At 38.1% G+C, this 207,760-nt stretch carries 174 protein-coding genes and 2 pseudogenes; 75 read left to right on the top strand and 101 right to left on the bottom strand.

Going from position 1 to position 207,760, the window contains the following annotated elements; genetic code table 11:
* Positions 1 to 118: 118 nt before the first annotated feature.
* Positions 119 to 772: pseudogene (locus tag CWD90_RS06460) on the top strand (IS91 family transposase); the annotation flags it as partial.
* A 275-nt stretch (positions 773 to 1,047) separates the two neighbouring features.
* Here CWD90_RS06460 and CWD90_RS06455 read toward each other — a convergent pair.
* The 4 genes from CWD90_RS06455 to CWD90_RS06440 form a co-directional block, all read right to left on the bottom strand.
* Complete coding sequence (locus tag CWD90_RS06455) at positions 1,048 to 1,776, bottom strand: DUF4145 domain-containing protein (protein ID WP_103475113.1); 729 nt, start codon at positions 1,774 to 1,776, stop codon at positions 1,048 to 1,050.
* Positions 1,777 to 2,407: 631 nt separating this feature from the next.
* Positions 2,408 to 2,899, bottom strand: coding sequence for an SRPBCC family protein (locus CWD90_RS06450; RefSeq protein WP_103475112.1), 492 nt, complete (start codon positions 2,897 to 2,899; stop codon positions 2,408 to 2,410).
* Positions 2,899 to 3,219 carry an ArsR/SmtB family transcription factor gene (locus tag CWD90_RS06445; protein ID WP_103475111.1) on the bottom strand — a complete coding sequence of 107 codons (321 nt, stop codon included), beginning with the start codon at positions 3,217 to 3,219 and terminating at the stop codon, positions 2,899 to 2,901. The genes CWD90_RS06450 and CWD90_RS06445 overlap by 1 nt, the downstream gene beginning before the upstream one ends.
* Before the next feature lie 4 nt (positions 3,220 to 3,223).
* The gene (locus CWD90_RS06440; protein ID WP_103475110.1) at positions 3,224 to 3,649 is read right to left on the bottom strand and encodes an SRPBCC family protein; all 426 of its coding nucleotides are present in this window, start codon (positions 3,647 to 3,649) and stop codon (positions 3,224 to 3,226) included.
* 570 nt (positions 3,650 to 4,219) lie between these two features.
* Here CWD90_RS06440 and tnpA point away from each other — a divergent pair.
* Both tnpA and CWD90_RS06430 read left to right on the top strand, forming a co-directional pair.
* Positions 4,220 to 4,663 carry an IS200/IS605 family transposase gene (gene tnpA / locus CWD90_RS06435; RefSeq protein WP_103475109.1) on the top strand — a complete coding sequence of 148 codons (444 nt, stop codon included), beginning with the start codon at positions 4,220 to 4,222 and terminating at the stop codon, positions 4,661 to 4,663.
* A 260-nt stretch (positions 4,664 to 4,923) separates the two neighbouring features.
* Entirely contained in the window at positions 4,924 to 7,128 is a 2,205-nt protein-coding gene (locus CWD90_RS06430) for a hypothetical protein (protein ID WP_103475108.1), read from the top strand.
* Positions 7,129 to 7,404: 276 nt separating this feature from the next.
* Here CWD90_RS06430 and CWD90_RS06425 read toward each other — a convergent pair whose 3' ends face one another.
* Together CWD90_RS06425 and CWD90_RS06420 are read right to left on the bottom strand one after the other, a co-directional pair.
* Positions 7,405 to 8,049 carry a thiamine phosphate synthase gene (locus tag CWD90_RS06425; RefSeq protein ID WP_103475107.1) on the bottom strand — a complete coding sequence of 215 codons (645 nt, stop codon included), beginning with the start codon at positions 8,047 to 8,049 and terminating at the stop codon, positions 7,405 to 7,407.
* Between the two features lie 36 nt (positions 8,050 to 8,085).
* Complete coding sequence (locus tag CWD90_RS06420) at positions 8,086 to 10,113, bottom strand: NADPH-dependent 2,4-dienoyl-CoA reductase (protein ID WP_103475106.1); 2,028 nt, start codon at positions 10,111 to 10,113, stop codon at positions 8,086 to 8,088.
* A gap of 1,085 nt (positions 10,114 to 11,198) precedes the next feature.
* Here CWD90_RS06420 and CWD90_RS06415 point away from each other — a divergent pair.
* The 11 genes from CWD90_RS06415 (at position 11,199) to CWD90_RS06365 (ending at position 24,639) form a co-directional block, all read left to right on the top strand.
* The gene (locus tag CWD90_RS06415; protein WP_103475105.1) at positions 11,199 to 11,642 is read left to right on the top strand and encodes a hypothetical protein; all 444 of its coding nucleotides are present in this window, start codon (positions 11,199 to 11,201) and stop codon (positions 11,640 to 11,642) included.
* Positions 11,643 to 12,181: 539 nt separating this feature from the next.
* The gene (locus CWD90_RS06410; protein ID WP_103475104.1) at positions 12,182 to 13,162 is read left to right on the top strand and encodes a nucleoside hydrolase; all 981 of its coding nucleotides are present in this window, start codon (positions 12,182 to 12,184) and stop codon (positions 13,160 to 13,162) included.
* 10 nt (positions 13,163 to 13,172) lie between these two features.
* Entirely contained in the window at positions 13,173 to 14,150 is a 978-nt protein-coding gene (locus CWD90_RS06405) for a phosphotransferase (protein WP_103475103.1), read from the top strand.
* Positions 14,151 to 14,341: 191 nt separating this feature from the next.
* Entirely contained in the window at positions 14,342 to 14,941 is a 600-nt protein-coding gene (locus CWD90_RS06400) for a DUF6642 family protein (protein WP_103475102.1), read from the top strand.
* Positions 14,942 to 15,486: 545 nt separating this feature from the next.
* On the top strand, positions 15,487 to 18,060 hold the full coding sequence (locus tag CWD90_RS06395) for a DUF4838 domain-containing protein (protein WP_103475101.1): 2,574 nt from the start codon (positions 15,487 to 15,489) through the stop codon (positions 18,058 to 18,060).
* Positions 18,061 to 18,561: 501 nt separating this feature from the next.
* Positions 18,562 to 18,942, top strand: a complete 381-nt coding sequence (locus CWD90_RS06390; protein WP_103475100.1) for a sigma-70 family RNA polymerase sigma factor — start codon at positions 18,562 to 18,564, stop codon at positions 18,940 to 18,942.
* The gene (locus CWD90_RS06385) at positions 18,834 to 20,375 is read left to right on the top strand and encodes an IS1182 family transposase (protein WP_103475099.1); all 1,542 of its coding nucleotides are present in this window, start codon (positions 18,834 to 18,836) and stop codon (positions 20,373 to 20,375) included. The genes CWD90_RS06390 and CWD90_RS06385 overlap by 109 nt, the downstream gene beginning before the upstream one ends.
* A 21-nt stretch (positions 20,376 to 20,396) precedes the next feature.
* Positions 20,397 to 20,726 carry an RNA polymerase sigma factor gene (locus CWD90_RS23570; RefSeq protein WP_103475098.1) on the top strand — a complete coding sequence of 110 codons (330 nt, stop codon included), beginning with the start codon at positions 20,397 to 20,399 and terminating at the stop codon, positions 20,724 to 20,726.
* On the top strand, positions 20,710 to 21,366 hold the full coding sequence (locus tag CWD90_RS06375) for a hypothetical protein (RefSeq protein ID WP_103475097.1): 657 nt from the start codon (positions 20,710 to 20,712) through the stop codon (positions 21,364 to 21,366). Before CWD90_RS23570 ends, CWD90_RS06375 begins: the two co-directional genes overlap by 17 nt.
* Positions 21,367 to 21,468: 102 nt before the next feature.
* The gene (locus CWD90_RS06370) at positions 21,469 to 21,921 is read left to right on the top strand and encodes a DUF456 domain-containing protein (RefSeq protein ID WP_103475096.1); all 453 of its coding nucleotides are present in this window, start codon (positions 21,469 to 21,471) and stop codon (positions 21,919 to 21,921) included.
* A 1,143-nt stretch (positions 21,922 to 23,064) separates the two neighbouring features.
* Positions 23,065 to 24,639 carry a CHRD domain-containing protein gene (locus CWD90_RS06365; protein WP_103475095.1) on the top strand — a complete coding sequence of 525 codons (1,575 nt, stop codon included), beginning with the start codon at positions 23,065 to 23,067 and terminating at the stop codon, positions 24,637 to 24,639.
* A gap of 755 nt (positions 24,640 to 25,394) precedes the next feature.
* Here CWD90_RS06365 and CWD90_RS06360 read toward each other — a convergent pair.
* The 4 genes from CWD90_RS06360 to CWD90_RS06345 form a co-directional block, all read right to left on the bottom strand.
* Complete coding sequence (locus CWD90_RS06360) at positions 25,395 to 25,733, bottom strand: hypothetical protein (RefSeq protein ID WP_103475094.1); 339 nt, start codon at positions 25,731 to 25,733, stop codon at positions 25,395 to 25,397.
* Positions 25,734 to 26,704: 971 nt separating this feature from the next.
* Positions 26,705 to 27,487: a hypothetical protein gene (locus CWD90_RS06355; protein WP_103475093.1), complete on the bottom strand. Its 783-nt coding sequence runs from the start codon at positions 27,485 to 27,487 to the stop codon at positions 26,705 to 26,707.
* Positions 27,488 to 27,692: 205 nt separating this feature from the next.
* The gene (locus CWD90_RS06350) at positions 27,693 to 28,772 is read right to left on the bottom strand and encodes a metallophosphoesterase (RefSeq protein ID WP_103475092.1); all 1,080 of its coding nucleotides are present in this window, start codon (positions 28,770 to 28,772) and stop codon (positions 27,693 to 27,695) included.
* 162 nt (positions 28,773 to 28,934) lie between these two features.
* Complete coding sequence (locus CWD90_RS06345) at positions 28,935 to 30,014, bottom strand: metallophosphoesterase (protein WP_103475091.1); 1,080 nt, start codon at positions 30,012 to 30,014, stop codon at positions 28,935 to 28,937.
* Positions 30,015 to 30,146: 132 nt separating this feature from the next.
* On the opposite strand from CWD90_RS06345, the gene recQ reads away from it, so the two are divergent.
* A complete protein-coding gene (recQ, locus tag CWD90_RS06340) occupies positions 30,147 to 32,303 on the top strand; it encodes a DNA helicase RecQ (protein WP_394335819.1) in 2,157 nt (718 codons plus the stop codon).
* A 1,362-nt stretch (positions 32,304 to 33,665) separates the two neighbouring features.
* Here the strand turns inward: recQ and CWD90_RS06335 are convergent.
* Both CWD90_RS06335 and CWD90_RS06330 read right to left on the bottom strand, forming a co-directional pair.
* Positions 33,666 to 35,894, bottom strand: coding sequence for a TonB-dependent receptor (locus CWD90_RS06335; protein WP_103475089.1), 2,229 nt, complete (start codon positions 35,892 to 35,894; stop codon positions 33,666 to 33,668).
* Between the two features lie 212 nt (positions 35,895 to 36,106).
* On the bottom strand, positions 36,107 to 36,652 hold the full coding sequence (locus CWD90_RS06330; RefSeq protein ID WP_157941171.1) for a hypothetical protein: 546 nt from the start codon (positions 36,650 to 36,652) through the stop codon (positions 36,107 to 36,109).
* A 264-nt stretch (positions 36,653 to 36,916) separates the two neighbouring features.
* Here CWD90_RS06330 and CWD90_RS23180 point away from each other — a divergent pair, with 264 nt between their 5' ends.
* Positions 36,917 to 37,057 (top strand): hypothetical protein, encoded by a 141-nt coding sequence (locus tag CWD90_RS23180; RefSeq protein ID WP_192877996.1) that lies wholly within the window; start codon positions 36,917 to 36,919, stop codon positions 37,055 to 37,057.
* 18 nt (positions 37,058 to 37,075) lie between these two features.
* Here CWD90_RS23180 and CWD90_RS06325 read toward each other — a convergent pair whose 3' ends face one another.
* The 12 genes from CWD90_RS06325 to CWD90_RS06270 form a co-directional block, all read right to left on the bottom strand.
* On the bottom strand, positions 37,076 to 38,170 hold the full coding sequence (locus tag CWD90_RS06325; RefSeq protein ID WP_103475087.1) for an amidohydrolase family protein: 1,095 nt from the start codon (positions 38,168 to 38,170) through the stop codon (positions 37,076 to 37,078).
* A 283-nt stretch (positions 38,171 to 38,453) separates the two neighbouring features.
* Positions 38,454 to 39,059 (bottom strand): nucleotidyltransferase family protein, encoded by a 606-nt coding sequence (locus CWD90_RS06320; RefSeq protein WP_103475086.1) that lies wholly within the window; start codon positions 39,057 to 39,059, stop codon positions 38,454 to 38,456.
* Entirely contained in the window at positions 39,059 to 40,069 is a 1,011-nt protein-coding gene (locus tag CWD90_RS06315) for an XdhC family protein (protein ID WP_103475085.1), read from the bottom strand. Before CWD90_RS06315 ends, CWD90_RS06320 begins: the two co-directional genes overlap by 1 nt.
* A gap of 5 nt (positions 40,070 to 40,074) precedes the next feature.
* Positions 40,075 to 41,271, bottom strand: a complete 1,197-nt coding sequence (locus tag CWD90_RS06310; protein WP_103475084.1) for a molybdopterin molybdotransferase MoeA — start codon at positions 41,269 to 41,271, stop codon at positions 40,075 to 40,077.
* Between the two features lie 31 nt (positions 41,272 to 41,302).
* A complete protein-coding gene (locus CWD90_RS06305; RefSeq protein WP_103475083.1) occupies positions 41,303 to 42,169 on the bottom strand; it encodes a polysaccharide deacetylase family protein in 867 nt (288 codons plus the stop codon).
* A gap of 234 nt (positions 42,170 to 42,403) precedes the next feature.
* On the bottom strand, positions 42,404 to 43,477 hold the full coding sequence (locus tag CWD90_RS06300; protein ID WP_103475082.1) for a HesA/MoeB/ThiF family protein: 1,074 nt from the start codon (positions 43,475 to 43,477) through the stop codon (positions 42,404 to 42,406).
* Positions 43,478 to 43,526: 49 nt separating this feature from the next.
* Positions 43,527 to 44,120, bottom strand: coding sequence for an NTP transferase domain-containing protein (locus CWD90_RS06295; protein WP_103475081.1), 594 nt, complete (start codon positions 44,118 to 44,120; stop codon positions 43,527 to 43,529).
* Between the two features lie 68 nt (positions 44,121 to 44,188).
* Positions 44,189 to 45,172 carry a GTP 3',8-cyclase MoaA gene (gene moaA, locus CWD90_RS06290; RefSeq protein WP_103475080.1) on the bottom strand — a complete coding sequence of 328 codons (984 nt, stop codon included), beginning with the start codon at positions 45,170 to 45,172 and terminating at the stop codon, positions 44,189 to 44,191.
* Positions 45,173 to 45,192: 20 nt separating this feature from the next.
* Positions 45,193 to 45,447 carry a MoaD/ThiS family protein gene (locus tag CWD90_RS06285; protein ID WP_103475079.1) on the bottom strand — a complete coding sequence of 85 codons (255 nt, stop codon included), beginning with the start codon at positions 45,445 to 45,447 and terminating at the stop codon, positions 45,193 to 45,195.
* A gap of 2 nt (positions 45,448 to 45,449) precedes the next feature.
* Positions 45,450 to 47,678, bottom strand: a complete 2,229-nt coding sequence (locus CWD90_RS06280) for a xanthine dehydrogenase family protein molybdopterin-binding subunit (RefSeq protein ID WP_103475078.1) — start codon at positions 47,676 to 47,678, stop codon at positions 45,450 to 45,452.
* A 91-nt stretch (positions 47,679 to 47,769) separates the two neighbouring features.
* Positions 47,770 to 48,231 carry a (2Fe-2S)-binding protein gene (locus CWD90_RS06275; protein WP_103475077.1) on the bottom strand — a complete coding sequence of 154 codons (462 nt, stop codon included), beginning with the start codon at positions 48,229 to 48,231 and terminating at the stop codon, positions 47,770 to 47,772.
* 180 nt (positions 48,232 to 48,411) lie between these two features.
* Entirely contained in the window at positions 48,412 to 49,122 is a 711-nt protein-coding gene (locus tag CWD90_RS06270) for a galactosamine-6-phosphate isomerase (protein ID WP_103475076.1), read from the bottom strand.
* 350 nt (positions 49,123 to 49,472) lie between these two features.
* Here CWD90_RS06270 and CWD90_RS06265 point away from each other — a divergent pair, with 350 nt between their 5' ends.
* Complete coding sequence (locus CWD90_RS06265; protein ID WP_103475130.1) at positions 49,473 to 50,564, top strand: vWA domain-containing protein; 1,092 nt, start codon at positions 49,473 to 49,475, stop codon at positions 50,562 to 50,564.
* A 157-nt stretch (positions 50,565 to 50,721) separates the two neighbouring features.
* Complete coding sequence (locus CWD90_RS06260; RefSeq protein WP_103475075.1) at positions 50,722 to 51,549, top strand: OmpA/MotB family protein; 828 nt, start codon at positions 50,722 to 50,724, stop codon at positions 51,547 to 51,549.
* 86 nt (positions 51,550 to 51,635) lie between these two features.
* Here the strand turns inward: CWD90_RS06260 and CWD90_RS06255 are convergent, their stop codons facing one another.
* A complete protein-coding gene (locus CWD90_RS06255) occupies positions 51,636 to 53,450 on the bottom strand; it encodes an alkaline phosphatase (protein WP_103475074.1) in 1,815 nt (604 codons plus the stop codon).
* A gap of 350 nt (positions 53,451 to 53,800) precedes the next feature.
* On the opposite strand from CWD90_RS06255, the gene CWD90_RS22985 reads away from it, so the two are divergent.
* Positions 53,801 to 53,968 (top strand): hypothetical protein, encoded by a 168-nt coding sequence (locus CWD90_RS22985; RefSeq protein WP_157941170.1) that lies wholly within the window; start codon positions 53,801 to 53,803, stop codon positions 53,966 to 53,968.
* Positions 53,969 to 53,970: 2 nt separating this feature from the next.
* On the opposite strand, the gene CWD90_RS06250 is transcribed toward CWD90_RS22985, so the two are convergent.
* The 4 genes from CWD90_RS06250 to CWD90_RS06235 form a co-directional block, all read right to left on the bottom strand.
* Positions 53,971 to 55,404: a M14 family metallopeptidase gene (locus CWD90_RS06250; RefSeq protein WP_449371718.1), complete on the bottom strand. Its 1,434-nt coding sequence runs from the start codon at positions 55,402 to 55,404 to the stop codon at positions 53,971 to 53,973.
* A 40-nt stretch (positions 55,405 to 55,444) separates the two neighbouring features.
* Positions 55,445 to 56,104 (bottom strand): peptidoglycan recognition protein family protein, encoded by a 660-nt coding sequence (locus CWD90_RS06245; RefSeq protein WP_103475073.1) that lies wholly within the window; start codon positions 56,102 to 56,104, stop codon positions 55,445 to 55,447.
* A 41-nt stretch (positions 56,105 to 56,145) separates the two neighbouring features.
* Positions 56,146 to 56,565, bottom strand: coding sequence for a 3D domain-containing protein (locus CWD90_RS06240; protein ID WP_239986475.1), 420 nt, complete (start codon positions 56,563 to 56,565; stop codon positions 56,146 to 56,148).
* A gap of 322 nt (positions 56,566 to 56,887) precedes the next feature.
* Complete coding sequence (locus tag CWD90_RS06235) at positions 56,888 to 57,703, bottom strand: FRG domain-containing protein (protein ID WP_103475072.1); 816 nt, start codon at positions 57,701 to 57,703, stop codon at positions 56,888 to 56,890.
* 388 nt (positions 57,704 to 58,091) lie between these two features.
* Between CWD90_RS06235 and CWD90_RS06230 the strand changes: the two genes are divergently transcribed.
* Positions 58,092 to 59,882, top strand: a complete 1,791-nt coding sequence (locus CWD90_RS06230) for a carboxypeptidase-like regulatory domain-containing protein (protein WP_103475071.1) — start codon at positions 58,092 to 58,094, stop codon at positions 59,880 to 59,882.
* A 41-nt stretch (positions 59,883 to 59,923) separates the two neighbouring features.
* Here CWD90_RS06230 and CWD90_RS06225 read toward each other — a convergent pair whose 3' ends face one another.
* The 6 genes from CWD90_RS06225 to CWD90_RS06200 all read right to left on the bottom strand — a co-directional run bounded on the left by CWD90_RS06225 (position 59,924) and on the right by CWD90_RS06200 (position 66,885).
* The gene (locus tag CWD90_RS06225; protein ID WP_103475070.1) at positions 59,924 to 60,790 is read right to left on the bottom strand and encodes a carboxypeptidase-like regulatory domain-containing protein; all 867 of its coding nucleotides are present in this window, start codon (positions 60,788 to 60,790) and stop codon (positions 59,924 to 59,926) included.
* A 650-nt stretch (positions 60,791 to 61,440) separates the two neighbouring features.
* A complete protein-coding gene (locus tag CWD90_RS06220; protein ID WP_103475069.1) occupies positions 61,441 to 62,058 on the bottom strand; it encodes a DEAD/DEAH box helicase in 618 nt (205 codons plus the stop codon).
* Between the two features lie 256 nt (positions 62,059 to 62,314).
* The gene (locus CWD90_RS06215) at positions 62,315 to 63,160 is read right to left on the bottom strand and encodes a 1,4-dihydroxy-2-naphthoyl-CoA synthase (RefSeq protein ID WP_239986474.1); all 846 of its coding nucleotides are present in this window, start codon (positions 63,158 to 63,160) and stop codon (positions 62,315 to 62,317) included.
* A gap of 207 nt (positions 63,161 to 63,367) precedes the next feature.
* A complete protein-coding gene (locus CWD90_RS06210; RefSeq protein ID WP_103475068.1) occupies positions 63,368 to 64,609 on the bottom strand; it encodes a glycosyltransferase in 1,242 nt (413 codons plus the stop codon).
* A 17-nt stretch (positions 64,610 to 64,626) separates the two neighbouring features.
* Positions 64,627 to 66,138 carry a DEAD/DEAH box helicase gene (locus tag CWD90_RS06205; protein ID WP_103475126.1) on the bottom strand — a complete coding sequence of 504 codons (1,512 nt, stop codon included), beginning with the start codon at positions 66,136 to 66,138 and terminating at the stop codon, positions 64,627 to 64,629.
* Positions 66,139 to 66,375: 237 nt separating this feature from the next.
* The gene (locus CWD90_RS06200) at positions 66,376 to 66,885 is read right to left on the bottom strand and encodes a DUF6155 family protein (RefSeq protein ID WP_103475067.1); all 510 of its coding nucleotides are present in this window, start codon (positions 66,883 to 66,885) and stop codon (positions 66,376 to 66,378) included.
* Between the two features lie 222 nt (positions 66,886 to 67,107).
* On the opposite strand from CWD90_RS06200, the gene CWD90_RS06195 reads away from it, so the two are divergent.
* Positions 67,108 to 67,971: a sigma-70 family RNA polymerase sigma factor gene (locus CWD90_RS06195; protein ID WP_103475066.1), complete on the top strand. Its 864-nt coding sequence runs from the start codon at positions 67,108 to 67,110 to the stop codon at positions 67,969 to 67,971.
* 440 nt (positions 67,972 to 68,411) lie between these two features.
* Here CWD90_RS06195 and CWD90_RS06190 read toward each other — a convergent pair whose 3' ends face one another.
* Positions 68,412 to 70,067, bottom strand: a complete 1,656-nt coding sequence (locus CWD90_RS06190; RefSeq protein WP_157941169.1) for a hypothetical protein — start codon at positions 70,065 to 70,067, stop codon at positions 68,412 to 68,414.
* Between the two features lie 137 nt (positions 70,068 to 70,204).
* Positions 70,205 to 71,989: a sensor histidine kinase gene (locus CWD90_RS06185; RefSeq protein WP_103475064.1), complete on the bottom strand. Its 1,785-nt coding sequence runs from the start codon at positions 71,987 to 71,989 to the stop codon at positions 70,205 to 70,207.
* A 126-nt stretch (positions 71,990 to 72,115) separates the two neighbouring features.
* Here CWD90_RS06185 and CWD90_RS06180 point away from each other — a divergent pair, with 126 nt between their 5' ends.
* Positions 72,116 to 73,405 (top strand): dipeptidase, encoded by a 1,290-nt coding sequence (locus CWD90_RS06180; RefSeq protein ID WP_103475063.1) that lies wholly within the window; start codon positions 72,116 to 72,118, stop codon positions 73,403 to 73,405.
* Here CWD90_RS06180 and CWD90_RS06175 read toward each other — a convergent pair.
* Complete coding sequence (locus CWD90_RS06175) at positions 73,402 to 73,797, bottom strand: acyl-CoA thioesterase (protein ID WP_103475062.1); 396 nt, start codon at positions 73,795 to 73,797, stop codon at positions 73,402 to 73,404. The two genes, CWD90_RS06180 and CWD90_RS06175, sit on opposite strands and share 4 nt — an antisense overlap.
* Positions 73,798 to 74,157: 360 nt before the next feature.
* On the opposite strand from CWD90_RS06175, the gene CWD90_RS06170 reads away from it, so the two are divergent.
* Positions 74,158 to 74,571, top strand: a complete 414-nt coding sequence (locus CWD90_RS06170) for a glyoxalase (protein WP_103475061.1) — start codon at positions 74,158 to 74,160, stop codon at positions 74,569 to 74,571.
* Positions 74,572 to 74,575: 4 nt separating this feature from the next.
* On the opposite strand, the gene CWD90_RS06165 is transcribed toward CWD90_RS06170, so the two are convergent.
* Positions 74,576 to 75,265 (bottom strand): DUF2461 domain-containing protein, encoded by a 690-nt coding sequence (locus CWD90_RS06165; protein ID WP_285901239.1) that lies wholly within the window; start codon positions 75,263 to 75,265, stop codon positions 74,576 to 74,578.
* Positions 75,266 to 75,355: 90 nt separating this feature from the next.
* On the opposite strand from CWD90_RS06165, the gene epsC reads away from it, so the two are divergent.
* Both epsC and cysM read left to right on the top strand, forming a co-directional pair.
* Positions 75,356 to 76,150 (top strand): serine O-acetyltransferase EpsC, encoded by a 795-nt coding sequence (gene epsC, locus CWD90_RS06160; RefSeq protein ID WP_103475124.1) that lies wholly within the window; start codon positions 75,356 to 75,358, stop codon positions 76,148 to 76,150.
* Complete coding sequence (gene cysM / locus CWD90_RS06155; RefSeq protein ID WP_103475060.1) at positions 76,140 to 77,024, top strand: cysteine synthase CysM; 885 nt, start codon at positions 76,140 to 76,142, stop codon at positions 77,022 to 77,024. The genes epsC and cysM overlap by 11 nt, the downstream gene beginning before the upstream one ends.
* Before the next feature lie 22 nt (positions 77,025 to 77,046).
* Here the strand turns inward: cysM and corA are convergent, their stop codons facing one another.
* Positions 77,047 to 78,141, bottom strand: a complete 1,095-nt coding sequence (gene corA / locus CWD90_RS06150) for a magnesium/cobalt transporter CorA (RefSeq protein WP_103475059.1) — start codon at positions 78,139 to 78,141, stop codon at positions 77,047 to 77,049.
* A 137-nt stretch (positions 78,142 to 78,278) separates the two neighbouring features.
* A complete protein-coding gene (gene truA, locus CWD90_RS06145) occupies positions 78,279 to 79,064 on the bottom strand; it encodes a tRNA pseudouridine(38-40) synthase TruA (protein ID WP_103475058.1) in 786 nt (261 codons plus the stop codon).
* Positions 79,065 to 79,184: 120 nt separating this feature from the next.
* Here truA and CWD90_RS06140 point away from each other — a divergent pair, with 120 nt between their 5' ends.
* Together CWD90_RS06140 and CWD90_RS06135 are read left to right on the top strand one after the other, a co-directional pair.
* Positions 79,185 to 79,622, top strand: coding sequence for a hypothetical protein (locus tag CWD90_RS06140; RefSeq protein WP_103475057.1), 438 nt, complete (start codon positions 79,185 to 79,187; stop codon positions 79,620 to 79,622).
* Between the two features lie 258 nt (positions 79,623 to 79,880).
* Entirely contained in the window at positions 79,881 to 80,363 is a 483-nt protein-coding gene (locus CWD90_RS06135; protein WP_157941168.1) for a hypothetical protein, read from the top strand.
* Between the two features lie 71 nt (positions 80,364 to 80,434).
* Here the strand turns inward: CWD90_RS06135 and CWD90_RS06130 are convergent, their stop codons facing one another.
* The gene (locus CWD90_RS06130; RefSeq protein WP_103475055.1) at positions 80,435 to 81,814 is read right to left on the bottom strand and encodes a spondin domain-containing protein; all 1,380 of its coding nucleotides are present in this window, start codon (positions 81,812 to 81,814) and stop codon (positions 80,435 to 80,437) included.
* Between the two features lie 240 nt (positions 81,815 to 82,054).
* Here CWD90_RS06130 and CWD90_RS06125 point away from each other — a divergent pair, with 240 nt between their 5' ends.
* A complete protein-coding gene (locus tag CWD90_RS06125; protein ID WP_103475054.1) occupies positions 82,055 to 82,753 on the top strand; it encodes a response regulator transcription factor in 699 nt (232 codons plus the stop codon).
* Positions 82,750 to 84,243 (top strand): sensor histidine kinase, encoded by a 1,494-nt coding sequence (locus tag CWD90_RS06120; RefSeq protein ID WP_103475053.1) that lies wholly within the window; start codon positions 82,750 to 82,752, stop codon positions 84,241 to 84,243. The genes CWD90_RS06125 and CWD90_RS06120 overlap by 4 nt, the downstream gene beginning before the upstream one ends.
* A gap of 58 nt (positions 84,244 to 84,301) precedes the next feature.
* On the opposite strand, the gene CWD90_RS06115 is transcribed toward CWD90_RS06120, so the two are convergent.
* Together CWD90_RS06115 and CWD90_RS06110 are read right to left on the bottom strand one after the other, a co-directional pair.
* Positions 84,302 to 85,771 (bottom strand): magnesium chelatase, encoded by a 1,470-nt coding sequence (locus CWD90_RS06115; RefSeq protein ID WP_103475052.1) that lies wholly within the window; start codon positions 85,769 to 85,771, stop codon positions 84,302 to 84,304.
* Between the two features lie 80 nt (positions 85,772 to 85,851).
* Complete coding sequence (locus CWD90_RS06110) at positions 85,852 to 86,994, bottom strand: vWA domain-containing protein (RefSeq protein ID WP_103475051.1); 1,143 nt, start codon at positions 86,992 to 86,994, stop codon at positions 85,852 to 85,854.
* Between the two features lie 77 nt (positions 86,995 to 87,071).
* Between CWD90_RS06110 and CWD90_RS06105 the strand changes: the two genes are divergently transcribed.
* Both CWD90_RS06105 and CWD90_RS06100 read left to right on the top strand, forming a co-directional pair.
* Positions 87,072 to 87,887: a DUF1853 family protein gene (locus tag CWD90_RS06105; RefSeq protein ID WP_103475050.1), complete on the top strand. Its 816-nt coding sequence runs from the start codon at positions 87,072 to 87,074 to the stop codon at positions 87,885 to 87,887.
* A 126-nt stretch (positions 87,888 to 88,013) separates the two neighbouring features.
* Positions 88,014 to 88,403, top strand: a complete 390-nt coding sequence (locus CWD90_RS06100) for a hypothetical protein (protein WP_103475049.1) — start codon at positions 88,014 to 88,016, stop codon at positions 88,401 to 88,403.
* Positions 88,404 to 88,520: 117 nt separating this feature from the next.
* On the opposite strand, the gene CWD90_RS06095 is transcribed toward CWD90_RS06100, so the two are convergent.
* From CWD90_RS06095 to CWD90_RS06000, 20 genes are all read right to left on the bottom strand, one after another.
* Positions 88,521 to 89,933: a Gfo/Idh/MocA family protein gene (locus tag CWD90_RS06095; RefSeq protein WP_103475048.1), complete on the bottom strand. Its 1,413-nt coding sequence runs from the start codon at positions 89,931 to 89,933 to the stop codon at positions 88,521 to 88,523.
* A gap of 124 nt (positions 89,934 to 90,057) precedes the next feature.
* Positions 90,058 to 90,693 carry a bifunctional phosphoribosyl-AMP cyclohydrolase/phosphoribosyl-ATP diphosphatase HisIE gene (gene hisIE / locus CWD90_RS06090; RefSeq protein ID WP_262494944.1) on the bottom strand — a complete coding sequence of 212 codons (636 nt, stop codon included), beginning with the start codon at positions 90,691 to 90,693 and terminating at the stop codon, positions 90,058 to 90,060.
* 66 nt (positions 90,694 to 90,759) lie between these two features.
* Positions 90,760 to 91,515, bottom strand: coding sequence for an imidazole glycerol phosphate synthase subunit HisF (hisF, locus tag CWD90_RS06085; RefSeq protein WP_103475047.1), 756 nt, complete (start codon positions 91,513 to 91,515; stop codon positions 90,760 to 90,762).
* Between the two features lie 91 nt (positions 91,516 to 91,606).
* A complete protein-coding gene (gene hisA, locus CWD90_RS06080) occupies positions 91,607 to 92,338 on the bottom strand; it encodes a 1-(5-phosphoribosyl)-5-[(5-phosphoribosylamino)methylideneamino]imidazole-4-carboxamide isomerase (protein WP_103475046.1) in 732 nt (243 codons plus the stop codon).
* Positions 92,339 to 92,350: 12 nt separating this feature from the next.
* Entirely contained in the window at positions 92,351 to 92,941 is a 591-nt protein-coding gene (hisH, locus tag CWD90_RS06075; protein WP_103475045.1) for an imidazole glycerol phosphate synthase subunit HisH, read from the bottom strand.
* A 33-nt stretch (positions 92,942 to 92,974) separates the two neighbouring features.
* Positions 92,975 to 94,132: a bifunctional histidinol-phosphatase/imidazoleglycerol-phosphate dehydratase HisB gene (gene hisB / locus CWD90_RS06070; RefSeq protein WP_103475044.1), complete on the bottom strand. Its 1,158-nt coding sequence runs from the start codon at positions 94,130 to 94,132 to the stop codon at positions 92,975 to 92,977.
* 4 nt (positions 94,133 to 94,136) lie between these two features.
* Positions 94,137 to 95,195 carry a histidinol-phosphate transaminase gene (gene hisC / locus CWD90_RS06065; RefSeq protein ID WP_103475043.1) on the bottom strand — a complete coding sequence of 353 codons (1,059 nt, stop codon included), beginning with the start codon at positions 95,193 to 95,195 and terminating at the stop codon, positions 94,137 to 94,139.
* 68 nt (positions 95,196 to 95,263) lie between these two features.
* A complete protein-coding gene (gene hisD / locus CWD90_RS06060) occupies positions 95,264 to 96,547 on the bottom strand; it encodes a histidinol dehydrogenase (protein ID WP_103475042.1) in 1,284 nt (427 codons plus the stop codon).
* A gap of 2 nt (positions 96,548 to 96,549) precedes the next feature.
* Positions 96,550 to 96,981: a GNAT family N-acetyltransferase gene (locus CWD90_RS06055; RefSeq protein WP_103475041.1), complete on the bottom strand. Its 432-nt coding sequence runs from the start codon at positions 96,979 to 96,981 to the stop codon at positions 96,550 to 96,552.
* A gap of 11 nt (positions 96,982 to 96,992) precedes the next feature.
* A complete protein-coding gene (gene hisG, locus CWD90_RS06050; RefSeq protein ID WP_103475040.1) occupies positions 96,993 to 97,850 on the bottom strand; it encodes an ATP phosphoribosyltransferase in 858 nt (285 codons plus the stop codon).
* 242 nt (positions 97,851 to 98,092) lie between these two features.
* Positions 98,093 to 98,908 carry a prohibitin family protein gene (locus CWD90_RS06045; protein ID WP_103475039.1) on the bottom strand — a complete coding sequence of 272 codons (816 nt, stop codon included), beginning with the start codon at positions 98,906 to 98,908 and terminating at the stop codon, positions 98,093 to 98,095.
* A gap of 19 nt (positions 98,909 to 98,927) precedes the next feature.
* On the bottom strand, positions 98,928 to 100,961 hold the full coding sequence (locus CWD90_RS06040) for a VWA domain-containing protein (RefSeq protein ID WP_239986473.1): 2,034 nt from the start codon (positions 100,959 to 100,961) through the stop codon (positions 98,928 to 98,930).
* 147 nt (positions 100,962 to 101,108) lie between these two features.
* Entirely contained in the window at positions 101,109 to 101,858 is a 750-nt protein-coding gene (gene fabG, locus CWD90_RS06035) for a 3-oxoacyl-[acyl-carrier-protein] reductase (RefSeq protein ID WP_103475038.1), read from the bottom strand.
* A gap of 191 nt (positions 101,859 to 102,049) precedes the next feature.
* Entirely contained in the window at positions 102,050 to 102,922 is an 873-nt protein-coding gene (sucD, locus tag CWD90_RS06030; RefSeq protein WP_103475037.1) for a succinate--CoA ligase subunit alpha, read from the bottom strand.
* 57 nt (positions 102,923 to 102,979) lie between these two features.
* The gene (locus CWD90_RS06025; protein ID WP_103475036.1) at positions 102,980 to 103,927 is read right to left on the bottom strand and encodes a UDP-3-O-(3-hydroxymyristoyl)glucosamine N-acyltransferase; all 948 of its coding nucleotides are present in this window, start codon (positions 103,925 to 103,927) and stop codon (positions 102,980 to 102,982) included.
* 52 nt (positions 103,928 to 103,979) lie between these two features.
* The gene (gene efp / locus CWD90_RS06020) at positions 103,980 to 104,546 is read right to left on the bottom strand and encodes an elongation factor P (protein WP_103475035.1); all 567 of its coding nucleotides are present in this window, start codon (positions 104,544 to 104,546) and stop codon (positions 103,980 to 103,982) included.
* Between the two features lie 6 nt (positions 104,547 to 104,552).
* A complete protein-coding gene (lpxA, locus tag CWD90_RS06015) occupies positions 104,553 to 105,338 on the bottom strand; it encodes an acyl-ACP--UDP-N-acetylglucosamine O-acyltransferase (protein ID WP_103475034.1) in 786 nt (261 codons plus the stop codon).
* Positions 105,335 to 106,741, bottom strand: a complete 1,407-nt coding sequence (locus CWD90_RS06010; protein WP_103475033.1) for a bifunctional UDP-3-O-[3-hydroxymyristoyl] N-acetylglucosamine deacetylase/3-hydroxyacyl-ACP dehydratase — start codon at positions 106,739 to 106,741, stop codon at positions 105,335 to 105,337. The genes lpxA and CWD90_RS06010 overlap by 4 nt, the downstream gene beginning before the upstream one ends.
* A 2-nt stretch (positions 106,742 to 106,743) precedes the next feature.
* On the bottom strand, positions 106,744 to 107,760 hold the full coding sequence (lpxD, locus tag CWD90_RS06005; RefSeq protein ID WP_103475032.1) for a UDP-3-O-(3-hydroxymyristoyl)glucosamine N-acyltransferase: 1,017 nt from the start codon (positions 107,758 to 107,760) through the stop codon (positions 106,744 to 106,746).
* A gap of 23 nt (positions 107,761 to 107,783) precedes the next feature.
* Positions 107,784 to 109,013, bottom strand: coding sequence for an HD domain-containing protein (locus tag CWD90_RS06000; protein ID WP_103475031.1), 1,230 nt, complete (start codon positions 109,011 to 109,013; stop codon positions 107,784 to 107,786).
* A 37-nt stretch (positions 109,014 to 109,050) separates the two neighbouring features.
* Between CWD90_RS06000 and porX the strand changes: the two genes are divergently transcribed.
* From porX to CWD90_RS05970, 6 genes are all read left to right on the top strand, one after another.
* The gene (gene porX, locus CWD90_RS05995; RefSeq protein WP_103475030.1) at positions 109,051 to 110,595 is read left to right on the top strand and encodes a T9SS response regulator signal transducer PorX; all 1,545 of its coding nucleotides are present in this window, start codon (positions 109,051 to 109,053) and stop codon (positions 110,593 to 110,595) included.
* Positions 110,596 to 110,681: 86 nt separating this feature from the next.
* Positions 110,682 to 111,092 carry a tRNA (adenosine(37)-N6)-threonylcarbamoyltransferase complex ATPase subunit type 1 TsaE gene (tsaE, locus tag CWD90_RS05990; protein ID WP_103475029.1) on the top strand — a complete coding sequence of 137 codons (411 nt, stop codon included), beginning with the start codon at positions 110,682 to 110,684 and terminating at the stop codon, positions 111,090 to 111,092.
* Between the two features lie 227 nt (positions 111,093 to 111,319).
* The gene (locus CWD90_RS05985; protein WP_103475028.1) at positions 111,320 to 111,508 is read left to right on the top strand and encodes a hypothetical protein; all 189 of its coding nucleotides are present in this window, start codon (positions 111,320 to 111,322) and stop codon (positions 111,506 to 111,508) included.
* A gap of 92 nt (positions 111,509 to 111,600) precedes the next feature.
* On the top strand, positions 111,601 to 112,158 hold the full coding sequence (locus CWD90_RS05980; RefSeq protein ID WP_103475027.1) for a hypothetical protein: 558 nt from the start codon (positions 111,601 to 111,603) through the stop codon (positions 112,156 to 112,158).
* 57 nt (positions 112,159 to 112,215) lie between these two features.
* On the top strand, positions 112,216 to 113,415 hold the full coding sequence (locus CWD90_RS05975; RefSeq protein WP_103475026.1) for an alanine dehydrogenase: 1,200 nt from the start codon (positions 112,216 to 112,218) through the stop codon (positions 113,413 to 113,415).
* A gap of 3 nt (positions 113,416 to 113,418) precedes the next feature.
* Positions 113,419 to 113,799: a hypothetical protein gene (locus tag CWD90_RS05970; protein WP_103475025.1), complete on the top strand. Its 381-nt coding sequence runs from the start codon at positions 113,419 to 113,421 to the stop codon at positions 113,797 to 113,799.
* Here CWD90_RS05970 and CWD90_RS05965 read toward each other — a convergent pair.
* A complete protein-coding gene (locus tag CWD90_RS05965; RefSeq protein ID WP_103475024.1) occupies positions 113,796 to 114,962 on the bottom strand; it encodes a proline dehydrogenase family protein in 1,167 nt (388 codons plus the stop codon). The two genes, CWD90_RS05970 and CWD90_RS05965, sit on opposite strands and share 4 nt — an antisense overlap.
* 92 nt (positions 114,963 to 115,054) lie before the next feature.
* Here CWD90_RS05965 and aroB point away from each other — a divergent pair, with 92 nt between their 5' ends.
* Complete coding sequence (aroB, locus tag CWD90_RS05960) at positions 115,055 to 116,116, top strand: 3-dehydroquinate synthase (RefSeq protein WP_103475023.1); 1,062 nt, start codon at positions 115,055 to 115,057, stop codon at positions 116,114 to 116,116.
* A gap of 118 nt (positions 116,117 to 116,234) precedes the next feature.
* On the top strand, positions 116,235 to 116,561 hold the full coding sequence (locus tag CWD90_RS05955) for a hypothetical protein (RefSeq protein ID WP_103475022.1): 327 nt from the start codon (positions 116,235 to 116,237) through the stop codon (positions 116,559 to 116,561).
* Here CWD90_RS05955 and CWD90_RS05950 read toward each other — a convergent pair.
* The 3 genes from CWD90_RS05950 to CWD90_RS05940 form a co-directional block, all read right to left on the bottom strand.
* Positions 116,558 to 117,079, bottom strand: coding sequence for a DinB family protein (locus CWD90_RS05950; protein WP_103475021.1), 522 nt, complete (start codon positions 117,077 to 117,079; stop codon positions 116,558 to 116,560). The genes CWD90_RS05955 and CWD90_RS05950 overlap by 4 nt on opposite strands.
* 125 nt (positions 117,080 to 117,204) lie before the next feature.
* Positions 117,205 to 117,684, bottom strand: coding sequence for an Lrp/AsnC family transcriptional regulator (locus CWD90_RS05945; protein ID WP_103475020.1), 480 nt, complete (start codon positions 117,682 to 117,684; stop codon positions 117,205 to 117,207).
* A gap of 112 nt (positions 117,685 to 117,796) precedes the next feature.
* Entirely contained in the window at positions 117,797 to 118,897 is a 1,101-nt protein-coding gene (locus CWD90_RS05940; protein WP_103475019.1) for a M14 family metallopeptidase, read from the bottom strand.
* Positions 118,898 to 119,200: 303 nt separating this feature from the next.
* On the opposite strand from CWD90_RS05940, the gene CWD90_RS05935 reads away from it, so the two are divergent.
* Genes CWD90_RS05935 through CWD90_RS05925 form a run of 3 tightly spaced genes read left to right on the top strand, consistent with a single transcriptional unit; the run spans position 119,201 to position 120,794 of the window.
* The gene (locus CWD90_RS05935) at positions 119,201 to 119,566 is read left to right on the top strand and encodes a helix-turn-helix transcriptional regulator (protein WP_239986472.1); all 366 of its coding nucleotides are present in this window, start codon (positions 119,201 to 119,203) and stop codon (positions 119,564 to 119,566) included.
* A gap of 50 nt (positions 119,567 to 119,616) precedes the next feature.
* Positions 119,617 to 119,997 (top strand): DNA topoisomerase IV, encoded by a 381-nt coding sequence (locus CWD90_RS05930; protein WP_103475018.1) that lies wholly within the window; start codon positions 119,617 to 119,619, stop codon positions 119,995 to 119,997.
* 2 nt (positions 119,998 to 119,999) lie between these two features.
* Positions 120,000 to 120,794 (top strand): TerC family protein, encoded by a 795-nt coding sequence (locus CWD90_RS05925; protein ID WP_103475017.1) that lies wholly within the window; start codon positions 120,000 to 120,002, stop codon positions 120,792 to 120,794.
* Between the two features lie 196 nt (positions 120,795 to 120,990).
* Here the strand turns inward: CWD90_RS05925 and CWD90_RS05920 are convergent, their stop codons facing one another.
* The 4 genes from CWD90_RS05920 to CWD90_RS05905 form a co-directional block, all read right to left on the bottom strand.
* The gene (locus CWD90_RS05920; RefSeq protein ID WP_103475016.1) at positions 120,991 to 121,938 is read right to left on the bottom strand and encodes a hypothetical protein; all 948 of its coding nucleotides are present in this window, start codon (positions 121,936 to 121,938) and stop codon (positions 120,991 to 120,993) included.
* Between the two features lie 85 nt (positions 121,939 to 122,023).
* Positions 122,024 to 122,995, bottom strand: coding sequence for a phosphatase PAP2 family protein (locus CWD90_RS05915; RefSeq protein WP_103475015.1), 972 nt, complete (start codon positions 122,993 to 122,995; stop codon positions 122,024 to 122,026).
* 160 nt (positions 122,996 to 123,155) lie between these two features.
* Positions 123,156 to 123,542 (bottom strand): iron chaperone, encoded by a 387-nt coding sequence (locus CWD90_RS05910; RefSeq protein ID WP_103475014.1) that lies wholly within the window; start codon positions 123,540 to 123,542, stop codon positions 123,156 to 123,158.
* Positions 123,543 to 123,653: 111 nt separating this feature from the next.
* Positions 123,654 to 124,082: a VOC family protein gene (locus CWD90_RS05905; protein ID WP_192877995.1), complete on the bottom strand. Its 429-nt coding sequence runs from the start codon at positions 124,080 to 124,082 to the stop codon at positions 123,654 to 123,656.
* A gap of 774 nt (positions 124,083 to 124,856) precedes the next feature.
* On the opposite strand from CWD90_RS05905, the gene CWD90_RS05900 reads away from it, so the two are divergent.
* The 5 genes from CWD90_RS05900 to CWD90_RS05880 all read left to right on the top strand — a co-directional run bounded on the left by CWD90_RS05900 (position 124,857) and on the right by CWD90_RS05880 (position 132,553).
* Positions 124,857 to 125,561: a LytR/AlgR family response regulator transcription factor gene (locus tag CWD90_RS05900; RefSeq protein WP_103475012.1), complete on the top strand. Its 705-nt coding sequence runs from the start codon at positions 124,857 to 124,859 to the stop codon at positions 125,559 to 125,561.
* A 501-nt stretch (positions 125,562 to 126,062) separates the two neighbouring features.
* The gene (locus CWD90_RS05895; RefSeq protein ID WP_103475011.1) at positions 126,063 to 126,461 is read left to right on the top strand and encodes a hypothetical protein; all 399 of its coding nucleotides are present in this window, start codon (positions 126,063 to 126,065) and stop codon (positions 126,459 to 126,461) included.
* Between the two features lie 71 nt (positions 126,462 to 126,532).
* Entirely contained in the window at positions 126,533 to 130,870 is a 4,338-nt protein-coding gene (locus CWD90_RS05890; protein WP_103475010.1) for a CusA/CzcA family heavy metal efflux RND transporter, read from the top strand.
* 10 nt (positions 130,871 to 130,880) lie between these two features.
* Positions 130,881 to 132,050, top strand: coding sequence for an efflux RND transporter periplasmic adaptor subunit (locus CWD90_RS05885; protein ID WP_103475009.1), 1,170 nt, complete (start codon positions 130,881 to 130,883; stop codon positions 132,048 to 132,050).
* Positions 132,051 to 132,121: 71 nt separating this feature from the next.
* Complete coding sequence (locus CWD90_RS05880) at positions 132,122 to 132,553, top strand: YybH family protein (protein WP_103475008.1); 432 nt, start codon at positions 132,122 to 132,124, stop codon at positions 132,551 to 132,553.
* A 29-nt stretch (positions 132,554 to 132,582) separates the two neighbouring features.
* Here CWD90_RS05880 and CWD90_RS05875 read toward each other — a convergent pair whose 3' ends face one another.
* The 4 genes from CWD90_RS05875 to CWD90_RS05860 form a co-directional block, all read right to left on the bottom strand.
* A complete protein-coding gene (locus CWD90_RS05875; protein WP_103475007.1) occupies positions 132,583 to 133,833 on the bottom strand; it encodes an NAD(P)/FAD-dependent oxidoreductase in 1,251 nt (416 codons plus the stop codon).
* A gap of 1 nt (position 133,834) precedes the next feature.
* The gene (locus CWD90_RS05870; protein WP_103475006.1) at positions 133,835 to 134,842 is read right to left on the bottom strand and encodes a 4-hydroxyproline epimerase; all 1,008 of its coding nucleotides are present in this window, start codon (positions 134,840 to 134,842) and stop codon (positions 133,835 to 133,837) included.
* Positions 134,843 to 134,846: 4 nt separating this feature from the next.
* Positions 134,847 to 136,430: an aldehyde dehydrogenase (NADP(+)) gene (locus tag CWD90_RS05865; protein WP_103475005.1), complete on the bottom strand. Its 1,584-nt coding sequence runs from the start codon at positions 136,428 to 136,430 to the stop codon at positions 134,847 to 134,849.
* 93 nt (positions 136,431 to 136,523) lie between these two features.
* A complete protein-coding gene (locus tag CWD90_RS05860; protein WP_103475004.1) occupies positions 136,524 to 137,444 on the bottom strand; it encodes a dihydrodipicolinate synthase family protein in 921 nt (306 codons plus the stop codon).
* A 316-nt stretch (positions 137,445 to 137,760) separates the two neighbouring features.
* Here CWD90_RS05860 and CWD90_RS05855 point away from each other — a divergent pair, with 316 nt between their 5' ends.
* The 5 genes from CWD90_RS05855 to leuB all read left to right on the top strand — a co-directional run bounded on the left by CWD90_RS05855 (position 137,761) and on the right by leuB (position 144,592).
* Positions 137,761 to 139,323: a M28 family peptidase gene (locus tag CWD90_RS05855; protein WP_103475003.1), complete on the top strand. Its 1,563-nt coding sequence runs from the start codon at positions 137,761 to 137,763 to the stop codon at positions 139,321 to 139,323.
* Positions 139,324 to 139,659: 336 nt separating this feature from the next.
* On the top strand, positions 139,660 to 141,066 hold the full coding sequence (gene leuC, locus CWD90_RS05850; RefSeq protein ID WP_103475002.1) for a 3-isopropylmalate dehydratase large subunit: 1,407 nt from the start codon (positions 139,660 to 139,662) through the stop codon (positions 141,064 to 141,066).
* A 164-nt stretch (positions 141,067 to 141,230) separates the two neighbouring features.
* Positions 141,231 to 141,827 (top strand): 3-isopropylmalate dehydratase small subunit, encoded by a 597-nt coding sequence (gene leuD, locus CWD90_RS05845; protein WP_103475001.1) that lies wholly within the window; start codon positions 141,231 to 141,233, stop codon positions 141,825 to 141,827.
* A gap of 127 nt (positions 141,828 to 141,954) precedes the next feature.
* On the top strand, positions 141,955 to 143,496 hold the full coding sequence (locus tag CWD90_RS05840; protein ID WP_103475000.1) for an alpha-isopropylmalate synthase regulatory domain-containing protein: 1,542 nt from the start codon (positions 141,955 to 141,957) through the stop codon (positions 143,494 to 143,496).
* Between the two features lie 40 nt (positions 143,497 to 143,536).
* On the top strand, positions 143,537 to 144,592 hold the full coding sequence (gene leuB, locus CWD90_RS05835; protein WP_103474999.1) for a 3-isopropylmalate dehydrogenase: 1,056 nt from the start codon (positions 143,537 to 143,539) through the stop codon (positions 144,590 to 144,592).
* A gap of 125 nt (positions 144,593 to 144,717) precedes the next feature.
* Here the strand turns inward: leuB and CWD90_RS05830 are convergent, their stop codons facing one another.
* Entirely contained in the window at positions 144,718 to 145,914 is a 1,197-nt protein-coding gene (locus CWD90_RS05830; protein ID WP_157941167.1) for an MFS transporter, read from the bottom strand.
* A gap of 349 nt (positions 145,915 to 146,263) precedes the next feature.
* Here CWD90_RS05830 and CWD90_RS05820 point away from each other — a divergent pair, with 349 nt between their 5' ends.
* Together CWD90_RS05820 and CWD90_RS05815 are read left to right on the top strand one after the other, a co-directional pair.
* A complete protein-coding gene (locus CWD90_RS05820) occupies positions 146,264 to 147,391 on the top strand; it encodes an FIST signal transduction protein (RefSeq protein ID WP_103474996.1) in 1,128 nt (375 codons plus the stop codon).
* On the top strand, positions 147,388 to 149,154 hold the full coding sequence (locus tag CWD90_RS05815; protein ID WP_103474995.1) for a PAS domain-containing hybrid sensor histidine kinase/response regulator: 1,767 nt from the start codon (positions 147,388 to 147,390) through the stop codon (positions 149,152 to 149,154). Before CWD90_RS05820 ends, CWD90_RS05815 begins: the two co-directional genes overlap by 4 nt.
* Before the next feature lie 212 nt (positions 149,155 to 149,366).
* Here the strand turns inward: CWD90_RS05815 and CWD90_RS05810 are convergent, their stop codons facing one another.
* The 12 genes from CWD90_RS05810 to CWD90_RS05755 all read right to left on the bottom strand — a co-directional run bounded on the left by CWD90_RS05810 (position 149,367) and on the right by CWD90_RS05755 (position 163,685).
* On the bottom strand, positions 149,367 to 150,953 hold the full coding sequence (locus CWD90_RS05810) for an NADP-dependent glyceraldehyde-3-phosphate dehydrogenase (protein WP_103474994.1): 1,587 nt from the start codon (positions 150,951 to 150,953) through the stop codon (positions 149,367 to 149,369).
* A gap of 163 nt (positions 150,954 to 151,116) precedes the next feature.
* Entirely contained in the window at positions 151,117 to 152,370 is a 1,254-nt protein-coding gene (gene ilvA / locus CWD90_RS05805; RefSeq protein ID WP_103474993.1) for a threonine ammonia-lyase IlvA, read from the bottom strand.
* 68 nt (positions 152,371 to 152,438) lie between these two features.
* On the bottom strand, positions 152,439 to 153,914 hold the full coding sequence (gene ilvC, locus CWD90_RS05800) for a ketol-acid reductoisomerase (RefSeq protein ID WP_103474992.1): 1,476 nt from the start codon (positions 153,912 to 153,914) through the stop codon (positions 152,439 to 152,441).
* A 45-nt stretch (positions 153,915 to 153,959) separates the two neighbouring features.
* The gene (gene ilvN, locus CWD90_RS05795; protein WP_103475120.1) at positions 153,960 to 154,484 is read right to left on the bottom strand and encodes an acetolactate synthase small subunit; all 525 of its coding nucleotides are present in this window, start codon (positions 154,482 to 154,484) and stop codon (positions 153,960 to 153,962) included.
* A 61-nt stretch (positions 154,485 to 154,545) separates the two neighbouring features.
* Complete coding sequence (locus CWD90_RS05790; RefSeq protein WP_103474991.1) at positions 154,546 to 155,124, bottom strand: O-methyltransferase; 579 nt, start codon at positions 155,122 to 155,124, stop codon at positions 154,546 to 154,548.
* A gap of 33 nt (positions 155,125 to 155,157) precedes the next feature.
* Positions 155,158 to 156,891 carry a biosynthetic-type acetolactate synthase large subunit gene (gene ilvB / locus CWD90_RS05785; protein WP_103474990.1) on the bottom strand — a complete coding sequence of 578 codons (1,734 nt, stop codon included), beginning with the start codon at positions 156,889 to 156,891 and terminating at the stop codon, positions 155,158 to 155,160.
* 75 nt (positions 156,892 to 156,966) lie between these two features.
* A complete protein-coding gene (gene ilvD, locus CWD90_RS05780; protein ID WP_103474989.1) occupies positions 156,967 to 158,643 on the bottom strand; it encodes a dihydroxy-acid dehydratase in 1,677 nt (558 codons plus the stop codon).
* Between the two features lie 422 nt (positions 158,644 to 159,065).
* Positions 159,066 to 159,905, bottom strand: coding sequence for a 5-oxoprolinase subunit C family protein (locus CWD90_RS05775; protein WP_103474988.1), 840 nt, complete (start codon positions 159,903 to 159,905; stop codon positions 159,066 to 159,068).
* Entirely contained in the window at positions 159,898 to 160,635 is a 738-nt protein-coding gene (gene pxpB / locus CWD90_RS05770; protein WP_103474987.1) for a 5-oxoprolinase subunit PxpB, read from the bottom strand. The genes CWD90_RS05775 and pxpB overlap by 8 nt, the downstream gene beginning before the upstream one ends.
* The gene (gene pxpA / locus CWD90_RS05765) at positions 160,632 to 161,369 is read right to left on the bottom strand and encodes a 5-oxoprolinase subunit PxpA (RefSeq protein ID WP_192877994.1); all 738 of its coding nucleotides are present in this window, start codon (positions 161,367 to 161,369) and stop codon (positions 160,632 to 160,634) included. The genes pxpB and pxpA overlap by 4 nt, the downstream gene beginning before the upstream one ends.
* A gap of 5 nt (positions 161,370 to 161,374) precedes the next feature.
* Positions 161,375 to 162,568 (bottom strand): Nramp family divalent metal transporter, encoded by a 1,194-nt coding sequence (locus CWD90_RS05760; protein WP_103474986.1) that lies wholly within the window; start codon positions 162,566 to 162,568, stop codon positions 161,375 to 161,377.
* Between the two features lies 1 nt (position 162,569).
* Entirely contained in the window at positions 162,570 to 163,685 is a 1,116-nt protein-coding gene (locus CWD90_RS05755) for a DUF2891 domain-containing protein (RefSeq protein ID WP_103474985.1), read from the bottom strand.
* Between the two features lie 214 nt (positions 163,686 to 163,899).
* Between CWD90_RS05755 and CWD90_RS05750 the strand changes: the two genes are divergently transcribed.
* The 3 genes from CWD90_RS05750 (at position 163,900) to CWD90_RS05740 (ending at position 166,257) form a co-directional block, all read left to right on the top strand.
* Complete coding sequence (locus CWD90_RS05750; RefSeq protein WP_103474984.1) at positions 163,900 to 164,346, top strand: hypothetical protein; 447 nt, start codon at positions 163,900 to 163,902, stop codon at positions 164,344 to 164,346.
* Between the two features lie 89 nt (positions 164,347 to 164,435).
* Positions 164,436 to 164,975, top strand: a complete 540-nt coding sequence (locus tag CWD90_RS05745) for a hypothetical protein (RefSeq protein ID WP_103474983.1) — start codon at positions 164,436 to 164,438, stop codon at positions 164,973 to 164,975.
* A 193-nt stretch (positions 164,976 to 165,168) separates the two neighbouring features.
* Positions 165,169 to 166,257 carry a Gfo/Idh/MocA family protein gene (locus CWD90_RS05740; RefSeq protein WP_103474982.1) on the top strand — a complete coding sequence of 363 codons (1,089 nt, stop codon included), beginning with the start codon at positions 165,169 to 165,171 and terminating at the stop codon, positions 166,255 to 166,257.
* Between the two features lie 549 nt (positions 166,258 to 166,806).
* On the opposite strand, the gene CWD90_RS05735 is transcribed toward CWD90_RS05740, so the two are convergent.
* A complete protein-coding gene (locus CWD90_RS05735) occupies positions 166,807 to 167,637 on the bottom strand; it encodes a sialate O-acetylesterase (RefSeq protein ID WP_205161212.1) in 831 nt (276 codons plus the stop codon).
* 284 nt (positions 167,638 to 167,921) lie between these two features.
* Between CWD90_RS05735 and CWD90_RS05730 the strand changes: the two genes are divergently transcribed.
* On the top strand, positions 167,922 to 169,226 hold the full coding sequence (locus CWD90_RS05730; protein ID WP_103474981.1) for a serine hydrolase domain-containing protein: 1,305 nt from the start codon (positions 167,922 to 167,924) through the stop codon (positions 169,224 to 169,226).
* 217 nt (positions 169,227 to 169,443) lie between these two features.
* On the opposite strand, the gene CWD90_RS05725 is transcribed toward CWD90_RS05730, so the two are convergent.
* Positions 169,444 to 170,052 carry a hypothetical protein gene (locus tag CWD90_RS05725; protein WP_103474980.1) on the bottom strand — a complete coding sequence of 203 codons (609 nt, stop codon included), beginning with the start codon at positions 170,050 to 170,052 and terminating at the stop codon, positions 169,444 to 169,446.
* Between the two features lie 174 nt (positions 170,053 to 170,226).
* The gene (locus CWD90_RS05720) at positions 170,227 to 170,502 is read right to left on the bottom strand and encodes a winged helix-turn-helix transcriptional regulator (RefSeq protein WP_103474979.1); all 276 of its coding nucleotides are present in this window, start codon (positions 170,500 to 170,502) and stop codon (positions 170,227 to 170,229) included.
* 157 nt (positions 170,503 to 170,659) lie between these two features.
* On the opposite strand from CWD90_RS05720, the gene CWD90_RS05715 reads away from it, so the two are divergent.
* Positions 170,660 to 171,172 carry a VOC family protein gene (locus CWD90_RS05715; RefSeq protein ID WP_103474978.1) on the top strand — a complete coding sequence of 171 codons (513 nt, stop codon included), beginning with the start codon at positions 170,660 to 170,662 and terminating at the stop codon, positions 171,170 to 171,172.
* A gap of 159 nt (positions 171,173 to 171,331) precedes the next feature.
* Here the strand turns inward: CWD90_RS05715 and CWD90_RS05710 are convergent, their stop codons facing one another.
* Entirely contained in the window at positions 171,332 to 172,621 is a 1,290-nt protein-coding gene (locus tag CWD90_RS05710) for an agmatine deiminase family protein (protein ID WP_103474977.1), read from the bottom strand.
* 358 nt (positions 172,622 to 172,979) lie between these two features.
* On the opposite strand from CWD90_RS05710, the gene CWD90_RS05705 reads away from it, so the two are divergent.
* Genes CWD90_RS05705 through CWD90_RS05695 form a run of 3 tightly spaced genes read left to right on the top strand, consistent with a single transcriptional unit; the run spans position 172,980 to position 177,710 of the window.
* Entirely contained in the window at positions 172,980 to 174,182 is a 1,203-nt protein-coding gene (locus CWD90_RS05705) for an exonuclease SbcCD subunit D (RefSeq protein WP_103474976.1), read from the top strand.
* A gap of 3 nt (positions 174,183 to 174,185) precedes the next feature.
* Positions 174,186 to 177,221 (top strand): AAA family ATPase, encoded by a 3,036-nt coding sequence (locus tag CWD90_RS05700; protein WP_103474975.1) that lies wholly within the window; start codon positions 174,186 to 174,188, stop codon positions 177,219 to 177,221.
* Between the two features lie 36 nt (positions 177,222 to 177,257).
* Positions 177,258 to 177,710 (top strand): cytochrome c oxidase assembly factor Coa1 family protein, encoded by a 453-nt coding sequence (locus tag CWD90_RS05695; RefSeq protein ID WP_103474974.1) that lies wholly within the window; start codon positions 177,258 to 177,260, stop codon positions 177,708 to 177,710.
* 323 nt (positions 177,711 to 178,033) lie between these two features.
* On the opposite strand, the gene CWD90_RS05690 is transcribed toward CWD90_RS05695, so the two are convergent.
* The 4 genes and pseudogenes from CWD90_RS05690 to CWD90_RS05675 form a co-directional block, all read right to left on the bottom strand.
* Positions 178,034 to 178,432 carry an endonuclease domain-containing protein gene (locus CWD90_RS05690; protein WP_103474973.1) on the bottom strand — a complete coding sequence of 133 codons (399 nt, stop codon included), beginning with the start codon at positions 178,430 to 178,432 and terminating at the stop codon, positions 178,034 to 178,036.
* Positions 178,433 to 178,565: 133 nt separating this feature from the next.
* Positions 178,566 to 180,119, bottom strand: coding sequence for a M20/M25/M40 family metallo-hydrolase (locus tag CWD90_RS05685; protein ID WP_103474972.1), 1,554 nt, complete (start codon positions 180,117 to 180,119; stop codon positions 178,566 to 178,568).
* Positions 180,120 to 180,175: 56 nt separating this feature from the next.
* Positions 180,176 to 180,903 (bottom strand): annotated as a pseudogene (locus CWD90_RS05680) (YifB family Mg chelatase-like AAA ATPase); the annotation flags it as partial.
* A gap of 24 nt (positions 180,904 to 180,927) precedes the next feature.
* A complete protein-coding gene (locus CWD90_RS05675) occupies positions 180,928 to 181,623 on the bottom strand; it encodes an HNH endonuclease (RefSeq protein ID WP_205161211.1) in 696 nt (231 codons plus the stop codon).
* A gap of 249 nt (positions 181,624 to 181,872) precedes the next feature.
* On the opposite strand from CWD90_RS05675, the gene CWD90_RS05670 reads away from it, so the two are divergent.
* Both CWD90_RS05670 and CWD90_RS05665 read left to right on the top strand, forming a co-directional pair.
* Positions 181,873 to 182,517, top strand: coding sequence for a hypothetical protein (locus CWD90_RS05670; RefSeq protein WP_103474971.1), 645 nt, complete (start codon positions 181,873 to 181,875; stop codon positions 182,515 to 182,517).
* Positions 182,518 to 183,086: 569 nt separating this feature from the next.
* A complete protein-coding gene (locus CWD90_RS05665) occupies positions 183,087 to 183,686 on the top strand; it encodes a recombinase family protein (protein ID WP_103474970.1) in 600 nt (199 codons plus the stop codon).
* Between the two features lie 170 nt (positions 183,687 to 183,856).
* Here CWD90_RS05665 and CWD90_RS05660 read toward each other — a convergent pair whose 3' ends face one another.
* Entirely contained in the window at positions 183,857 to 186,676 is a 2,820-nt protein-coding gene (locus CWD90_RS05660) for a hypothetical protein (protein WP_103474969.1), read from the bottom strand.
* Positions 186,677 to 187,091: 415 nt separating this feature from the next.
* Here CWD90_RS05660 and CWD90_RS05655 point away from each other — a divergent pair, with 415 nt between their 5' ends.
* Entirely contained in the window at positions 187,092 to 187,370 is a 279-nt protein-coding gene (locus CWD90_RS05655; RefSeq protein WP_103474968.1) for a transposase, read from the top strand.
* The gene (locus CWD90_RS05650; protein WP_103474967.1) at positions 187,367 to 188,215 is read left to right on the top strand and encodes an IS3 family transposase; all 849 of its coding nucleotides are present in this window, start codon (positions 187,367 to 187,369) and stop codon (positions 188,213 to 188,215) included. The genes CWD90_RS05655 and CWD90_RS05650 overlap by 4 nt, the downstream gene beginning before the upstream one ends.
* A 48-nt stretch (positions 188,216 to 188,263) precedes the next feature.
* Here the strand turns inward: CWD90_RS05650 and CWD90_RS05645 are convergent, their stop codons facing one another.
* On the bottom strand, positions 188,264 to 189,532 hold the full coding sequence (locus CWD90_RS05645; RefSeq protein ID WP_103474966.1) for an MFS transporter: 1,269 nt from the start codon (positions 189,530 to 189,532) through the stop codon (positions 188,264 to 188,266).
* A gap of 104 nt (positions 189,533 to 189,636) precedes the next feature.
* A complete protein-coding gene (locus tag CWD90_RS05640; RefSeq protein WP_103474965.1) occupies positions 189,637 to 190,215 on the bottom strand; it encodes a PhnA domain-containing protein in 579 nt (192 codons plus the stop codon).
* A 203-nt stretch (positions 190,216 to 190,418) separates the two neighbouring features.
* Between CWD90_RS05640 and CWD90_RS05635 the strand changes: the two genes are divergently transcribed.
* The 9 genes from CWD90_RS05635 to CWD90_RS05595 all read left to right on the top strand — a co-directional run bounded on the left by CWD90_RS05635 (position 190,419) and on the right by CWD90_RS05595 (position 205,793).
* The gene (locus CWD90_RS05635; protein WP_192877993.1) at positions 190,419 to 190,820 is read left to right on the top strand and encodes a pyruvate kinase; all 402 of its coding nucleotides are present in this window, start codon (positions 190,419 to 190,421) and stop codon (positions 190,818 to 190,820) included.
* A gap of 417 nt (positions 190,821 to 191,237) precedes the next feature.
* Positions 191,238 to 193,052: an arylsulfatase gene (locus CWD90_RS05630; RefSeq protein WP_103475116.1), complete on the top strand. Its 1,815-nt coding sequence runs from the start codon at positions 191,238 to 191,240 to the stop codon at positions 193,050 to 193,052.
* A 71-nt stretch (positions 193,053 to 193,123) separates the two neighbouring features.
* Positions 193,124 to 194,569, top strand: a complete 1,446-nt coding sequence (locus CWD90_RS05625) for a sulfatase family protein (RefSeq protein WP_205161210.1) — start codon at positions 193,124 to 193,126, stop codon at positions 194,567 to 194,569.
* A gap of 62 nt (positions 194,570 to 194,631) precedes the next feature.
* On the top strand, positions 194,632 to 196,167 hold the full coding sequence (locus tag CWD90_RS05620) for a sulfatase-like hydrolase/transferase (protein ID WP_103474964.1): 1,536 nt from the start codon (positions 194,632 to 194,634) through the stop codon (positions 196,165 to 196,167).
* A 20-nt stretch (positions 196,168 to 196,187) separates the two neighbouring features.
* The gene (locus CWD90_RS05615; protein ID WP_103474963.1) at positions 196,188 to 197,648 is read left to right on the top strand and encodes a sulfatase-like hydrolase/transferase; all 1,461 of its coding nucleotides are present in this window, start codon (positions 196,188 to 196,190) and stop codon (positions 197,646 to 197,648) included.
* 400 nt (positions 197,649 to 198,048) lie between these two features.
* Positions 198,049 to 198,462, top strand: coding sequence for a hypothetical protein (locus CWD90_RS05610; RefSeq protein WP_157941166.1), 414 nt, complete (start codon positions 198,049 to 198,051; stop codon positions 198,460 to 198,462).
* 395 nt (positions 198,463 to 198,857) lie between these two features.
* Complete coding sequence (locus CWD90_RS05605; protein WP_103474961.1) at positions 198,858 to 200,300, top strand: sulfatase family protein; 1,443 nt, start codon at positions 198,858 to 198,860, stop codon at positions 200,298 to 200,300.
* Between the two features lie 177 nt (positions 200,301 to 200,477).
* Complete coding sequence (locus CWD90_RS05600) at positions 200,478 to 204,011, top strand: sulfatase-like hydrolase/transferase (protein WP_103474960.1); 3,534 nt, start codon at positions 200,478 to 200,480, stop codon at positions 204,009 to 204,011.
* Between the two features lie 384 nt (positions 204,012 to 204,395).
* Positions 204,396 to 205,793 (top strand): sulfatase family protein, encoded by a 1,398-nt coding sequence (locus tag CWD90_RS05595; RefSeq protein ID WP_103474959.1) that lies wholly within the window; start codon positions 204,396 to 204,398, stop codon positions 205,791 to 205,793.
* Between the two features lie 762 nt (positions 205,794 to 206,555).
* On the opposite strand, the gene ypfJ is transcribed toward CWD90_RS05595, so the two are convergent.
* Positions 206,556 to 207,455, bottom strand: coding sequence for a KPN_02809 family neutral zinc metallopeptidase (ypfJ, locus tag CWD90_RS05590; protein ID WP_103474958.1), 900 nt, complete (start codon positions 207,453 to 207,455; stop codon positions 206,556 to 206,558).
* Positions 207,456 to 207,760 lie beyond the last annotated feature (305 nt).

Below are 207,760 nucleotides of genomic sequence, written 5' to 3'. Positions count from 1 at the left end.
TTTACCATTAATCCAGATTTTAATAGATCTACTATCATAACCTTGAATTCATTATCATACTGTTTTGCCATAATTCAAATATACTTATTACGGACTCTATAAATTAGTGCCATCAAAGGTAGACAATCCAGGGATCTCAAGATCGGGCAAATGGAAATCCGCAGGGAACAAAGGAAAATATCTTTTTCCCGTAAAGGCAATGAGCAATGTATTTAGAGCCCGGTTCGTGGCAGGGCTGCGAAAAAGTCTGAAAAAGGAACTGCCCTGCGGATTTTGTGAAAGCCTGTTCAAAAATGAGTGGGTGGTCTATTGCAAGCGTCCGTTTTTAGGGCCGGCACAAGTGGTAGAATATCTTGGCCGATATACCCACAAGATTGCCATCGGTAACCATCGGATAAAGAATTTGGACGGTCAGGGCGTTACTTTTTCTGTAAAGGATTACCGTCACGGGGGAAGGAAATCCTTACTCCGTTTAACGGATGCCGAGTTCGTCCGCAGGTTCGCCCTGCACATCCTGCCCAAAGGGTTCGTGCGTATACGCCATTATGGAATCCTGAGCAGTTCCAGGAAGAAGGCACTGGTTCCTTTACTGCAACAGGTCCTGGGCGGTCCTGTGCCCAATGGACGGCCTCCCTTGAAACATCGCCGATGTCCTTACTGCCAGATCGGGATTATGGTGACCGTAGCGGTCTTCGACAGCCGTGGCCCGCCCAAAGCATGGTCGGAACGTTTGAAAAAAAGTGCCCCAGGGACAACGCTACAAGAAGCGTAAGGGGAGGCCCATGGCCAAAATCCAGGTAACGGGCAAAAAAGATCGGTCTGGACAGGAAAAACGATACAAGAAGATCAAAAAGGAACCCGGGCGGACAAGGGAAAATGATTTTTGATAACTTTAGGGACCCGACAGGACTTCGATATCCATCTGGAAAACTCCATTAAACCATAGCAATCCCCATAGAAAGGGCACCCCGGACCCGGTTCAGTCAACACGGTCTTCATGTTTGGCCGTACCGACCACACGAAGACTTAGTTATTAGGCATAGTATTTTATTTTTTCAATCGTTTACTTTTTAGTTGTAGTCCTTTATTCGGGATTTCATAGAGTGTATCAAAAACGTTTTCTACAATCTCAATTGCTAAACCTAAACCTTCTTTAGATGGTGCTGATAATTCGTGAACTGCTTCATTACCTAAAAACCTATGTTCGTGTAAAATTTCGGCACTTTGTGAAGTCAGTTTTCCATTTTCGTGCAATCCGTTTATTTTCCCCTGTAGATTTGTTTTTCTTCTACTGTCCTTTGTTCCGTCTGCTTTCGTGAATTCGACGTTTCCGCCTGTAATTCCATTTTCTTGACACAAACCTTCGACTAATGCTCTTACTCCAGCACCACATAAAGTTAGATTTCCATAGTTGTAACTTTCTATTGTTTCTCTATAAATCCTTTGTAGATTAAAAGGAACATTCATATAATTTTTTAAAGTCAAAGTATCTTTACTTCTTTGAGGATAAATTCTAATTGTAGGTATTGAACGTCCTTCGTGGTCATCGTGTTCTGAATTGATATGATGTGACCTAAATGAAACAGTTTCACAACCTAAACATTGAATAATTTCAAAATCCGTAATCCAATGAAAGTCGTGTGTAGAGTCCCAAGGTTCAGTTCCTTTTTCGTTAATAGATGACAGTGTTTTATGCTTTGTACTATTTTTGCAAGAACTACAGAGAACTTTAATTATTTTATCTTTAGTTTCGTCTACCTTAAAAGTAACTTTCATTCTGTTGGTTCTTGCGGTTCGTATATTATACCTAACTATTGGATATAGGTATTAACTAGACACCTATTTAACAAACTACAAGCCCACCAGTCCGTACCTAAATACATTCCCGTGTCCTATAATTCCTATTAATCCAATAAAATTTTCTGTGTTGGGCAGCGGGGGGAGTACTACAACCAAGAGTTTGTTACTAACCTTCTAAGGTAACAATTATTGGTTCTGGTATTTGCTAAATCGATGAAGTACGAAAATATCAGTTGTATGGCATCTTTTGAAAGGATTGATGTTTGCTTTTGCAGGGCAATAAAAATGCCTATAAATCGGGAGATTGCAGTATCACCTTACCGTTGTTTTGGAACGAAATGTTTTAGGTTAGTCCCGCCTACGGCAGGCAGGCCTGTCTGCGTTAGGGACCGCGGCGGCATCCCCGAAGCAAAGCAAGGGATATAGCCGAGGGCTCGCCCGACGGAGGAGGGAACGCCCAAAATATATAGCCGGACACCCTCTTTGGGGTATATTGTTTACCGTATCTTATAAGATCCAAAAGGTTTTGCGGACCTCATAAAAGTATGCGAACCTTAAAATTATGTCCAAAACAGGTTTTGTTTAAACGGTTTTGTGAGCTCGTTATTTATTTTAGCTTCCATTTTTCCACTATTTCCGCATTGAAACCCTCTTTCTCTTTTGGATTTGGTTCACCTTTTCCTGTAATAATTAAATCATATAGACTTTTCTTAATATAGGTACTCCAAGCATCTTCGCATATCTCATAACATTCGTATTCTGGCACAAGTCCTTGATGTGTAAATTTAACTTTCGTTTTCTCCTCTTTTTCCGAAATATCAAAAATCAATTTGGTGTTTATCCACTCGGTTTTATCTTTTGTGAAACTGAATTGATTATCCATAATTAGATAAACCAATTTCTCATTTAACTTCATTTCAATGAGTTTTATTTTGCACAAATGAACGTCTTTGTAATGGTATAAAAATTCCTCATTAAGTTTGTCCGTTTTGCCTGCTATGTCCTCTGACCACCAAGCTCTAAAGTTTTTGATAGCGTTAAATGCTTTTTCAGGTGTTTTGTCAACTATTATATTTGTTGTGAAATCTTGATTGTCCATTATTTCTGTTTTTTGTTTAATTCAATTTCTAAATTTTTGAGTTTTGACGCCCAAAATTTATCAAAATGGTTTATCCAACTTTTGAGTTCGTTAAAACCTTCTTGTTTTAAAACACAATGTCTTTCTCTACCTATTTCTTGAATTGAAATAAAACCTGCCATTTGTAATATTTTGATATGTTTTGAAACCGCAGGTCTGCTCATATCAAAATTTTCTGCCAAGGAATTAATGTTATAAGTGTCTTTTGTGAGCATTCCCAATATCTGCCTACGACTTGGGTCGGCAATTACTTGGAAGGCATCAAGGGTTGGTGTTGCCATTTTTCTATTTTTTTAAATGGTTAACCATTTTTTGGATGTTTTTGTCCCAACCGTCAAACATTGCGGTACGTATAGCTTGGTTTTCATTTTTAAATCCACTGTGAATAAGTCTTAATTCAGTTCCATTTTCTTTAGGCTCTAAAGTCCATTCAACAATCGTTTCTAGGCTTAGATTGTTTTTACTTGTTCCACCATTCCAACTATAAAGAAGTTTTTTTAGAGGAACAATTTCCAAAACTTTGCAATAAAAATTGCCATCAAGATTTAAACTTGGTATTGGATTTGTCGTAAACTTAAATTCGTGTCCTACTTTTGGCTCAAAATCATTCGGCATAAGCCATTTTTCTATTAACTCGGCCTTTGTGAGATATTCCCAAATTTCCTCTGCTGTTTGGTTATAAAACCATTTGTGCTTAATTTCTGTTTCCATTATTGTGTAACTTTAAGGTTACGTAAATATATAAGTAACTTTGAAGTTACACAAATAATTTGTTTAATTTTTTTGAATGGTTATTGGAAAGTACTTTTGATCTGGTTCAAAATAGCTGGAAATACTTTTTAAAATGACGCACAACAGTTAAGCTTAGCGTAGTGCGGAGGTACGACGTCTGCGCTAGCAGCGGGCGGGTTGTTACGTTGGCCAGTTTTCGCCTGCCATGTTTTTGGGTGTTGGAGGATTTTCGTAAGTGTGCTAGAACTGGCAACCCGCCCGAAAGCCCGCTTGAATGACAAAGTCGGGCAGGTGCCTGTTCGGTACGCCCGCCCGTACCGATTCGGGCGGGGGCGGGTTTTGTTTTATTTTTTTGTTTTCAGAGCAAAATCTTAAATATTTTGCGGACCTAATAAATATACACAAACCCTAGAATTGAATACTAAACGCCGCATTGCTTATAGCTACTGTTGTACTCTGTGGTGAGCGTTCGAGTAAGTATATTTTAATCTATAGAATTCCCCGAGGCTCTGCCTCGGGTGTAGCGTAATGATATGTATTTTTGTGGGTATGAGCGAACATATTCATAAAAGCCATAATAAAAGCTTGCTTTTGTATCATTTTGTTTGTCCTATCAAATATAGGAGAAAGGTGCTTAGTGATGAAGTTACTATAACGTTCAAGGAAATTTGTCTTGGAATAGAGGAACGTTACGAGATTCATTTTTTGGAAATCGGCCTTGATGTCGACCACGTTCATTTTCTGATTCAGAGCGTTCCGACGAGCGCTCCTAAAAAGATAATCGGAGCAGTCAAGAGCATTACGGCAAAGGAAATTTTCAGGCTCCACCCCGAAGTGAAAAGATTGCTTTGGGGAGGTAAATTTTGGACAAGTGGGTATTATGTGAATACGGTTGGTCAGTATGCGAATGAAGAGGTAATTAAGAAATACCTCCAAAACCAGGGAAAATCTCAATATAGCGTGATACATAAGAATCAATTACGTTTATTTTGATACCTCGATGGCTCTGCCTCGAGGTAGTTCATTTTTTTAAATATTAAAATTTACCTAGGGTAAAATACTATAAGTATTCATCAAGAATAGTGATACCACTTAGCTTACAACCATTTATTTTTATCGATTGTACAATTGATAAAAATTATGAAATGAGCATGACCGAAAATTGGTAGCAATACCAATGACGATATGTGAATAACATACCTGTACTGAGCGTAGTCGAAGTATATCAGTTTTAAAACAATAAATAGCTACATATGAAAAATTTATTCTTAGGGTTTTGTTTACTAGTGGGGTTCGTAACCAAGGCACAAACGGCTGCCGATCAGCCTTTTTTGCAAGATAGCGCTGATAAGTTCTCTCTGGAAGAGAGTGAGGGGAATGTAGATTTGCTTCAAATAGCCAGTGATCGAAATAAGGCCATTAAAGTGCTGTCCAACCAAGGGCTACTGCTCCCACATGAAAAAAGAATGCGAGAAGATGTACAATATAGACCTGTGATCGACATGAACATTGTTGCATTGACCGAGTATCAAGGTCAATTTGTTTATTTGACAGACAAGGCGGTTTTGAGCAATGCCTGGGCAGGCAAGTTATACATCAACCATAACATAAAAGCTCCTAAGGCTATAGGCATAGGCCCTGATTTTTTGACCATGATAGCAGGAGAAAGCGATTTTGCTATTTTTAAGAACAACCAAGAAGTATGGAGATCCTCCATCAATAGCCTTAATCCGATATCTGTACAGTATGACCCAAATTCTGGTCAATTTTTGCTTTTGACTGCAGCAGGACTGTACCAAGTGGATAGTCGTTTAAAAACGGTAAAGAAGGTATTTGACGCCAATAATTTAACCGCATTCAGTTTCTATGAAGACACCATTGTTTTGGGAACTAACAACGGGATACAGGTTTTGGACCGTAAAACATTTGCCTTAATTAAATTGGACCAAAAATTACCATGGACAGAAATTACAAGTGTAGAAAATATTCGCGGTAGCTTATGGTTCGGGTCAACCAAAGGTGCCTTTAAACTACGTGAAGATGGCAAATATGACTATTACGCTTCAAAACGATGGCTGGTAGACGATCAGGTGATAGACATGTCAGAAGGTCCTGACGGCAGTGTTCTGGTCCTAACGCAAAAGGGGATGAGCAGAATTGACTTTGTGCCTATGACACTAGCACAAAAAGCGGACTATTTTCAAGAAATTCAGCGGTTACGACATATACGGTACGGTTTTACTTCTGATTTGGCTATGAAAACACCAGGAGATATTTCTACGGGCTTCTTTCATGATACCGATAATGACGGACTTTGGACATCCATGTATTTGGCAGGTGAGTTATTTCGTTATGCCGTTACCAAGTCGGAAGATGCCAAGGAAAATGCCTACGAAGCTTTTGAGGCCATGGAGAGGTTAACGGCACTTCCCGATTTAAAAGGGTTTCCCGCAAGGTCTTTTGAAAGAGATGGCTATGAAGTGGGGCTACATGCCAACGGATTTTCTGAAGAGTGGAGAGAGAAATATGTAAAAGAAAACGGAAGAATCTGGCAGTTATCAGATGATGAAATTTGGAGATGGAAGTCCACCACTAGCAGCGATGAATCCTGCGGCCATTTTTTCGTGTATGCACTTTTTGCTGAATTGGCACCCGATAAGGCTTGGAGAGATAGGGCGATACACCAAATAAAAATAGAGATGGACCATATTATGGATAACGATTGGCACTTGGTGGATTGGAACGGCAAGCCTACCGCCTGGGGAAAATGGAATCCTGATTATGTGAATGGATTCCCTATCAATGTAGGGGATCGCCGACTGAATTCGACACTTATTTTGTCCTTCTTGCAAACAGCCTATCATTTTACAAAAGACAAAAAATATAAAAAGGGAGCTGAAAAGTTGATAAAAAAATATGGATATGATGAGAATGCCAATAGACCGGCCTCGGTCATAGGCTTTGTAGAAGGAGAGGATTTAAGTAATACTTGGAATCATTCCGATGATGAAATGTATTTTTTGACCATTCCCACTTTTGTCAATTATTCCTTTTCGGAGGAACAAAAAGAAGCGCATTTTAATTCGGTAAAAAGTCATTGGGAAGTAGAACGCTCTGAAAAGAATCCGTTATGGAATTATCTTTTTGCACTTTCTGGAGGGCAAAATATAGATAGTGAAGAATCGGCCTGGTGGTTGCGCGAGTTCCCCATGGATCTTATCGATTGGAAAATTGATAATGAGCACCGTAAAGACCTGACGAAAATTGAACCTAATTTTAGAGACCAAACCTATAGCGAGGTGTTGCCAGGTGACGAGAGGACACTCCATTTGCACAATGGAGCGTACCGAAACAATGGCGGAAGTGATGGCAACCGGGAATATGCCCCCTATATCTATTTGTTGCCTTATTGGGCAGGTAGATATGTTGATGCCATAAGTGCACCGCAGGCTGAGTAAGGTTATATTACGCTACCAAAAAAGGGAAGCCCAGTGGGCTTCCCTTTTTTTGTGCAAGTTGGCGCGGTAGGGTATTAGGGCTTTCTCCATATTTTTTCGACCACCACCCTAGCTTGCTCAATATTCTAAAGATTCCCAATCCTTTAAATTTATGGGTGTAAAGAAACGCGTATTAGATGAGTCTACGGTACTAGGGGAGATTCACCAAGCTATTAGTGAGGTGCATGTATTCCTGACTTTAACTTAATCAACCATGTATAAAAGATGGTTCTTGCTTTATTCAAAGGTATAACGTTTCTCTTCCGTTGAGGAGGCATTAAGTAATTGGTTGAAGGTTCTTATACTATCAAAATTTCGGGTAATTTCTCCCGAGACGGCAAGTCCAGTAATGCCCGTCTCCAATATAGGGGCAACATCTGCTATGGTAATGCCTCCAAAACCAAGAATTGGGGTATCGGATTTTAAGATTTCTATAATCGCCGTATACCCGTTTAAGCCTAAAACCGGACTTAATGCGTTTTTGGTGGTTACCGACCTAAAGGGACCTAAACAAATATAATCCACTTCTTTCGCAATTAATCTTTCGCAATCTTGCAGGGTATTTGCGTTACCACCAATCATTTGCCAAGTATACAACTGCTTTCTAGCTAGGGTAGGGTCGGCATCTTTTTGTTCTAAATAGGCCCCATCTGCCTTAACTTCTTTTGCTATTTTATAATGGTTGTTAATAATTAATCTGGTTTGAAAATGAGCCGTGATTTCTCTAGCCTCTTGGGCCAATTTGAGCTTTTTTTTATCTGAAACATCATTTAAGTCCAATTGCACTAATTCTATCCCAGAAGTACACGCTTTTTGTATGTTTTCCAAATGCTCCTTTGGTGAATTTCCCTGAGATATATAATGTAGTTTAGGTATGATCATGCCTTAGTTTTGTAATTGAATGTATATTTTTCATCATTAAATGGTAGCGGCCAATCTACTGGCCTGATTTATGGCGCGTTTGGCATCCAATTCGGCCGCCACATCCGCACCTCCAACTATGTGCACTTTTATACCATTTGCTTCCAAAGGGGCTACCAATGCTGCAAAGGGTACTTGACCTGCACAAATGATAACGTTATCCACCGACAGCACTTTTTCTACTTCATTTTGAACATAATGCAAGCCATCATCATCTATTTTTGTGTACTGCACCTGGTTGATAAACTGTACATTTTTCTTTTTCAGGGTAGCACGATGGATCCAACCCGTAGTTTTGCCCAAGTTACCACCAAATTTACCCTTACTGCGCTTGAACATAAAAATTTCTCTTGGTGATGGAGGAACTTCTGCCGTTACACCTTCGGTTCCACTCCTGGCCTTCATTGTTTTATCTATTCCCCATTCTTTTAACCAAGCGTCAATGTTTAATGCGGTGCTTTCTCCTTCGTGTGCTAAATATTCTGACACATCAAAACCAATTCCACCACCACCAATAACGGCAACACGTTTGCCAACAGGTTTTTTTAACTTCAAAACATCAATGTAGTTTAAAACTTTGGGATGATCTATACCGTCAATTTTTGGAGTTCTTGGTTTAATTCCTGTAGCTATTATTACCTCGTCAAAATTGCCGTTTTTTAAAGCCTCCGCATCTACCCGCGTATTTAATTTTACAGTTACATGATGCAATGCCAATTGGGTATTAAAATACCGAATGGTTTCATAAAATTCTTCTTTCCCAGGAATATGCTTCGCCATGTTGAATTGTCCCCCAATTTCTTTGTCGGAATCAAAAAGGGTAACCTCATGTCCCCGTTGTGCTGTTACGGTTGCCGCCGCCAAACCTGCAGGACCGGCACCTACCACAGCAATTTTTTTCTTTTTTTCCGTCGGAAGATAGTTTAGTTCCGTTTCATGACATGCCCTTGGGTTTACTAGGCAACTGGCTACTTTTCGTTTAAATACGTGGTCTAAACACGCTTGATTACAGCCAATGCAGGTATTTATTTCGTCCGATTTATTGGCTTCGGCCTTATTTACCCATTCTGAATCCGCTAAAAACGGCCGTGCCATGGAGATCAGGTCCGCATGGCCTTCTGCCAATACCTTTTCAGCCGTTTCTGGCATATTTATTCTGTTGGAAGTAACCAGCGGAATGGAAAGTTCTTCTTTCATTTTTTTGGTTACCCAGGTAAATGCTGCCCTTGGTACCGATGTTGCAATGGTGGGTATGCGTGCTTCATGCCAACCAATGCCTGTATTTATAATAGTGGCACCCGCTTTTTCAATTTCTTTGCCCAGGGCTACTACTTCTTGCCAACTGCTTCCTTTTTCTACCAGATCCAACATGGATAAACGATAGATGATGATAAATTCCTTTCCAACGGCTTCGCGGGTTTGCCTTACTAGTTCTATGGGCAAACGCATTCTATTTTCATAGCTTCCACCATAATTATCGGTACGCTTATTTGTTCTTTCCGTAATAAATTGATTGATCAGATACCCTTCCGAACCCATAATTTCGACACCATCATAACCTGCTAATTTTGATAGTTTGGCCGCGTTTACAAAGTCGCGAAGGGTACGTTTAATGCCAGATGGCCTTAGTTTAAAAGGTTTAAAGGGACTAATAGGTGATTTTATGGCAGAGGGAGCAACCACAAAAGGATGATACCCGTAACGTCCTGCATGTAAAATCTGCATACATATTTTACCGCCTTCTTTGTGCACTGCATCTGTAATTACTTTATGATGTTTTGCGTGTTTTTTTGTGCTCATCCGTGCCGAAAAGGGCCCTGTCCAGCCTTGAACGTTAGGTGCAATGCCACCAGAAACAATTAAACCAACCCCACCCTTGGCACGTTCCGCATAATAGGTTGCTATTTTTTCAAAGCCATTTTTTTCCTCTTCCAATCCGGTATGCATGGAACCCATAATAATTCGGTTTTTAAGGGTTGTGAATCCTAAATCCAGCGGCTCGAAAATATGTTTATACTTAGTCATTTTTCTTAATGTTAAAGGGGTAAGTTACGGCTTTTTTGAATTTTGGGTGTCCTAGTGTAACGGGTGACAGTATTCTTTTGGCCGGCACATCAAAAGTGGTTAATGCCAAACCACTTATTAACTGAAAGGCAGTAGGAGGGGAGTGACACCTGACTTTTTCGTTAGGTGCATGAATTCCTTACTTTAGAATAACTAGCTATGAATAAATCGACGAAGGAGATTAGGCGGTAGCCAAATCTTAATCAAGATTCACAAATACAAAAATAAAACAATAGACAAGTAATTTGTAAATGTGAATGGAATGGTAATTTACCAAATTCTTCAAATCATTTAAAAAAAAATATTTGTTCTTAAAACTGACCTATAGATGATTTAATGGGAAAACTGACTAAACGCTAGAACATGTTCGTAAGAATTTAACCTACAATACATACAGTATTTCCTACAAATTATACAATACGATAAATAGCAAACTATGTTTTTGACTACTTTAAAGCTAAGATTTGAATATAACCTTGTCTGGTTCTATAGTTTTTTTGTGATTAACAGCTTTGAACTATAGTTACACTTCCTCCCTGAATTTAGATTGAACACTTATTCTTCATTTTACAAAGGTTAAATTCCTCTTGTTTTAAAATGATATATCTGAACTGGTATCCCTCCTTTAGAAAATAAAACTTTTTTTTATAAACTAAATACTATGGCAACAAATTAAATCGATTTCGTTTCTGAACTCATTTATGGTGATATGGGAGCATCCAAACTAATAGCTGATGTGGTTGAAACCATAAAGTGCTGAAGTATAAATCTATTTTTATAATTGGTGTTATTTTAATGGTATAGGGAATAAAAATGGTTCTGTCTCCTCTGTAAACATTGGAAATAATTTACGCTTAAGGAGAAAATATATGCTTTGATATTCAGGTATTTACATTTTTTCAATTTGCTGAAAACTTTTCATTATTGGCTCTAATTACGACAGATACGAAAGAACCTCCCTTGATGATTATAATGATAATAGAAAATTAACGGCGGAATCCGAAAAGCCATAACAGAGTAGGAGTAAAACTTATAAATTATTTATTATGAGCGCAATTAGTACATGGAGAGATTTTAGTAGTCTTCTCCGAATCTCACATTCTATCATACGTAAACAAGGAAACGACATTAACGTAGGAGAAGAATTTACGATGAGAGTAACAATTACAAACATTGCTGAAAGTTCCAGTTTACACAGTAGACGTCCGAACATTAGATTTAGTGATTTACAGGTCCGAATCTCAGCCGGAGATCATGCAAGACCTCAGGCAGGAAATTCTGTGACACTGCCATTGAATGATCAGCTTCTTACTGCTGGTGATTCAGGAACTGTTGATGTAGTTATGCTAGCAACTGGTGATTTAAGTTTTTTTCCTGACATATTTGGAACAGAAGAAATTGCCGAAGTAACGGTATTTGCAAACCTAGATCAGAATGCGTATTTCCGAATTTGGAATCATTCGCATAGAAGCCAAGAAATTGACAACTAAATTGAAACTTTGGTTGAACTTTCTTACCCTATTACTTGTATGGTAATCATTGTGAGAGCTTACGGTTTTTTAAAAAACCGTAAGCTCTCATTATTACTTTTCCACAAGGTTTTTGCATTTACTCACAGCTTTATATATTGATGAATTTTAAAGGTGTTTGTGAATCTCCTAAAAAGTCGATTTTTGGACTGCGCTCAGTATTGGCGTCACGGCAAATGCAAAGCATTCACGAATATCTTTAAAAAGTCAATGGAAATCACATTAGTAAATTATAGATACAACTGGCAAAATAGCTTAGCCAGTGGCTGATTTATTTTGGCGGCGAGATGTAGCGCTAGCAATAAGATTTACCAACCGCATTAACGCTCTCAAAATTCCCAAGCTTCTCAATCTTTTGAATTTGAGACAAGCGCTGTTGTTTTTATTGGTGCCCAATAAATCGCGTATTTGAAAATTCATGGGCTTTTCAATATTACGAAAGGTAATGTTCGTTCAATTTATACGACCAAGCGCAGGATGAACAATTATAGAAAGAATGAATGCAGAAACAAAATAATAAACTCCGGATTTTTAAAACCCTAAATTTTCGTAAAGCTATTCACATCTCTTTGCTTCAATTTATAATTCCACTATTCCTTTTCGTACATGTTACTGTAGAAGCCCAGGTTAAAGAGTTGCGTTTACCCGTCATTATTGATGCCGATACGGCAAATGAAGTAGATGATCTTTATGCCATTGTACGCGCAATTGCAGAGCCCAAATTCAATATTCTAGGCATTACTTCCGCGCAGTTTCATACGTCACCACTGGCAACAGATAGTACGGTTTATGAAAGCCAAAGAATGAACGAAAGGATACTAGAATTAATGGGAAAGGACATGCCGCTTCCATTGGGGAGTAATGTACCCATTAAGAATAGCGCTGAATCAGCTAGTTCTCCTGCTTCGAATTTTATAGTTGCCATGGCGCATAAATTGCCTGCCGGTCAAAAATTGAATGTAGTTGTTTTAGGTTCTTGTACCAATGTTGCCAGTGCAATTTTGGAGGATCCCTCCATCATACCAAAATTGAAAGTACACTATCTCGGTTTTTGGCATAATGTGGAAACCAATTCGTATAACAAAAAGGAATTCAATACAGGAAATGACCCTAAAGCGGTAGAGATTCTTCTAAATACCGAAGGTCTTGATCTTAATATAATGACAGCAACTACCAGCCAGTACCTTGTGTTTACAAAAGCAGAAGTAGATAATAATTTAAAAAATAGGGGAGGTATCTCTGATTATCTGATAAACCGATGGGAAACCTATGAACGCTGGTGGACCAAAGAAGATCCGGAAAAGAGCACCTGGATTATGTGGGATGTCGCTATCATAGAAGCACTCGCTCATCCCGAATTATCAAAAACCGAAACTTTTTTAACGCCTATAGAAAATACGCAACGCTTAATAAACATCCATACAGAAATAGAGGTAGAAATTATGAAAACAGATTTCTGGCAAAGCTTTAAAAAAATATAAAAAATACAGTATGTACCTAGATGCTACCACTTCAATTTCAGATTTCGGGACTTGTTTAAATACTATTGGTTTTTTTGATTCAAAACACGAACAAATTCTCTCCGTTGAAAAGCCTGGTGAGGGAAACATGAACGTTGTCCTTAGGATCCGTACCAATAGGCGTTCCTTTATTGTAAAGCAATCGCGGCCCTTTGTTCAAAAATACCCAGATATAATGGCGCCCATTGAGCGTATAGATGTAGAACATCAATTTTACAAAGCAGTTACAAATAAAGCTATTGAACCACATATTCCTGAAATTCTAACCTATAATGCAGACAACCATTTATTAATACTGGAAGACTTAGGGGATTGTAAGGATATGTCATACTTGTATGATGATAGAAATATTAGCACTTCCCAACTCCATCAGCTTATAGATATTGCTTCCCAAATCCATAAATCCATACCTATACAGTACCCTAAAAATATGGAATTGCGATTACTTAATCACCAACACATATTTGTACTACCTTTTCTTAAGGAAAGTGATTTCTCCCTGAATGCCATTCAGGAGGGACTTCAGGAACTCGCTCTTGTGTATAGGACTGATGAAACATTAAAAAAGGAGATTTCAAAGGTGGGAGAACAATACCTGTCCCAAGGCAATATACTTTTGCACGGTGATTATTATCCCGGGAGTTGGATGACAAAAGGAGACCACATCTACCTAATTGATCCAGAATTCAGCTTTATGGGATTTGCTGAATTTGACATTGGGGTACTGGCGGCACATAGTATTATGATTACGATGAATATAGATTGCCTCCAAACAATAAAAAGTAGGTATCCAGGAAGGCTGAACCAGCAATTACTCGCTCAGGTGGCCGGAATAGAGATGATGCGCAGGTTAATAGGTTTAGCCCAACTGCCTTTAAAAAGATCTATTCAAGAAAAAAAGTTGCTTTTAGAGATGGCCCGTGCATTGATTTTGAATAAAAGCAGTTAAGGTTTTACCATCTTCACAGATTTTTTTTCCTTCTATATGTACTTTCTGAAAAGGTAATAGTACATAAATTATGCGACCCGACGGCAGGAGTGAGGGCAATGTGTGTGAATGGGATTTTATATGAAAACGCTGAAAAACTAGAAGAGTTACAGTAATTTTGTGTTTAACATACTTTATATAATTTAAGAAACTTGTTAGAGAAAAGACAACAATTACCCCAGGAACAATTTATAGATGCAGATTATTTCATTTATTGTTTAGAAGGGGTTCAAGAAATAGAAACGGACAAGGTTACCGAAGCCCAAGAAAACTTGGAACAATTGGCCATGAAATATGGAATAGCAAGTATTTATAAAACGTGCGACACCATTGAAGGACTAGAAGCTAGCTTAAATGCACTGATTTTGGATGATCATAATTTTAAAGACTATGAAATAATCTACTTGGTTATAACAGGTGAAGCAAATAGTATATGTTTAAATGACTACTACTATAGTTTACAAGAAATTGCAGAAATTTTTGAAGGAAGGTTAAAAGGAAAGATTTTTCATTTTTCGAATGCAAAAATCCTAGATTTAGACGAAGAGGAAGCACAATATTTTTTGGATATCACTGGCGCAAAAGGTGTTTCTGGCTATGGTAATGAATTTAATGGAATAAGTAGCGGAAATCTTGATAAAGCATTCTTCAACTTATTTAAGGAAGATGATAATATGTTAGATGTTGTAGAAGAGTTGCACCAAAGACATTACAACGTCTGTAAATTACTTGATTTTAGATTGTATTATTAAAGCCAAAAGATCGCTAAGAAAAACGACCGTCAACCAGTACTTTTCATTGTATACGAGAATTTTAAATTATCCTTCTCTTAATTTTAATTAGGAGATAACAGTGCTAATAATTTTTATAACTTTTCGCTATTTGATATAACGTCAAATTATGATTCTTTTTCTGATTCGTAATGTTCCGAAAGGCGCCTGCCTCGCCTTTGAGGCTGGGTAACTTGAGCTTTGCTTACGGCATAAAAAATAAAGATTCTCAATCTTTATTTTTTTGAGTGTCCCGATGGCAATCGGGAGGTGCGCTGTAATTTTGACCATCGTCTTTTATTTTTTCTTTCTATAAGCTTCCTGAAAATGTAATGGATATACGCTGCCGTCCAAGCCACGATAGGAGTGAAGTGGGAATGTGTATGAAATGAATTTTAAGTATAGCTTTAAATTATAAGAAATGGCTGATTTGAATATCAACGGACTTCTTTTTGACTCGGAAAATATACCAAACGGTGTTATTGTTAAATAAATTGTTATTTTCACAAATCTAAATACATATTGGAATGAAAGAAAAGATGCAACATACTATTTTAAAAGGGGTGTTTTTAATACTATTAATGGGTTCTTTAATACAATGTTCACCAAAGGTAGCATCCTCATTTTCAGAAGAAGAATGGGATGCGCTACCCGCAGATGGGCCAAATTTGTCCACTTTTAACGGAATCTTTTGCAGTTCGGACGCAAAAGCATCAGAATTGTATGCTGCAACCGAATTTCAAAGGCTTTTTAGAGAATTTACAGGTAAAGAGTTGCCCATAGACATTTCCGAATCAAAGATTGGAAAAACCATTTTAATAGGTCCTAAAGTAGCTGCTAAGGTTGGTTTAGGGACAGAAACAAAAAAGCTTGGTGAAGAAGGATTTAATATCGATATTTCTAAGGATCAAATAGCTATTTACGGAGGTAAACCTCGTGGTACGCTTTATGGTGTATATGAGTTTTTTGAAACATATTGTGGTGTTCGATTCTTGACCCATGATCATACTTTCTATCCTAAGGAAGGGAAAAATAAGAATTTTAGGATCAAAGGGCAAAATTATAGTTACGTTCCTCCTTTTGCTTTTCGTTCTTCCCATTATGGTGAAACACTCCAAAACCCTTCGTTTGCTGCTAAACTGAGAACCAATGCGGTTAAAGGTGAAGAGAAATTTGGCGGTATTACGGGGTATATACGTGTAAGTCATAATGTATCTAATCTTGTTCCTCCTTCCATTTATGGCGAAGAACATCCAGAATACTATGCTTTGGTCAACGGAAGGCGAGAAGTAAGCATGCATGGCGGTGGACCACAATTATGTTTAACGAATAAAGACGTTCTAGACATTGTAACAGAGGCTACATTGGAGGCCATTGAGAAAGATCCCACAAGAAAGAATTTTAACGTTGCACAAATGGATAATGGTAGTTACTGTACCTGCGAAACTTGTGCTGCCCTAGACGCTCAAGAGGAATCCCATGCGGGCACCATGATTTCCTTTGTCAATGCCGTTGCAGAGCGTGTTGAAAAAACGCATCCAGAAGTTTTAATAGGTACTTATGCTTACGAATACACGCGTAAGCCACCGAAAACTATAATTCCTAGAGATAATGTTATGCTTATGCTATGTAGTATTGAATGTTGTAATTTTCATGCTATTGACGATCCTACTTGCAATCTGAACGAAGAGTTTAGTAAGGATATGGATGACTGGAATAAAATAGTCAAAAATATCTTTATTTGGAATTACAATGTCAATTTCAGGGCGTTTCTCCTCCCTTTTCCAAATCTACAAACTATCGGAAATAATGTGGAATATTTTGCAAACAATAGTGGTCGTGGCGTATTTATGCAGGCAGCCGGAAATGGTTTTTCTACTGAGTTAAGTGACTTACGGAATTATGTAATTTCACGCTGTCTATGGAAACCTGGTCGCGATAGTTGGCAAGAAACAATTGATTTTTGTAGAATGCATTATAAGGAAGCCGCACAACCTATTATTAATTACTTAAGTTATTATCACAATTTGATTGAAAAAGAAAAGAGGCATCCCGGCCTTTTTTCTACTGAAGCACCTTTAGGTATAAATGCCGAAACAGTAGATCAAATAGATTCTTTTTTTAAGGAGGCACGATCATTGGCAAAATCGGAAGAGGTGCGTACACGAGTTGAAAAGGCTTCGCTATGTGTTTATCGTGCAAAATTGAGTGTAGCGACTATGAATCTTACCTATGAAAATGGTTTTTGTAAGCCTTCCTTAAAGGATGGTGATGAGGCTTTATTGGATAAATACACTGATCTATGTGCAAAGTATAATGTAATAATGGATAATGAATATGTGAAAAATGAAACCTACCTAGAAAATATGCGCAATATTTTTTCAGGGTTGAAAGCAGTTCAATTAGAAAATAACTATTGGAGTTTAGTGGTATTACCTGAAAGTAATGCTAAAGTGGTTGAGATGACCTATAAGCCTACAGACCAAAACGTTGTTCAGCCTACGAGTTCATTTGATCGTTTTCGTTTTGAAGAATGGGTTAGAGAGGGAGATGGCCCAAAACCTGATGGAATTTTGGGATATGAAATTGTGGAGCAAAGCCCTACAAAAGTAATTATTGCACTTACCACAAAAGATGGTGCACGAATTGAACGTACAATAAGTCTCGAAGGAGATGGCATTCACTTTAAAACCTCTTTAAAATCAAAGATAGACCGTCCCTTTAATTTCTTCGTTCACCCGGAATACAATGCTGGGTCAGGCTCTTTAGACCCTCAAGAAGTTGGTGTTTATGTTAAGGCTAACAATTGGTTGCAGGTAAACCAAGATTGGGAAAATGCAAAACCAGCAGAAAGGACAAATTCAATAATGAAAGAAGGTCTTATAGGGGGGGGCTTTGCCTATTACAATCAGAAATCTGGATTTGGTGTAGAGCAACGTTTTAAACCGGGTACTTTTGAAAATTTAAATCTTTTCTGGAGTCCAGAGCGAGTACAGATCAATTTGGAAATGACGCCTAATGTTAAACAACTTAAAGCCGGGCAAGAGGCAAGTTACGCATATGCTATACATTATTTGGATAAAGCACCATTGAACAATTAGTAGCAAGTGTAGCCGTCTATATTGGTGGCTTATAATTCGCGTATTTGAAAATTCGCGAGCTTTTGTGAGAGTTATTTTTATGAACCAACCTATACTTTCTTGACCCTGTCAGACGTAGTTTTTTTGCGTAGGCATGGTTATGATACTTTGCTTGGGTTATAAAAAGCAAGCACAAAAGCCAAGGCTCTAACTCGCTCCAATTTTAAAAGATTCTCAATCTTCTAAAATTATGCCGTCTTTAAATTTTTCTTTTAAAACGGTAATGAAACCTAAGAATGAGGTTAGGCGGTAGGAGGGGAGTGCAATGTGTTAACGCTTTATTATTTTAATGATTAAGAAGTAATAATACAATATCAACCCTTCTTGGTTACAGCAGTAATAAGTCATTTATGTTATCCATTCGAAATATAAAAAGTGAACTAGACGTAACTGATAGCAATATAATAGTTAATTGGTGTAATAATTTTTCATCTACGCCACTAACTAATAAAAACAACAATATTGAGTAGTGATTTTTATAATTCTTCTATTTTACCGTTTGCCGGAATAATCATAAAATTATGCCGAGCATACACAAACTCGCAAGAAGATTTTGAAGATTATTACCAAGAAGTGTGTTTACAAATCTGGAGGAGTAAAGACAATTTTAGAGAGGAATCTAAATGGAGTACGTGGGTCTACCGAATTTCATTAAACGTCTGTGGCCGTTGCAGAACTCCAATAAACATCAATTTTTGCTTTTATAAATGTGTGGAAATGCGTAAATTAAAGGTATGCAAGGCAGAAAGAACTATACCGAAAAACTGTTCCTCAGCTTCCAGTTATCGGACCGGATTCCAAAGGAAAATCTTTACAGAAGGCTCCGCGAAACGCTTGACCTGAGTTTTCTTTATAAGGATACCAATGAACTTTATGGCAGGACCGGTAACCCTTCGATCGACCCCGTAGTCTTTTTTAAGCTGTTGATCACGGGTTACCTCGAGAACATCACCTCCGACCGAAAACTGGTGGAACATTGCAGTATGCGAATGGATGTGCTCTACTTTCTGGGCTATGACCTGGACGAGGAGCTGCCATGGCATTCAACGATAAGCAGGACGAGGCAACTTTACCCGGAATCCCTGTTCGTAACATTGTTCAACAAGGTATTTGCCCTATGTATCGATAGCGGAATGGTGTCCGGCCACACCCAGGCAGTGGATTCGGCCCCGATAAAGGCAAATGCATCCATGGAAAGCGTAGTGCCGAAAATGCCGGCCACCCCGATGGAGAGCCACTTGAAAAAAGTGTCGGAAGAAAACGGGGAAACCACAAAAAAACGTGCAGGAACCGTATCCCCCGCACGTGTCTCCGCTCCCGTGCACGAGCTGAAGCGCGTGGAGAAACACCACCAAAATCTGAGGGACAGTCCTGTACGCCTTACAGGTGCATCCCACAAAAAAGCGCGGTTACTTAGCAATAAAACGCATTATAACCCCCATGATCCCGATGCGCGCATATCGGTAAAGCCGGGCAAGGCCAGAAAATTGAACTACCATTGCAGCATGGCAGTGGATACCGCGGAAGGCGTGATCTCGCATATCCAAGCGGACTTTGCCGACGGCAGGGACAGTCAGTACCTGACCGATATCGGCCTGCGGGTCCAGAACCGCTTAAGGAAAAACGAGCTCATAATGACGGATCTCCTGGCGGACGCAGGTTATTCCAATGGCGCCAACTACCATTTTCTCGAGCAACGGAAGGTCATCGGATGGATACCCGTTTTCGGGAAGTACAAACCTAAAATAGAAGGCTTTCCCTATAATAAGGAAAGGGATGAATATAGATGCCCGATGAACAGGCCCTTGCCCTTCAAGGCATTCTATACCAACAGGGACGGGAACGTACTGAAAAACTACTGGGCGGCACCGAAGGACTGCAAGGCCTGCCCCATGAAACCCCAATGTGTGCCGAATACAAAATGCAAAAAGATAATCAGAACGATCTATGACGAGCAATACTTGAGGGCCTACGCCAGACAGCACAGTGAAAAGGGCAAACGGATGAAAAATCTGAGGCAAAGTACGGTGGAGCCCGTATTCGGTAGCCTTACCCAGTTCTACGGTCTAAGAAAAATAGGCGTGCTTGGCAAGGCCGGTGCCCACAAGGTCATGCTCATGGCAGCGATCGCATTCAACCTGAAAAAGTACCTTAAGAAAGGGGGAGGGAAACCCTCCATTCGGATTTTCAGGACGATCATGGACGCATTCCAAGGCTTCCTGACCATTTTTATCCGGCAAATCCAACCAAGGCCGGTTCTCCGAATGGCTCCGTAAAAACAACCTACTAGGGTCAATATCTTATACGTAGAGCACTTCTGCAACGGCCACGTCTGTTTAACTTTACTTAAGAAAAGGAAAAATAATTTTCAACACTTTGTATCTGATTCTTTACCTGCTGAAGAAACTGAAGATAATTATGCATTTTCAGACGAATCCTTAAATTTATTATACGATGCTATTAGAAAACTTTCTGAAATAGATAGAGCTATTATCATGCTTTATTTAGAAGAAAAACCGTATCAAGAAATTGCTGAAATTATTGGAACAAATCCGAATAATATTGGTGTACGTGTGAAAAGAATTAAAATTAGACTAAAAAAAATATTAGATGGAAAAATCAATTGAATATATATGGAAAGAAGGTTTTCTTAAGAGTGACGCATTAGTAGCTCCAAAAATAAACAAGCTATACGACCAAAAATCAATTCATATCATTGATAAATTTAAAAGAATGTTTAAATTAAATTTGATTGCAATTGTGGCATTCTCATTTGCTTTTTTAATAGTCTCATTTTTTATTGGAATACCAATAACGGGTGTTATATTTTTTGTTACCCTGTCTGTGCTTGTCATTATTAATAAGAAATTATTAAGTGATTTAGACAAAATAGATATGGGTGTTAGTAGTTATCAATATTTAAAGGCATTTAACCATTGGGTAAAAAAGCAAGTATCTATTAATAAGAAAATATCAAGATTTTTGTATCCCATTATATTTATGTCAATGATTTTGGGCTTTTGGTTTAAAGACGCCGAAGGTATGCCTTTAGGGGAAAGACTTGTTAATGAGTTCCTCTTCGGTTTTCCAGATACCTATCTCATATTTGGCATACCACTAATAGGAATCGTTATAGTCGCATTAATTTTAGGTTTACTAGTCCTTTTTGGAGGTCGAATTTATAAATGGGATTTAGACATTATTTATGGAAGGGTATTCAAAAAACTAGAAGAGTTGATTGTTGATATTGAAAGTTTAACGAGCTAATCGCTTAATTAATATGGTGTTATGATATGTTTTTTAAAAAAAATAAGTTTTGGGTGTAATAATTTTTGACATGTGCCACTAACCAAGAAAACATTAAAAATTATGACACTTAAAAACGCATTTAACTTTTTTGAAAGTTTAAAAACTGAATCAACTAAAAAATCTGAAATTAAGGTTTATGAAAAATTTGTTTATAATCTAAGGGTATTGAGAAATAGGGAATTTTCAGAAGATGAAATTCAATCCTTAGAAATGGAATTGGATAGTTTAAATTTAAAATCGAATCCTGAAAACAGAACAAAATTTTTCAAAAAAGCACTAAGTAAATTTGAAAAATATTTAAAGGATACATTTTCTTTAACCTCTAAAGGTTACTACACTAACTTGAGCGTAAGTCTTGGAGTGTTATTTGGAGTTGTTTTTGGAGTTCTTATAGGTGAGCGTTTTGAAAAGTCTTTAGGGATTTCCTTTGGAATTTGTATTGGTATGTTCATTGGAGCGTTTATAGGACGTCGTAAGGATTCTCAAGCTAAAGAAGCAGGAAACATGCTATAATTAACATCAAAGCCTACATTTTCTCCGATTGCTATAATTGAAATTTCTAATTTAATTGACATAACAAGTAGAGTAGGGGCTATTAACAAATATATGGATCCTAAAATTTAGCGACTGAGCGCCACCGCGCCAGCTGGCTCATTTGCTAAAAATGTACTTTGGGTACATTTTTTTACGAATGGCCCTGTTCCAAAATTATCTACGTGTCAAAAGAAATTAGCCGGAGGCTGATTGCTTTTGGTGGCGGGTTGCAGCGTTGGACTTAGCATCAAGACAGTCGATTCCATCTAGTCATCACGCCCCAAATTCTAAAGATTCTCAATTCTCAGAATTTATGCTGTATTTTACATAATGTTAAAACACTTAAAGTAAAGCTTCAATTACTGGGATAGGTCGCAGGTGCCTTAGGTTAAGTATTGGTCCGTAAGAAATTGCGGCAGACTCACGAGCCTGGCTAGCAAGCTCTGGCACGAACCTTCTAAAAAATTTACATAAATAGTATACCTGAAATTCTAGCCGAATCATCATGCTCAAAATTCCAAAAATTCTCAACCTTTGGAATTTATGTCTTAGGACTAGTCAAGTGGTAGATAATTAAATGAGCTATGTTCTCTGAGAATCGCGTATTTGAAAATTCATGGGCTTTTGTACGGGATATGCTATTTAAAATTTATAAGATTCTCAGTCTTTTTAAATATTCCGTACACAAAAGAATTATAGCTTAGGAATATTGAACCATTATATAAGAATAACGTGTTGGTTTCCTTTTTACATATGCGGTAATAATTTAACCTTTATCAAGTAGCCGCAAATTAGCTTTTACATAATTGCTGACGATATAGTCCTGTCGGCCGATATCTGCAATTATGTAAAATAGCGCGAAAATGCGCTATTCGCTAATTTGCTATAAGTGTTCTATAATTTACATTATGTAAAATACGATATAAATTTCGGAGATTGAATATCTCAGAAATTTTATGCGAGCTGGTGCGCTGGCCTTCATTTGTTACCCCTATACATATAGAAATAAAAAGGCCCTCCTTCTTCCTATTTCTTTCGAGTCAATAATTAAATCATCTCCAACAAGCCCCACCAATCCTTCCTTATAATTTTACAGTCAGTTTAAACCCTAAATTATAGTATATGAAAAAGATGATTTATTTATTTCTGGCAGCAACGACACTTATTGCCAGCAGTTGTTCTGACGATGATAGTACAGATCAACCACCAGGTGTTTTTGACGGGGAAAGCAAAACCTATCAATTACAATCGCGTTCGGACGCTACCGTGTCTGGGACGGCCACCGTTGTGGAAAATGAAGACGGTACAGCAACGGTTAATCTAAAATTAACGGGTACCGCTGCAGGAAGTTTTCCAGCGCATGTACACGCTAATTCTGCGGCAGAGACCGGAGATATCACTATTGACCTTAATGCGGTTGATGGCGCTACAGGAGAAAGTACCACTATTATAAGTGCTACTAAAAATGGTACCGCCATTACTTACGCCCAGATATTGGAATTGGATGGATATATTAATGTGCATCAATCTGCAACTGATCTAGGAACCCTTATTGCGCAAGGCGATATAGGAATCAATGAACTTACGGCAGATTCCAGGGAATATGCCCTTAGCAGTGTTGCCGATGCCAGTATTAGCGGAACGGCTACTTTCTATAAACGTGTTAGTGGGGCTTCCCTCCTAGAGATCGCTTTGGAAGGTACTCCAGATGACGGGGAACATCCAGCACACATACATTTTAATTCTGCTGCTGAAGGTGGTGATATTGCCATTTCCCTTTCGCCCGTAGTTGGCACCAGTGGAAAAAGTTGGACACATATTGAGGCAGATGACGCTGGCGCAGCCCTTACCTACGACGCCTTGTTGGAAATTGATGGGTATATTAATGTGCACAAATCAGCAACCGAATTGGATGTGTTGGTGGCTCAGGGCGATATAGGAATCAACGTGCTTACGGGAGAATCTAAGGAATTTGCGCTTCACAGTGTCTTGGTGCCAACCATTAGTGGTACGGCTACGGTACACAAACGTTTAAGTGGAGCCTCCCTCCTAGAACTTCAATTGGAAGGTACTCCAGCTGACGGCGTACATCCTGCACACATTCATGCGAATACAGCTGCGGAAGGTGGCGATATCGTAATTTCCCTTTCGGCCGTTGCAGGTGCCAATGGAAAAAGTTGGACACATATTGAGGAGGACGATGCCGGAACAGCAGTTAATTATGAAGCGCTATTGGAATTTGATGGGTATATCAATGTTCATAAGTCGATCGCAGAACTGGACGTTTTGGTAGCACAGGGCGATATAGGTCAGAACGAACTTACTGGCAACGAGGTGTCCTACGATCTGGCAGCGGTTAGTAATGCAGCCATATTTGGAACGGCTACCTTTTCCGAGCGAGTAAACAAAGAGACCTTGGTGACATTGGAATTGGTTGGTACAACAGTAGGCTCAATACACCCGGCACATATTCATACTGGCGCTGTTGCAGATGCTCCTGGAGCGGTTATCGTTACTTTGGGCAGTGTCATGGGAGATAATGGCATAAGTGTAACCAACGTAACCCAAGCTAATGCTGGAGATGCATTGGATTATGATGCCCTCTTGGGTATAGATGGATACATTAATGTACACCTAAGCACCGAAGACCTTGACACTTTAGTGGCCCAGGGTAATGTGGGAGCTAATGTAAATTAAGTAATTTAAGTTTCCCCTGAACACTAAGGCCTTGGATTTTTACAATCCAAGGCTTTTTTTGTTGAATAACAACTATGAATTTGTAGCTGTAAGTAGCTAATAATAAGTAAGTTATTTTTTTATTTTAGTCAAATATCAATCTCAAAAGTTGTGTGTGAATTAGAGAAAGATAAAATAAACAATCCCTGAGTTCGTCCGTTAGTGAGTACCATTAAACATTGTCTTCAAAGTCTATTGTTAGGTAAATCTTCTTCCGTAGTGGAGATGGCATGGCCGTAAAGAATTATTGAAGCCTTGGAAATAATTTAGGCCATGGCATCGATCCATAAAATCCCAAGATTTTAAGGACCACCTAGTGAAGAAGGGTCTTTTCTTTTGTTTCGTTTTATTCATTGCTTGTTTATTTTAGAATAAGGTATTCATGAACCTCCTTCGTCGGTTTCATTGGACAGCAAAGAAATCGAAGATTCATGAATACCTTGAAATAACAAGCAGAAATCAATGAGCTAAATCGAAGATTCACGAAAACCGTTAAAAAACAATAAAAACAACTTGAGTAAAATGAAAGAGGATGGTATTAATGAAAATCCTTCGTCGGTTTCATTGGACAGCAAAGAAATAAGATACTATCCCTAAAAACACAAAAAAGCTCTGAATATTAATATTCAGAGCTTTTCTATCCTATTATTCTCTTATGATTATAATTCTGCCCCCTCGAATGCTTACTATATAATCGGGAAAATTACAGGATTCATTTAATATCTTAATAGATTACTGTATTCCTCAATTGACTGTTGTATTTCAATATAAGAACGAATTTGAGCCATGGTTTTTTCAAAAAGTTCAATTTTTAAATCCTTTTCCCTTTTTAAGGCCTTGATCAATTCAGCATTCGAATTTTTTAAGGTTCGCAAAGTTTGCCGTAGCGTTTCAGATTTAATAAATAAGGTGTATGTGTTAGGTTCGCATACATAGGAGGTCAATTTTTTTTCCAATTGGCACAAATCGTTATTGGTTCGTTCCAATTTTAGAATACATCCACTGCTGGAAGGCCGGCTAATTAAATTTCTACTAATTTTTGGGGTTGTTTCCATAGGATAAGTGTTGTTTTAGGGTTAACAGATTTTTGTGGTTTACTCTTATATAATTTTGGTTTTCTTGTTTTGCAGTATTAAGATACAACAAAAATCCCATTTTAAATGGGGCAAATCCCTCATTAACATTACTTTAAACCAAAATTAACACCTTCGTCGCATCGATGTAACGGATTATTTTCTCGATAAACGGTAACTTTTCTTCTGGAAGCTTGCTTTTTATTGGTATTCACCTATTGTCAAAGGAAGATGTTAACCCTCCACTCCCCTCCTGCCCCTAACCATTAATTTAACACTAATCCCGATAACCACTTTAGCTAACCTAGGCATATTAAAGTTTAAATAAAAAATAGGCCGTTTATCTGTTCCGTTAACCTTTAGTGTCGAAGAATTTTTACTCCTTATTTAATGCCGTTGAACATTGTCCTCAAAGTGCATTCTAGGGGCAATCTTCTGCCGTAGTGGAGATGTCATGGCCGTAAGAATTATTGAAGCCTTGGAAATAATTTAGGCCATGGCATCGGTCCATAAAATCCCAAGATTTTAGGGCCACCTAGTGAAGAAGGGTCTTTTCTTTTGTTTCGTTTTCTTTGGACAAGCAAAGAAAATGAAAGAATAAGTTGTTCCTTAACATCCGTTCGTCGGTTTCATTGGACAGCAAAGAAACCGAAGGTTCATGAATACCTTGAAATAACAAGCAGAAATCAATGAACTAAATCAAAGATTCACGAAAACCGTTAAAAAACAATAAAAACCAATTGAGTGTAATGAAAGGTAGATTTGGTTATGGGTACTGCATTTGATTACTTGAATGGGTTTTAGTTGAGAAGATATTGCACAAGCAAAGAAATCGATGATTCATGCACCCACATAAATTAATAAAAACCAATTGAGTAAAGTGAATGTTCAAAAATAACCCCCGATGAATTTCATCGGGGGTTTATTAAAATCTATAAGCAATTATTTAGTTCTTACCAGCTTATTTCCTCACTGTCTCCATTTGGATAGGTAACCGTACCTTTTTGGTCACAAGTACCACTTCCAAAGTCCAAAGAAGCGGTCATACCATCTACCTCCAATTGTACCACGCCAGAAGTAATAAAGGCGCAACCCAAATTCCATGATAGTGGTTCGGTCACTGTAAACTCATAGGTAGTACCGTTTACTGTTATATCCCAATCTCCTGTACAGGTAGCATCGGCTCCTTCGGCATTAATGTTCTCAAAATGCCAAGTAAGTACTTTATTTCCTTTCCAATTCACAGTATTTCCATTGGCGTCCTCGAAAGTAGCATCTGTGATTATTGTAAATGTGGGACTGTTAGAGTTGGAAAAATCAAAAGAAAAACTCTTGGTACCGTTCAGGATATGGTCGTTGAAGGTAAAGTCGCTAAAGGTAACCTCAAAACTCCCCTTCGTGCCATCCGTATTACCATTGTTGCCCGTAAGCACAATAGTGCCACTTATAGTCTTACCTCGAATGATACATTGGTTATAAGCTACTGATATACTTTCGTCGGTAAATGTTACCGCTGTGCACTCTGTATTGGTTTTGTTACTTTTTCCTGCTTTATCGTTGATCAATAATTCTGAAACTAACTCGTCCAGCCCATCGGAAATGGAATTGACCTGCATTTGAGATTTAACTTGTTCGTTTGTTAGACTTGTATTGTTCAAATCGTCCATAGCATCATTGCTACAGCCAAAAATTAAAAAAGCGCCTAAACTTAAAATTAAATAGTGGAATGTTTTCATGGTATGCGGGGTTTAAAACATAATTAGCGAGGGCTAAAATAAGCTCTTATATAATATTATGTTAAAAAAAACGGCAATATTCGACCTATAGTATGTTTTATTAAGAAATATCGTACAAAACTTACTGATTTTATAAGGATTTTCACGCTGGTTTTAAGCCAGCTTCCTATAAATGAAACTAAAATTGTCCTGAAAATCAGGGTAATTAGTCCAATTGTATATTGAAATTATTGAAATCATCCTTTTGATAGGCCATTTTTTGTGTAGTGGGCGATATAGCAAAATAGGGTGAAAATGTAGTGGTGATCACCGTTTTTCCATCGGGCAAAAACTCCATAATTCGAAGCCAACCGTCTCCCCCATTTCCATGCCAACCACCACCCATGGCCTGCGCATTAAACGTGATCTGATTCACTTTTTTACCATCAGCATTCTTATCTACTTTAAATGCGGTATGCCCCTTAAAATTATCAGGGGATCCAATATGGCCTGAAATTACCATTTGTACATTTTTGGAAGGCGCCACTAACTTTTCCCAAATCGACTTGCCGTAGTTGGCATCGTCTATGGGGTAGTTTTCCTTTTCCATGTGTTGATTTTTGGAATTCAAGTAAGAATGGGTAAGGATTACCACAGTATGATCCTTATAAAGTTCGTTGGAGATCTCATTGTTGGCCCAATTTAAAATGGTATCCCGGGGCGCAAATTCCAAATTTAGAAACAAGAATTTTCTTTTTTGTGGCGAAATAAATTCATAGGTAGCATTCTCTACAGAAGGTAAACCGTCAATATTTTTGCCAGCAGCGCGTAATGCCTTGGCATTTAAAAGATTCCTATGAACAGGGAAATACTGACTGTAGTTCGATTTTCGATTTTCAACACTTTTATAGCCAAAATCATGGTTACCGGCCGCTAAGATATAAGGTACCTTTCCATCCAACCGCTCAAACGCGTGAGACACTGCCCCCCACTGATCTCTACTGGGCATATTTCCGTTTAATTTATCCGGAACCAAAAGTTCGTTCTGCTCTACCAAATCTCCCGTACATAAAACCATTTTTATATTAAGGGCATCAATATTTTCACTGATCCAGGCGGTCATGGTTTCCAAAGTGCCTTGGTTTCTTTCGAACTTCACATAGCTCTGGGTATCGGGTACCAAAATAATGGACCATGAATCCGGATTGGATAATTTTGGGGGAGAATAGGATTCCTGTGCCTGCAGGGCGGTAAAGAGGGTACATACGGCAACAAGAATAAGGCAGTAATTTCGACAAATGTTCATTTTAGAAAATTATTAAGGTTTGCAACAGATAAATTCACCCTTTTTAAGATAAGACAGGACAGGGATTTAGCTTCTAATTTAATTTTTAATTGAGGATTAATACGCTGGTTTTAAGTTAGCTTCCTATAAATGAAACTAAAATTGTCCTGAAAATCAGTGTATTTAGTCCAATTGTATATTGAAATTGTTAAAATCATCCTTTTGATAGGCCATTTTTTGTGTAGTGGGCGATATGGCAAAATAGGGTGAAAATGTAGTGGTGATCACCGTTTTTCCATCGGGCAAAAATTCCATGATCCGAAGCCAACCGTCTCCCCCATTTCCATTCCAACCACCACCCATTGCCTGTGCATTAAAGGTAATCTGATTTACTTTTTTTCCGCCAGCATTCTTATCCACTTTAAAAGCGGTATGCTTCCTAAAATTATCCGGGGAGCCAATATGGCCTGAAATGGCCATTTGCACATTTTGGGAAGGCGCCACTAACTTTTCCCATATCGACTTGCCATAGTTGGCATCAATTATCGGGTAGTTTTCCTTTTCCTTATGTTTGTTTTCGGCATTCAAATAAGAATGGGTGAGCAAGACTACGGTGTGGTCCTTGTATATATCTTTGGAAATCTCATTATTGGCCCATTGTAAAATGGTGTCCCGAGGTGCAAATTCCAAATTTAGAAACAAGAATTTTCTTTTTTGGGGCGAAATAAATTCATAGGTGGCATTCTCCACGGAAGGCAAGCCGTCTATGTTCTTTCCAGCCGCCCTTAAGGCCTTGGCATTTAATAGGTTTCTATGTACAGGGAAATATTGGTTGTAGTTCGAATTTCGGTTTTCCATATTATTATAGCCAAAATCGTGGTTACCGGCCGCTAAAATATAAGGCACTTTACCATCCAATCGTTCAAATGCGTGTGATACTGCCCTCCATTGCTCCCTACTGGGTGCATTTCCATTAATTTTATCCGTAACCAAAAGTTCGTTATGCTGTACCAAATCCCCAGTACATAAAACCATTTTTATATTTAAGGCATCAATATTTTCACTAATCCATGCGGTCATGGTCTCCAAGGTGCCCTGGTTTCTTTCGAACTTCACATAAGTCTGGGTATCGGGAACCAAAATGATGGACCAAGAATCCGGGTTGGTCAATTTGGGAGCTGAATAGGATTCTTGTGCCTGTAAGCTAGTGGAGAATATTAATACAAAGACAAGAACAAGGCAGTAATTACGGTAAAGGTTCATTATTAAAAATTATAAAGGTTTGCAATGGATAAATTTAACATTTTTAGGCTAAGATCAGCTAGGGAGTTACTTTCAATTTTGATTTATTTTTGAGGATTTTAACCCCATTAAATTTGTAATGATGCTTCAATTATGATTAATTTCGGGCTCTCAACAGTTTTACCGATACCCATGCCCGATTTCCAGAACGAATTATACCCCTATCTTAAAAAATACTTTGGTTTTGATCGCTTTAGAGATCAACAAGAGGAGATTATTACTTCTGTACTAAATAAGAAGGATTGTTTGGTGATCATGCCTACTGGTGGGGGAAAATCCATTTGTTTTCAATTGCCAGCCCTCTTATTTAAAGGAACCACCTTGGTTATTTCTCCATTAATTGCACTGATGAAGGACCAAGTGGACGGACTAAAGGCCAATGGTATCCCGGCAGCATTTTTTAATAGTAGCCAGTCCGCCGAAGAACAGCAGGAAATATTGGACAGGACCCATAAAGGGGAATTGAAATTGCTTTATGTGGCCCCTGAAAGTTTACAGGGCCTCTCCCCTATTTTAAAGGAAGAATTTATAAGTTGTGTGGCTGTAGATGAGGCGCATTGTATTTCCTCATGGGGGCACGATTTTAGACCTTCTTACCAACAATTGGGATTTTTAAAAAGTACCCTACCCCTCACCCCTGTAATTGCTTTAACGGCAACAGCGGATAAGGCTACTAGACAGGATATTTTGGCGCAGTTGAAGATACCCAAGGCAAAACAATTTTTGGCCTCCTTTGACAGGAAAAATATTGCTTTAGAAGTGAGGGCGGCCCATGACAGGGTATCCCAAATACTTGAATTTATAAAGAAAAGACCTAATGAATCTGGTATTATTTATTGCTTGAGTCGAAAATCAACCGAGACCTTGGTAGCTAAATTTTTGGACAACGGCATTAAAGCAGCGGCCTATCATGCAGGCTTGGATTTTGATAGTCGTAGCAAGGTGCAGGAGAGTTTTATTTTTGATAAGACCCAGATCGTATGCGCCACCATTGCCTTTGGAATGGGAATAGATAAATCCAATGTACGATGGGTGATTCATTATAATATGCCCAAGAACATTGAGGGTTACTATCAAGAGATAGGACGCTCCGGTAGGGACGGATTACCGGCAAAGGCCCTTTTGTTCCACAGTTATGGGGATGTTATCCAGTTGCAACGATTTGCATCGGGTGCGGCAAATGAGGAGGTACAATTGGCCAAATTGGATAGAATGAAACAGTTCTCCGAGGCATCCACCTGTAGAAGAAAGATTTTGCTAAGTTATTTTGGTGAGTTTTTAGTGAAGGATTGCGGTAATTGCGATGTCTGTAAAAATCCGCCCCAATTTTTTGATGGTACCATAATCGCCCAAAAAATATTATCCACCATAGCCCGATTAAAAGAATCGGAAGCTACGGGAATTGTAATCGATGTTTTAAGGGGTGCCCAAAATGCGGCCGTGTTGGATAAAAATTATCAGGAAATCAAAACCTTTGGAATTGGAAAGGATATTTCTTGGAACGATTGGCAGCATTACGCTATTCAACTTATAAATCAGGGTTTCTGTGAGATTGCCTTTCACAAGAACAATGTTTTACAGCTAACCCCCTATTCCAAAGATGTCCTATTTGGCAAGACAAAGGTGATGTTGAGCAAACCGATCAAAAAAGAGGAAAGGATGGCCCTGGAAAAAGAACAAAAAGCCAAGAAGCCAGCAACTAAAAACTCTCTATTTGAACGCCTACGATTATTAAGGTTCCAAATTTCTTTGGAGGAGAATATCCCCGCTTATTTAGTTTTCAACGATGCTACCTTAAAAGAAATGGAAGCCGAAAGGCCTACTAGTGAGGAAGAACTAATGGAAATAAATGGAGTTGGCCAACGTAAATTGGAAGTGTACGGAGACCTATTTATTCAAGAGATCAAGGCCTTCCAAGCAGAAAAAGTAAAGAAAAAGAAGAAGTCGCACACCTACCAGGATACTTATGATCTTTATAAAGAAGGAAAGAGTATTGAAGAAATAGCCGAGTTAAGGAAATTAAAGCCCACTACGATTTTTTCCCATCTGGCCAAACTCTATTCGGACGGTAAGGATGTGGCTATTTATGAGTTTGTGGATAAGGAAACCATAGGATTAGTAGCCCAAGCCAAGAAAGAGCTTAAAGATCCTGATGCCTTAAAACCGTATTACGAGTATTTTGAAGAAAAATTGGAATATTCTACCATCAGACTGGCACTTAGTGTAATTGAAAAAGAGAAGATTTTATAGGAAGGCATAAAGTTATAAAGTTATAAAGTTCAAAGTCGAAAGTTCTAAAGAGATTGAGCGTAGTCAAAATCGGAATGCCTAGGATGTGCGACTTCTCTCCCGATAGCTATCGGGAGCCCTAAAAATAGGCTCATATCGAAGTGACCATTGAGTCCGTATGATTGAAGTGGGAAACTATATTTAGATAAAAGTTGAATATTGAAAATAGAAAGTCATTTCGAATGAATATGAGAAATCGCACTAGTAGCTCCTGCATATATAAGGGTCATATCCTTTTTATAGCTGTCTGGGGGGTAGTTTGAAAGAATGACGAAAATAATAGCTCCTTCCTCTAAAACAGTAAACGGTATTAATTTGATAGTGAGCGATTTAAAACCCGTCAGTTCGAGTGAAATGCCAGTAGGCATTTTGTATCGAGAACTCATGAAGGGGTGACGAGCCTTTAGGCTCCCCTCTTGGAACGAAGAGGGGAATGAATTGCCCGCCAACAGTGGGGAAAGTCCCGGTAACTATCGGGAGGGGAGTTTGAAGCCCCAGACCCTAGATCTATTCACTTACATGATTTCATGTCTAAACCTTGGGATTTCATAACCCTCCGTCTTCGCTTATGGCGAAGCCACCTCCCTTCGTCACAAGGGAGGAGTCTTTAGTTTTTAACCAATTGAAAAAATCAGTCCAATTCCTGCAGTAGCAAGTGTATTTCGGCAATTATTTAATTGTAAAGGGTAGTCCATAAATAATGGTTCAAAGTTTAAAGTCGAAAGTTCTAACGGAGATTGAGCGTAGTCGAAATCGAAGTAAATAATAATCGACTAATAGTTGGTATTGAATATTAAATAGTTAGAAGTGAATAGATTACATCCCGTCAGTTCGAGTGAAATTCCAGTAGGCATTTAGTATCGAGAACTGTTGTTTGAGATTTGGCAGTAAACAGTAAACAGAATTCAGTGAACAGTAATCAGTGAACAGTTTACAGTGGAAATTTCATCGACGAAGAAAAGTACTATCGTCAGTTCGAGTGAAATGCCAATGGGCATTTTGTTTCGAGAACTCTTGATGGAGTGAACAGTGAACAGTAATCAGTATTCAGTGGGCAGTGGAAAGTTGAGAGCCCGTCAGTTCGAGTGAAATGCCGGCAGGTATTTTGTATCGAGAACTCTTGATGGTAAGTAAACAGTTATCGGTGATTCGTCATTGCGAGCCTGCCTAGCCGTCAGGCAGGCCTAGCGCGGCAATCTGCCAAATGATGTGTACCTATAATTCTGGTAAGACAACTCTTAAGGGTTTTAAAAAGCCGTTAATTTTAAAAAAACTCCTTCCCCACTTAAGGGAAAGGAGCTAAAAAGTTGAGTACAACTTCAATTAAAAACTTACCGATACTTTCCCCCTAGCAAAAAAAGGTGTCCCTGGTGTAGAATGGATTTCTTCCACAGGACTTGGTTCGTTAAATAATCTGCTGGTTGTTGCAAATTGCGTCTCGTTCCATTCGGTATCAAATAGGTTATCGATAATTATCCCCAAACTCCAATTTTTAAAGGTGTAGTTGATATTAAAATCGGTCACCAAATACCCTTCCGCCAGAATGGAGTTGTCTTCATTGGCAGGCCGATCCTTGATAAAGCGGTAATTTATTCCTCCTGAAAAGTTCCTTAAGCCCTTAAAGGTAAGTCCACCAGAGGAAGTTAGGTCTGGGGACAAGGGAATATAATCTTGGCCTTCAGGTTCTTCGGTACTTCTGGCATAGGTGTAGTTGATATCACCATAAGCATATAGCCAATCTGTAAGCTGGTATCGAGCTCCAAAGTCGACCCCAAAGCGTTGGGTCTTGCCACTGGGTTCAACAATTCCCGCATCCCCCACATATACAAACTCTTGCTCTAGAAAGAGTTGCCACAAAGCCATGTTTAATACCAATCGGTCTTTAGGCTTGTAAATGGTGCCAATATCGGCTCCAAATGCCAAAGGCAATATCCTTTCACCATTATTGGCCGTCACAACCCTTGTGTCATTGGAATGAAAGCCAATACCTGTTTTTGCATAAAACTGTACATCTTGGGACGCCTGGAAAATGGCATTTAATTTTGGACTGATAACAAGTTTGTTTTCACTCTTTTGGTCATAGGCCTCCGTTATTAAATTTTCATAATCGAATTTTAAATAATCCAATCGGACACCTGGGTTAATGTTCCACTGGTTAATTTTGTAGTTTATATTCAAAAACCCATAGGCATTTAGTTCATCAATATTGCCAAAAGCAAGTCGCTCAAGGGTCGTCTTTCTGTTCAAGGTACGGGAAAGCTCTACCTCATTTACGTCGTCATATCTAAACCCTACACCTGTATTGAATCTGAACTGTGAATTATTTTCTAAGTGTATGGTTCTGTCATAACTTGTTTCACCTCCTATCAAGGTTCTATTTTCCTTTTGTTTTATTTGATCGCCATTCACAGGGTCTTCTAGGAAAAATGTAAAATTGGAGTACAGTTCAAAGTCATAATTAGAAATAAAGAACTTGGACTTGAATTGGCTATGCTGGTCCAATTGTTTTTGGTGGTTTATTAAAAGGTTGGTACGACTGGTATTGCCTCCCTCCGTATCGTCTATGGCACCAAACCTTCCAATAGTGCCATTCTCAACTGCACGTTGTGGAATCTGCCCTGAAGCGTCCCATTTGCTTTGAAAGTGCGAGGCGGTTAGATTCATCTCATTTCCGTTATTATCCCTGTGATTGTAACGCCCCATTACATTTATCCGGTTGAAATTCTGTGGTGCTTCAAAAACTCCATCGGAAATCATATATTCAGAGGCGATATAAGCATTGTTATCATCACTTTCCAAAAGCTTGAACATTCCCAAGCCCCTTAATGTGTTGTATTTTCCGGCTTCCAAGCTTAGCATATTTTTATCCAAGGTCTTCTTGGTGGTCAAATCTACATATCCAGCGGTATTGAAGTTTCCCTTGTCGGCATAATACGGACCCTTTCCAAAATCTATATTATCTATGGTTTCCGGAATTATGAAGTGCATATCGGCATAACCCTGGCCATGGGCATGGGATACCATGTTTACGGGCAAACCATCCACATTTATAGCGATATCCGTACCGTGATCTATATCAAAACCTCTTAGGAATATTTGTTCGGCCTTGCCCCCACCGGCATGCTGCCCAATGATGAGGCCAGGTACTTTCCTTAGGATTTCTTGGGAGGATTTTACCGGATCGGATTTAACGTTCACATTAACAAAGCTGCTCATGGCATTTATATTGGATACCAATACTACTTGATCCAAAGAAACTGCAGCCTCCTCCAAAATTATCTCAAATGTGGTGTCCAATTGACTTTCGGTTATGAGCAGTTCTTTGTTCTTAAAACCGAGACTGTAAAAATAGATATGGTCATTGTTGGTAACGTTTGCGAGGCTAAAGGCTCCCGAACTATTGCTGTAGGTATAATTGCCCGTATTCTTGTTATAAACCCCTACTCCGCTTAAGGGCGCTTTGTCCTGGTTCATTATTGATCCGTTAATGGTATGGGCATTTAGGGTTACAGAAAGAAAAAGAAGTAATACGACTAGTGTATTTTTAATCATTGTTTTAAGTTTTGTGCCGAATAGCCATCTGCTATTCTTGATATATTTATAGGGCATGCTTATCCTGTTCATGGGCGTAGCCGTGAATAGGATGAAGAAGAATGCCTTTTCTTTAAAGTATCTTGGGATTGGACAATAATAATGAAGTAGCAAACCAACTAGTTCCAGAATTGGACATTGGTTACCTTTCAAAATTATTGTACACTACTAAATCAGCAAAGTGGTTTTGGAGGAGGTAGAATTAAGGTTTGAATTCCTTTTGAAGTGTTTTCCTTGATGTTGGAAAAATATGATTTTTTAAAAGTCGGGATAGCTGGGGAAGTTTTGTAATCATTAACCACTAGATGCTTGTCCAATTCGGGTTGTACCTGAAACTTGTCGTTGTCTTGATGGGTTGGGGCTGAAGCACTAAATGCCATACTCATAAAATCTATAATCTCATGCCCATGGTTATCCGGATTGTGTGGGTGAGGATGGTCGTGGAGGCCTATTTCGTTCGATTCTATATGTTCATGGGCTTCCAATGTATAGGATGACGTTCTGGTTTGGACTTTATTCTGCCAGTCGTGGTCGTTAAAACCATGGGAATGGGAGGCAATGGAATGATGTTGGCTAACATGATCAAAAGAATGTGATAAAAAGTGCATCAGTTCCGTTAACCCCTGCTGTAAAGGCACTATAAGATAGCATAAGGCAATGAAGACAGCTATACTTTTAAACAACCACGGCTTTAAGCCTTTTCGATCCTTTTGATACACAGAAACTTGATTTTACCATACCTACGGAAAATGTATGGCAGAGGTTCAATTTTTATGGAAAAATATAAAATCGTAGCCTTTTAACTGTTAAATATTAGTGAAACATTATAGGGGTACATTTAAATGTGGGATGTTGTGAAATAGAAGCTCAATGGAATTTAGGCAATATAAAAAACGAGAAAAAAAATTAACATTAAAACAACAATTTAATTTCCTTGGCGTTCTATAAAAAATGTAATTTTATATCACAAAAAATAGTCGAATATGTCATTTTTATCACCTCAAATTGAAGCTTTGGCCAAAAGAAGAAAAGTCCAATCCCTAGTTAAAAAACCAATTTCATGTGGTATTTTTCAGGAATATGGACAATTGGAAAAGATTCAAAAACCTGTAGATAGGAAATAGTCGCATTTAAAAGCGCTGTTAATCTTTGGGAAATAAGGTCTTGTCCAATCCAGGAATGAGTTTAAGCGCATTCTTGTAATATAGTTTTTTGAGTACGTCATCTGGCAAGTCCATTCCATACATGGCCCAGAAGGCATGGTATTTCTTATGATAAGGGAAATATTCGTCATCGGATTCCAATACTCTGAAATAGGTAGGAAATTCTTCAGGTTTCCAACTGTCCTTACCAAAAAGGACCCTGTCCTGATATTTTACAAAAAAATTATGTGCATTTTTAGGTTGTCTGCCCAATTCAGCAATAATGGCTCCTATACCCACATACATATTGGGCAATTCGTCCAATAATTTCCCCAAGGTGCCCAAATCGTTCGCATACCATCCCATATGGGCATTGATAAACTTGGTCTTAGGGTGTTTTTTGAACATGTTGTGTTGCTCCCCAATAATTTGCTCCCAGGAGGCTGGATCTGTTGCTGAACGTTTTCTGCGGGGATGTGTCTTAAGTTCCAACCACCTTTCATTATCTGAATTTACCTCATCCCAAAATGGTTTGGGATCGGCGGAGTGAATAAGAACGGGTACGCCCATTTCCGCACATTTCTCCCATATAGCACTTAAGCGGTCATCATCTACGGCCAATCGTTTTCCTGAGGTATCTGTATCCCTTAATCCTAAACTCTTGTACACCTTAAGTCCCTTGGCGCCGTTTTTAATATCGGCTTCCAGTTGCGCAACAGCCTTCTCGGACCAACCAGCTTTGCCTACTCCATCAAAATCTACGTTGGCAAAGACAGCAAACCTGTTGGGATAATGATCCTTGATATTTTGCAGGGATTGTTTAATCCGTTCTCCCGACCCGCCACTTAGATTGACCATGATTCCCAAATTGAGCTTATCCATATCGGCGATAAGCAGGGAGAGGTCCTGGGCTGGCATTTGATACTGGTGACCATGTACATCTATAAATGGAAATTTTGCCCTGTGGATTTCCTCCCCTGGAACTTTAAGGGTAGATACCGGATTGTACTCCTCAAAACTCATGTCTTGGGATAATAGCGTAGTCGTAAAAGCTATTTGTAAAATAAAAACAAGGGATAAATTTTTTAAGGACATGCCAACATTGGATTAGATTCTAAATTTATACTTTATAGCCGACAACACGAAGAGAGAAGTAAAAAAAATATCCATATCATGGATTCAATAGCAATAGTGTTATAAGAATTGTTTTGAGTTTCACTTTAATTCAGTTCTTATACAAATTGAATCTTGAACCCTGAAACTACCACCGCCTACTCTGTAAGAAAGAGATTGCTTCTTCGCCCTAGCTCATCGCAATGACGCTAATAGTTTTTGGATTAAATAATTAGGAACTTTGAACCTTAAACCTTGAAACTGATCACTGTTCACTCTTAAGCAGCCGCTCGTATTCTTCCATGGTATCAATATCTACCTCTTTTCCGTTCGGGCTAATTGTCAGGGCACTATTTATATGGGTTTTGATGATGTCCTTGGCTCCAAAATCCGAATCCAATGTCTGTAGGGCTTCAAAATGGATTTTTCCGAAAATAGCGGGTACTCCTACCCTATTGGTATAGTTCGTGGCCACAATAGTATGATTGGAGTTTATAAAATTGTCTATCAGTGTATTTAAATACTGCCGATCTATAAAAGGTTGGTCGCACAGCATCACTAAAATACCATCATACTCCTGATCTTGTTCTAGCAGATGCTTTGTGCCACAAGCAATGGAATTCCCCAATCCCATTTTCCAATCGGGATTATAAATAGCATCTATTAGATCAAAGTCGGTTTCTTGTAGTATTTCCTCTTTATAGGCCCCTAAGACGGTGCATATGCTAGTAGCATTCGAATTTTGGGCATTTTTAAAGGCATTACCGATTAGAGTAGTATTTCCCCAAGGCAATAATTGTTTAATGGCCTTCATACGGGAGGAAGTCCCGGCTGCCATAATCAAAATAGCTATGTTAGGCTCCTTGTTCATCAATCGTGAATCCCGGTTTCTTTATCTTTTAAAAGTATAGGTTTTTTTTGCCTGGAAACCGCAAGGATTTCGGCAACTATGGCTATGGCAATTTCCTGAGGTGTCTCCGCTCCTATATTAAGTCCGGCTGGTCCATGGATTCCGTCTAAAAAGTCGTACGTAATCTCTGGGCTAAGTTCCATTAATTCATTAAACAATTTTTCACGTCTTCTATGAGGACCTAAAAGCCCTAAGTATATGGCTTTTGAATTCCTTAAGGTTAATAAATACTTTAAGTCTCTAGAGTAGCTGTGATTCATAAGAACTATGGCCGTGTGTTGATCTATTTCCCCTAAAGGAAAGCTCTCGGGCAGTATTCCTAGAAATTCATGGGCACCATCGAAATCCAGTATATTCTTTTCTTCGCTAGGGTCGGCTATAATTGTTACTTCCCATCCAGTTAAAGCGGCAAAACCACATAACTGTACTGCATCGTGCTCGGCTCCAATGATAAAGAGCTTAAAACAGGGCTGCATACTTTGCTCAAAGACTTCCAGATCATCTTTGCCATGATAGTCAGGGAACAGCGGTAATTCCTTGTTGCCCAATAAGAAGGTTGAGCCGAAATTGGTATTTAGGCCTTCTTTTTTTTCAAAATAAGAGCGAACCTTAAAATGTTGTCGAGATTGAATTGTTTGCTGAAGTGTTTCCAATAATAAGGTGTCCGGCCTAAAGGGCTCCAATAAAATATAAAGTATGCCTTCGCAACCCAATCTAAATCGGCCATCATAGGTCATTACTTTGGGGATTTGATCGTCAAAAACGGGCTTTGCCTGTCGAACAACTTCTTTTTCAACACATCCGCCACTTACTGCACCTACCATATGCCCGTCTTCCAATATCAACATGCGCACACCAGGTCTTCTATAGGAAGAACCATCCAAGGCAACCACTGTGGCCAGAACGGTCTTTAAGCCCCTGGAAGTGGCCGATTGGTATTCGCGTATTATTTTTTTGAGTTCGTGTGTCATTATAATTATAAATCTCTGGTCGCAACAAAAGGAACCAACTCCCCTACTTCGTATAGTTCATTTTTCGGTTCAAGCACAATAAATCCATCAGTATTCACCAAACTACACAGGTCACCAGAACCATTCTCCTTTACCAAGGATGCTAATAAATGCCCGCGATTAAACTCCAGCTTAACCCGCAACAATAAGGTTAAATCTCCCTTAGCTTCTACTGTTTCCTTTAAAATAACATCAATTTTTGGGAGTGGTAAACCTAAGGATAGTTTAAGCCAATCCTTAAAATAGACATTGTAATTGGCAAAGGTGGAAACTGGATTTCCTGGAAAGGAAAAGACCACTGTGTTAGTTTCGTTTTGAATCCCGAACCAAAACGGCTTACCGGGTCTTTGAAATACGCCATGAAATATTTTTTCTACCCCCAATTCTTCCATCACCTGTGGAATAAAGTCGAACTTACCCTTGGATACCCCACCACTTAATAGGATCGCGTTATACGCCTTTAAAGTGGAACTAAGTGCTTTTTTAATACTCGCTTTTTCATCTGGGAGATGGAGTTTGTCTGGAACGATGCCCTCTTCTGACAAGGCTGCGAAAAGGGTATGGATGTTGGATTTGCGTATCTGGTGGGGTAATGGCGTTTCTTGTACCTCTACCAGTTCGTTCCCTGTAGAGACAATGGCCACCTTTGGTAGCGTTCTTACCAAAACAGAAGCTTTGCCCACTGCCGCCAATACGCCAATTTCAGCTGCTGATATGATCGAATGTTTTGCTAGGATTAGATCACCTTTTTTCTGATCGCTTCCATTTAGATGAATGTCTTGCCCCTGTTTTGGGTTTTTTATTAGACTGGCCCAACCATCTTCTATGACCAAATGTTCGTACATGACCACGGTATCGGCATTTTCAGGCACCACTGCCCCGGTCATTATCTCAGTACAATTGGCTGTGTTTGTTAAAAGTTGGGAAGGCATTCCTGCTGCCAATACGCCTTCTATTTTAAAGGAGGTCTGCCCTTTTTCAATGGCATCGTAATTAATAGCAATTCCGTCCTTGGTAGCCCTATTAAAAGGAGGGAAATTTCTATCAGCCATAACATTTTCGGCAAGAACCTTCCCCATAGCTTGTTCAAGGGGAACCTGTTCGTTGCCAAAATCCTGGCGGAGATCTAAAACTTTTTGATAAGCGTCTTTAAAGGAAATCATGGAACACAAGTTACAATTAATAGGAGATTTGTTATAGGGTTGTCCCTTGAATTTCTCTCCAAGTTATGGGTTTAATGTTCCTTTCTTTAAGCAGAGCTGCCGTCTGGGGATTGGTAAAAAAATCAAAATCCATTTGTCGCCACTGGGAACCAAAATTGGGATGGTCCACACAGACTTGTTTCATTTCCATATTGTCGAAAGCCGGATGGATCAAAATTACATTTAGTCCAGCACTCAGGTTTTTGATAAATTGGGCATACAAATCCCCTAAGCCCTTGGTTTGCATAGCATCAAAATTGCCTATATATACTTTATGTACCATGTTGTCCGATTCCTGTAGCGAATCAGGATTGCCAACACCTTCCAGTAACTGGTCACTTAAGAAAATTGGCAGCTTGTATTCCGATCCCAATTCCCTGTAAATATCCAGAAGTGCTGTAGTGAGCCCAAGGGTGTACATATGGGAATCCAAATGGGTTGGTACAATTCCGGCAGTTAATGCCCTATCAATCTGGGCTTTCAGTTCTTTTTTAACCTCCCGTGGCTTCGCAAATTTCTTTACCAAATCCCTTTTAGCATGAAAAAAACCTTGGGCATCTACTAAGCTAGGAACTTCAGAGTAAGGCAGTACAGGTCCAAATTTATAATGTTTCCATTCGCAGGTCAAGGTTAGGTGGATACCACAATCATATTGAGGGTGTTGTTTGGCAAAATTGGCCATATCTCCAAACCATGGACATGGAACCATAATGCTATAGGAATTTACAATCCCTTTTTTCAAAGCTTCTATAGTAGCCGCATTTTCCGAGCAGGAAAGTCCGGCGTCATCCGCATGAATAATTAAAAGAATATCATCTTTCCTATATCCCAATTGTTCTAAGTCGTAATGGTTGGCCATATCGTTCTGTTGTTTTAATCAGCTTTAATCTAAAAATTAAAAGATCGTTTTGCTATGATTCTGTTTGCGTATACGGGTTTCCAATATTATTTCACCTCTCCTTTGGAGAGGTCAGAACTGCTTTTTTCAGCAATTCTGGGTGAGGTAAAATAATATCCCAATCGCTCTAGGTTGTAATGCAAGGCCATATTTTCTAATTTGCAGACCGCTGGGGCCCAAATAATACTAGTTTTACTAATGATGGGCTAGAAACCTATCTACTCCGCCTATGATATTAAATAACTCAAGGTTAGGATTCAATTCTTCTAACATTCTTACAGCAATTTTACTCCTTTTTCCGGATTGACAAAGTAAATAGATCGGAATTTGTAGGTCCAATTCCTTAATTCGTCCCTTTAACTCATCCAAGGGAATATTTACTGCTTTAACTTGAGCTAAAGAAAAATTTTCAAATTCTTCTTCGGTCCTTACGTCGATTACCTGTAGAGAATGGCCAGCGTTTAACTTCTTCTCAATTTCCTCCACATTGATGCCAACAGTTGTTTCACAAAGTGCTACGCCATAGGATTTTTGAAGTTTATCCAACTTTAAATTCTCTGGTTGAAGGGTAAATGTAATGGTTTGATAGGATTGATTTAAACCATTGAACAATAGTAATTTACCTTTTAATATTTCGCCAATACCTGTAACCGTTTTTACGGCTTCCAAAGCCTGAAGATTTCCTATAATACCTGGAATGACACCCAACACCCCATTGTCGTTACAATTTGGTATTTCGGCTTGTGTAGGCATATTGGGAAACAAACATCTATAGGTAGGGCCACCTTGGTAATTAAAAACGCTAAGCTGGCCTTCAAAGCCTTGTATGGCACCTGAAACAAATGGCTTTTTTAGAATCACACAGGCATCATTGATCAAATAGCGCGTAGGGAAATTATCTGAACCGTCTACTACGACATCAAATTGAGAAATAATTTCCAATGCATTATGCTTGGTAAGAAATGTATCAAATGTTTTAAAGTGGGTGGTGGAATTTTGCATCCTTAATCGCTCCAATACAACTTCTATTTTCGACCTTCCCAAATCCTTTTCCGAATACAACACTTGTCGTTGTAGGTTGGTGATTTCAATAATATCTTGCTCTACAATTCCTAAAGTCCCTACCCCCATTGCATTAAGATATAAGAGTACAGGGATACCTAATCCGCCGGCTCCAATGACCAAGATGCTAGCATTTTGGAGCTTTTGTTGGGCATCAGGTCCAAAATCCTTTAAAATGGTCTGTCTCTGGTATCTATTGAAATTCATCTGTAAAAAACAATCCGATTGTTATAATTTCTGTGGGTCTTTGGTTCCTTTAATTTGGAGCTAGTCTTAGCAATACTTTTTCATAATCTTCCTTGAAGTTTGCGTTCCATAATACTTCTTCGTTCTCTGGAAATACCAATTTAATATCTTCATTGATCAAAAATTTACGCGGACAGGTACCAGGGCCGTTCTCTAAATAGTCCAATGATTTTTGTAATCCCGAAGGTTCCCAAATGGCACACAACGGTTCTGGCAAGCCACTTTCCCTTGTAGCAAAGGCGGTGGCCATTTTGTCTGGGTTCCGAAAGCCGATTAATTGTTCAAGGGCGTCCAGGTCCATTAGTGGTAGATCACAGGCCAATACCAACCAAGCTACATTTGGATTAAAATTGTGGGCACTTAGGAGTCCGTTGTAGGGGCCCTTAAATTTGTTTTGATCAATAATAAGATTCTGATTTTCAGTGAATTCCGATGACTGTTCTTCGCGAATGCTCATATAGGTGTTATCGCATACCTGCTGTAGGAGGTTGTAAAGGTAATCACGTTGTGCTACACCGTGATATGCTATCAACCCTTTGTCTGTTCCCATTCGGGTACTTTTTCCACCGGTAAGTACTAGACCATATATTTTAGTGGAGCTCATTATGTGTATTTTAATTTTTATAGGTTCTGTCCTATACCTTGATTATTCAGGGTATGGGTCAGAACGAATTATCCGCCAATAGAGGTCATTGAATTTTCAAATATTCCGTCATATTTTTCCTGTTCCTCAAACCCAGTTTTAGCCCTGCTGCCAATGGCGTTGAGAATATGCGCTTTAACTTTTTCTTCCGCATTTTCCCCACGCATAACTTCCCGAAGGTTCATTCTAGGTTTACCGTACAGACAGGTAATTACATCCCCTGTCGCAGATATCCTTAAGCGATTACAGCTGCCGCAGAAGGTTCTGGTAAAGGAAGGAATCAAGCCAAAAGTACCTTTGTGCCCCTTTATTTTGTAATTGATGGAGGTAGAGGTTTTTGGAGATTCCAACTTGGTAATATCGGGGTATTCCGACTGGATATGGCTCAATATTTTTTTATAGTCCCAGGCAATGGTGTTAAAGGATTTACTGCCGCCATTGAATGGCATTTCTTCCAAAAAGCGAACGGATACGGGGTAATGCTTCATCACCTCGAGAATAGGTATGATATCTTGGGTATTCTGATTTTCAAGGGCAATGAAATTAATACGAACATTGAAACCTTCTGCAATTAATTTCACCAAATTATTATAGACGGTTTCATACTGATTTCTTCGTGTAATCCGTTCAAAGGTGTTTTTGTCGATAGCATCCATACTAACATTGATATTCTTGATGCCCAGCGCTTTTAATTCTTCTATATGCGGGCCGATCAATGTAGCATTGGTGGTTATAGAAATATCCTGTAACCCCTTTAAATTGGAAAGTTGGCGCAATAAAATCATCAGGTCCTTTCTAACAAAAGGTTCGCCGCCGGTAATCCTAATTTTATTTATCCCCTGCCCTACCATTATTTTACTCAGTTTACAGAGCTCTTCAATGGTAAAGAGGGAGTCTTTTTTAGCAAAATTTATTCCCTCCGAAGGCATACAGTAGTTGCAGCGCAGGTTGCAACGGTCGGTTACCGCCAACCGTAAATAGTTTATTTTTCTATTGTGATTGTCTATCAGCATTAATCCACTTTTTTATTTACTTATCCACCACTTACGGGCGGAATAAGTGCAATTTCATCAAAATTATCGATTATGATGTCATCATTTGCATAAGAATTGTTTACTGCGACGGCCAAAGATGATAATTTTTTTAGCTCAGGGTACATTTTACCCAAGTAGTCCTTAAGTTCTTTAACGGTCTTGGATTTTTTCACTCCAAATTCGCTTGAGCTTGGCATGGACAATGTGGAACTACCAATAATGTCCTTCGTAACACCAAAAAGTAATATTGTCATATTTATCCTATTATAGCTTTTGCCGGTACCTGCATTAGTTCCGGGAATTTAGAAAAAGGCTGTTGGGTAAATCTATTACCTGTAGCTGCTTTTAGGGCGTTGGCTACAGCCGCTCCGGCAGGAGGTAATGTTGGTTCACCCAATCCCGTTGGTGCTATTTCATTTTGAATCAGGTGGGATTCTACCAAAGGAATTTCACCCATTCGGATCAAGCGGTATTTGTCATAATTCTGTGATTGCGGTTTCCCGTCTTCAAAAGTAAGATCACCGTACATAGCATGACCTACACCATCTATTACACCCCCTTCTATTTGATTTTTGGCGCCTAACGGATTAACGACTATTCCGCAATCCACCACACAGGTCACTTTTTTAACGATAGGCATTCCGTTTTCAATTTCAACATCGGCAACTTCAGCTACGTGGGAGTTATGGCAATAATAGGCGGCGAAACCTTGGTATACACCATCACTTTTTTTGCCCCAACCTGATTTCTCCACGGCTACTTTGATTACATTTTGCATGCGTTCAGGAGAATATTCGATACGCTCGTCCGTGGTGCCTTTTACTTTTTCCAATAGATCCAGACGTAATTGAATGCGATCCACTTCCATGGTTTCCGCCAGTTCATCGAAGAAGCTTTGTTCGGCAAAAGCTAAGAAGTTGGTATAAGGTGCTCTCCATGCCCCTGTGGTTATATTACTTTGATAGTTGGCTACATCTACTTGGTAATTCTCTATGGCCCCGGCAGGGAAGAAATTAGGTATTAATCCATACATGTTCCCGTTAATGGCGGCTTCCTTTAAATAGTATGCCGATACCATACCTTCTTTTATGGCAGCCTTAATTCTATATTTTATGGCTGGGCGATAAGTTCCTGCAGTCATATCATCTTCACGGGAAAATACCAGCTTTACAGGTTTACTTATGGCATTTGAAATTTCGGCCGCTTCATATACAAAATCGCCATAAAGTCGTCTTCCAAATCCTCCACCCATACGGGTCATTTCCAAATGAACGTCCTTAATGTCCCTTCCGAGCATGCCTGCTACTGCGGTAGCCGCAAATTCAGGCGTTTGTACAGGACCTACCAAATGAATTTTTTCAGCTGTAACATTGGCGAAAAAATTCATAGGTTCCATACAGTTATGTGGCAAGAAAGGAGATTCGTAAGTCCGTTCCAATATTTTATCAGCTTGTGAAAAGGCTTTATTAATATCTCCGTCCTTTCTTAAGGTCTTAAATTCCTTTCCGTCCAATAATCCCAGTAATTGTTTATCCTGGAAATCGGTACTTTCCATAACAGCGTCATCGATCCATTGGGCCGAAATAGCTTCCTTGCCTTTAAGCGCCTCCCAGGTAGTCTTTGCAATGACCACAACTTTATCGCTCTTGCTCATGGCCACTGTCCAGTTGCCAACACCTTCTTTTGAAAGTTCTTTTGCCTTCTCCCCTATTCTAATTACATCGATAACACCAGGCATTGCCTTGGCTTTGTTATCGTCATAAGAATCCAATATTTGACCAAAGGCTGGAGGTCGTAAAACACTGGCATAAACCATTCCTTCTACCTTATAATCCAATCCGAAAAGGGGTTTTCCGGTAATAATTTTGTCAATATCCACATTTGTGGCATCGGTTCCAATAATCTTGAAATTCTTTGGCTCCTTGAGGGTTACCCCCTCCGGAACTTCCATGGATGCCGCTTCCTTGACTACATCGCCATATCCCAAGGTCTCTCCTTTGGAATTGCTGATTACCCCTTCCGAGGTAGTGCATTCCGATGGATCTACACCCCATTTGGCAGCAGCGGCATTCACCAACATTTGTCGAGCCGTGGCTCCGGTCTGTCTCAAAGGCTCCCATCCGTGTCGGATCGATTGGCTACCCCCTGCAAGCTGTCTGGTGTAATTTTCGGTGTCCAAAATTCCCTGTTGCACATAAACTTGATCCCAAGCAACATCCAATTCTTCTGCAATAAGCATGGGCATAGCTGTTTTTACGCCCTGACCAATTTCAGGATTAGGGGAAAACAAGGTTACAGCACCATTATCTGCTATTTTTATAAAGGCGTTGAAATCATTAAAATTTAACTGGGAAATATCTACAGGTGGTTGCACTTTAGGCTTACAGGCCGTAAATAGGTTAAAACCTATTAGCAGTCCACCACTGGCAAGTGATGAAGTCCTAATAAACGACCTTCTGTTAAAAGTTATTGATGATGTTGACATAATATTTTAGTTTTTTTATCCTTAATATTTCAAGGATATATTTTTTAGAGGTAAGCGAATATGGTAATCTTAATGTTCCCCTGGGAACGGATTACCCTATTTTGGCAGCAGCAACTTCAACGGCCCTATGAATTCTAGTATAGGAGGCACATCGGCATATATTACCATGCATGGCTGTCTTTATTTCGTCTGAAGTGGGAGTTGGATTTTTGTCCAAAAATGCAGAAGCCGTCATTATTTGTCCGGCTTGGCAATAACCGCATTGAGGCACATCTATTTCCTTCCAGGCCACCTGTACCGGGTGGCTTCCATCATCTGAAAGCCCTTCAATAGTGGTGATTTCCTGCTCGGCTACCGAGGCTATCGGTAAAGAACAACTCCTTATAGCATTGCCCCCTAAATGAACAGTACATGCGCCGCATTGGGCAATACCACAGCCAAATTTTGTTCCAACCAAATCCAAATGATCGCGTAACACCCATAACAGGGGGGTGTCTTCCGCAACATCTACACTTTTGTAAACTCCATTTACTTTGATGTTGTATATTGGCATAGTTGATGTTTTAAGTTGATAAAAGTAATACCTTACAAGTTACCAAATTTAGGGAAAGAATGAATTAATTTAACAGTTTGTTAAGGGGATATTTCATACAAAATTATGGTCTTTTCCCTTTAAACACCATGTATTAACACAAATGTAGATGTCAGCTAATATTTTAGCCAATAAATTAATTCATAGGGAGCTCCTGTCCAAATAACAGTCCACATTTGGATGTAACCATAAAAAGGAGCCTGGTAATGCAGTGGTTATTTCTTTGTTCAACAATCGTTTTATGGCCTTTTTTTTATTGGGCCCTGTTACAAGAAGAATAATTTTTTTCGACTTTAAAATATTGGCCATTCCCAAGGTTAAACCATAGGTTGGCTTGGTCATCATTTTATTAGCCATGGGATGTTTTAGTGAAGAGGCACTTAAATCCGCAATATGGCAATCTGGGTACAATATTTTGGAGGGTTCGTTAAAACCAATATGTCCATTTTTCCCCAAGCCTAGAATACAGATGTCTATTGGGCCGTGTTCCTGAATTTCGTTATCCATACGGTCACATTCCTTTTTTGCATCAGTTGGGCTGCTGTCGAAAGAAATATAATTGCTTTTGGGAATATCTAGGGGTTCCAAAAGATTTTTTTGAAGATAATGCTCACAAGTATTGGGATAGTCACCATTGGTCCCTCCCCATTCATCCAATTTTATAATCTTTAATTCCTTGAATACTTTCGGGGATCTTTTGTGCGATTTCACTAATTTTTCATAGAGCCCAGTGGGTGAATGTCCCGTTGCGGTACAGATCAGCTGCTCTGGCTTGTCCTTTAATAGGGATAATAGCGAATCAAAAGCCATCTGACTCATGTTTTCATAATCTGTACAATAATGTATATTCATGGCGAATCCAAGCTTTAACTTCCAAAGTATAGTGTAAAATACAAAAATTTAGTGTTCGTTACCTTGGGGCACCAAAGTTTTCAGTCCTTTTATTTTATTGAATTATGGTTGACCAAGTATCAGGTTTATTGAATCCGTGTACAATGGTCTAATAATCAGTAGGTATGATAATTAGTGGATCTTCCTAACAAACTTAATGGAGCCTAATATCTTTCATAATTGAGTGGGTATGAAAGCTGCCGTAAAAATGTGAATAAAGTCTTTAACAAATATTAACACCCAATTTATACTTTATTATAATTTTAAATAGATTTGATCGTTCTGCTAGTTGAACGTTAAAAATTATGAAAATGAAATTATATATTAGATTGGCGGCATTATGCTTTGGCATTGCCTTATTTGTATCATGTGGTAATGCGGATGATGATGTGAAATATGGCGTAAATACCGGAGGGGATTTGGGTCTTGGAAAGCCAGTAGATGATTGTTTAAATTTAGGTGATGGCGAATTGGTTTTATCCATCCAAGATCAATTTACAACCTTACCGGGTAAGGTATCTATCTTTTTTAAGGTTTCTGATACGGACGGAGACCCTGTTCCAGGGCTTAAGGCAAGTCAGTTTACAATTTATGAGCAAGGTAGGAATGATGCATGCTTTAATACTATTTCTACTTCTGAATCTTTTGCTCGGATTTCTCCCAATTCACAAATATTCAACAACAATACTATTTTAGTATTGGATTTAAGTAACAGTGTTTTGAGTAGTAGTATGGAGGAATTAAAAATGGCTTCCACAAGCTTTGTGAACAATGTGATGCCCGATGTAGACACAGAATCCTTTAAAATGGCCATTTATTGGTTTGACGGAGAAGATAAACTACATGTGTTAAATGACCTTACCCATGTAAAACAGGATTTAGTTACTTCCATTCAGGGTATAAATGCTAATATTAGCAATGATCCGTCTACCGATTTATATGGGGCTGTAATTAAGGCTACGGACAAGGCAGAAAAATTATTGGCAGCAAGTACTACCAATGATCGTATAGGTGCTGCCTCTGTTGTTATTTTTACAGATGGAACCGATCAGGCGTCCCGTTATACCCAAACTGCCGCTTTGAAAAAAGTGGACAATGCCAACAAGAACATAGCCTTCTTTAGTATTGGATTAGGCGCGGAAATCGATGCTGATATTTTGGGAAAAATAGGGAAGACATTTAGCGTATTTGCAGGTAATAAAGAGCAATTGGAAACTACTTTCAACGATATTTCCTTTAGGGTTTCCGAACAGGCGAATAGTTTTTACCTTTTTGAATACTGTAGTCCAAAACGTGATGGAAGTGGTGACAACAACTTGGCCATTCAAGTTAAGGAAGGCAACAGACAAGGTGCTGTACAAACTAAATTTAACGCAAAAGGATTCACAGGAGGTTGTCAATAGAAGCCATTAAGTAACTTTTAATCAATGAGTTAGAGCATCAAATTAATTTGATGCTCTTTTTTTTTATTAACTTTTCTTTAAATTAAAACGTCTTTTTCCGCTATATGCCCGTATAACCTTACAGAAAACTATTTGTAAATTTTTTAATCAAAAAGAAATGAAAAAAGTAATATTAGTTGGTTTGATGGGAATGGTAGTATTGGCCTCCTGTGTATCTAAGAAAAAATATGTAGCACTTGAAGGTGATTTATCCAACACCCAGAGCATGTTGACAAAAACCCGAGTAGAGAAAGAGGAATTGGAATCCAAAGTCTCTAAAATTGAAGCGAGGGTGACAGAGTACAACGAAAAAATAAATTCTTTACAAGAAATAAATGACTCTCAATTTAGTAGTATTGGTGATGTCGCTGTAATGAGCAACAACACAAAACAAAAAATGAGGGCTACTTTGGCAAAAATTGACCCTAGTGAATTGGCCAAGGCAAAAACTATGGAGGATTCCATGAACCTTGCTATTTCTTATAATCTAAAGAAATCTATTTCTGATGAAAATGATGATGTAATTGTTGATATCGACAAAACAGTGGTCATGATCAATATTTCTGATAAACTATTGTTCAATTCAGGGAGTTACAGAGTAAGTAGTAAAGCTAACAATATTTTGGCGAAATTGGCCGAGGTGATCAACTCTGAACCAAGCATGGAAGTAATGGTGGAAGGGCATACGGATTCTAAGACGATTAGTACGGCAATGTTTCAGGATAACTGGGACCTAAGTGTTAAGAGAGCCACTTCCATTGTTAGAATTTTACAAACTAAGTACAATGTTGATCCTGCTAATTTGATCGCTGCGGGAAGAAGTAGCTATTTGCCATTGGTTGAAAATGACAATAGGGAAAATATGGCCAAAAACAGACGTACCAGAATTGTAATTATTCCAAACCTGGATAAGTTTTTTGCCTTATTGGATGCAGATTCCTTGTAAGACTAAGGGTAATTGAAGTATTATAGAAATAAACCCCCGATGCCAAGCATCGGGGGTTTATTTTTAACCTTGATTTTTAAAGATTTTTATTTCTGGGATGCCTTTACATCCAAGACCTGGAGAATTTTGTGATAAACGTCGCTGTTTTCATAGACGCCTTGGAATTCCTGTGAATGTGGGCCGTAGGCAAAAATGGGAACCATGGTTGCCGTATGGTCATCGGTAGTAAAATCGCCTTCGATCATTTTATTTTCCATATTTCCCTGTGGCATAGTAAATCCTGATGTTTCATGATCCGCTGTAATTACCACTAGGGTGTTTCCGGTTTTATCGGCAAATTTAATGGCCTCGGTTATAGCCACATCAAAATCAATTCCTTCGGTCACTATTCCGGAAACCTCATTCTTATGCCCGTATGAATCTATTTGTGCGGCCTCCACCATTAAAAAGAAAGGCTGGTTCTTCGCATTTAGGAATTGAAGTCCATTTTTTGTGGCTTCTGCCAATATATTTCCTCGACCCTCCAAAAAGCTGGGTACGTCGTTCTCTGCGATAAACAATCCAATTTTATCTTTCTTGCTGCCTCCTATTTCTTGTACACTTTTTAAAATTGAAAACCCCTGTCTCTCTAATTGTTCCTGGTTAAAATTGGACTCCCCTCCCCCAACAAAAAGGGATAGTTTACTCTTTAAAAGGTCTTTGGCAATACCTTCAATGTCATCCCTATCTTTTTGGTGGGCATAGAAAGAACTTGGGGTAGCACCCACAATTTTATCGGTAGTTATACAGCCAGTTACAAATTGATGCTTATGTAATAGTTCGGTTATATTAAGCAGAGGGTTACCATTAGTGGCCATACCAATAGATCTATTGTAGGTTTTTGTGCCAGTAGCCAATGCCGTACCTGCCGCAGCAGAATCCGTAGTAAAATCGTCCGAGGATTGCGTCTTAATAAAACCTATACTTTTTAATTGAGTTAGGGTGAGATTTCCCCCATTGGCCAGTACCGATGATGAAATTTGGGTGAGCCCATTGCCATCTCCAATGAGCAATATGACATTTTTAACGCGTTTTTCCGTTTGATCGGATTTGTAGGTTGGTGTATATATCTCAGATTTGGCCTTGTTGTAATATACCCGACTCCCTAAAGTTTGTAAATAGGCAGAGGCTTTGTCCGGCATATCCGTATTTATATAATCCACACCTAAATCATTAAAGGCCTTCCAAGCTGTTTTTGAGTCGGGAGTGGCCCAAAAACGGAAAGGTTTATTAAAACTATGGGCTTTGTCTATGGTTGCTTTAACCTTTTGCAGGTCCTCGGCTGTTAATCTACCCTTTCCGTTCCATCTAGAAAATTTATGAAAAGGAAGGCTTATCAAGGCTACTTTTGTCCAAGCATCGCTGTTGGGAATATTGTCCAGACTTTGATAGTCGAACATAATATGCGATGGATAATCTTTATACTCTTCAGGTTTGGGCCTATTCCCCGATATAACCATCCTAATGTTGGGGTTATCCGTTATTTTAGGGTACCTTTCTAAAACCGAGACTATCTGCTTTAGTGTGGAATAGGTTTCAGACTTTATATCGATCAACAACTGTAATTCCTGTGTTTTTCCCAATTGTAATTCCAATACCTTCTCCAGCGGGTTTAAATACAGACTTTCAATAGTGTGGTTATTAATGATGTCCTTTTCGTCATGGGTAGCAAACAAGGTGTCATTTTTCAAAAAAACATCTACTTCAATAGAGTTGGCCCCATGTGCATAGGCATCCCAGAATGGCATGTTTTGAAGATAGTCGTTATGGGAGTGTATTTTAAATTGATGTGTTTCCTGACCATACGTTAATTGAATGGACAATAAAAAAAGTGCTAAAAAAAAACGAATGTTACTTGTCATGTAAATTGATATTGGTGACTATTGATATTATATTTTGCCCTTACTAAAATGCTTTAACTATTGCTGTTTATGAAAAAAGAACATAAAACAGCCCAATTTAAACAAAACTATCCAATTACTTTTGTTTTAGTGGCCCAGTAGGATAACTTAACTTTTTGATAAACGCTTCCGAACAATCGCCAGTCAAAAGTCCTATTTGTGATAAGTGGCCATAGATGCTAAAGCGCATATAATAAACGAAAAGTAGGGTTTTTGGCGCGATAGTTGTTTTACTAATAACAGCCCCAACCTACCAATGTTCATAATGCATACTAAAAATTAAATTTTGTATCATTTAAAAATAAAACATCATGGTTGTAATCAACGACATTTTTCAATATAGCGCTATAAGCGAGCTATCCAATTGGTTTAAAGGCCTAGCCATTACCATATTCATTTCTATAGTCGGCATTCTATTTGTAATGCTCTACTGGATACTTATTTATGGAGATAATTTGCGCATCTCTTTCGGGTATTAGAACTACCTTAAAATCAAGGCATTTTTAAAATTACCTTCCCCCGTTTTTAGGTCGATCAGGAATCCATTGATAATAGCATATCGGGGTTTGCCCTGTTGTTCCAGTAAAAAATTTGGGATAATACCTACCCGCATATTAAATTGCGGAACCTTGTAGTTCTTGCCTATGACGTTGATGGGTAGCGCTATAGAGCTTTTGTCTTTCGGAATATTTTCCACCCTAACATAGGTGAATCCCGACCTCAATAGATCTATCACCTTTAGCTTTGAAACCTCTTCTAAAGAGGGCAGGGTTTTTGGGTATACTTTTCCAGCAGTCATTGTGAATCCTTTTCCTTCCAAAGTTTCATAGCCATAATAAGTAGAAAGATCTCCTTGGTCTACTACCCTACTGCTGTTGTAATAATTTTGGTGCAACGCATCATCCACTTCCAACTGGTGTATGCCCACATCTAACACATAATTTTTGCCCAGCAAATTGTAAGTAAGGTTATTGAGTTTTAGATCGAACAGTTTACGGTCGTTTTCTGGAATTTTATCATAACCCTCAAGCGGTATGTTTTTATAGTTGCCTTTTGCAATACTATAAATGGCCGATAGTATGGAAACATAATTTAGTTTTCTTATCTCTTGTTTTTCAGGGTCATTTTTATATCCCCCGGATTCTATTAAAATGGCACTTGTACCCCACTTTTGAATATTGTCCCCAAAGGCTCTCGGTTCAAAATCGTCATTATAACGTCCTACTTGGCCTGGCGCGTATTTTTGAATTATACTATTCATGTAGACAATGACCTTCATGGCATTGGCACGTACCTCATTGATGTCCTTTTCATAATTAAAGGCAGGAGCCAAATACGAGATAGTAGCAGGCTTGTTCGTTCTCTCCGCGTTGTAATAAGTACTTTGATCGTGTAAATTGAATCCAAAATCTGCATTTAAACTATCCCGTACTTTTTTTAAGGTCCTTCCTTCTGGCGATTGCAATGCGAGAGCATCCCTGTTGATATCTATGCCCAAGGTATTTCTCCGCTGGTAGATTTCTGCGCCATCCGGATTCAGCATGGGTAAAAAATGCAGCTTTAGATTTTTTAGAATGTTCTCTTTTTCGCTCTTGAAATCGGTACTGGTTAAGAAATTAAAAATATCAAATATAGCCTGAGTGGCCGTGGGTTCATCGCCGTGCATTTGCGACCATAGAAAAACATCGACCGGACCTGTTCCTATACTGATCAAGGAAAGCTTGCGCCCTTCAATGGATTTACCTACCACCGCCACCTTAAAATTGGGAATGTTGGCTAATTTATTTATTAGGGGCTGTATGTCAGTATGTTTTAACCTTCTTTTGTCCAAAGAAGATTCCTTATATTTTTCATAGCTTGCATATATACTGGAAGTAAAATCCTTTTCTTGCCCAAAGCCTGAAAATACTATCAAAAAACAAAGGATTAGGGTAAATTTATTAGATATCATCATATTATTTTGCTGCCGGTGTAGGTTTAAAATTAAGTTTTTTGGAGGCTCTTTTTACTCTTCTTAGAAATTTCTCACCAGGATCGGTCTTTACCGTCCTATATCCTGGATCTTTTTCCAACCATAGGTCATGATCTTCAAAAAAGGTATACTCGTAGTGGCCTATAAGGTAATCGATATCGTATTTGGATTTTAAATATTTCACCAACCATTTATTGGACCTTAATTGTGCCCTAGTAAGTTTTGTATCTCCTGTTCCTCCAACATTTTCAACCCCAATAGCGCAATGATTTAGACCAATTACGTGTCTTGCCATAGTAGTTTCGGGCATTAGCCTATATATGGTACCATCTTGATCAACCAGAAATTGGGAGGATACATTTAATCCACTGGCCGCGCTTATCTCTGGTCTCCAATCTGGTAAAGTAGGTAACTCAAATGCCTGATACGATTTTTCCAAGGTTGGAATTACGGTCCAGTGCAATACTACCATTCTAGGCTCTATAGTAGGTGTATCTTGAACAAGCCCATAATGGTCGGACAGATATTCCAAGGTGAGATTATTGCGCTCCTGATCAAAAATGATGGGTCGGTCAATTATTTCCCGATTTACGGAACAAGATATGGCTAGGAATAGGGCACATAGTAGGATGATGATTTTCATTATTTTTTTGGAATATAAACTGATAGAATAAAGATACAAGATCATTTTATTTCTATGGAGTCCTTTTTTACCCCATAGTGGATGGTTATTTTTTTTCTCCCCCACTTTAAGGCCTTTTCTTTATCCTCGTCCATGTAAATGTCGATGCGATTTTTCCATTTGGAATGCATCTTATCCTTTACCAAATAAATACTGGTATCGCCCTGTATTTTAACAGGGGTATTGTAATCCAATCCCAAAGGAATTAAATCCCTTGATACGGCAATTATTTTCATACCAGGTTTTATAGAATCACCCCAAGCAGTTATCCCTGGATGTATTGCGGAGGTTTGGGAAGGAAAAGAATTATAGGCAGTGGCCGTTACCTTAAGTTTTTTCCAAATATATGGGTCATCTTCTATTTTGTTCTGACAGGCCAACAAGAAAATCAGTATGGCGGACAAAATGAAATATTTTGTCAACGTCGTTTTTTTAGTCTCTAGTTTTCTATTTAAATATTTCACATCATACTTTTTAGCATAATTGACCAATAGAATAAGGAGTTTCAGATTAATGACTAGTAAATAATTCACGACCCCCTTAGCTTAGGAGATATACTTTGCAATTATGGATCTACCCCCCCCTCACGCCTAAAATAGGACAAAATTTTAATTTATAAGTATTAGTTGTTGATTAGCAACAGGCCAAATATCAATTATAAACTTTTAAGTATTTTTCGCCTAAATCGGTCTGACTTTATTTTTTCTTAATTTTTTGCGAATTCTGAATTAAAAACCTGTAAAATTACTTGATCTTGTTCTTATCGCTATACCACCTTTTCAGCCATTTGGAAATTCCCTCTAAGCCAGGATATATGATCCTTTCAGAAATATTTGCTTGGTCGAGCTTATCCCTTATTTCCCACTTTAATCCTGATGGGATAATGACCTTTTTTAAATATTTGGGATGGTTTTTAAGCCAGTCCAATGGACTGGAATCCGGATCTAACATAAATGAGAAAAGTGCAAATTGGTTAATTATGCGATCATCAAGGGAAGGTGGCTCGAAAAACACCATGGTATTTGTGTTTCTACTTGAAAAATCATATAGTTCCTCTATGGAATTACCAATAGTTTCTTTCAGCTCCATGGAGCTAAAATAGAATATATCCTTGCTCAAAATGGGTGTTTTTAGCTCGTCCGGGAGGTGCTCTCTTAGTGCTACATAGTTTACCATCCAGATGGCTCCGTCTACATTATAAGTACTCATGTCCTCCGTTAAAAAATGTAATGCAACATTTGGTGAGTGGGTCCAGTCAATTAGCCTTGTAGGCAGCCCATGGTGTTGTCCCAAGGATATCCAGTTCCAGAGGTTATTATAATCATCGATCAAGGTGTTTATCGGCGAGTACTTCTTAAAGTTTCTGATCATTGTACCTTCAACTTTAGAAGGTATTCTTCCCAATCTTTGGAGACTGGTCTCTAATCCAAATTGGGCATTATAGACTCCTCTATAGGCATAAGGAGAACGAAACCTATCGATCTTATTGTCTTTTTCATTGAATAAGTATTCTTGCAGTTCTAACCAATTCTTAGGTTCAAATAATTCAAAATCTGCCATTTATCTGAATAATTTAAGGCGGACCCAAGCAGGGTCCTATTAATACCATATATTCTGTAAACCAATTAAATGTTCAGCACAACCTTGTATGGGGCAAGCGTAGACTATATATTCCTAAATTTTCTTTTCGAAACATAATATTCCCTTAAATACATTTCATTCCCAAATCGAAAACTTGAGTGGAATAAATTTAACCCTTTATTTAGGAATAAGTGGAGTCCTTGATAACCGCTTTCAAAACTTAGATATTAGAGGTACATTCTTCATAACAAAAATTACTACAAATTCCTTTAAAAAAAGCTAAGGAATAAACCGCCAATCAAATCACGTCATAAAAATAAAACGGTTAACTTAGTGTGAATAATCTTTTAACGGCGAAGTAATCGGAATGAAAAAAATCATTTTCTTTTTGATAATTATTACTGGCTCAACAAGTTTGGCCCAGTCTAAAATTGAAGGCTTTATTTACGACAGCATGTCAAATGAACCATTGCCTTATTGTACTATAAGGATTTATGGCACAAAAGCACATTCTACTATAACCAATGAGGATGGTAAGTTCGCGGTGGATAGTGTTTTTTCGAAGGATTCACTTGAGGTAAGACACTTAGGGTTTAAAACAAAAAAAACAGTATTATCTTATTTTGAGAATGAATCCAAACTTAAATTGGAAACGGATGTTTCAGTTTTGGAAGAGGTTGTGCTGACTGCCGGCCAAGACAAGGTTTACCCCTATAAACTATTGGGCAAGATTATAGAAGTCTACCGAAAGAGTAAAAATACTTCCGTCAGCAAGGCCTTTCTGACCATGATATCCTCCACAAGAAATATTCCGATCGAGCATGTAGAAGGCTTCTACAACAGTGAGCAAAATTTAGCAAAAGGTATTTTGGACCTCAGGGTAAAAAGTGGACGGTTTGGGCAAAACAGATCATTCCCCTTCTATAGCTTGGACAACACCAAAATTTTGAGCGACTTTCAACTTTTTGGGGCCTCCAAACAAATATTACCGGATTATCCAGGGAATTTGAGCTTTAATGCCATTGAAAGAATATACGATGTGAAAATTGATGATTGCATTACTTGTAGCCAGGAGGAAGTATCCATTTCGTTTTCCCCCAAAGTGGCCAATGGTAGATTGTTTAATGGTAAAATGTTGGTGGACCCTGACCTGTTGATGATCAAAAAAATAGAACTTTCGGCGGTTGATCCCATAACAAATGCATTGGCCTCCATCAACCCAGATGTAGTACTTACCCCGATGGAGATTCAGCTCAACATTGTTTTTAACCCTATGGAGCCAGAAAAGATCCAGTATCTGGAACTTAACTTTCAAATGGGTTACAGATCTAAAAATGTATCAGAAATCATCGATTCACGCACTTTTCTATATTTCTTTGATTACGATGCATTCTTTGAAGACCCCTATTTTACCAAGGCGATTCCTTTTAACAACGATTATGACAAAATGATCGCCTTGCAGGCATCCAATGATTTTTGGGAGACCAACTACCAATTTCCCAAAAGTATCAATGAAAACAGGTCGATGGACTTCATGAAAAAAAATGGATTCTTGATTAATTTTAATAATTACATCCCATTGGATGATTTAAAATATACAAGGCCCACGGTACTTTCATGGCTGCAAGGTCGCAGGCTTAATTGGGGGCATTTACATGATTTAGCCTTTGAAGAAAAAGGAAAAGGTACCTTGGGCAATACCCCAGGTGCCAATATAACAACAGGAATAGCCTACGATTCACCATTTCAACAGATGCAAAGCAAACCTTCCCAAAAAGACAAAGACAATATTAACATCTGTTATATGGTGGATAGTTATAAAGGTGAAAATGGGATTACAAAAATAGTGAGCCGAACTTTGTTGGATATCGATTCCTCTCAATTCAGCTATGAGCGTACAAAAAATAAGCTGGTCTATTTCAATATCATTTTTGATATTTATGAGGTTTATAGACAATTGGCCGCTTCCCGGATTACGGAGAATACGACCTTTGATGAGGCAAAATTAATTTATGATGACATGTACAAGGGGGCTTCATCCGAAGTGAAAAAAATAGAAAAGGAAACTCGTGACGGTAGTGACTATGAAGGTTTGGTTAAATGGAACAACCGGATAAAAGCAAAATTAAATATTGATAATTTCGCTTCGTTAAAATAAGCACGTATAATTTATTAGGAAATCTTCCAAAAAGCTTTCATTTAATCAGGTGGTATGGGCGCATTCCTACTTTGGTCTATAAACAGTTCATTTAGACTGTCCCGTAAAGCGGAATTATCATACTGCCTAACATCTCCACTGTAATCCACTTGGGTAGTGGCCTTGGTGTTGATTACAATGACCCCTCCAACTCCCATAGGTCCATATCTGGAAATCGCAGCATTACGCTCAAGTATGGCAATACGGTCTATATCATGTGATGATAGATACGTAGGTGCAGTTTCTTGGATGAACCCATCCACATCAAAAATGGCTTTCGGAGGTGTCCCGATGGAATCATACATGGAATAGGCTATTCTACGCAAATAAACCTTTACCTCAGGCACTCGAACAACCCTCATACTAGGGCTATAGGATAACAAAGAAGTCAAAAAATCAGGTCCTGTCGCTACCAAATCCTTACCGCTGATAACCTGAAAAGATGATGAAGAACGGTCTTTGTTTAAAACACCTCTTGAGGTCTTGACCAGATTTGTGTTTTCGGGGAATTCGGCCAAAATGTCTTTTTGGGTTTTTCGTTTCCTTTTCTTTAAGGTCACTTCATCCAACTCAGTTGCCATTGGCGATAAGACAATTTTTAGTATCTCTTCCGTTTCCGTAAGAACAAGTTCATAACTACCATATCCCAGGGAAGAGAACACTAAAACCTCATTGGCTTGTGCATTTAGGGAGAACCATCCGCCTTCATCAGTTTGTGTTCCACGTTGAGTGTCTTTGAGCAAAATATTTACATTTGGTATGGGAACTTCCCATACATCGGTCACTCTTCCCGAAATAGTGTTTTCAGAAGTTTGCGCATAAAATGGCAAAACAAACCACAAAATTAAAAACGTCAACCAATTTTTCATACACTTTCGATAACTCAACCTGTGCTGTTGAAATTTAATGGAGAGATAGATAGGATTAAAGATAAATTAAAAAAATAAAAAGTGTATGCTTGTACCTGTAAAACAATTGTAATGGTTCACTATAGAAAAGCTCTTCTTTTTTTGACCTAATTCCTTTTCTTTAAGATTATGTCAGGTTTTCTGATTTGGAACCTGGTAGTATTAGAGTTCGTAAAGAGGCTTTTGGGCAGAGATCCCAGTTCTACGCAGCTTACCAATGAAAAAGAATAATATGATAGTATTTTAATAACTATAGACATTTAGTAGGAGGCCCAATCCTTGTATTTTGGAATATTTATCCCCTTAAGTTTGATTCTTTTTTATGCATTTACATGCGTAGCGTCCTGTTTTTTGAAGAGTAAAAGGATCAAAATATCAACAAATGGAACTTTCACCACAGAAAAAGGCCATTTCCCAACATTTATTTCTTTCAGTCCACAACTCACTATACATTAGTAGTGTAATAAAAACGAAATAAAAGATTTTTCATTTTCATATAGTGTTCTCGTAAAAGAGCTTTGTCCTAAAAGATAAGGCTCTTTTTAGTTTAAGGCATTTTTAGTCGTAATTGATAAATTTAATATGGATCAATTATAGAAAAGGCCCGCTAATTATTCTTTTACTTCAACAATCTGGGCGTTTGCCATAAACAATTCTTGCATGCGTTCCATACGGGCATCAAATTTCGTAGAGAAAATTGCATATTGACAGCGATCCAAACTTTCTGGGATTCGAATCACATCTGAAAAAGGGCTGGCTTTGAATAAGAACTCAGCATCTTCCACAATAAATAATTTGAGTTTCCCTAGATTGATGCCGTTGAGGTAAAAAATCTTGCTCAACCTTTTCGGGGTAGCAATAACAATATCAACTCCCTCAAAAATTTCATTTCTCTGTGTATCTATATTGTGTTCTTCATAAACGGGGTAGATGCGCAGGTCCATTCGCCTTGTGTAACGTTCAAATTCACTTTGTAAGGCTAAGGCCGATTCCTTATCCTGTACAAAGATGAGCGCCCGCGGGGCATCTTCAAAGGCTGTACAATTTAATTTTTGTAGTGTACTTATAATTATGGAGGTGGTCTTACCGGCACCTTCAGGAGCTATACCAAAGATACTGGATCCTCCTTTTATTTTTGAAAGGACTGCCTTTTGAAAAGGTAGAGGTTCTTTTAATCCCACCACTTCCAAAGCTTCTTCTAACTGTTCCTGTATTTTTTTGAATGCCATATTTTAGTATTAACTACTCGAATTTTTTATTTTTTATTTTGGCTCGTATCAAGTTTCTCTAGACAGACCACAACTTTTTATTACTTCACAACAATTGTTTTCCCATAAAAGCCTTCTACCCTACTTTAGTAATGTAATAAAGAAATAAAAGATTTTTCATTTTCATATAGTGTTCTCGTAAAAGAGCCTTGTTCCAAAAGACAAGGCTCTTTTTAGTTTTTTAGGTTTTGGATATTTTTAAGTTGGATCCATACAATTAGGGAATCCAGTTGTTCTTTCCAAAGTTTGGTTTGCGCTTTTCTAAAAAAGCATTTCTTCCTTCTTTGGCTTCTTCCGTCATATAGGCCAACCTTGTTGCCTCACCGGCAAATACCTGTTGCCCCACCATACCGTCATCAGTGAGGTTCATAGCAAACTTTAGCATTTTTATGGAAGTGGGCGATTTTTCAAGAATTTCCTGGGCCCACTCATAAGCGGTATTTTCCAATTCCTCATGTGGAATAACAGCATTTACCATTCCCATATCCAAAGCATCTTGAGCGGAATAATTTCTGCCAAGAAAAAATATTTCCCTCGCCTTTTTTTGGCCCACCATTTTTGCCAGATAGGCAGAGCCATAACCACCATCAAAACTGGTCACATCAGCATCTGTTTGTTTAAAGATTGCATGTTCTTTGCTGGCCAATGTTAGATCGCAGACCACATGTAAACTATGTCCTCCTCCAACGGCCCATCCAGGAACCACTGCAATGACCACTTTGGGCATAAACCTAATTAGACGCTGTACTTCCAAAATATTTAAGCGGTGCATTCCATCTTCCCCAACATAGCCTTTGTGTCCCCTAGCCTTTTGGTCGCCACCGCTACAAAAAGAATATACACCATCCTTTGTAGACGGACCTTCCCCAGAAAGTAGGACTACACCAATACTGGTGTCCTCTTGGGCGTCATAAAAAGCCTGATAAAGCTCACTGGTAGTTTTGGGCCTAAACGCATTTCTCACATTAGGCCTGTTAAAAGCGATACGGGCAACGCCCCCACATTTTTTATAGGTTATATCTTCAAATTCCTTAACTACTTCCCAATCAATTTTTTTCTGCATTCTAAAAAAGGTTTAACAGTTATCAAAGATAACACACTTTACTTTATTCGTAAGACACCAATTTCAAAAGCCGTAAGGGCATTGAAATACGATGGAGGAACAATCCCGGCCTTTTTGGCGGGGTCTCTAATTTAATACAGCAACCCTATGATGTAGTTCATAGCTAGCCATTGGGCTTAAAAAATATAGCACGAGGGTCTTCTTCAATTACGAGCTGCCATTTTTTTCCTCGATCCACTTGGACATAAACTTGGTACTGGCCAATGTATGGTGTAAGAGCATGGCTCCTACAAAATTATGCGATCTATGCACGGCTAAATCCTTGTTGATCAATTCAATTTTATTGGATAATTTTTGTTGAAACACAGCTTTGTTGTAATAACTATTGATGATGGCAATGCCATTCTGCTGGGCCTGTGACCACTGTTCCCTATTTTCATACAATTTTATGGCAGCCTGGGCAAAATGACCTGGGTCATTGGCAATAATTCCGTTCCAAGGTAAATCGGGACAAATTCCTTCAGCTCCTATTTCTGTAGTAATACTGGGCGTGCCATTTAGCATGCCACTTAATAATTTACCCTTTATGCCCGCCCCAAAATTTAAGGGAGCCAAATTTAGCCTTGCCTTGGAAATAACCTCCCCGGCCTTATTGGCATGTCCCATAATATAAAATCCTTCTTTCGGCTTGTTCAACTGTTTAATGCTATCTGGCATATAAGCTCCGTAGATAAATAGATTGGCACTGGTCAATTCTTGGCGTATCAAAGGCCATATATCCCTTTTAAGGGTTTGTATGGCGTCAATATTGGGGGCATGTTTGCCATTGCCGATACACACAAAGTCTTTTTTTTGATCAAAATCGAGCCAACTGTTCCGTTGTTCCTCATCAATTGCATCATACATCATGGGTAAATGCAAAAGTAGACTATCATCTATTTTTATAGTTCTGGTCAGTAGTTCCATTTCATACAAAGAAATGATCAAACTTAGGTCGCATCTATAAATACTGGCTATTTCCCGTTTTGTATGGTCTTGACCCAACCAATTTTGGGTAGTAAAAGAAAGCGATTTTTTATAGGCCAGCTGTCTGCTTAGTCTAAGCGAGTGCAAATCCTCAGTGTCCAAAATACGGATGGCATCAGGCGTATTCAGCACAACACGCCATCCAAATTGTTCTTCGGTCATAAATCGATCAAAAAGGACAATAGTTGGATTTAAATCTTTTAAGAAAATATCAAAACTGGAATGATTGAGTAAAATTAGCTTTGTACTTACGCCAATATTCTTCAGGTCATAAGAGAATTCACTTTCAGCTGCAGTACTGGCAAAGGTTACCTGATAGCCCTGTTCCAAAAAGAAATGTATTAACTGTAGCATCCTACCTCCTGCTGCCGTTGTACCGGGTTCTGGCCAGACAAAACCTATAATCAGTATTTTTTTATCCATTTTGGGAGCAATCTTTTCTACATTCGCTTGGCGAATTTCTGAGAAATTTTAGAACGCAGCTTACGCTCATAGTCCTCTTCCAACCACTCTTTGTAGTTTTTGGTATTGTTCATAATACAATAGGAATATTGGCGCACCCGGTAGGCAATCTCCTCCTTCAGTTTCTTGGCCAGTATACGGGCGTCAAAAACATCTTTACTATTTTCTACACATATGGTAGCGTGCTGTTCAATACTATTTTCAAGAACGGTTTTGGACTTAAGGCCTTGTGCAAAAACTTTTTTGTATTCCGCTTTAATATCGAATTCGATATTGTTGGACTTGCTAAAAAGCGCCTTTAACTCGGCCGGCATTTCATACACAAAATCCCTTTCAATTTCTTCGTCATTTTTAAGGCTTTCCAAAAAGAAATCTGGAAAGTGAAAAATTTCCTGCCAATCAATGGGAGCGTTCCAATGACCAAAGCGGGCCACGTTGTTTCCTAGGTCCACCACAGTAAAATCACTCTTATTGGGAAGTATCCTAGAGCCTCTACCGATCATTTGAAAATAAAGCGTCAACGATTTTGTAGCCCTGTTCAACATAATGGTCTCAACGGTGGGTTCGTCAAAACCGGTGGTCAATATACTTACAGATGTTAGTATGGCATCTGGTGTTTTTGAGAACCATTTTAAAATATCCTTACGCTCTGAAGCACTATTCTTATTATCTAAATGTCGAATGTTGTATCCAGCTTTTTTAAAGGTATCAAAAACATAGAGTGAGGTATTGATACCATTATTGAAAATAAGGGTTTTGGTACCCTTCGCTATTTCCTCATAGGCATTGACCAATTTGGTAAGCATATTCTGGTTGCCATAAAGTTCGTCCGAAGACTTCACCGTATAATCCCCGCTTATACCCAGTTTTAGGCTTTTAAGGCTTACATCATAGTTGTACATATTGGCCTTGGCCAAAAAGCTCTTATTAATGAGTGATGATATGGATTCTCCCACAATCAGTTTTTGATAGTGGTCCTTCATTGGGAGTTTTATGTTGGAGCTTAAGGGAGTAGCCGTTACACCAAGGATAATAGACTTTTTAAAAAATTTGAATAATTTTCTAAAAGAATTGTAGTGGGCCTCATCAATGATGACAAGTCCAATATCATTGATCTTTACCTTATCATCTTGAAGTCTATTGTTCAAGGTTTCTACCATGGCAACAAAACACATATATTGATCTTGGTCTTGCAACTCCTTTACCTCACTATTTATAATCTTGTTTTTTACGCCAAATCCTTTTAACATTCTCGAGGTCTGGCTGCTCAATTCAATTCTATGGGTAAGAACAACTACCTTCTTGTTTGTTTTTTGAATATATCTTTTGGCAATTTCAGAGAAAACAACTGTTTTACCACCACCTGTCGGTAATTGGTATAATAGGTTGATATCCTCGGCAGATTCTTCCAAACACGTAAAAATGGTGTTCAGATCTTCCTCCTGATAATTGTAAAGTGTTTTTTCTATACTTTCTTTAGGTAGCTCCAAATTGGAATGAGAATTTTTAAAATTAAGAACAATCAAACCTTACAAAATTAAGAGTTTTTTACGCTGGTATCAAATTTATAGGGCAAAAACATGAAATTGAAGTAATGCTAGTGACCTCTAAAATGAACGAAAGTCAAAAGGGTAAGGGAATTAGCGGAAGAAGTAAAGGGTTGGATATAGATTATTTTATAAACCCCTTTCTAGATTTAAATGTACAGTTAGGAGGCCGACCCGTATTTAGTCTATGATATCCAAAGACCTTGAGAAGTCTTCACTATTGGGCCAATTATGGTCTGTGGAAAATAAGTAGCAGGCAACAATTCTGTCTTTATAATCACTAAGCAACGCGTTTAAAGAAATATATTTAACAAGCTCGTTAAATGAATTTGCCATACTTTTAAAGAAGGCCTCTGGGACATTTTTCTCTAAGGAAAAAGATTGTGCCACCTCTAGGTTGTACAACATAAGATCTGCGATTAAATGCGAATCTACCCCAAGCTTTATGAAGTGCTTTATATATTTTTGGGCAACAGACCTTCTGGCCTTGGGCCTTTTTCTTTTAAGTGGAAAGTACTCATTCGATATCTTTAATTTAGCCTCCTGCACCATCTTGTCTTCCTTTGGGTTGAAAACAAAATCGTAATATTCCTTTACGGTCGGAAATCTTTGATATAGGTCTATTAATTGCTCCTCCAATTCCTTCTTCTTTAGTGCAGACAAATATTTGACCAATGCTCTTTTACTCATTCTTCCCAATTAATTTAATTTCAACTTAAGAAATGCAATTTCCTATTTAAAACTTTAAAAATAGTACAAGAAAGTAAATTAGTATTTTAATAAATGGATTCCATAATGAATATCTTAAACTTCTCATAAATTATGTATAAGTAATGCTTCATCTTTTGGAAAAGACATAAAAAAGAGGTATAATGAGAGATTAACACTTACAATTCCAAATAACAAATATATATGAGGCAACTAAAGATTATCAAGCAGGTTACGAATAGGGAATCAAAATCACTAGACAAATATTTGCAAGATATCAGTAAGATAGAGTTGATCACCGCAAATGAAGAGGTGGAGTTAGCACAAAAAATAAGGGATGGAGATCAAATTGCCTTGGAAAAACTTACAACTGCCAATTTAAGATTTGTAGTTTCCGTTGCCAAACAATATCAAAATCAAGGTTTAAAGCTGCCGGATTTAATTAATGAGGGAAATGTAGGTTTAGTGAAGGCGGCCAAACGTTTCGACGAGACAAGGGGGTTTAAATTTATATCATATGCAGTTTGGTGGATACGCCAAGCTATTTTACAAGCATTGGCCGAACAATCTAGGGTGGTACGCCTACCCCTGAACAAAATTGGTTCCATAAATAAAATAAAAAAAACATTTTCGTATTTAGAGCAGGCACATCAAAGACCACCGTCACCGGAGGAAATAGCCAAAGAATTGGAAATGTCCGTTAGTGAGGTTAAGCAATCCTTAAAAAATTCAGGGAGACACGTTTCCATGGATGCTCCGCTAAGAGACGGAGAGGATTCCAATCTTTATGATGTTATACGCTCGGGAGAGTCTCCCAGACCAGACACATTATTGTTGCAAGAATCCTTAAATACCGAGATCAATAGGGCTTTGGACACTTTGTCCCAAAGAGAGGCCGATGTTGTAAAATTGTATTATGGCATTGGTGACCTACAGTCCATGACTTTGGCGGAGATTGGGCAGACTTTTGACCTTACCAGGGAAAGAGTTCGGCAGATACGGGAAAAAGCCATTAGGAAGCTCCGACATAACTCTAGAAGTAAATTACTTAAAACCTATTTGGGATAAATACCCTAAAACAAAGAGGCCGAATAAACAACGTTTATTCGGCCTCTTTGTTTTTTAATCAATTTGTTTAAGAATAACTTAATTTACTGATATTGAAATCGATTAGGATTTCGTTTAAATTTTCAATAAAATTTAAATAAGCAGTGTTGTCTGGATTTTGTTTTGCCATCTTAATTAGGGGTTTTAGATTTTGAATTCTGCGTTGCACTACATATAGTCCAACTCAACTAATTCGTTTAAACTCAAAATTTCATTTAAATCTTGAAGGAATGCTAGGTATTCCTCACCGTAGGTATCGTATAACATAGTAAGACTTGGTTTTAAATTATTATTGTTTGGGTCAATAATTATACTGTAAACATATTTATTATCTCTTTTCGCACCAATAAAATGTTGTGTATGGTTCCATTTTAGTTGTCAAATGAAGAGATTGTAAAGTTTTATCGATTAAAAATTTTATTGGTTAGATCTTTCAATTGCTCCAGAAAGTGAATCTCTTCCAGTTGCTGCATATAAGTGCTTTTTCCAGCATTTGGAGGATTGCTATCAATTAGCTTTTCCGGTGGGGCCATATCAAAATCTATTTTAAAAATGTCATTGGATTCCATATAATCTTGAGGAGCGGTATGCTTATCATTATAGGATATGAAGGCCATTGGCTTTTTACTTGGGTTTAATTGTGTATCGGAGGTTTCTTTGAAAGTGTTTCCAGAATCTGAAATATTTTCTTTTTTAAATTGAAGTTGGTTTGCGTTTTGATTATCATCCTCAATCCCTAATTTATTGCAAAGGCTACCCGTAACAGACTGTGCTTTTTCGCGAATAATCCTTATTGGATGATTATGCAGGGTCTTTACAAAATCAAGTTCATGTTGTTCTCCGATCGTTTCAATTTCATCCAGCAAAATAAGTTGCGATTCCATGTCCAATGCGTTGAACAAACGGTTAAAAACATAATGATTTCCAAAATCCAATTTGGTTACATTCCTTTCTTCCGCGTTTTCGTCCAATGGATACTCAGCAAGGAATTTGAATATTATTTCCTTTATTAGGTTACCAATGGATTCATTTTCTTCTACATCCATCATTTCACTCAACAATGCAACCTCGCGAATATCGCCTAATTCAGCAATAGCATGTAGTAGTTTTACTCTTTTGGACTCTTTATTCGAATAGAATTTTGCTACTGGCAATTGCATTCCGCCCAAATCCAGTATGTCATCCTCATTAATAATGGTATTTTCCTGTATTTGTTCTTTGACATGCGATTTTAACATGTCGCTAATTTGTTTTTTGATGTAGGGATCTATGACCACCTCGCAATCCACTTCAATGTCATAAATATCAACTGATGGATTGACGGCTTCCTTTTCCTCTTCAACTTCAAATAGTATCGGTAAAAAGTCTAAGTTCAAAAACGAGGCTTCTCCCTCGTCTCTTTTGGCTTTGTGTGTACCATTTTTTTCAACTTCAAATTCCTTGCTTATTCCTTCATATGGGTTGATTTCAAAATCTTCTAGATCCAAAAACTCCATTAAGAATTCCATATCGTGGTCCGTAAGTAACTTTTCCTGTAGTTCTAAGGATGAAGTATTGATTTCTCCTTCAACTTTGACAACCTTAGGAATGAAGTCGGTACTAAACTCTTTCCCAAAAGTGCTATTGGTAGGTACACCCTTGTCTTTCAAATTGTTGTTCAATGGTGTTTCAAAAGTAGGTTCTTCCATAATTGATTCTAGGTCTTTTAACTTCCCGTTGTCCATGTTATTTAAATCAGGGGTTACGGTATGTGCTGTGCTGTGACTTTTTAAACTTTGGAATTTTTTAAAAACTTCAATATGTAATTCAAATTCTTCAGATAGCCCGTAGATTATAGGCTTGGCTTCATCTTCAAGGGTATGGTTCAGTGTAATTAAGATCTCGCTCATTATGTGTTTGTTGCTATTAGACTGTCTTAAAAGCTTCCATAATTGCATCTTGAGGTCTACTTGGGCTTGCATTGCCACTAGAACCGTTCCTTGTTTATAAAGTATAAGCTGACATATGATTCCACGAATGTGATTCTTTCTTTCGGTGCTATCGTTCCATTTTATCATTAGGCTATTTTTTAAAAGGAATTTGATGACCAAATATGAAATGGTCAACAACACGAATATGGCTGATAAATCCCACAATAGGTTGGTATGTATTTTGGGTATGTTCACTTGTTGGTCCTTCTTGTTTGTAATTGATTCTACTGCCTATTGTTTTTCAACAACATTAATTCCCTTTCAATGGCTTTCTCCACCATTGGATATGATAATAGTAATTGGTCATATAATCTTCCGATTTTTGGCAGGTCCCTATTGGTCCTACAACATATAACGATTTCATCTACAAGGGAATAAAGTTTATCCGCCTTCATCATAGAAAGCCCTGTTTTTACCTTGTGGGCGGCAAACCCCAAACGATTAAAGTTGCCTTCCGGGATGTAGATATTGGCTCTGCCAATAAAATCCAGCATATTTTGCTTAAATAGTCCAATGAGCTCTTCCAACAGATCAATTTCCCCCATACACTCTTCCAAAATGTCGGTTAAACTAACTTCAACTGTTTCTTTATTTATAAAGAATGAGGCAATTCCATTATCGGGTTTTAGTCCAGTATCGGATTCTGTTTTCTTTTTATATTTATATAAAATAGTCAGTAATTCATCAGGGCTATACGGCCTTAATATAAAATCATCTACTCCCAAAGCTTTGCACTTATTTTTCTCATTAATGGTAACAGCATTGGAAAGCATTATAATAGGTACATTGTTGAAATTGATGTTGAGGGATTCGCGAATTCTTTGGGCAACTTGCAAACCATTCATTTCTGGCATTCTGAGATCCATTAGCACCATGTCTACGGCATGCCTGTGTAAGTAGTCCACACCAGCTAGGCCGTTATGGGTAACATGTACTATACAACCCCATTTTTTTAAGCGCTGTTCAACTATTTTTTGGATAAGAATATTGTCCTCAAATACAAGTACATGGAGACCTTCTATATTTTTATTTTCTGCATTTATGTTAGCAGTATATTCCGGATAGCGGTCTGTTTTTGTTTTCTTACTTCTTTTATACGGTATGGTAAACCTAAAAGCAGGGCCATCGCTTAAAGTGCCCATTGTAGCCATGGAACCATTAAGAATTTCTATTATTCCTTTAATAATGGCAAGACTTATTCCTGAATCATGCTCATTTGTTTCGTAGCTATTAGGATAGTCGATATTCGTTTTGGAATTATTTTTTGAAGTACCTGTTCCCGAATCTGATATTTCAAAATTTAGTAAATAATAATTCTGGTGATGTTTTCTGAGTTTAATTTTTAGAAGTACACTTCCTTTGTCTATAAGTTTTATAGAGTTTCCTAATAGAGTTAAAAGTATTTGAGATAATTTGGAAGGGTCGCCATTTAGTATTTCTGGAATTTCAGTGTCCAAATCTACTTCTAATGTAACATCCTTATTTACTATAAGGGTATTGCACAGGTATAGGGTATCTTTAATGATACGCTGAAAATTAAAATCTATATTTTCAAACTTTTCTTTTCCTGAAGTGAGCTTCGTATATTCCAACAACTCATTAATGATTTCCAAAAGGTTGTTGGAGGAATTACTTATAGAATTAAGGTGTAATATTTGCTCAGATGTGAGCTTACCCTCTTTTAATAGATTTACAGACTCAATAATTCCATTAATGGGGGTCCTAATTTCATCACCCACTTTTGCAAGTAGCTTACCTTCTTCCCTATTCAAATTGTTTTTAGAAATATGGGTCATCTCCTGATGTCCTATGGCCAGGTCAAAGTCTTTGTTGTTGAAAGTCGAAGCTTTTGATTGAGGCCCCAATACTTTTTCCTCTAGTCGATATTTAAACGACATAAAGGATTTTTTTAATTTGGAAGCCTCGTCGGACGTTAACTCTTCAAAGGAAAAATGATTTAGTTGACCTTCAAGATTTGTCAGATGTGATAGTAGGTTGTTGGGTTTCAATTTTTAATAGTTTGGGTTCTGAAAGCTAAAACTCCTCTTTTAATTGGCAGTTTACAACTAAATGTTATCTAGGCTTCATTTTCTGTTGTCAAATGCCTTTATTTGTATGTATCAAAGCCATTCAACATGAAGCATTTTATCGGATTTATGTGTATTTTAACGATTGCCGCTTGTAAAGAGAAGCAGGATGCAGTGACGGAATCGATCGAAGAAAAAGCTGAACGAATCCACAAGGAGGTTATCACAATAGATACCCATGTAGATATTGACGTTGCTAATTTTACGGATACTTTAAACTACACCCAGAAATTGGACAATCAAGTAAACCTACCCACCTTAAAAAGCGGCGGTTTGGATGTGCCCTGGTTAATAGTTTATACCGGTCAAGGCACCTTGGACGAAACAGGATTTGCCCAGGCCAAAGAAAATGCCATGGCAAAATTCAAGGCTATTCATAAATTATGTGAAGAAATAGCACCGGAAGAAATTGAACTTGCTTATTCCTCTGACGACGTCAATAGGATTATAAAAACAGGCAAGAAAGTGGCCATGATAGGGGTAGAAAATGCCTACCCTATTGGCGAAGATCTGTCTGAATTTGAGAATTATTATCAATTGGGGGCGCGATACATTTCGCTGTCCCACAATGGACACAGTCAATTTTGTGATTCCAATACTGGTGAGGTCGATGGTATTTGGTTGCATAACGGCTTGAGCGCCCTGGGTAAAAAAGCGGTAAGTGAGATGAATAGATTGGGAATCATGGTAGACGTATCCCATGTATCCAAGGAGTCTATGAAACAAATGATTACCCTATCCAAAGCTCCAATAATTGCATCCCATTCTTCTGCACGTGCACTGTGTAATCACAGTAGGAATTTGGATGATGAGCAATTGTTGCTCATGAAAGAAAATGGCGGGGTAGTACAAACAGTAGCCTTTAGCTCCTATTTAAATACTGAAAAACATGAAGCCCGTACTGCCTTTATGCCGGGATTTTATAAAGAAGTTGCAGATTCCATGGGTATAGAGTGGTATGAAGGCGATGATCTTGCCAATTTGAACGAAGAAAAGAAGAAGATCTTTTCTGAGAATTATCCAAAAGTAGTTGACAAGGCAAAGGTATTGTTAACGACAAAAAGTGATGTGCCCCAGGCGGTTAACGTATCGGATTTTGTAGATCATATTGATTATATGGTGAATTTAATAGGTATTGATCATGTAGGAATTAGTTCTGATTTCGATGGAGGTGGCGGTATTGACGGTTGGTCAGATGCATCCGAAACCCCCAATGTTACTCTTGAACTGGTGAGAAGGGGGTATTCCGAAGAGCAAATTACCAAACTTTGGGGCGGCAATTTACTACGGGTATTAGATCAGGTACAGAAAGTTGCCAAAGGCTTAGGCCAGAGCTAAACTTCTGCGGCTAACCTATCCTTAACAAATTCTATTTTGGTTTTTCCATGAGGCTTGGGTTTACCGTCAGCACCAAGATTTACCATTATAATATTGTCTACGGTAACAATGGTTTCCCTAGTCATTTTGTTTCGAACTTCACAGTTGAGCGTCAAAGAGGTTTTTCCAAATTTCACTACGCCTATTCCTATTTCTACAATGTCCCCTTTTAATGCCGTGGACATAAAGTTTATTTCGGACATGTATTTGGTAACTACCCGCTTATTTTCCAGTTGTATAATACTATATAGAGCGGCTTCCTCATCTATCCAAGCCAGTAACTTACCACCAAACAAGGTTCCATTGGCATTTAAATCTTCTGGCTTTACCCATTTTCTAGTATGAAATCTCATATCACAGTAATTTTACTGCAAAATTAGTAAAGAAATTTACCCTAATACCTTCGGAAAGAAGAAATGTACGCCGATTTAGGTATATCTAAATTACGTCCCATTTTTTTGTTCAAAATGAAAATATAATAGGGTGATAATAATGAAAATTTCAATTAGATATAAGTATTTTACTACAAATGGAGAGCACAATGAAGGTCACGGACCTATTTTTTGGTGTAGGTTATTTATAATAGTTTATGGTTACTATTTATATAGTTATAATGGGGTTAAACCATAATGTTCATAACCTCGTTAAAAACTAAATAAGTTTACACAATACAAAAAAAGAGGATTACCTACCTTTATAAAAACACCAATGATATGAGCGATAGATCCCATAGTCTTTTGGAAATTCGTCCTATAATCCCTTCGGCCAAAGTAACAGAAAATATGAGTGCTGATGAAAGGTTTCAAAATAGATCCTTACGTCCGGTGATTAAAATGCAAAATGAACTTCTGCTCCTGGTATTTCAAAATTATATCGCCAAACATAAAAATAGTTTTTATGAATTAGGCTTGCAAAAACGGCTGTTCTTTATAGAAAATGCAGTTCAAAAAGATATTAAGTTTAGAAATTCCTTAAAGGGAATTATTATAGGGCAGTTTACCACCGAGGAGTATGTATTATACATTCAAAACTCATCTTCTTTAAATAAACGCATGATGCAAATGGTCATAGAGCGACTAAAAGATCAGGTTCAGTTCTTCGAGATTACTGCTTTACAACCGGCTTAATTTCTTAATCTACGAGGGATTCTCCATTAAGATTTGTGGTTAGTATTTCGCTCATGAGATTAAAATATGGGCGTATAGCTTGGAAGGATAACGCGGCCTGGGCCAGAAAGTCCGGAGCCAATACTTCCTTATCCGAAAAATTTTTCACGAAAATGAACTGTTTCTTTCTGATCAAATCAATGTTGGGGTGTTCTTTGTTGAAGCCCGAAGGGGCCGTTTTTAATTCATCGCCCTGCATTTCACCCCACATCTTTAGAAAGCTTTTCTCATTAATAATAGATCGGATCTCTGTTGCATCTGTTTCAAATTCCTTCCGTATTCTGAACAGGTCCTCTTTATTGGGTTCCCAAAATCCCGCTGCTATAAATGTTTCACCAGGTTTTATTCGCAAATAATAGCCTCCACGTAACCTAAGGCCTGCCCTAGAAAAAGATCCTGCAAAATGGGGCTTATAGGGCGTTTTATCCTTGGAAAAACGAACATCCCTATATATGCGAAACATTTTTAATTTTTCAATATCATCATGTGCTTTTAATTTGTTCATCAAAGCGGTATAACAACTTTTTACCCCGGTTTCGAGCTCCTTGAATTTACTTTTGTGCTCCGTAAACCATTCTCTGGAATTGTTTTTCTTTAGACTTTCCAAAAATTGAAAAACATCTTTAGTAATTAGCTCCTGTTGTATACGACTCATAAGACATTATCTTTGTGCTAAAGTTAACCAAATTAGCACAAGGTGATTTTGAAATAATGGTTAATTTTGAACTTACAATTAAAAATGCAAATGGATAAAGCATCTATTATTAAAAATATTAAGGAGCATAAAAATCAGCCTAACCTTAGGTTTGAACTTAAGGAAAGAACAGAATTATTTACCAACCGTTTGTTTTATACCTTGTTTGACATAGATACTCCTGTGGACGAAAATCTGGATCTATTGGAAAAGGAATTTGACGCCTTGGTGAATTTAGCTTGTTGGCAAGTGGACAAACCTTGCAAAAGGGTTTGGGAAAATTATGTGGTCCGTTTACCTGAGATTCTAGAAAAATTAAATTTGGATGCCGAGGCAATTGTAAAATGCGACCCAGCTTCTCTTTCCATTGAAGAAGTATATATGGCCTATCCTGGTTTTTATGCCATAGCTATTTACAGGTTGGCACATGAACTGTATATAGACGGTTTTCCTTTGGTCCCAAGATTAATGACAGAGTATGCACATAGGCAAACCGGAGTGGATATAAATCCGGGAGCTTTAATAGGAAAATCTTTTTTTATTGATCATGCCACAGGAGTGGTCATTGGTGAAACAGCGATAATTAAAGATAATGTAAAAATCTACCAAGGGGTAACCTTAGGAGCCTTATACGTTGCCAAAAAATTGCAAAAAACCAAGAGACACCCAACTATTGAAGACAATGTTACCATCTATGCCAATGCCACTATTCTTGGAGGAGAAACTGTGATTGGGGAAAATTCCGTTATTGGAGGTAATGCCTGGATAACTGAATCTGTACCCGCCAATTCTACGGTGTATCATTCTCCAATAATTAAAATAAAAACCTTACCGCATGTCTCATAGTATTTTGGATATTATAGGGAATACTCCCTTAGTACTATCAAAAGTTGTTAATACAAATCCCAATGTTAAACTTTTTTTTAAGCTAGAAGGCAATAATCCCGGAGGGAGCGTAAAAGATCGTGCTGCGCTTAATATGATTAAGGGCGGTTTGGAAAGAGGCGATTTTGATGTCAATTCCAAATTGATAGAAGCAACAAGTGGTAATACGGGAATTGCTTTGGCTATGATTGCCGGAATTTACGGATTGGATATAGAATTGGTGATGCCCGAAAACTCCACTAAGGAAAGGGTGCAGACCATGAGGGCGTATGGAGCTAAAGTAACCCTTACCCCCGCCGAAGTAGGTATTGAAGGCGCAAGGGACTTTGCGGAACTAAAGGTAAAGGAAGAAGGTTATGTAATGGTCAATCAGTTTTCCAATGATGATAATTGGAAAGCGCATTACAAAAGTACCGGCCCTGAAATCTGGAGGGATACCCAAGGGGAAATAACCCATTTTGTATCTTCCATGGGAACCACTGGAACTATAATGGGTACTTCTACCTATTTGAAGGAAAGGAGTACCAATATTCAAATTGTTGGGGTGCAGCCAGCCGATGAAGCCAAGATTCCGGGAATACGAAAATGGCCGGTAGAATACCTCCCTAAAATTTTTAATCCCAAGAAAGTGGACTCCGTTATGGAGGTTACTGAACAGGAAGCCAGGGATATGGCGAAGCGATTGGCGAAGGAAGAAGGTATTTTTGCAGGAATGAGCAGCGGTGGAGCTGCCTCAGCTGCCGTGAAACTTGCCCAAAGCCTAAAAGAAGGGGTCATTGTTTCTATTGTATGCGACCGTGGCGACCGGTATCTGTCTTCAGATTTATTCGATTAAATAGGAGTGATTTAAGGCGTTGCTAAAGCCATCTTTTCTTTTTAAAGTAAAAGAGTAGACCAATAAAGATGGCTATCATTAGACCCCAAACATAGAAGTATCCATTCGGATTCTTCAATTCGGGAATATATTCAAAATTCATTCCGTATACCCCTACAATAAAGGTTAAAGGAATAAAAATAGAGGCCATTATGGTAAGCACCTTCATCACCTCGTTCATTTTATTGCTCATATTGCTCATGTACATTTCCATTAGACTCATAGACATTTCCCTTAAAATGTTGAGGCTTTCATTAATTTCGGTGCAGTGATCCATAGTATCCCTGAGAAATATTTTGGTATCATTGCTAATCAGGACATGTTCTGTATCAATGAGTTTGCTAATCAGCTCTTTTACGGGATAAATATACCTTCTAATTCTAAGTATCTCCTTCTTTAGGTCCTGAATGGCATGGGCTGTCTTAGGGCTGGGGTTGTCATAGACTTCTTCTTCAAGGAAGTCTATTTTTTGATTTACATTCTCCAGTACCACAAAATAATTATCTATAATGGCATCCAAGAGCGCAAAAAATAGGTAATCGGCACTTTTAGTTCTAATTCGTCCCGTTTTTTGCCTTGCTCTTTCCCTTACACTGTCAAATACGTCATCCTGCATTTCTTGGAAAATAAGAACCGTATTCTCCATTAAAACAATAGCCACATGTTCTGATACCAACTCATTGTTTCCATCCACGTAAAGCATTTTAAAGGCCCCAAAAATATAATGGTCGTATTCATCTATTTTTGGACGTTGATGCGTATTTACTACATCTTCGGTAGTTAATGGGTTAAGCAAAAGTGCATTTCCCAGATTTTCAATGAAATTCTCGTCGCTTATACCAATAACATTGATCCAAGAGGTGGAAGGTGATGCTTGGTGCTCAATAATTTTCTGAAAGTTGGATGGCGCATAGACATCTATGGAGGCTTCCCTAATAACCTCCTTATTGTATTCCATTATGTTAACAACACTCTTAACGCCTCCCCTACTACCCAAATAAGTAACTGTCCCAGGAGACTTACCTGTCTTAATATGTCTTATGGAATGCTTTTTAACTGTCGGTTTTTTTTTGGACATAGGATGGAATTTTTTTTTAATTTCTCGGTTGCAGTTTGTTCTTTCCTCTAATTTATGAAATCCAGCCTGCGAATTAATTAAATTTACTTATTTAATAGTCTAATTTGGCAATTAACCTTTAGATTTTCTTGTAGTTGCTAGTTAAATTCCAGGTTGTTCAGTAATAGTCCTGACCCTGGGGCTACATAGGTCAGAATTGTGGTGTTTTCTTTTTGCAGGGACGCTTCTATATCCCTTGCCGTAAGTTCCCCCTTTCCAACTTGGATCAAAGCTCCCATAATCATCCTTATCTGATATCTCATAAAGCCTGCTCCCGTAATATGAAGGGCATAGCTCATTTTCGGAAAAAAATTGGCCGTCAAGATTTCGTTTCTTTTAATCTCGCATGAATCTATAGTCCTTTGCACCTTAGTATTGGACTGAAGTCGGGCGGTATAGGATGAGAAATCATGTGTTCCAATAAATTGTTGGGCACAGTTCATCATTAGTTCCACATCGAGATGGTCTATTATATTTGCCAAAAACGGGGCACAAAATGGATGATTTTTTTGTCCAAAAGAGAATAGATACACATATTCTTTTTGCTTACTTTCTTTAATAATATTGAAGCTTTCATTTACCTTGTCTATGCTTATTACACGAATATCCGGAGGAAGGTTTATATTGAATTCAAGCAAAAATCCATCAAGATCCTTTAGAGGTTCCTTTTCTAAAAATAATTCAAAGGCTGTGTTTAAAGCAGAAACCTTGGCATCTGTTCTTCCGGCACCCAGGATTTTAAATTTAGCGTTTGGTAAAACAAATTTTAAGGTCTTTACCAGCATACCCTCTACCGTTTTTTGATTAGGTTGCTTTTGCCATCCACTGTAGCGGAACCCCAAAAACTGGACATGAATTAAATAGTAATAACGAGGTGTTTGCATCCGGTTTAATTTACGATGAAGTCAATTTAGACGTATTGCATTATAAATCAACGCATAGCCTTTTTGAGATTAATTTTTTTGTATTTTGTTTGTTCCAATAATAACATAAACCAACATAAAATGAATGATAAATCTACGGTAAAACCACCAATGTGGTTTTGGATATTTAGCGTAATTGCCCTTTTATGGAATTTAATGGGTGTTTCTGCCTATCTATCGGAAGCTTTTATGAGCGCGGATGATTTTGCCACTTTACCTGCAGCGCAACAAATTTTATATGAATCGAGGCCCACTTGGGTAACTGCAGCATTTGCAATCGCGGTATGGAGCGGGCTTATGGGATGTATAGCTTTGTTACTGAAAAAAAAATGGGCGAAGGCTATATTTGTTCTTTCCCTGTTTGGCATTCTACTTCAGCAGTTATATCATTTTTTCCTTAGCAATACCTTTGAGGTCATGGGGCCTTCAGCCATATTTTTACCAATTTTGATCATTATTTTTGGATCTTCACTGGTCATTTTTGCAAATTTGGCTATTAAAAAAAATTGGGTAACCTGATTTTTAAGGGCATAGATATTTTAATTGATATATCCATTTGTTCGCACTATACTTCTCCTTAATGGTGAAGGTTTTTGGTACAATGTATGACCTGTGCATTACCTATGGTGGTATTAATTTCATCGAAGCTTTTTAGCACTTCCTCCTATCGCTATTTTTTCTAACTTAAATTTTTATCGATTCAACGAAATTTTGCTTTGGAAGTAAGAAATTTATCGTAATTATGTTGAAAATTGTCCTAGATCTTAAAACGTTATTATGGGAAATTCAATAAAATCCGTGGTACCCAAATTAAATATTATTCTAACAACTATTACTATAGCTTGCTTGCTATGTCTTAGCTTTTATAGTATGTATGGCAATACATTTATTTTCAGTAGAGTTGAGAACTACATCTTTCCATTTTTGACCATAATCCATTTTTTATATTTATATGTTTTGTGGTTTAAAATAACTGAAAATGAGTATCCAGATATGATTATGAAGAATATTGAGTACGTGATGTATGGTATTTTATTGGTTTATTTGTATGAAATTTCCGAGACATTTTTAATACTTGGTTCCCAAAATGAATTTCAAGACCACGTTATTCCAAGTTCCTTTGAGCCTATGGGTATCTTGATTATTGCCTTGCAATCATTTTTGATTCTGCTCACTGTTTGGTCCTTTGTAATAAGAAAGCAAAGGGTGGGTAAATATGATTTCGATTACTTGAATAATCATATAGATGCATGGGAGTAAAATTATAATTTTTGTACATAAAAAGGCCATGGATTGCAATCCATGGCCTTTTTAATTTGTGTAGTTAAAGGTTAGTTTGGCGTTATTGTTACTTCCACCAAATTGTAACCTCCTCTGTGATCCATACTACCACTTACCCCGTCGGATGAATTTATAGGTCCTTTCCCAAATTGAATATCATTAATTTCCATAACGCGTCTAATCAAGTTGTTTTCATCACTGACTCCCATATTAGGTGCAGTTTGAAAAGGCGCTTGATCTGGGCCGAACCCAATGGGTTGGTCCATTTCCGTTCCAGCATCAAAAAGATAGGTTTTTTCTGTTGCTATTTTTCCACTATATGGATTACCGTTGTGTTGGAATAGTGGAAATCCTTCATTTTGGTGTGCTAGGAACCAGTCGTTGCTAAATACGAACATGGTACTATAGCCTAATTTATAACCTTTTGGTACTTCTAGAGTAAAGGTTAGGCTGGCGCCAGGTCCAATAGGCATTGTTTCGTTACTTTTCGCTACGGGCAGTTTTAAATCATTACCGATGTATTCATACATAATAGCAGTATTGCCATCTTCTGCAATATTTTCTAAGCCGTTGCCTGGAACGGCAGATTCACTTTCCATAAAAACGGGATCAATATTATCATCAAATGCATAAACCAACCCTGGTGATAAAACAGTATAGGATGATGACAGGCGCAAAGGTGCTCCAGTACTGCCCATCTCCGTAACCCAATGGTAGATGTTCATTGGATTTCCCTGTATGGCAATTTTGTCTAGACCCAGTCCCCTATCCGGTTTGCCTTGTTCAAATAACGGATTATCTTGGGCATGAAGTACTAAGATTCCGGGAGTAATAATTATGGGATTTGTGTCAGCCCCGGCTCCTCGGATATTTTTGATAATAAGGGTAAAAGTTCCAGTAGATTCGGCATAAGAAAGCTCTACGGCAATATAGGACGATACATCTTCCTCCACTAATCTTACCGTATTGTCATCGTCTGGATCTCCGGCTTCTGCTCCCCCAGGCTCTGAGGTACGGGTGGCCATGTTTTCCTCCTCCACCCCTGCGTCCCAAAGATGGATCTGCTCGGTTATATCCCCAGTTACTGGCGCTCCATTGTCAAATAGATCAATTCCTGCTCCCATAGGTGCAAAAAACCAATCATTGGAAACCACGGACATTGTAGCGAAACTTAGTCTTGCTCCCGAAACAGCTTTAAAATCAATTGTATAAAAACCAGATGCTTCAGTGATAGGCCCAGGTTCGGATGCACCAGCAGGTGTATTAAACACATCGGCGTTCAAGTAATTTACAATATTTGATATTGTAATATTGAAAGTAGTTTTTGGAGGGTCGCCTGAACCCATGTCACCATGGAACTTATCGCAGGAAATATAGGTGAATGAAACCAAAATAGTACATAAAATAAATAACTTGCTGAATTTTTTCATTGTAAAATGTTTTTAGGATTACTATACAAACAAAGGCTCATTAGATAACAAAGAGATCACAAAAGAGTAAACCTTTTTGTATATTATGTAAGGTTTTTGTGAAACCTTACACTTTCACGTCTTGTATTAATTGGAAAAATGGCCCTATGTTAGTGATATAGTGTTTCAGCATGCCTTCAAATTATAACCATAATGTGATTGTTATGTGATACTTTTTAATTTCATTGGCATTAAGAAATTATGAAACAGATACTTATAATAGAAGACGATCCGGAACTTATAAAGCTTCTGGACATACACCTGACCAATTCAATTTATAGTACCACGAAAGTTATGGATGGTAAGGAGGGATTAGATATGGCCTTAAAGAACGATTATGACCTTATTTTATTGGATTTAAGCTTACCAACAATGGACGGGGTCGAGGTTTGTAAAAATTTGCGGGCCGAGAAAAACACTCCTCTGATTATGCTAACTGCAAAATCTGAGGAAATAGATAGGGTATTGGGTCTGGAAATTGGCGCGGATGACTATATCACCAAACCCTTTAGTATTAGGGAGCTATTGGCCCGCGTAAAGGCCGTAATGAGAAGGAGTGAAATCAAGCCACCTAAAAAAAGGGATACATTCTTCATTAAGTTCGAGGGATTACAGATAGATATTGAAAAGAGAAAGGTGGTGGTCAAGGATCAAAAAATAGATTTATCGCCCAAGGAATTTGAACTATTAGTGTTAATGGCATCCAATCCAGGAAGAAATTATACGAGAACAGAACTCCTAAATATGATATGGGGCTATAATTTTGAAGGGTATGAACATACCGTTAATTCACATATAAATAGATTAAGGGCCAAAATTGAATCAGATATGGCAAACCCTATTTATGTACTTACTACTTGGGGTGTGGGATATAAATTTAATGAAGATATATTGGTATGAAGAATAAGGAACAAACACTTACCCCTAAATTAATTAAAAGACTTTGGATTGCTTTTGCTTTGATTATCCTGCTAATGGGAGTCTCCTATGTATTTATAACCGGGTATTTTGCCAATAAATATAGTATGGCTACCGCACAGCGTATAGATGCGCATATTGCGGACCACCTTATCCAAGAAATGTTTCAAAATGACTCACCCTTCCTAGAAGACGGAAGTGTTAATGAATCTCTGTTTTCAGATTTAATGCACGACATGATGGCCATAAACCAAAGTATTGAGGTTTATTTGCTTGATAAAACCGGAATAATCCTTTATTCCGTTGTATTAAATCATAAAGATAGTTCTGTAATAAACAAGGTGGCTCTAGAGCCCATAAATTCCTTTATTGCTTCCAATGGAGAAAATTACACTCTTGGTGATGACCCAAGAAACCCTGGTGAGCAAGAGATATTTTCCGCAGCCAAATTTAATGTAGATGGACATGAAGGTTATATTTATATTATTCTCGCGGGAAAGGAATTCCACAAAATAAGTGAAACCTTATTAGGGCAATATTTTTCCAAACTGGGTATTGGCGCTGCCATTTTAACCATGTTGTTTGCTTCAATTATTGCTTTGCTCAGCATTTGGTTCTTAACAAAGAACTTGCGATTAATGATAGATACGGTAAGACGGTTTCAGGAAGGTGAGCTAAGTGCTAGAATAGAAAATCCCGCAAACTCGGACATAGAGTTTTTTGCACACTCCTTTAATTCAATGGCCGACACCATTGTAGCTAATATAGACAAGATTAAATATGTAGATTCACAAAGGCGGGATCTTGTTGCCAATGTATCCCATGATTTAAGGACACCCTTGGCCATTTTAAAGGGATATGTTGAAACACTTCAAATTAAAAGGGATTCCCTTTCCGAATCCGATAAGCAAGAGTATCTTCAGATTACCCATGATAATATTGATAAACTTTCAAACTTGATCAATCAATTGTTTGAGTATTCCAAACTTGAAACAGAACAAATAACTCCTGTAAAAGAACCTTTCTCCATCACTGAATTGTCCCATGACCTAATAGCAAAATTTAAAATTATTGCGAATGAAAAAAATATAATACTTCATTTAGAAAACCCCAATGAGAACAGCATGGTCTTTGCAGATGTTAGCTTGGTTGAACGGGCGTTGCAAAATTTAATAGAAAACGCATTAAAATATACCGAACCTAATGGAAAAATTACGCTATCTATAGAACGTAAGTTAGATAACATTGAAATTAATATAACCGATACGGGCAAGGGTATTCCTTTTAATGAGCAAGCCTATATTTTTGATAGGTTTAAACAAGTGGAGAAAGGAACAGGAAAACAAGGTTATGGATTAGGTTTGGCGATTGTGAAAAAAATAATGGATTTGCATGAAACAACCATTACTGTATTGAGTAAACCAAAGGTAGGAAGTTCCTTTATATTTAACCTTCCTGCCTACAGTGGATAAAAATAAATCTTAGGAATGGGTATAAATGCATATGTATTTATACCCATTTTAAGAATTCTTATAGACCTCTTATAAAACTACCGTAAACATCCTTTATTTGATATCCTTCAGTATAGCGTTGTTTGCTCAATTTTTTATGGGCCACCATTCCCCACAACAGTAATTCTTTTAAAAAATAGGAATCTTCCTTCTTAAACTCTGGTTGGTATTTTTTGATTAGTTGTTGTAATGGGGCTATACTATCCAGCTTTTCCTTATATACTTTGTCTGAGGTGTCATCCAATAGATCAAAACCTTCCCCGTCAAAGAACCAACTTACCAATTCATCATATGGTCCTTCTGAATCCTTACGTTCCAATTTGTCGATGGTTGGAAAAAACGTGTTAAATAAGGACTTTACGGCATCTTCGATCAATATTTCAGCGACACTTCCGGATCCTTCCTGTTCCCCTTCATAAACCAGTTCTATTTTTCCTATAATGGAAGGAATAACCCCCATAAAGTCGCTCAGCCTTACCATGGTCGATTTTTGACCGTTCTTCAACACCCTTCGTTCGGCGGTACTCATCAGGTTCTCGTAGGAAGTAATGCTCATCCTGGCACTAATACCACTTTTAGCATCTACATATTCACTTTCCCTTGCCTCCCTGCTAATTTGTTCCAATAGGTCCTTTGCCAAATCCGGGACGTAAACGACCTCACTTTGGCGCTGATCTAATTTTGATTCCTGTTCCGTAATTTTACGTGCTGTTTCAATATCCTCCGGATAGTGGGTTAAAATTTGAGACCCGATCCTGTCCTTTAAAGGGGTAACTATACTGCCCCTGTTGGTATAGTCCTCAGGGTTTGCAGTAAAAACAAACTGTAGGTCTAAAGGTAATCTAAGTTTAAAACCTCGTATTTGTATGTCACCTTCCTGTAGGATATTAAAAAGGGAAACCTGAATTCTGGCCTGTAAATCCGGTAATTCGTTGATAACAAAAATACAACGGTTGGCCCGTGGGATCATTCCAAAATGAATAACCCTATCATCGGCATAGGATAATTTTAGGTTGGCGGCCTTTATGGGATCCACGTCACCTATTAAATCGGCCACAGTAACGTCTGGGGTAGCTAATTTTTCATAGAACCTTTCACTTCTGTGCAACCAAGAAATGGGAGTTAAATCTCCCTGTTCTTTTATGGTGTCTATGGCAAACCTGGAAATGGGACTTAAAGGGTCGTCATTGATTTCTGAACCTGAAATGACGGGGATATATTCATCCAGTAAATGAACCATAAGCCTGGCCAGCCTAGTTTTAGCTTGGCCCCTAAGACCCAGCAAGTTAATGTTATGCCTAGATAAAATGGCTCTTTCCAATTCTGGGACCACAGAGTTTTCATAGCCCCAAACTCCTGGGAAAGTAATTTCATTCGCTTTTATTTTATCAATAAGATTTTCCCTTAATTCATCTTTTATCTTTTTAGTCTTGTATCCTGCTTTTTTAAGCTCCCCTAGGTTTGTAATTTCCTTGTAATTCAAGTTCATCTGTGATATTTATTTTTTGTTAACCCTCCAATGTAGGTCGTAGGGCAAAGTGTCCAAACACCTTTTACTAATTTTGTTTTTTATCCTTTTAATCGTTTTCTCCTATTTTGTTCATAGTCCTCAAAAATCATTTCACCAAGTCCCTTTAGGCCTGTAAAGAAAGCCTTTCCTTTATTAGCCTCTGTAAAATGTCTTACAAATTGAGTTAAATAGGGGTCCTTGGCAATCATGAAGGTAGTTATGGGAATGTGTAACTTCCGGGCCTGTCTGGCCATATTATAACATTTCTCAACAATATAATCATCCAAGCCAACGCTATTTTTGTAATAGGTACCATCCGGCAACCGTAGGCAACTGGGTTTACCATCCGTTATCATAAAAATCTGCTTGTTGGTATTTCGTTTTCTGCGAAGCATGTCCATGGCCAACTGTAGTCCGGCTACCGTATTGGTATGGTATGGTCCCACTTTTAAGTAAGGTAAGTCTTTAATGGGTATGGGCCAGGCATCGTTTCCAAAGACCAAGATTTCCAAGGTATCTTTTGGATAACGGGTTGTAATGAGCTCTGCCAAAGCCATAGCTACCTTTTTTGCGGGCGTAATACGGTCTTCGCCATAAAGTATCATACTATGGCTTATATCGATCATAAGTACAGTACTCATTTGAGCTTTGAATTGGGTATCCTCTACCACTAAATCCTCTTCGCTTAAATGAAAATTCCCAATTCCATGGTTTACCTGTGCATTTTTTAAACTTTCTGTCATGGAAATCCGCTCTAAACTGTCGCCAAATCGATATTCCCTAAATTCTCCAGTATGTTCATCCCCTCTACCCGATAATCCAGTTTTATGATTGCCAGAACCACTTCGTTTGATTTTCCCGAAAATTTGATTCAGGGCGGCCTGCCTAATAATCCGTTCCATTTTGGCGGTTATGGACAGATCTGTTTTTTGGTCCCCTGATCCCGTACCATCCCCATCCTTAGGTTCGTCCTTAAGAAATCCTTTTGCCTTGAGGTCTTCTATAAAATCATCAATGGTGTAATGTTCATCTGTAAGCCCGTACTCCTTGTCCAGTTCCCTTAACCAATCCAAAGCCTCATCCACATCTCCAGAAGTATGTGTAATTAGTTCCTTGAAAATATCAAAAAGTTTTTCGAACGGAGTTTGTTCAGGAGCTTCATAGTTGGAAAATCGAAACCCTTTTCTTTTATTAATTGCCATACTATAAAATTAATTAATTTGGTCTAGACCATTTCCTTTTTAAAGAAAACTTAACGGTTTACATATATTTGTAGCGATTGAACCATACAAACCTCTCATATTACAAGGCTTTTTTTTATACCCCGCCACTCTGGAAAGGGGAATTGGATGGATTGAAGCAGTTTGTATTTCCAAAAATTGATTTTGAAAATCTAAAAACCGAGGTTATTCCTTCCAATTTGAGGCTCGGTCATAAAATAGAACACATCTTTTTGCAACTGATCCAACATTCGCATGAATATAAAGTTATCGCCCACAATATTCCAATAAGGAGGAATAAAATTAGTTTGGGAGAATTGGATGCTTTACTTCAAAACACTAGTAATGAATCGTTTACACATATCGAGCTAACGTACAAGTTTTACGTTATACGCGAAGATTCAACAATTATTGAGAAGCAAATAGTAGGTCCCAATCAACGTGATTCCTTTTGTGCTAAGAAGGAAAGGATTATGAATCACCAAATTCCACTGTTGAATACTCCAGAAGCTATTTCCGTTTTACGAGCATTAAATATTGACATATCTAAACTGCAGCATCAAGTATGCTTTAAATCTCAATTGTTTATTCCTTATATGGTAAATGAATTGAATCTGGGCCCATTTAATGCTGATTGTATCGCCGGTAGGTGGATAACTTTCCGAAAATTCATGACTACCAATTTTTCACACTTTAACTATTATCTACCATCCAAGCCGGAATGGCTTTTAGTACCCCATAATGAAGTAGCATGGCTGACACACAATGAAGTTCTGGGCCCTATTTCAATTAAATCTGAAAATAAGAATTCCCCTTTACTATGGGTTAAAACTGAAGATTCAAAAATTGAAAAATTGTTTATAGTGTGGTGGTAGGTCCATAATATTTAGACCGATAAGAGGGCTGTTAGTTTACTGTGGAAAAGTCATAGTATTAAGAATGGCAGCAATATTGTAAGAATTGTTTCGTTTTCTTTAGATAAATATTGAACCCCCAATCTTATGAAAAAAATTCTACTTTTATTCTTCTCATTATCCATTGTTTCCTTTGCTTCGGCCAAGGATGACTGTGAAATAATCTATTCGACAGCTTCTTATGCCTTAAATCATGCAAAAAGTGCATTAAAGGCCAATAATTATGATCATCAAAAATATTATTCAGGTAAGGCCTTGGAGTCTTATGAAAAACTCTTTAAGTTATTGGAAAGCAGCCAATGTGAAGGATTGTCGGAAAAGGTGCAGGACATTATTGCGGATGCTATAAAAGCTGCTGATCCTGCGGATTGGGATAGAGGGCGTTACTATAGTAAAAAGGTGTTCAATAGCACTCAAGACTTAATAACCCAATTAGATAGTCAGTCAGAGGTTGCAGGTGTTGAAATTACTCCTTAGATTTTTTTTGTAATCCTATCCTTCTTATATATAATTAAAAAAGTCATTGCTATAAGTAAACTTATCATTAAGTTGTACTTATAGCAATGACTTTTTATGTATTATTAATTATTAGTCTTAGCTGATAATCCCCAAAGGTTTTGTTGTTTTCCAATTGCCCCTAGTAAAATCTGGAAATGCCTGTGGAGCACCATTTTGGGCCACAGAAGCTTCACTCAAGGTCCCTACTGCACTCCAATAACAGCCTTCATATACATTTTGATCTAAGGGTTCCCCTTTTCTTAAACACTCAATAATCCGGTACCTCATTATAAAGTCCATTCCGCCATGACCGCCCATTTTGGTGGCCAGTTCGCCCAAACGTAGGTACAATGGGTGTTCGTATTTCTCAAATATTTTCTGTAATTGATCCCCTTCTGCGTATTCATGATGGCTATCAGGACCTCCTTCTACCCCACCTTCCAAAGCAATCCTGGTCGGGAATCCGGTCAAGGTGCCTTTTGTTCCCTGTATCAGATTATGTCTGGTGTAGGGCCTAGGACTGGTTTCGTCCCATTGTACCATTATAGTTCTGCCCAAGTTGGTCTTAACGATAGATGTATTGATATCCCCTCCCTTAAAATCCAGCTTGTTCCATTTGTGGTCTGGCGGAAAATTTTTGGCGGCATATAGATTACGACCTTTGCCCGGGGACGAAAAGGAGTTAATAAATTTAAAATTATCTTCTCCCCTAGCCAAATTCATATATTGGGCAACAGGTCCCAACCCGTGTGTTGGATACAGATTACCATTGCGATGGGCATAATGCGGGGTACGCCATGAACCTGTGCCACGTTCCACCTCGTTCATCTGACCTCTTAATTCGTGGATGTAGGAAGCTTCCCCATGGAGCAATTCCCCAATAACACCCTGTCTACACATGTTAAGGTAGAGAAGTTCTTCCCTTCCGTAGTTGACATTCTCCATCATCATACAATGCTTCTGGGTCTTCTCGGAAGTATCTACTAATTCCCACATTTCCTCCATGGTAAGGGCAAGTGGCACCTCTACAAATACATGGGCTCCGCTTTTCATGGCCTCAATGGCCATAGGGGCATGTAATTCCCATGGGGTACATACAAAAACGGCATCGGGCTTTTCCTTTTTCAGCATTTTTTTCCAATCGTTTTCACCATTGGTGTACAACTTTATCTTTTTGTGGCGGGTTCCCGCACCATGCTCCGTGCATATTTTAGCGGATTTTTCGGCCAAGTCTTCGTATAGATCACTGATCGCAACCACTTCGGTACCTTCAATGGCGGCAATCTGCTGTGCATGTCCAGATCCGCGGGACCCCACGCCTATAAACGCACATCTCACCGTATCCAGTTTCGGGGCGGAAAAGCCACCCATATAGGTAGCACCGGGCTTAGCTGCCGAAATATTATTTAAATTGTGGTCCGTTATGGAATTGGACCATGCAGGCGCCATAGCCAAACCCATTCCTGCAATGGATGTTTTTCTTAGAAAATCTCTCCTATTTGATTTCATAACCTATATACTTAGTAGTATTAATAATTTACCGTTGGAATTTTGAAGATAATTCAATTTTATTTAAAAAAAATACCAAGTTGTAAATTAAACAATTTTTAGGCTAATTGAAAATATTCAAAAATTAATGGCGCGACTGCAAAACACTAACGATGTCCTGAAGTTTAAACCCCTTTGCCTGAAGTAATATTAGATAATGGAACAGTAGATCGGCGCTTTCATCTTTGAACAGTTGATCATTATCATCCTTGGCTTCGATGACAACCTCTACCGCTTCTTCTCCTACTTTTTGGGCTACTTTGTTAATCCCGCTTTTGAACAGAGAGGAAACATAGCTGGGCTTTACTCCTTCCGGAATTGGAATTTTTCCATCGGCCTGATCTTTTCTATTTTGAATAATATTTTCCAATTCTGAAATAAACCCGAAGGAGGATTTGTTTTCTTCGCCCCAACAAGTATCGGTTCCTTTATGACAGGTTGGGCCAACGGGTTGGACCATCACTAGCAGGGTATCATTATCGCAGTCCAGTTTAATATCCACTAGATTTAAAAAATTACCGCTTTCCTCTCCTTTTGTCCACAATCTGTTTTTAGTGCGACTGTAGAAGGTTACTTTACCACTTTCGTTTGTTTTTTTATAAGCCTCTTGGTTCATATATCCAAGCATAAGTACATTTTTGGTAAGCGCATCCTGTACTATTGCAGGGACTAAGCCGTCGCTATTTTTGTTGAAGTCTATGTTCATGATTTTGGATTCCATATTGGATTTTTAGGTTTGTAATAAGAAGCGTTAGCACTAATTCAGCTGATCTATTGTCTAAATTGATTATAGTCTAACGAGAATATTATTTCTTTTTAACTCTTCCTTTAAGTCTTTAATTTCTATTTCCTTAAAATGAAAAACGCTCGCAGCTAAAGCTGCATCTGCTTTTCCTTCAACAAATGTATCCGTAAAATGTTGCATATTACCAGCGCCGCCAGATGCAATTATAGGAATGTTCAATTCGGTGGATAATCTGGCCAAAGCTTCATTCGCAAACCCGTCCTTTGTACCATCATGGTCCATGGAGGTAAACAAAATTTCCCCTGCCCCACGTTCCTCCACTTCCTTCGCCCAAGTGAAAAGATTTAATTCAGTAGGAACCTTCCCTCCTACTAAATGCACGATCCATTCTCCATTAATTTGTTTGGCATCTATGGCTACAACAATACATTGGGAACCAAATTTGGCTACAAGATCGTTGATCAATTTGGGATTTTTGACGGCGGATGAATTTATAGATACTTTATCCGCTCCATTATGCAGTAATATATCAACGTCCTTTACGGATGAAATTCCACCACCTACGGTAAAGGGAATATTTACTTTTTCGGCAACACGCAGTACTAAATCTGCCAAAGTTCTTCTCCGTTCTTCTGTGGCAGAGATATCTAAAAAGACCAATTCATCCGCTCCTGTCTTCGCATAGATTTCAGCCAGTTCCACTGGATCACCAGCATCCCGCAAATCCACAAAATTTATCCCTTTTACAGTTCTGCCATTTTTAATATCCAAACAAGGGATTATTCTTTTTGTTAACATTTGCTATTTCTATTTTTTGGAAATTATAGCCACACTTTACGGTTTTAAAAGTACAAATAGCGAGCTCCACTAATTCAACAACAAGCTTTTTTTAATTGATGTCGAGAATAAATTTTTCCAATTGTTTTAAACTAATTCTATTTTCGTAAATGGCTTTCCCGATTATGGTTCCTTCGCAACCCAATTCTGCCAATTTGGGGAGTTCCTCAAAAGTTGAAATACCTCCACTTGCAATTAATAATATATGGGGCCCACAGGCCTCTAAAATTTTACGGTACAAATCAAATGAAGGACCTTCCAGCATGCCATCCTTACTAATGTCGGTACAAATAACAGCTCTAACACCTTCTTTTTGATAAGTTTGGATAAAGGGAATCAGCTCCTCCTTGGATTCTTCCATCCACCCAGATACTGCCACCATTTCATCTTTGGCATCCGCTCCTAGTATGATCTTCTCCGGACTGTATTTGTTAATCCAAGATATAAAGGTTTCCCTGTCCTTAACAGCAATACTCCCGCCCGTGATTTGATTGGCTCCGCTTTCAAAGGCAATCCTTAAATCCTCATCGGTTTTAAGTCCGCCGCCAAAGTCTATTTTTAAGTTGGTATTGGAAGCAATTTTTTCCAACACTTTATGATTTACGATATGTTTGGATTTAGCTCCGTCCAAATCTACCAAATGCAGGTATTCAATACCATGGGCTTCAAACTTCTTGGCAACCTCCAAAGGATGTTCATTATAGATTTTTTTGGTGTTGTAATCGCCCTTGGACAGTCGTACACATTTTCCTTCGATTATATCTATTGCCGGTATTATTCTCATGTTTATATTGTATTAACTGGTGAGACTATCAATAAAATTTTTAAGAATCTTCTCCCCCACTTCGCTACTCTTTTCTGGATGGAATTGAGTTCCATAAAAATTATCCTTTTTTAGAGCGGCACTATATCCTAATTCATATTCAGCTTCAGCAATGGTTTCCTTGCATAAAGGGGCATAAAAACTATGTACTAGATAGATGTGTTCCTTTTCTTTTATATTTTTGAATAGATCGGATTTTAAATTGGTGATTTCATTCCATCCTATCTGTGGAACTTTGACCTTTTTGGAGAACTTAACTACATCTACATCAAAAATGCCAAGGCCTTGGGTATCGCCTTCTTCCGAAGAATGACACATTAATTGCATTCCCAGGCAAATTCCCAACACTGGTTGTTTTAGCTTAGGAATAATCTGGTCCAATTTACTTTCACGCAATTTCTTCATGGCACTGCTTGCCTCTCCTACCCCTGGAAAAATCACCTTATCGGCTGTCATAATTTCGTTTGGGTCATGGCTTAATATAGCCTCAAAGCCCAAGCGTTGAAAGGCAAATTTAATGCTCTGAATATTCCCGGCCCCGTAATCAATAATTACTATCTTCATTTTTCTTTGTCCTTTGGACAGCTATTTTAACTCCTATAAAACCCCTTTGGTACTGGGAAGCACCATTTTTTCAACATCGCGCTTCACGGCCATTTTAATGGCCTTGGCAAATGCCTTAAAAATAGCTTCTATTTTATGGTGTTCATTATTGCCTTCTGCTTTAATATTTAGGTTGGCCTTGGCCCCATCGGTGAATGATTTAAAGAAATGATAAAACATTTCAGTTGGCATTTTTCCAATCATTTCCCTGTTGAATTCTGTTTCCCATACTAACCAGTTTCGTCCGCCAAAATCAATGGCTACCTGTGCCAGACAGTCGTCCATAGGCAGACAAAATCCATATCTTTCTATACCTAATTTATTGCCCAGTGCTTTATGAAACACCTCGCCTAAAGCTATGGCCGTATCTTCAATGGTATGATGCTCGTCTACTTCCAAATCCCCATTTACCTTGATTTCTAGGTCCATTTGACCATGACGAGCCAATTGATCTAGCATATGGTCAAAGAAATCCAGCCCTGTGCTTATATTGCCTTTACCGGTACCGTCTAAATTTAATTTTATAAAAATATCGGTTTCATTGGTTTTGCGTGTTATTTCAGAAACCCGATCTTTCAATTTTAAAAACTCGTATATCTTTTCCCAATCATTGCTTTCCAAGGCGATGTAATTATCCAATTCATCTCTTTTGACGGATATTTCCCCTGTGCCTAAATTGGTATTGTCATTAATGAAAATTCCTTTGGCCCCTAAATTCTTGGCCAATTCAACATCCGTTAATCGATCCCCTATGACAAAGGAATTTTCCAAATCATAATCTTCCGAAAAATATGCCGTTAACAAACCTGTTCCGGGCTTTCTGGTATTGGCATTTTCATGAGGGAAAGTTCGATCTAGAAATACTTTATCAAAAACAACCCCTTCGTTTTCGAAGGATTTCATTATAAAATTATGTACCGGCCAAAAGGTGTCTTCAGGAAATATATCGGTTCCCAAGCCATCCTGATTGGTAATCATTACCAATTCATAATCCAACTCCTTTGCTATTTTCCCCAAAAAGGTAAATGCCTTGGGGTAAAATACCATTTTTTCAAAAGCGTCTATTTGCTCGTCTATAGTTTCTTTAATAATGGTGCCATCCCTATCTATAAATAGAACTTTTTTACCATTTTTGTTCGTATCCGGACTCATAATATTATATGGTTGTTATATTTTGCAATGCGCTTATTAATTTCTTATTTTCTTCTTTGGTTCCCACTGTAAATCTCAGGGTATTTTCACAAAGTGGCTGTGTGGTTCTGTTCCGAACTACGATGCCCATTTTTAAAAGTTGATTATATCTCTTTGTGGCATCATCCACCTTGGCCAAAATAAAATTTGCGTCTGTGGGAAATATATTTTCTACAAAATCTACTTGTCGCAACACATTAAAAAGGGACTCTCTTTCCGTTAAAATATCTATTACCTCCAAATTAACAGCATTTACATCCAAAACCCTCTCTAAGGCTCTTTGCTGCGTTAATTCATTAACATTGTATGGAGGTTTAATTTTATTCAATACACCTATTATTTCTTCCGAAGCATAGCAGGTTCCCAATCTAATACCTGCCATCCCATAGGCTTTGGATAAGGTTTGGGTTACAACTAAATTGGGATAGTTTTTTAATTCCGAAATCCAGCTAACTTCACTTGAGAAGTCGATATAAGCCTCATCGATCACTACCAATCCATTGAAATTTTCCAACAATTCCCTAATACTACTGCTCGAGAAACTATTTCCCGTTGGATTATTTGGTGAGCATAGAAAAAGTAATTTACTCTTCTGATCCGCTACTTTGAGTATTTCTGATACATTGGGTTCAAATTCCTTTGTCAGCAATACTTCTCTATTCTCTACATTGTTTATGCCTGCAAGTACCTTATACATACCATAGGTTGGTGGTAAAGAGATAATATTGTCCTCTTTGGGTTCACAAAAGGCACGAAATATTAAATCCAACACCTCATCACTACCATTCCCTAAAAGAAGTTGTTGTTTGGAAACTCCCTTATTTTCTGCCAAGACTTCCTTTAAACGTCTTTGATGTGGATCTGGATACCTGTTCACACCGGATTCAAAAGGGTTTTCATTGGCATCCAAAAATACCATTTTTGAACCGTCCGAAACATATTCATCCCTTGCAGAGGAATAAGGACTCAATCCTTTTACGTTCTCCCGTACTATATTATTGATGTTGAATATTTTTGTTTTCATTCTATGTAGACTTTTCGGCATAGTACCCAAATTGTGTTTGTCTCCGCTATATCAATTCTGAGTTTCTATTATTTTAAACTGTTCAATCTCAGGGTAACTGCATTCTTATGGGCCTGTAGCCCTTCTGCTTCGGCCATCAACTCTATGGTATTGCCAATTTCCTGAATTCCTTTTTCCGATATTTTTTGAAAAGTCATACTTTTCATAAAACTATCTAGGTTAACACCGCTATACTGTTTTGCGTAGCCGTTGGTAGGAAGGGTATGATTTGTACCAGACGCGTAATCCCCTGCACTTTCCGGAGTGTAATTCCCAATAAAAACAGAACCGGCATTATAGGTTTGTCTTAGGAAAAATTCTTCATTTTTAACACATAGAATGTAATGTTCCGGACCGTATTCATTTATTAGATCTACAGCTGTCTGTTGACTTTCCACGTAGATTAATTTACTATTGGCGATGGCTTTTTCGGCTATTTCTTTTCTGGGTAAAACTTTAATTTGCTCGGCCACTTCCGCTTCAACAGCATCTATCAGATTTTTGGAAGTGGATACCAAAATGACCTGACTATCCACGCCATGTTCTGCCTGACTCAATAGATCTGATGCTACAAATGCCGCATTGGCTGTATCATCTGCCATCACCAAAAGTTCACTGGGTCCTGCGGGCATATCAATGGCCACGCCGTATTTAGTGGCTATTTGTTTGGCAACGGTTACAAATTGATTTCCTGGCCCAAATATTTTAAACACGGGAGGAATTGTTTCCGTTCCAAAGGTCATGCTGGCAATGGCCTGAATGCCTCCAACTTTAAATATTTTGGTAACCCCACATAGGTTGGCCGTATATAATATAGCCGGATGTACCTTTCCTTCCTTGTTTGGAGGGGTACATAATATAATTTCCTGGCACCCCGCAATATTCGCCGGTACTGCCAACATTAAAATAGTAGAAAACAATGGCGCCGTACCTCCTGGTATGTACAATCCTACTTTTTGTATTGGACGTTTTTCTTGCCAGCATTGGACACCACTAGCAGTTTCTACGGAAACTTTATCCGTTTTTTGTGCCTTATGAAATATTTCAATATTGTTTTTAGCCTGTTTAATGGCCGACTTTAAATCGCTGGAAATCATTTTCTCAGACTCCTCTATCTCTAAGCGCGATACAAATGCGTCCGGTAAAACCACTCCATCAAACTTTTTGGTATAGTTGCTTACCACGGAATCGCCGCCAGTCTTTATTTCCATAAAAACAGCATTCACCATATCCTCGATATCGGCAATAGTTTGGGTAGGTCTTTTTAAAACTTCCTTCCAGTCTGCTCGCTGTGGTTCGTATATTTTATTCATTACTATAATACTTTTTGCATGTGGTAACCTATGGCTTTATAACCTTGATTGTTCCAAAACTGAACGCCTTTTTCATTTTTTATATAGCAGTTTACCTCAGAGGCATCGCATCCGATCTCTACCGCATAATTAAATACCCAATCCATCATTAATTTCCCAACCCCAGAACTGCGAAATTCTGGCACTACATAGACATTGTCCGGTTCAACATGTTTACCTACATATAATTTGTTTAGAACCCATATTCCACAAATGCCAATAAGTACTTCTTTATCATAGGCACCCAAACATTGATATCCGTCCTTGAGCATATCCTGTAATCTTTTATTAAGAATTTCTACAGGAATCTTATCGTTATTGAGCATTTGTACAAAAGGCAAAATATCATTTATATTCTCTCTTAGAATGAGCTCCATATGAAATTTAGTAGCCATATGGTTTAGTGTTATAGCACCATTTTTTCAATGGGGCAAACCAATATACCTTCAGCTCCGGCTTTTTTAAGCTCCTGGATAACTTCCCAGAACTTGTCCTTGTTGATCACAGTATGTACAGAGCTCCATCCTTCTTCTGCCAAGGGCAGTACTGTGGGACTCCTCATACCCGGCAGCAGACCGATAATTTCATCCAATTTATTGTTTGGAGCGTTCAATAGAACATATTTGGACTGTCTGGCGCGTAAAACGGATTGAATTCTAAATCTTAAATTTTCCAGCAAATCGGTTCCTTCCTGGGAAATTTTCGGAGAAACAGCAAGTACGGCCTCACTGGTCAACATTACCTCAACTTCTTTCAAATTATTCTTGAACAGTGTACTTCCACTTGAGACAATATCACAAATGGCATCAGCCAAACCAATATTGGGGGCAATTTCCACAGAACCGCTGATAATATGAAGATCTGCTTTTACTCCTTTGCTGGCCAAGTAATTTTTTACGGTATTTGGATACGAAGTAGCAATTCTTTTACCTTCAAAATCTTTAACTGAATTGTACTTGACCGATTTAGGAATAGCTAAAGACACTTTGCATTTGGAAAAGCCCAGTTTCTCAGCAATGGAAATATCATCACCTTTTTCAATTAGGACATTTTCACCAATAATGGCAATATCTACAACCCCATCCCTTAAGTATTGCGGAATATCCCCATTTCTAAGATAAAACACCTCCAAAGGAAAATTTCTAGAGGAGGCTTTTAGCTGGTCTTTGCCGTTATCAATAGAAATACCACAATCTTTTAATATTTGAAGTGAGTCCTCATTTAAACGGCCACTTTTCTGGATAGCAATTCTAATTTTTTTCATTTCTTAATTTTTTGTTTTTGGCCTGAACAAGTCTAACAGGTTGTTAAATACAAAACCCGTTTGATTGCTCAAACGGGTTAGAATATAGTTTAGATACAACAATACATTCCTAGCTCGCTTGACTGCAAGTGAAGAAATGATGATGATGTGTCCTTGTGTTTTTCATGATATGACAAAATTAAAACTATTTTTCAACCTTGGGAAATTTATACAGAACAATTTATTCCAAAATTGTTAAATTATTATTGATTACCTAAGATAATAGGCATGCCCGTATCCCCACTACCAATAACTATCACCTTAGAATTAGGGGACTCTGCTAGTTTAATGGTGGCATCAATTCCTTTATCCCGCAATATCTTATCGGTCAAGGAAGCACTAAGAATAGTATTGGCATCTGCTTTACCTTGGGCCTCTATGATTACCTTTTGGGCTTCCTTCTGTGCAGTGACCAATCTAAATTCATACTCCAAAGATTCTTGTTCCTGCTTAAGTTTACGTTCAATGGCCTCCTTAATGGTAGCTGGAAGGGTTACATCCCTAACCAAAATTTCGTTGAGCTGAATGTATTGGCCATCAACAATTTTTTGAGTTTCTTCAAAGATTTCCTGTTGTATGGCATCCCTCTTACTGGAATACAGTTGTTCCGGAGTATATCTTCCAACAACACTTCTAGCAGCAGACCTAATGGTAGGCAATAATACACGTTGTATATATTCCGTACCTTTTTCTTGGTGCAGTTTTCCTATAAATTCTCTTTTAGGCTCAAACCAAGCTGAAGCTTCCAACTTAATTTCAAGACCGTTGGATGACAATACCTGCATTTTTTCTAAAACTTCTTGTTGCCTTACCTCATATATAAAAACCTTGTTCCAAGGTGCTACAATGTGGAACCCTTCACCCAAAGGTGGTTCGTCCGTAACCACACCACCGGAAAAAGTTTTATATAACACGCCGGCTTCACCTGAGCCAATGGTAATGGCCGATTTTGAGATTAATATGGCTAGTACTATGACAGCGAATATTACTGGTAATGCAATTTTTGGTAATTTGTCCATTTATTATATTTATTATTTATTAAGTTAATCCATTATACTTTCTGATAAACCACTCCAACGATAGCGCCGCAATAATTACACCCAAAAGAAATTTAAAATCAATCAAAGGTACAACAATTTGTTTGCTTTTTTGAATAGGTATGAAGTTAAGGTCGCCTTCCAAATCCTTTATCAAAGAATCCATTTGCTCAGGAAAATATAACCTTCCCTTGGTATTGTTTGCCAGTCGCTGGAGTTTTTGATAATTACTGGAAGAGAATTGTTTTTCGGCATCAAAGTCCAAAATAGAAAAACTGCCAGACTTACTTAGGTTTTCCTTAGTTACAGTAGCAGTGAAATTATATTCTCCCGAGGATAAATTACTTAGATCAGCCTCGTAATACCCTTCTTTTAACAACATAGGAATCTCTAAAGACTTGTTGGTAGGTTTATCTGTGACTTTTACATTTATAGAGGCATTGGTATCAAAGGAAAAGGCTTCATCAAAATAGGTAGCCCTTATTTTTGTTTCACGGCTGTTGTTGTAAATTGGGTTATATTCCAATACAAATCTGTTTTTGCCTTTGGAGGTTGATAGATAAAGGATCAATTTTCCCAGAAAGGCATCAAAATTCTTAAAAGTTTGATCGTTTCTGTAGCTGTGAAGTCTCCATTTCCATATATTCTCTCCATTCAATACTGCATGTTTGGATACACCTTCCTCAGCAATGGTCATTAAAGCTTGGTTCATTTCCACCCCTTTTATCCGCATATTTAGCATAGGTGCGCTTATGCCCAAAACGTCTACGGATCCTGCATTGGTTATTAGTGGAGGAAAACCCTCAAACGAGAAATCGGAAACATCAAATTTGGAAAAGACATTATTTAGGACAGGGAAAACTTCCTGAATAGGATAACCGGTTCCAATTACATAGTTCTTTTGAATGCTGTTTATAAAATTAAAGTCGGCATAGGTTCCCAAAATCGTAAATGAATTGGATTTTCGCAATTGAATTTGTTTGTAAATTCTATCAAAAGAAGCATCCGGTTGGTAGAGAATATATACGTCCACTTCTTCCAATTTACTTAAATCAACATCAGGTTTGTAGATGGATACCAACCTTTGTTCATTGCTCTCAATAGCTTTTTTAAGTGCTCCAATGTCTGGGTGGAGAATACTGGAAACAATAACTACATTTGTTTTTTCATCAAGAACTTCCAAGGCCAATAATTTTTCATTGTTCACCTTATTTTTTTCATTGGGCAATGGAGCTATAACCACCTTAATATTTTTTACACCAACTGTGCTAGCTTCTAATTGTGTGCTAATAATTTTAGTGTTGGACAAAGAGGAAAGGGAAACCTTTTCTTTATAAGTCAATTTGCCATCGATAAGGATTTGCAATTCTGAGCTAATATCTTCCTGACCATCGTAGGAAATAAAAACTTCTATTGGGAATTTATTCTTTAAAAAGGCATATTTATTCGTATTTACCTGGTGTATTAGGAGGTCATCATACTTGGTAGTGTCGCCCAAAACAATAGGGTAAATAGGGAAGCGTTGTCTTTTTCCATAAAATTCATAATCTTCTCCTATGGTTTGATTCCCATCAGAAAAAAGGACTATGGCAGAATTGGAACCTGAATATATTTCATTAAGACCTGACAAGGCTTTTGAAATATCGGTGCTTTTTTCGGTAAGGCTAAGAACATTTGTTAATGAAAGGTCTGCCCCAAAATTATAGTTTACTATATTGAACCTTTCGGACAAGAAATCATTGTTTTTTAGCGAGGTCAGGTTGGCACTCACTTGCGATTTGTCTTGGGTAGTAATTGAAGTTGAATTATCTGTCAACAGTACCAAATTTGCTTTTTCCAAAGAATATTCTTTCTTAACAAATTTTGGATTTACAATAAGCAACAAGGTACCAAATATGGACAAAAATCGAAAAAAGGAAAGGACTACTTGAAGTTTTCCCTTCCTTTTGTTTTTATAATAATATTGAAACAGTACAAGTGCCAATGCCACAAGGGCTGCGAGCAATATATAAAGTACTGTTTGTATTTGCATCATATTTTGTCATTGGAACTTGTTAGCTGATAGAAGATTGGAGGGCGATTAGGAATCCCATATCTATGGTATAGATTATGGCACTTTGCCACCATTACCAAATAAATATTTAAGACCAAGCCTTGTTACGCCCTATCTGATCAACTAATCTTAGGTAAGCATTCCGCCATCAACATTTAAAACTTGTCCTGTTATATAGGCAGAAAGGTCAGAAGCCAAAAACAAGCATGCATTGGCAACATCTTCTGGCTGACCTCCTCTTTTTAACGGAATACCGTCTCTCCATCCCTGTACTACTTTTTCATCCAACTTATCGGTCATTTCGGTCTCAATAAATCCGGGTGCAATGGCATTACATCTTATATTTCTGGAGCCTAGTTCTAGGGCAATAGATTTGGTAAATCCGATCATTCCAGCTTTGGAAGCAGCATAATTGGATTGTCCTGCGTTACCCTTTACTCCTACGACACTACTCATGTTTATTATAGAGCCCTTTCTTTGTTTAAGCATGGTACGCTGAACGGCCTTAGTCATATTGAATACCGATTTTAAATTGATTTCTATAACAGCATCAAAATCATCTTCACCCATTCTCATTAGTAGATTATCCTTGGTAATACCGGCATTGTTGATTAAAATATCGATGACACCCCCAAAATCTTCCAAAACGTCGGATACCAATTTTTCAGAATCTGCAAAACTGGCGGCGTTGCTCTTATAGGCTTTAGCTTTAATGCCATAGGCGCTCAACTCTTTTTCCAAGGCTAAGGCTGGCGCTTCACTGGAACTATACGTAAATGCAACATTTGCACCGTGCTCGGCAAAAACCTTTGCTATTCCTGTTCCTATACCTCTACTTGCTCCAGTGATTATTGCGTTTTTTCCTTCTAGTAACTTCATCTGTCTTTAGTTTCTTAGTTGATAATCAAATATAGGTTATGTTTTATCTGTTTTAAAATTTTTGCCCACAATGCCATTAAAATTTTTAGATATTTTAACGATTTTAGGCAAAAAAAATCCCGTCTATCCTGAATAATTCCGAAGTGATCGGTAGTACAGTATAAACGGAAACTAATTTTATAAAAAATGGGTTATCCCAAGACTTGTTTTACTTTTAAGCCAATTTCAGCAGGCGAATCAACAACGTGGATACCACATTCTTTCATAATTCGTTTCTTTGCCTGAGCAGTATCATCACTACCTCCTACTATAGCACCGGCATGCCCCATGGTTCTACCTGCAGGAGCGGTTTCACCAGCGATAAAGCCAACGATGGGTTTTTTGCTTCCACTGGCTTTATACCATTGTGCAGCATCGGCTTCCAACTGGCCACCAATCTCACCTATCATAACCACACAATTTGTATCTGGGTCGTTGATCAATAATTCTACAGCTTCTTTAGTGGTGGTGCCAATTATTGGGTCACCCCCAATTCCTATAGCGGTTGTAATTCCAAGACCTTGACGTACTACTTGGTCTGCTGCCTCATAGGTTAAAGTTCCTGATTTGGAAACAATTCCTACATGCCCCTTTTTAAAGACAAAACCTGGCATAATACCTACTTTTGCTTCCCCTGGGGTGATTACTCCTGGACAGTTAGGTCCAACCAATCTGCAGTCCATATGCTTTATGTAGTCATAGACCTTTACCATATCGGCAACAGGAATCCCTTCCGTAATTGTTATTATCACTTTTATTCCAGCGCTAGCAGCTTCCATTATTGCGTCTGCAGCAAAAGCTGGTGGAACAAAAATGATGGTGGTATCGGCACCAACTTTTTGTACAGCTTCTTCAACTGTGTTAAACACAGGTCTTCCCAAATGCTCTTGTCCACCTTTACCCGGAGTTACACCACCAACTACATTGGTGCCGTATTCGATCATCTGTTCAGCATGAAATGTGCCTTCACTGCCTGTAAACCCTTGAACAATAATTTTGGAATCTTTATTTACTAAAACGCTCATTATATATTTGGTTTATTGAATTGTTGCAAAAATAAAGTTTTGAAAAGGAATTCTAAACTATTCTTCTGCATATTTATTTTCTAATCTATTTAAAATTATAGGGATTTGCTTTATATAAGCCAACTGTTTTAATTTTTCCCTAAATTCCTCTGCTGGGCTCCCAAAATAACTTTTTCCCCCTTCCAAGGATTTTGAAACTCCCGATTGTGCGCTTATAACTGCTTTTTTTCCAATCGTAGCAGCACTTGTTACACCAACCTGTCCCCATATAGTAACCTCATCCTCAATTATTACACAACCAGCAATACCGGTTTGGGATGCTATTAAGCACATCTCACCAATTACCGTATCGTGGCCTACTTGCACCTGATTGTCTAATTTTGTGCCCTTTTTAATTAGCGTATCCCCTGTTACGCCTCTGTCCACAGTACAAAGTGCACCTATGTCCACGTTATCCTGAATTACTACCCTGCCGCCAGAAATTAGTTTATCAAATCCTTCTGGTCTTTTCTTGTAATAAAAGGCGTCCGATCCCAAAACAGATCCCGCATGAATGGTAACATTGTTTCCAATTATACAGTTATCGTATATGGATACGTTGGAATGTATAAGACAGTTATCGCCAATAACCACATTGTTTCCAATAAAACAATTGGGTTGAATAACGGTGTTCTTGCCAATTTTGGCCAGCGTGGAGATTCTATTTTCGGCTTGTATAAAGGGTTTAAAAAAGAGCGTCAGTATATTAAAATCCCTAAACGGATCGTCTGAAATCAATAAAGCCTTTCCCTCAGGGCAATCGACCTTTTTGTTGATCAAAACTATTGATGCCGCACAGTTAAGGGCCTTATCGTAGTATTTGGGATGATCAACAAAAACGATATCACCTTTTTCCACTACATGGATTTCGTTCATGCCCAACACTGGAAAATCTTCATGCCCTACATATTCAGCGTTGATTATGGTAGCAATCTGGTTAAGTGAATAAGGAGATGGAAATTTCATAATTGTTAGGTTCTATATTGCCAATGGTCCGAAAAGCCTCGTACAAACTACACTATTCTTTAACACGCTCCATATACGCGCCTTTTTCCGTATCAATTTTTATTTTATCGCCCTCGTTGATGAAAAGTGGGACATTGACGGTGGCTCCTGTTTCCACTTTGGCAGGCTTGGTTGCATTGGTGGCGGTATTGCCCTTAACTCCAGGTTCCGCATAGGTGACTTCCAAAACAACACTGGCAGGCATATCTACGGAAAGCGGCATGCTATCCTCTGTATTGAAAAGGATAGTTACTACTTCTCCTTCCTTTAATAAATTGGCGGAATCCAAGGAACTCTCCTGTAGGGTTATTTGGTTGTAATCATCCGTATTCATAAAGTGGTAGGTTTCTCCTTCCGCATATAAAAATTGATAAGAGCGGGTTTCTACCCGTACATCCTCAATCTTTGAGCCACCGGAAAATGTATTGTCCAACACTTTTCCACTACTTACACTTTTAAGTTTTGTCCTTACAAAAGCAGGGCCTTTTCCAGGTTTCACATGAAGAAACTCGATTATTTTATAAATGTCGTTATTGTACCTAATGCACAATCCTTTTCTAATATCTGATGTTGATGCCATATAATTTTAATTTGTACTAAAATAACCTTTCATGATTCCTCTTTGTGAATCTCTTATAAATTGTAAAATTTCATCCCTTTCCGGAGTAGCCTCCATTTCGGCTTCAATAATCTGAACTGCTTGGGTATTGTTGTAATTCTTTTGATATAGTATTCTGTAAATATTTTGAATTTCCCTGATTTTATCGGAATCAAAATGCCTTCTTCTTAATCCAACGGAATTAATCCCAACATAAGATAAGGGTTCCCGTGCCGCCTTTACAAAAGGGGGGACATCTTTCCTCACCAGAGAACCTCCCGTTACAAAGGCGTGTCTTCCTATGGATACAAATTGATGTACAGCTACCAATCCGGCCAAGATTACATTGTCTCCAATGGTTACATGTCCAGCCAAAGTGGAGTTGTTGGAAAAAATACAGTTGTTACCTACAAGGCAATCATGCGCTATATGACAATAAGCCATTATTAAACAATTGTCACCGATTACGGTCTTCATTCTATCCGATGTGCCCTTATGTATTGTGGCACATTCTCTAATGGTAGTATTGTTCCCTATGACAACTGTGGTTTCCTCTCCATCATATTTTAAATCTTGGGGAGGTGCAGAAATAACAGCACCAGGAAAAATGTTACAGTTTTTTCCGATACGAGCACCTTCCATAATGGTGACGTTGGAACCGATATACGTACCATCTCCTATGATTACATTATTATGAATTGTTGTAAAAGGTTCTACTACAACATTTTTGGCAATTTTAGCTCCAGGGTGAATGTAGGCTAGTGGTTGATTCATCCTTTATTTTTTTTGACTATTTGGGCCATCATTTCAGCTTCGCAAACCAATTTGCTATTGGCATAGGCATAGGCCTGCATATGACATATACCCCTTCTTATAGGAGTTATTAAACTACAATGAAAAATTAAGGTGTCACCGGGCAATACCTTTTGTTTAAACTTCACATTATCGATCTTCATGAAAAGCGTTAGGTAATTCTCGGGATCAGGAACTGTACTTAGGACCAAAATACCACCTGTTTGGGCCATGGCTTCTACCTGAAGCACTCCAGGCATTACTGGAGCTCCTGGGAAATGCCCTACAAAAAATGGCTCGTTCATGGTAACATTCTTCATGCCCACCACGTGTTCGTCCGACAGTTCCAAAATTCTATCCAAAAGCAAGAAAGGTGGTCTGTGGGGCAACATATCCATGATTTGATGAATATCCATCAAAGGCGGCTTGTTTAAATCATATTGTGGAACGTGATTTCTCTTTTCCATTTTAATGATTTTGGACAATTTTTTGGCGAACTGTGTATTCACAAAATGACCTGGTTTATTGGCAATTACTTTACCCCTTATACGAGTTCCGGTAAGTGCAAGGTCACCAATAACGTCCAATAACTTATGTCTGGCTGCCTCGTTGGGCTGATGCAGGGTTAAGTTATCCAATATACCATTAGGCTTTACCGATAATTTCTTCTTATTAAAGGCCTTTTCCAACTTTTTCATAGTAGAATCGGAAATTTCCTTATCTACATAAACAATAGCGTTATTAAGATCACCACCTTTAATTAATCCGTTTTCGAGCAACATTTCCAACTCATGCAAAAAACTAAAAGTTCTTGCATCCGCTATTTCCGACTTAAACTCACTTAAATTTTCTAAAGTGGCATTTTGCGTACCCAGTACTTTTGTCCCAAAATCGACCATGGTGGTTACCTGGTAGTTGTCCGCTGGGATAATAGTAATCTCACTGCCTGTTTCCTCATCTCTATAGGAGATGACATCCTTTATCACAAACTCATCCCGAAAAGCATTTTGCTCAACGATTCCTGCCTGCTCTAGAGCTTCTACAAAATATTTGGAGGAACCGTCCATTATTGGTGGTTCCGGAGCATTCAACTCTATTAGAACATTGTCTATTTCCAATCCCACCAAGGCGGCAAGAACATGTTCTGAAGTTTGAATTTTCACTCCTCGTTTTTCCAAGTTGGTTCCGCGTTGGGTATTTACCACATAATTAGCGTCAGCCTCTATTATGGGTTCCCCTTCAAGGTCTACACGCTTAAAAGCATAACCAAAATTTTCAGGGGCGGGAACAAATTTCAATGTTACATTTTCCCCTGTATGCAAACCAACACCCTTGAGGGTAATTTCATTTGCAATTGTCCTTTGTTTTGTAGTTGTGTTACTCACAGTCAATCCTTTTTTTCAATGTGTTCTAGTCTATTAATTATCTTTGGTAGATTTTTAAAATGTACGTAAGATTTATTGTAATCCCCATAATTCAAAGCCGGGGAACCTTGCAAAATCTCATCATCCTTAACATTTCTACCAATACCGGATTGTGCCTGAATTTTCACTCGATCTCCTATTACTATATGTCCAACAATCCCTACTTGACCTCCTATTTTACAATATTTTCCAATTTTGGTAGATCCCGCTATTCCTGTTTGGGCGGCAATCACGGTATGTTCCCCAATTTCCACATTGTGCGCAATTTGAATTTGGTTATCCAACTTTACGCCTCTTCTTAAGATGGTAGAACCCAGGGTGGCTCTGTCAATTGTAGTGCCTGCCCCAATATCAACATTGTCTTCAATAATTACGTTGCCCGTCTGGGGAATCGTAATATATTCACCATTTTCAGTGGGTGCAAATCCAAAGCCATCAGCTCCTATAACAACTCCGCTATGGACAACACAATTGTTGCCAATACGGGTTTCCGAATAAATTTTGGCCCCTGCAAAAATGACTACTCCATTGCCAATGGTAACATTATCACCTATATAAACATTGGGATAGATTTTAACATTATCCCCGATTATTACATTATTGCCCAAATAGGCGAAGGCACCTAAATAAAAGTCCTTGCCGTAGCTTGCAGATTCCGACTTAAATACCGGTTCCTCAATCCCAACCTTGTTATTTTTTACCTGATTGTAATATTCCAATAATTTTGAAAATGATTTGTAGGCATCATCCACTTTGATTAAGGTGGTTTCTAAATGATGGTCTGGTACAAAGTCTCTGTTTACAATTGTTATGGAGGCTTTTGTAGTATAGATATATGAAGTGTATTTGGGATTGGCAAGAAAAGTGAGTGCTCCTTTTTCGCCTTCCTCTATCTTCGATAATTTGTGAACAGCTATTTCTGGATTCCCCTCCACGTCTCCTTCTAAAATACCCGCGATTTGGCTTGCTGTAAATATCATGTGGACAAAAGTAAGAAAAATAGTTAAACGGAAACTTTAGGATAGCACATATAATATTTGGTTACGGTCTTGGAAAGCGTTTTCAAATATTGTTGATCGGACGCCTTGGCAACATCGACAATTTTACCGTTTCCATGCAGAATGTTTATATTCTGACTTTCTGAGTTATAGGCCTGGTTTTGTATCTCCCCAGAAAACACAAAATATGCCGTTTCTTCATCGGATAACTGATGTTGATTTTTGAAATTTAAAAAGTGTTTCTTCAGCTTAGCCTCATTAATAGGTTTATTCTTTAGTTTAACGTGCAATAACCTACGTTCTAGGATCATCTTACACAGTCTGGATAAGACAAAATCAGCATGGTTCTGCCAATTCTTAATGGCGGCTAAAATATCAACATCATCTAATTGGGCAAATAAATCCAACTTATCCTGTGAAAAATCTCCTTTAGGTATTTTGTTTTCCATAAAGAACTTTAAGGCACCGTTAAATTCTATTTTTTCACCCTTGGCCAACAATTCCTTGGCTCTTTGTAAGATCTTAATCAAAAGTTGTTCGGCCACCAGGCCTGTTTTATGCAAATAAACCTGCCAATACATAAAACGTCTTGCCATTAAAAATTTTTCAACCGAGTATATTCCCTTCTCTTCAATGACTAGTTCCCCGTTAACAACATTCAACATGGTGAGTAGTCTTTCCGAATTGATATTTCCCTCTGCTACACCGGTATAGAAACTGTCCCTCTTTAAATAGTCCATCCTATCCATGTCCAACTGACTGGAGACTAATTGGTTTAAGAATTTTTTAGGATATTGACCTTTAAAGATGGCGATGGCAATAGTTAGTTGACCCTTGTATTTTTGGTTTAGGGCTTCCATGAACAATAAAGATATATGTTCATGATTTACTCCCTCCACGATACTGTGTTCCATAGCATGTGAAAAAGGTCCGTGTCCAATATCATGTAATAATATGGCACATAGTAGTCCATCCTCTTCCTCTTTTGTAATTTCGATGGACTTAAACCGTAATACGTTAATGGCCTGTTGCATTAGGTACATACTTCCTACTGCATGATGGAAACGCGTATGGTGGGCGCCCGGATAAACGAGGTAGGACAACCCCATTTGGGAGATTCTCCGCAACCGTTGAAAATAGGGCTCCGCGATTAGATTAAAGATTAGTGCATTGGGTATTCCGATAAATCCGTAAATTGGATCATTGAAAATTTTAAGCTTATTTGATTTTATCAAAACCAGAATTCTTTACGCAGGCAAATATAAGGACTAAATGAACAAGATAACAATACTTTGGGTAGATGATGAAATAGATTTATTAAAACCACATATCTTATTTTTAGAAGGCAAAAATTATAAGGTCATAACCTGTCTAAGTGGTAGGGAGGCGCTGGATGAATTAAAAGTAACACATGTAGATATTGTTTTTTTGGATGAAAATATGCCTGGTATCTCAGGTTTGGAAACATTGAACGAAATAAAGGTGATCAATAATTCCCTTCCGGTAGTAATGATTACCAAAAGTGAGGAAGAGTTAATTATGGAAGAGGCCATAGGTTCTAAAATAGCCGATTATTTAATAAAGCCGGTTAACCCTAATCAAATTCTTTTATCATTGAAAAAGAATTTGGACCATTCTAGGCTAGTATCCGAAAAAACGACGGCAAACTATCAGCAGGAATTCAGGAAAATTGCAATGGAATTGGCGATGGTCAATAGCTATGAAGAATGGGCAGAACTATATAAAAAACTTATTTATTGGGAATTGCGATTGGAGGAAATAGAGGATTCTGGGATGTTCGAGATTTTAGAGTCCCAAAAAACGGAAGCTAACCAGCAGTTTGGGAAGTTTGTGGAAAAAAATTATGCCAATTGGTTTAGCGATAAAGACGGCCCCGTTATGTCTCACACCCTATTTGGACAATTAATTAAACCCGAACTAAAGGATAACAAAACATTGGTGGTGGTCATTGATAATTTGCGATATGATCAATGGTTGTCTTTTGAAGATACTTTAAATTCCTTTTATAGAAAACGCAAGGAAGTCCCATACTTCAGTATTTTACCTACTGCTACCCAATATGCAAGGAATTCTATATTCTCCGGGCTTACTCCTTTGGATATGGAGAAAAAATATCCCCAATGGTGGAGAAATGACACAGAGGAAGGAGGCAAGAATCTTTTTGAAGCGGAATTTTTAGAGGCTCAGTTAAAAAGATTAGGGCTGGATTTAAAGTGGGAATACCATAAAATAAGCAGCCTAAAACAGGGCAAACACCTATCCCAAAACTTTAGGTCTCAGAAGGATAATGACCTTACGGTGATAGTGTACAACTTTGTAGATATGTTGTCCCATTCCAAAACAGAAATGGAGGTAGTAAAGGAATTGGCCGCTAATGATAAGGCATACCGCTCTTTGGCACAGAGTTGGTTTAAGAATTCACCTTTATTGGAAATAATACAGCAGGCACAAGGTCTTGGTTTAAAATTGATCATTACTACAGACCATGGCACCATAAATGTTAAGCAACCTTCCAAGGTTATCGGTGATAAGGAAACAAGTCTAAACCTGCGCTACAAAACAGGACGGAGCCTTACTTATGAGCGGAAGGATGTATTGGAGGCAAAAGACCCAAAAAAAATATTCCTACCGAATATAAATGTGAGTAGTTCTTATATTTTTGCAAAAAACGACCTGTTTTTTGCCTATCCCAACAACTATAACCATTATGTTAATTATTACCGGAATACCTATCAACACGGAGGGGTTTCCATGGAAGAGATGATTCTTCCTTTTGTTGTGCTGGAACCACGATGATCCCGTTCAAAATGGTTGGACCTTTAAAGTGAGTTTTAATAAGTCGGGAATTGGATTTAAATTGCGCATATTTTAATTTTTCTAAGATGATTATCCCCTACACAATTTCGCAAATATCATATGTTGCAAAACAGTTAATTGACAATGTTCCTTCGAAAATACTCTGCTTTTATGGAGAAATGGGCGCAGGGAAAACTACGCTAATAAAAGCATTGGTTAAAGAATTGGAAGGCGTTGGCTCTACTAGCAGTCCTACTTTTGGTATTGTAAACGAGTATCAAAGAATAAATGGAGAGCTCCTAGGGTATCATTTTGATTTTTATCGATTGGAAGATGAATCGGAAGCATGGGACCTTGGAATAGAGGACTATTTAAGTACCGATACTTGGATTTTTATGGAATGGCCCGAAAAAATAAAAGGAATTCTTCCAGAAACAAGAACGGAAATCAAAATTGAAATTTTGGATGAAAAAACAAGGCGACTTACCATTTTATAGTTGCCACTTCCTAGAGAATTTAAATCCGTTTAATCCTAAATTAAGAATAATTGTATTTTATCCTCCATTCACTTAGGTCGCGACTCCAAAATCGCAATAATCGACGAAGTGTTTATCTATTCTGCTAAAATGTCACATTTCATCGATGTAATGCATGCTGTGTGGTTTTTTTTTCTATTTTTGTTTTACATTAAACCCTTTATCGAACTTAAATCCTATAAAAAACCATGAACATTAAGAAAATTTCCCTAGGCTTTGCTATGGCAGCATGTATTTCATTAGTAAGTTTTTCTTGTACCCCCAATAATACGGCAGAAGAAGATTCCTTGTATGAACAAAATATTGACAAATTAAAAATAAAAGTACCTGCGAACGGTATCGATAAATTGAAGATAAGAGTACCTAAAAACGGTTAAAATATAATTTTAAATTTAGAAGGGTTTCTATATACTAGAAGCCCTTTTTTTTTGTTATAATATTAGCAAAACTATTACCCCCCATAACAAACATGTTTAAACTATTTCAAAATCTCGACCAAAGCGCGAAGAAAAAGAAATCGAGAAGTATTCTAATTGGTAGTTTAGTAGCAGTTATTATTGCGTTGACCCCACTAATATTTTATTCCTATAAATTTTTCCCTTCAGGTAGTACATTGGATCTCTATTTTTTTATTTATGAAAGTCAATACCAATTAAGTATTACTACCACTATGTGGTTGTTTATGGCCAAATTTGTACCCCTGCTGCTTTTGGTCCTGTGGTTTTTTACCTGTAAACATTGGTGGTATCATGTATTATTAATCCCCATATCCATGTTTACTTTTCAGATTGTCTCCTTAATTTACGAGGATCGGTTTATAGATGAGGTAGAAATTTTTTGGCTGCTACCTATAATGACGGTGATTATACCCTTTGTTTACTTCATTCGTTTAAAGTTATTTGACAAGCATGTTCTTGGAATTGATTTGGAGGCCATGGACCGAGAATTGAAAGCTTATAAGGAAAAGGAGACCAAGGAAAAAGAGGGCCTTCAAAAAGAAGAAATGGCAAAAGAAAAAATATCGTAATTTTGATTTTGGGTAGTTCTAATACGAATCGGAATATATCTAACAGATTTACAACATATGAGCCAACATTCCTCACCGTTTAGTAAGCAGCAATTACTGCCTCAAGAAGAGACTTTAGAAATCTTAAGGCAAAAAGGAGAGCTTTTTATAGGGATTCCAAGAGAAAATCAATATCAAGAAAAACGCATTTGTCTTACCCCGGATGCAGTAAATGCAATTACAGCCAACGGACATAGGATACTTATAGAATCTGGAGCGGGCGATGGTGCCAATTATTCAGATTTGGAATTTACCAAAGCTGGAGCTGAAATTACCAGGGATACCAAGAAAGTCTTTGCCTGCCCTATAATTTTAAAGGTAGAACCTCCTACAATTCAGGAGGTTCAGATGATAAATCCACAATCTACGATCATATCTGCCCTGCAGATCAAAACCCAAAGTAAGAAGTATTTTGAGGAATTGGCTAAAAAGAGAATTACAGCTATTGCCTTCGAGTATATTAGGGACGATGACGGTAAATATCCTGCCGTGCGTTCGTTAAGTGAAATTGCCGGAATTTCTTCTGTATTGATCGCCTCTGAAATAATGGCGGCCACTAATAAAGGGAATGGCCTAATGTTTGGAAATATTAGCGGCGTTCCACCGGTTGAGGTGGTTATTATTGGCGCAGGAACTGTGGGCGAGTTTGCGGCAAGATCTGCAATTGGCCTAGGAGCCAATGTAAAGGTTTTTGATAATTCAATTACTAAATTACGCAGCATCCAGACCAATTTAAGACAAACTGTATATACTTCTACCATACAGCCCAAAAACTTACTGAAAGCGTTAAAACGTTGTGATGTGGCCATTGGAGCTACAAGAGGTAAAGATCGATCCCCTGTTGTGGTAACGAATACTATGGTGGAGCAAATGAAGAAAGGGGCTGTAATTATTGATGTCAGTATTGATATGGGCGGCTGTTTTGAATCTAGTGAAATCACAACCCATGACAAACCTATAAAGATTAAAAATGGAGTACTTCACTATGGGGTGCCCAATATTCCGTCTAGATATCCAAAAACGGCCTCTATTTCCATAAGCAATATTTTTACTCCTTATTTATTAAAAATTGGAGAAGACGGGGGATTCGAAAATGCATTGCGATTTGATAAAGGTCTACGGAACGGACTTTATCTATACCACGGTATTTTAACCAATAAATCTGTTGGAGAGTGGTTCGACCTTTCTTACAGTGACATTAATTTTCTTATTTTTTAATTTATGGCATTTTTAAAGCGTTTGGGCTTCTTTCTTTTTGGATTATCTATTGGCTTGGTTTTTTTGACTATTTTTTTGAAGAAGAAATCTGAGGAAACGGGAACAGAATTCTGCTATTTTCCGAATTGTAGGACACTCAAGGATATTAGATCCAAACAAATTACCTATGCCGATGGCATAAACGCACTTCTGATGAATAAAGAATTGGACAGTACCAATATCAATGATTTTTTACATAATGGAGAAGTTGACTTTGGCAATAGTGAAACCAAGGCCGGTCCCTGTAAAACTTATTTTATTGAAGGGATGGTAAAAGATAAGGCAGCCACATTAAAAGTGAAAAATTGTTTGGAGAAGGCCGTTATAGAAAGTATTTCCTATTAGATTTCCCTCCTCTTTCTTTCTTTTTTTAATAGTGTAAGCTCCCTACTGGTCTGGCCCGCAACCGAAGTGTTCTCTTCCGCTCTTCGTATTAAATAGGGCATAACGTCCTTTACAGGTCCAAAAGGCAAGTATTTGGCCACATTGTAGCCCTCTTTAGCCAAGTTGAAGGAGATATGGTCACTCATGCCGTATAATTGTCCGAACCAAATTCGAGGGTCATTGTGTTCAATATTCTTGGCTGCCATTTGTTCCATTAAACGATAGCTGCTCAATTCATTATGTGTTCCAGCAAAAAGCGAAATGGTATTTAAATTATCTACCATATAAGCAACAACAGCATCAAAATTGTCGTCGGTAGCTTTTTTGGATGGACAAATTGGTGATGGATAGCCTTTTTCCTCCGCTCTATCGTTTTCTTTTTCCATATAGGCTCCTCGAACCACTTTCATTCCTACCAAATAATTGCCTTTTGCCGCATCTTTATGGAGTCTTTTTAAATAATCCAGCCGGTCCCATCTGTAAGTTTGCAATGTGTTAAATACAATGGCTTTCTTTCCATTGTATTTCCGCATCATTTCTTCCGCTAAATCATCCGCTGCTCCCTGTGTCCAGCTTTCTTCGGCGTCGATTAAAATAGATACTTCCAAGTCATGCGCCTTTTTGCAAACCTTATCGTATCTATTTATTACACGCTGCCATTCCTCCTTTTCTTCAGTAGTAAGTTTTTCTCCCTCGGTAATTTTTTGATAAAGTTTAAATCGTCCAAATCCAGTGGGTTTAAAAACGATAAAGGGTATTGCTGGATTCTCTTTAACAAAATCCAGAGTTTTCATGGCCTTTTCATAGCAGGAATCCAATTGATTTTCAATTTCCTTGCCTTCTACCGAATAATCCAAAATTGTACTAACCCCCTTGGCGAACATTTTGTCAGCGACCACCAAACATTCATCCTCATTGACTCCACCGCAGAAATGATCAAAAACAGTTGCTCTTATAAGTTTTTCAACAGGTAAATGTGCCTTTAGGGCAAAGTTGGTCACGGCAGTACCAATTTTAACTAAGGGTTCATTTGCAATTAATTTAAATAAAAAATAGGCCCTTTCTAATTCTGAGTCGGTTTTAAGTGCAAATGCCGTTGCGGTATCCTCAAAAATATCCTTCATTTATATGAATTTATTAAGGATTCAAATATAAGTACAGATTTTATATTCTTATCATTTAAAATAGTGTTTATTTTGCCATAAATTGATCAATAATGAATTCTATTACTACATCCACTTACGCTGTACATTTTAATGAGAAGGCTTATGAGGCCCTGAACAATCATTTGGCCAAATCCAATTATTCCAAAATCTTTGTCTTGGTAGATGAAAACACCCATAATTGCTGTTTGCCTATTTTTATGTCAAAAATTGAAGGCGAATACGATTTTGAGATTATCGAAATAGAAGCAGGTGAGGTTAATAAAAATATTGCAACCTGCACTCAAGTCTGGGAGGTATTGTCCGAGTTGGATGCGGACCGTAAAAGTGCTATGATCAATCTTGGGGGTGGTGTTGTTACAGATCTTGGGGGGTTTGTGGCCTCTTGTTTTAAAAGAGGTATAGATTTCATTAATGTCCCCACTACCCTCTTGTCCATGGTTGATGCCTCTGTTGGTGGAAAAACTGGTGTGGACTTAGGACCCTTAAAGAATCAGGTAGGGGTTATAAATCAACCACAGATAGTAGTGGTAGATACCTACTTTTTGAATACTCTGGACCAACGGCAGTTGAATAGTGGATATGCGGAAATGCTGAAACACGGACTAATCAGGGATGCCAGTTATTGGGAAAAACTGAAAGGAATTACAAGTTTTGATAATTTGGATCAGCATGTCTTAACCTCGGTGTCCATTAAAAATGCAGTAGTACAACAGGACCCTACTGAGCAGCATCTTAGAAAAATATTAAACTACGGGCATACCCTTGGTCATGCCGTAGAGTCCTATTTTTTGGAAAGTGAAGAACACGAACTTCTATTACATGGTGAGGCTATTGCCATCGGGATGATATTGGAGGGGTTCCTTTCTTTTAAATTAACTGGGCTGAGTAAAATTGCTTTGGAAGATATCAAGGCTACTTTCCTTGGGAGATACAACAAAATATCTTTTGAAAGAAAGGATATAGAAACCATTTTGACCTTATTGAAATTTGATAAGAAAAATTCACATGGTAATGTCAATTTTGTGTTGTTAAAAAGCATTGGAGAACCTGTTATAGACGTAAAAGTTACCCAAGAATTATTGGAACAAGCCTTCGCTTACTACGCGGAATAACCGTTACGTATACTAAAAACAACCTTTTTACAACTCTTTAACAATTTGATTCTCAATTTTCTATAGTTTAGGTAAAATAATTAACCCTCCCGATTTTTATCAGGGCAAAAACCAAACTATGTTACGGAAACTTGTAGATTACAAAAAACTGAGCCATGAAGTGGCTACTAGCTTAATTGAGATGTATCCATACGGCTATGGTGATGAGGATATTATCATGTTTAAAAATATCCATGGTGAAATCATAGAGGCTGTGGAGGTAAAAACCCAGAACTGCATTTATCTGGTAAAAATAAGTAAAAGTTTGGCCAATTTCATTTCGAACTTCGAGGATAATATGGAAAAGGAATTGGAAGAACAACCAGAAGCGGTTGAATTTACCAATCCTTCAGATGAAATGGAATTGGAACTAAACCAAGAGGAAGAAGAGTCTCAATTGGATTAAGGTTGTAAATATCTATTGGCAATAATTTGCAGATGGTGCTTTTGATGACCACAAATCACAAACCCCAACGTAGCCACTGTCCATTCAATATTACTGGCAATACCACTGCGGCTTAGGTCTTTGTTGTCCAAGTTTTGAAAAAGAGTAATGGACGCTTCCCTCACCGCATTAAATTCATTTATTAAGCTTTCTTTACTCCTAGAATTTGCGTTGGAATCTCTAACGTAAAGGTCTTGGTCAAAACCTGGTAAGGGCGTTTTATCATGACGCAAGAACCGAAGTGCCCTATATTGAAAAACCCGCTCAGCATCAATAATATGTAGTAGTACCTCTGCCAAAGTCCATTTGCCTTTGGAATAAGAGCTAATCAATTTATCAACTGGAATATTTTCGATAAACAGCTTCATCTCTTTTTTTCCTATTACCAATAGGTCGTGTAGTTCGCTATCGTCCAACACAGAGAGATAGGTTCCGTAAAACTGATGGTAGGCTTCCTTGGGTAAGCTAGATTTTCTCATAGGTCTCAATTTTTGATATGTTAACCGACCTTAACTTTAGCTGCTAAATAAGACTTGGTTGAAAAAACAAAAATCCCAAACAAAAACTGCTTGGGATATTTAATACTTTTTTCTTTTATGATTAATTACATTTCATTGAAGATGGTGTGCATAAGACGTTTCTTGTCATTTATGCTTTCTTCCAAAGATATCATAGTCTCTGTTCTGTCAATTCCCTCAATATCATCAATTTTAAAAATGATGTTTTTGGCGTGATTGGTATCCCTAGCGCGTATTTTACAGAAGATATTAAATTTCCCTGTGGTAATATGTGCCACGGTAACATTTGGAATTTGATTCAATCTTTCCAAAACAAACTTGGTCTGATGAGTTTTTTCTAAAAATATACCCACATAAGCAATAAAGGCATACCCTAATTTAACATAATCCAATGTAAGTGATGACCCCCTTATGATACCGGCTTCTTCCATTTTCTTTACACGAACATGAACTGTTCCTGCAGAAATTAAAAGTTTTTTTGCGATATCGGTAAATGGTGTCCTGGTATTGTCAATTAACATATCCAGAATTTGATGGTCTATTTCGTCTAATTTTACTTTACCCATTAGTGTTTATTTTTAATGCAAAAATAATAAAATATCAAATTAAATGTAATGAAACTATCATTTTTTTATGAAAACCGTAACATTTTTAGGTTTTTTAAAAAAATATACCATTTTAGTCTAGTAACTTAATTAGATCAATTTGTTCTTTCAATTTATTTAAATCACTAGCATCTAAGCAGTTATAGCTTTTATGTCCAAATTTCCCTAGTAAATCTCCTATTTCCTCTAATTTCACCTTAAATTTAATACTATCACCTACCAGTGTTTCAACGAACATGATGCCTGCGCAACTACCTGATTTATGTTTGAGATTAAGAATTTGGATATTTTTGATTAGGATGTCATAAAACAATTTGTTGTTCTCCGGAATATCTTCGTAATCAGCTTGTAAGTAGTTGTCTATTTTTTGGGAAGATATAACTTCAATAGCCTTAACCATCGCTATAAAAATATACTTCCTTGTATTTTCTCTATCATAATCTTCCGGAAAATGCCCTGATTCAAATAAAATGGTAGGTACGTTTAGCATTTGAAACGTATCTCCAACGCAATTACTGTTGAATCCATCATCATACCTCCCTACTTGACCAGGAATGTGCTTTTGTAATTCTTGGTTCATGGCAACAATTATTTGCATGCTAATCCCCCGGGTTTTGGAAATACTTCTTTCGGGGTCGTGCGCTGGGGCTAAAAAAGAAACAGTAGCTGGTTTAGAGGTGATTCCTACATTGAAAATGGTACGTTGATCATGTAGATTAAAGCAGTAATCGGGCTTGAAATCCTCATATACCTTTCTTAGAACAACGCTTTCCGGTTGGGTCCGTTCTTGGGCATCCCTATTTAAATCAACACTATTTGCATTGACCCTAGTATAGGCTATTGCGCCATCTGGATTTAGTATAGGAATAATTTTAAGGGTACAATTCCTTAATATGGAACTGGCCAGATCGGAATCCTTTTTTAGAAAGTTGATCAGATCTAGGACGGCCTTAGTAGTGGTGGATTCATTCCCGTGCATTTGTGACCACATCAATATTTTAGATTTCCCTGAACCAAGGGTTATGCTTTTAATGTCCCGACCTTCAAAAGATGCTCCCTCGGTTTGAGTCAAAAAATCTTGGGCAGCCGTAATCAAAAACGGGTCAATGTCCTTAGGTGTTATGTATCTTCCTTTTATAGATACCTCTTTTATTTTATCATAATCTAAATGCATGTGCGGTACTCTGGTTTGGTTTAAAGAATACAAAGGTAAGTTCAAAATAATTTACATATGTAAACTATTTTATCAAAAAATGTAAACAATAAGCTAGGATACGGTATGTGGTTTGCTGGTCATAATCCTTTCGCCAAATCTGTTAATAAAATTTGACTATAGTTTAATTTTATATAATTATAAATCAACAATATATTAGTCATTATTTAAAGTGATTAATTAATATAAAATGATGAATGTATATATTTTGAACTAGATTAATAAATATGGAATGATTACTTTTGTTGTAAACTAATTACAACGGTGAACACTGCAGAATTTCTAAAGAGGATAGATCAAATTATGGGATTCCATGATATATCGGCGTCGGTATTTGCTGATACAATTGGGGTTCAGCGATCGGGCATCTCCCATCTTTTGGCGGGCAGGAATAAGCCTAGTTTGGAATTTGTGCTTAAGGTAGTTGCTGCATTTCCAAATGTTGATCTGTATTGGCTGTTGTATGGGGAAGGAGTTTTTCCTAGAGAACCAGAAACCACTACACCTATTAAATCTCAGATGGACGAAGTTGTGAAGAATGAAGTTTTTAGGGCCTCCTCTTCTATAGATAAGATTATAATATTTTATACCGATGGAAGCTTTAAGTCTTATTCTGAAAAAGGAGTTTGAATTATCATTTTTTTAGAGGATTTCACTAGCAAATTTCTTTATTTTGCGGTATGACTAAAAATATGACTATTGGTTTGGTGATTCTCCTGATCGGAGTTTGTTCCTGTTACCAGCCAGAACGAAATTGCGCCGATTTTAAAAATGGAAAATTCTCCTTTACAGCGGAAATCTCCGGAGAAAATATAACTACCACTTTTGTTAGGAATGATTCTATTGAATTGGATTATTTTCAGGGAAAGGTAGATACCTCCTCGGTTAGGTGGATAAATGACTGCGAGTATATCGTTAAAAAGCTTCACCCAAAGAATATGGCAGAGGAAAAATCTATTCATATGAAGATTTTGTCCACGACCAAGAATTCATATACATTTGAGTATAACATTGTTGGTAGTGCCAAAAGATCAAATGGAACCGCAATTAGAATACCGTAATTATGTTTGAAATTCTATCAAGTCCAGATGCCTGGGTAGCCTTGCTTACGTTAACCTTTTTGGAAATTGTCCTGGGGATAGATAATATTATTTTCATTTCCCTTATCGCCAATAAACTGCCTAAAAAACTTCAGGCAAAGGCCACTAATTTAGGGTTGCTTTTGGCTATGGTGCAACGGATTATATTGCTATTCGCCGTTTCGTTCTTAATTGGCCTTAAAAATCCATTTTTCTATATAGAAACCTCTTGGGTCTACATGGGTATTAGTGGGCAAGCCTTAATATTGTTTTTTGGTGGACTTTTTCTGTTGTACAAGAGTACCTCGGAAATTCATGAAAAAATTGAAATGCCAGACCATGATGAGAACCAGATCAATGCGAAGGGGGTTGTAAGCTTTTCCAACGCAATTGTTCAGATTATCCTAATCGATTTTATTTTTTCCATAGATTCGATTCTTACTGCCGTTGGTATGACTAATGGCATAGGTAATAAACCAGGGGATGCATTGTTGCTTATGGTCATTGCTGTAGTTATTTCTATAATAATTATGATGGTTTTTGCTAATCCAATTAGGTTATTTATAAGTAAACATCCTTCTATGCAGATCCTGGCGCTTTCTTTTTTGATCCTAATCGGATTTATGCTTATCATGGAAGCTGCCCACCTAAGTCATGCAAAATTCTTTGGCAATGAAGTTGGAGCTATCCCTAAAGGTTATCTTTATTTCGCCATAGCCTTTTCATTGTTGGTGGAATTTTTGAATATAAGGATGAAAAAAAATAAGCCTTCTGCTTAAAAGTAATAGCGCGTATTTCTTCTAAATTTATACATGTTTATCTTAAACTAAATTTACAAACTAAACATAATATAACTTGTTTAATAACAATATGTTGAAGTATATTTATTAAAGCTATAGTCTAATAACTAAAAGTAGGATTAACATAGCTTGTTTCAATTACATTTGCCGTTGCCAAAAGGTGTCTTGGCGGGAATTACGACTTAACTTCTTTTGAATCTTGTGTTGGGTAATATTTTATTTTTCTGGTTTTGTAAGTGTTGTCTGGTGTAATGATCTGCTTTATCCAGTTGCCGGATTCATGACTGTCATATTGGTAAATAAATTCCTGAATCGTTGTTGACTTGCTTTTTGTGGATTTTAAGGTGATCAGCATTCCTTGAAGGTTGTAGGTGTAGATATTGCTCTCGCTTGGAGTAAATGTTTTTTGATTTACATCATATGTGAACTTTTTTTCAGATATCAATTTGTTATTGTTGTTATAGGTTTGTTCTAGCGCTTTCTGCGGTTGGTCGTTCAAAAATTCCTTCGTCAGAATTAATTTGTGAACAGTATTATCTTTTCCTTTGACTTTTGAGGTCCTGATGGATTTGAAAACAATATCATTCAAGTAATAAGTCTCTGTAAACTCGCCTTTATATGCCTCATATTTTACAGCTGTTTCATCAATGCCGCTGTCATTAGTCCGTTTTATTGTTGAGAGTTTGCCGTCATCTCCGTAGTGATATTCGTATTGATCTAAAAATTCTTTGTTGTAAGAAACTATTTTTTCAGTGATTTTTTTCCCGTCTATGGTGTCCAGTTCATAGAAATTGGCAATGGAAGTATTTTTAACAAAATCCCCATCCCGATAGTTTTCAACGCGTTTTTCCACTAGTGCGCTTCCATTTAGCTTATATAATGTAATGTCGTAATCAGTATCGCTATAACGCGTAACTGCCTTGATTAAAAATCCCTCTTCGCTGAAGTCGTACTCTTCCTTTCCGTAATCGGTTGACACCAAACATGATTTAACGGGGCCTTTTAAGTCGAAATCTTGAACTGTGAAAACTTTAATTTCTTGGGCGAAAAGCCCTATTGGGAAAGTAAATCCCAAAATGTTGGAAATACAAATTAAAATAGTGAGCATGTAATTTTTCATCATACCTCAAAATTAGTCTATAAAAAGTCATAATAAAAACTAAAACCCAACATTGCGAAAGCCTAGCACGGTTACTTGTGTTATTTCTTCAAAAATTGAATGTAATTCCCATAGTAGTAAGCCGAGAGTTCATGTTGAAGTTAAAATCGGTTTGAATTTTTGGTTTATTCATAGCGCCAATAACGTCGGCTTTATCTTTTTTGAAGATTCGTCTATTGGCTGCATTTTTTCCAATGACATAACCAATTAAAATTGCCAAGGGGTAATCAGATATCCAATGTACCTTGCTGCTTATCATTTCAAAAGCCATAATTCCCATTAGGGAATAGCCAACTGGTTTGATCCATCGTATTTCCGGATAGTTTGTGGCTATTACTGTTATCGTCGCCATAAAGGTGGCAACGTGTCCAGAAGGCATAGCATCATAATTGGGGGTATTGTTTTGGTATGCCTTAAAACTGGGGAAAGGAGTCCAGTGTCCCCCTGGGTGGCCGGCCTCCATGGCTCTATTGGGGCTTTGTCTACCAGTTAACCTTTTTATGGTTTGTGTAACAATTCCGACAGATAATAACACTTCAACCAATTCATTTGCCGTATTAAGTGCCCTGTAATTATTGGATAATTTCCCAAAAACATAAAAACCACCGCTTAATAAAAGTGTAGTTCCTCCATTGCCTACGTAATAAATGGCCGAGTTGATATCATTGGGTATAACCCTAAAAACGCTAAATAATTTATTGTAAGAATGATCTTCGTCCCATCCTATTGGCTCTCCTAAATCTATACTTAAATCTGTTATTTTCTGGTCAAGTGGTGTTATAGCCGCAGTAGATGCTATGGTGAGACCAGTCCATATTAGGTTTTCCCTTTGTAAAGTAAACAGGCCAAATTGGACAATATCTTTTGGAACAAACCTTATCATATCAAAAAAATCAGGCTTTTTAAAACTATAGGTATGGTCTTCTGAAATTGGGTAGTGCTGTTCCTCCTCTCTCTGGTGTTGTGCGGTTACAACTGCGGAGAAAGCCAGTAAAATAATTATTTGTAGCTTATAGAACAAGGTTCAATCTGATAGTTTATAAATTGAATAAATAAGTTTCTATTACTCCTAAGGCAAGATTTCTTAAATCCAGTAAATGAATTAAAGATGGCTGTCGGCGTCTAATAGAAAACTGTTTTGTTTCTTTGATCAGTACTAGGTTGGTCTGTCTGTTGTGTTCTTATTTATTTTGTGCCTTTGCCATATTCTCTCGGAACCTAAATTTTACAATTTTAGAAATTAAGGCTAGCGGCATGGGTTTGTTGAGTGGAAATTGCACCGATCCCTTCCCTTGCTTGTATATAGCTAGATCTTTCTCAAATTTTTTATGTCCAGTAGGGGTGGCATAGAAACCTATATGATTTTTATAGGCTGCGAAATACACCAATATTCCGTGGAATTTATAAGCTGGCATTTTGTAACTGATCAGCTCTTCTGCCCCAGGAGCAGCTTTTTTTATTGCGCTCCTTAGTTCTTCCAGAACCTCTTGTACCTCAGAAGGGAAATGGGCAATATAGGTGGTTACATCATTTTCGGCTCCTTTGGATTTATGTCCATTCTTAAACATGTGTTATGAATATTTTGTAAAACTATATTTTTCTGTAAAACACTAAATTTCAACTATTTGATTAATTTGTGTAATTGATTACTTTAAGAATGTTTGTCATTTTTTAGAGATTCATTTGGATTGTTTCAAAGGATAACTGATCATCCATCGAATGCTAAACTTATCAATAAAACTTCCAAAATAATCGTCCCAAAACATGTCGGCCATTTCCATTTCAATATTCCCTCCCTTGGAAAGACCATTGAATAATCGGTCGGCCTCATTTTTGCCATCCGTTATTAGCATTACATAAGTTTGGCTGCCCGGTTGCAGTATTGGCCCCACGGAAGGCATTATATCGGAAGCCATTAAAAGGGTGTCATTTCCAATGGGAAGCGCTATGTGCATAGTACGGTTTTTATCTTCCGTAGAGAGGTTGTCACCTCCTGGAACCTCTGACATTTTCATATTGGCCAAAAATTCGCCTCCAAAAACGGATTTATAGAAAATAAAAGCCTCTTCAGCATTGCCATCAAAATTTAAATAAGGATGTACTTTCATGATATTGGTTTTTGTAATCTGTTAGTTCTAGTAAAATACCTTCGATAAGTTTATTTAATTTTGGGCGAAACCTGTTGAATACAGTTACAGGAAAAAGAATTACAACATTATTATTACAAACAAAAAACTTCCTAGGTGTTTAGTTTCGTTATGCAAGGGGTTTGGTGAAAATCCATTACATCTGATAACATTATCACTTTCTCTAAATCCCTTACAGTAAGATTTAACCAAAATTGATTTATTTTCATTTATGGATATTAATATTAATTATGGTGATATTTTTTATAATTTATGATGTGCCATTATAAAGATAATCGAAAATTATCACAACTAATAGGCCGGCTTACCTCTATATTCTGGGTTGAATTTGTTATTCATTTTATTTTTTTTTGCTCAATGAGTCAGAATAAAAGGCTGGTAGTATGAAAAACCAGTTAAGAAGCTCCCGCACTGTATTTAAGTTTAAGATAAATATGGTAAAGCCCTTTGAATTCTAGTGTAATATCTCATTTAAGCTAATAAAAAGACTTAATAAGATAGTGGATTTTGAATTTTTAATCCACATTTGCAGTATATATAATTTATAATCGTTTAGGTTTATTTTTATTATAACATACTGTATATTTGTTCCTTATAAGATGCCAAACACTAACCATAGGCATTAGAGTAATTGTTGTTCTTGTTCCTGTTAGGGGCGAGAAAACCAGGACTGAACTTTGCTATTTGGCATGAGTCTACTTTAATGGCATATGATGGTTTGTTTAAATTTCGACCATGAAAAAAACTAAATTAAAATGCATTTTAATAGATGATTCCTCGGTTCAACGCCGGGTGGTTTCCAAAATTATAAAGGAACATTCCAAACTTGATCTTATTAACGAATTTGATAATGGCCTGGCCGCCAAAAGTGTTATAGATAGCAATACTGTAGACTTGATTTTTTTAGATATAGAAATGCCCGGTTTTGATGGTTTTGATTTACTTGAATCTTTGGATCACAAACCACAGGTAATCCTTATTTCTGGCAACCCTAATCACGCCATGAAGGCATTCGACTACGATGTTACGGATTATTTGCAGAAACCTTTGGATAAAAGTCGGTTTGATGTTTCAATTAAAAAAGCGATTAATAAATTTGAGCTTCAAAATGCAGAGGAGATTAAGCCAGAGTATATTTATGTTAATAGTAACCTGAAAAAGGCTAAGTTATTCATGAATGATATATTATGGATAGAAGCATATGGTGATTATGTAAGAATCATCACTAACGAGAAAAAGACATTGATTCTCTCTACCATGAAAGCGTTTGCGAAACAGTTGCCCAAAGATAAATTTCTTAGGATCCACAAATCCTACACGGTAAATCTTGAAAAGATTGAAAACTTTAATGGATCTACAGTGGAAATAAATGGACAGGTTATTCCTTTAAGTAGGCATAAAAAAGAGGCCTTAATTGAAGCCTTGGTGGTAATAGAATAACAGTTTTTTAATAAATAAGGCAGCAGATTTTAGGTTGACTCATATTTTATTGAAAAGCCTTGGTCAAAATTTCGACCACGGTAGGTTCATTTTCATCCAAATCCTTACATGTTTTTCTAAGTTTTTGTAATTCTATCTTCATTGCCTGAATTTGCTCCAGGTACTTTAGATCATTATAGGTGTTATGCAAAACCTTAGGACCCTTGTAAAGGTCTTAAAATTCCCTTGTTGGGGCAGATACTTCGGCTGAACTTCCCTTTTTCTCTAACCCTTGTCCATTGGTCATCCCAATATAGGCCGTACGCCTTCACAAATCGGATATGAAACTGCAGTTATTGGAAAATGGCATCTTGTTGGGCAAACCGAAGGATTTGATTATTTTTATGTTTTTTAGCTGGACTTTTGGGCAATATGCTAATGAATATTTTTATTATAGTAACCAAAGCTTGGGCGAGGTTAAAATACTTTATAAGAAAAATTATATTTACCTTTACAATATAGATGAGTAAAATATTTTCCATAGCGATATCACTCCTACTTCTTATCCAAAGTTTTAACTTGGATATGGTAGACGTTGCCCAATTGGATGATTTTTTAACGCACGCCCAATTTCATAAGCAAAAATATGGGGATAATTTATTTGTGTTTATTTCCAAACACTATGGAGAGCTTAAAAAGCAACATGATCTAGAACATAGGGAAGAACACAAGGATCATGAAAATTTGCCTTTCGATCATCAAACCTGTTCCCATTTCTCTACGGCCTTTGTTCTGAACGGAGCTGATTTTACAGTGCCTAAGACTGCACAAGTGGCAGACACATCTTCAAACTTTTTTTACCAAGAGTCTTACTACCTGATACAGAATTCTGATATCTTCCAGCCTCCCAAGGCCGCATAATTCAATACTGATACAAATTATTATTTAACAAGCTGTTTTACAATGGCTTGAAATCTTTTTATCTAAGAATTATGTTATCCAATATTATACAATTCAGTGTAAAGAATAAATTAATTGTTCTTTTGTTCACTCTATTCATTATAGGTTTTGGACTATTTTCCTTAACTCAAATACCAATCGGCGCCGTGCCGGACATTACCAATAATCAAGTACAGGTAATTACCACCTCGCAAAATTTGTCGACCCAGGATATGGAGCAATTCATAACCTATCCCGTTGAGCTGGAAATGGCAAATTTACCAGGAGTAGTTGAAATACGGTCAGTTTCTAAATTTGGGCTTTCAGTGGTTACCATAGTCTTTGAGGACAAAATGGGCACCTATTTGCCTAGACAGTTGATTGCCGAAAAATTAATATCTGCTTCAGAGAAGATTCCAGAAGGATTTGGTACTCCGCAAATGGGACCAATTACGACAGGTCTTGGTGAAATTTATCAATATATTCTGGATACAAAGCCAGGTTATAAGGACAAATACACTGCTATGGATCTCCGAACCATTCAGGATTGGGTGGTTAAGAGGCAGCTTTCTGGAATACCAGGTGTAGTGGAGGTGAATACTTGGGGCGGTTATTTAAAGCAATATGAGGTAGCCATAAATACCCAAAAACTGCATGCTATGAACATTACCACTGCCGATATTTTTACGGCCTTGGAAAAAAACAACAGCGTTTCGGGAGGTGGTTACATCGAAAAAGTAAATCAGGCCTACTTTATCCGTGGGGAAGGACTTATTACTTCGCTTGAGGATATTGAAAATATTGCTGTTAAAACCATAAACAACCTTCCTATTTATATAAAGGATATTGCTAAGGTAGGATTTGGTAGTGCTACCCGTTTTGGGGCCATTACCGGGAATGGTGAGGGGGAAAAAGTTCTAGGACAGGTAATGATGCTGAAGGATGCTAATTCCAAAGAAGTCATTGAAGCCGTACATGAACGCATAGATGCCATTTCCAAGACCTTGCCCGAAGGTGTTTTTATCAATGGATTTTTAGAACGAAGTGAGCTTATAGCTAAAACAACCTTTACTGTTGCTGAAAACCTAATTTTAGGCTGTTTGATTGTCATTTTTGTGGTGGTTTTACTGCTTGGGAATCTTCGTTCAGGTTTGGTTGTGGCTTCGGTAATTCCTCTTTGTCTATTATTTGCTCTTTCCATGATGTATATTTTTGGGGTAGATGCCAACCTCATGAGTTTAGGGGCTATAGATTTTGGTATAATTATAGATGGAGCGGTTATTATAGTAGAATTCATAGCCTTTCAAATAACAGAAAAAAAAGGACAATTACAAGTGCTTGGGGCTAAGGACCGACAGGTTTTGAAGAATGAAATTACATTTAATGGAGCTTCCAAAATGATGAACTCGGCCATTTTTGGGCAGTTGATTATCCTCATCGTATTTATTCCCATTTTATCATTAAGTGGTGTAGAGGGCAAAATGTTTAAACCTATGGCCCTTACCTTCAGTTTTGCATTAATAGGTGCAATGATTTTCTGTTTCACCTATGTTCCGGTGGCGGCCTCACTGTTTATCAAGCCTTCTACCCTATCCCCAAAAAACATTTCTGTTCGCCTAATGGGTTTTCTTAATAGATCCTATGAACCCATTATTAGATGGGCATTGAAAAAGAAAAAATTGGTTTTAACTATAGCTGTCTTTCTTTTGGGCAGTTCCATTTATTTATTTACAACTATGGGAGGCGAATTTGTACCTACCCTAGATGAGGGGGATTTTGTAATTCAACCCGTTTTAAAAACGGGTACATCCTTGAGCCAGACTGTTGAAATTACAACGAGGATAGAACAGATTCTTTTGGATAATTTTCCGGAAGTAAAACAGGTGGTTACTAGAATTGGTGCGGCAGAAGTTCCTACGGACCCCATGTCTATGGAAGAAAGTGATGTTATTATCATCCTGAAGTCCAAAAAAGAATGGGTTTCTGCAGAGAGTAAAGATGAACTAGCCGATAAATTCAAGGAAGCACTGGCGGTAATCCCAGGGATGGAGGTAGAATTCACCCAGCCTATTGAGATGCGCTTTAATGAGCTTATTACTGGTGTTCGTGCAGATATTGCCGTTAAAATTTTTGGTGAAGACTTGGAAATCCTTAATAAAAAAGGGAATGAAATAAGAAACCTGATTAAGAATGTAGATGGGGCTGCGGATATTATGGTCGAGAAAGTTGCCGGCCTTCCTCAAATGAACGTAAAATTTGACAGGGCAAAGATTGCTAGGTATGGCCTTAATATTGCCGACTTGAATGGTCTGATCTCAATGGGGTTTTCGGGTACTAACTTGGGGAGTGTATTTGAGGGTGAAAAACGATTTGACCTAACTTTAAGGTTGGACCAAAGTAGTAGGCAAGACATCTCCAATTTAAAAAACTTGTATGTGGATACTCCTTTTTCTGGTAAGATTCCTTTAGGCGAGTTGGCCCAAATTTCCTATACTACTGGAGCAGCCAAGATTTCAAGGGATGATACCAAGCGCAGGATTGTGGTTGGGATTAATGTGAGGAACAGGGACCTTCAATCCGTTGTGGATGATGTTCAAAGCCTCATAAAGGCAAATGTGAAGCTGCCTACCGGCTATACAATTACTTACGGAGGACAGTTCGAAAATCTGCAAAGTGCCAAGGACCGTTTAAAAATTGCGGTCCCAGTAGCGTTGATCCTTATCCTTATTATGCTCTATTTTGCATTCGATTCTATTAGGGAGGCTCTGATTATTTATTCCGCAATTCCGTTAGCTGCCGTAGGAGGCATCTTATTGCTATTTGTCAGGGACATGCCGTTTAGTATTTCTGCAGGAGTAGGCTTTATTGCACTTTTTGGTATTGCCGTACTTAATGGAATAGTATTAATAGAACATTTTAAAGAACTAGAACTTAAGGGTATGAAAAATTCTGATGAGTTAATTATCCAAGGCTCAAAAGATCGTTTAAGAGCCGTTTTACTTACTGCATCCGCTGCCGCATTAGGATTTCTGCCAATGGCTATTTCCACCAATGTTGGAGCAGAGGTCCAAAGGCCACTTGCCACCGTGGTTATCGGGGGTCTCATTACTGCCACTATATTGACGTTAGTGGTACTGCCTATCCTCTACTCCATATTTCGTTTGAATGATAAGCAGGAAGTGATCAAACCCAAAGGAAACTCCAAAATCCTAAGCGTGGTAATCCTATTTTTTGTTTGTGCCACAGCAGTTCAGGCACAGGAGGAAGGACTTAATTATGATGAATTACGTACTCTGGCCCTTAAGGGTAATTCTGGTTTAAGAGCTTCAAGCCTGAGAGTGGATGAATCCAAGGCACTGATCGGGAGTGCCTTCAATTTTGACAAGACAGAGCTCTACTACCATTACGATCAAAATAACTTAGCTTTTAACGACAAACCTTTGGAGGTATTCGGAGTACAGCAGAATTTCCTTTTTCCAACTGTATATTTTGCAGGAAAAGGTGTTAATAAGGCCAATTATCATATAGAAAGTAGCAACTATGAGTTAAAAAAGCAAATTCTGCAACAGGCATTGGCATCCAATTATCATGAGCTGCAATATGCCAGGCAAAAGGAAAAGACCTATAGTGAATTGAATGCGCTATATGAACGGTTTTCCTACTCTGCACAACGAAGGTTTGAGCTGGGCGAAAGTAATTATTTGGAGAAAATAACGGCACAGGCCAAGCAAATGGAGCTTCAGACACTTTATAAAAAAGCTATTGAAGATGCCAAACTGGCCTATCATCAACTAATTAAGACGGTGCAGCCAGATTCTGTATTATTGGTTAAAACCCTGCCAATGGAAAAACTTCGATTAATTGATATTAATATTGAGGAAAATGTTGGTATCACCTATGTTGAAAACAGAATAAAAATGTTCGATGCCAAGAGTATTCTCGAACAACAGCATTTATTGCCGGATCTGAACTTCAATTATTACCAGGGCACCAATTCCACTTTGGGGGACAATCTTTATGGCTTCCAGTTGGGCATTAAAATTCCATTGTTTTTTAGCGGGAATGCTACCAAAATAAAGGCTGCTAAAATAGCCAAGGATGTTTCTCAGGCCGAAGCACAGGATTATAGAATACAGCTTAGGTCTAAATACGAATCCCTTATGGGCCAGTTAAAAAAATATCAAGAAGTTCTTTCTTATTACGAGACCGAGGGTCAAGGTCTTTCCGATGAAATTATAAAAACGGCGACTCTAAGTTATCAGAGCGGGGAAATAGACTTTTTTCAATATATCCAAAGTATGGAAAACGGGTTTAATATTACCCTGTCCTATTTGGAGAATCTAAATGCTTATAATCAAACGGTCATTGCAATTAATTTCATAAACCTATAAAATAAAAATTATGTCACGTATACTATATATCCTCTTTTTAACAGTCCTCTTGTTTAATGTTTCTGCCTGTGGAGATTCAAACACTAAAAATAATGTAACTGAAAGTGCTGGAGAAAGTACGCAACTGAAAAATACCATAAGGATTACAAAAGCCCAATTTGAAGGTGAAAACATGGAGTTGGGAAGTCTTAGTCAGCAAAATTTTCCCGTAGTCATTGAGGTTTCGGGTACTATAGATGTCCCTCCTCAAAACAAGGCGGTAGTTAGTGCCATGGCTGGTGGCTATATAAAAAGAACTCCTTTATTGATAGGAAACAAGGTGAAAAAAGGGCAACCATTACTTACTTTGGAAAATCCGGAATTTATTCAAATTCAACAAGAATATTTGGAGAACTTTGAACAACTTAACTTTCTTAAGTCTGAATTTGATAGACAGAAAAGCCTGTTCGCTGAGAAGATAACTTCACAAAAGAATTTTTTAAAAGCAGAGAGCGAATACAAACGGAACCTTGCAAGGTATAATGGTTTGAAACAAAAACTTAAAATGCTACATATTTCTCCAGAAAATGTGGAAAAAGGAATATTGGTATCGGAGACAACCATTTATGCGCCTATAGATGGTAGTATTACCAAAGTGAACGTTAGTAAAGGCATGTATGTTTCGCCTTCGGATGAAATTATGGAAATTATCAATACCGATCATATTCATTTGGAATTATCCGTTTTCGAAAAGGACATTATGAAAATTAAGAAAAGTCAAAAAATACGATTTAGGATTTCGGAAGCCTCCGAGGAATATTACGAAGCCGATGTGTATTTGGTTGGCACCTCCATTGATGCTAATAGCAGGACGGTAAAGGTTCACGGTCATTTGCATGATGATGAAAACCATAATTTTGCTGTTGGTATGTTTGTAGAGGCTGATATTATTACCGAAAATAAAAGTATTTTGGCCTTGCCCAGCGAGAGCGTAGTTGGTCTGGATAACGTCCAAAATGTTTTAATTCTGTCTTCTGAAGGGAAAGAAGGGTATTCTTATGAGACTAGGGCTGTAAAGACAGGAGATACCTATAATGGGTATATTGCCATAACAGATATGGGTGAATTAAAGGATAGTGATCAGGTAATTGTTAAGGGAGCATTTAATCTATTGGGTGAGTCTTCGGCTCATGATCACTAACCAAGTAGCTATCTTTTAAATAGTTGGATGTTTTATCTTAATTTGCATTCTAAACCTATTAATTCCAAATCATGAAGGAGATTGTACTTATGTCCGTTTTGTTCTGTTTAACAGCTTGTGGTAGCCCTACTTCAGAGCAAGAAGACATTGCTGCAATAAAAAGCGTAATGGAGGTTCAGAAAAAGGCATGGTCCAGTTATGATTTGGAAACTTTTATGGGGACCTATGTCAATTCGGATTCACTTACGTTCTTCAGTGGTGGGTCTGTAACTCAGGGATGGCAAAGTACTTTGGCCAATTATATAAAGAGATATCCCACAGAGGAACATACGGGTACTTTGGATTTTACACTCCATAATATTACAAGGATAAATGAAGATGCCTATTGGGTTATGGGTGAATATCATTTAACAAGAAACATAGGAAATGCCAAAGGTACCTTTATGGTTATTTTCAAGAGAATTTATGGGGAATGGAAAATTGTAGCGGATTCATCATGTTGAGACCTACGCTATGGTTCTACTATTAAATACTAGAATTTTCTATTTGGGGAAAAGCCAGCAATATCCATAACAGGTTTTTTGTTCGATATTATTTCCGAGACCAATTGTCCTGAAACCGGTCCAAGACTCCAGCCCATCATGGCATGTCCTGTGGCAATGGTTAAATTTTTTAAGGAGGAGCATTTGCCAATGTATGGTAAGCCATCAGGAGAAACTGGGCGAAGCCCACTTTTTGCACCCGCTATTTCCATGTCGTTAATTTCGATGTCCGGATAAAATTCAGTGACTGCTTTGGCTATAGCCTCCACTCGCTGTTTTTTAATGATTTCGTTTATTCCAGAAAACTCCATTGTACCTGCAAATCGGGTATACTCCTTCATAGGAGTCACGGCTACCTTAGCTTCCATTAAAATGGCAGGAATGGTAATCCCTGTTGGGCGCGGTACGTTTATACTGTATCCCTTGCCTGCCTGTATGGGGAGTTTTAGCCTCATTTTTTTGGATAATTTCTCGCTCCAAGATCCTGCCGCCAAAACAATTTCATCGGCTGAATAATCAGACTTGTCTGTGATTACCTTGGTTATTTGATTGTTATTTATCAATAAATCCTTAACCTCTTCTTTGGTCTTGATGATTACACCGCTTCGTCTTAGGTAATCCAGCATTTTCTCCATGAATTCTGTTGGTGTGGTATGTCCATCACACTCATAATGAATAGCCCCTCTAACATCCATGCTCACTTGGGGCTGCAATTTATCCAAAGTATTCTTATCCAAGTAACTTACTTCTAGGCCTAAAAAGGAAGCTTTTTCCGCCACTTGCATTTCATGTTCCCCTTCTGCCTCAGTTTTATATAACATTAATAAGCCCTTTCGTTCCATCTGAAAATCCCCTAAATCCCCAGAATTTTTAATGGCTGTAAAAAGTTCCCTACTTATTAGGTTACTTTCTTTAATTAACGGAATGGCCAGTGCAACCTTTTCCTTTGTGGAAGATTTATGAAAATACCAGGACCATTTAAAAAAGTCGATATCCCATCTGGGTTGCATATAAAACGGACTGGTTGGACTAAACATCCATTTAATTCCTTTTAAAATCATTCCCGGAGAGGCCAGTGGAATAATATGGCTTGGGGTAATAAATCCAGCGTTGACAAAAGAGGCTCCGGAAGTAATATCCGACTTATCCAAAACGGTTACCTGATGCCCTTCTTTATGTAAAAAATATGCAGAGCAGAGTCCCACTATTCCTCCGCCAATGATCAAAACGTTTTTTCCCATACTAAATTACCTGAAATCCGTGTGCATAAGGATCATCATCGTCTATAATGATATTGTTGTACCCGTAGACCTGGGCCCACCCTTGTATACTTGGGATTATGGCCATCTTGCCGGACAACCTAGTTTCTTCTTCCACCTGTCCTATAAATTGAGATCCAATAAAACTTTCGTGAATAAAATCTACTCCTACCCCTAATTTGCCCTTGGCGTGCCATTGCGCCATTCGCGCTGAAGTACCTGTGCCGCAGGGTGATCTATCTATAGCCTTGTCCCCATAGAAAACGGCATTTCTTGCTGTGGCCTCTGGGGATATAGTACTGCCTGTCCAAAGGATGTGGCTAACGCCGTTGATAGTAGTATCCTCTGGATGGATAAAGTAATCAGGGTATTTTAGATTGATCCTTTCTCTAATTTCTTGACTGTATTGTATCAATTTACTCGCGGAATATTCCTGAATGCCCTTGAAATTTTTTTGGGGATCAAAGATTGCATAATAGTTGCCCCCATAGGAAACATCGAAAATTAGTTCCCCTAGATCCGTACAATTTATGGTGAGTTCTGAGGCAGCCAAATAGGATTTGACATTAGTCAATTTTACCCAATCCACTTTTTTTCCAGTCTGCTGGTATTGGATCTTCACCAAACCCGCAGGGGTTTCCATACGGATCTTGCCCGGTACCTTAGGGGAGAGTAAACCCTCCTCAATCCCAATGGTTATGGCGCCGATCGTTCCATGTCCGCACATGGGAAGACAACCACTTGTTTCTATAAAAAGGATGCCAAAATCGTTTTCAGGGTCGGAAGGCGGGTAAAAAATACTGCCGCTCATCATATCATGTCCGCGCGGTTCAAACATTAATCCTTTCCGAATCCAATCGAACTCTTTTAGGAAATGTTGGCGCTTTTCGCTCATGTTATTGCCTAATAAATTAGGCCCTCCCCCGGCAACCACCCTAACGGGATTACCGCAAGTATGGGCATCCACGCAAAAAAAGGTCTTTCTGGCCATTAATCTATATCTTCTGTTTGCTATGCTCTCCGTTTAGGAGACGCATTATTTTTAAAGGATTAATATCTTTCAAGGCCTCAGGCAACAATTCTTGGGGCCAACTTTGAAAAGAGACTGGCCGTACCCATCGTCTTATGGCTGAGGTTCCCACAGAGGTGAATCTACTATCGGTTGTGGAAGGGAAAGGACCTCCATGCATCATGGACGGACAAACTTCTACTCCTGTAGGTACTCCATTAAAAATTATACGCCCTACCCTATTCACCAGGGCACTAACTACCTCTCCGTAAGTTTTTATTTCGGTTTCTGTTCCTAAAATAGTTCCTGTCAATTGCCCTTCCAATTCTTGGGTCACAGTTGCCAACTCTTTTTTATTCTTGCATTGTACTACGATTGAAAATGGTCCAAAAACCTCTCTATGTAAAACGGGGTTGGCTAAAAAATCTTCTGCGGATACGGTTAATACCTTCTGTTGTGCAAAATTAGGAGCTACATTGCCATTATACGAAGCTACTTCTGCAGTCTTTGGTTGGGAAGACAATTCTTTTTTCCCTTTTTCGTAACCTTCATGTATGTTGGGATGTAACATACAAGTAGGTTCCAGTTTTTCTATTTCAGAACCTAAAGCTGTTACAAAATTATCCATGGATGGTCCTTTTATGCCTAGAATAAGCCCTGGGTTGGTGCAAAATTGCCCCGCTCCCAACACAATGGACCCTGCGTATTGGGCCGCCCATTCGGACCCTTTTTGTTCCAAGGCAGATGGTAGCACTATTACAGGATTAATACTGCCCATCTCGGCAAAAACTGGAATTGGCTCTTTTCTTTGGGTAGCCAATCTATAGAGGGCCATTCCCCCATTGGTACTTCCCGTGAAACCAACGCCTTTTACCTTGGGATGCATGGTTAGTAGTTGTCCTACCTCCAAATCACTACTGTTTAGGTTGGAAAAAACGCCATCGGGCATTCCTGTCTTTTTAGCCGCTTCTGCAATAGCAGAGGCTACCAATTCTCCTGTTCCGGCATGCATAGGGTGACTTTTTACAATAACGGGACATCCTGCAGCAAGAGCGCTAGCTGTGTCTCCCCCAGCGGTAGAAAACGCTAATGGGAAATTGCTGGCACCAAATACGGCAATGGGCCCAATAGGAAGTAACATTTTTCTAAGGTCTACCTTGGGTAATGGCTCCCTGTCCGGCTTAGCAGTATCAATAGTAGCCTCTACCCAAGATCCCTCTTCCAATAAAGTGGCAAAAGCACGTAGCTGACCCATGGTCCGCCCACGCTCCCCTTTGGCCCTACCCTCTGGTAATCCTGATTCCTGGACAAAAACTGATATCAATTCATCTCCCAAGGCTTCAATTTCGGTGGCAATGGCCTTTAAAAACGTTGCTTTTTTGCTGTCGGAAAAAGTGCGATATATTTCAAATGCCGCTGCCGCTTTTTCTACCGCAGCATTTACCTCTTCTTGTGAGGCTTCATGGAAAGTCCATTCCGTTGGTTTATTTAACTTTGGATTGAAGGTTGAATACGTTCTACTGTTCTTAGCCGATGTATCTACTCCAATATAGTTTTTCCCTGTAATCATTATGAATATATGTTATAATTATGTGCTCTAAATGAGCTAGTATTTTCTCCACTAAAGTAACACTTTAGCTGGTTTTTCCCAGTTACTTTTAGGTTAAACCAATTCTGTCTTATAATTAGGAAGGGTTGGTCTTGTCTTCATCCCTTCTTCAATAATTTTTAAGACCCTTTCTCTTTCCTCTCCTTGAAGGGGTAGTCTGGGAGCCCTAACTTGTTCTGTTCCAATTCCTGTAGCTACTTCGGCCAATTTTATATTTTGGACCAATTGGGGGTTGATGTCCAATTCCAATAAAGGCAAAAACCATCTGTAAATGGCAAGGGCTTCCTTAATTTTTCCAGCTTTGGCCAAGTTATGTATAGCCACAGTTTCTGCAGGAAAGGCACAGACCAAACCAGCTACCCAGCCGTCTGCACCCATAAGGATACTTTCTAATCCTAAGGTGTCAACCCCTGTAAAAACCTTTAAGCGATTGCCAAATCGATTTTTAATTCTAGTAATATTTGAGATATCACGAGTAGATTCCTTAACGGCCTGAATATTATCCATAGTCAATAACTCTTCAAACATATCCAGGGTTACTTCTATTCCGTAATCTATGGGGTTATTATAGACCATAATGGGTAAATCAGTGCTTTTGGCCACTGACCTAAAATAGGTTATTGTTTCAAAATCATTGGCCTTATAACGCATTGGGGGAAGCATCATTAGTCCACTGGCCCCGTATTGTTCGGCTTTAAAGGCTGCTTCGATAGCCCCTTTGGTAGTTTGTTCCGCAATATTTATGATTACAGGAATGTTTCCATCAACAATCTTTACCGTCTCCTGAATAAGGATTCTTTTTTCGTCGTCGGTTAAAGTGCTAGCTTCACCTAGGGTACCACCTAAAATTATTGCGTTGACCCCAGCCTCCATCTGTGCCCGAATATTAACCTCGAACATTTTTAAATCCAATTCATCTTCTGCCGTGAATTTGGTGGTCACTGCTGGCATAACGCCTTCCCATTTTATTTGCATAGCTATTATTTTTAATGAATTACAAATTTAAGAAAATCACATCTCTTTCAATAAAGCAATATTAGCCAAACTTGAGAGAATATTGACTAATTTAAGGTCTACGTCCATAATAAATGCCAACATAATATTTTATTCGGGTTAAAATTAAAACGTAAGCAAATTCTATGTTCCTGATTATTATTATGTATTGCTGAACTATTTAAACAAAATAAAATAGAGTACTGGCAATACGGCTCACAGTTTTATAAAAATAGTAAGATTGTTTCTTTAGGATTTCCCTATTTTTGAAAATTCTGAAATCATTAAACGTTACTCAATGAAAAAAATACTGTTTGTTGCGTTAGGGCTTTCTTTGGCCTGCAACTCATCGCAAAAAACCATTTCCCAACAGACGGAACCAGTAAAAGCCGTTGCAAATCCTCAGGTTTATGCTGAATCCATTACAGAAGCGGAATTAAAGGAACATCTTTATACCTACGCCTCTGATGAATTTGAAGGTAGGGATACGGGAGAGCCAGGACAAAAGAAAGCAGTGGAGTATTTAATGGCAGAATATGTGCAACTGGGAATTCCAGCCGCCCAATCTGATGGCAATTACTTTCAGAATGTTCCATTGGTTGTTAATCACCTGCCAAAGGGTAGTGTTACCATTAATGGTAAGAAAATTGAAAATGGTGATGGTTTGTTAACCTTTTCCGCAGCCAATGGAAGTTATGATAATATTGCATATGTAAATAATGGTGTGGAAGAAGCAAACTATTCGGATTATGCCGAGATCGATGTAAAGGGGAAAATTGTATTGATGAAAGCAGGGGAACCTGTTAATGCAGATGGCACTTATAAATTATCTGGCACCAATGAAAAGTCTGTTTGGAGCAATATGTCCGAATCTATTGGGAAAAGAATGGAATTGGCATCTAGCAAAGGCGCTATTGGAGTTCTGTATTTTGATGCGGCTAACTATGGTCGTTTCAAAAATAGGTTCAATTTTATGCAAGGTAATGATGGCGGCAGTATGGTCTTAAAGGACGAAGTGGAAGCTGATTTTTTTAACTTTTTTATTGATGCCATGGTGGCGAACGCTATCCTTCCCAATATTTTATCGGAAAATACCTCTAAAAACGTTGCCGCTAAATTGGTTTTGAATATTGAAAGCGATAGCAAAGAAGTGGATTCGGAGAATGTAGTGGCCGTGATTAAAGGTTCCGAAAAGCCAAATGAGTATGTTATTATTTCAGCGCATCTTGATCATGTTGGGGTAAATGATGCAGGTGAGATTTTTAACGGGGCGGATGATGATGGTTCTGGTACGGTTGGACTCTTGGAGATTGCAGAAGCCTTTAAAAAAGCAGCAGATGAAGGCCATGGCCCCAAAAGATCTGTCGTTTTCCTGCATGTAACAGGTGAGGAAAAAGGGCTTCTGGGTTCTAAATACTATGCTGATCATGATCCCATTTTTCCTTTGTCCCAAACTGTTGCCGATTTAAATATTGATATGATAGGTAGAATAGATCCCAAGCGTAAAGGAGATAGGAATTATATCTATTTAATTGGTTCGGATAAATTGAGTACGGAACTTCATGAATTATCAGAAGAGGTGAACAAAAAATATATGAATATTGAATTGGATTATACCTTTAATGATGAAAATGACCCCAACCGTTTTTATTACAGAAGTGATCACTACAATTTTGCTAAAAATAATATTCCTATAATTTTCTATTTTAACGGAACTCATGCCGATTATCACCAACCGGGAGATACTCCGGACAAAATAAATTATGACCTTCTTCAAAATAGAACCAGGTTGGTGTTCTTTACGGCTTGGGAAATAGCAAATAGGGATGCTCGCCTAAAGGTAGATAAGGCAGTTAAGTAGAATAAATTTACATTAGGTTTAGAACGTAGATTAAAAAAAGGTGGCTGAAGCTAATTCAGCCACCTTTTTTTTGTTCCAATTACGGAAATTTTTTAGTGCTAGGTTGGTTTGTAAATTATAATGGATTATGTAGGAATAACCCATCATAGATCACTTGTATCCTATGATAGGTTATATTCGAAACATTCCGCAACATTTATGTTGAACATCGTAATTATTGTTATAATAATTTCAATGATTTATAAGATAGTCTTAATTTTGTATGCTAGTGAAAAAGTGGGCAATAAGCCCTTTTATAAATCAGAAATCTAAGATCATAAATCATAACCCTATAAAATGAAAAAAACGTTATTTGATAAAGTGTGGGATTCCCACGTTGTTCATAAAATCGAAAATGGTCCGGATGTATTGTTTATTGACCGGCATCTGGTTCATGAAGTAACCAGTCCGGTAGCATTTCTAGGCTTAAAAAGTAGGGGTATTCCAGTAATGTACCCAGAGCGTACTTTTGCCACGGCAGACCATAATACCCCGACAATTAACCAGCATTTACCGATTAAGGATCCTCTTTCCGCCAATCAGTTGAAAGCGTTGGAAGAGAACTCGACGGCGCATGGAATATCCTATTGGGGACTTGGGCATGAAAAAAATGGTATTGTTCACGTTGTAGGTCCTGAATATGGAATTACGCAGCCAGGGGCTACTATAGTTTGTGGTGATTCACATACCTCTACCCATGGTGCATTTGGTGCTATCGCCTTTGGTATCGGAACTTCTGAGGTAGAGATGGTTTTGGCTACCCAATGTATAATGCAGCAGAAAGCCAAATCGATGCGTATTAATGTAAATGGCAAACTTAGCATAGGTGTTACTCCAAAAGATGTGGCTTTATATGTAATTTCCAAACTGACTACTTCTGGTGCTACAGGATACTTTGTAGAATATGCCGGAGATGTGTTCACGAACATGACCATGGAAGGCAGGATGACAGTTTGTAACTTAAGTATTGAGATGGGTGCCCGTGGAGGGATGATAGCTCCTGACGAAAAAACTTTCGATTATATTCAAGGACGTGAATTTACTCCGGTTGGTTCAGCCTTGGATACCGCCATGGAATACTGGGAAACACTTAAAACGGATGAGGGAGCGACTTTTGACAAGGAATTAAATTTTGATGCTGCAGATATAGAACCGATGATTACCTACGGAACCAATCCTGGAATGGGTATCGGAATTTCCAATGGTATTCCCATGGCCGAAGCTGTAGAAGGAGGTGTTGCAACTTACAAAAAGTCCCTTCAATATATGGCGTTCAGTGAAGGTGATAATATGATTGGCAAGCCAATCGATTTTGTGTTCTTGGGAAGTTGTACCAATGGACGTATTGAAGACTTTAGAGCCTTCGCTTCCATTGTAAAAGGCAGAAAAAAAGCAGATAATGTTACGGCTTGGTTGGTGCCAGGATCGCATAAAGTGGAATCAGCTATCAAGGAAGAAGGTATTTTGGACATTTTGCACGAGGCAGGTTTTGAATTAAGAGAGCCTGGATGTTCGGCATGTTTGGCTATGAATGATGATAAGGTACCTGCAGGGAAATATGCAGTTAGTACCTCGAACCGTAACTTTGAAGGTAGACAAGGTCCTGGGTCTAGAACACTCTTGGCCAGTCCACTGGTAGCTGCAGCGGCTGCCGTTACTGGAAAGGTAACGGATCCAAGGGAGTTGATGCAAGAATTGGTTTAGTGCATAAAGTACTTTATGCACATTTCAAAAATCGTTGGACTTTAAGTGATACTCCTTTGGAGTAAATCTGGATAAGGTTGAATAAGTCCCAATAATCATAGTAATAAAAAATAAAGTTTAATTTTCGTTTTGCGCTGAGCGCTAAGCACATAAGTATAAATAACATGGCATACGATAAATTTAATATACTTAAAACAACTGGCGTTCCACTTCCCATAGAAAATGTGGATACGGATCAAATTATACCAGCTCGATTTCTTAAAGCAACAGAGCGTAAAGGTTTTGGTGACAACTTGTTCCGAGATTGGCGTTATAATCCTGATAACAGTCCAAAAAAAGATTTCGTTTTAAATGATCCTACCTATAGTGGTAAGATTTTGGTGGGAGCTAAGAATTTTGGATCGGGCTCTTCTAGGGAGCATGCTGCTTGGGCGGTCTATGACTATGGATTTAGGTGTGTAGTATCCAGTTTTTTTGCAGATATTTTTAAAAATAACTGTTTGAATATTGGAGTATTACCGGTTCAGGTGAGTGCCCCATTTTTGGAAAGAATATTTACTGCCATTGAAGCAGATCCAAAAACAGAATTGGTGGTAAACTTGTCAGAACAGACTATTACCTTATCGACTACAGGTGAGGTGGAAAGCTTTGACATCAACCATTATAAGAAAGACAATATGCTTAATGGTTTTGATGATATTGACTACCTATTGAACATAAAAGAGAATATTAGGGAATTTGCCCAAGATACTCCATTATAAATTATTTGGGTTCCCATAAATCTAGCGAAGTGTTTCATGCAACTTACCCTTCTTCTTGCTATGCCTCTGTGGGAGTTTATTTTTTAAGTTATTAGACAATAGTGATACGGTTACTAGTTCTGCATAAATGAAAAGAAGAAAAATTGAAATTATGGACACTACCCTTAGGGATGGGGAACAAACCTCTGGAGTGTCCTTTTCAGCATCTGAAAAACTTACCTTGGCGAAGTTATTGTTGGACGAGTTGAATGTAGATAGAATTGAAGTTGCTTCTGCCAGGGTATCGGAGGGAGAACTTTCCGCTGTGCAACAGATTACCGAATGGGCCATTACAAAAGGGTATTTAGACCGCGTTGAGGTTTTGACTTTCGTTGACGGGGGTGTTTCTATTGATTGGATGAAAAAATCCGGTGCCAAAGTCCAGAATCTTTTAACGAAAGGTTCTATGAACCATTTAACGCATCAACTTAAAAAAACTCCCGAACAACATTTTAAGGAAATCGAAAATACGATAGCCTCGGCGGCCAAAGAAGGGATTGTTACCAATGTGTATTTGGAAGACTGGAGCAATGGTATGCGAAATTCCAAGGAATACGTTTTTCAATTTTTGGATTTTTTGTTTACACAACCTATAAAAAGAGTATTATTACCGGATACTCTGGGAATCTTGACATATAACGAGACTTACGGTTATATATCTGAAATAGTTCAACGTTATCCAAAGATGCATTTTGATTTCCATGGTCATAACGATTATGACCTAAGCGTTTCCAATGTTATGGAAGCTTTAAAAGCAGGTTGCCATGGACTTCATTTAACCGTAAATGGCATGGGTGAGAGAGCAGGAAATGCTCCAATGGCCAGCGCTATTGCGGTAATTAATGATTTTATGCCCGAAATAGAGGTGATGGTAAACGAATCTTCCCTGTATAAAGTTAGTAAGTTGGTGTCTGCTTTTACAGGATTTGGAATTCCTGCCAATAAGCCTATTGTGGGAGATAATGTTTTTACCCAAACTGCTGGAATTCATGCGGATGGGGATAGCAAGAAGAATCTATACTTTAACGATTTAATGCCGGAGCGTTTTGGTAGAAAACGTAAATATGCCTTAGGTAAGACATCGGGCAAAGCCAATATTCAAAAGAATTTACAGGAACTTGGATTAACGCTTAACGACGATGAATTAAAAAAGGTCACTGCCCGTATAATTGAGTTGGGAGATAAAAAGGAAAAGGTCACCAAAGAGGACTTGCCTTATATTATTTCCGATGTATTGGATAGCGATACCTACCATCAGAAAGTTTTTGTAAAATCTTATGTGCTTACCCATTCCAAGGGATTAAAGCCATCCACTACCCTAGCTCTTGAAATTAATGGAGAACTCATAGAGGAACACGCCCAAGGTGATGGGCAATATGATGCCTTTATGAATGCGTTGAGAAAAGTATATAAATCCAAAAAAATGGAATTGCCCATTTTGATAGACTACGCAGTGCGAATTCCACCAGGTAGTAATTCGGACGCCCTTTGCGAAACCATTATAACATGGAAAAGCGATGAAAAAGAATTTATTTCTAGGGGGCTGGACTCCGATCAAACGGTCTCGGCCATTAAGGCAACCGAGAAAATGTTGAATATAATAATCCAAGAGAAACACAAACAATTTTAACCATGCCAGTCGAAAAGCGTTTGGCAAAAAGCAAAAATAAATGAAATTAAAAATTGCCCTTTTAGCAGGAGATGGAATTGGACCTGAAGTAATAGATCAGGCCGTAAAAGTATCCAATGCGATAGCCAAAAAATATAATCATGAGATTAATTGGACCCCGGCACTTACCGGTGCTGCAGCTATTGATGCTGTAGGAGAACCTTACCCTGACGAAACCCATGCCATTTGTGAAGCAGCAGATGCCGTTTTATTCGGTGCCATTGGGCATCCAAGATTCGACAATGACCCCTCTGCCAAAGTGCGTCCAGAACAGGGGTTATTAAAAATGCGTCAAAAATTGGGTCTGTTTGCCAATGTTAGACCCACCTTTACTTTTCCTTCACTAATAGATAAATCCCCTTTAAAACGAGAGCGCATTGAGGGAACGGATTTGATTATTTTAAGGGAACTTACAGGAGGAATCTATTTTGGTAAAAGAGGTAGGGAAGATAATGGAAATACGGCCTACGATACTTGTACCTATACTAGGGCTGAAATTACACGATTGGCCAAGAAGGGTTTTGAATTGGCTATGACCAGATCAAAGAAACTATGTTGTGTAGATAAAGCCAACGTTTTGGAATCTTCCAGATTATGGAGAGAAACGGTACAAGCTATGGAAAAGGATTATCCTGAAGTTACGGTTTCCTATGAATTTGTTGATGCAGTTGCAATGAGATTGGTACAGTGGCCAAGTTCCTATGACGTTATTATCACTGAAAATCTTTTTGGAGATATTTTAACGGATGAGGCTTCTGTAATATCAGGATCTATGGGGTTAATGCCATCGGCTTCCGTGGGAAACAAAGTTAGATTATATGAGCCTATTCACGGATCTTATCCACAGGCTGCAGGAAAAGATATTGCCAACCCACTGGCCACTGTACTTTCAGCAGCTATGATGTTCGAGGATTTCGATTTAAAAGAAGAAGCCCAAGCTATCAGGGATGTAGTAAACAAGTCCTTGGCAGAAGGAGTGGTTTCAGAAGATTTATCAGAAGGTGGTAAAGCTTATAAAACTAGTGAAATAGGTGATTGGTTGGCAGCGCACATTTAATGGATAACTTTTAAACCGTTGCTTATCTAATTGGCTATTCAATTATCAACTAAAAAAATCCCCTATAATGACTTTCATTATAGGGGATTTTTATATCCAATCAGGTTTTAAGCTAAAGATTTCAATTAGGAGTTAAACGCCATTTTTCTTTTGGTGTTAACAGCTCTACTCTTGGAAAAAACTATTATCAAGACCGCAATAATTATACCGGTTCCTGCCATAACCGCACCGACCAAACTGGCGGATGTAAAACCATATCCCATGGCAATAGGCAATCCGGCAAAGAATGCACCGGATGCATTACCCATATTAAAGGCACTTTGATTCATGGAAGATCCCAGCATTTCTGAGCCTTTGGATGCTTTAATTATAGCCAATTGAATGGGGGTTCCTACCATAAAGGAAACGATTCCAATTATAAAAGTCAAAATTAGAATGGCTACTGGATTTGCCGCTACCATTGAATTGATTACCAGTACCATAACCATTAAGGATAGACTGATGATCACTGCTCTCAATGGGCTAAATATCTCAGCCATTTTGGCGCCAATAAAGTTACCGAACACCATACCCATACCTGCCAATATCATGGCATAACTTACCATACTTTCAGTATGTCCTGATACATTGGTCAAAAGTGGTGCAATATAACTGTACCATGCAAAGAATCCTCCTGTACCGACGGTGGTAAGTAATATAAGCAGCCATATTTCAACTCGTTTAAAAACTTTTAAATCCTGAATAAACCCTTCGGAAGAGGATTTTTCCATTTTTGGAATCCAAAAGTAGATGCTTAACATTGCTATAACACCAACAATCCCTACCAATAGAAAAGATAGGTTCCAGTTATAGTGGTGTCCCAGATACGTGCCTATAGGTACTCCTATTACATTGGCTATGGTGAGCCCTGCAAACATAGTGGCAATAGCTTGGGCCGCTTTTCCTTCCTTTGCTAGTTTTCCAGCCACTACCGCACCAATTCCAAAAAATGCTCCATGTGGTAATCCCGATAGGAACCTTGAAATCATTAATGTGGTATAACTTGAGGAAAAAGCGGAGAGCGTATTGAAGGCAGTAAACCATATCATAAGATATAACAGCACTTTATGTGCTGGCCATTTTCCGCTTAAAGCAGTAAAGGTTGGTGCGCCAACAACAACGCCAAGGGCATAGGCGGAAATGAAATGACCGGCTTGTGGAATAGTTATTTCAAGGGAACTTGCCACATCAGGTAAAATACCCATAATTACAAATTCGGTCATACCTATACCAAAGCCTCCTACCCCTAGGGCAATAAGTGCTTTTTTGTTTGATTTGTCCATACTCATAATATTATTATTTAATGAATTATTACAGCTACAAAATTACTAGAAGGTATTTTCACATTGCTATGGAGAATTATCCTATTTATATGCAATTATATCCAGTAAAAAAAGCGGCAAAAGTAATACTCTTTAGTTTAATGGGTGCGCTTTCATCATGGATAATGTGTTTCTTTGGGAAAGATTTAATATTTAGAAAGTTAATTAGTGGCCCAAAAGTAACGGCCCTTATTGGCCTTAAATTTTTAAATAACTATACGATTTGCCGATAATAACCGTTGATGTCATAGGAAAGTTTTAAAATGATACTTACATATATTTTAGTATTTTTCTTACAATTAATTATCATATGGAAATATATCAGCAAAAAATACTTCATCTAGAAGACCTTGACCATTTGGATTTGGATTTTATTCCTGAGGTATTTTTTCTCTTCGCCTCACCTTCGTTTATTGGTACAGAAGAATTTGTGGCAAGACTTTCCCGAAAATTTGAAAATGCTATTTTGATCGGATGTTCCACAGCGGGTGAGATTTTGGGAAATCAGGTACTGGATTCTACTATTGTCTTAACGGCCGTTAGGTTTGAAAAGACTAAAATTCGAATTGAAGAAGTAGATTTGGTTTCCCATAATCTGGATAGTTTTGAGGCTGGAAAAGCCATTAGCAATCAATTAAAGGCTGCCGATTTGAGGCATATTTTTGTTCTTAGTGATGGACTTATAGTTAATGGTGCGGAATTGGTGAAAGGCTTGCATACTGATCTAGATAAAACCGTAAGTATTACGGGTGGATTGGCAGGAGACTGTTCAAACTTTGAAAACACCTTTGTAATTGCTGGGGGTAAAATAGCATCCAAAAAGATAGTTGCATTAGGTCTATATGGTCCTGATTTAAAAATAGGGTTTGGATCCAAGGGAGGTTGGGACAGTTTTGGTATTGAAAGATTGGTAACGAAATCTGAAAATAATGTCCTCTACGAATTGGACGGCCAACCGGCATTGGAGCTCTATAAATCATTTTTGGGCGACATGGCCAAGGATTTGCCTAGTTCAGGACTTTTATTTCCTTTGAGCATGAGGGATGAGGATAATCAAATACCAGTAGTGAGGACTATTTTAGGAATAGATGAAAAAGACGGAAGTCTTACTTTCGCGGGAAACATTCCCCAAGGTTCTTATGTAAGATTAATGAAGGCCAATATCGATAGAATTATTGGAGGTGCCGAACAATCTGCTATAACTACTAAGAACAGTACGGAAAATCGACATCAATTGGCATTTTTAATAAGTTGTGTGGGCCGTAGACTAGTCATGAAACAATTGGTGGAAGAAGAAGTAGAGGCTGTAAATGAAGTGTTTGATAATGATATATATACGACTGGATTTTATTCTTACGGGGAGATAGCTCCCTTTGATAAATTTTCGCCCTGTTCCCTACACAATCAAACGATGACCATAACAACGTTTTCTGAATGATCAATAATTACCACAGATTACTTAAAAGACAGCTCAAAAAGGTAGACTTGGACGATAGTAGTCTTAACCTTATAGCTCCGCTATTGTATCAAATTAATGAAGCATATAAGGCGTTTGACAGTGATTTAGATCAAGTGGAGAATGTCTTGGAGAAAAGTTCGCAAGAATTATTTCAAACTAATCAGCAGTTAAAAAATAGTGTAGAATCCATTAGCGGGCAACTTTCGAAAGTAGCGGGTAATATTAAAGATGTTATTTTTGAAATGGACCTGAAAGGCAATTGGTCCTATCTTAATCCCGCCTGGCAAAAGTTGACAGGATTTAAGGTTGTAGACTGTTTGGGAAAACCGTTTCACCATTTCTTGAAGGATGACAAAGGAAATGACTACACGACTCTAGTAGATCTTAAGAAGCCTAATTTTAAGACAATAAGTAAAAGTTTTAAATCCCAGACCACTGATGGGGAACACAAATGGTTGGATTTTTCTTTAAAGGTCATCAAGGCGGAAAATGGAAGTATAGAAGGCTACATTGGTACCATTGTTGACATAACCAAGATAAAGGAAACGGAATTAGCTTTGATTGAGGCCAAAGAAAAGGAGTCTATGGCCAATAAAGCCAAAGACGATTTTCTTACCACCATGTCCCACGAGATACGAACCCCGCTAAATGCGGTTATAGGCATAAGCCACTTGTTGCTATTGGAAAACCCCAATAAGGAACAGTTGGAAAATCTAAATGCCCTCAAGCATTCCTCGGAACACTTGTTGTGTTTGGTAAATGATATTTTGGATTTTAACAAAATTGCCTCTGGCCTTTTAGAACTTGAAGAAAGGGATTTTAGTTTAAAGCACCTCCTTACAGGATTACAGAGTATATTTCACAATACGGCAAAGGATAAAGATCTTAGGCTTCTTGTAAAGACAGATACAACTCTTCCTAAAATGTTTATAGGTGACAGTACAAGATTGTCACAAATTCTGACCAATCTGGTTAGCAATGCCATTAAATTTACCGAGGAGGGTAAGGTAACGGTGGATATTGAAGCCTTGGAAGTAACAGATGATTATTGCGTTTTGGAATTTTTTATATCTGATACGGGAATTGGAATCCCTGAGGATAAACGGGATAAAATATTCCTGTCGTTTGCTCAAGCTAACTCAGATACCACTAGAAAGTATGGGGGTACAGGGCTAGGGTTGGCCATTTGCAAACGCTTGCTAGAATTAATGGATAGTGATTTAAAATTGGAAAGTGAAGTGGGAAAAGGTTCCACATTTAGTTTTAAGCTGAAATTACAAAAGAGTACTATGGCAGATCATCAGGAGGATTTATATGCCTTTGATGTCAACAGTATACATCTGCAAGAGAATTTGAAAGGGGCCAGGATTTTGGTGGCCGAGGATAACAAAGTAAATATTATGGTCATTGCGAAGTTTCTTTTCAAATGGCAAGTGGATTTTGATATTGCTGAAAATGGCCTTATAGCCTACAATATGGCTATGGAGAATAACTACGATATGATTTTAATGGATCTTCAAATGCCAGTTATGAACGGTTTTGAAGCAAGCAAAATCATAAGAGAATCGAATAACCCTTACAATAAGTACATGCCAATATACGCCTTATCCGCCTCCACGGGAATGGATATTAAGAACCAATTGGGAGAATACGGAATAGATGGCCTTATTTGCAAACCTTTTAATCCCACTGAACTATTTAAAACATTGACGACAATTCTTCAGCAGAAATATATTCATTAAATAGATAAATTAATTAAGGGGTTAGGTCATATATGTTGAAATTGCAATGGTGAACCTGGCATTAAAGGTATATTGTTTCTAAATCAATAGCATATTAGCTTTTTGAAGCTAGAAATAGAGTAGCAAAAGGAAAAGGCCCCACTTAATATTAAGTGGGGCCTTTAATTTTCTGAACTTCTAGAAAAAAAGTTGCTAACCAATAGTTTCCTCAGCTACAAAATATAGTCGGTACTAATAAAGTTAGACAATCTTGACTCCAATAATTGCTCCACAGTTTCATTATTAAGTTCGTTGTCTTTAAAGGCCACAAAGGTTCGTATGGAAAAGGAACGCAATGCATCATAGACACTTAAGGTAGCTTGGGCAGAATCCTTTCGCCCTGTAAATGGATAAACATCGGGACCACGTTGACAGGAACTGTTTAAGTTAACCCGGCAAACCAAGTTTACCAAGGTATCAATTAAAGGTGCTATAGCATATACATCCTTGCCAAACAAACTTACCTGTTGCCCATAGTTAGACTCGGCCATATCATCCAAGGGCTCTTCAATATCTTTAAAGGTTACAATAGGTATTACGGGGCCAAATTGCTCCTCCTGATAGACACGCATTTCTTTATTTACGGGATATAGTACCGCAGGCCAAATATAATTCTCGGAATGGGTTCCTCCTTTTTTGTTTAATATTTTAGCGCCTTTTTCCCTGGCATCATCAATTAATTCCTGTATGTAGGAAGGTTTTCCGGGTTCCGGTAATGGCGTTAAGTTTACCCCTTCTTCCCAAGGGTTTCCGAATTTTAGTGCGTCTACTTTTGCAGCAAACCTTTTATTAAATTCATCTGCAATATCTTCGTGTACATAAATTATTTTTAGAGCGGTACAACGTTGCCCGTTAAAGGATAAAGTACCTGCAATACATTCATTAATAGTTAGGTCCAAATCGGCATCAGGAAGTATAATGGCCGGATTTTTAGCTTCCAAACCAAGGACTAAACGAAGTCTGTTGCTCTTTGGATGTTGGTTTTGTAGCGCATTGGCAGATTTACTATTACCTATCAATGCCAAAACATCAACTTTTCCTGTCTGCATTATTGGTGCAGCCACTGCCCTACCCCTTCCAAAAATTATATTGACAACGCCTTTAGGAAAACTGGATTGAAATGCCTCCAAAAGTGGCGTAATCAATAAGACACCGTGTTTTGCAGGCTTGAAAATAGTGGTATTCCCCATGATTATGGCAGGAATAAGTAAGGCAAAGGTTTCGTTCAAAGGATAGTTGTAAGGCCCTAGACATAGTACTACACCTAGTGGCCCCCTTCTAATATGGGCATATACACCATCATTCTTTTCAAACTTGGCTGCATCCCTGTCGAGTTGCTTGTAATCCTCAATGGTGTCATTAATATATTCTACAGTTCTATCGAACTCTTTTTTTGAATCCGGGAGCGATTTCCCAATTTCCCACATTAATAGTTTTACAATTTCTTCTCTTTTGGACTGCATTTTCTTTACAAAAATCTCCATGCAGTCGATCCGCTCTTTTACCCTCATCGTAGGCCAGATGCCCTTACCCTTGTCATAGGCCGCCAAGGCTGCATCTAAAGCCTCCAAAGCTTCTTTTTCTTCCATGTCCGGTATACTTCCCAATAAGGTGGGTTCATATTCGTCCGTGCTGGATATAGTTGAGAATACCTCGGTAGTTTTACCGTTCCAAGCTTTTAATTCTCCATTGACCAAGTAGGTTTTTTGATGGATAACCTCATTAATTTTAAATTCTGATGGTATAGTTGATTTACCCATAGTTGATTTTTTATGAAAAATGAAATGGTTAAAATTAATTTCCAATCCACTAAATTAATAAAACAAGAATTTTAATTCTCTATAAATTTGATGGAATATATGTAATAAGGTCACGAAAAGGCTTTCGTTACTTACATAATCATAAAAAATATGTGAAATGTGATTATATTAAATACTGAAATAAATCGGGCTTGTCGTTGATGTAGTCACCAAAAAAGTTGTTGTCTTTCATCCTCTTAACCAATGGTGCCAAATCTTCCGGACTTTTCAATTCTATTCCAACTACGGCAGGAGCATTCTCCCTACTCGATTTTTTTGAATATTCAAAATGGGTAATATCATCAGTGGGACCCAAAATATCAACAACGAACTCCTTTAAAGCACCAGGTCTTTGGGGAAAGCGCACAATAAAATAATGTTTTAATTTACCGTACAACAAAGCACGTTCCTTAATTTCAGCGGTACGCGTAATATCGTTATTACTACCACTTACTATACAAACCACATTCTTGCCTCTAATGGCTTCCTTAAAATCATCCAAAACGGTGATGGTCAATGCTCCAGCTGGTTCTACTACAATGGCATCCCGGTTATAAAGATCTAAAATGGTCTGGCAAACCTTGCCTTCGGGAACAGTGACCATATCATAAAGATATTCCTTGCAGATATCAAAAGTAAGATTGCCAACTCTTTTTACAGCTGCTCCATCAATAAATTTATCTATATGTTCCAATTCGGTATTCATTCCCTTTTCTATGGAAGTCTTCATGGATGGGGCACCCTCGGGCTCCACACCTATAATTTTTGTATCGGGCGATAAGGTTTTGAATACGGCACAAAGGCCCGAAGCCAAACCGCCACCACCAACAGCTACAAAAACGTAATCTATAGGTTTTTTTGCCTGATCCAGTATTTCCAGGGCAACGGTAGCCTGTCCTTCTATTATTTTGGGATCATCAAAAGGATGCACATAGGTTTTGTTTTCAGCGGCACAGAAAATTTTAGCAGCATCTGAGGAATCATCAAAGGTATCGCCTTGGAGTATCACCGTTACCCAATCCCCGCCAAATAATTTGGTCTGTTCTACCTTTTGCTTAGGAGTAACAGAGGGCATGTATATAGTGCCATGTATACCTAAGTAATTACAAGCGAATGCTACTCCTTGGGCATGGTTCCCTGCACTGGCACATACAACCCCATTTACAGTTTCAGCTTTGGTAAGCGAACTAATTTTATTGAAGGCACCTCTGATCTTATAACTTCTTACCCTGTGTAAATCTTCCCTTTTCAATAGAATATTGGCGTCGTAGGCCTTGGAGTATCTAATACTCTGCATTAATGGGGTAATATCCGCCACTTGCCTAATGGTTTCTGCAGCTTTCTTAATGTCCTCCAATTTGGGAAAATATGGTTTCATATGTTTGTATAAACAAAGACCTGCCGAGTTCAAGAAACTTGGCAGGTCTTCAGATTAATGACGCTTGATTATACTATAGGTTTCATAGCAGTCATGGAAGCACGCAACCTTGAACCTACTATCTCTACTGGATGTTCGCGTAATGCCTTGTTAACGGCAATTAGTTTTGCGTTATCAACACTTAAATGTTTTTGATCGGCAAAATGTTTTCCAATTACGTCTGTGTCTATGTTTTTCATAAAATCGGCCAATAACGGCTTACAAGCGTGATCAAACAAATAGCAACCGTATTCCGCTGTATCGGATATTACCCTGTTCATTTCGAACAATTTCTTTCTAGCAATAGTATTTGCTATCAATGGGGTTTCATGAAGTGATTCATAGTAGGCAGATTCGGCAATAATTCCAGATTCTGTCATGGCTTCAAAAGCCAATTCAACACCTGCTCTAACCATTGCAACCATTAAAACACCGTGATCATAAAATTCTTGTTCGGAAATTTTATCTGATCCAGCAGGAGTTTTTTCGAATGCAGTATCTCCAGTTGCCGCTCTCCAGGTCAATAGGTTTTTATCATCATTGGCCCAGTCCTCCATCATAGTCTTGGAGAAATGACCGCTCATGATATCGTCCATATGCTTGTGGAAAAGGGGACGCATAATATCCTTTAATTCTTCTGACAATTCAAAGGCCTTAATTTTTGCAGGGTTGGACAAGCGATCCATCATATGGGTAATACCTCCATATTTAAGACCTTCAGTAACTGTTTCCCATCCGTACTGAATAAGCTTGGAAGCATATCCAGCATCCATTCCCTTTTCAATCATTTTATCGAAACAAAGAATAGAACCGGTTTGCAACAATCCACAAAGAATGGTCTGTTCTCCCATTAGGTCAGATTTTACTTCTGCAACGAAAGAAGACTCCAAAACACCGGCTTTATGTCCTCCTGTAGCAACGGCATAGGCCTTGGCTTGGGCCAATCCTTTGTCTTGCGGATCGTTGTTAGGGTGTACAGCAATCAATGTAGGTACTCCAAAACCTCTTTTGTATTCTTCACGTACTTCAGAACCTGGACATTTTGGTGCAACCATGATAACTGTTAAATCCTCACGAATCTGCATTCCTTCCTCCACAATGTTAAAACCATGTGAGTAGGATAATGTAGCTCCTTTTTTCATTAATGGCATAACCGCAGAAACTACGCTTGTATGCTGCTTGTCCGGAGTTAAGTTGATAACCACATCAGCAGTCGGGATAAGTTCCTCATAAGTACCTACCTTAAATCCGTTTTCACTTGCGTTCACAAAAGATTGTCTTTTTTCCTTTATTGCAGCATCCCTAAGGGTATAGGAAATATCCAATCCGGAATCGCGCATATTAAGACCTTGGTTAAGACCCTGTGCACCACAGCCTACGATTACAATTTTTTTCCCTTTTAAAGCGGATACACCATCAGAAAATTCAGTAGATTCCATAAACCTACATTTTCCCAATTGGGTAAGTTGTTCTCTTAATGAAAGTGTATTAAAGTAATTTGCCATTTTTCTAACTCGATTTATATCCCGATTAACTCCGGGGTTAATTATTTATTGATTAAACTCTTTTAATAGTGATGAAATTTTCATTTCCGATTTAGTAACTGCTATTCGCCCTGAGCGCACAAATTGCATAATACCATAGGGTTTTAATTGTTGGTACATGTCATCAATTTCATTTCTTCTTCCACTTTTCGCTAGTACAAAGAAATCTCTGGACACAGTAACAATTTGAGAATTACTTTCCTTAATGATGTTTTGAATATTTCGTTCATCGAACAGCAAGGTGGAAGCTACTTTAAACAATGCCGACTCTTGATATATAGTTTCTTCATCGGTATGGTAGAATGCTTTAATAACCTCAATTTGTTTTTCAACCTGCCCAACAATATTGGTCACCCAGTCTTCAGTGGTGTACACAACTATTGTGAATTTGGACACATGTTCAATTTCCGATTTTGAGACATTTAAACTTTCAATGTTTATATGACGTTTTAAAAATATCCCTGATATTCTGTTCAGTAATCCTACGCTATTCTCGGAGTATACTGAAATTGTAAACCATTTTTTTTCCATCTCCTCAACCCAATCCATTATCTATATATAAGGTTATGGGCAATTTTAATTAATAATTATTTTATTTTTTTACTGCGATAATCAAGCCCGTGGACCAATTCATTTTGGTAATAATTAAATCTTTTCTTCCCTCTAAGTAATCCACAAATCTTTTAACATTTTCTGGATGTCCTTTTGGCCAGTTGGGTTGTTGAATTAAATCGTCCACAACATAAAATCCACCAACATTGATTAGATCTAATAATTCTTCCAACTCACTGTATTTTCCCGGCCACGCATCCGCAAAGACCAAGTCGAATTTTTCACCTTTATAATTTTTCAGCCATTCACTACCATCTTCGCAAATTATTTTCACCCTAGCGTCCTGTCCAAAGTAATCCATCGCAATTTCACTGAGCTTAGGGTCGTTGTCAATAGTAATCAATTCTGATTCTTCATCCATTCCAGCGACCATCCAAGAAAGTGAAAGACCTATTCCAGTTCCCAATTCCAAGAATCGTGAGTTAGGTTTTGAGGCAATCAACGACTTTAGCAATACTCCAATATACAGATCCGATGACATAGCAAAACCGATCTCCTTGGATCTTTTTTCTATATCGGCATGTTGCACTGGTCTGTCTAAAATATTTAAATCGTTCATTTTTCTACTTTAATTCTGGAGGCCGATTTCTGTTTATTTCAAACGAATATCCGATACCGATGCTCCTGACGGAATCATTGGAAAAACATTGTCTTCCTTTTCCACGCACACTTCTAAAAAGAAAGCGTCTTTTGATGCTAACATCTTTTGTATAGTGGGCTTTAAATCCTTTCTTTCGCTAACACGTTTTGCCTCTATATCATAGCCTTCCGCAATTTTTACAAAATCTGGATTAACCATTACGGTTGATGCATAACGACTCTCGAAGAACAGTTCTTGCCACTGGCGAACCATTCCCAAATGATCATTATTAAGTACCACAATCTTAACAGGGGTCTTGTTCTGAAAAATAGTTCCCAATTCCTGTATAGTCATTTGATATCCACCATCACCAATTATGGCAACTACTTCCCTATCCATGGCTCCCATTTTAGCTCCTATCGCTGCTGGTAGGGCAAAGCCCATAGTGCCCAATCCACCTGAAGTAACGTTACTTTTGGACTGTTTAAATTTGGCATATCGGCAAGCAATCATTTGGTGCTGACCCACATCCGATACTATGATTGCCTTATGGCCACTGGCTAAATTGATTTCCTCTATAACCTCGGCCATTGTAAGTTTATCCTTGGTAGGATAAACATCGTTTTTAATGATCTGGTCAAATTCTATCTTATATTTTTCCTTAAACTGATTGTGCCAAGTTTCGTGTTTATTGTTTTTGATCAAAGGCAATAATAAATCCAAAGTTGCCTTGGAATCGCCCAAGACCGCAACATCTGCTTTTACGTTTTTGTTTATTTCTGCAGGGTCTATGTCGAAATGGATTATTTTGGCCTGTTTCGCATAGGTGTCCAGACTTCCTGTTACCCTATCGTCAAAACGCATGCCAATGGCAATGAGTAAATCGCATTCATTTGTCAATAGATTAGGCCCGTAGTTTCCGTGCATTCCAACCATACCTACATTTAAAGGATGGTCCGTATCCATAGCGGAGAGTCCAAGAATCGTCCAAGCTGCAGGAATACCAGCCTTTTCCACCAAAGCTTTAAGCTGTTCTTCTGCTTGCCCTAAAATTACACCCTGTCCAAAAACAATGAATGGTTTTTTGGCCGCATTGATCAAATTGGCCGCTTCCTCAATCGCTTTTAGGTTTGGTTTAGGGTAAGGATTGTAGCTACGAACCCCTTTACAATGTTCGTATGAATAATCGAACTCATCAACCTGAGCATTTTTGGTTATATCTACCAATACTGGTCCTGGTCTACCGGATTTTGCAATATAGAAAGCCTTTGCCAATGCCTCAGGAATTTCAGAAGCTTTGGTAACTTGACAATTCCATTTGGTTACAGGAGTTGAAATTCCTATGATATCAGTTTCCTGAAAAGCGTCTGACCCCAATAAATGTCTTGCTACCTGTCCAGTAATGCAGACCATTGGAGTTGAATCTATCTGGGCATCCGCAATACCTGTAATCAAATTAGTAGCTCCTGGACCAGAAGTGGCCACGGCCACACCTACTTTTCCGGTTACCCTAGCGTACCCTTGGGCCGCATGGGTAGCTCCCTGCTCATGTCTTGTTAATATATGTGTAAGTTTATCCTGAAATTTATACAATTCATCATATAAGGGCATAATTGCCCCTCCAGGATATCCATATATTAAATCTACACCCTCGGCCAATAGACAATGGATGATAGCCTCTGCACCACTGATCCTAACAGTGCTCTGCTTTGTTGACGTTTCTTTTTCCTTATTTAATGTTTCCATAATTGTAGACCTAATCGGTTAACATACTTGGTATAAAACTTTTATTATTTCTCTTGGGTATCTATTTTCCTAATCCTAAATTTCGTCGGTCACACAACCTTGCGATGCAGAGGATACTGTTTTGGCATATTTATATAAACTACCTTTTTTTACCTTTAAAGCAGGTTGTATCCAATTTGCTCTACGTGTTTTTATCTCCTCATCGGACAAGGCCACAGAAATGCTATTCTTTTCTGCATCAATGGTAATGATATCCCCATCCTTCAATAAGGCTATGGTGCCACCATCTTGGGCTTCAGGGCAGACATGACCTACCACAAATCCGTGGGTACCACCCGAAAAGCGACCATCCGTAATCAAGGCGACGTCTTTACCTAGACCGGCACCCATTATAGCAGCTGTTGGTTTTAACATTTCTGGCATCCCAGGCCCACCTTTTGGACCTTCGTACCTTATCACCACTACATCCCCTTTTTTTACCAATCCTTTTCCGATACCGGCATTGGCTAAAAACTCGTCATCAAAAACTTTGGCAGGACCACTAAAATGCAACCCTTCTTTACCTGTAATCTTGGCTACAGCTCCTTCTTCTGCAAGATTTCCATATAATATTCTCAAGTGTCCGGATGCCTTAATTGGAGCATTCAAAGGCTTAATTATTTCCTGACCTTCTTTTAAACTTGGAACATTGGCAAGGTTCTCTGCAACGGTCTTTCCAGTTATGGTTAAACAATCACCGTGCAACATACCGTTTTCCAACATAAATTTCATCACGGCGGGTGTACCACCAGCACGATGTAAATCTTCCATTAAGTATTTGCCACTTGGTTTTAAATCCGCTAAAAATGGAGTAGTATCACTAATTCTTTGAAAATCATCCAATGTAAACTCAACATCTGCAGCTTTGGCTATGGCCAAGAAGTGAAGCACCGCATTGGTGGACCCTCCTAAAAGCGTTAGCAAACGCACGGCATTTTCAAAAGATTTTCTAGTGATGATATCGCTAGGCTTAATATCATTTTCCAATAAATTTCTTAAAGCAAAACCAGCACTTATCGCATCCTGCTGCTTTTCTTTGCCAATGGCAGGATTGGAAGAATTGAAAGGAAGGGCCATGCCCAAAGCTTCAATAGCGGAAGCCATGGTGTTGGCAGTGTACATACCACCACAGGCCCCTGCTCCTGGGCAGGCATTTTGGATTACTCCTTTGAAATCTTCTTCGTTCATGGTTCCAGCAACCTTTTCACCCCATGCTTCAAAGGCAGAAACGATATCCAACTTCTTATCTTTAAAACATCCAGAAGCGATCGTGCCACCATAAACCATAACGGAAGGTCTGTTTAATCTGATCATAGCCATTAGTGCACCAGGCATATTCTTATCACATCCAACCACCGTAATCAAACCATCGTAGTTCATAGCCTGTACCACTGTTTCCATGGAATCTGCGATAATGTCTCTCGAAGGCAGGGAATATCTCATGCCGTAAGTACCCATGGAAATACCATCACTTACACCGATAGTATTAAACACAAGCCCAATTAAGCCCCCTTTTTCCGTACCTCGTTTTACCTCCTGGGCCAAATCATTTAAGTGCATATTACAAGGATTCCCCTCATAACCTGTACTGCCTATTCCGATCAAAGGTTTTTTCAAATCCTCTTCGTCCAAACCAATGGCATATAACATGGCCTGAGCAGCCGGTTGTGTAGGGTCCTGGGTAACGTTTTTACTATGTTTATTTAATTCCATTGATCTATATTCTTTCTGTTTTAATACTTAACTATATACACTACGACTTCCAAAGATAAAAGTTTAAAAACCCTTGCGTTTTTAACATAAAACTTTGATTTAAATTCAATGATAATGATTTAATTTTAACTAGCTAGTAATCAGTAGTTTAAATAGATAAACCATATCATATTCAGTAGGCTTTTATTCCCTTATATAACTTTGTTTTTTGGTTGAAATGGACATAAAATCCAAAATCATTTGATGAAAACATAAAAAAAGCCTGTATCAAATATATCTGATACAGGCTTTTTAAATCAATAGAAATCCGTATCACCCCCTTAAGGGACGATAATGACTACACTGATTAAGTTTTCATTTAATTTCATTACTGTAAAATTAAACATTAATATTTAATTGACAAAGAAATAAGTTTGAGGCACCTATTTTAATTTAAAATTAATGTGGTCTCCAGATCTTTTTTGTGCTAAAATGGACATAGCCATGTCCGACAGTTGCAAAATTCTAGGATAACCCCCTGTAGTTTGTCCGTCTTTCATAAGAATAATTAATTTTCCAGAAGGGGTCAATTGCACCGTTCCAGGAAGGGTGGCCGAGGTTAACATGGAAATCTTGTTTTCATCTATCACCTCATTGAGCTGATATGCCATTCGGTTGTTCTCATTGGCTACTGAAAAGTCGCGATAAAATAATTTAGCTAATTGGCTATCTGTTAAAAGTTTATATTCTGGCCCTTTATAAACTTCCAATACGGATTTATCCAAGACAGAATCTACCTTAAGTTTGGAAATTTTTGGATTGAATAGTTTGCAAGTGGTATAAGGAAGATCGGCCATTTTCTTTATGCAATCTTTTTCTGTAATTGGTTTAAAAAAGGACCTGCTACCCAAAACCTGTGCTGTTTTGAATCCGTCCTTTATCCCCAAATAGGCCCTGAAACCTATTTCCAATTTCCCGTAGCTTAATATATCGCCACTATTAACTTTATAAACTTTATAGTTTTCAATAGCGTTTTTGTTTAGGGTGACGGACATTTCTGCCCCCCCCAAAACGATATAGGTTTCTTCTTCAAATTCCAATGAGGGCCCAGTCATGGTTATTTCCAAAACGGCGCAATTTTCATCGTTCTCCAATAAAGAATTGACCTTGGATGCAGAATATGAATCCATTACCCCGGCAACCGGAACTCCTTTGTCCCGATATCTAAATCTGCCAGTATCCTGCACTGTAGTGAAAAAACCAGATTTTAAAATGTTAAGCATCCAGAACTATTTTTTCTATGTTATATATACCGACCTCAGCTTCTATTTTGTGTAGTTGGTATTCGGCCATTGAAATAGAATAAAATTGAATTTTATCCCCTACATTAACAAAACAAGGACTTTCATTTTTCACGTTGAACATGGGTACTGGACATTTGCCGATTATGTTCCATCCCCCTGGCGAATCTTGAGGGTAAATTCCAGTTTGTTTTCCCGCCAGGCCAACAGAACCCTTAGGCACTTTAGATCTTGGTACCGACTTTCTGGGGACCTCCAAAGTTTCAGGAACTCCTCCCAAATACATAAAACCAGGTAAAAAACCGATACCATAAACGGTATAGGTACTTTGGGAGTGTTGTTCTATAATTTGCTCAACTGTTAATCCCAATTCGCCGGAAATTTCCTGTAGATCTAACCCAAATTCCAAATCATAACTAACTGGCAATCTCCAAAGGTATTTGGTAGCAGAAGCTACCTTTTCTTTAATGGCATACCACTCCTTTATTTTTGGTTTAAGATTGTCAAAATCTAAGACGGTATCCTTGCAAATCAAAGTAAGTGAATTATAAGCAGGTACAAACTCCCACTCCTTTTCATTTAATTTGTTTTTCTTTAAATACTGAATGAACTGAAGAATTTCCTCCAATATGGACTCTTGCACCTTATTGGGCCATTCCACCAAAATGGCATGGACACCAAATTGCCTGACGGATATTTTGAAATCGCTCACTTTTTTATTAAGATTTGGTTCTTAGGTAATTGTTGTGAAAGATACATTAATATTTGTAATGATAAAGGAGAATCTCCGTGAATGCAATAGGTATCCGCCTTGATTTTTACTTCCTTGTTGGATAAGGTTAAAACGGTTTCTTTTTTAACCATATTTAAAAGATGGTCCAAAACCGCTTGGGGGTTTTGAATCAAGGCCATGGGTTCCTTTCTGGAAACTAGTGAGAGGTCCTGATTATAATTTCTATCGGCAAACGCCTCAAATTTTATCCTAAATCCTAATCGTATAGCTTCCTCTTCTATTTTTGATCGGTAGGGAACATATAAATAAACATCTTTCCTGTATTCCTTGATGCAATTTAAAAACACTAAGGCCAACTTCCTGTCCTTTGCAATATCATTGTACAATGCTCCATGTGGTTTTATGTGGTGCAACCTCATGCCCAAGGATTTCAGTGCCGCTATTAAATCCCCTATTTGGGCAAGGATGCTTTTTTGTAAATCCTTTTCAGATATATTTATGGTATTTCTTCCAAAATTTTCCCTGTCGGGATAGGATGGGTGAGCACCAATTAGGACTTGGTGATCTTTGGCCAGACGGGCTATCTGCATCATGGTCCCTTTATCACCGGCATGGCCACCGCAGGCTATATTACATGAAGAGATAAGGGGCATTAATTGTGCTTCATTGCCTATGCCCTCCCCTACGTCGCAATTTATATCTATATTGATCATATCACTTAAAATAGTTCAAAAACTGTGAGTATACTTTTTACTCCCAATATTACCGATAAAAGGATTATAATAATTCCCAATATATTTTGGAAATGGGTATTCTGATGCTCTTGCATCACTTTTTTATTATTTACGACCCAAAGCAGGAAAATAGCGATAATAGGTAATAGCATACCATTGGCCACTTGTGCAAATTTGATAATTTCCAAGGGTTTTATTCCCATGGACATAACTATAACACCCATTAAAATGATAAGCATCCAGACCAACTTGAATCGAATGTCCTTCATAGTGGCATTCCAGCCAAAGCAGCTATTGGCAACATAGGCGGCGGCCAAGGGGGCTGTAATTGCAGAAGTTACCCCAGCAGCAAAGAGTCCAATCCCCATGAAATACCGGGCGCTGTCCCCATGTAGTGGCTCCAAGCCTTTGGCAATATCCATTATGTTGTTTATTTCATTGGATGGTATGGCAGTTGCTGTAATCATTACAGACATTGAAACCATACCGCCCAATGTGATGGACACATAAGTATCTCTCTGCGCTTCCTTCAAGTGTGCTGTGGATTTCCACCTTTCACTTACGAGGGAGGTATGTAAAAATAAATTATAGGGTACCACCGTAGTTCCTACCAAAGCGATGATGGTCAATATACTTCCTTCAGGAACCTTGGGGGAAAATAGACCTTGGAGCAAGGATGAAATATCGGGCTTTGTAATTATGGCTGTCATCAGAAATGATAAACTCATGACCACCACAAGGCCGATCAATACCTTTTCCAATATTTTATAATTTCCAAAAAATAAAAGTAAAAAAGCAAAAAGACCAATGACTATAGGATAAACATTAAGGTATTCATTCCCAAATAGGGCCACCAGCCCCAAAGAAGCGCCTCCAATATTGCCTCCTTCATAAGCGGCATTTCCTATAACTATTGCAGATAAGATCAAGCCTAAGATTAAAATCTTCATCCAGGGTGTGACTATCTCCTTTTTTATGATATTTGCCAGTCCTTTTTGGGTGACAATTCCCAATCTCGCCGCCATTTCTTGTAAGATCACCGTGGCTGCAATGGAGAGTAATAAGGCCCATAGAAGGGAATACCCAAATTGTATTCCAGCCATGGAGCATACAGTAATGGTACCTGGTCCAATAAAGGCTGCCGCGACCAAAACCCCTGGCCCCATTTTTCCGAACATATTATTTAGGGGTATTTAAGGCGTATAAAGCAAAACTTCCCAACCAATGGGTTCCACTATAATTATCGTCCACAATATTGGGAAGCGAGTAATTAATATGCGCGGTGGCAATTTGCTTTAAGTGGGCGTATTCTGGTAGGGTTTCCGCAATTCCATACAAACACCAAGCTCTACTAAAATTTAATCCATCCAAATGCACCAATTTCCCATCTGTCCTGTCCGATACCTTTCCGGGTTCTAGACTAAATTGAGGCATGGTCAACTGTGGTAAAAATTTGTTGAGCCATTTTTTAAACTTTTCAGGGCCGTAAATTTTTCGAACCAAATTGGCCTCCTCCAAACAAGGAGATAGAAAATCGAATCCGCTTGGCTCCCACGTCAAGGGGCAATTGGTGTCATTTGTATAAAAACGGGCCACACTTGAAATGATCGCATCTTTTAAGGTGTCATCTTCCATTACAACGGCATAATCCCAGGCCATAGAAAGCCCAAAAGCGGTATTGGAATGCTCTCCTACCCTAATGGGGTAATTTAATTTAGGCAAAAACTCCACGTAAGCAGTTACTATATAATCTGTTAAGGGTTGCAGATTATCCTCTAAATCACGGGCTAAGGGATCATTCCAGGTGTGGATTTCCTCTGCCAATTTAAGGATCCATGCCCAGCCATAAGTACGCTCAAAAGTTTTATTACCGGTCATATTAAAATAGGCCACCTCTCCGATTATATTCTCCTTGGAAATATTTTCAACCAACTTATTGCGGATCGTGGAGGCCTGATTTAGACTAGGGAACTGTTTTATTAGAGACACTAGGGACCAATGCCCATGAACGGATGAATGCCAGTCGTAACAACCATAGAAGGCCGGGTGCAATGCTTTGGGACCTCCTAAATGCGTCGAATCCAGAAGGGACTGGTTTAATTTATTGGGGTATTCGGTCTGTAGACATTCCAAAGGTAAACGCACCAAACGGTTGGCTTCATTAAAAGTAAGCTCGGGAACCGTTAGGGAGATATCTCCTTTTGGTTCTGGCTTTTGTTCGTCTTTACAGCCTAAGAGAAGGAAAGAAACAAATAAAGTTATACCTATTGTTTTCAGTATTGGTCGTGAATCCATGGTTTTGGTTTGTAAAAGTGAATATGTAAATATATGGATATTACAAAATGGGGAAGCATATTTAAATTTAACCGAACATGTAGTATAAAAAGGCGGTAGTTCATCTAAAAAGCTGCAGTTCATCTAAAAGTTGACCTTTTTGGAGAACCCCAACATAATAATCCAAAAATATTACGGTTATAATAGTCCCAAATTAAATTTTTAACCTACTTGAATGACATGTTTAGATTGTAAAAAAGAGCTTAGTTATCTTGACCATAAAAGCGCAATGGATCTTTTTGGAATAGAGCTTTGTGCGAAGCATAAAAGCAGAATGGAAAAGCTAATTAAACTCAAAAGGACCCCCAAAGAAGCCATACAATTGTATTATGGTTTAAAAAATGCAGGCGTAAATCCAATGCTCGAATGGTGGGATGGAAAAAAATCAGTGGATATTGCTATATCTAGGGTAAAACTTAATATAGAAATAGATACCGAATATCATTCCCTCACCCATGAACAAGCCATCAATGACTTGGAGGAAGCCATGCATTCGTTTAAAAATGGATTTACCACCATTCGTATCCCCCACGTACTCATTAAGTATTATTTAAAGGAAACCGTGAATAATATTTTAGGTATTATGGAAGGACTCAAGGCCAATATTAAGGCAGTTAGTTAATGATACGTTAGGGAAATGTCTTTCAAGGAAGGACAAGGTGAATTCGGATAATTTAAAACTAAAATGTCCAGAATCTTAAAAACCATCTTATGGAAACAGAAAAGAAGATTTTAAGAACACCTTTGAGAATTGCCATTTCCCTACTTCTTGTTGGATTCATTTGTAAGATTTTACATTTCCATACTTTAGCTAACCCTATCATAATTTTATCCCTTTGTGCTATCAGTACTTTGTACGGAATGCGATTTTGGAAAAAAAGTAAAAAGGGGTTCCTACAATACAACAAATTGGTTTTAGTTACCTCTTGGTCCTTAAATGGCATATTGAAAATCCTTGATTTATCACACAATGAATTTTTTCAGCTTATTGGTGGCGTGGCATTCATTATATGGATCATCATGGAGGGCACAACGTATCTCATAGATGACAAGGATGACAATAGAAGTGACATTGTGTATTTTATTTGGAATACCATGATGATCATTGGGATATTGGCCATTATAATAGGAGGCCTTACCAAGATATTGGAATGGGAATATGCCACATCTACCCTCATTACTGGATTTATTCTTGTTACGGTGTACATTTTAAAAGACTTAATGGTACAAACGCTTCAGAAAAAAGAATAAAAAGGAATCCTTTCATAATCTTTCTGCCGTATTTGGGATGCCAAACTATCTTGAATAAACAAATTCTACCCTATAGTAATACTTTCCTGTTTTTTCTTATTAGCCTCCAATTGACTCATTTATATTCCATGAGTTGCATTATTTCAGGGATAATTCAATTTTTTGTATTATTTTCTAGGTTCAATTGGGAACCATGGAAAAACAAAGACGAATATTTATTCAAAAAGCGGGTATAATTGCAGCTGTAAGTGCATTTACGCCACAAATATTGCTATCCGCAACAGCAGCACAAAAGAAAAAACTAGGAGTAGCCCTTGTAGGATTAGGTTATTATAGTACCGATCTGCTTGCCCCTGCCCTACAATTGACCAACAATTGTGAATTAAGGGGCATTGTTACTGGTAGTCCTGAAAAAATCCCTGTATGGCAAGAGAAATACGGTATAAAGGATAAGAATATTTACAATTACCAAAATTTTGATAGTATTGCCAACAATCCGGATATTGATGTAGTCTATGTGGTGTTGCCACCATCCATGCATGCGGAGTATACTATTCGTGCAGCCAAGGCAGGAAAACATGTATGGTGCGAAAAACCAATGGCACCCTCCGTTGCAGATTGTGAAGCAATGATCAAGGCCTGCAAGGACAATAAGGTAAAACTGGCCATTGGATATCGCTGTCAGCACGACCCCAATATTCAGGCCTACATGAAAGTAGGTAAAGAACGGTCTTTTGGTAAGGTTAGAATGGTGACTTCGGCGGCAGGGTATTTTGATGGGCGAACCAACCATTGGAAGCAGAACAAGCAATTAGGAGGTGGGGCAATGGGCGATATGGGCGTTTACGCGCTACAGGGAGCCAGATTGGCCACCGGTGAAGAACCTAGTTCCGTTTTGGCGCAGGCCTCCACTACAAGGCCCGAAATTTATCACGAGGTAGAGGAAACAATGATGTTTCAATTAGAATTTCCCAGTGGTGCCCGGGCATCCTGCCAAACCAGTTTTGGTATCAATATTAACCACCTTCAAGTAAACTATGAGAAAGGTTGGTTAAAAATGGAACCCCACTCTTCCTACAAAGGAAATAACGGGAGCATGTCCGATGGAACCATTATTGAATTTCCCATTCCCAACCAGCAAGCCAAACAAATGGATGAGGATGCCATGGCAATTATGCACAAGACCGACTTATTGGTTCCAGGGGAAGAAGGACTTCGGGATATTCACGTAGTAGAGGCAATCTACAAATCGGCTGCCCAAAATTGTTTGGTGAAATTATAGTTTTGTAGTTTTCATAAATCAATTACCTCAGGGCAAGCCCATGCATGAGGCATCTAAAAAAGCTACTAATAATATTCAGACGGGCAAGCCTTGGAGCATTCAAATCTCACTTAGTGAGTAAAAATAATCGGTAAACTGTTGCTTTATAGGGTTTTACGTAATTGTAGGATTTTACTTTCATAGAAGTTTTTGACCTTTTGTCCGACAATGGGTCAAGTTGTCGAATTTTTGTTCCATACATGGGTAACAAAATCGTTTTCCTCTTGATTTAGGGTTTTAAATATAAACCCGATCGTATGAAGGAAAATACTACATTAATCGATTTTTTATTTTATTTCTTTTGCGCCTTTTGCTTTTCGTGGGCCTTGTATGTGTTGTTCTTAGGCTAAGAATTGGGGAGAAAATAATGGCAATCCACAATTTAGAAGCATCACAGGCGTCTAGATTAAAATCTATGAAGGCTTTGTCAATAGTTTGAATCAGGATAAGGTGGTCACCTATAATCCCGCTATAGTATAGCAAGACGAGATGTTGGTTGCCAATATAGGCCTAATCCTGCATTTTAATAAACTCATTGGCAAATCTCTCGCCCATAGTTCGTTGTGCTTCAGAATTAAAGTGCACCTTGTCCCCTTTGTCCTTTAAGTCCTGGGTATTGATCATTCCTGAATATGGATCAGTGGATACATAATATTTAATGTGATCATTAATTTTTGACCACAATGGATTGGTCGAATAACTACCCAATTGTCCTATTACAACGGTTGCCTCTTGGTTCCCAATTATCTTTCTGAACTGATAGAACAGCTCCGTTAATTTAATTTGGTACAATGGAGCCTCCTTGGTTTTGGCATCACTTTCGCCCTGATGCCAAAGAATCCCCTTTACTGTCCCAAAACGCATACCCAATTCTGCTTTTTGTTTGAAATTTGAGAATAGTTTAACCTCCCTATGGATGGAATCGTTTAACCATTGGGTGATGGAACTGCCTCCAACCGCAGCAGGAATAACCAGTACCGAGATACTGTCCGGAATTTGTCTAATTAAGGCTTCTCCAAACGTTAATCCACTGTCCAAACCGCTCATTGATGGTTCGTAAAAATGTAGGGGTTCTTTGGCATATATCATGTTCCCTTGTTCATTTATAGTGTATACCCTTGCATTGGGAACAGTATCTTGTGGTTCCACAAGTCCACGACCAGCCATATTGGATTGCCCTGCTAATATGAAAACCCAAAGATTTGCTTTGTTTGGAATTCTCTCTACCGGTTGCTCCACTTTTGGAAAATATTTTGTCCTCTCCTCTTTATTTTGTCCATAGCACCATGATGGCAGGGAGAATATCATTAAGGAAAAAAGAAGAAATTTTTTAATAGTCATATAGCTAATTTATTTGCTGAGTTTCCCAAAGATAAGTTGAATTTTTTATTCGGGTATTATTGGGTTATAATCCATTTTAAAATGGGGAGTATTGGGTACTTGGTGGAGAATGTGGGTGTTGCCGAGCATTTTAGGATGGTTATTATGCAAGTAGCGACTTTTCCACTATTGGGTAGAAAGGTGTTAAATAATAGGACTGGTATAAGAAATTGCGCATTTTAACCGTTATTTAAGTATATCGTCCTATATTTAAGGCGTCTTATCCTAAATTAAATTTCACCCCAATGAAGAGAAGCAAAGTATTAATAGGAGCTTCACTTGTAATCCTATCCCTATTTGCCCTTATATTCGGTGCTTTTAAGCCTGAAGAAAAACCTAATTCCGAGGTGGCTATTTCCACCATTTACAAACAAAAGGATGTATTAGATAGTCAAGGAACACTACTCTATAAAAAACATCAGGAGGAATTGGGGGTCGCAATAAAGGCCTACTTTGAAAAAGCAATTGCTGAGGGTGATATTGTTGGTGCAGGAGTTAGCATTGTACAAAAGGATTCCGTTGTAATATCTGAGGGCTATGGTAAAAGAAAAATAAATTCTGATGCAGCTGTGGATGGCGGAACTATATTTAGATTGGGATCGTTATCCAAAGGATTTGCAGGGGTATTGGCAACAGAATTAAAGGATGAAGGCAAATTACATTGGGAAGATAAGGTCAGCGATTTTATTCCGGAGTTTCGATTTGGCGACAAGAATAACACCAATAAAATTACGCTGGCTAATATTTTGTCACACACCTCTGGTACGCCTTACCACAGTTACACCAATCTTGTTGAGGCTGGGCTACCGTTACAGGATATTGCCAAACGCTTTAAGGCAGTTACTCCGATAAGTGAACCAGGATTAATGTACAGTTATCAAAACGCCATGTTCGCCCTTTGTGGAGAAATGATTCATAAAGTAACCGGACAGGACATCGGTACGGTTTTGACAAATACTTTTTTTAACCCTTTGGGCATGTGTTCCACTACTATGGATTATGAAGCCCTCTCACATATGGAAAATGTGGCCATGCCGCATACCAAAAGACGAAATAGCTGGAAAACCTTGCCACTTTCGGACAATTATTACAATGCTATTGCAGCCGGAGGTATTAGCGCCAGCGCCGTTGATATGGGCAAATGGATGCGATTTTTATTAGGTTATAACCCAGAGTTGATGACCAAAAATGCCTTGGCGGAAACTTTTACCCCGTTTATAGAAATTAAAGGGGAAAGCAAGTATTACCAACGTTGGCCGGGACATACCACCTCCTACTACGCTTTTGGATGGCGGATCCATAAATTTGTGGAGAACGGTTCAAAAAATGAAAAGACCATTTGGCATCACGGTGGAAGTGTAAACAATTACAGAAATGAAATTGCCATCTATCCCGAAACCGAACTAGGTATCTGTGTATTGTTGAGCAACAATAGCAAAATTGCCAAAAATGTAATTCCTGACCTGTACAAAATAGTAAACGACATTTTCGAGGACAAGACTGCTGAAATTGCCTTGCATGCAGATAAAAGTGCAGACCAGCCGCTGTAAGTAAGAACAACCTCTTGGCGTGAGTGTTAACTAGTACCAACAATTTCGGCACTACCCTAAATTTGAACTCCATTAATTGGCGTATTGCAAGACTTTCCTTTCCCTACTAAGGAGGAGATTTAAAATTCCATAAATCACTAGATAATTATTATAACTGCCTAGGTTATTTAGGAAGGGTTCTTCAATTTAGCGTAATTACCCAGCCTACCCCATTTTTCTAATAGTCTAGTTGGTTCTTCCCATATTTTTGGATAAGTTTCCTGGCGCCTTTTAGCATTATCATATGGGAACTGGGATTTATGGAAGGAAGACCATTGTTCTCTCTTGGAAATACCGATTCCTGATCTTCAATTTTTCCATAAACTTGGGAAGAGGATATAAGTGCTCTGGCATTTAAGTCATATATGGTTATTGAAACAGATGCCCTATTGCTTAAATTTTCATTTTGATCTGGAAATGACAAGGAACCTAGGCCATCACTGATTACATTTCCCCCAATATTGATGATGTAATCACAGTCCGTATCTCTTTTTAATTCTTTTAAATCCATTTCTGATAGCTCGAACTTAATTTTTGGAGCCACTAGTTTCGTACTTCTCAAATTGTTTATTTCTATTAAGGAGTCGCCCAGAATTTTTTTAAACTCTTTCAATGAAGTGTCGTAAAGTTCAGTATCGAATACTCTGGAATTGGATTTAGTGCTGTTCAGTATCCATTTTCCTTGGCTAAAGTCCAATTGCTTTCCGGTGTCGTAAAAGTAATTGTATTTGGCGCTACCGCAGGAATAAAGGGTTGCGATCATTAATATCAAGAATATTCTGTTCATTGTTTTATGTCAGTTTTTAAAGGGAAGGTAGCATTAAGTAAGAAGTATTTAATGTAAAATAATAGCTTCAAATATAGGTTTATTTCAATCTTGAAAATTAGCTGTTTAAAGTATTATACCAGCACTAACAGGGTTAGGGCCTTTCCCAAAAAGTTTGAAATCGAATCTATGTAATTATTTAGGAAAATCTTCCGAACCCCATTTATCCAAACTTCTTAAAATAGTCTCAAGTGATTTCCCCCTAGTACTTAATGCGTATTCCACTTTAGGGGGAACTACAGGGAAAACTTTTCTGGAAACAAGGCCATCTTTTTCTAGCTCTCTTACGGTTTGAGTAAACATTTTATTTGAAATTCCTGGAATTTTCTTTTGCAATATTCCTGAACGCAAATCGCCTTCCAATAAATGAAATAAAATTAAAGGTTTCCATTTTGTACCTATTAAATTCATTGTATAATGTAACGGACAACTATTATCTTTATTCAAAATGATAATTTTATATTATTGATAATCAGTATTCTACTCGTTTTGGTAACTATACTACTTTTTGGTAAGTTATTGCCTACTAGGTAAATATAGCCTAATTTTGCAATCTAAATTAGAACTTATGGCTCCTATTAAAGATTACCCTAAATCATTTTCGCATATTGGAATAACGGTTCCAAATATAAAGGAAGCCGTAAAATTCTATTCAGAAGTAATGGGCTGGTACGTAATTATGGAACCATCAAAAGTAAAAAAGGAAAAAGAAACTGCTATTGGTCAAATGTGCATTGATGTTTTCGGAGACGACTGGACTGAATTTGAAATTGCTCATTTAGCAACTTCAGACGGTATTGGAATTGAATTATTTTCTTTTCCGAACGGAATAAAAGAAGCTCCTGAATTTAATCCTTTCAATACTGGACTCTTTCATTTTTGTGTACAAGACCCAAATATTGAAGAGCTCATCGATAAAATTTTGTCCTATGGAGGCAAGCAAAGAATGCCTATTAGAGAATATTACCCTAACGATAAGCCTTTTAAAATGTGTTATGTTGAAGACCCATTCGGTATTGTGTTTGAAATCTACACGCATAGTTATGAATTGACATATTCTTCAGGGGCATATTCTAAATAAAAATCTGTTTTGCTACACTTTACATAAAACAACGCTATTAAATTCCCTGTCTGGATGAGCCAAGCTTTCCTCCGCTAGTAACAGCAATGGGCGCCCCTGCCAGTTCAAGCCGAAGTATAATTACGTCTGCCCTATTGAACCTTTTTTTTCGCAACAATTTTAATTTTTATATTTTGGGAAGGTTGGCTGGTGCATGCTGATGCAATGAATTCCACCACCACCCAAATTAACAGCAAAGGCATCGATCATGATTACCCTTCGTTCGGGAAAAACGGATTGCAAAATTTGAGAGGCCTTTTCGTCTTTTAGTTTCAATTCATTTGGCATACCTTCTCTCCAGCAAGTCTGTCCAACAACAACCTTATTCGTTATAATGAAATTTAGATAGCTAAGCGCGGCCATGACTGTTATGGTATCTCCATTAGGGAATGTACTTCCATCCCTATAGTCCAGAGTTTTAATATAATCATATACATAGTCTCCCGGGCTCATTGTTGAAAAAATAGTTCCTGGTAATGGCATTCTAATAATGGTAAATGGTTTGCCTTCCTGATCGGTGGCTTCAGACAATATTCGGTAATTCTCCTCCATGCGTTTGTGGTTTTCGAAAGCAATGGGATCGTTAAATTCCACGCTATCTACCTTTGCCATAAGGATGGTGGAATCATTTACAAACCGAGCAAATTCATCAATATGACCATTTGTAGTGACTACGGTATAGGCCTTAGGTCCTTCCGAGGTTGTTATTGGCCCAAGGAAGGTATGATTATCTTCTACCAGGCCTTGTTTTAACCAGATGATTTTTTGCACCCCTAATAGCCTTTTGTATTCCAGCTCCATGGCTTCTTTGGTCATATTCGGATTTCTGTCCAGCTCCACTGCTTCTGTGGTGATTAGTGTACCTTTTCCATTTACCTCTCTATTTCCGCCCTCACTGATCATGGCACTCGTAATCACGGGCAGATTAAATTGTTCAGCTACCCTTACATCATACATTTCCTCTGTTTTGGTATCAATATCCAAGGTATCTGAATACCCCCAAGAATTAAAATTGAAGTCTGCAATAGCTGGGGTATTTTGATTTGTTTCTACGAATATGGGCCCCATGTCCCTTGCCCAGATCTCAAATGACGGGATTTCTAGAAGTTTAAGTTTAGGCAGTTCGCCAAAATGATTGATTAGAGTTGCTTTTGCATGGGCCAAAAGTTCTTTATTCTTACAAGTGATTACCAGGTCTATATCTCCTATTAGAGCTTCAATAATCGCCAAGGTTACTTTTTCAACAGATTCTCCTTCTTTATGATCTGTTGATGGCCATATTAACCAAATAGCTTCTTGGGATTCGAACTCTGCTGGTTGATTTATGATATAAAAATTGTTGGTCTTTTTAGTGGATGAACATGAAAGCAGTAAGAGGGAAATTAAAAAGCAATTTAAAAGTGACCTCATACAAACTCTTTTTAACGATTTACAACTATTAAATATAATGAAAAACTATATCCTTTTGATAATGGTAATTTAATATGGTTGCCATTATAAATGATTAGCACGATTATGGGCACGAGCTTGACGCTCGCGCCAGCGAATGAGTTCTATTGCTTTATGGCCTGGCCCTTAAGTAAGAGACAGTAAAGTGCAAGCCTGCCATTTCAAATAGCTAGCAATGCAATGAAAATAGGATTTGAAGAATTGGTTGTTTTAATTACATCTGAATTGAATAAAAGAAAATAATAGCTTACTAGAAGCGCTATGTATTCCGCCATGGATTATTTTCTTGTAATTTTACTATCTTAAATAAACCATTTGCATGAAAATCCTTCATACTTCCGACTGGCATATCGGGAAACAGCTTCTTAAATATGACCTTTCTGAGGATCTTGAGTTGTTTTTCACATGGCTGATAGCCTATATCAAATCTGAAAATATAGATGTATTGTTGGTGTCAGGCGATATTTTTGATCAGGCAAACCCTTCCCAAGCAGCCTATAAGCAGTATTACGATCTATTGAAAAATCTTATAAACCTAGATTGCAAAATTATTCTCACCGGTGGAAACCACGATTCCGCAACGGTACTAAACGCACCGGCCGAACTGCTAAAGGCATTTGATATCAGCGTAATTGGCGGCGCGATGGAAGAGGTGGGCGACATGTTTGTAACTGTAGAAAAAAACAACGAAAAATTAGTGGTGGCTGCCATTCCTTTCCTCAAGGATCGCGATATCCGCAAGTCCGTCGCAGGGGAAAGTTACGCGACTAAAATTGAACAGATAAAGTCGGGCTTGCGGACTTATTTTTCAAATGTAAATGAATACTACAGCCAGCACCATGCGGATCAGGTGTTTATTTTAATGGGACATTTATATGTGCAGGGCAGCGAACTTTCCGAGAGCGAGCGCGATATACAGATCGGTAACCAAGCCGGTGTAGAGGCCAATATGTTTGGGGAAATCCCCCATTATGTGGCACTTGGTCATATCCACAAACCGCAAGTTGTTTCCGAAGCGCAAAACATCCATTATTGCGGTTCTCCAATTCCCTTGAGCTTTTCTGAAAAAGAGGATTGTAAGCAAATAAATGTAATTACAGTAGAAAATAATAAAATTAGCCAGGTAGCCATCGTTCCTATTCCCAAGCATAGGAACCTGGTGACTTTTGAGGGGAGTCTGCAGGAAGTAGAAGACAAATTAAATGCCTATTTCGAAGAAACCGCTTTAACATCCTTGGCCGAGATTATAGTAAATGAGGAAAGTGAGAGTTTGGAGCGGCGGCAAGCTTTTGATGCGCTTACCAATTCCCAACCCAATGCGAATATCGAAATTGTAAAATCGCGACTCATTTTTAAAAATCTAATCCGTGGCGCCAGTGATGCCTTTGCAGTAGGTACCGATGTAGCCGATGTAACCCCTATGCAGATGTTCGAAAAAAAATTGGAGCTACAGAGCGACATGGAAAACACAGCGGAATTAAAGAATGCCTTTCGTGAAATCTTGGAAGAATTGAAATTATAATCCATGAAAATTCTAAAAATTAGATTTGAAAACATACACTCTTTAAAAGGAGAGCATGAGGTAAATTTTGGAGATGGTATCCTGGCAGAAGCTGGACTTTTCGCCATTACCGGGCCAACTGGTGCTGGTAAGTCCACCTTACTGGATGTAATAACACTTGCGCTTTACAATAGGATTGCCAGAGTAGACAAGGCGGTAAGTAATTCTATTTTAGAGGACGATGGCGGCATTATGACCCGCAATATGAGACATTGCTATGCCGAGGTAGAATATCGCGTTAATGGTAAGGATTATCGCAGCCACTGGTCTATAGAACGCAATAGGAACAACAATTTAAACGCCCGTAAACAGGAATTGGTGGAAGTAGCTACCGATGAAATCCTTGAAGCTGGCACCAAGACGCCCGATAAAAACCAGGAAATCATTGGCCTTAGCTATGAGCAGTTTGTAAAAGCCATGGTCCTGTCGCAAGGAGAATTCAGTAAGTTATTGCAGGCCCCGAGAAACGAACGCAATAAGTTATTGGAAGATATTACTGGGGCTCGCTCCTATCGTGAAATAGGAAGGGCAGTCTATTTCCGCTATAAGAAAGTTGAAAAGAATATAGAATTAAAAGAAGCGGGCCTTGAGACTATTGAGCTGCTAACCGCTGAGCAAATTGCGGAAAAGAAAACCGAATTTAAATCACTGACCGAATCAAAGCCCAAAACAGAAAAGGCCTATCAAACTGCATCAGAAAAAATAACCAACAGAAAGGAGCTTCAGCAAAAACAAGGTGAACAGAAAGAACTGCAAGCACAACAGCTTCAATTAAAAAAGGATTGGGATATTTTCAACCCTTTTAAAGGCCAATTGGAACTGCACAATAAACTAGCGAAATATGGTGTAATCTTGGCAGATTACGATGTTGTAAGCAAGCAAGGGAGTCAACTTAAGGAGGATAACGATCGACTCGAAAAATCTAAATCGGAAGTAGATAACCAACTAAAATCTTATTTAGAGGCAGCCGAAAAGTTCCTTAAAGAAAAAGTGGATGTTAAAACGGCCAATGACAAACTAGACACTTTCCGAAATAATATTATTCAACTTCAAGCGGAGGAGAAAAAGAAAGAAAGTGAGGCTTCGTTATTCTTAAGTCAACTCAATGGCTATGTTAAGAATATAAATCAATTGGGGTATGCATTACCCATGGCAGACCAACCCGAACTTTTTAAACCAAAAGTTGACGTAAACCGTAAAACCGTTCAGGAAACCATACAACTTTCTGGTGCTAATTCTCTGGAGAACTTGAATTCGGAATTGGATAATTACCGCCATTTAAATGAAAAGGCTGGGGAACTACTCGCTTGTAAAGAACAATTTGTAAAAGTTCAAAAAAACCATGAAACCCAAGTTGGAAAACTAAAAGATGCCAAAGAGCAGTTGGTAAAGGATGCGAATACGATAACATCATTAGATAAAGAGGTACTACAAGGTACAAAGGAGGTAGAAAATCTGGAAAAAGCCTTAGCGCAACAACGCAAGCATCAAAGTTTGGAGGAATATCGCTTGCAATTGGATCCAGAGCAGCCTTGCCCCCTTTGCGGCTCCGTACATCATCCCTATGCGTCCGAAACACCTCATTTTGACACTAAGGAAGAACTAGTTAAAGAAAAGAAGAAATCGCTTCAAACAAAGTCGGACTATCTCATCTCCTTAAGAGCAAAAAATAGATTCCAGACAAAGGAAATAAGCGACTTTAATACCGCTATAACAACCCTTAAAGAAGAGGAGGCCCAGCAATTAGAAACACTCACCAAACATGCCGAGCATCTAAAGTGGGATTATAAGGAGGATTTAGAAACCCTAAAAACCCATCGACTCGATTTAAACCTCCGTATTCAAAAAATGGAAAAGTCGAAACAAGCATTTCAGGCAGTATCCATTTTAAAAGATTTGGAAGAGAGTTTAAAGCAATGGGAGTTGGCGTTGACCACTTATAACAGTTTAAAACAAGAACGCACTACCCTTTATGACGGGCCAGATATTAATGGAAAGGTGAATATTTTATCGACATCCATTACGCGTTCCGTTTCAAGTATTACATCTCTTGTAGATCAGATAAAAGACTCTGCTGAAAAACTAAAAGTAAATTCGGCTCAAAAATCAAAAAAAGAAGAGGAGTTGTCTAGTATTGTTTCAAATGAAAATTTAGAAAACATACAAGCCCTACGTTCGGCTATACTTCCAGAAGAGCGTGCCAGTAAGATTAGAAAACGTGAGAATGAACTTAAAGAACTAAGCACTAGAATATCAGAAAAAGAAAGCTCCTTAATAAAAGTCTTAACCGAATTAACGGATAAGGATGATCCTTCACTTTCATTGGAAGCTTTAACCACGTTATTTAACGAAGCAAAGTCAAATTGGGATGCGCTATCCGTAAATATCGGAAAGATTACCCAAAGCTTAGAAGAAGATGGAAAGGCAAAGCAGCGCCAACAAAAAGTACAGGAAGAAATTAAACTCCTAAAGAAAGACCTATCGCTTTGGAAAACCATGAACGATTTAATTGGGGATGCCACAGGCAATAAATTCTCGAATTTTGTGCAGGATCTTACTTTGGAGCAGCTTATTGGCTATGCCAATAAACGACTTTCAGAATTCAGCGATCGTTATTTGCTAGATATTCCCACGGCAGATGAAGCCGAAAAAAGCGACACCCTCAAAGTATTTGATAAATATATGGGTAACGCCCGTCGCTCTGTACGCACCTTATCCGGTGGTGAGACCTTTTTGGTGAGTTTGGCTATGGCCTTTGCGCTATCGGACATTGCCGCTAGAAACGTAAAAATAGAATCGCTCTTTATAGACGAAGGTTTTGGCACCTTAGATCCAGAAACCCTAGATCAAGCGATTACGATATTGGAGAAAATGCAAAATGAGGGGGACAAATCGGTTGGAGTAATATCGCACGTAGGGGCTTTAAAAGAACGTATTACAACACAAATTCAGTTAGAAAAGGGAAGTTTGGGGTATTCTACCTTAAAAGTGGTGCAGTAATTTTATAGTAGTGTCCTCTTGAATCCCATAAAAAAGATGAACGAGCTAATAGAACATAGAAGTTGGTTTAAAAGAAATTGGAAATGGTTTATACCTTTAATGGCCCTTTTGGTTGTAGTTTTGGGTCTACTATTTTCTTCAAAATTAGGTGGAAATATTGCGAGCATCGCTATAGTCTATTCAGAATCGTCAGTTTGCCATAATGCATTGGAAATAGCTAAAAAAGATGAAAAAGTAATTCAATTACTAGGGAAATTACAACCGCTAGGCAAATTGGCAATCCTAGAAGGGACACACCATTATTCACCTGATTACAATACACTGGAAATAACGGTTGATGTTACTGGTTCGAAAACCCAAAGGACCATGAGGAGTAAAATGGATATTGAAGCGGACCGTAATGGCAACGAATGGATTTATAAAACTATAAATATTAGAATTAAAGAGCCCGCAGACTTGAAGCAAACTATTGAAATTATAAATAATTAAATACAGCTTTCAACAATTACCTTGAGTAATTACTTGGTGTCGCCGCTAGTGCGAGTGTAGTGCTGGCTCTACCACTACCCTGCCTACCACCCATATTTGGGATTTGAACCTATTGGTTTGAACTCCAATAATCTACGGACTTTTACTTTGAGAAATTACTTGGATTCGTAAAATTCAATTGTTAACTTGGCTTTAGCTTTAATGGAACAAAGTCGGGAGACTTTGCGTAGCGGGTGGAGTTGTAGTGGATGTTGTTCAACGGTGCTATTCGCAAGACTAGGAATACTACACCCACAGGCCGATAAAATGAATTATAATATGTATTATTTTTTCCCCTCTTGGGAGGGGTTAGGGATGGGTTTAATATTCAAAATAATTTTTTTAATCTCTTCCAATACCCCGTTCAAATTGTTCTTCACATCCGAATCACTGAATCTAATAAAGCGTACGCCCAAATATTCCAGACGATTCTGGCGAATGGTATCTTTTTCTTGTTGCCCTTCTATAAAGTGAACGGAACCATCCACCTCCAAGGCAAGTTGAAGTTCTTTACAATAGAAGTCTACTATATAATTATCGATGGGTATTTGCCGACTAAACCTGACTCCCAGTTTTTTGTTTTTTAATTCGCGCCATAAGGAAATTTCACCCATAGTCATGTTGTTGCGAAGTTTTTTCGCAAAAGGAACTAGATCTGGGTTATAAGGTATAATTTTTCTCATCAGTTGACCCACCCCTCAATCCCCTCCAAGGAGGGGAGGGATTCATGAATGTAGTTTGACTTTGATGAAATCAAGGCCTCAAAAACAAAAGGCGGATTTCACCAAAGGTTGGCTCCATAAAAATAAGAAGCCTTTAATCCTCTCTCTGTAAACGAGCATCCCGTTCTGCAATTTGATAAACAAGCGCTGCAATTACAGTGGCATTGATCATCATGTCACGTTCGGGCACATATTCCAATGCATCCAAATTAGTGTGATGCGTTACTGTTTCATAGTTTAATTTATCTTGAATGATTTGAAACCCAGGTATTTTGTAATAGTCGAAAACATCATGATCTGTAAAATTGGTGTTTTGAATGGTAAGATTATTAACATCCAAATACTCATAAGGAAATAACATCTCTTCAAAAATGGGCCTTACCGCTTCATTACCCTGTAGATATATACCGCGCATTTGCCCAGCACCATTGTCCATATTTATATATGCTGAAATCTTTTCAACCTCTTTTTTTCTATTATTATCCTTTACTTTTCCGTAGTGATTTTCCGCATAGGCCATAGAACCCAAATACCCTTGCTCCTCGCCTCCCCAAAGTGCAATTCTAATAGTTCGTTTTGGTTTTAATCCAGATGCTTTAATAATTCGCATCACTTCCAGCATTACTGCAGAACCTGCTCCATTATCCGTTGCTCCAGAGGCAGGATGCCAAGAATCGAAATGTGCGCCTATCATTACCACTTCGTCTTTTAATTTTGAATCGGAACCCGTAATTTCCCCTATAATATTCACATTATTTTGAGGTTTTAGATAAAGTTCAGAATCTAAATGGAATTTAATTTTCGGATTAATATCCCTATCTATTAAGCGTTTTAATTTCCCGAAACTTTCCGGTGAAATAGCAAAATAGGGTACTGATTTTACATGACTTTCTTTATAATTATAAGTGCCACTTGGATGAACAATACCAGGAAAAAAGGGCGAAGTTCCTAAAATACTTAAAGCTCCCTCTGCCTTTAAGAATGCAAAAAAGGCATCGTCCTTTCTCATAAAACTTTCGAATATAACTTCTAAATCTTCAATTAAATCTATATCACCGGCAGATGGGCCCAAAGGATTGCTAATTACAGGAACAATTGATTTTTCAGCTTCTTCAATTTGGTCTTCAGTAAACCGTGTTGAAAGTGCATCAAATAGCATATTATGTTCTGGAACTGATCCTATCAGAATGGTTTTTCCCCGTAATTTCCCATTCCATTGTTTTTTTACCTTTTCCAAATCGGAATGACTCTCAATCCAAATCAAATCACCTATTTGCATACCATTGGAACTTTCCGTCCATGCATAAGGATAGGCTTGTATTTTCATATAAGCAGGTGCTGTCATTTCTACATTAAATGATTTAACTTCCCAACCCATACAATCATCACAATAATTTTCAAAATACACCTTATCTACACCCCAATCTTCCATGGTTTTCTTTGCCCATTCTGCTGCAGTATAATATTGATCTGTTCCTGTTAATCGAGGACCATAAACATCTGAAAGGTCCGCAATTAGACTCATGACCTGGGATTTCTGAAAGCCTTCGGTATTAATTTTCGCAAGGGCTAAGGATTTTGTTTGACTTATTGAAGAGATTCCTAAAAAAAGGAAAGCTGTAATAAGAATTTTAGAAAGGATTTTCATAAGAGGAATAATGGTTTATTTGGTTACAATGAAATTTATAAAGAAGAAAGTAAGCATTATCCCAACCAGCCTTCACGGTCTAGACTGCGGTACTGGATGGCTTCGCCAATGTGATTTCCGCTAACATCCGTGGCTTTTTCCAGGTCGGCTATTGTTCTTGCTACTTTCAAAATTCGGTCATAGGCGCGGGCTGAAAGATTTAGTCGCTCCATAGCATTTTTCAACAGCTCTTTAGAAGGGTCGTCCATTTTGCAATATTTCCGTATGTGTTTGGTATTCATTTGGGCATTGTAATGGACGTTCTCCATTTCCGAAAAGCGTTGGGTCTGTAGCTCTCTAGCGGCCGTAACCCGCTTCCGAATTTCCACACTACTTTCCCCTTTGCGTTCTTCGGATAGTTTTTCAAAAGGTACCGGGGTTACTTCTATATGAATATCGATACGGTCCAATAATGGTCCAGAAATCTTGCTCAAGTAGCGCTGCATCTCTGCTGGTGAGGAGGTAACCGGAGCATCTGGGTCGTTAAAATATCCCCCGGGACTTGGATTCATACTGGCCACCAACATAAAGCTACTGGGATAGGTCACTGTAAATCTAGCCCTGGAAATGGTAACTTCCCTATCCTCCAAGGGTTGTCTCATGACCTCTAATACGCCCCTCTTAAACTCGGGCAATTCATCCAAAAATAAAACTCCGTTATGGGACAGCGATATTTCTCCGGGTTGTGGATAGGCACCCCCACCGACCAGGGCGACGTCTGTTACTCTGTATAATGTGGAGTTTTTAAATTGCATAATGTATAGCTTTGTTATTCAACAACCAGTCGATTAATGTTAGCATAGAAAGCATCCTTAATTTGAGTTTTAAATGTGCCATAGTGAGCTTCTCTATGACAATTAGGACAAACTGCTACTGTATTCTCAACTTTATCAGAACCCCCCTCTGCAAGGCTTAAAACGTGATGAACTTCTAAATAAGGTAAGCCTCCGATTGTTTCAAATGGAGCCTTCTTGTTACATGACTCACAGCAACCATCTGCATTCTTAAGTACCCAAGCTTTTACCATGAAATCTCGTTCGTAATCATTTATTAAATAAATATTCTTGTTTGGCTTTTGTCTCCCATTTGGCCTAGTTAATTTCATCTTTCCAATGGCGGATTTAACTTTCGCTTCGAAAGCAACGATTGGATTTGGGTTACGTTTTTCAATGTCAGCTATAATATTCTCTAGTTTCTCAGCTATGTTGGCTCCGACATTTGACATTGGGGCTAGTCCAGAAATCCACTCTCTGCCCTGCAATAGCATTACATAAGAAATATTCTGCATTCTATACTCATAAGCTTTAATTGTCCTTCCATACTTTTGAGATAGATTCTCATAATACCTTTTCTTAATTGGGTTTTCACCTTGTCTAGTTCTAGTTTGGATTTCTAAATAGGACTGAACAGAGGCTCTTAGCTCATCTTCAGACCAACCCATACTCCTTGAATTGTCAATGTCCATTTTTTTAATTTAGGCTCATGTATGTTATAAATTTTATTAAATATAGTCAATACAAGCTTCCAAAGCTATGTGATACTCTTGCAATTAATAAAACGTCGTAACTGTAAATGTTATGGACGTGCTTGTGTTTAAGGGTATTGCAGATATAGTTAATTATTATATCTTAGACTTTAAATTTATTGAATAATTATAATTATTTATTGTTTCATTTTTCATGACAAGGGTACTTTTAAACTAAATTATATTTATATGCTGATAGTTAAAAACATTTTAGAGATAATCTATTTAATTAGTGCTCCAGTACTAGTCTACTTGGCTTATAGAGGGCTTAGGCAAATCGATGAAGCTAAAAATCAGGTGCTGGCCACAAAAGAGTCTAGAATTATTAATGCAAAACGTGAATCATATAAGATTGCAGCAGATAAATGCGAATATTATTTAACTACAATAATTCCACTTATAAACATCCTTGATAGGGCAATAAGGGAGAATAATATTGAATATTTTGAGAAATCTACGGTGACTATGACTAAGAACGGAATGGTGACAAAGCAAATATTTAAGGACGAAGACGAGAGATTTAAAATATTAGACCTACCGACACTCGATGTTTACAATAGACTTGAGGGATTTTCAATATTTTTTGTGTCAGGAGTGGCCGATGAGAAAGTTGGATTTTTGACTATTGGTAATACCTTTTGTTATTCAGTAAAAATATACCTCCCACATTTGTTACGATTGTCAGGTCAAAAATATTTTAATAATGTTTTAGAATTATATTCAATTTGGTACAACCGGTTAGAAAAAGAAAGATTAGAAACAGAAAAAAGCAATATAGATAAGGCTCTTAATGAAAATAATGAGATTATAATTAAAACAATTGGTACAGAATAAAAACTAAGATTTTAATTCGTAATGAAATTTGAGAGGAGCTATACATTCGTGGAGCATTAGAATAGAATAAATAGCCGGAATACTCAACATACACCGCGAGCCCTTATGCCAATACCTAAACCATGTAATTTTACAGGGTCTATGCAAGGGGGGGGGTAATTCCTAGTTATTCCATTATGCGTATAAATGTTCCTTTTGTTCCAAAACTTAACACCCAATCTCGCGTAAAAAAGATGAAGGGTAGTTGAACCTAGTGGCTAACGCTCCAAAAATGCCCCTACGTACTTTTTAAAGCCATTTCAAAGCCATTTTGATTCCAATGCTACCTCTCATCGTTTACATATAACCTTTATACTCGACTTGTAGAACAGCTTCACTAAAGATTTATTAGAAATATTTTTGGTAGTTAATTCAGATGTGCTTTTATTAGATTATACTTTAAACCTAGCATACTTATTTTTTTTAGTATAACGCAAACACTAGGTTTAAAGTGTGCTAAATAAACCCACCCTAATATTAGTACATTAAATAAATTAAATGTATCTTTGAGCATCTTAAAGCAATACATTATGAAGGCACGTTATAACAGGATTTCAAGCTCAACCCAAAAATTAGACCGCCAAAAAAACAAGGCAACCGATAACGAATTAATATTTAATGATGTGGTTAGCGGTTCGATTCCATTTAGCGAACGTGAGCAAGGTAGTAAGTTGATTGAAGCGGTTGAACTTGGTGAGGTTGATTATATCAGTGTTAGCAGTATTGACCGTTTGGGGCGCAATAATTTGGACATATTACAAACTGTCCAACGGCTCAACGATAGCGGTGTTACTCTTAAAGTTGATAACTTAGGAATTGAAAGCCGTACAGATGGTAAGCCTAACCAAGTCTTTAACCTAATCATTAGCGTAATGAGTTCCATTTCAGAAATGGAACGTACTGCAATACTTGAAAGGCAACGGGAGGGCATTTCCATTGCGAAAGCGAAAGGAACGTATAAAGGTCGTATTAAGGGTAGTAGTGAAACACCTCAACAAATACTAAGTAAGTATAAGCAAGTGGTTAGGCACCTTAACGCTAAACAGTCATTAAGGAACACGGCAGCGTTAAGCGGTGTTAGCCTTGCAACTGTTCAAAAGGTTAAGGCGTTAATAAAATCAACCCAATGATGAACGTTTTATATAGTACCAATAACCCCCGTCCGCAGGGGGTTGTTATATAGAAATAACGGGGTGCGGACGGGGGTAGTGAATTTAGGTTAATTACTTGTTTACAGTACTTTACAAGGTTTTTAGGATTTTTAGTTTGGTGTCATGTCACACCAAGAATATTTAACAGTTTACCAACCAAGTGTAACTATATCCCCGTGTAGTTGTTTCTCTCTCTTATAACTTTCCTCACTGAATGTAATTATTTGTAGTGTTTTACTAGGTGTCCATTCCTCGGCATCAGTACATAAGTCCATCACCCAACCTCTTTCAGCTTCCCTCTTTTCAACCCTAACTTGGTCTTCCAAATATGCTATCATTTCGGTAAAGCTTCGTTTTTTGGGGTGTTGAGGTTTAGTTTTTACTTCTATCAATTCGTTGTTTTTCATCTTGTTTATATATTGCTCATCGTTATTAAAATAGCCTAAGTGAAATTTATAATTTTTCATTTCTGTAGGTAAGTGTATTTTCTTAGCATCGGTTTCCTTAATTAATACAGCATCGTGAAACCTAAGCGACTTAATACCATTATCACTTAGGAACTGTTCATAAGCAAATATTATAACCGATTCGCTAGCGGTCATTGACTCGTAAAAGCTACCCTTTTTAACTTGGGCGGTCAATTTGGCTAAATCCATGGCTTTATCGTTTGGATAGCCACAACTTAAATAAAACTTGGTGGCGGTCTTAACCGTCGCCCTATGGTTATTTAGGAATGTATTATAAAGCTTCTTAGCTTCATATCGTTCAACCCCCCTATTTTTCATTAAGTTCTGGTAAATGTCAAGCCCTATATTACTACCTAAAATCCTATCCACGATTTGAGGGTTTGCGCTTGTTATGTCAATCTCGACATACTTAATAGGCACTATTCGCCTTAGTGCGCTTGGTAGTTGTGTAATTGGGTTATAACTCCTATTCTTAGTTTCCTTAACCTCAAAATTAACGCCCTCGTTGGTAAGCATATAACCAATAACCTCAACCATTTTATTAACGTTATGTTTGGCGGTGTGATAATTGTTATACTTACCAGAATAATCACACATATTAAAGCCGTGGTTTATACATTCATCTAACTTGAATAACTCAAAGTCCGCCAATTCAATATTAAGCCCCTCACAAGTCTTTATAACGCTGTTTCTTGCATTCCTTACCCTATGTGGTTTATCTTTAAAAAGGCTCGTATATAGGTCTGAATTGTGAAACTGCTCATACTTATCCAACTCCCTAAGAATGGCATCATCGAACATCCCATTTTTAAGCTTGTAGATTGCATATAGGTAATGCCAGTCATCAATTAAGTATTGCAACCCATCAATTGGATTATTACCGTAAAGACTAAAGCTTTTTTCATATTGTGCCTTGGTCAATTGGTGGTTGAGGTGTTCCGTAGGGCTGTTAACACGTAGATAAACATTAAAGGACTTGTAAAACTCGTTAACCTTTAACCTCTTACTATGTAGTTTGTCCGCCATGGCGGACATATTGGATACCTTAATTAAATATGCTGTTAAATATTCAATAGCTAGACTTGAACTAAACGCCCCGTTACCCTTGCTTTTAAAGTTGTTTTTAATGGATTTATAGCCTTGTGTCAAATCAATGTCAGACAAGTTCATTAAGTGCGTTAAACGCTCCTTAAATGGGTAACTGCTCAACTCCTTATCAAACTCACTTACAACAATATAATCAATCAAATTGAAGTTGTAGCCCTCAAAGGTTTTCCTTAAAATTTCATCATTGTAAAGTTGGTAATCGTGCAATTTATTGATGGTATTAGCCACCAACGCCCCACGGTTAACATATAACTGTTCGCTTATATATGGCTTATGTTCCTTTACTTGGTAATGGAGTTGTTTGCCCTCTAATTGTGTAGTGTAATATTCAACCTTTTTCAGATAGTCCGCATAGTACCCGTTCAACTCACTTTTAGACGTTGGGTAATGGTTGTTAATTTTACTTTTACCATTTATGAATAAGGCATTTTGAACGACACCACGGCAACGCCCATAAGCTTGCACTACATTATTAACGCAAATCTTATAAGCGTCCTTGGATTGGTTGCTAACTATGCAAATCGAACAATTAACGGGAATATCGAACCCAGCGAAATAGGCAGAACTACACACCAACAAATCACATTCAAATAAATCTGAATCATTGATATTGTTAGTACGTTTGTAAGGTGCTATTTTAATTTTGAGGTTATTCCCCACAAGGTTTTTAACCTTTTTAGCCTTATTTGCCGTATGATATTTTTTATCGTTGGTAAATAGCACAACCAAATTGCCCTTGGCGTTTTCAGCTTCGATGAAATTGGTAACATCTTTCAGGTTAGTTGAGTAATGGAGTTGTTTAGTTGGTTCATTTTCACGGCTTACCTTTATACACTCAATATCAATTCCCTTGGGTATATCAATAAAGCTAGCCACGGGTGATGCTGTTGAAAGTATAAAAGGTTTCAACCATTCGTTATAAACAAGCTCCATAAATGCCCCCACACTTTCCCTATATGAGTTGTCCACGCTATAAGAATGAATTTCATCAATGAAAATGGGTATGTCAATCAGCAAATTATATAGATTCCTGTTATTGTCGTACAATTGTAATATCTGTTCGGGGGTGGTATTTATTATTAAGCTTTGAATCTCACTATTAACTAAATAGTCCTCAACTTGCTCCCACTTGTCCGCACTCTTAGAATAAATAAACGCCTGTTTGTCGCTTACAAATTCACACCTTTTAAGTTCCTTGCCCTTAATCATTCCCACATTGGGGGAAATAATTATCCTGTTCCCATGGTTAGTGTTAAATACTGCGGTCGTTCCCCCTATTCCAGTCGAACCCTTTATAATATATTTGCTCTTAATAAACGTGGTTAAAACCTTTAAGGCCTCACCACTTACGTACTTGGTTTTAAATGTAATTTCTTTAACCTCATTATTTTTCACGGTTAAAATTGGTATTCGGAGACCCTATAAATACTTGACTTTATTACAAATGTTTGTTATATTTATATAGAGGGGTTTCTCGTACGTGGTTCAATTACTCTTATAATTGACATTCAACTAACCACGTTTTTATATGGTGCTATCACACCTTAAAGGATAACTAAATAGTTAGTAATTTGGTTATCCTTTTTTATTGTCCTAAAGTTTAGGCAACTTGGATTAAATAATATTTATAAATGCGCTTCAATCTTTTCATTGTATGACTTCTACTGCTCGTTACAACGCTGTAAGCCTTTATATCATCACTTTTATTAGGTAAAGGATAGATAAGGGTTAACCAATCCCTACGAATGTATTTTATAATACTCCCCAATTTTAGGACAGCAAGTTAAGTTGTAATTTAACCCTGTCAAATATGAAGAGATCAAGAAGAAAATTCAGTGCATCGTTCAAGGCCAAAGTGGCCATTGAGGCGTTAAAGGAGCATAGCAGCCTGCAAGAGCTCGCGGCCAAATTCGAACTACATCCTACACAAATATCAAGTTGGAAACGGGAGTTTTTGGAAAATGCAGATCTGGCCTTCGGGTCCAAACCAGAAAAAGAAGATCCCGATTCCGGGACCGGGCCACTCTACAATAAGATCGGCCAGTTGCAAGTGGAGAACGATTTTTTAAAGAAAGCCTTGGGCAAATGAGCACTACCGAAAGAAGACAGAAGGTGGTAAGGTCCCATCCAAGGCTAAACCTTGTCCAACAATGTAAGCTCCTGGATATCCATCGCTCCGGTCTTTATTACAGGCCCAGAAGTGAGAGTATGTTGAACCTAAAGCTTATGAAGGAAATGGATGCCTGCTTTTTGGAACACCCCTACTACGGGGCGGAACGTATGACCGATTACCTGAACCTTGACCTTGGGTATCGCGTAAACGTGAAAAGGATAAGACGCTTATATAAGCTTATGGACCTACAGACCATTTATAGAAAGCCCAGGACCACTATCAGGGACCCCAAGAGCTATAAGTTCCCTTATCTGCTAAAGGACCTGAAAATAGAACGCCCCGATCAGCTCTGGCAGACCGATATCACTTATATTCCCATGTTGCAGGGCTTTATGTACATGAACGCCATAATCGATGTACACAGTAGAAAGATCCTTAATTGGAGCATTTCAAATTCAATGGACAAAGAGTGGTGCATAGAACTATTGGAGGACACCATTGCCAAATACGGGGCGCCTGAGATACACAACTCCGATCAGGGAGCTCAATATACCAGTGGCCAATACATCGATGTGCTCAAAGAAAATAACATCCAAATATCAATGGATGGCAAGGGAAGGGCCCTGGACAACATTTACATCGAACGTTTCTGGAAGTCGATCAAATATGAAAAGATATATCTGAATCCTCCAAACGGGGGTCTGGACCTCTATCAAATGGTAAGGGAGTATATCGAGTTCTATAATACCAAAAGAAGGCATACCGAAATAGGAAAAGTGCCGCCCGATCAAATTTATAATGCTAAAAAAATGGCATCATGATAAACTAAGGAATACCTTTAAGCTGTCTTACAGATGGGGAGTAGTGTATTACTCGCTGTTTTCGTGTTCTTCCAAATCTTTTCGCAAATCCAATTTTCTAAAGGTAGGGGAGATGGCCCCCGTGAAAAACACCGTAATTAAGGTCATACACCCACCAAAAACGACTGCGGTAACCGTTCCCATCAGTTTGGCCGTAAGACCACTTTCAAAGGCGCCTAGCTCATTGGAAGACCCAACGAACATGGAATTCACGGATGCTACCCTACCGCGCATATGGTCGGGTGTCCTTAATTGTAAAATGGTTTGTCGAATAATCATAGAAATTCCATCGGTAACGCCACTGAAAAAGAGGGCGATTACCGAAATCCAGAACCAAGTAGAAAGCCCAAATACTATGATGCAAATTCCAAATCCAAAAATAGACCCTAGAAGTTTTAGGCCAGCACGTTTATTTAAAGGAAAATAGGCGGAAGTAAACATAATAACCAATGCGCCTACAGCCGGGGCAGCTCTTAAAATTCCAAATCCCTCTGGTCCAACTTTTAGAATATCTTGGGCATAAATGGGCAACAGCGCCACGGCTCCACCAAAAAGTACGGCAACCATATCCAAGGTAATGGCCCCCAAAATAATTTTTGTCCCAAATACAAATTTCACCCCTTCCTTTAAACTTTTCATGATGGGTTCGCCAATATTAGGGTTTAAAATAGGTTTCTTTTCAATCTTGGTTAAAATTAAGAGTGCCATTAAAGAAAAGGCAAAAATTAGGCACATGGACCAATGCACTCCGATTAAATTTATGCTAAATCCCGCTAGAGCGGGACCCAGCACAGCTGCCATTTGCCAAACAGAGCTACTCCAGGTAGCGGCATTGGGATAAACTTTTTTGGGAACAATTAATGCAAATAACGAAAATATAGTCGGCCCTAAAAAAGCTCTTACAATACCACCAAGAAATACCAAAAAATAGATGGAATACAAAATGGTGTTTTTAGACCATTCACTAATAATTTGAGGCCAGGTAAGTAAAAACAAACCCAAGCTTATTAACGAAAAACCGAAAATACATTTAATAAGTAAACCCTTCTTTTCTTTTTGATCAACGATGTGGCCAGCAAACAAAGCCAATGATACTGCAGGGATAACCTCCATAAGCCCTATCAATCCTAGGGAAAGTGGGTTTTTTGTCAAAGAGTAGACTTCCCATTCTATGACCACAAATTGCATGGACCATGCAAAAACCATAGCAAAACGGACCATCAAAAAAACGTTAAACTCCTTATATTTCAACGCAGCATATGGGTCTTTTCTCGCCATGAACAATTTGTTGTTAACCGTACCTAAATAAAAATTCCAATCGTAGACTTTTAGGAATAATCTGGCCTTATAAAATTAAAAATTCTTGATTTAGTAAAGTGGAACTATAATTTTTTAACAAATTTCGTCAGGATAACAATTTGTTGTCCGTCTACTTTACCTTCAATATATTCCGCGTTTTCATGATCTAAGGAAACTCGCCTTACGGCCGTACCTCTTTTAGCAACCATGCTCGATCCTTTAACCGGTAGGTCCTTAATAAGGACAACGCTATCGCCGGCTTCAAGAACTACACCGTTGCTGTCTCTATGAATAATTTGATTCTCCGAAGGAGCACCCTCTCCTGTAGCCTTGGCCCATTCCAATATGTCTTCTTCCAAATACAACATGTCTAGTAAATCTTGGGGCCATCCTTCTTTTCTCAGCCTACTCAACATGCGCCAGGCTATTACCTTAACTGGAGTATGCTCGCTCCACATACTATCATTTAAACATCGCCAGTGATTGGGGTCTGTGTTGTCTGGATTTTCTATTTGATCCTTGCAGATTTCACAAACTAATAGATTACCTTCCAAATCACCATTTTTTGGGGGTTGAACTTCCAATGCACTTAATTTTTCAGTACTTGCACATAACTCACATTGGTGGTTGCTTCTTTTACCCAATTCTCTCTCAATATTCATTATAATAGATTTTGTAAGGACAAAAATAAACGAATTGAATTAATGGGTACCATGGAAATGGTAAAAATGGGTAGGTAGATTTATGGGCAACTCTACTGGATATCCATTTTTTACATGATACTGTGATTTGGTATTGTTTATAAGTTATGGGGGATAAGGGTTGTATAAGCCTAATGGAGTTTTATTTTTGTTTCCTTTTTTAGATGGAAGACTTAAAAGTAGGAGATCAATTATGTAATGTAAGTCAAAACGGATTTGGCGATTTTTTTAGGTATTCTTTTTCGGAGGTGGTACGTCTTACCAAAACTTTGGCCGTCTTGGACAATGGAGAGAGATTAAGAAACAAACCCGTAAAATCGCTTATCAATGGTGATATTGGTTTTGCCTTAGCAAGTAACAGGTGGGTGTATTGGCATATAGTGTCCGGTGAAATACAGCAACTAGCCGAAGAGGAGAGCGAGAAGATTCAAATAAATGATTGGTTTAAAGATCGTAATTTTAGTGTGTCAGAGAAAAAAATAATTTACAATTTGTTTAAGGAAAAAGGTATTTTGAAAGGGGCTGACAAAAATATCCAACAAACCATTGAACTAATTAAAAAGTAAACGAGCGTACCCATTACGGGATTTTTAAATGCTAGCATTATAATTCGTTGCAATTTTGCAAGTAGATTTATGATGTGAAAAGAATTCTAATTCTAATTTTTTTGGTTAATTCGTGAATTAAAGAAGAACATTAAGGAATTATTGTTTCCTATTCCAACCGATTAATTGCGTAATAACGAAAATCTTGTTCAAAATCCCGGATATTAATTTATCTACAGTTTAATATTATTATGGCTGAAAAACCCCAAAATTTTAACTTTACAACCTTTTTCAAAGTAAGTTGCCATGATTTTGGGTTCTCCAGACTCACAATAAATATTTGCTGTAACTATGAAATAGTATCATAATTGGATAATATTTTTACAATAAATAATAGAAATGATAACTAAATTGTTCAAAAATAAATTAAGTTTAATTATGATTGAAGACAACTTAAGTCCATTCGGTTATTTGGCAAGAAACCTTCAGGTTTTTATTTTGGCTGCATTTATCCTACCAATAATTTCAACTGCTCAAAGTACCATAAAGAAAAAGCCCAACGTCATCATTGTAATTACAGATGACCAAGGGATGGGTGATTTGGGTTGTTATGGTAATCCTTACATTAAAACGCCCAACATTGATGCTTTTTATAAAGAGTCGGTCCGACTGAATAATTTTCACGTTTCCACTACCTGTGCGCCTACTCGTGGAGCCATAATGACTGGGAGGCACACGAATAGGATAAATGTGTTCCACACTATAACTGGACGTTCCATACTTTTTGAGGATGAGGTTATTTTGCCTCAGGTATTGGCTCAAAACGGATATACGAATGGTATGTTTGGAAAATGGCATTTGGGAGATAATTATCCATACCGACCTGAAGACAGAGGATTTCATGAGGTTGTTCGTCATGGTGGGGGAGGAATTACTCAAGGTCCAGATTATTGGAGCAACGATTATTTTGATGATACCTATTGGCACAATAGTCAAACCCAAAAATACAAGGGTTACTGCACCGATGTTTTCTTTTCAGAGGCAATGAACTTTATAGAAGAAAACAAAAACGACCCTTTTTTCTGTTATATAGCCACCAATGCGCCCCATGGTCCTTTGAACCTTCCCAAAGAATATTTGGATATGTACAAGGATGTAAAGGGCCTAGAGGAATCCCAACAACGTTTTTACGGCATGATAACTAACATTGATGATAATTTTAAGTTGTTACAAAAGAAATTGGACGAATTAAAAATAGCGGACAATACGATCTTAATTTTTATGACAGACAATGGTACCGCAGGTGGAAATAAGGTTTTTGATGCTGGATTACGGGGGCAGAAGGGAAGTGAATACGAAGGCGGTCACCGAGTTCCTCTTTTTATTCGTTGGCCAGATGGACAACTTACAGGAGGAAAAGATATAAATAAGCTGGCCGCCGCATATGATTTACTGCCGACCTTTGTGGATCTTTTGGGCCTCGATTTTAATCAAGTAAAACCTTTGGACGGTAAAAGCTTGAAACCTTTACTTTATGACCAGGCTGAAGATTGGCCAAATCGGGTGCTATACATAGATACCCAGAGGCTTCAAAATTTGGTGAAATACAGGAAGTATTCCGTAATGGATGACAATTGGCGGTTTGTAAATGGTACTGAACTTTATAACATGAACAGTGATAGAAGTCAGACTAAAAATGTTTTTTCTCAACATCCAGAAGTGGTTGAGAAACTGGCCGAGGGTTATGAAAAATGGTGGCAGTCATTTATGGATGAAGGCGTAAACGAACGATATGCCTATATTAAGGTTGGTTCCCCTAAGGAAAATCCCAGCCGTATTTCCGCCCATGATATGTTAACTGGTAAATTTGGGCATATGTGGCATCAATATGGTGCTGTTAGTGCTACCCAGGCCACTGGAAGATGGAAAATAGACTTTATCGAGGATGGTGAATATAAAATCAGCCTTTGCCGATTTCCAAGAGAAAGTGGGCTGGCCATAAACCAAACCTTTCCCGCACAGGAGAAAATTGTGGAACTGGATAGGACAATGCCAGCCAGTGTAAAAGACGATTTTGAAAAAGCATATTTATATGTTGCGGACGTGGACCAAACAGCCAAAATTGAAAAAGACCAAAAAGAAGTGTCTTTTACCGCTAAAATTCCGGCAGGAAAATATGATATGGAAGCACAACTAATAGATAAGGATGGCAGGGTGCACCCTGCTTACTATGTCTATATCGAAAAACTTTAAAAGTAAAACTTATCTTGGACTTTATATTTTCAAAGGTTTAATTAAAAAATGGTGAATTGGTCTTGAACAGGATGAAAAAAATTACGTTTATTTTCTATTGGTTACTAGTAACGGTTTCTTTGATGGGTTGTTTAGAAAGTCCAAAAAAAGCGGAACCTGATCTAACTGTGGATAAACCTCCCAATATTATCTTGTTGATGGCTGATGACCAAGGCTGGGGCGATACCGGTTATAACGCTCATCCACATCTAAAGACCCCTAATTTGGACGCCATGGCGGCCAACGGAGCAGTTTTTGAACGTTTCTATGCCGCTTCAGCGGTATGTTCCCCAACCCGTGGGAGTGTAATGACGGGCAGACATCCGCTGCGCTATGGCATTTGCACGGCGAATTGTGGGCATATAAAGGAACAGGAGAAAACCTTAGGTGAAATGGTGAAGGCAGAGGGGTATGTTACGGGCCATTTTGGGAAATGGCATTTGGGCACCCTTACACGCGACACCTTGGATGCCAATAGGGGAGGTAAAAAAGAAAATGACGAGCATTATGCCCCACCGTGGGAGCATGGCTTTGATGAAAGTTTTGTGACAGAATCCAAAGTCCCAACTTGGAATCCAATGGTAACTCCTTCTAAATCTTCAGGAGACGTGAATGGATCTTTGGTGGAAGGAAAGCCGTTTGGAACTTATTACTGGACAGGCCCAGGAAAAATAGAAACCGAGAATTTAGAGGGGGACGATTCCCGGGTTATTATGGATAGGGCTATTCCCTTTATTGAGCATGCGGTAAATAGTGATAAACCATTTTTGAGTATTATCTGGTTCCATACTCCCCATTTACCCGTTTTGGCAGGGGATGAAGACCGAAAGCCCTATAGTGACCTTTCTGAAGATCAACAACACTATTATGGAGTTATAACCGCTTTGGACAAACAAGTGGGGCGATTACGTGATAAATTAAAGGAATTGGGCATCGCTGAAAATACGGTGCTTTTCTATACTAGTGATAATGGCCCTGAAGGAAAATCGGTCACAGGTAGAACACAAGGACTTACCAAAGGATTAAAGGGTAGGAAAAGGAGCCTTTATGAAGGAGGTATCAGGGTCCCTGGTATTATGGAATGGCAGGGAAAAATTAAACCGGGCACCAAAGTAAAAGTCCCTTGTTTTACTTCGGATTATTTTCCGACCATAGCAAATATATTAGGCTGGGACCTGGTAAATCAGAATAGACCATATGATGGCATGGACCTGCTTCCCTTTGTAAATGGTAGTGTAACAAAGAGGTCAGAACCTTTAGCGTTTGAGTTTCAAGGTCAAGCAGCGTTAATCGATAACCAGTTCAAAATCTATAGTAAGGATAATGGTGAAAATTTCGAGCTGTACAATATTTTGGACGATGCTGCCGAAAGTTATAATTTGGCGATTGAAAGACCGGAAAAACTGCAAGAAATGGTAGTTGAATGGAGAAAATGGAAAACCTCTGTAGAGAACAGTGCAGAAGGCAACGATTATTGAAATATCCATTGTTAAATAATTAACCGATCACGGATTAAGAATTAAAATTGAAAATAGCTATTATGAGAATAACCAAAAGTTTGATAGCGTTGTTGATAATATTAACAGCTGCGTGTAAACAAGCTCCCAAAGACAAAGAAGCGCAGGGACAAAATCCAGACAGGCCAAATATCGTTTTTCTATTCGCCGATGACCAGACCTTTGAAAGTATCAGGGCCTTGGGTTTTGATGAGGTGCATACCCCTAATTTGGATAGGTTGGTAAACGGGGGTACTTCCTTTACCCATGCCTATAATATGGGAGGTTGGAACGGTGCTATTTGCGTGGCTTCAAGGGCTATGATCATCTCAGGTTCCTATATTTGGAATGCAAAGGATAAAAGTGACTTATGGTCCAAGGGCGACTCGACTGCGCTGAACCAGACCTGGAGCAGATTAATGGAAAAGCAGGGTTATGACACCTATATGACGGGAAAATGGCATGTGCAGGCACCTGCTGGCACCATCTTTAATGATACCAGACATATTCGTCCGGGCATGCCAAAAGATCATGCCAATAAATTGGGGGCATCCATAAAGAAGTGGAAAGAGGAATCCGGGAATATGAAAGATTGGAACGACTATATGCCTTTGGGCTATGGTAGGCCAACAGGTCCAGATGATACAGAGTGGTCACCTACGGACACCCTACAAGGTGGCTTTTGGGAAGGTGGAAAACACTGGAGCGAAGTGGTTCGTGACGATGCCCTATCATTCATAGAAACGGCCAAGCAAAAAGACGATCCGTTTTTTATGTACCTAGCCTTTAACGCCACCCATGATCCAAGACAGGCTCCACAAAGGTTTTTGGATATGTATCCACTGGAAAGTATCAAGGTTCCTGAAAATTTCTTGCCAGAATACCCATGGAAAGATGATATGGGCAATCAGCCAAGTCTAAGGGACGAGGCACTGGCCCCATATCCAAGAACGGAATATGCCGTTAAGGTACACCGTCAGGAATATTATGCCCTTTTAAGCCATATGGACGAACAGATCGGTATCATATTGGACTCTTTGGAGGCCACCGGTAAAATGGACAATACCTATATCTTTTTCGGAGCTGACCACGGACTTTCAGTAGGCCACCACGGACTGATAGGAAAACAAAGTATGTTCGATCATAGTGTGCGCATTCCAATGATGGTAATGGGGCCGGGTATTCCCAAGGGAAAGCGTTTGCCCCAGGATGTTTATTTGCAGGATATTATGGCAACGACCCTAGAGTTGGCAAACTTGGAGAAACCGGACTATGTACAGTTCAACAGTTTTATGGATATCATTAAAGGGGAAAGACAGGAAAGTCATTACAATGGCGTTTATGGTGCCTATATCGATGTTCAGCGCATGATACGCAAAGATGGGTTTAAACTTTTGGTGTATCCAAAAATAGAAAAGGTGCTTTTGTTCGATCTGGAAAAAGATCCCAATGAAATGAACGACCTGGCCGATAACCCTGAGTATTCGGAAAAAGTAAAAGCACTATTTACCGATCTATTGGAACTACAAAAAACAATGGAGGATAAATTGGACCTACAGCATATCTATAAGAAAATATAGAAAAGTCTTAAATAAATATCATGTATAGAGTTTGTTTGCCTTTTATCGGCTTGCTTTTACTTGGTTGTGGAAACATGGTCAAAACAAAAGAAGTTAGTGAACGCCCACCAAATATATTGTTTATTCTGGTTGATGATTTGGGAAAGGAATGGATCAGCAGTTATGGTGCGCAGGACATCATCACTCCAAACATAGACGCACTGTCCAAATCCGGAATGCAGTTCAATAATGTGTATTCCATGCCCCAATGTACCCCCACAAGAATAGCCCTCTTAACGGGGCAGTATCCTTTTAGGAACGGGTGGGTCAATCATTGGGATGTTCCCCGATGGGGTGGTGGTGCCCATTTTGATGAAACAAGGAATCCTTCATTGGTAAAGGAGCTTCAAAGAGCTGGTTATGCCACCTGTATCGCAGGGAAATGGCAAATTGATGATTTCCGGGTAGAACCAGATGCCCTTACCAAAAGTGGGTTCGATGAATTTTGTATGTGGACTGGTTATGAGGGTGGTATTGAAGCGAGTGCCGAGAGATACCAAGATCCTTATATTTACACCAAGGCTGGGAGCAAGACGTATAATGGTAGTTTTGGGCCAGATGTATTTCGTGATTTTATAATAGATTTTACAACGGATAAAAAAGAGGTTCCATTTTTTGTTTACTACCCCATGGTATTAACCCATACCCCATTTGTGAATACGCCAGATGAGTCGGCGGAAGACAATTTAGGGAAACATAAGGCCATGGTACGTTATACCGATAAGATTGTTGGAGAGCTGTTAGGGGCATTGAAAGAAAATGAATTATTAGACAATACCATCGTTGTTTTTACCACGGATAATGGTACTACTAAAGCAATTACGGGATCATATAGGGGCCAAAGTATAGTTGGTGGCAAAGCCAGTACTACCGAACCTGGAATTGCTGCACCTTTTATAGTGAGTTGGCCAGGGCATATAAAATCCAATCAAGAATCTGATGCACTGATCGATTTTACGGATATTTTGCCCACCTTCTTGGATATAGCAGGGGTTGCTGAAAAAAGTGAATGGACTACTGCCAACGCCGATCATTACATAGATGGTAAATCGTTTAAAAATGTTCTGTATAATAACTCGGATAACTCGGAAAGAGAATGGATTTTAGGCATGGGCGGTGGTAATAACGCCCGCCTTACGGAAAAGGGTGTAGAAAATCAATATGCCTATAGGGATAGGGTAATTAGAAATGAGCAATATAAATTATATATAGGGTCCAATAAAGAACCTGAAAAATTCTTCGACCTAAAGAACGATCCATACGAAAGGAATAATATTATAGATAGTCTAAACACTTCGGAAGAAAAAGAGAATTTTGATAAGCTTCTCACTGTTGTTAAGTCGCTCCCGTTAAAGGACAATGACCCGAAGTACGTACCAAATCCACCTCAATCTTGGGATGTGGAAATAACGGCAAAAAGTCAGGAATGGAAAATTGAATAATTTAAAAGTCCTTTTCACGATCGATTTATATAATTCCCCGATGGCCTAGCCTCGGGGTTTTGTATTATCCCTTAATTAAATACATGGGTTGTACTTCTCCAAACATTGTTTTGGAACTAAATTGTTAATATCGAGAACCATACTGTTAGTTCCGACTTCCCATAGATGCTATTTTTGATTTAATAATTGCATCAATAATAATTATTTTAAAGCCTAAGCTTTGACCTCATAAAATAAAAGAACCTTTGGTAATATTTCCATGCCTAATGTTCAACCCCTGTTTTATTTTTTTAATACTGTTTTGGAGTATCTGAATAGATGGCCAATCTCAGTAATGCTAGTTTATAAACTATAAAATTTTAAGCTATGAAAATTAAAAAAAAACAAAATAGGCAATTCATTGAACATTTTAGCAATTCTATTATTAGTGTTTACCAATATGAGCTGTAACAAAAGTGATGATGATAATGGCTTATTCATAAACATTGCAACGATGAGTTCTGAAATTCCAGCTCTAAATAATTGTGATTCGGGAAAAGGAACAGGAACAGGTACCTTAATCAATGTAGATTATTCTTCATCACCTGGTCTAGTAATAGAAAAAATACATATAAAAACTAGCTGGTCCAATGGAGAAGGGGGCAATGCTGTTGATCTAACATTTGAGAATGATGGGTCAATTGTGGAGTTTGGTGAATGTATTCGTTATGAAGAGTTAAGCTGGATAGAATATGAAGTTCGACTGGAGGCATCGGATGGTACATTGAGCAATCCCTCAACAATCAGAATTAATAAGCCCTCTGGTGCTAATTAAAACACATTTTCTGAGAAAGTTTCATATGGGGTTTAGTGAGAGTTGAGGTGCAATAGGGCGCGGAAATTACATGGAAGTTAAAAGTGGGTCAAATGATCATGTTTTGGATTAATTTTATTGGTTTTAATACCAAAAATAACCATCACTATAGTTTCGTGATTTTTCTGAATTCTTCTATAAGAATGGCGTGGGCTTTGGTAATTTGATTCTCCCATTTTACAGGATATTTTTAATTATATGGCAATTTGAATATTGTCCAGCACTCCATTTTTGCCTTAAATAAAAATCTGTTTGTATTTGTAGGAAGGTGTTCTATTTCCTTTGTAATTTGCGCAAGAACCTTATGTTTGTAACCTTTAATGAGGAGTAAAGTGCAACCAAATTGAAATTTAATAATGTTTAGAAATAATTTTTTAGTACTTGTTTTAGCAAGCTCGTTTCTTTTTTCGTGTGCAGAGAAAAATAAATCAATTGTTGGTCCCGTAAACAAAAAACGACCCAATGTACTCATTGTTTTGGCTGATCAGTTTCGTGCTCAAGCTACAGGATATGCTGGGGATCCGAATGTGATGACGCCACATCTTGATAGCTTGGCATCAAAAAGCGTAAACTTTAAAAATGCGGTTTCCGGAATGCCCGTTTGCTCTCCTTTTAGAGCTTCACTTATTACAGGACAGAGACCACTAACACATGGTGTGTTCATGAACGATGTTCAATTGGATACCACAGCCGTGACCATGGGAAAGGTATTTTCCGAAGCTGGATATGACACAGGTTACATTGGGAAATGGCACCTTGACGGGCATGGCCGATTACAGTTTATCCCTCCTGGTAACAGGAGACAGGGGTTCAATTTTTGGAAAGTTAATGAATGCACCCACGATTATAATTCATCTGTCTATTATGACAATAACGATCCCAATCGAAAAATATGGAATGGCTATGATACTTTTGCACAAACGGATGCTGCCATTAGCTATATGAAGGAAAAAAAGGTTTCGGATAATCCATTTCTGATGATCCTCTCATGGGGAACTCCCCATGCACCTTACCATACGGCACCTGAAATCTATAAAGAACGTTATGATCCAGCAACAATAAAGCTCCATGAAAATGTACCGGAATCACTAATGGATAAGGCAAAAAAGGACTTGGCGGGCTACTACGCCCATATTACGGCATTGGATGATATGGTTGGCAAATTAATCCACAACCTTAAAGAAACGGGACAATGGGAAAATACTATTATTGTATTTACTTCTGATCATGGTGATCTTCTTGGTTCGCATGGGGCCTATAAAAAGCAGCAACCATATAATGAATCTATTCGGGTACCAATGCTTTTTCACCTTCCAGAAAATCTTGACATTGCAATCGGAGAAAGGGAGGCCCTTTTAAATTCAGAAGATATTATGCCTACTTTATTAGATCTTTGCAACATACCTATTCCGGATACGGTTGAGGGAATAAGTTATAAGAATTATTTAGAAGGTACGGAAGTTGTGGGGAAATCAACTTTAATTACTTGTGTACAGCCCTTCGGACAATGGAACAGGTATAAATATGGCGGCCAGGAATATAGGGGAGTAGTAACAACCCAATTTACCTATACCATAAATCTAGATGGCCCATGGCTATTGTTCGACGATAAAAATGATCCATTTCAAAAGATCAATCTAGTTGGTAATCCTGAATATGCAATACAACAGGCCAGTCTTGATAGTTTACTGAACCAAAAATTGAAAGATAACCGAGACGAATTTCTTGCAGGAATGACCTATGTTGCAAAATGGAATTATCCAGTGGACAAGACGGAAACAGTGCCTTACTCACAATAATGAAATTTAAGTGGTGGAGGTGTTGCGGTTAGCTAACATACATTTTACGTTTCGTTTCGTTTTTAAAAAGCAGGAATTTATTTTTTTTGATTTTACAGGACAGCACGGGATGGTACTGGGTAGAAATTTATTTATGTTTGGTCTTCATCAAGAATCCATTTATAAATTTAAGAATCAATGTCCTATCAAAAATTTATTGGCAGCGTATTTCTATTAACCTTTATTATAAGTGCGGGGAAACTAACTTCTCAAAATTATACAAAGGCCAAAGAATTAGATCGCCCTAATATTATATTTATCCTAACAGACGATCAGCGTTTCGACGCCTTGGGCTATGCGGGCAATAAACTCATTTCCACCCCAGAAATGGACAACTTGGCCAAAGAAGGCACTTATTTTGAAAATGCGATGGTTACCACGCCGATCTGTGCGGCAAGTAGAGCTAGCATTTTGACCGGGTTATACGAACGTACCCATAACTTCAATTTTCAGACGGGAAATATTAGAGAATCCTATATGGCCAACTCGTATCCGTCCATTTTAAAGAAAAACGGATATTTTACTGGATTTTATGGAAAGTACGGTGTGCGATATGATGAGTTGGAAAAACAGTTCGATACTTATGAGTCATATGATCGCAATAATAATTACAAGGACAGACGTGGGTATTACTACAAAACTTTAGGTAAAGATACTGTGCACCTTACCCGCTATACGGGTCAAAAGGCCATAGATTTTATTGCTGATGCCAAAACAGATACCCCATTTTGCCTTTCATTAAGTTTTAGCGCCCCACATGCCCATGATGGGGCCGAAGATCAATATTTTTGGCAACAAGAGTCCGGTGTGTTGCTTCAGAACATGGAAATTCCTGGACCTGATTTGGGAGAGGATAAATACTTTGAAGCACAGCCAAAATTTGTACGCGATGGCTTTAACCGATTACGCTGGACCTGGCGCTACGATACCCCAGAAAAATACCAACATAGCGTTAAAGGCTATTACCGGATGATTTCGGGAATAGATCGTGAAATTGCCAAGATTAGGGAAGAGCTGAAGAAGAAGGGAATTGATAAAAATACCGTCATCATTTTGATGGGGGATAATGGTTATTTCTTGGGTGAGCGTCAGCTTGCTGGTAAATGGTTATTATATGATAATTCCGTTCGGGTACCCTTAATTGTTTTCGACCCACGTTTAAAGAAACAAAAAGATAGCGATGTCTTGGCATTGAACATTGATGTGCCATCTACCATTCTAGACCTAGCTGGTATTCCGCAACCTGAAACTTGGCAGGGGAAAAGTTTGATGCCGATTGTTGATAATTCAAAGAAAAATTTTGAACGGGATACTGTTTTGATCGAACATCTTTGGGAGTTTGAAAATATTCCGCCTAGCGAAGGTGTACGTACTAAAGATTGGAAATATTTTCGCTATGTAAATGATAAATCTTTTGAAGAACTTTATAATCTAAAGGATGATCCCAAAGAGATCAATAACCTAGCTAAAGATTTAAAATATACTGAAAAACTTAAATCGTTCCGCAATAAAACGAATAGCCTTATTCTAGAACTCTCAGATGAATATTCAAAAGGACCGTCCAATTTAATTGTGGAATGGATAAGAAACACTACTGGGGTAAAGATAATTGATTTCAAACCGGAATACGGATGGGTGGTGCCAGATGGCGCAGTCTCGCAATCGGCCTATCAAATATTGGTAGCTTCGTCCGAAGAAAAAATAAACAACAATATAGGTAATGTCTGGAATAGTGGGCAAATAAGATCCAATACTTCATCAGATATAGAACATGGAGGGGCTCAGTTGCAAAGTGGGGAGACCTACTTCTGGAAAGTGCGTATATGGGATCAGGACAATCGACTTTCACGATATTCCAAAACGCAGATGTTCACCATGGGCAGCCCCAAGGCGACAATAACAACACCTAACGGTTTTCAAATAGATAAAATAAAACCGGTCGAATTTGAAAAAAGAGGTGAAACGTATTTTATCGATTTTGGAAAAGCGGCCTTCTCAACCATGGATTTTGTCTATAATGCCAAAACCGCCCATACACTTACTTTCAGAATTGGAGAACAGTTGGAAGGCGAAAATATAAATAGAACTCCCCTTAAAACTAGTAATATCAGGTATCAAGAAATTAAAGTCCAGGTTACGCCCGATCAAACCAAATATCAACTACAGATCAAAGCAGATAAACGAAACACCCTACCCGGTAAAGCGATAGCGCTACCTGAAGGTTTTCCGGTATTATTGCCTTTGCGATATGCCGAGGTTACAGGGGCCAAAGAGCCCTTGACTGCTGAAAATTTCACGCAACTGGCGCATCATAGTTATTGGGAAGATGACACCAGCAGTTTCTCGAGTTCAGATGATATTTTGAACCAAATTTGGGATTTATGTAAATACTCTATAAAGGCCACAACTTTTAACGGTCTTTACGTAGACGGTGACCGCGAACGGATTCCTTATGAGGCTGATGCGTATTTGAACCAAATAAGCCATTATACTACTGATCGCGAATATGCCATAGCCAGACAGACCATTGAATATTTTATGGAACACCCTACCTGGCCGACGGAATGGCAACAGCATGTGGCACTTATGTTTTATGCCGATTATATGTACACGGGCAATATTGAACTTATCCAGAAATACTACGACCAACTAAAATATAAGACCCTTTATGAGCTTGCGAATGAGGATGGTTTGATAACCTCTACCAAAATGACGCCGGAATTAATGGCCAATCTTGGGTTTTCAAAAGACCTGAAGGAAACTTTTAGGGATATTGTCGATTGGCCCTCTGCGGGCTGGGGTGGAGATCCTACCAACAAAGGCGAACGTGACGGTTACGTTTTTAAGGATTATAATACCGTTGTCAATGCCTTTTACTATCAGAACATGAAAATCATGACAGAATTTGCTGAGGCCTTAGGCAAGACTCAAGAAGCTTTGGATTTTAAATTGAGGGCATTAAAAGCGAAGAAGGCTTTCAATGAGAAAATGTTCGACTCCGAGAGAGGAATCTACATAGACGGAATTGGAACGGACCATGCATCTTTACATGCCAATATGATGCCTTTAGCTTTCAATATGGTTCCCGAGGACCATATAGCATCTGTGGTTGAATTTGTGAAATCAAGGGGAATGGCCTGCAGCGTGTATGGCTCACAATATTTGATGGATGGATTGTACAATGCGGGTGCGGCAGATTATGCCCTGGATTTGTTAACGGATACTAGTGACAGAAGTTGGTACAATATGATAAGGATCGGATCTACCATTACCCTGGAAGCGTGGGATTTAAAGTATAAAAATAATCTTGATTGGAACCATGCATGGGGGGCCGTACCAGCAAATGCCATTCCACGAGGACTTTGGGGGATACAACCAAAGATTCCAGGTTTTGGCATTGCCACTATTAAGCCACAGATGGGGGATTTAAAGAATAGTGCTATAGAAGTACCCACTTTAAAAGGAACAATAAAGGCTACCTACAAAGCTCAAAGCGCTAGATTACAAATATATACAGTTGAAATCCCTGCAAATATGGTGGCAGAATTTGAAATAGCGACCTCCACTGGAAAAGAACTAATGCACAACGGTAAAAAAGTGGCTGCAGCCTTCGGTTCTATCAGGTTAGAGCCAGGAAAGCATGAAATCAAATTAGTAATAAATTCCTTTTAATATTGGAAAGAAGTTTTGATGCATGGCTATAGTAAGTGCTAGACGGAGAGAGAAAATTAGATAGGTATTAAGGCCATAATCCTGATAAATAGGGTAGGAACGGAAAGTAAAGATGTGAAAGCACCCTCCCTTGTCGACAGGTCTGTCCGTCCTATTTTCTTATTATAATCGGTTCTAAATAGAAAATAATAAAGTGTAGTTGAGTTAATATAGCAGCAAAAGGAACAAAGGGAAACTATTGTTCCTTTTTTTATGGCTTCCAATATTCAATGCATGTTTATATTGGTAAAAAATATAATAACTATTTATCATTTCTTTGAGAATCTATTTATTTTTCACAATCTTTATCCAAAGACTATTTTTTCATATAATTAATTGAACCAAATGAACGTATTTAAGAAATCGATAGGCATTAATTTAGGGTTACTTTTTTTATTATTTCCCGTAGAAATTTTTCCCCAAACTTCGGTTAACAGTAGACCTAATGTCATCGTAATTATGACAGATGACCAAGGTTCAATAGATCTTAATTCTTATGGGGCAACGGACCTGTATACACCAAATATGGACAGGCTAGCAAAAGAGGGGGTAAGGTTTACACAATTCTATGCCGGAGCTCCTGTTTGTTCTCCATCCCGCGCTGCACTTATGACGGGAAAGACCAATTTACGTGCTGGTTTGGAAGGAAATGTCCCAATACCAGAACGCGCTGAAAAGATTGGAGAACATGGACTACCAACTGATCAGGTTACCATGGCGGAAATGCTTAAACCAAATGGCTATTATACCGCTTTGATTGGTAAATGGCATCTAGGTCATAGGGAGCAAAATTTACCTAACGGACAGGGGTTTGATTATTTTTTCGGGCATCAACGAGGTTGCATAGATAACTATTCCCACACCTTTTACTGGGATGGCCCAAATAAGCACGACCTGTACAGAAATTCAGAAGAGGTTCATTATGATGGCGAACATTTTTCTAATTTGATGACCGAAGAAGTAAAGCAGGTAATCAATCACAGGAAGAACGAGCCATTTTTTATTTATTGGGCGTTCAATTCCCCACATTATCCCTATCAAGGAACAACAAAGTGGATGGATTACTACAAGGACCTTCCGACACCTAGACGGGAATATGCCGCTTTTGTATCCAACACGGATGAAAAAATCGGAAATGTTCTTGATTATTTGGACGAGATGGGCCTAGCGGACAACACCATAGTCATTTTTCAATCGGACCATGGGCATTCTTTGGAGGAACGTGCTTTTTGGGGTGGTGGAAATGCAGGGGAGTATAGGGGGAGCAAATTCAGTTTATTCGAAGGTGGGATCCGTGTACCGGCCATTATTCGTTATCCTGGAGTAATTCCTGCCAATCAAGTACGTGGTCAACTGAGCATGGAGATGGATTGGTTTAGTACCATTGGGGAATTGACCAACTCAGAAGTAGCTGATAACCTAGATGGAAAAAGCCTTATTCCTCTTATTTTGAATGACAAAAAGGAATCTCCCCATGAGGTGGTATATTGGCAGTTTGGCGATTATGATGATATAACGGCACAATGGGCTGTACGCAAGGGTCCCTGGAAGCTTATTGGCAATGTAAATGAACCCTCAGGCCAGGGAGAAAAAAAGGATTTGGAGAAATTATTTCTGGTCAATTTGGACAATGACATCAGTGAAAAAAACAATTTGGCGAAATCCAATCCGAAGAAAATGAACGAACTCTTACAGTTGCACAATTCTTGGTTAAAATCGGTTCGTTCAGAAATGAAACAGTAGCTGATTTTATCACACCGTTTTTGCTAGTAATACAATAACTTGAGTTGGTTAGTTGCAGAAGGAACAATGGGGGACCAATGTTCCTTTTTTTTGTAGTATTGATTGATAAACTGAAAGAAAAACCCTTATTCTACAGAGACTTCAAGGTTTTTAGGTACAAATGGGATACAAATACCAAAAACGAGTTAGAAACCTGTTAGTATGTAATTGCTTACTGGTTTATAGATTTTGGTAAATATCATCTCAAATTTAAAACCTTAGCGGGACATTGATCTAGGGTTACAATGGGAATTTCTAAAAATAATACCAACCGCTACCACCTTGACTAATCAATATCCATGAAGCCAATTTTTGGATTAAATAACATTGTTCCCAAAGGTTCATCGGGGTGTTCTATTTTATTTAATAGACCCATATGTGATTTATTATTAATCCCTTATTTGAAATTTGACTGCTATTATAAATGCTTTCTCCGAAAGTTAGTAAATTATTTTTCAGGTCAAATAGGGAAATTCCCTTTGGTTTCCAGTGTTTTATTTGGAGTCATCCATTTATTAGATGAATATTTGCGTAGTTGTCCAGTAATAATTGTGAAGTTTTTAATACCATCAATTTCAATATAAACTTGCCGGTAGTTTTCTGTCGGAGCTTAGAGCAGGATAACCCGGTACATTATTTTTTAGATAGTCGGAGGAATTATAATGGTATATTGTTTTCCAAATTTAGTTTTATTGAGTTCCCTAGTAAATTACGCTGCTATAATCAAAGAGATTTTGCATTAAAAGTGTCTCCTTGCGAAATGTCCCCTGTTTCAAACCCCTTTTTAAACCATCTTATTCGCTGTTCCGATGTACCGTGCGTAAATGAGTCAGGTACTACCTTTCCGGTTGATTGACGCTGTAACCTATCATCGCCGATTGCATTGGCGGCATTAAGCGCCTCCTCTAGATCACCGCTCTCCATCATTTGTGTCATTCTTTGAGAACGATTTGCCCAAACACCGGCTAAAAAATCTGCCTGTAATTCTAATCGCACCGAAACCTTATTAAATTCAGTCTCGCTTAATTGCCCCCTCAGACGATTTACCTTATCCATTGTGCCCATAAGTTTTTGAACATGATGACCAACCTCGTGGGCTATAACATAGGCCTGTGCAAAGTCACCTGGTGCATTCATTTGACGTTCCATATCCTTGAAAAAACTTAGATCTAGATATAATTTTTGATCACCGGGACAATAGAAGGGGCCCGTAGCACTAGACGCAGAACCGCAGGCAGAGGCGACGTATCCTGTAAAAAGCACTAAGGTCGGTTCTTGGTAATTATCTAAAATATTATTCCATACATCTTCAGTGCTGGCCAAAATAGTAGCACTGAATTCCGCCTGCATATTTTCCTCATCAGTGCCTTGATAGGATTCTGTAGACGCCGGCTGACTGTCGCCCCCTAGAAAGATATTACCCAGGAAACTTATAGGATTATTACCGGTAATAAAAGAAAACACCAATAATACTCCAACTATAATTAAACCGGTTTTTGAAAAAAGAAGTTTAATTAATGGCCCTAATAACATAGGATTAAATCCACCTATTCCTCTACTTGAACTAGATCCACCCCTTTTATCTTCTACATTTGAACTTTGACGCCTACCTTTCCATTTCATACTGACAATTATTATAATAAATTTGTTAACTGGCTACCTCCCCGATGTTATATGATTTTTCAAAATCAAATCGTTCGTAAATCGCAGCGAAATAAAGTTACAAAATAAGTGAATTGATGGTTGCTCAAATGATAATATAAGTAATCTCATTAATAAAATTGGCAAGTTGAAATATGGAAGTACACTACTCCCCATCTGTAAGACAGCTTAAAGGTATTCCTTAGTTTATCATGATGCCATTTTTTTAGCATTATAAATTTGATCGGGCGGCACTTTTCCTATTTCGGTATGCCTTCTTTTGGTAT

The sequence above is a fragment of the Arenibacter catalasegens genome (genome assembly GCF_002909235.1).
In the GTDB taxonomy this organism is placed as follows: domain Bacteria; phylum Bacteroidota; class Bacteroidia; order Flavobacteriales; family Flavobacteriaceae; genus Arenibacter; species Arenibacter catalasegens.
This window is presented reverse-complemented; position numbering and strand designations above follow the sequence as displayed.

Bases quoted from the DNA above. Each gene is read 5' to 3' on its own strand.
- CWD90_RS06455 (WP_103475113.1), bottom strand. From the start codon at position 1,776: ATGAAAGTTACTTTTAAGGTAGACGAAACTAAAGATAAAATAATTAAA.
- CWD90_RS06450 (WP_103475112.1), bottom strand. From the start codon at position 2,899: ATGGACAATCAAGATTTCACAACAAATATAATAGTTGACAAAACACCT.
- CWD90_RS06445 (WP_103475111.1), bottom strand. From the start codon at position 3,219: ATGGCAACACCAACCCTTGATGCCTTCCAAGTAATTGCCGACCCAAGT.
- CWD90_RS06440 (WP_103475110.1), bottom strand. From the start codon at position 3,649: ATGGAAACAGAAATTAAGCACAAATGGTTTTATAACCAAACAGCAGAG.
- tnpA (WP_103475109.1), top strand. From the start codon at position 4,220: ATGAGCGAACATATTCATAAAAGCCATAATAAAAGCTTGCTTTTGTAT.
- CWD90_RS06430 (WP_103475108.1), top strand. From the start codon at position 4,924: ATGAAAAATTTATTCTTAGGGTTTTGTTTACTAGTGGGGTTCGTAACC.
- CWD90_RS06425 (WP_103475107.1), bottom strand. From the start codon at position 8,049: ATGATCATACCTAAACTACATTATATATCTCAGGGAAATTCACCAAAG.
- CWD90_RS06420 (WP_103475106.1), bottom strand. From the start codon at position 10,113: ATGACTAAGTATAAACATATTTTCGAGCCGCTGGATTTAGGATTCACA.
- CWD90_RS06415 (WP_103475105.1), top strand. From the start codon at position 11,199: ATGAGCGCAATTAGTACATGGAGAGATTTTAGTAGTCTTCTCCGAATC.
- CWD90_RS06410 (WP_103475104.1), top strand. From the start codon at position 12,182: ATGCAGAAACAAAATAATAAACTCCGGATTTTTAAAACCCTAAATTTT.
- CWD90_RS06405 (WP_103475103.1), top strand. From the start codon at position 13,173: ATGTACCTAGATGCTACCACTTCAATTTCAGATTTCGGGACTTGTTTA.
- CWD90_RS06395 (WP_103475101.1), top strand. From the start codon at position 15,487: ATGAAAGAAAAGATGCAACATACTATTTTAAAAGGGGTGTTTTTAATA.
- CWD90_RS06385 (WP_103475099.1), top strand. From the start codon at position 18,834: ATGCAAGGCAGAAAGAACTATACCGAAAAACTGTTCCTCAGCTTCCAG.
- CWD90_RS06375 (WP_103475097.1), top strand. From the start codon at position 20,710: ATGGAAAAATCAATTGAATATATATGGAAAGAAGGTTTTCTTAAGAGT.
- CWD90_RS06370 (WP_103475096.1), top strand. From the start codon at position 21,469: ATGACACTTAAAAACGCATTTAACTTTTTTGAAAGTTTAAAAACTGAA.
- CWD90_RS06365 (WP_103475095.1), top strand. From the start codon at position 23,065: ATGAAAAAGATGATTTATTTATTTCTGGCAGCAACGACACTTATTGCC.
- CWD90_RS06360 (WP_103475094.1), bottom strand. From the start codon at position 25,733: ATGGAAACAACCCCAAAAATTAGTAGAAATTTAATTAGCCGGCCTTCC.
- CWD90_RS06355 (WP_103475093.1), bottom strand. From the start codon at position 27,487: ATGAAAACATTCCACTATTTAATTTTAAGTTTAGGCGCTTTTTTAATT.
- CWD90_RS06350 (WP_103475092.1), bottom strand. From the start codon at position 28,772: ATGAACATTTGTCGAAATTACTGCCTTATTCTTGTTGCCGTATGTACC.
- CWD90_RS06345 (WP_103475091.1), bottom strand. From the start codon at position 30,014: ATGAACCTTTACCGTAATTACTGCCTTGTTCTTGTCTTTGTATTAATA.
- recQ (WP_394335819.1), top strand. From the start codon at position 30,147: ATGATTAATTTCGGGCTCTCAACAGTTTTACCGATACCCATGCCCGAT.
- CWD90_RS06335 (WP_103475089.1), bottom strand. From the start codon at position 35,894: ATGATTAAAAATACACTAGTCGTATTACTTCTTTTTCTTTCTGTAACC.
- CWD90_RS23180 (WP_192877996.1), top strand. From the start codon at position 36,917: ATGTCATTTTTATCACCTCAAATTGAAGCTTTGGCCAAAAGAAGAAAA.
- CWD90_RS06325 (WP_103475087.1), bottom strand. From the start codon at position 38,170: ATGTCCTTAAAAAATTTATCCCTTGTTTTTATTTTACAAATAGCTTTT.
- CWD90_RS06320 (WP_103475086.1), bottom strand. From the start codon at position 39,059: ATGAACAAGGAGCCTAACATAGCTATTTTGATTATGGCAGCCGGGACT.
- CWD90_RS06315 (WP_103475085.1), bottom strand. From the start codon at position 40,069: ATGACACACGAACTCAAAAAAATAATACGCGAATACCAATCGGCCACT.
- CWD90_RS06310 (WP_103475084.1), bottom strand. From the start codon at position 41,271: ATGATTTCCTTTAAAGACGCTTATCAAAAAGTTTTAGATCTCCGCCAG.
- CWD90_RS06305 (WP_103475083.1), bottom strand. From the start codon at position 42,169: ATGGCCAACCATTACGACTTAGAACAATTGGGATATAGGAAAGATGAT.
- CWD90_RS06300 (WP_103475082.1), bottom strand. From the start codon at position 43,477: ATGAATTTCAATAGATACCAGAGACAGACCATTTTAAAGGATTTTGGA.
- CWD90_RS06295 (WP_103475081.1), bottom strand. From the start codon at position 44,120: ATGAGCTCCACTAAAATATATGGTCTAGTACTTACCGGTGGAAAAAGT.
- moaA (WP_103475080.1), bottom strand. From the start codon at position 45,172: ATGCTGATAGACAATCACAATAGAAAAATAAACTATTTACGGTTGGCG.
- CWD90_RS06285 (WP_103475079.1), bottom strand. From the start codon at position 45,447: ATGACAATATTACTTTTTGGTGTTACGAAGGACATTATTGGTAGTTCC.
- CWD90_RS06280 (WP_103475078.1), bottom strand. From the start codon at position 47,678: ATGTCAACATCATCAATAACTTTTAACAGAAGGTCGTTTATTAGGACT.
- CWD90_RS06275 (WP_103475077.1), bottom strand. From the start codon at position 48,231: ATGCCAATATACAACATCAAAGTAAATGGAGTTTACAAAAGTGTAGAT.
- CWD90_RS06270 (WP_103475076.1), bottom strand. From the start codon at position 49,122: ATGAATATACATTATTGTACAGATTATGAAAACATGAGTCAGATGGCT.
- CWD90_RS06265 (WP_103475130.1), top strand. From the start codon at position 49,473: ATGAAATTATATATTAGATTGGCGGCATTATGCTTTGGCATTGCCTTA.
- CWD90_RS06260 (WP_103475075.1), top strand. From the start codon at position 50,722: ATGAAAAAAGTAATATTAGTTGGTTTGATGGGAATGGTAGTATTGGCC.
- CWD90_RS06255 (WP_103475074.1), bottom strand. From the start codon at position 53,450: ATGACAAGTAACATTCGTTTTTTTTTAGCACTTTTTTTATTGTCCATT.
- CWD90_RS22985 (WP_157941170.1), top strand. From the start codon at position 53,801: ATGGTTGTAATCAACGACATTTTTCAATATAGCGCTATAAGCGAGCTA.
- CWD90_RS06245 (WP_103475073.1), bottom strand. From the start codon at position 56,104: ATGAAAATCATCATCCTACTATGTGCCCTATTCCTAGCCATATCTTGT.
- CWD90_RS06235 (WP_103475072.1), bottom strand. From the start codon at position 57,703: ATGGCAGATTTTGAATTATTTGAACCTAAGAATTGGTTAGAACTGCAA.
- CWD90_RS06230 (WP_103475071.1), top strand. From the start codon at position 58,092: ATGAAAAAAATCATTTTCTTTTTGATAATTATTACTGGCTCAACAAGT.
- CWD90_RS06225 (WP_103475070.1), bottom strand. From the start codon at position 60,790: ATGAAAAATTGGTTGACGTTTTTAATTTTGTGGTTTGTTTTGCCATTT.
- CWD90_RS06220 (WP_103475069.1), bottom strand. From the start codon at position 62,058: ATGGCATTCAAAAAAATACAGGAACAGTTAGAAGAAGCTTTGGAAGTG.
- CWD90_RS06215 (WP_239986474.1), bottom strand. From the start codon at position 63,160: ATGCAGAAAAAAATTGATTGGGAAGTAGTTAAGGAATTTGAAGATATA.
- CWD90_RS06210 (WP_103475068.1), bottom strand. From the start codon at position 64,609: ATGGATAAAAAAATACTGATTATAGGTTTTGTCTGGCCAGAACCCGGT.
- CWD90_RS06200 (WP_103475067.1), bottom strand. From the start codon at position 66,885: ATGAGTAAAAGAGCATTGGTCAAATATTTGTCTGCACTAAAGAAGAAG.
- CWD90_RS06195 (WP_103475066.1), top strand. From the start codon at position 67,108: ATGAGGCAACTAAAGATTATCAAGCAGGTTACGAATAGGGAATCAAAA.
- CWD90_RS06190 (WP_157941169.1), bottom strand. From the start codon at position 70,067: ATGATAAAATGGAACGATAGCACCGAAAGAAAGAATCACATTCGTGGA.
- CWD90_RS06180 (WP_103475063.1), top strand. From the start codon at position 72,116: ATGAAGCATTTTATCGGATTTATGTGTATTTTAACGATTGCCGCTTGT.
- CWD90_RS06175 (WP_103475062.1), bottom strand. From the start codon at position 73,797: ATGAGATTTCATACTAGAAAATGGGTAAAGCCAGAAGATTTAAATGCC.
- CWD90_RS06170 (WP_103475061.1), top strand. From the start codon at position 74,158: ATGAGCGATAGATCCCATAGTCTTTTGGAAATTCGTCCTATAATCCCT.
- CWD90_RS06165 (WP_285901239.1), bottom strand. From the start codon at position 75,265: ATGAGTCGTATACAACAGGAGCTAATTACTAAAGATGTTTTTCAATTT.
- epsC (WP_103475124.1), top strand. From the start codon at position 75,356: ATGGATAAAGCATCTATTATTAAAAATATTAAGGAGCATAAAAATCAG.
- cysM (WP_103475060.1), top strand. From the start codon at position 76,140: ATGTCTCATAGTATTTTGGATATTATAGGGAATACTCCCTTAGTACTA.
- corA (WP_103475059.1), bottom strand. From the start codon at position 78,141: ATGTCCAAAAAAAAACCGACAGTTAAAAAGCATTCCATAAGACATATT.
- truA (WP_103475058.1), bottom strand. From the start codon at position 79,064: ATGCAAACACCTCGTTATTACTATTTAATTCATGTCCAGTTTTTGGGG.
- CWD90_RS06140 (WP_103475057.1), top strand. From the start codon at position 79,185: ATGAATGATAAATCTACGGTAAAACCACCAATGTGGTTTTGGATATTT.
- CWD90_RS06135 (WP_157941168.1), top strand. From the start codon at position 79,881: ATGGGAAATTCAATAAAATCCGTGGTACCCAAATTAAATATTATTCTA.
- CWD90_RS06130 (WP_103475055.1), bottom strand. From the start codon at position 81,814: ATGAAAAAATTCAGCAAGTTATTTATTTTATGTACTATTTTGGTTTCA.
- CWD90_RS06125 (WP_103475054.1), top strand. From the start codon at position 82,055: ATGAAACAGATACTTATAATAGAAGACGATCCGGAACTTATAAAGCTT.
- CWD90_RS06120 (WP_103475053.1), top strand. From the start codon at position 82,750: ATGAAGAATAAGGAACAAACACTTACCCCTAAATTAATTAAAAGACTT.
- CWD90_RS06115 (WP_103475052.1), bottom strand. From the start codon at position 85,771: ATGAACTTGAATTACAAGGAAATTACAAACCTAGGGGAGCTTAAAAAA.
- CWD90_RS06110 (WP_103475051.1), bottom strand. From the start codon at position 86,994: ATGGCAATTAATAAAAGAAAAGGGTTTCGATTTTCCAACTATGAAGCT.
- CWD90_RS06100 (WP_103475049.1), top strand. From the start codon at position 88,014: ATGAAAAAAATTCTACTTTTATTCTTCTCATTATCCATTGTTTCCTTT.
- CWD90_RS06095 (WP_103475048.1), bottom strand. From the start codon at position 89,933: ATGAAATCAAATAGGAGAGATTTTCTAAGAAAAACATCCATTGCAGGA.
- hisIE (WP_262494944.1), bottom strand. From the start codon at position 90,693: ATGGAATCCAAAATCATGAACATAGACTTCAACAAAAATAGCGACGGC.
- hisF (WP_103475047.1), bottom strand. From the start codon at position 91,515: ATGTTAACAAAAAGAATAATCCCTTGTTTGGATATTAAAAATGGCAGA.
- hisA (WP_103475046.1), bottom strand. From the start codon at position 92,338: ATGAGAATAATACCGGCAATAGATATAATCGAAGGAAAATGTGTACGA.
- hisH (WP_103475045.1), bottom strand. From the start codon at position 92,941: ATGAAGATAGTAATTATTGATTACGGGGCCGGGAATATTCAGAGCATT.
- hisB (WP_103475044.1), bottom strand. From the start codon at position 94,132: ATGAGTCCGGATACGAACAAAAATGGTAAAAAAGTTCTATTTATAGAT.
- hisC (WP_103475043.1), bottom strand. From the start codon at position 95,195: ATGAAAACAAAAATATTCAACATCAATAATATAGTACGGGAGAACGTA.
- hisD (WP_103475042.1), bottom strand. From the start codon at position 96,547: ATGAATAAAATATACGAACCACAGCGAGCAGACTGGAAGGAAGTTTTA.
- CWD90_RS06055 (WP_103475041.1), bottom strand. From the start codon at position 96,981: ATGGCTACTAAATTTCATATGGAGCTCATTCTAAGAGAGAATATAAAT.
- hisG (WP_103475040.1), bottom strand. From the start codon at position 97,850: ATGAAAAAAATTAGAATTGCTATCCAGAAAAGTGGCCGTTTAAATGAG.
- CWD90_RS06045 (WP_103475039.1), bottom strand. From the start codon at position 98,908: ATGGACAAATTACCAAAAATTGCATTACCAGTAATATTCGCTGTCATA.
- CWD90_RS06040 (WP_239986473.1), bottom strand. From the start codon at position 100,961: ATGATGCAAATACAAACAGTACTTTATATATTGCTCGCAGCCCTTGTG.
- fabG (WP_103475038.1), bottom strand. From the start codon at position 101,858: ATGAAGTTACTAGAAGGAAAAAACGCAATAATCACTGGAGCAAGTAGA.
- sucD (WP_103475037.1), bottom strand. From the start codon at position 102,922: ATGAGCGTTTTAGTAAATAAAGATTCCAAAATTATTGTTCAAGGGTTT.
- CWD90_RS06025 (WP_103475036.1), bottom strand. From the start codon at position 103,927: ATGAAATTTCCATCTCCTTATTCACTTAACCAGATTGCTACCATAATC.
- efp (WP_103475035.1), bottom strand. From the start codon at position 104,546: ATGGCATCAACATCAGATATTAGAAAAGGATTGTGCATTAGGTACAAT.
- lpxA (WP_103475034.1), bottom strand. From the start codon at position 105,338: ATGAATCAACCACTAGCCTACATTCACCCTGGAGCTAAAATTGCCAAA.
- lpxD (WP_103475032.1), bottom strand. From the start codon at position 107,760: ATGATATTTACAGCAAGCCAAATCGCGGGTATTTTAGAAGGAGACGTG.
- porX (WP_103475030.1), top strand. From the start codon at position 109,051: ATGAACAAGATAACAATACTTTGGGTAGATGATGAAATAGATTTATTA.
- tsaE (WP_103475029.1), top strand. From the start codon at position 110,682: ATGATTATCCCCTACACAATTTCGCAAATATCATATGTTGCAAAACAG.
- CWD90_RS05985 (WP_103475028.1), top strand. From the start codon at position 111,320: ATGAACATTAAGAAAATTTCCCTAGGCTTTGCTATGGCAGCATGTATT.
- CWD90_RS05980 (WP_103475027.1), top strand. From the start codon at position 111,601: ATGTTTAAACTATTTCAAAATCTCGACCAAAGCGCGAAGAAAAAGAAA.
- CWD90_RS05975 (WP_103475026.1), top strand. From the start codon at position 112,216: ATGAGCCAACATTCCTCACCGTTTAGTAAGCAGCAATTACTGCCTCAA.
- CWD90_RS05970 (WP_103475025.1), top strand. From the start codon at position 113,419: ATGGCATTTTTAAAGCGTTTGGGCTTCTTTCTTTTTGGATTATCTATT.
- CWD90_RS05965 (WP_103475024.1), bottom strand. From the start codon at position 114,962: ATGAAGGATATTTTTGAGGATACCGCAACGGCATTTGCACTTAAAACC.
- aroB (WP_103475023.1), top strand. From the start codon at position 115,055: ATGAATTCTATTACTACATCCACTTACGCTGTACATTTTAATGAGAAG.
- CWD90_RS05955 (WP_103475022.1), top strand. From the start codon at position 116,235: ATGTTACGGAAACTTGTAGATTACAAAAAACTGAGCCATGAAGTGGCT.
- CWD90_RS05950 (WP_103475021.1), bottom strand. From the start codon at position 117,079: ATGAGAAAATCTAGCTTACCCAAGGAAGCCTACCATCAGTTTTACGGA.
- CWD90_RS05945 (WP_103475020.1), bottom strand. From the start codon at position 117,684: ATGGGTAAAGTAAAATTAGACGAAATAGACCATCAAATTCTGGATATG.
- CWD90_RS05940 (WP_103475019.1), bottom strand. From the start codon at position 118,897: ATGCATTTAGATTATGATAAAATAAAAGAGGTATCTATAAAAGGAAGA.
- CWD90_RS05930 (WP_103475018.1), top strand. From the start codon at position 119,617: ATGACTAAAAATATGACTATTGGTTTGGTGATTCTCCTGATCGGAGTT.
- CWD90_RS05925 (WP_103475017.1), top strand. From the start codon at position 120,000: ATGTTTGAAATTCTATCAAGTCCAGATGCCTGGGTAGCCTTGCTTACG.
- CWD90_RS05920 (WP_103475016.1), bottom strand. From the start codon at position 121,938: ATGATGAAAAATTACATGCTCACTATTTTAATTTGTATTTCCAACATT.
- CWD90_RS05910 (WP_103475014.1), bottom strand. From the start codon at position 123,542: ATGTTTAAGAATGGACATAAATCCAAAGGAGCCGAAAATGATGTAACC.
- CWD90_RS05905 (WP_192877995.1), bottom strand. From the start codon at position 124,082: ATGAAAGTACATCCTTATTTAAATTTTGATGGCAATGCTGAAGAGGCT.
- CWD90_RS05900 (WP_103475012.1), top strand. From the start codon at position 124,857: ATGAAAAAAACTAAATTAAAATGCATTTTAATAGATGATTCCTCGGTT.
- CWD90_RS05895 (WP_103475011.1), top strand. From the start codon at position 126,063: ATGAGTAAAATATTTTCCATAGCGATATCACTCCTACTTCTTATCCAA.
- CWD90_RS05890 (WP_103475010.1), top strand. From the start codon at position 126,533: ATGTTATCCAATATTATACAATTCAGTGTAAAGAATAAATTAATTGTT.
- CWD90_RS05885 (WP_103475009.1), top strand. From the start codon at position 130,881: ATGTCACGTATACTATATATCCTCTTTTTAACAGTCCTCTTGTTTAAT.
- CWD90_RS05880 (WP_103475008.1), top strand. From the start codon at position 132,122: ATGAAGGAGATTGTACTTATGTCCGTTTTGTTCTGTTTAACAGCTTGT.
- CWD90_RS05875 (WP_103475007.1), bottom strand. From the start codon at position 133,833: ATGGGAAAAAACGTTTTGATCATTGGCGGAGGAATAGTGGGACTCTGC.
- CWD90_RS05870 (WP_103475006.1), bottom strand. From the start codon at position 134,842: ATGGCCAGAAAGACCTTTTTTTGCGTGGATGCCCATACTTGCGGTAAT.
- CWD90_RS05865 (WP_103475005.1), bottom strand. From the start codon at position 136,430: ATGATTACAGGGAAAAACTATATTGGAGTAGATACATCGGCTAAGAAC.
- CWD90_RS05860 (WP_103475004.1), bottom strand. From the start codon at position 137,444: ATGCAAATAAAATGGGAAGGCGTTATGCCAGCAGTGACCACCAAATTC.
- CWD90_RS05855 (WP_103475003.1), top strand. From the start codon at position 137,761: ATGAAAAAAATACTGTTTGTTGCGTTAGGGCTTTCTTTGGCCTGCAAC.
- leuC (WP_103475002.1), top strand. From the start codon at position 139,660: ATGAAAAAAACGTTATTTGATAAAGTGTGGGATTCCCACGTTGTTCAT.
- leuD (WP_103475001.1), top strand. From the start codon at position 141,231: ATGGCATACGATAAATTTAATATACTTAAAACAACTGGCGTTCCACTT.
- CWD90_RS05840 (WP_103475000.1), top strand. From the start codon at position 141,955: ATGAAAAGAAGAAAAATTGAAATTATGGACACTACCCTTAGGGATGGG.
- leuB (WP_103474999.1), top strand. From the start codon at position 143,537: ATGAAATTAAAAATTGCCCTTTTAGCAGGAGATGGAATTGGACCTGAA.
- CWD90_RS05830 (WP_157941167.1), bottom strand. From the start codon at position 145,914: ATGGACAAATCAAACAAAAAAGCACTTATTGCCCTAGGGGTAGGAGGC.
- CWD90_RS05820 (WP_103474996.1), top strand. From the start codon at position 146,264: ATGGAAATATATCAGCAAAAAATACTTCATCTAGAAGACCTTGACCAT.
- CWD90_RS05815 (WP_103474995.1), top strand. From the start codon at position 147,388: ATGATCAATAATTACCACAGATTACTTAAAAGACAGCTCAAAAAGGTA.
- CWD90_RS05810 (WP_103474994.1), bottom strand. From the start codon at position 150,953: ATGGGTAAATCAACTATACCATCAGAATTTAAAATTAATGAGGTTATC.
- ilvA (WP_103474993.1), bottom strand. From the start codon at position 152,370: ATGAAACCATATTTTCCCAAATTGGAGGACATTAAGAAAGCTGCAGAA.
- ilvC (WP_103474992.1), bottom strand. From the start codon at position 153,914: ATGGCAAATTACTTTAATACACTTTCATTAAGAGAACAACTTACCCAA.
- ilvN (WP_103475120.1), bottom strand. From the start codon at position 154,484: ATGGAAAAAAAATGGTTTACAATTTCAGTATACTCCGAGAATAGCGTA.
- CWD90_RS05790 (WP_103474991.1), bottom strand. From the start codon at position 155,124: ATGAACGATTTAAATATTTTAGACAGACCAGTGCAACATGCCGATATA.
- ilvB (WP_103474990.1), bottom strand. From the start codon at position 156,891: ATGGAAACATTAAATAAGGAAAAAGAAACGTCAACAAAGCAGAGCACT.
- ilvD (WP_103474989.1), bottom strand. From the start codon at position 158,643: ATGGAATTAAATAAACATAGTAAAAACGTTACCCAGGACCCTACACAA.
- CWD90_RS05775 (WP_103474988.1), bottom strand. From the start codon at position 159,905: ATGCTTAACATTTTAAAATCTGGTTTTTTCACTACAGTGCAGGATACT.
- pxpA (WP_192877994.1), bottom strand. From the start codon at position 161,369: ATGATCAATATAGATATAAATTGCGACGTAGGGGAGGGCATAGGCAAT.
- CWD90_RS05760 (WP_103474986.1), bottom strand. From the start codon at position 162,568: ATGTTCGGAAAAATGGGGCCAGGGGTTTTGGTCGCGGCAGCCTTTATT.
- CWD90_RS05755 (WP_103474985.1), bottom strand. From the start codon at position 163,685: ATGGATTCACGACCAATACTGAAAACAATAGGTATAACTTTATTTGTT.
- CWD90_RS05750 (WP_103474984.1), top strand. From the start codon at position 163,900: ATGACATGTTTAGATTGTAAAAAAGAGCTTAGTTATCTTGACCATAAA.
- CWD90_RS05745 (WP_103474983.1), top strand. From the start codon at position 164,436: ATGGAAACAGAAAAGAAGATTTTAAGAACACCTTTGAGAATTGCCATT.
- CWD90_RS05740 (WP_103474982.1), top strand. From the start codon at position 165,169: ATGGAAAAACAAAGACGAATATTTATTCAAAAAGCGGGTATAATTGCA.
- CWD90_RS05735 (WP_205161212.1), bottom strand. From the start codon at position 167,637: ATGACTATTAAAAAATTTCTTCTTTTTTCCTTAATGATATTCTCCCTG.
- CWD90_RS05730 (WP_103474981.1), top strand. From the start codon at position 167,922: ATGAAGAGAAGCAAAGTATTAATAGGAGCTTCACTTGTAATCCTATCC.
- CWD90_RS05725 (WP_103474980.1), bottom strand. From the start codon at position 170,052: ATGAACAGAATATTCTTGATATTAATGATCGCAACCCTTTATTCCTGC.
- CWD90_RS05720 (WP_103474979.1), bottom strand. From the start codon at position 170,502: ATGAATTTAATAGGTACAAAATGGAAACCTTTAATTTTATTTCATTTA.
- CWD90_RS05715 (WP_103474978.1), top strand. From the start codon at position 170,660: ATGGCTCCTATTAAAGATTACCCTAAATCATTTTCGCATATTGGAATA.
- CWD90_RS05710 (WP_103474977.1), bottom strand. From the start codon at position 172,621: ATGAGGTCACTTTTAAATTGCTTTTTAATTTCCCTCTTACTGCTTTCA.
- CWD90_RS05705 (WP_103474976.1), top strand. From the start codon at position 172,980: ATGAAAATCCTTCATACTTCCGACTGGCATATCGGGAAACAGCTTCTT.
- CWD90_RS05700 (WP_103474975.1), top strand. From the start codon at position 174,186: ATGAAAATTCTAAAAATTAGATTTGAAAACATACACTCTTTAAAAGGA.
- CWD90_RS05695 (WP_103474974.1), top strand. From the start codon at position 177,258: ATGAACGAGCTAATAGAACATAGAAGTTGGTTTAAAAGAAATTGGAAA.
- CWD90_RS05690 (WP_103474973.1), bottom strand. From the start codon at position 178,432: ATGAGAAAAATTATACCTTATAACCCAGATCTAGTTCCTTTTGCGAAA.
- CWD90_RS05685 (WP_103474972.1), bottom strand. From the start codon at position 180,119: ATGAAAATCCTTTCTAAAATTCTTATTACAGCTTTCCTTTTTTTAGGA.
- CWD90_RS05675 (WP_205161211.1), bottom strand. From the start codon at position 181,623: ATGGACATTGACAATTCAAGGAGTATGGGTTGGTCTGAAGATGAGCTA.
- CWD90_RS05670 (WP_103474971.1), top strand. From the start codon at position 181,873: ATGCTGATAGTTAAAAACATTTTAGAGATAATCTATTTAATTAGTGCT.
- CWD90_RS05665 (WP_103474970.1), top strand. From the start codon at position 183,087: ATGAAGGCACGTTATAACAGGATTTCAAGCTCAACCCAAAAATTAGAC.
- CWD90_RS05655 (WP_103474968.1), top strand. From the start codon at position 187,092: ATGAAGAGATCAAGAAGAAAATTCAGTGCATCGTTCAAGGCCAAAGTG.
- CWD90_RS05650 (WP_103474967.1), top strand. From the start codon at position 187,367: ATGAGCACTACCGAAAGAAGACAGAAGGTGGTAAGGTCCCATCCAAGG.
- CWD90_RS05645 (WP_103474966.1), bottom strand. From the start codon at position 189,532: ATGGCGAGAAAAGACCCATATGCTGCGTTGAAATATAAGGAGTTTAAC.
- CWD90_RS05640 (WP_103474965.1), bottom strand. From the start codon at position 190,215: ATGAATATTGAGAGAGAATTGGGTAAAAGAAGCAACCACCAATGTGAG.
- CWD90_RS05635 (WP_192877993.1), top strand. From the start codon at position 190,419: ATGGAAGACTTAAAAGTAGGAGATCAATTATGTAATGTAAGTCAAAAC.
- CWD90_RS05630 (WP_103475116.1), top strand. From the start codon at position 191,238: ATGATTGAAGACAACTTAAGTCCATTCGGTTATTTGGCAAGAAACCTT.
- CWD90_RS05625 (WP_205161210.1), top strand. From the start codon at position 193,124: ATGAAAAAAATTACGTTTATTTTCTATTGGTTACTAGTAACGGTTTCT.
- CWD90_RS05620 (WP_103474964.1), top strand. From the start codon at position 194,632: ATGAGAATAACCAAAAGTTTGATAGCGTTGTTGATAATATTAACAGCT.
- CWD90_RS05615 (WP_103474963.1), top strand. From the start codon at position 196,188: ATGTATAGAGTTTGTTTGCCTTTTATCGGCTTGCTTTTACTTGGTTGT.
- CWD90_RS05605 (WP_103474961.1), top strand. From the start codon at position 198,858: ATGTTTAGAAATAATTTTTTAGTACTTGTTTTAGCAAGCTCGTTTCTT.
- CWD90_RS05600 (WP_103474960.1), top strand. From the start codon at position 200,478: ATGTCCTATCAAAAATTTATTGGCAGCGTATTTCTATTAACCTTTATT.
- CWD90_RS05595 (WP_103474959.1), top strand. From the start codon at position 204,396: ATGAACGTATTTAAGAAATCGATAGGCATTAATTTAGGGTTACTTTTT.
- ypfJ (WP_103474958.1), bottom strand. From the start codon at position 207,455: ATGAAATGGAAAGGTAGGCGTCAAAGTTCAAATGTAGAAGATAAAAGG.